The following is a 230,686-nucleotide window of genomic DNA, read 5'->3' on the forward strand; positions in this document are numbered from 1 at the left end:
AAGGGTTTTGGTTGGGGATGACCGGAGTGAGTGCGTTTATCGCAGTGCTCTCGGCAATCCCTAACGCCTCAGCCTTCAGCGGCGGTTTCTTGCAACTGATTGCCGCCTGCATCTGCTGCGTCTACTTAGCCGACGTGCGTCCGGCGCTGTCTGGACGCGGCGGTAACTGGTACAACTACTAGACCAGCCGGCGCGCTGAATAGCGCGATCGTGCCGCAATATGCGCCATGATCGTGCAATGAAAGTGAGCTGCGATAGTGGGCAACGCTAGGATGGAAATCATGAGCCATACTTTGATTTTGTTGCGCCACGGCCAGAGCGAGTGGAACGAAAAAAACCTCTTTACCGGATGGTATGACGTTTCCTTGACCGAAAAGGGCCGTGCCGAAGCAGTGCGTGGCGGGCGTTTGCTGACCGAGGCTGGTTACAAGCCCGACGTGCTGCACACTTCGTTACTGACCCGTGCCATTATCACCGCTAATCTAGCCTTGGAATCGGCCGGTCGCCCGTGGATTCCAGTGAACCGTAGCTGGAGGCTCAATGAGCGTCACTATGGTGCGTTGCAGGGCAAGGATAAGGCCCAGACTCTCGCCGAGTTCGGCGAAGAGCAGTTTATGGAATGGCGTCGGAGCTATGACACCCCGCCACCGGTACTGGCCGATGATTCGGAGTTCAGCCAGATCGGTGACGAACGCTATGCGGAACTGGGTGACGAGGCACCACGCACCGAATGCCTCAAGGATGTTCTGGAACGACTGCTCCCTTACTGGGAAAACAGCATCAAGCCAGACCTGAGTGCGGGGAAGACCGTACTGGTCACCGCCCATGGTAACTCCCTGCGCGCGTTGGTTAAGCATCTGGATGGAATCAGCGATGCAGATATTGCGGCGCTAAATATCCCCACGGGTATTCCGCTGGTCTACGAACTGGATGAAAACTTCAAGCCAGTGAGCGCCGGCGGTACCTACCTTGATCCGGAAGCCGCTGCTGACGCCATTAAGGCCGTAGCAAACCAAGGTCGCAAGTAGAAATTTATCTCCGAAGACACACCACGTCGCAAACCCCTTAAAGTGGTTCTGACGTGGTGTGTTTCGTTTTTCCTGCGAACTGTGACGAAGTCCGCTTGGCGGCTCAGAGCGAAACCCCGACATTCGATTGTGTTTTTGCGCTGGCTATGCTGTAATCTCCTATCTCGAACAGGCACAATGGCTCACGTTAGGAATGCAATTCGTGGCAACTGATTACGATGAGGTCCGCCCGGATGTAGCCGAGGCACGTAAGGCTTCACTGGATGCGGTCAAATCCGCAAATGCGCCGGACGCTAAGTCCGTCGTGCGAGAACTCGATGAAACCGATCACACCGATGGCCTAGAGCTTCCAGGTGCCGATCTCTCCAACGAGGAACTAACCGTGACGGTTATTCCTGCAAAGGACGACGAATTCATCTGCGGTTCCTGCTTCTTGGTTCGTCACCGCTCACAGCTGGTGCGCGAAGAAGGAAGTACCGGATTCTGCGTTGAATGTGAAGGCTAAGCCTCACATCACAGAGATTCTCTACGGCACGTTTCGCGGAAGATATATTCCCCGGAACGTGCCAAAGTTTTTAAAACGGACCACCTACCCGCAAAGTCGCGTGGTGAGGTCGTCATACCGAACACCAAAGAGATTCCGTAACAGGAATTCTTGCCAGGTTTGGAAGCGTCGCTGAAGGCAAAGTAGAGCTATGCGCAGCCTTCCGACATATGCCGAGCATTAGCCCGAAGACCCCGTCCCCAAGTGCTTCACCGGCCAGTTGAGGGGGCACTGTTTTACTAGCCGACAAGCTTGGTATGCAGTTCGAGCAGTTCGTTGGTGATTTCGGCAAATACCCGTGCCGGAGCGCCGGACTGTTCAGAAGCCTGCCGAACCTGCTCCATGGCTTGTTCACACAGTTCACGGGCTTGTTGCTGATGGCCTCGTTCACCAAGCTGTCGAATCATCACCATTCCCTGCCGCGCCTCGGCCGTGATCAGCTCCGGTTCGAGCAATGTGGGGCTGATTCCATCGAAGGTGAAGTGCAACAGGATTCTGGAGAATAGTTCCAGTTCTGCATCGTGCGGCATGATCCGATTCTTCCTCTACTGTTCCCGGTGGGCCATGGGTACCTATTGATTCCAGTATGGCACTATCCGACAACCTGGTCAGGCCGCGAAGCTTAAAGCAGTTGCTGGCCACCGAATAATCGATGACCAGCAACAATGTCAGGTTTGAGATAGTAGTTCGGCGTTTAAGCCTCCGGTTCCCACTCGCCGGTTACGAGGTAATTGACCTTGCGCGCTACCGAAACGCCATGGTCGCCGAAACGCTCCAAGTAACGGCTGGTCAGCGACACATCCACGGTAGTTGGCGCATCTTCCTTCCAGTCATCCTGAGCAATAATCTTGAACACCGATGAGTGCAGCTGATCCAGCTGCCGGTTCAATTCAATGATGTTGCCGGCAATGCTCAGGTCACGGGTATCTAGCAGGCGTCCGACTTCGCGGGCGATCTTGATGTCAATTTCGGCCATCTGCGAGAAAGTCTCGGCGATCGCGGCAGGAACTGCCTGCTGCGGGAAACGCAGGCGAGCCAACTGTGCGAGGTGACGGGCAAGGTCGCCCATGCGTTCTAGTGAAGCGCTCATCCGTAACGAACCGACGATCATTCGCAGATCGCTAGCTACGGGGCCCTGAAGCGCCAAGGTGTCGATGGCGCGTTCATCGAGCTGTGTCTGTAGGAAATCGATCTTTGCGTCCTCTGCGATGACTTCCTGCGCGAGATCTACGTCCGCGTTAGACAGCGAGTCCCAGGCGCGCTCCATCGCGTTGGCCACACGTTGTGACATTTCGATGAGGTCTTCGCCGATCTGCTGTAGATCGGCCTGAAATACTTTGCGCACTCGCGTACGTCCTTTCGGGTCCAAATATGTGCCTTTTTGCTTTTCGGCACGACGGAGGGATCTTGATCAAGCCTGACACCACCAGCTTAACCTCCGTTGCGTTAAAGATGAATGTTTGGTTAATACAGTGTCCGATTCAGGTGTTTAGAGGACATTCAGGGATCAACAGCGCATGAAGCCAGATACCCTGAAAGGGTGAACGAAGTCTTTCCCACTCTGATCGCCGGCCTGATCGGTCTGGCACTCGGCGTTGTCGGCGTGCTGGCATACTACTTTGCCCAACGCCGCTCAGCCCCGTTGCCCGCAGTGGATGAGCCGACCCTCCCCGAGGGGGCCGCGGCCGTCCTCTCGGTGGTGGGGCGCGCCTTCGTGATCATTGACGATGTGGACGGGGTGGTGCGCGCCAACCCGGCTGCTTACGCGTACGGGCTCGTTCGCGGGCACACCCTGGTGCATGAGCAATTGCTGAGCATGGTCCGCCGAGTGCGTGACGACGGGGTTATTACCGAAAGTCAGTTTGAGCTTCAACGCGGTGCCCTGGGAGCCGGCCAGCTGGTCGTCCATGTGCGTGCAGCCCCCTTAGGGGAGGAATACATCCTGCTTTTGGTCGATGACCGCACGGAAATCACCCGCACCGAGGCGATGCGAAATGACTTTGTTGCCAACGTTTCCCACGAGCTGAAAACCCCGGTAGGTGCCATATCTTTGCTTTCCGAAGCAATCGAGGATGCGGCTGATGACCCGGTAGCGGTCCGCCGCTTCAGCACCCGAATGCACAAGGAATCGGCTCGTTTAGGCGCGCTAGTGCAAGACATCATCGAACTTTCGCGGCTGCAAAGCAGCGACGTGATCGTCCACGGTGAACCGGTGCAGGTGCAACAAGTGGTCAATGAGGCCGTAGACCGCAACAAACTCTTGGCCGAAGAACGCAATATTTCGATTTCCTTAGGCGGCCAGATTGAGCAGCCGGTTCATGGTGAGGCCGACCTGCTGATGACGGCAGTGCGAAACCTGATCGACAACGCCATTCGGTATTCACCGGATAACAGCGCGGTGGGCGTTGGGCTAAGACAGCGCGATGGCTTCGCGCAAATTTCGGTTACCGACCAAGGACCGGGGATCACCGCGGATGAGCAGGAGCGAATCTTTGAACGTTTCTACCGCGTTGATTCCGCCCGCTCCCGACAAACCGGTGGAACTGGACTAGGACTGAGCATCGTGAAGCACATTGTGGCGAATCACGGTGGCGAAATCTCACTTTGGTCTCAGGAGGGCCAAGGATCAACTTTCACCCTGCGTATTCCGGTGCTGGATGAGCAGGACGAAGACATGGATGGCTCACCGGTTGAGTTATCCGCTGGAACTAGTGCCACAGCTGAATCAGCGCGTGGTGAAGGAGGACATCGATGACCCGGATTTTGATCGTCGAGGATGAAGAGTCACTATCGGATCCGCTCTCATACCTGTTGGAGCGCGAGGGCTTCGAGGTGCGCATCGCCGATGACGGGATCACCGCGGTGACCGAGTTCGAACGTCACGGGGCGGACCTCGTGCTGCTGGATCTGATGCTCCCTGGACAACCGGGAACCGAAGTCATTCGCCAGATCCGCGCCACCAGTCAGGTTCCGGTGATCATGCTGACCGCGAAGGACGGCGAAATCGACAAGGTGGTTGGCTTGGAGCTGGGCGCCGATGATTACGTCACCAAGCCTTACTCCTCACGCGAGCTGCTGGCACGGATCCGTGCCGTGCTTCGCCGTCAAGGCGAAGGTGAAGATCTGATGACCAACGTGGTCACCGCCGGCCCGGTCAGGATGGACGTGGAACGCCACGTAGTCTCGGTCAATAACGAAGAGATCGCGATGCCGCTTAAAGAGTTCGAACTTTTAGAGATGCTGCTGCGTAATGCCGGCCGTGTCTTGACCCGCGGACAGTTGATTGACAGGGTGTGGGGTAGCGACTACGTCGGAGACACCAAAACCCTTGACGTGCACGTCAAGCGTTTGCGCTCGAAGATTGAGCAGGAACCGGCCGCTCCGGTGCATCTGGTGACGGTACGCGGTTTGGGATATAAGTTCGCGGTCTAGTAAAGCGTGAACTGGCGGGGCAGTAGAACATGACAATGTTCTACTGCCCCGCCGAGCTTTACCATCCTGCTTCGCAATGATGCGCAAGAGACAAAATCAGGCGGTGTAGCATTCCGGGGAATGCTACACCGCCTGATTCAGAGACAGCTTTTCGGGCTAATAAATTATGCCCTACAAGTAACTAGTGGCCGCCGCCGTGACCTGGCTGCTCAGTAGGAGTCAGGTGCTCGATGGTCGAGTCGTCATAACCGCCGGGAACGAAATCGCGGTATTCCTCGAGGGTCCCGTCAACCACAGGGATGGTGGTTTCGATGCTTTCGCCGCCGGAAACCATCGTGGCTGGGGCGTGCTCGCCTGGACCAATGCCCAAACCGCTCACGGAGAATTCCTCGTCTTCAAGCTTCAATGCGCCGTTGGCACCGACAGTGAACTCGACAATATCGGTTGATGCAACGTCGATGCTCAGCGATACCGACGTATCGGTGCCGTTGACGATGCTACCGATAAAACGAGCCTCATTGTGCTCGGCATCGGTGACTAGCATCAGGTTGCGAACCTTGGCGTCGCCAACGTTCTCGACGATGCCATCGCTCGGTGCGTAAGAGGCAGTAGTGGCCTGCTGGTTGATAGTGCCACAGCTAGTGACACCCAGAGCCAAGCCGGCCAGGGCGAGGGACGCGGCGATGCGGCGTCCGGCGGTCATGCGTGCGGTGATCACGACACAAACTCCTCGATGAGAATAGTGAGTTGCATGGTTTCGTGGTGCACATTCGGTTACGGCAATCTTTGAAAGCGGCCACACGAAGTCCACGACTAGAACCTAGCCTAACTGTTTAAGCGGCAAAAGCGTGATTTGGCGACCAGTAACACATTGCAATCTCTGCTCAGGGGAAAGGGGAAGGAGGGCGGGAAAGCAACTATGAACTACCTTCTTCATACCACGTTTCTCCTCCGAATGGAAGAGTGAAAACCGCGTGAATTCGCGGTTGTTAGGGGGTATCTAACAATCTTAGGAATGCCAACCGTGGTAGACTAGTCGTTGGGAAAGGGGTTTATCCACATGGTTTTTGAGGTTGGCGAGACTGTAGTCTACCCGCACCACGGCGCAGCGATGATCGAAGAGATTAAGATGCGCAAGATCAAGGGCGAAGAGAAAATGTATCTCAAGCTCAAGGTGGCGCAGGGGGACCTGACCATTGAAGTACCCGCCGAGAATGTTGACTTGGTTGGCGTGCGTGACGTGGTAGGTCAGGAAGGCTTGGACCATGTGTTCGAGGTCCTTCGTGCTGAATTCACCGAGGAGCCGACCAACTGGTCGCGCCGCTACAAGGCTAACTTGGAGAAGCTTGCTTCCGGTGACGTTATCAAAGTTGCTGAGGTTGTCCGTGATCTGTGGCGTCGTGAGAATGACCGGGGACTTTCCGCAGGTGAGAAACGTATGTTGTCCAAGGCCCGTCAGGTACTAATTAGCGAATTGGCGCTGGCCAAGGATCTAGATGAAACCAAGGCCGAGGGATTGCTGGACGAGGTTTTGGCCTCGCACTAAATTCAGCGATTCTCCCGGATAGTTTGATCCGAGAAAAGATTTCAAGACCGTGCTCGATCGAAATACCGATCGAGCACGGTCTTTTCGTTTTTTCGAAGGCTCCGACCGCAGTTGGAGGACTTGCATGGCCGCAACCGGGCAGAATCGCCCGGCGCGGCTTAAGCTGGATGCTGTGACTGAACCAAACACTTCTCACCCATCCACCGCACTGATCCTGCTTGCCGCCGGCAGTGGGACACGGCTTGGAGCTGGAATGCCCAAAGCCCTTGTTGAGATCGCCGGCCGGAGCCTATTGCAGCATGCCTTGAGTCGGGTGGCGACATGGGAAGTCTTAGCCCAGATCGTTGTGGTTGTTCCTGCACAGGACCAAGCCTTAGCGGAACAAGCCCGAACCTATGGTGTAAAAGTCAGTACCGTTCCGGGCGGCGCTAGCCGAGCGGAGTCGGTCAGCCGCGGGCTGCAGGTAGTGGAACAGTCCATCGACCAAGTGTTGGTTCATGATGTGGCGCGGGCTTTTACCCCGCTCAGTGTTTATCGTGAGGTGTCGCAGGCATTGCAACGAGAGGGTGTCCTTGCGGTGATTCCGGCGTTGCCGGTCACCGACACCATCAGTGTGGTTGAGGTGGGAGCGAGCAATGATTTGCCGCAAGTTTCGCAAACCCCGCCACGTTCCAGCCTGCGTGCTGTCCAAACCCCGCAGGGATTCAAAGCCACGGTATTACGCGAGGCGCACGCCCAGTTGGCGCGAGAGGACGAAGCAGCACGCGAAGCGGCCACCGATGATGCGTCAATGGTGCGTGCCCTTGGATATTCGGTGCACGTGGTCAACGGTCACCGAGATGCGTTGAAAGTTACCCATCCACAAGACCTGCAACAGGCTAATCAACTGGCCACCGAATCCACTTATTTAGGAGAGCACGCGATGTCACAGCCCAGCATTCCTCGGATTGGCACGGCCATCGATGTGCACGCGATCAGTTCCGATCAGGCCCGGCCAATGTGGTTGGCTGGTCTGCACTTTCCAGATGACATTGGCTTAGCCGGACATTCGGACGGTGACGCGGTAGCCCATGCGGCCTGTGATGCGCTCTTTGCGGCGGCGGGCATCGGTGACCTAGGCACGCATTTCGGGGTGGACCGGCCGGAGTTCTCCGGTGCGAGCGGAGTCACTTTGCTCACCGAAGCGGCACGTATTGTGCGGGCCGCCGGGTTCGAAATTGGTAATGTCAGCGTGCAGTTCGTTGGGCAGCGGCCACGTTTCGCTGCTCGCCGCGAGGAAGCCAACGCGGTATTGAGCCAGGCGGCTAACGCATCGGTGACGGTCAGCGCCACCACGAGCGACGGTTTAGGGTATGAAGGACAGGGCGCAGGGATCACCGCTTATGCCACTGCGCTGGTCTACCCACACCCGTAACCCCACAATGTGTGCAAGACCAGTGCCCCAATCGCCTATACCCCGCAGGCTTTTGGGATAACCTTGATGCTGTGAGCCTGCGATTTTATGACACCAAAACTGCGACAGTACGCGACTTCCACCCCATTACCGAGGGTGAGGTCAAACTGTACTACTGTGGTGCCACCGTTCAGGGGATGCCTCACGTAGGACATGTGCGTAGCGCGATTGTCTTCGATATCTTGGTGCGCTGGTTGGAATATCGTGACTTCACGGTGACTACCGTGCGTAACGTCACCGATATCGATGACAAGATTCTGGAGAAGTCCGCAGCTTCTTTCGCCGAGGACTTCCAGGGCGATGAGATTTACAAGCCACGTGAACTCTGGTTCGCACTGGCTTACCGTTTCGAACAGGAATTTGCCCGAGCTTACGAAACGCTAGGCGTGCGCCGTCCAACCTACGAACCGCGAGCGACCGGTCACGTGCCGGAAATGCACGAGTTGATTCAGCTGCTGATTGACCGCGGTCATGCCTACCCGGCTAGTGATGGTTCCGGCGATGTTTACTTCGACGTGCGCTCCTTCCCGGAGTACGGGGCGCTGACTCGGCAGAAGGTCGACGATATGCAGGCGGCGACGGACGCCGATCCACGGGGTAAGCGCGATCCTCGTGACTTTGCGCTATGGAAGGGTCACAAGGCAAGCGACCCTGAAACTGCCTCATGGCCGAGCCCTTGGGGACGTGGGCGCCCGGGCTGGCATCTGGAATGCTCCGCCATGGCCAGCAAATACTTGGGTGAGCACTTTGACATTCACGGTGGGGGACTGGACTTGCGGTTCCCGCATCATGAAAACGAACTGGCGCAGTCGGCGGCGGCCGGCCACGGATTCGCGAATTTCTGGATGCATAACGGCATGGTGACCTATGCGGGCGAAAAGATGAGCAAATCGATCGGCAACACCATTTCTCCGGAAGAGATGTTGCAACAGGCCCCAGCCCGCGTGGTGCGTTACTTCTTGGGACAGGCCCAGTACCGCTCCCAGCTGGATTATCGACCAGATTCCTTGACCGAAGCAGCCGCTGCGGTGGAGCGCATCGATACCTTCATCTCCAACGCGCGCTACCGCCTGGAAAGCCGCGATTCGGCAGCGGCGGAAGGCAGCAGAGAGGTTCCTGACGCGTTTGCGGCTGCCATGGATGAAGATCTCAATGTCCCACAAGCATTAGCTTCCCTGCACGACACAGTTCGGTTGGGCAATGCGGCGCTGGATCAGCAAGACGATCAAGCACTAGTTCAAGCTTTGAACCACGTACTGGCTATGACCAGTGTCCTGGGCTTAGACGATGCCCAACCGCAGGAGAACGGTGACGACTCGGTCTATCAAGCCTTAGACCAACTGGTCCAAGCGCAGCTGACGATGCGCGCCGAAGCCCGCGCAGCTAAAGACTGGGCGCGTTCGGATGAAATCCGTGACAGCTTGGCCGAAGCAGGAATTACGGTGGCGGACTCCGCTGACGGGGCACGCTGGATCCTGAACAAATAGTTCTTGGCCACCACGTACAGACTTATTACCAAAGGAAACAACGAGCATGAGTAACGCAAAGGGACGGCCGGGAGCCGTGCGAAAGACTAAGAAGGGTCCAACCAAGGGTAGTGGCGGCAAGGGGCGTAGCTCCCTAGAAGGGCGCGGCCCAACCCCCAAGGCCGAGGACCGTCCGTACCATAAGGCCTACCGTGCCAAGCAGCTAGCTGACCGATCGTCAGCTAAACGGCCGGCTCGTCGTCCTAAGGTTAACGCCGAAATGGTGACCGGGCGCAACTCCGTAGTTGAAGCGCTGCGTGCTGCCATTCCTGCCAAGGCGTTGCATATTGCGGTGCGCATTGACGTGGACGATCGAGTGCGTGAGTCCTTGAAGCTTGCGGCCGAGCAGGGTATCCCGGTCATGGAAGCCAGCCGCGTCGAGTTAGACCGGATGACCGATGACGCTATTCACCAGGGACTGGCCTTACAGGTTCCGCCATATGAGTACAAGGACGCGGTTCAATACACCACCAAGGTGGTTAAGGACTTCGAAAAGGGCTACGAGCGAAACGCACCGCTCTTCTTGGCTCTTGATGGGATCACTGATCCACGAAACTTGGGTGCCATTATTCGTTCGGCATCCGCTTTCAGTGCGCATGCGGTGATTGTTCCGGAACGACGCAGTGTTGGAGTTACGGCTTCCGCATGGAAGACCAGCGCCGGCGCGGCGGTTCGTGTACCGGTAACCAAAGCCAGCAACCTCACCAGTGCTTTGAAGGAATTGAAAGCCAATGGTGTTTTCGTTATCGGGCTGGATGCCGGTGGAAGCGTCGAGCTTCCAAATCTGGAACTTGCTACCGAACCGCTATGCATTGTGATCGGTTCCGAAGGTAAGGGTCTTTCGCGACTGGTTCGGGAAACCTGCGATGCGATCGTTTCAATTCCAATCTCTTCGGCGATGGAATCTCTGAATGCATCGATGGCCGCGGGCATCGCGCTCTATGAGGTTACTCGTCGCCGTCAGGCAAATCAGTAGATTTTGATACATCTAGAGATGGCCGGGACAGAACTAAGGTTCTGTCCCGGCCATTGCTATAAACGCGGATGGTGAATCAACAGAGAGCGGCGTCACAAAACACGAAATCCGTGTTTCTTGTTGTTCGACCTGTCGAGCTGGCCCGGAAACTGCGAGAACTCGCGGTAAGTGAGTTGATTCAGTGCGGCTGCGCCACGGTTTTGCATTCACCTGAAATTCGTGTAGAGTTATTTCTCGCGCCGCTCGAACGAAACGGTTTCAAAACCTAAGTTCTGGCGCGGATAACCGAATCACCAAGTTGACAAAGTTCGACGGTGTGGTAAGGTTTGGAAGTTGCTCCGAAGCGAAGCGCTCACCTTTGGTGGTGGGTTGTGGTGTCGGAAGTGTTTGTTGTTTGAGAACTCAATAGTGTGCCAAGTTTGTTGATACCGAATGTTTTTTGTTTGGTGAATACGAAACATTTTTTGCTTGAGGATGCCGCACCCCCGTGTGGTGTTTCTTGAGTGGTTTTTATTCGCCGGGACTACACTGGTGTGTCTTCTTTTTTCCAAGGAGGGATGCTGGTGGCTTTTTATTTTTTATGGAGAGTTTGATCCTGGCTCAGGATGAACGCTGGCGGCGTGCTTAACACATGCAAGTCGAACGATGAAGCCTAGCTTGCTGGGTGGATTAGTGGCGAACGGGTGAGTAACACGTGAGTAACCTGCCCCTGACTTCGGGATAAGCCTGGGAAACTGGGTCTAATACCGGATATCACTTCCTGCCGCATGGTGGGTGGTTGAAAGATTTATCGGTTGGGGATGGACTCGCGGCCTATCAGCTTGTTGGTGAGGTAATGGCTCACCAAGGCGACGACGGGTAGCCGGCCTGAGAGGGTGACCGGCCACACTGGGACTGAGACACGGCCCAGACTCCTACGGGAGGCAGCAGTGGGGAATATTGCACAATGGGCGAAAGCCTGATGCAGCGACGCCGCGTGAGGGATGACGGCCTTCGGGTTGTAAACCTCTTTCAGTAGGGAAGAAGCGTAAGTGACGGTACCTGCAGAAGAAGCGCCGGCTAACTACGTGCCAGCAGCCGCGGTAATACGTAGGGCGCGAGCGTTATCCGGATTTATTGGGCGTAAAGAGCTCGTAGGCGGTTTGTCGCGTCTGCCGTGAAAGACCAGGGCTCAACCCTGGTTCTGCGGTGGGTACGGGCAGACTAGAGTGATGTAGGGGAGACTGGAATTCCTGGTGTAGCGGTGAAATGCGCAGATATCAGGAGGAACACCGATGGCGAAGGCAGGTCTCTGGGCATTTACTGACGCTGAGGAGCGAAAGCATGGGGAGCGAACAGGATTAGATACCCTGGTAGTCCATGCCGTAAACGTTGGGCACTAGGTGTGGGGGACATTCCACGTTTTCCGCGCCGTAGCTAACGCATTAAGTGCCCCGCCTGGGGAGTACGGCCGCAAGGCTAAAACTCAAAGGAATTGACGGGGGCCCGCACAAGCGGCGGAGCATGCGGATTAATTCGATGCAACGCGAAGAACCTTACCAAGGCTTGACATGTTCCAGACCGGGCTAGAGATAGTCCTTCCCTTCGGGGCTGGTTCACAGGTGGTGCATGGTTGTCGTCAGCTCGTGTCGTGAGATGTTGGGTTAAGTCCCGCAACGAGCGCAACCCTCGTTCCATGTTGCCAGCGGGTTATGCCGGGGACTCATGGGAGACTGCCGGGGTCAACTCGGAGGAAGGTGGGGATGACGTCAAATCATCATGCCCCTTATGTCTTGGGCTTCACGCATGCTACAATGGCCGGTACAATGGGTTGCGATACTGTGAGGTGGAGCTAATCCCTAAAAGCCGGTCTCAGTTCGGATTGGGGTCTGCAACTCGACCCCATGAAGTCGGAGTCGCTAGTAATCGCAGATCAGCAACGCTGCGGTGAATACGTTCCCGGGCCTTGTACACACCGCCCGTCAAGTCACGAAAGTTGGTAACACCCGAAGCCGATGGCCTAACCACCTTGTGTGGGGGGAGTCGTCGAAGGTGGGACTGGCGATTGGGACTAAGTCGTAACAAGGTAGCCGTACCGGAAGGTGCGGCTGGATCACCTCCTTTCTAAGGAGCTAACCATTTTTTGGTTGCTCATGCCAGACACGAGTGTTGTTTGGGTGGGTTGCTCATGGGTGGAATATCAATGAACTCAACACTGGGAAACATGCGCCGTTGGTGGTGTGTGGGTGTTGGCTGTGGCTGTGTCGCGTTTTTTGCTTGTGAGTACGCATGATCGTCCCTGTTGGGGTGGTGGTGTGGGAAAGCGGGTGAGGGGTGTGGTGTGGTTTGTGTGGTTTGGCATGCTGTTGGGTTTTGAGGCAACAAGCTTTCATGGCCCCCCTTTTTTGTTGTGTCTGGTTTTGGCTGGGTGCTGGGGGGGTTGTGCTGGTTTTGGTGTGGCCTTGTCCTGTGTCTTTGAGATTATTGCCCCGGTTGTGGGTGGTGGTTTTGGGGGTGTGGGGTTGTTGTTTGGGAACTGTATAGTGAACGCGAGCATCTTATAGAACGAGATGAGTTGCATGGGCCTGTTGTCGCGGGTTTGTGTGATGTTTGAGTCTTGTTTTGTGATTTTGTTGATTGTTTTGTTGCTCAATTATTTTTGAGGCTTTTTGCAAAGTGTTTTGTTGAAAGTTTTTAAGGGCGCACGGTGGATGCCTTGGCATCAGGAGCCGATGAAGGACGTGGGAATCTGCGATAAGCCTGGTGGAGTCGATAACCGGACGTTGAGGCCAGGATTTCCGAATGGGGAAACCCCGCACCATGTTATGTGGTGTGACCCGTGACTGAATGTATAGGTTGCGTGGAGGGAACGCGGGGAAGTGAAACATCTCAGTACCCGCAGGAAGAGAAAACAATAGTGATTCCGTTAGTAGTGGCGAGCGAACGCGGATGGGGCTAAACCGGTTGGTGTGTGATAGCGGATAGGCGTTGCATCATCGGGGTTGTGGGGCTTATATGTGCTGACTCTATCTAGTTGGCGGAGCGAGGTGCGGGCGTATAGGTGAATCGGTTGGAATGCCGGACCAGAGAGGGTGATAGTCCCGTAGGTGTAATGCGTGTCTGCCGTTCTTGTATAGGTGCCCGAGTAGCACGGGGCTCGAGGAATCCCGTGTGAATCTGCCAGGACCACCTGGTAAGCCTGAATACTACCTGATGACCGATAGTGAATCAGTACCGTGAGGGAATGGTGAAAAGTACCCCGGGAGGGGAGTGAAATAGTACCTGAAACCGTGTGCTTACAAACCGTTAGAGCATGGGCTTGTCCTGTGTGATGGCGTGCCTTTTGAAGAATGAGCCTGCGAGTTAGTGCTGTGTCGCGAGGTTAACCCGTGTGGGGTAGTCGTAGCGAAAGCGAGTCTGAATAGGGCGTTTGAGTGGCACGGTCTAGACCCGAAGCGAAGTGATCTACCCATGGCCAGGTTGAAGCGCGTGTAAGAGCGTGTGGAGGACCGAACCCACTTCAGTTGAAAATGGAGGGGATGAGCTGTGGGTAGGGGTGAAAGGCCAATCAAACTTCGTGATAGCTGGTTCTCCCCGAAATGCATTTAGGTGCAGCGTTGCGTGTTTCTTACTGGAGGTAGAGCTACTGGATAGGCGATGGGCCCTACAAGGTTACTGACCTTAGCCAAACTCCGAATGCCGGTAAGTGAGAGCGTAGCAGTGAGACTGTGGGGGATAAGCTTCATAGTCGAGAGGGAAACAGCCCAGAACGCCAACTAAGGCCCCTAAGCGTGTGCTAAGTGGAAAAGGATGTGGAGTTGCTGTGACAACCAGGAGGTTGGCTTAGAAGCAGCCACCCTTGAAAGAGTGCGTAATAGCTCACTGGTCAAGTGATTCCGCGCCGATAATGTAGCGGGGCTCAAGCACACCGCCGAAGTTGCGTCATTCAAACATGTCATAGGCCTTTGTGGTCCAGTGGTTTGGATGGGTAGGGGAGCGTCGTGTGGCCGGTGAAGCCGCGGTGGAAACCAGTGGTGGAGGCTACACGAGTGAGAATGCAGGCATGAGTAGCGAATGACGGGTGAGAAACCCGTCCGCCGAATGATCAAGGGTTCCAGGGTCAAGTTAATCTGCCCTGGGTTAGTCGGGACCTAAGGCGAGGCCGACAGGCGTAGTCGATGGACAACGGGTTGATATTCCCGTACCGGCGAAGGACCGCCCATACTGAGCAGTTGATGCTAACCACCTCCAATCATTGCGTACGGCGCCCTTGTGGTGTTGTTGTGGTGTGCGGGGCTGGGAACCGAGGCTGTGAGGTCAGCGTATTAACAGGTGTGACGCAGGAAGGTAGCCGAGCCAGGCAATGGAATTGACCTGGTCCAAGGGTGTAGGAAGAACGGTAGGTAAATCCGCTGTTCATGTTTCTGAGACCTGATAGGCGCCCACTTTGGTGGGTGATTTGGTGATCCTATGCTGCCTAGAAAAGCATCGGCGTGAGGTCCCAGTCCGCCCGTACCCGAAACCGACACAGGTGATCAGGTAGAGAATACCAAGGCGATCGAGAGAATCATGGTTAAGGAACTCGGCAAAATGCCCCCGTAACTTCGGAAGAAGGGGGGCCTGCCCCGTGAAGAGGACTTGCTCCTTGGAGGCGGGTGTGGGCCGCAGAGACCAGTGGGAAGCGACTGTTTACTAAAAACACAGGTCCGTGCGAAGTCGCAAGACGATGTATACGGACTGACTCCTGCCCGGTGCTGGAAGGTTAAGAGGACTGGTTAGCAGTAATGCGAAGCTAAGAATTTAAGCCCCAGTAAACGGCGGTGGTAACTATAACCATCCTAAGGTAGCGAAATTCCTTGTCGGGTAAGTTCCGACCTGCACGAATGGAGTAACGACTTCCCAGCTGTCTCAACCATGAACTCGGCGAAATTGCAGTACGAGTAAAGATGCTCGTTACGCGCAGCAGGACGGAAAGACCCCGAGACCTTTACTATAGTTTGGTATTGGTGTTCGGTGCAGCTTGTGTAGGATAGGTGGGAGACTGTGAAGCTTGGACGCTAGTTCAGGTGGAGTCATCGTTGAAATACCACTCTGGCTGTACCGGTCACCTAACTTCGGACCATGATCTGGTTCAGGGACAGTGCCTGATGGGTAGTTTAACTGGGGCGGTTGCCTCCTAAAGAGTAACGGAGGCGCCCAAAGGTTCCCTCAGCCTGGTTGGCAATCAGGTGTTGAGTGTAAGTGCACAAGGGAGCTTGACTGTGAGAGTGACAGCTCGAGCAGGGACGAAAGTCGGGACTAGTGATCCGGCGGCACCGTGTGGAAGGGCCGTCGCTCAACGGATAAAAGGTACCTCGGGGATAACAGGCTGATCTTGCCCAAGAGTCCATATCGACGGCATGGTTTGGCACCTCGATGTCGGCTCGTCGCATCCTGGGGCTGGAGTAGGTCCCAAGGGTTGGGCTGTTCGCCCATTAAAGCGGTACGCGAGCTGGGTTTAGAACGTCGTGAGACAGTTCGGTCCCTATCCGCTGCGCGCGTTGGAAATTTGAGAAGGGCTGTCCTTAGTACGAGAGGACCGGGACGGACGAACCTCTGGTGTGTCAGTTGTACTGCCAAGTGCATCGCTGATTAGCTACGTTTGGAAGGGATAACCGCTGAAAGCATCTAAGCGGGAAGCCTGCTTCGAGATGAGATTTCCATGCACCCTTGTGGTGTGAGAGGCCCCCAGCTAGACCACTGGGTTGATAGGCAGGATGTGGAAGCAAGGACTGAAGACTTGTGTAGCTGACCTGTACTAATAGGCCGATGACTTATCAACACCAACAAAACACCCGACCACCCTCTTTTGTGGTGGGTTGGGTAGACAGAATTCTTTTGTGTGTTCGCGTTCACTATATGGTTACGAGATAACAACCTCATCAATCACACGCAAGTGTGGTTGCGGGGTTTGGTTGCATTATTGTGTTTGTTGTTTCGAGGCTGTTACGGCGGTCATAGCGTGGGGGAAACGCCCGGTCCCATACCGAACCCGGAAGCTAAGGCCCATTGCGCCGATGGTACTGCACTCGTGAGGGTGTGGGAGAGTAGGACACCGCCGGACTACTATTGTGTGGTTTGAGGCCCTGATACTTGTGTGTCAGGGCCTCACCCATTTAACCGGTACGCCGTCATCTAGCACGGTAAACAGCTCTTCAGTGGTCTGACGGGGCTTAGTAGATTACGATCGCAAGATAATCTAGTAGGCATCTCCAAGGACCAGTATGAGCACCAGCGTTCAATTCAACTCTTTCCTCAGTAAGCTCAAGGAGCTGCTCGGCTCCGAAGGACTTGTTACTGATCGGGAGGTGTTGCTCAGTAACTCCCGTGATTTTGGGCAGCTTGCCAGCGACCCCATCCTGCCCTTGGCCGTGGCATTCGCACAGTCCACCGAGCAGGTCCAAGCCATCATGCGGTTGTGTACCGAGTTCCAGGTTCCGGTGATTAGCCGAGGAGCAGGCACCGGAGTATCTGGCGGTGTGCATGTGCTCGAACCATGTCTGGTACTTAACCTGTCACGGATGAACCGGATCCTTGAAATCCGGCAACACGATGAAGTTGCCGTTGTGGAGCCCGGCGTGATTAACAGTGTGCTCAACGATGCCGTTGCGGAATACGGTTTCATGTACGCACCGGATCCTGCGAGCTATAAGATGTCCACGATTGGTGGGAACATCGCTACCAATGCCGGGGGACTACGTTGCGCGAAGTATGGAGTCACGCGTGAATCTGTGCTGTCCTTGGAAATCGTTCTTGCCGATGGCCGGCTTATTACGGTGGGTGCTCAGAGCTTCAAAGGGGTAGCTGGATATGATCTGACGTCGCTATTCGTCGGATCCGAGGGAACCTTAGGTGTTGTTGTCAAAGCCGTAGTGCGGCTGCGCTATCTGCCGGTGGATCAGCGTGACCTGAGCATGGTGTTCCAGACGCTAGAAGATGCGCTCGTTGGAGTTCAGGCCATTGGGAGAGCACGAGTGCAACCAGCAATCCTCGAGCTGATTGACCGTCCCACCATGGAGGTCCTTGACCGAAGTTACGATACCAATATTGCCGAGCTTGGCGAAGCCATGGTGCTGGCACGTTTTGACGGGTACGGGGCTAAAGCTGAGGAAAATGTGGTCCGGCAGATATTCGATACACTTCCGGTGCAACTGAGCGCGGCGGCGGATCCCTTCGCGACAACGCTAATCGAAATGCGTCGAACCAGCCGCGGTGATATGCAGGACGACGCCTACCGGATGGGTGAAGATGTCGCGGTACCGAAAAGTAAGATGGTCGCCTATGTGCGGCAAGTACGCGAGATCGCTGAACAACAACAAGTCGACGTGCGGTTCATTGCCCATGCCGGGGATGGGAACCTGCACCCGACATTTTCGGTGGAGCCGGACCATGGCGGGGATCCCCTAGCTCGGCTTACCATCGCCTTGGAAGAAAGCATCCGCTTGGCCCTGGAGGCCGGAGGAACCATTACCGGGGAACACGGTGTCGGCTTGATAAAGCGTGAATGGCTTGGTTGGGAGCAAAGCGAGACGGTTCTAGCCATTCAACGTCAGCTGAAAGACTTGTTAGATCCACTTGGAATCCTCAATCCGGGTAAAGCTATTCAGTAACAATCTCTCGGGTTCCTAGAAGCTCCGTCAATATGCCGCCATTTCTGGCCACCGCTGAGACCTCAAGTAGGGCAGTGGGCACTGTGGCGTGAAATAGATTGGCTCTAGTCAGCAAATATTTATAGGTGTAATCTAAGTCACGTGTGAGCCTTTAGGCGAATGTGCATGTTGGCGACCAACACTCTGGGTCCATTTCATCAGTTGCTGTCTCTTGCTGAACTATTTGCGCAATTTTGGTTAGTTAATGAGTCGGCCTTCTCATGAATTGGTGCCAGCATGTCACCCCTGTCACCCACTTGAGAGGAATTACCCACCTATGTTGGAGCATCGTCGTCCCCCGAATTGTCCGAGCATCAGATCGAAGGGGGTGCTGGCATTATCGGTCGCGATGCTCTCTTCGGCGTTACTGATCGGACCGGCTTCGGCATCGGTGGTGACTCAGACCTCGCAACCAGCACCGCCCACCGCTACCACGGAGGAACTTTCACCTAGTTTCCAAGAAGAGTTCGTAAGCCTAGTAGACCAAGACGAAATCTATTCGCATGTGCAGGAACTCTCGGTGGGCATCGGACCGCGTGTTGCTGGTACAGCCGCCGAAGATGCAGCGCAAGACTATGTTGAGGAGCATCTAGAGCAATACGGGTTCGAAACTTCACGCGAGGAATTCGAGGGCCGTACGCAGTATATTGCGAACGCTGTTCCAAGCCGAGATTTACCAGGCATCGCGAGCTGGCAGTATCGATCTGCCAATGGATCTCTCATTACTGGGTCCTCCGAAGCCGTGAGCGCAGAAGTCATCGACCTTGGCGATGGTAGCGGCCTGCAGGATACCGATGTAACGGACGCATTTGTGATTGTTGATTGGGTCGCTGAAGCAGAAGCCCGTTCAGTATTGCTCAGTGATATTGCTACTGCAGGTGCTGCAGGGATTATTTTGGCACAGCCGAACCCCACTGGACGGATCCCTTCATTGCAAGAAGTCCCGGCCTCACTCAGCGACCTGATCGTGGTTGCTGCAGGCGGGGTGCAGTCCGAACGTCTACGCGAACTGACCGCCTCTGATGGCGAACCGTTCAGCCTGAGCATTAGCACCGAGCAAACTCGTGATGATAGCTCGAACGTTATTGGTGTTCGTCCCGCTGCTAACGACGATGGTACTGCGCCGATTATCTATATTGGTGCTCACGTCGACTCGGTGGTCGGAAGCCCCGGTGCTAGTGACAATGCCTCGGGCATTGGCATCATGCTGGAGATTTCAAAAATCATCAGCGACTACTCATTGGATACTGAAATCCGGGTCGGCTCTTGGGGCGGTGAAGAAATTGGTATTCTAGGCTCCGCGCACCATGCGCAAAGCCTAAGTGAAGACGAAATTCAACGTACCATCGGTGCCTGGAATATGGACATGGCCGGCACTGCTGAGAAGGGTACCGACGAGCAACCGTTCGGATTCTGGGGGCTGAGTGTCAACCCGGACAATGACTTGAACACGGTTCTGAACTTTGCCGATGAGGTACACACGGATCTGAAAGACGACCCGCTAAATATCGGCTATGTTGGCCGAAGCGATCACCAGTCGTTCCATGACGTGGGTATCAACGCAGCTGTGTTTAGCTGGATGTTCTGGTCGGCGGATTCCTCAATTGTGCTGGAACCCCACTACCACTTACCGTCGGACACCATTGAATTTGTCTCTGCAGAACGGATGGGATTCAGCGCTCAAGTTATTGGTGGTTCGGCATTCCGTGCTGCGATGAACCCGATCACGGTAAATGTTGTTGATGAAACCGGCCAACAAGAGGCCGATGCACAGGTCACGATGTCCTGCGATGACGGGGTTGGTTGGCGAGAACTTGCGGCAACCTCGGAGCTTGGACTCGCAACTAGTTTTGCGCCGCATACCACGTGCGACTTTAAGGCTGTAGCTGCCAACGGGGCCATGGCAATCGCTCATGATCAGCAGGTCGCTGGAGAAACGGTGATCGACCTGGCGCTCGTCTTGGATGAGGCTGCACCAAAGATTTCAATGACAACGGAAGGCGAAACCGGGTCGAACGGATGGTTTGTCCAGTCACCGGTAACCCTGAACATTACTGCTACCGATGACATCGATGGATCCCCAGTGGTGGAGTATTCCTTCGATGACAGTACGTGGAAGCAGTACACGCAACCGGTGGCACTCGATGCTGAAGGTGAACACCTGATCTATATACGCGCCACAGACGCCACGGGAAATACCGCGTCAACCAGCACGACGATCAACCTAGATAGTGTGGCACCGTCACTTGACGCAGAAGCCATCGCTAACAGCCCAGGCAAGATTCGGGTTGTGGCCGCGGACGAAACTTCGGGCCTTGATGGTGTTGAATACCGGGTGAACGCTGAAGACCAATGGACAAAGTTCGAAGCTGAGCAAGACCAAGAAGGCGCACTTCTCGGAGAAGTGCCAGTTGGTTCTGAAGGATCCACGGTTGAGTTGCGGGCGGCTGATGTTGCCGGAAACTCTAGCGTTCCGGTGGTTCTCGAACTTCTGGGTCCAGACAACACTGATGAAGAACGAAACAATCCAACACCTACGCCCGATAACGCAGAGCCGGACAAGAATAAGGACAAGGATAAGGACTTGGCGCAAACCGGTACCAGTACCGCGTTGAAGCTTTCACTGCTCGCCGGCTTACTCTTTGCTGCAGCGGGAGTCACGTTCGCGATTCGTAAGAAGATAGTGACCAGCCACAAGAGCTAAGCGCTGGTTAGTCCCAGGGAACGCACCGAGCAGGCGTACGGCGCGTGCAGGGCAAGCGAGGGGCACCGCTCCCCAGATCTTGAAGCGACGAGAAATCGTCTCTGAAGATCTGGGGATCACTTCTTTTAGCCAGTACAAGCGAGTAGTACGACCGCCGAAAATTAAGTGTGCACGGTCACCCCTGATAACCCGTCTACCGATTTGCGTGCCCCCTGAAACCTGTGTATAGTTTTTATCTGTTGCCGAACGAAACACGGGATCAAAACCGGAAGAAACACGGCAACAAAAACCCCATCAAAACCCTGAAGAACACAGTTATCTGTGAAATCAATCAGGAACTAAATGGGGGAAGAATAGAAATTCAAATCACATGAAAATGAATTTGACTTTCAAATATTCTTCAAGATAAGATTTACAAAGAACGCCGGAAGAAATCATCACCTTGAATGTGGTTGATGAAGAACCGGAAAGTGTTTGTTGTTTGAGAACTCAATAGTGTGCCAAGTTTGTTGATACCGAATGTTTTTTGTTTGGTGAATACGAAACATTTTTTGCTTGAGGATGCCGCACCCCCGTGTGGTGTTTCTTGAGTGGTTTTTATTCGCCAGGACTACATCAACGTTGTGGTTCCCTGATTTTCCTTGGGGGGCTTGTTGGTGGCTTTTTATTTTTTTATGGAGAGTTTGATCCTGGCTCAGGATGAACGCTGGCGGCGTGCTTAACACATGCAAGTCGAACGATGAAGCCTAGCTTGCTGGGTGGATTAGTGGCGAACGGGTGAGTAACACGTGAGTAACCTGCCCCTGACTTCGGGATAAGCCTGGGAAACTGGGTCTAATACCGGATATCACTTCCTGCCGCATGGTGGGTGGTTGAAAGATTTATCGGTTGGGGATGGACTCGCGGCCTATCAGCTTGTTGGTGAGGTAATGGCTCACCAAGGCGACGACGGGTAGCCGGCCTGAGAGGGTGACCGGCCACACTGGGACTGAGACACGGCCCAGACTCCTACGGGAGGCAGCAGTGGGGAATATTGCACAATGGGCGAAAGCCTGATGCAGCGACGCCGCGTGAGGGATGACGGCCTTCGGGTTGTAAACCTCTTTCAGTAGGGAAGAAGCGTAAGTGACGGTACCTGCAGAAGAAGCGCCGGCTAACTACGTGCCAGCAGCCGCGGTAATACGTAGGGCGCGAGCGTTATCCGGATTTATTGGGCGTAAAGAGCTCGTAGGCGGTTTGTCGCGTCTGCCGTGAAAGACCAGGGCTCAACCCTGGTTCTGCGGTGGGTACGGGCAGACTAGAGTGATGTAGGGGAGACTGGAATTCCTGGTGTAGCGGTGAAATGCGCAGATATCAGGAGGAACACCGATGGCGAAGGCAGGTCTCTGGGCATTTACTGACGCTGAGGAGCGAAAGCATGGGGAGCGAACAGGATTAGATACCCTGGTAGTCCATGCCGTAAACGTTGGGCACTAGGTGTGGGGGACATTCCACGTTTTCCGCGCCGTAGCTAACGCATTAAGTGCCCCGCCTGGGGAGTACGGCCGCAAGGCTAAAACTCAAAGGAATTGACGGGGGCCCGCACAAGCGGCGGAGCATGCGGATTAATTCGATGCAACGCGAAGAACCTTACCAAGGCTTGACATGTTCCAGACCGGGCTAGAGATAGTCCTTCCCTTCGGGGCTGGTTCACAGGTGGTGCATGGTTGTCGTCAGCTCGTGTCGTGAGATGTTGGGTTAAGTCCCGCAACGAGCGCAACCCTCGTTCCATGTTGCCAGCGGGTTATGCCGGGGACTCATGGGAGACTGCCGGGGTCAACTCGGAGGAAGGTGGGGATGACGTCAAATCATCATGCCCCTTATGTCTTGGGCTTCACGCATGCTACAATGGCCGGTACAATGGGTTGCGATACTGTGAGGTGGAGCTAATCCCTAAAAGCCGGTCTCAGTTCGGATTGGGGTCTGCAACTCGACCCCATGAAGTCGGAGTCGCTAGTAATCGCAGATCAGCAACGCTGCGGTGAATACGTTCCCGGGCCTTGTACACACCGCCCGTCAAGTCACGAAAGTTGGTAACACCCGAAGCCGATGGCCTAACCACCTTGTGTGGGGGGAGTCGTCGAAGGTGGGACTGGCGATTGGGACTAAGTCGTAACAAGGTAGCCGTACCGGAAGGTGCGGCTGGATCACCTCCTTTCTAAGGAGCTAACCATTATTTGGTTGCTCATGCCAGACACGAGTGTTGTTTGGGTGGGTTGCTCATGGGTGGAATATCAATGAACTCAACACTGGGAAACATGCGCCGTTGGTGGTGTGTGGGTGTTGGCTGTGGCTGTGTCGCGTTTTTTGCTTGTGAGTACGCATGATCGTCCCTTGTGGGGTGGTGGTGTGGGAAAGCGGGTGAGGGGTGTGGTGTGGTTTGTGTGGTTTGGCATGCTGTTGGGTTTTGAGGCAACAAGCTTTCATGGCCCCCCTTTTTTGGTGTCTGGTTTTGGCTGGGTGCTGGGGGGTTGTGGTGGTTTTGGTGTGGCCTTGTCCTGTGTCTTTGAGATTATTGCCCCGGTTTGTGGGTGGTGGTTTTGGGGGTGTGGGGTTGTTGTTTGGGAACTGTATAGTGAACGCGAGCATCTTATAGAACGAGATGAGTTGCATGGGCCTGTTGTCGCGGGTTTGTGTGATGTTTGAGTCTTGTTTTGTGATTTTGTTGATTGTTTTGTTGCTCAATTATTTTTGAGGCTTTTTGCAAAGTGTTTTGTTGAAAGTTTTTAAGGGCGCACGGTGGATGCCTTGGCATTAGGAGCCGATGAAGGACGTGGGAATCTGCGATAAGCCTGGTGGAGTCGATAACCGGACGTTGAGGCCAGGATTTCCGAATGGGGAAACCCCGCACCATGTTATGTGGTGTGACCCGTGACTGAATGTATAGGTTGCGTGGAGGGAACGCGGGGAAGTGAAACATCTCAGTACCCGCAGGAAGAGAAAACAATAGTGATTCCGTTAGTAGTGGCGAGCGAACGCGGATGGGGCTAAACCGGTTGGTGTGTGATAGCGGATAGGCGTTGCATCATCGGGGTTGTGGGGCTTATATGTGCTGACTCTATCTAGTTGGCGGAGCGAGGTGCGGGCGTATAGGTGAATCGGTTGGAATGCCGGACCAGAGAGGGTGATAGTCCCGTAGGTGTAATGCGTGTCTGCCGTTCTTGTATAGGTGCCCGAGTAGCACGGGGCTCGAGGAATCCCGTGTGAATCTGCCAGGACCACCTGGTAAGCCTGAATACTACCTGATGACCGATAGTGAATCAGTACCGTGAGGGAATGGTGAAAAGTACCCCGGGAGGGGAGTGAAATAGTACCTGAAACCGTGTGCTTACAAACCGTTAGAGCATGGGCTTGTCCTGTGTGATGGCGTGCCTTTTGAAGAATGAGCCTGCGAGTTAGTGCTGTGTCGCGAGGTTAACCCGTGTGGGGTAGTCGTAGCGAAAGCGAGTCTGAATAGGGCGTTTGAGTGGCACGGTCTAGACCCGAAGCGAAGTGATCTACCCATGGCCAGGTTGAAGCGCGTGTAAGAGCGTGTGGAGGACCGAACCCACTTCAGTTGAAAATGGAGGGGATGAGCTGTGGGTAGGGGTGAAAGGCCAATCAAACTTCGTGATAGCTGGTTCTCCCCGAAATGCATTTAGGTGCAGCGTTGCGTGTTTCTTACTGGAGGTAGAGCTACTGGATAGGCGATGGGCCCTACAAGGTTACTGACCTTAGCCAAACTCCGAATGCCGGTAAGTTAGAGCGTAGCAGTGAGACTGTGGGGGATAAGCTTCATAGTCGAGAGGGAAACAGCCCAGAACGCCAACTAAGGCCCCTAAGCGTGTGCTAAGTGGAAAAGGATGTGGAGTTGCTGTGACAACCAGGAGGTTGGCTTAGAAGCAGCCACCCTTGAAAGAGTGCGTAATAGCTCACTGGTCAAGTGATTCCGCGCCGATAATGTAGCGGGGCTCAAGCACACCGCCGAAGTTGCGTCATTCAAACATGTCATAGGCCTTTGTGGTCCAGTGGTTTGGATGGGTAGGGGAGCGTCGTGTGGCCGGTGAAGCCGCGGTGGAAACCAGTGGTGGAGGCTACACGAGTGAGAATGCAGGCATGAGTAGCGAATGACGGGTGAGAAACCCGTCCGCCGAATGATCAAGGGTTCCAGGGTCAAGTTAATCTGCCCTGGGTTAGTCGGGACCTAAGGCGAGGCCGACAGGCGTAGTCGATGGACAACGGGTTGATATTCCCGTACCGGCGAAGGACCGCCCATACTGAGCAGTTGATGCTAACCACCTCCAATCATTGCGTACGGCGCCCTTGTGGTGTTGTTGTGGTGTGCGGGGCTGGGAACCGAGGCTGTGAGGTCAGCGTATTAACAGGTGTGACGCAGGAAGGTAGCCGAGCCAGGCAATGGAATTGACCTGGTCCAAGGGTGTAGGAAGAACGGTAGGTAAATCCGCTGTTCATGTTTCTGAGACCTGATAGGCGCCCACTTTGGTGGGTGATTTGGTGATCCTATGCTGCCTAGAAAAGCATCGGCGTGAGGTCCCAGTCCGCCCGTACCCGAAACCGACACAGGTGATCAGGTAGAGAATACCAAGGCGATCGAGAGAATCATGGTTAAGGAACTCGGCAAAATGCCCCCGTAACTTCGGAAGAAGGGGGGCCTGCCCCGTGAAGAGGACTTGCTCCTTGGAGGCGGGTGTGGGCCGCAGAGACCAGTGGGAAGCGACTGTTTACTAAAAACACAGGTCCGTGCGAAGTCGCAAGACGATGTATACGGACTGACTCCTGCCCGGTGCTGGAAGGTTAAGAGGACTGGTTAGCAGTAATGCGAAGCTAAGAATTTAAGCCCCAGTAAACGGCGGTGGTAACTATAACCATCCTAAGGTAGCGAAATTCCTTGTCGGGTAAGTTCCGACCTGCACGAATGGAGTAACGACTTCCCAGCTGTCTCAACCATGAACTCGGCGAAATTGCAGTACGAGTAAAGATGCTCGTTACGCGCAGCAGGACGGAAAGACCCCGAGACCTTTACTATAGTTTGGTATTGGTGTTCGGTGCAGCTTGTGTAGGATAGGTGGGAGACTGTGAAGCTTGGACGCTAGTTCAGGTGGAGTCATCGTTGAAATACCACTCTGGCTGTACCGGTCACCTAACTTCGGACCATGATCTGGTTCAGGGACAGTGCCTGATGGGTAGTTTAACTGGGGCGGTTGCCTCCTAAAGAGTAACGGAGGCGCCCAAAGGTTCCCTCAGCCTGGTTGGCAATCAGGTGTTGAGTGTAAGTGCACAAGGGAGCTTGACTGTGAGAGTGACAGCTCGAGCAGGGACGAAAGTCGGGACTAGTGATCCGGCGGCACCGTGTGGAAGGGCCGTCGCTCAACGGATAAAAGGTACCTCGGGGATAACAGGCTGATCTTGCCCAAGAGTCCATATCGACGGCATGGTTTGGCACCTCGATGTCGGCTCGTCGCATCCTGGGGCTGGAGTAGGTCCCAAGGGTTGGGCTGTTCGCCCATTAAAGCGGTACGCGAGCTGGGTTTAGAACGTCGTGAGACAGTTCGGTCCCTATCCGCTGCGCGCGTTGGAAATTTGAGAAGGGCTGTCCTTAGTACGAGAGGACCGGGACGGACGAACCTCTGGTGTGTCAGTTGTACTGCCAAGTGCATCGCTGATTAGCTACGTTTGGAAGGGATAACCGCTGAAAGCATCTAAGCGGGAAGCCTGCTTCGAGATGAGATTTCCATGCACCCTTGTGGTGTGAGAGGCCCCCAGCTAGACCACTGGGTTGATAGGCAGGATGTGGAAGCAAGGACTGAAGACTTGTGTAGCTGACCTGTACTAATAGGCCGATGACTTATCAACACCAACAAAACACCCGACCTGTGGGTTGGGTAGACAAGATTTTTTGTGTGTTCGCGTTCACTATATGGTTACGAGATAACAACCTCATCAATCACACGCTAGTGTGGTTGCGGGGTTTGGTTGCATTATTGTGTTTGTTGTTTCGAGGCTGTTACGGCGGTCATAGCGTGGGGGAAACGCCCGGTCCCATACCGAACCCGGAAGCTAAGGCCCATTGCGCCGATGGTACTGCACTCGTGAGGGTGTGGGAGAGTAGGACACCGCCGGACTATTATTGTGGTTTGAGGCCCTGACACTGTGTGTCAGGGCCTCACCCATTTAACCGGATGGTATTCCGTCCCGGGACGCTGGCTTATAGGCTGCGGGTTGCTGGTGGATGTGGTTGGGTCCCCGGAAAGTAGTCCAGTGACTATGTGAGTACTCGTGTCCGACAATGGACACAGGAGGAATCACAGAAAAATGGCACGCAGACACACACCAGACCAGGTCATCGCTAAAGTCCGCCAAGGACAGAAGATGCTCAATGAAGGCCACCCGATGATCGAGGTCATCAAGGAACTGCAGATCACTGAAGCTACTTGGTACCGCTGGATCAACCAGTACGGGTCCGAGAAAAACGCTGAAGCCAGCAAACGCACCAAAGAGCTAGAGAAGGAAAACGCCCGCCTCAAGAAGCTGCTCGCCGATCAGATGCTCGCCAACGACATCCTTACTGAGGTTGCCAAGGGAAAATTCTAAGCCCCGAACCACGCCGCCGTGCTGTACGGATGGCGATGGAAAAATTCGGGGCGTCCGAACGCTTCGCTTGCCAAGTTCTGGGCCAGAACCGCTCTGCACTACGTAAGAAAAAAACACCGATGAGCTTTGACGAAGCGCAGCTACGAGCCGACTTGAGGGCTGTCGCGTCTAAGCATCCAACGTGGGGATGGCGCAAAGCCCGCTGGCACTTGCTGGCCACCGAACGATGGAAAGACACTGCCTTGAACAGCAAGCGCATCCGACGATTATGGCGAGAAGAAGGCCTGGTCTGTAAGCCCAAGCGTCGAAAGAAGCGGCGCACCGGCCCAGACGCTGGGGAACAGAAGCGGTTGACCGCCGAGTACCCGATGCATGTACTGAGCTTTGATTTCCAGTCGGATGTCACCTCTTGTGGCCGTCATATCCGGTTCTTCAATGTCATTGATGAGTACACGCGGACCGCTTTGGCGATCATTCCCCGCAGGTCTTTCAAAGCTGCTGATGTGGTGGCTGTTTTGGAGGACATCATTGCTGAAACTGGGATCCAGCCAACGTTTGTGCGGTGTGATAACGGGCCTGAGTTCACTGCTGACGCGCTGGTGGAATGGTGCAATACTGTGGGGGTGTCCACTGCGTTTATCGATCCGGGCTCACCTTGGCAGAACGGTTTTATTGAGTCGTTCAATGCGCAGTTCCGGCGTGAACAGCTTTCCGGGGAAAATATGGACACTATGGTGGAAGCGAAGTATTTGGCTGATGAATGGAAAGACATTTACAATCATGAGCGTCCCCATGGGTCTTTGGATGGGTTGACGCCGTCCCGGTTTTGGGATGAATGGGTTAGAGAGAATCAGTTAGCTATCGCATAGCTGCTGGACTGCTTAAAGGGACCCAACCAGATGTTCAACGCCCCTGGCGCCGGATGCATAGACAGAAACCACGCTCGAAAAGGAGCAAGACTTCGTCAGTCACATATCGAGGACCCGAGTAACCAAGAGGAAGCCTTGCTGCTTCAAAACATCATAGGCTTAGGCCATAAAGCGTTTTTCTGGATACGTCGGGACACTAATTCCGATCCTTAGAACTGAAGGGGCAAACTGTACATGCGTACTTACGTAGTTACTGGTGCGGCATCGGGCATCGGTGCGGCTACCGCTGAATTGATTCGCGAACGCGGCGGCAGAGTAATTGGTGTGGACTTGCGCGATGCGGACGTTACCGCAGATCTTTCGACACCTGAAGGTCGACAAACCGCCATTAGCGAGACCTTGAGAGTCAGTGACGGTGCGATTGACGCTGTTATTGCGGCTGCTGGAATTTCGGCTCCGAAAGCTTTGACAGTCGCGGTCAATTACTTCGGCGTTACGAAGTACCTAGAAGGTTTACTGCCAGCCTTGGCTGAATCTTCTGCCCCTCGCGTCGCGGTTGTTTCTTCAATGGCATCGATACAGTCTAATTCTGCTGAACTTGTCGAGGCCTTGTTGGCTGATGACGAAGACAACGCCCTAACCATTGGTGAGCAACTGGCCGCCAACGGAGCGCAGGATGGGTACTTGAACTATTCCTCATCCAAACGTGCGTTGAGTCGCTGGGTGCGCCGTGAATGCATCACAGATAAATGGGCCGGCGCAGGGATCCCACTGAATGCTGTTGCACCTGGCACCGTGATCACGAACATGACCCGTGACCTGCTGGCGACTGCTGAAGGACGAAATATGGTCGATCAGAGCGTTCCAATGCCCTTGAACTATCATTCGGAGGCCATTGTCATCGCCAAACTCTTACTATGGCTGACGAGCGAAGAAAACAGTCATGTAACGGGCCAAACGATCTACTGCGATGGTGGTGCGGAAGCAACGCTGCGCGGGGAAAACATTTGGGGCTAACTACGGAACATTCGTATGATGAAGGACACAGATAAACAACCCCTAGGGATTGGCGCTTGATCCGGTGTCCCTGATATAGTGATGGAGTTGTCGCGATCGCGATGGACACCGTAGTTTTCTGCGCGGATTACCGTGCGGGTTAGAGTTACGGCGGTCATAGCGTGGGGGAAACGCCCGGTCCCATACCGAACCCGGAAGCTAAGACCCACTGCGCCGATGGTACTGCACTCGGGAGGGTGTGGGAGAGTAGGACACCGCCGGACATAATTTATAAGGTTAGAGGCTCCACCCAATGGGTGGAGCCTCACCTGTATCTCTGAACTTATGAGTGGTGATTAGTACTTGTAGGACTGTCCGCCATCAATCGGAATAACCGCGGCGTTAATGAATGAGGCTTCGCCACCAAGTAGGAACGCTACGAGCTGGCCCACCTCTTCGGGACGTCCAAAACGCTTCATTGGGTTGGGTTCCACGAAAGACTTACCAACTTCTTCCCAATTATCTGGATCCATTTGTTTCAACGATCCTTCAACCATCGGAGTCATGATAGCTCCGGGCGCGATGGCGTTGATCTGAATCCCGTACTGACCATACTCGATGGCAGAGTTACGGGTCAGCCCCACCACACCGTGCTTTGAGGCAGCATAACCAGATTGATTACCTACCCCACGGATACCACCGACCGAAGCGGTGTTTACGATGGTGCCGCTTCCTTGCTCGCGCATGACCTTTAAAACATGCGACATGCCGAAGAACACTCCATCGAGGTTAATGGAGACGACCTTGTGGAATTCGGCTGCACCGAATTCTTCGGTGAGGTTCTGTTTGCCTTCGATACCGGCATTGTTGAAGAAGCCATCAATGCGTCCAAACCGTTCAACAGCGGCCGCTACATATGCCTTGACATCATCTTCCTTAGCCACATCAGCGGTCTGGAGCAGAATTTGTGCGTCAGGTGAATCAGCTTGTATCGCTGCCTCGGTATCTTTGAGGCCAGCTTCGTTCAGATCGACCAGTACGAGGTTTGCACCCTCGCTACCGATCTGTTCGGCTGCGGCACGACCTAAGCCTGACCCGGCGCCGGTGATAATGACTGTCTTACCCGTGAACCTGCCCATGGTGAACCCTTTCATCCGGTGACAAGGGGTTGAATAGCCCCCGTTACTCACGAGTCTAGGTGAAAGTAACTGGCATCGATACGGTATCCATCATTCATTGAGAATCTGCAGGTCCCGTCGGGTCTGCAGGAGAAATCTTAGCGTTTCTGGAAGGGCGGCGGGGGACTGGATCCGCTGCGTGGCTACACTCGACCCCGAGCCAACCTTCACCCCCAGATCCTTCTGGCTCAGAGAACGGAAACCATCTTCATCGGTGACATCATCGCCAACAAAGAGCATGGCCTTGCTCTGGGTTACTTCCCGCAACCACTGGAGGGCCTGACCCTTCGTGGCGTTGAGAACACTGGCTTCGAGTACTGCCTTGCCCGCGAGTAAGCGTAGCCCGGGTAAACTTTGTAGCTGTTGCTGGGCGGCAGCTAGCGCAAGTTCACCGATGGCATCGGTAGCCTGACGCACGTGTAACACCGTTGAAGCTGGTTTGTACTCCAGAGTGGTGCCGACAAAATTGGCAGATACCTCACTGAGGATTTCGGTGACTTGGCGTAGCAGCTGCGATTGCTCCGCATTCAGTTCAATCTGTTGCGCAGCGGTTTGCAGCCGGGGTGGGACCACTCGTTCTGCACCATGGGAGCCGATGAGCACTTCGGGGCGTGGTTCGGGATAGACGGTTCGAAGTGAAGCTAAGTCACGCCCAGAAATCAATGCGGTAAGAACCCCGGGTAATGTGCCAAGTTCCATCAGCAACGCCGCCGACTCGGGCAGCGGACGTGCGTCTTCCGGACGGTTAACAAGCGGAGCCATGGTTCCGTCGAAGTCTAAGGCGATAACCAGAGGCGAATTCTTGGCCAGTTCGGTCAGGGCTTGGCGCAGTTCAGGGGCCAGAGTTGAAGGCGAAAGATTCATCCGTGCTTCCCGATAGACGTTGGTATTTGTGAATTCTTAAGGTGAAACCGGGTGGTTGATCGACGAGAGTTCCTCCAAGAAACGTTGTGACCATCCCACTACGTCGTTTTCTTGAAGATGGCGGAACATTCGACGCATTCTGCGTGCCTGATCAGCCGCAGGCATTGTCACCGCTTGAACAATTTTCTGTTTCATCCCATCAATATCATGCGGGTTGACCAAGACAGCTTGCGTGAGCTGATCAGCGGCACCGGTAAATTCCGATAGGACCAGAACACCCTGCCCATTTTCGTGGGCAGCAACGTATTCTTTGGCCACAAGATTCATCCCATCACGCAGCGAAGTCACCAGCAACACATCGGCGGCGAGATACATGGCGATCATTTCCCGCATCGGGTAGGAGTGGTGCAAATAGCGCAAGGTGGTGTGGCTAAGCGTGTCATGCTGCCCGGTGATCTGCCCAACCATCAGTTCGACTTGATTTCGCAGCTGGATGTAGCGCTCCACGTTCTCACGGCTTGGACTGGCCACCTGGATGAGGCACACCTCGCCAGCTTGCAGCGATTTGTCGTTGAGCAGTTCACCATAGGCTTTGAGTCGATGCCGGATTCCCTTAGTGTAGTCAAGCCGGTCAACACCGAGCATCACCGTCTTGGGATTCCCTAACCCGGCACGGATTTGCTTGGCCCGTTCTTGGATTTCTGGATCCCGGGAAAGCTCAGCCACCTGAGAGGTATTGATGGAGATCGGGTGCGCTGCTGCGCGGCACACATTCTTTAGTGCGTAGTTTTCATCCGGTGTAGCTTCATGCCCTTTAACTGAGTAGTCGGTGTAGCGGCGCAAGCAGCGCACGAAATTAGCGCTGTCGGCTTCGCGCTGAAAACCCACCAGATCCGCGCCGGCTAGACCTTCGAGGATTTGTTTACGCCAAGGAAGTTGGGCAAAGAGTCCGGTAGCGGGGAAGGGGATGTGGTTAAAGAAGCCGATTCGCAGATCTGGGCGAGCCAGCCGCAACATTTTCGGTACGAGCTGCAGCTGGTAGTCGTGAACCCAAACCGTCGCGTTCGGTGCGGCGACTTCCAGTACCGCATCAGCGAATCGCTGGTTAACGGTTTTGTAGTTATCCCACCAAGTGCGGTGATATTCCGGGGGAACAATCACGTCATGGTACAGCGGCCACAGGGTCGAATTGGAAAAGCCCTCGTAGTAAAGTTCCAGATCTTCATCGGACAAAGCGACGGGAACCATGTGAATGTCGTCTTTGTCGAATGCTTCTAAGTGCTCATTGGTGGCTCCATGCCAACCCACCCATGCACCAGTGGACGAAGCCATAATCGGTTCCAACGCGGTGACCAACCCGCCGGGGGAGCGGCGCCAGCCAGGGGAACCGTCGGAATTGGTGACCCGGTCCACCGGAAGGCGGTTGGCCACCACAATGAACTCGTAATTGGCGTCTGGAACTTCTCGGCTCACGATTTCCTCCCAATACCCACACACCGAAGTGAAATCGACGAGTGGGCGTTCTGTGATAGTTCCTGCACGGATTCGCAGCGGAGGCAGTAGCCCCCATCACATTATGAGCCTAATGAGTATCGGCTGTGAAAGGAATTTAGAAGACTCTTATGTCTCCAGTTGGTGACGAACAGCATCGATAGTCTGAGTTGGGGGTTGGGGGATGTTGTGCAGAAACTGTGAAGGTGTGACCTTCAAGCAAAAGATGCGACTTTTCGGGCCTATGTTGGCTAAGCTTAATTCGAATCAAGCCTGTCTCCGAACAAGGACGCAAATTAAACATGTCTTCAAATTCCCCTCGCCCGTCGAAGTCTGAGCGGCAGGCAAACGCACGCGAGAAAGCCGCTAAGCTGGCTGCCGCCCAAGCTGCGCAGGAAAAGCGCAAGTCGCTCATGGTCAAGCTTGGTGTTATTGGCGCGGTCGTTGTCGTCATCGCCTTGGTGTTTGTCCTGATTTTCCAGAACCAGAGCAATGAGGTTTCCGACGCCGGGGCTGCTCCCAAGGGCGGAAACGCTGCTGGTGGTATCACCTTGATCTCGGATACCGAAGTAGCTGACACTTCCGGGGTCAGCGTTGATATCAACCAGGTTGGCGAGCCGAAGAATGTTGCTACTCCCGAACCGCGTGATCTTCAGGTGGGAGCTCAGGGCGAGCCGGTAGTACTGACGATTTTCGCCGACGCGAACTGCGTGCACTGCGCAACCTTCGAGAGCCAGTATGGAGACCAGATCGGACAGTGGCTGGCCAATGGCGAGGTCATGGTTGAATACCGCACCGTCGGCTTCCTTGACGGTGGCTCACCTACCAATTACTCCTCGCGTGCCGCAAACGCTATGGCTTGTGTGGCAGATACAGCTCCTGCCTCGTACTTAAACTTCATTGAAGCCGTCTGGGCTAACCATGCCAACGGTGAAATGAAGAACGCTGAACTGGCCCAGCTCGCTCAGGACAATGGTGCCGATGTTACGGACTGCATCAACGACGGAACCTTCCGCCCCTTCGTCCAGTTCACTACCGCAGCTGCCGAAGCTGATGGCATCCGAGCCACTCCAACGGTGATGATTCAGGATCAAGAGTTTGTCTTGGGTGGCGATTTCGTAGCTGAAGTTCAGGCCGCAATCGAGGCCAACGCCTAAATGTTTGGTAATCACCGCGGATAAGGTAATATCCCGTAGTGATCACGCACCTTTAATGTTGTGGGGAGGACACCGTCACGGTGTCCTCCCCACAACATGTTAAAGTGACATGGCCGCGATTAGCATCACCGCTAGCAGTTCGGATATTCTTATTCGGTACGCCTCCTTAGCTCAGCTGGCCAGAGCGTCTGTCTTGTAAACTGAAGGTCACCGGTTCGAATCCGGTAGGGGGCTCGAAACAACCCCGGCAAATGCGTCAACGCATTTCCCGGGGTTTCGTTGTCTCTACGATTCGGTGCGGAAAATGCGCTGCGTTGGAATTAGATTCACATCTTTTTCTGCTCGGCCCCCAAAATGTGCCAGATATTTCGGCGCCACTGGGTATCGTTGGAGTCCGCCAGATATTGGCGAGAAACTACCTAATCGAGGGATAAAACCATGGCTGGTGGATTGGTCGCACTGCTTGATGACGTGGCCGCGCTGGTGAAGCTTGCCGCGGCTTCACTTGATGACGTGGCTCTGGGTGCCAGTAAAGCCAGCACCAAAGCCTTGGGCGTGGTGGTGGACGACGCGGCTGTAACTCCACAATATGTCGCGGGGATCGATCCAAAGCGTGAGTTGCCCATTATTTGGAAGATTGCCAAGGGCTCGATTCGTAATAAGCTACTGATTATTCTGCCTCTGGCCTTGCTGCTATCGCAGTTCGCACCTTGGGCGCTGACCCCAATTCTCATGTTGGGCGGTGCCTACCTGGTTTTTGAAGGTGCGGAAAAGATGTTGGAGCTGCTGCACATCGTCAAACATCATGATTCGCGCGGTGGAAAGACGGCTGTCGATGAGAAGACGGTGATCTCCGCGGCGGTGCGTACCGACTTGATCCTCTCTGCTGAGATCATGGTGATTTCACTCAACGAGGTGGCACACGAATCGTTCCTGATGCGTACCTTGATTCTCATTACCGTCGCGTTGGGCATGACCATCGTTGTTTATGGTGCGGTGGCGCTGATCGTGAAGATGGACGATGTTGGGTTGCACTTAGCGCAGCGTGTTTCGAGACTTGCACAAAAGGTAGGCCGCGGCCTGGTGAAAGCGATGCCGATCGTGATGTCGATTCTCAGCAAGGTTGGGGTAGTGGCAATGCTGTGGGTTGGTGGACACATTATTCTCGTGGGTCTGGAGGAGCTCGGCTGGCAGTCGCCCTACCAGTGGGTTCATCACATGGAACTGCTAGCAGCCAACGCCACGGGCTCTGCTGGTGCCGTGGTCGGCTGGATAGTCAATACGGCATTATCCTGCGTGGCTGGGATGATCATCGGTTCGGTGATCGCCGCGGTGGTCTTGGGAATTCGATCACTGCGCGGGACTCGACCTGAAAAGCGCGAAGCACACTAGGCCCCCAGGTTCCACTGAGTCTCTTCGACTGCGCTTTCGCGAAAGCCGGGATCGTCCTACCCCCAAGAGATCAAGTCAACTCTGGGCTGGCCACGGCCGGGGCAAGCTGCGCGATAGAATTAGGACGGTGTTTACCCAGCCATGGCCGGTGTGGAGCGCCTCAGACTCTGTCGGCCCTATAAGGCAGAGCAAAGTGTCCGATGGCCATGGAAAGATCGAAGCGTGTTGACAAGCCAAGAACCGAATGCGGATGCCATCTCTCGGCATGCCCGCGGCGCCTATTTCACGCCCGAACCCATCGCCCGCTTCATGACCGAATGGGCTTTGGAACATGGAGCACGACGGATCCTTGAACCGTCCTGCGGTGAAGCTCAGTTCTTGCGTACCGCACACCAAGTGCTTACCACGTCCCAAACAACCGGGGAATTACACGGTGTGGAGTTACATGCGCCCTCCGTGCGAGAAGCAATGCGGCTACTCGCTCAGGATGGAGCCCGCGCGCAAATCCGCTGCGGTAACTTTTTTGAGTTCGACGGAAACGCGGATATGGATGCCGTCATTGGCAACCCACCCTACGTGCGCTATCAACTACACCGAGGAAACGAGCGTACCCTCTCGCGCCGCGCAGCAGCCGCCGGAGGAATAGAGCTAAACGAGCTTGCCTCTGTCTGGGCCGCGTTCGTTGTCCACGCCACGAGCTTCCTGCGCACCGGAGGCCGGATGGCTTTGGTGCTGCCGGCAGAACTGATGTTCGTGAATTACGCGGCGCCTGTGCGCTCCATGCTGCTCAGCCGCTTCGCGGAGGTGAGCCTGGTGCTTTTTGACGAACGGGTCTTCGCTGATGCCCAAGAAGAAGTGGTGTTGCTCCTGGCCGATGGGTATGGCCATCAAGGAAAAAAACACTTCCGATTGCATCAGGTTCCGAATGCTGCAGCTTTGGGCACGCTGTCCGAGGGGGTGCTGCACACCGTTGAGCAGACCGAGGAACGCTGGACGAGCTCATTGGCTACTAGTGAGGCGCGCGGAATTTATAGCCACGCGCTCGCCGAAGCCGACTTCGTGCCCCTGCAGGCATGGGGTGAAACGTCTTTAGGGGCGGTCACCGGTAACAACAAATGGTTTACGCGTACCGCTGCACAACTGGACGACCTGAAGCTGGACAGCACCGAGGTGGTGCGGATCTCTCCACCGGGGTCCCGACACCTACGCGGACTTGAACTAAGCGAAGCCCAGTGGCAGAAACTCAGCGCGCAAAACGCGGCTACCTACCTGTTCCGACCCGAGGGGAACGCGTCGGTAGCCGGTGAACGTCTGATTGCTCAGGGAGAACTCGCGGGGGTTGATCAGGCTTATAAATGCCGGGTTCGTAGTCCTTGGTGGCGGGTGCCACTGGCCTCGGTTCCGGATCTGTTTATGACCTATATGAACGCCGACACCCCCCGGTTAACTACCAATACGGCAAACGTGCACCATATTAACTCCATCCACGGTGTGTACTTGGGCGCTGATGTGCGTGAGCTGGGACGAGACCTCTTGCCCTTGGCCTCCTTGAACACGCTGACCATGCTGGGTGCGGAAATCGTCGGTCGGTCCTACGGAGGCGGGATTCTGAAACTCGAGCCCTCCGAGGCAGATAAGCTTCCGGTGCCCTCGGCACGTCAGATCCGGCGGTTCACACCCCAGTTACAAGCGCTTAAACCTCAGGTCGCTAAGCTATTGCATGAGGGGCACAAACAGCGAGCCACTGATTTGGTGGACGAGATTGTGCTCGGAGGCATGCTGAACCTTGAGCAACAGGCACAGAACATTCTGCGAGAGTCTCGGATGAGCATGCTGCTGCGGCGCAAAACGCGCGGTAAAAGAGTCAAAAACTAAGGGCGGTATGGGGCACGAGAAAACCCTGGCGTTTGCCGAATTTGATGCGGCATTATCCAGTGCGGCGAAAACATCCCCGTGGCTTCTCGACGGCAAGGTGCAGAACGCATTTCAGCCTTCGTACGAGCTGCTCGAGCAGCTGCTGAGTATCCCCATTCGATCCAAAGCGGTGACTCGCTCGGGGCGTTTCGCCCAAGGCGTGGATGCCTGGCTGGCCCATGAACTTCGCCGTGCGGGTTTTGACCCGGATCTGGTCTGGCCCCGACCCGAAGCGCCTCGGGTACTCTCCGCCGATATCTTGGAGCTATTACGCAAGCTACCAGAACGCCTTGCCGAACAGGTGCACGAGGCCATTCTGGCGGGCAAGGCTGGAAGTACCGATGCGCGGATTCTCGGGCGCGCCTATATGAAGCAAACCGATGTGGTGATGAGTCACTGGTCCAGAGGGCCGGAACTGTTGCTCAGCACCAAAGCGATGACCGCTTCCTTCGGCAAGAACTTAGCTAACCGCTATGAGGAAGCCTATGGGGATGCAGCAAATCTGCGTGCGCGCTACCCACTGGCCGCTGTTGGATTCTACTTTGTCCAACGCGCCACAATCCTCAAGACCGAACCAGCAGCATTTCGCCGCACCATCGACATGATCCGCAAATTGCGTGACTTCGGGGATGGGTACGGGTACACCGCCACCGGGTTGCTGCTCGTGGACTGGGATGAGAACACGAGCAGCCCGCAGGTGAACGTTGTCCACGGGGAAGTTCCCGAGGACGTTGCCACCGAACAGTTCATGACCAAGATGGTCGACGCCGTCCTACAAGTCACGCCCATTGACTTGCACGAAGTGGCTCGGATGCGTCGTGAAGGACTAGACGAACCGGTCAGTAACGTGGATCCCGCCGCAGAGTTGCAAGACCCACTGTTCTAACCGGCTACCGGCTCCAAACCGAATCCAGCATCCGTTCCCTGATTCTTCGCAATTAAGGAACTGGACGGCTGCGCAGCGGTGATTGGGGCCGCCAGGGGTGTGCCGGTGGCTTGATCGAGCGGGAGTTGGACAGCCAGCTGTGACTTGCGCGGGTCTTGTGAAACTTCCGCAGCATGCGGCAGCTGATGAACCCACTGTTTGGCAAGTGGGGTGGTCTGATAGATGAATAGTCGCTGCTGATCGTATTCATATTCGCGCTCTAAACTCCACAAGTCGGAACGCTCGTAAAATGCCCACGAAGCTGGGTTGCCCGCGTAGATGACAGTAATGGGGTTGGCACCTGCGCGTAGGGCATGTTCGAGCCGCAGCGAGGTGACATGCTGCCGAATCCCCATGCGACGATACCGTGGGTCTACGCTCATGCACCCTAGCTCTACCGCATCCATCAACTCAGTGGGTGCCACGATCGAATCGTGCACAATACCGGCGGCAATCAACAACCCTGCATCACGAACCGTCACCACCACGCTGGCGCGATCCATTTTTTGGTTCCAGCGAGCATTGACTTGTGGGTAGAGATGGGCCATTTCACGACGTTCAGCGTCGGTGGGCGGCAAAAATGACAGGGCATAGCACAGTTGTGGAAGCACTGGGTACGGTCCTAAAAATCAAGAACGAACGAAATGGAGATTTGCTACCCCAGCGTTTTGCAACGGAGGGCAACGGTTTCGTTGGCCTTTAGGGGACCGTTGCCGGCGGCTTCCGGCAGCTTCCTTGTAGGGCCCAGTTGTGTGGCCTGTAGAGAGCCACAGAAAAATTATGCGGCCCAGAAGCGAAAGGAACAAGTTGGAACAGGGGCTGAAATGTTAAATCTAGGTTAACTGTTTTTACTGCTGTTTTCGGCACCGATTGGTCGCCGAATGTTGTCGAAAAATCCATGGTCAGAGCGGTAAAGCGCGGGGCTGCAAGTGCCGATTTGGTGACCGCTGAAAATGCCAGTAATATCGTTTAGGTGCTACGGCGAGAGCCGGTAGAACACCTTCTATGGATCTTTAGCTCAGTTGGTTAGAGCGTTCGCCTCACACGCGAAAGGTCGCTGGTTCGAGTCCAGTAAGATCCACCAGTTCATTATTGAAAACCTCACCCCACACACTGTGTTCGGGTGAGGTTTTTTGTTGTGCTGCATAGTTCCGAAGAGCGCGGGGGTTGTCTAGGCCACCGAAACCAATAGAATGAATTAGAGTTCATTCTAAGGGGCGGGCATGGCAAGAACGGCGGAGCAAAACGCCGCGATGCGTGAGGCGACGCGCGAGGCCATTGAGGATGCGGCCGTGAGGGTCTTCGCCACCCGTGGATTCGCCGCGTCGAAGATCAGACACATCGCTGCGGAGTCTGGGCTTAGTGCTGGTTCGATCTACCGTCACTATGCGAGCAAGGAAGCGCTCTTCGACGCATTACTGAACACTGCCTCACGCGGTGTACAGGCGGCGGCGCAGACGCTCTCCAGTGATGCGGAACCACTGACTTTGGTGCGTGGTTTCACCCGTATCCTGCTAACTGACCTGGCATCCGGCGGTAGTGAAGCCGCGTTTTATCTCGTCCTGAATCATGCCTTCTTGACCGATACCCCGCGTGGTTCCGCCGCTCGATTGGCTGGGAGCCAACGCGCGTTATGGGATGCCTTCGCAGCGCTCATAGCTCGCGGTCAAGCGTTCGGGCAATTCGTAGACGGTGATCCTCATCGTCTGACGGCCTACTACTTCGCGATGCTATCCGGCACCGCGAGCATGCGAACGCTAATCCCAGACGGAATCACCGAACAGGACGTCGATCTAGTGCTACGCCTGCTTACTGAAATGAGATAGTTATGAGCCTCGAAATCAAACGCGGAGATGAGCTAGGGGAGCAATACCGGCGGGTCATCACCGAAGTGCTCGTTCAAGGTTTTGCTGAGGACTTCGAATACTTCTCGAAGAACTCCCGAGAGTTAGCGAACGCATTCGAACATATGGTCATCTTGGAGCGCTTCTATGTGGCGCTGCTCGACGGGGAAGGCGCCGCAATCGCATCCGTCACCCAAGGAGCCGAGGAATGCTTCGCCCCGGACCGCGCTCAGATGCAGCGTGCTCTGGGACCGATCCACGGTCTGCTTAGTTATTTTATTGTCAGAAGCCAGTTTCTCGGCGCATACCAAGGCGCACGCCCCGGGCTGGCCGAGTTGGCCTTTGTCACCACTGTGCCTAAACATCAGGGGAAGGGCGTGGCTACCGAGCTACTGAAACACCTGCTGCAGCTGCCCTATGACGAGTTCGTGCTGCGTGACATCAAGGACACAAATACTCCGGCGCTCGGACTCTATCGAAAACTCGGGTTCAGTGAATCCAGTACGCGTCCGGTGAGGTTCGCCAAGCGGGCGGGGTTTGCCAGATATGTGTCGATGAGTTTGCGATCGGACGCGGGGTCACGCTGACTAACGCTGCTCTTAAATAGCGTTGCAGATCCATCGCAGCATCGGGGTTCGGGTGCGTATTCACGCACTAAGCCTTCGCATCGCCGCGATGAGAAAACCCGCCGAAGTCAGGTTCGGCGGGTTTTTCAGATTTTCACAGGGGTGAGTTTAGCGACCGAGCATATCAAGGACCAACGGTTTGACTTCGGTTCCCAGCAGATGGATACCATGCATCATTGTTTCGTGGGGCATGGTGCCTTGCGAGTACTTGATGTCCACCCGGCTAAGTCCCAATTCCTTGCTGAAGCGAACAATCTTTTCCGCCACCGTCTGCGGGCTGCCGGCCAGCATCGCGCCGTCGCGTCCCATGGCGGCCTGCAAACGCATTTTGGAGGCCGCGGGCCAGCCGCGTTCGGAACCTAACCGATTCATGGTGCGCTGGTAATGCGGCCACAGTAGCTCCAAGGCTTCCTCATCGCTCTGTGCCACCAGGCCGTGGAAGTGGGCCGCTACTTGCTGTGGCTGTTTGCCGAAGGATTCCAAAGCCTTGTGATAGAGGGTCACGAGGGACTTGAACGCTGCGGGCTGGCCGCCGATGATGGCTAGGAACAGCGGTAGGCCGTGGCGCGCGGCACGAATTACCGACTCCGGGCTGCCGCCCACCCCCACCCAGGTGCGGACCTCAGAACTTTCTAGGAAAGGGTATATCTGCTGGTTATTCAGTGCCGGGCGTAACTGGCCAGACCAGCTCACCGGTGTGCCATGTCGCAAGCGCGCCAACAACTCAAGCTTTTCTTCGAAAAGCTCCTCGTAATCGTTCAGGTTGTACCCGAACAGTGGGAAGGACTCCACGAAGGAGCCCCGTCCGGCAATAATCTCTGCCCGGTTGTTGGAAAGCGCCTGCAGGGTGGCGAAGCGCTGGAATACGCGCACCGGGTCGTCGCTGGAAAGCACGGTGACCGCGGTACCTAAATTAATCCGTTCGGTGCTTTGCGCCAGCGCGGCAAGGACGATCTCGGGAGCACTGATTGCGTAGTCATCACGGTGGTGTTCACCGATCCCAAAGAAATCAAGACCCGAAGCCTCGGCGTGCTGGCCCTCGGTGACCACATTGCGGATCACTTGAGCATGGGAGAGTAGTTTGCCCTCGGCATCTTCGGTAATATCTCCGAAGGTTTCCACACCTAACTCTAGGGGAGCGGCACCGGGAAGCTGCGTAGTCATCAAGAACACCTTTCCACAAAATAAATGCTTTTGCATCTAATACTGGTAACTGCGGGGCGCCGTCGATTCATTCCCCAGACGCTGTCCGGGATATCACAGCGATGCTGAGCATAATTCAGCTTGGATCCAGCCTAAGCCCGGATTCGAGGTATATCGTGAAGTCATAGTAAAGAATCTTTGGGTAAGGAGGATGGATCAGTGACTTCGTCGGACCAGGAAGCGCAGTCCTTGCAGGACGTGAGTCCCGGGCAAGACCCTGACCCCAAGGTCTCAAGCCTCCCGCGTATCGCTACGAATGAGATCCGCCTCGGAACCCCCATGGAGTTCAACGAGCCTAGTCAGACCCTAACCTCCGCATGGCCATTGGCAGACGCGTCTGTGCCGGAGGAGATCGAAAATAGTACGGTCACCTCGGCGGACGCGGCAGATCCCAATGCTCGCACAGGGCAGGTAGTAACCGAACACGGGTTGACGGTGGTGCCCACGCGCGCGAACCCGGTGGCGCGTCGGTTGCTCGCTAAGATGTGGGTTTCTGATGCCCCGCCCACCCAAGCATTGCCGGTGGTGGAGCGTTTGCGTGGAACGCCCTACGCAAATCCTAGGGTCACCTCGGACACCGACCAGCTGGCTCGACCAGTACTCGAATTTGCGCTGGACCTAGCCGAAACCCTGTTTCGCTATGGAGCCGGAGCATTGGAAGCTGAAACCAGCGTCATTGCGGTGACGGCCGCGCTAGGACTGAAAAATGTTGATGTGGATGTCACTAACCAGTCAATTCACCTGAACTACATTCCCCGCGAGGGAGAAGGGCACTCGGTACTGCGGGTTGTGCGCTCGTCGACCGCCAACTTTGCTGGTTTAGCCCTGGTGCACCAGCTAGTATCCGACATTATTTCCGGTGGGGTCAGCGCCACCCAAGCTTCTGCGCGACTGCAAGCCATTATGCGTAAGCCACGCCCGTTCCCACGCTGGTTTGTCGCCACCGCGCGAGGAATCTTCGCGGCGGCCTTCGTGCTGTTTATCGGCGGCTCAGCGTTGGGAGCATTGATCGCTTTCGGATCCTCCTGGCTGGTTTCGCAGGTCATGAAGTTCGGGGGACGCTGGAGCGTTCCAGAGTTCTTCACGGTTGCCGCATCGACCTGTGTGGTCACGGCCGTTGCCCTCATTGGGTTCGCCGCCCAGGTGCCCATCGATCCGGCGCTCGTCGTTGCTGGCGGTATTTTGCTGCTCTTACCTTCGGTGCGTTTCGTCTCGGCGCTACAGGATGCGATCAACGGCTTCCCCGTCACCGCGGTGGGCCGAATATTCTCGGCCGGCCTAGTCTATGTGGCCATCTTGTCGGGTATCTCAGTCGCGCTCGTGGCAAGTGTCTTGCTCGGCAGTGCGCAAGTCACCGTCCAAGAAATTCAGCAAGTCAGTTACCCACAGTGGTTCATGCTGATTCTTGTTGCCGTGGCCATTGCCGCCGGTGCGGTATCGGAGCAGACTGCCAAGAGATTGGTGCTGCCCACGGTCGGTATCGCCGTCATCGGCTATCTGGTGATGCTCGGTTGTCAGATGTTAGGGCTGGGGGAGCGGGCCACCCCGGCGGTGGTGGCAACGGTGATCGGTTTCGCGGCACGTTTCACCGCGGAGAAGTTTCGCGCGCCGCAACTCGTGATTGCCTCCCCGGCGGTCTACTTTATGCTTCCCGGTCTAATGGTTTTCCGCTCCATGTACGGGATCGTGTTGGAAACGGAGACCATGGCCATGGCCTTGGTGGAGATGTTTAACGCGTTCGCGATTATGTTCTCTATCGCTGGTGGCGTGGTATTCGGCGATACCTTGTGCCGACCCCTGATTGCTGGCGCACGGCGTGAACGAAAGCGGATTCGACGCCGCTAACTGAGCGTCACGGCAGTTGCCAGGAAATTTCCTCACGTCCCAGCGCGCGTAATTCCCGGTTGATCGCGCTGAAGGGTTTCGACCCAAAGAAACCCCGAGACGCAGATAAGGGTGAGGGGTGAGCGCTGCGCAGAATGATCGACTGATCCAGTTGCGGAGCCAACTTTTGTGCCTGGTTGCCCCAGAGCAGCGCGATCACCGCAGGACTACACCGGTTCAGTCGGTCGATAACAGCAGCAGATATGTGCGTCCAGCCGATTTTCTGATGCGACCCAGCTGCTCCAGCCCCAACCGAAAACACCTGATTCAGTAGCATCACGCCTTGATCTTGCCACGCGCTCAGATCGCCGTGAGCTGCCGGGGGAATACCTAAATCGTCGTGGAGTTCGCGGTAGATGTTGCTTAAACTCCGTGGTAAAGGGCGCACCTGTGCTTCAGTCGCGAAGCTAAGCCCGATCGCATGCCCCGGGGTAGGGTACGGATCCTGACCCACGATGAGCACCTTAACTTGTTCTGCCGGTAGTTCTAACGCACGCAGCATCAGGGCTGGATCCGGCAGGAGGCGCTCGCCGGCCTGTGAACGTGCGGCCAATTCTTGGGCTATCCCACGCAGCTGTGCGCTGAAAGGCAGGAGCGTGGGAACCCAACTTTCATCGATCAAACCGTTGCGGGCTAAGGCCTGTGGGCCGTGAAAGAACGGGAAATCCTCGGGTGTATAAGTTGGCAGGGCAGGTTCGGGATTGGTTTCGAATAGGGCGGGTTGGTCGCTGCTCATAGCTCCCATTGTTCCCGTTCTCACGTTGGGAAGCGATCGGCCAACGCGATTTGAGTGACGAAGATGGTTAGAATTGTCTTTGGTGTACTTGCGCTGAAGATCTTTCGGTGCGTGAGGTAGCGCCGTCGGTCCAAGAGTGGGAATGAGGTGAACGAGCATGGCAGACTCGGGAATTCTGGCGGATTTTGTAATGAATCCAGACAGTGAGTTGGATGAGCGTTCGCAACAGATCCTAGCCATGGAGCGGCTGTGGTGGAAGTACGCCGGGGCCAAGGAGCAAGCAATTACCAAACAGTTTTCCGTTTCACCGGCAAACTATTACCAATTGCTCAATCAGTTGATTGAAACCGATGCAGCGCTGGCCTACGATCCCATGCTGGTCAAACGTTTGCGTAGACTACGTACTACTAAGCGTCGTGTCCGCACCGGTAACAACAGTACCGTTTCCTAAGCGGTTCGTTACCGACGACCGGTAAGACATCGAACAAGGACGAGAATGACCAACTACCCACGTGACGAATTCGATCGCGTTCCGGAGTTTAATACCCGCGTCGGCTCACACCACGCAAACGGTTGGGCGCAGGCTGCTGCCTCTGACGGTAAGGGTGGAAAGTTCCGTTGGGTTGCCATGGCTGCCGTGCTGGTGCTGTTGGTTGGTGCCGTGTCCTACTTCTTCTTCGGTCCCAACGGGCAAATGCAGTTGTTGGGATCTAGCCCGAGCGAATCGCCCTCGGTAAGCCAAAATGCTGATGACGCCCAATCCAGCCCCAGCCCCTCCGCATCACCAACCCCGTCGAGCACGATCGATGACTCCGAAGTGCTCTTTGAGCAACTAGTTGGGGTATATAACGGAGCTGAAATCGCTGGTATCGCCGGATTTGCGCAGCAGGCATTGCTCGAAGCAGGTTTTGAAGAGAGCTACAGCGATGACTGGGTCCGGTTCGAGGAAGAATCTGCGGTGTACTACACCGTGGAAAGCTACCGGACAACCGCTGAAAAGGTCGCCGAGGTCCTAAATATTGACGAGGTCTATCAGACTACCAATATTCCTAATCGGCTTACCGTAGTGCTCGGTGCGGATGACCCGCTGGAGTTTACAGAATCCGTTCTGGGTAATCAGTAGGAATCTTTCGAAAAACTTCTTCGCTCACAGCCAACCAGCTTGCACTCGAGGTGTGAGAGTGCCAATATTTGTATTAGCACTCTAATGCGTTGACTGCTAAAGCGGGTTGGTTGGAACGGTTAAGTATTCAGCGTTCTGCTTTAGTGGAAAACCGCGTTTCGGAGTAAGAAACACCTCAGATAGCGAGAGCTAGTACACGTGGTGGCCCGATGCCGCTACGAGAACACTCGTCCGTCGCGGGCGCTGTCTGGCGGTTGCATTTTCGCATGATAGTCCCGAAAGGACCATTAGCCACTATGGCCAAGATGATTGCATTTGACGAGGAAGCACGCCGCGGACTCGAGCGCGGCCTGAACACCCTGGCAGACGCCGTAAAGGTTACCCTGGGCCCACGCGGTCGCAACGTTGTCCTGGAGAAGAAGTGGGGCGCGCCCACGATCACCAACGACGGTGTCTCGATCGCTAAGGAAATTGAGCTCGAGGATCCGTACGAGAAGATCGGCGCAGAGCTGGTCAAGGAAGTTGCCAAGAAGACCGACGATGTCGCTGGCGACGGTACCACCACCGCAACCGTTCTAGCTCAGGCTCTGGTCAAGGAAGGTCTGCGCAACGTCGCAGCCGGCGCTGACCCGATTGCCCTGCGCCGTGGGATCGACAAGGCCGTCGAGGCCGTCACCACCGAGCTGTTCGCAGCTGCCAAGAAGGTTGAATCCAAGGAGCAGATTGCTGCTACCGCTTCGATCTCCGCTGGGGACAACGAAATCGGTGGCCTGATTGCCGAAGCTCTGGACAAGGTTGGCGAGCAGGGTGTTATCACCGTTGAAGAGTCCAACACCTTTGGCCTGGAGCTGGAGTTGGCAGAGGGTATGCGCTTCGACAAGGGCTACATCTCCGCTTACTTCGTGACCGACGCAGAGCGCCAGGAAACTGTCCTGGAAGATCCGTACATCCTGGTCGTTAACTCCAAGATCTCCAACGTCAAGGACATGGTTGGTCTGCTGGAGAAGGTCATGCAGTCCAACAAGCCACTGCTGATCATCGCCGAAGATGTCGAGGGCGAAGCTCTGGCTACCCTGATCCTGAACAAGATCCGTGGTCTGTTCAAGTCGGTGGCTGTCAAGGCTCCTGGCTTCGGTGACCGCCGCAAGGCCATGCTGGCCGATATCGCCATCCTCACCGGTGGCCAGGTTGTTTCCGAGGAAGTCGGCCTGTCGTTGGACAACGTTGGTCTGGAAGTTCTGGGTACCGCCCGCAAGGTCGTTATCACCAAGGACGAGACCACCATCGTTGAAGGCGGCGGCGAAGCCGACGCCATTGAAGGTCGCAAGAACCAGATCGCTGCCGAGATCAAGAACACCGACTCGGACTACGACCGCGAGAAGCTGCAGGAGCGTCACGCAAAGCTTTCCGGTGGTGTCGCTGTGCTGAAGGCCGGTGCCGCAACCGAGGTGGAGCTCAAGGAGCGCAAGCACCGCATCGAAGATGCCGTACGTAACGCTAAGGCAGCCGTTGAAGAGGGCATCGTCGCCGGTGGTGGCGTGGCTCTGATTCAGGCTGGCGCAGCTGCATTCGCCAAGCTGGAGCTGGACGGCGACGAGGCAACCGGTGCGAACATCGTTCGCGTGGGTATCGAAGCCCCACTGAAGCAGATCGCCCTGAACGCTGGTCTGGAGCCAGGCGTTGTTGCCGACAAGGTCAAGGGTCTGGCCGCTGGCCACGGCCTGAACGCTGCCACCGGCGAGTACGTCGACCTGCTGGAAGCTGGTGTCAACGACCCAGTGAAGGTGACCCGTTCGGCACTGCAGAACGCTGCATCGATCGCTGGTCTGTTCCTGACCACTGAGGCTGTTGTCGCAGATAAGCCAGCTCCAGCTGGCGCTGCTCCAGCCGGTGGCGATGACATGGGCGGCATGGGTGGTATGGGCGGCTTCTAGCCTCCCGCGTTACTCCGACGCTTCGGCGGGCCTGCACTATCCTTTCAAGGGGTAGCGCAGGCCCGCTGCGTCTTTAACACTATTTAGTGCCAAGCCGCCAATCGGTCTAACTCCGCACGCACATTAGCTCGTGCCGTGACCTCCCAACGGTCTTGGCCAGTGAGGGTGGCGTAGATTCGATCTTTGGCCAGTAACGCACAAAGAATTCGACTACGTCCGCGAGCGAAGTCAGCACGCGGGACATGGGCGTACTCTTCGGCAATGGCCAGCGTGTAGCGTTGGTAGGCGGCTGCTGGCCGGGCTAAAACTTCTAAATCGGCATCGGAGAAAATCTTGCCTAAATGGTCGTGCGGTTTCGGATCATGATGCTTAGATAGCAGTACGAGCCGGTGTACTTCATCGCGTACCGCAGCATTGGTGTGTCTGGAGAGCAGATGCTGAGCCATCCGTGCCGAATCCGCCTCATCTTCTTCGGTGCCTCGATAAACGGCATCGTGGAACCAAGCGGTTAATTCCAGAATGCGGCGTTCATCGGGGTCAAAGTCGGGCTCGGTGAGTAGATCCAATGCTTCCAGCACGGAGAGCAGATGTACTCGATCATGATACTTGCGGTGACTTTCACTCCACGCCGCGAGTAGCTGCCGTCCGAGCTCCGGGGCCGGCAGGGTGCGGGCAAAGCGGCGTAGAAGCACGCCGTCGAGTTTCTCGGGGCGGAAACGGCTGGGAATTCGGATGCCGGAGGAAATTAGCCGTCGGACGAGTTCCCCGGCCGATACCTCTTGGGCGCCGGCCCGCAGCAGTTGTTGGTAGCGGGCCTGCGGTACATCGTAATGATCGCGATCGAAAGCCCTCTGGGGCACCTGTTGCTCACGGGCAAAGGCATGCAACTCGTCTAAGGAAGTATCCGAGACCAAATGTGAGAAAAACGTGTTGTGCGCTGGCCAGAGCGGCGGGTCGATCAAGATGCTCATTTTTCCAGCGTACCTAAACGACCCGCGCAACCGGTTAGAAACGGAACATCGAAGCGTTCACGTTTTCAACTTCTTCGTACTGTGCGGAAGCGTGTTGTAGGGCTGTGGCGATAGAAGACAAGGATTCTTCGATGCGCACATGCGTTGAGCGCCATTCGGCCATGATCGCGTGGAATGAGGAGGCTGCCGTGCCCTGCCACGTACCTTCGAGTTGGCTGAGATTGGTGGCCATCGCAGTCACCTCGCCGCGTAGCCGATCGATGGTTCCCATGACTGCTTGTGCCTTGACTTGCATGTCCCCGGTATCGGTGGAAAACGTACTCATGATCTTTCGGACCTTTCACCCGTTACTAGTGGAGGTCTTAGCTTAGAGCCGGGGACAACGCCCGAAGCGTGAACGTCTGCGGCCTGTGGACAGGCCTTAGTCGTCCTCGGGTTCTTCCTGTAAGGGAATGTAGGGTAAGTGCACGGCGAGGGTCGCGCCGCCGCCAGGGGTATCGCGTAACTGAACGTCGCCGTCGTGTTGTGCCACGATGGCAGCTACGATCGCCAAGCCGAGGCCAGAGCCACCGGTTTCACGTTGCCGAGAGCTGTCGGCCCGATAGAAGCGTTCAAAGATTCGCCGCGCATCCTCTTCGGGAATCCCCGGTCCGTGATCTCGGATCTCAATGACCGCATCAATTTTGTCATCCACTAAGGAACGCACCCCCACCGCGATCTCCAAGGGAGAGTCATCCGGGGTATATCGCAAGGCATTAGTCAGCAGGTTGGCGATGACCTGACGAATACGGGCATCGTCACCGCGGGTGCTGGCTGGAGAAGGGACGGCAGAGTGAAGCCCGACAAGCCTAACTGTGCGCTGCGGAGCCCGGACCCGAGTATCCTCCACTGCGTCCTGTCCCAAAACCAAGAGATCAACCGGCGCCATTTCCAAGGGGCGTTGCTCATCCAAACGGGCCAGCATCAACAAGTCTTCAACCAGTCGCGACATCCGCTTGGACTCGGCTTCGATCCGGCCCATGGCCGAGTCTAAAGCTTCAGGTTCGGCTAGCCCGCCAAAACGGTAGAACTCCGAATAGCCCTGAATCGTCACCAGTGGAGTGCGTAGCTCGTGCGAAGCATCTTGAATGAAACGACGCATTTTGCGTTCGGACCGTTCTCGATCCTTAAAAGCCGCTTCAATTTGCGCCAACATGGCATTCAGTGAGCGCGACAAACGACCAACTTCGGTTTCTGGCGGGTAATCGGCCACTCGTTGGGTCAGGTCGCCATCGGCGATTTTCGCTGCGGTGCGCTCCACCCGAACCAGCGGTAGGAAGGATCGGGTGGTCACACCATAAGCGATGACCGACATGAGTATGGTCGCTAACATCCCGGTGGAGAGGACCAGCAGGCTCGACTGCGAAACAGTGTGCTGGACGGTATCCAAAGGTAAGGCGATGAAGAGGTTGGTCTCCGACTTTGGCATCGGCACCACCATGGCCCGCCACCCCGGACTGGTGGGGTATTGGCCAGGAACCATCACCGGGTTCCACGCGTTGCGTGCCAGCTCATCGATTTCTACCGGCGAGAGTAAGGGGTAATCCGCGCCAGCGGGTGTCGCTCGTCCGCGCGGCATGATGTACACAATTTTGCCGTCCATATCGCGAATGTCAGCGTAGACGTGATTTATCCCCAAGAGGGTACTATCCAACCCCTCTTCACCGCCGGGTTCCTGGTCCAAAGAGTACCGGTAGGCTTCGGTCAGTCCATAAGACAGTGTCGGAGCAGCCACGCGTAGCTGTTCATCGATCTGTTTGGTTAGCGAGATCCGCAAGGATTGCGCGGAACCAACCGCGGTGGCCACCACACCCAGCATCATCAGGCCGCACATGAGCATGACCAATTTGGTACGGAGGGAGGTACGCCGCCACACGTGCATCAGAGCCTGCATATCTCGACTCTACCGTTCTAGTTCAACGGGTGTGCACTAGCGACGTTCGGGGGTGCGCATGAGGTAACCGACACCGCGCTTGGTCTGGATCAACGCGGACCATTCCGGACGGTCGATCTTGCGTCGCAAATACGAAATATAGGATTCAACGATCGAGGCATCCCCATTGAAATCGTATTCCCAGACGTGGTCCAAGATTTGCGACTTGGACAGGACCCGGTTCGGGTTCATCATGAGGTAGCGAAGTAGCTTGAACTCGGTGGGGGAGAGATCGATAATTTCTCCCGCGCGACGCACCTCATGCGCGTCGTCATCCAGCTCCAGATCGGCCACCACTATGGTGGCGTTCTCTTCCTCGCCGGCGTGGGTGCGGCGCAGCACGGCACGGATGCGGGCTACCACTTCATCGAGGCTGAAAGGCTTGGTTACGTAGTCATCGCCACCAACGGTCAGTCCAGCCACCTTGTCGCTGGTGTCATCCCGGGCGGTGAGGAACAGGACCGGGAAGTGCCGCCCGGAAGCCCGCAGCTTTCGGGTGATGGTGAAGCCATCCATATCGGGCAGCATGACATCCAGCACGGCTAAGTCTGGTTCACCGGCTTCGACGGCGGCCAAGGCTTCGCGGCCATTGGCGGCAGCTACGACCTCAAACCCGGCAAAACGCAGGGAGGTCGATAGTAGTTCACGGATATTCGGTTCGTCGTCGACGACCAGCAACTTAGCTTCAGGGGTCTTAGCGCTCATAAGATCCAGTTTGCCCAGAGTTTCTGGGAGTTGGCTGGGCGTCGTCTGTTAGGAAATCTTGCTACTTAGTCGCGATTACGCTGTCTGATGTTATTCACCACGATTAATCCACCGAGAATAAAGGCCACGGGCAGGCCGTAGAGACCGAAGGCCATCACCAGCGTGGGAATGTGGATTTCTTGGAAATACATGACCAACACGGCGACCAATGCGGCGCTGGAAACCAGTGCCAACAGGATGACAAAACGGGATAACCAAGACATGGCTGCGGAAGTGGTACTCACAATGTCTAACGATACAGCGTGCGACCGGAAGTGGCATGGGAAGCCAAAAGATGAAGTGCAGCCCCACTCAATGACATAATCTAGATAATTCGACTTGAAGCACGACCGTTGATTGAGCACCTGGTAGAACTATGGTCTTTCCCAGTTAGATGCTCCGCGGCGTGAGTTGGCAGGACGCGAAGGCCTCAACCTTGGTTGGTGGCGTATAAGCAAGGTACAAAGAACGAGGTAAATGATCGTGCCTAGTGGCAAGGTTAAGTGGTACGAGAAGTCCAAGGGATTCGGCTTCATCACCGCAGATGACGGCAAGGAAATCTACGTTAACGCCTCGGCGTTGCCGGAAGGGGTCTTTGACCTTCGTCCGGGAACCCGGTTGGAGTTCGGAATTGCCGAGGGGCGCCGGGGTCCGCAGGCGCTGAGCTTGCGAGTGGTCGACGAGGCCCCCTCAGTGGCTCGCGCGAAGCGTAAGAAGCCCGAGGCCCAGGCGGTGTTAATTGAGGATCTGATTAAGTTACTGGATCAGGTTTCGAACTCGCTGCACAAGGGGCGCTATCCTGAACAGGCATATGGCAAGAAGGTTGCTACCGTGCTTCGCGCGGTAGCCGACGATCTGGACGCATAAGACATGGCTCGTAAACCAAAGCTCGACACCGTGCTCGCCGGGGCCGTAGAGACCGCACGGCTTGCACTACGTGAAATCGCCGACGACGCGGAGATCGGCGAGCACTGTGGTGCTGCGGTTGAAGGCGAGCGACTTGTCACCCATCGATTTGTCTCCCTGCGCGAGGGCTACCGCGGTTGGACTTGGTTTGTCACCTTGGCGCGTATTCCGCGCGCCAAGGCTAAAGACGCCACTGTGTGCGAACTGGGAATCATCCCCGACGAGCAAGCCCTACTAGCTCCAGCGTGGGTGCCGTGGGCTGACCGCTTAGCGCAGGAAGAAATCGACGCCGCGCAGCAGGAAGCTGAGATCGCTGAGTCGGGTGAAACCCCGGCTGCGGAAGAAAATTCCGAGCACGTTCAGCTTGAAGCGCAGACTACCAGCGCTAATGAGTCGGTTTCGGTAGATAACGTGGAGTTGGCTGAGGTGAGCGTCGAGGACACCGACGCGACTACTGGAGCCGCACAGCCTGCACGTCGTCCCGTGCGCCGTCGCCGCACCGCACAGCGGACTGCGGCGCGTCGTCGGGCCGCAGCGCGCAATCGCTCGCGGAAGACCAGTGACTGACCGCCACTCAGACTGAACAAACTGATGCTTAAATAACAGAGCGGGGAAGCGTAAAATCGCTTCCCCGTTCTGTTTCTCGATTCTAGAGTTGCTCGATGACGTAATCGATGCAGTTCAGCAGAGCTTGAATATCACTTGGCTCGATAGCCACGAAAGTGGCGATACGTAGCTGGTTGCGACCCAGCTTGCGGTATGGCTCGACATCCACCACACCGTTGGCGCGCAATGTTTTAGCAATTGCCGCGGCATCGATCTTCTCATCGAAGTCGATGGTGGCAATAACGTTCGAGCGGTGCTCCGGGTTCACCACATATGGGGTGGTAATCTCCTTAGCCTCGGCCCAAGCGTAGATCTTGCCCGCGCTTTCTGCGGTGCGCGCTGCAGCCCACGTGAGCCCCCCGTTGGCGTTGAGCCACTGGATCTGTTCGTTGAACATCACCAAGGTGCCCAGCGCAGGGGTGTTATACGTCTGATTCTTCAGCGAGTTATCCAGTGCAGTCTTCAAATTCAGGAAATCTGGGATCCAACGATCGCTGGCAGCGATCTCTTCGATGCGAGCGATCGCGGCAGGCGAGACCATAGCGATCCAGAGGCCACCGTCGGCAGCGAAGTTCTTCTGCGGCGCGAAGTAGTAGACATCAACTTCGTTCAGATCCACATCCAAACCACCGGCAGCGCTGGTGGCATCGATAACTACCAGAGCGTCGGGGTTGGCCCCAGCCACACGCTTGACCGGCGCGGCAACACCGGTGGAGGTTTCGTTCTGCGCCCAGGCGTAGACATCAACATCGGCTTCAGCGATTGGCTCTGGCAGGGAGCCAGGTTCGGCGGTGATAATGGACGAGGCGGCGAGGAAGGGCGCGTTATCGGTAGCCTTGGCGAACTTCGAGCTGAACTCACCAAAGGACAGGTGCTGCGCCTTATTGCGTACCAAGCCGAAAGCTGCCGCATCCCAGAACGCAGTGGAACCGCCTACACCCAAAAGTACTTCGTATCCCTCGGGGGCGTTGAATAGCGTCTTTAGCCCCTCCTGAACCGAGGCGACCAGGTTTTTGACCGGAGCCTGACGGTGGGAAGTACCCAGCAGTTTAGGCCCTGCCTCTAACAGTGCCTGAACCTGCTCGGGGCGAACCTTCGAGGGGCCAGCGCCAAAGCGGCCATCTACGGGCAGAAGGGATTGTGGAATGGTGATGCCGGTGCTCATCGCGCTCCTCTTGTAGCGTTAGAATTCAAAGCGCATTCGGTCTGGGCCAGTCGGGTCCGGTCAGGAATAAAAAGGCGTTCCGAAGACGTTCACTTAGTATCTTCGCAAACCCACCGGCGAAGTCTGAAAATCGTGTCATGAGTATTCGAGCACTTTCGAAGATGTTGTGCGCTAGTTAGAGACGTAGACAGTAGAGTGGGTATTGACGTCTCTTAACCTATTAGCGATTAGTATTTTGTTACTTTCAGGAGTGGCTGCCGTGTCTGACCTTATCGATACAACTGAGATGTACCTGCGTACCATTCTTGAGCTGCAAGAAGAAGAAATTGTTGCGTTACGCGCTCGCATTGCCGAGCGTTTGGGACATTCCGGTCCGACCGTCTCTCAGACCGTGGCACGTATGGAGCGTGATGGGCTGGTTGTCGTCTCGACTGATCGTCATCTAGCCTTGACCGAAAAAGGTCACGAACTGGCAACAAGCGTGATGCGTAAGCATCGCTTGGCCGAACGGTTGCTTTCCGACATGATCGGACTGGACTGGGAATACGTGCACGAAGAAGCTTGCCGCTGGGAACACGTCATGAGTGAGCGTGTTGAGCAGCGTCTTTATGAATTGCTGGGGAAGCCTACGGCGTCTCCATACGGTAATCCGATCCCAGGACTCGAGGTTCTCGGCGGCCCAAACGTGGCGGAAATCTCATATGAGGTAGAGAACCTCGATGATGCGTTAGAAGCGGGCAATGCTGGCCCGGTAGCCATCGAACGATTGGCCGAGCCGATTCAAACTGACCCCATCCTTCTGGGTCAGTTGAATGAAGGCGGAATCAAGCCCGGAGCAGTGGTAACGCTAGAGCGAGCCGACGATTATTTGGTCGTTCGAGTGGCTGGAATCGAAGGCGCACTTGAGCTTCCGGTGGAAGTTAGCAGCCACATTTTTGTGCGTGCTGGCAAAAGATAACGAAATTGTAACTTTAGCGTTTGACCTGTAGTGTGAACTGCTGGTGGCATCTGTAGGATGCCGCCGGCAGTTGCTGTTTAACCACCGAGTATTGCCTACAACAGGGCTGCCTAAGCAATTTCAAGGGCAATAGCGGGGGACCCGAACTTTGACGCGATCAGGCGTCTTGGGGTGAAGTCATGTCTCCTTAGAGGCGTGTCCGGATGATTCTCAGGATCCGAACCCGACAGCTAACTTCGCAGGTGTATGACGTGAGAGGGAAAGTTTTGGCAGATATCAAGCCAACCGGTCGGCGCAGAGCCGAGAATGTTGAGGTTGACCCAACATTCGAGATCTTGCGCGATATCAGTGACCGGCCAGCAGGGCGTCGTGCCCGTCGATCGGCAGCAGTGGCAGAGGCAACTCCGGTAACGGAACGCAACCATGCCGGCCGTCGTTACGAAGGAGTTCGCCGTTACGGCGTCGCTCCGATGCAGGCCGACCTAGCGGCTGAATTTGCCGATAATGTCATCCCTCTTGCTCCGCACCGTGTCAGCGCACCTGCCGCTGAGCCCGCAGATGACGCACTCTTTGAGGCGATTCACGCCCCGCAACAGCCTAAGAGCAAGCTCGGTTTCACTCATAAGGTTGCGGCTGTTGCCGCGGTTTCAGGCCTGACGCTAGCGGCAATCTCCCCGCAGTTCTCTAGTGACGCAACGGATTCCTTGGCTAGCGATGCCCAGCGCACGGCTACCAGCGCCGTGGTTGATGTCAAAGCTCCTGGAAGCGGTGAACTTCAGGTGCAGCGCGCCGCGATGACTTCGGATCGCTCCGAACAAGTTGTTAAGGAAGAGCGTTTTAGTGAGGTGCTCACTGCTTCAGGTGGTGATGTCTCGCGTATCGCTACTCCCGGGCTGCTTGATCGACCGCTGGAGTCTAACCGCATCACTTCGCCTTTCGGGCACCGAAAAAACCCGACCGGCCCCGGTTATATGAACCACAGTGGTATTGACTACGGAGTCGCCTGCGGCACTCCGGTGATGGCTGCCGCATCGGGTACCGTGACCGTTTCTAACTGGGCTGGACACTCAGGCAAGCGCGTGACCATCTCGCATGGTAACGGTCTGGAAACGGGCTACAGCCACAATTCAAGCTTGATCGCCAAGGTTGGACAGAAAGTCGAACGTGGTGAAGTTATCGCTCTGAGCGGCACAACTGGCAACTCAACCGGCTGCCACGTGCACTTCGAAGTGATTACCAATGGTCAATTCCAGAACCCTGCTGGATGGCTATAACGAAGTTTGTCACCCTTTCGTGATCAAAATGTGACAATTGAAAAAAGTTCATGTAGGCTCATCATCGTGCTTCAGGGAAAACCGGGAGCGCAATTGCATGTAAACCGAACACTGTCAGCATGCAATGACTAGATATACACAACTCGTATGACAGTGGCGGGGGAACCAAATATCGGGTGTTTGGCTTAGGTCAAAAACCCTTGGGGTGAAGTGTGAAGAGAAGGCAACTTCGAATCCACCGAGGTAACTCCACTTCGAACCCGACAGCTCACCTCGCAGGTATCAAGGAGAGGCAATAATTGTGACTAAGCGTCAAATGCGTGGGCGCCGCCGCGCCGAAGTAGCTCGCACTAATCCGCTAGAAGCTATTTCGCAGGCAGTATCCTCGAACGCTGGCTCTGTTGGCCGTCAGGCAGCAGTTGTAGCCGCAGCGTCAGGTTTGATCGTTACCTTGGGCGTTCCAGGTCAGGCCACCGCGCCGCGTGACGTCTCTGCGGCACCGGTTGATGTCATCAACCCAGAGCGCGTTGCCGTCAAGGCAGTTTCTGTTGCCGCCAAGAAGGACGACAAGTTCGAAATTGAGCGTGCCGGCTTCACTGCTGAGCCAAAGCCAGAGCCAGTAGTGATCGCAGTGTCTAACGATGTGACTCCCGTCGGTGGCAGCAATGCACCGATGACACGTGAGTCCCGCAACGACAATGCGCCAATGACTCGCGATAACCGCAACCAGAGCAACACTGCACCGAAGACCACCAAGAAGAAGGTCCAGGTTAAGGGGCTGTCCGGTATCGCCGCGACTGCAACCAAGTACCAGGGAACTCCTTACGTCTGGGGCGGAAACTCCCCATCGGGTTGGGACTGCTCCGGTTTCGTACAGTACGTTTACAAGCAGCACGGCATCAGCATTGCTCGCGGTACCTCGGCGATCCTCGGCTCCGGACAGTTTGTCCGCACCAGCAACCCACAGCCAGGCGACTTGGTCTTCCAGCGCGGCGGTAGCCACGTTGGAATCTACTTGGGCGGCGGCACCATGATCGGTGCTCAGAACCCACGTACCGGCACCAACATTCACCCGGTAACCCAGAACCCGCTCTACGGGTACTACACTCTGGCTCGCTAGATCTGACTTATCGCTGATGGCCGGCAACCTGTTTGACAGGTTGCCGGCCATCAGCTGTTTAAGCGGTAAACGGTGGACGCACAGTTAGTGAAGAGTTCGGCAAACTCTGAACGAGCTCTCCACAATCTACTTTCGATCGCATAGGCTTGCGAACAGATGGACTGTCCAACGGCAGCTCGTGGGGTATCAAGTACTTACTGCGCGAGCGGCCCCGGGGGAAAGTACGAGAATGCGTACCTTGGTGCTGAACGCAGGTTACGAGCCGCTATCGGTGGTTTCGTTTCGCCGAGCGCTATTGCTGGTGCTCGCAGAAAAGGCGACGATCATTTCCGCAGACGATAAGAAGCCTGTGCGAAGCGCTCAGAATAGCCTGCCGCGTCCGACCGTTATCGTGCTCAATCGTTACGTCCGGCGCCCACAACGCATGATGAACCACGTAACGCGCCGCGGTGTGCTTCGGAGAGACTCCTACAAGTGCGCCTACTGCGATAAACCGGCCACAACCATCGATCATGTTATTCCACGCTGTAAAGGCGGTGAGAACAGCTGGGAGAACCTCGTAGCGGCTTGTTTCCCGTGCAACAGTCGCAAAGCTGACAAGACCTTGGCGCAGCTGGGCTGGCGCCTACGAGTGACCCCGCGGTGTCCACGGAGCAACGCTCTCTTCCTAACCGGTTTGGAACATATGGAAGCTGACTGGGGTCAGTACCTTTATGCGGGCTAGCGGCTGCTCGAATCAGCGCAAGGTTCCGTGGGACGTAGCAAAGTCGCTATCCGCAGCGCTACTGATCCAAGGGTTGTACTTAGACTCTTTTGAGGCCTGACTCGCCGGCTAGTCACGGACTGAGATTCGGGCGATCGCTTCGGGTAAAACATGCTCACGTAAGAGCGGGGCGATGTCGTTGCGCTGTAAGGCGTCGTGTGGGTCGAGCCAGACTAGCTCCGCTAGCTCGGCCTGAGGTTGCGGAGCGGTGTCGAGCTTTCCGTTAAACAGGTAAGCCCGCAAACCCGTATCCGGTTCATTGGCTGCAAGTCCTTCCCAGCGACCTGCCGGCTCGAGCTCCTCCAAAGTGTAAGAGATGCCCAATTCTTCCTCAATCTCACGTTGGATAGCTTCATGCGGGCTTTCGCCAGGCTCAAGTTTTCCGCCGGGCTGCATAAAGTATTCGGTTCCTCGTTTTCTAACCAACAAGATTTCATTCTCTTCGTTGGTCAGACACGCTGCCGCCACGGTTAAAATCTTCCTCATGAAACGAGGATATCGCGTGTGAAAAAATAGCTCGGAGTGGTAACGTGCATTTAGCGATCTTCAACTACCTAATTGGAGCGACAAGTCACTTCCGAACTCGCACTTTGGGCGGTGAATAGTCGGTTTCAATAATTTGGTGGCTACAGAAGGTTCGATCCATCAAGTTTATAGATCAATGGAGCAGAAATGCGGCGGGGCACAAACCTAGGTCGCTTGGGAGACTTTAACCAAGCGGTCATTCTTGAATCAATACGGCGAGCCCCGGAGGGCATTAGTCGAGTGGAACTGGCCAGCTTAACCGGCCTGTCACCACAAACTATTTCCAATGTTGTACGCAGGTTGCTGGATGATGGCATCGTGCGCGAAGACCGGACGGTTGTTTCAGGCCCTGGGAAGCCTCGAACCGTCTTGGAGCTTGAAGGCAACCGGCTGGTATCCATCGGAATTCACTTGGACCCCAGCGTTTTGACATTTGTCGTGATGAACCTGCGCGGTGATGTTATCCGGGAACGCCGCATCGATGTTCCGAACCTAGAGGTTGCCAGTGAAACCATCGAACTGATGGGTAACACGGTCAAGGAATTGATCGCCGAAGTGCGCATTCCCAAGAAACACATCGTTGGTGTCGGTATCGCAGTGCCGGGACCGGTGAATATCGAAGAAGGGATGATTCTAAACCCGCCATTGCTTGACGGTTGGGCGGATGTAGATATCGTCGCACCCCTTCGGAAGATGCTGCGTTTGCAGGTCATCGTTGAGAAGGACACCATTGCCTCGGCTATCGGTGAGTTATGGCAGGCGAAGGAAGAAAAGAGTGAAGACTTCATCTTCGTCTACTGTGGACACGGATTCGGTGCCGGAATCGTCTTGGACTCCGATGTGCATCGTGGGTCGAGTAATAATGCCGGCGAAATCGGGCACTATTCGACCGGGAAGAAATCATTACTCTGCGAAGAATGCGGTGCCGATGACTGCCTGGCAGCGGGCACATCCTATGAATTCATTGCTAAACAGGCCAAAGAACGTGGCCTAGATCTGCCATACAGCGATGACATGGGGCCCGAACAACGTTCGGAAGGAATTAATCATCTGATTTCCCTCGGGCAAGAAGGCAATGAGATCGCCGCTGCACTACTTCAGGAATCGATGAGTAAGGTCGGCGAGGTGGCCGGTCAGCTGGCAAATTCCTTGGACATTGGCCAAATTGTTTTCGGTGGTCCGCAGTGGGAGCAAGTTAAAGAAATCTGCGAAGAATCAATCACTGCGGCTATCACCCGTCGGTTCGCACTGCGCACCGTCCACGAGATTGAAACGCGTACCTCGGAACTGGGCTCGCAGGTTGGAGCCATCGGTGGTGCCTGCGCGGTGATGGACGCCTCGCTGTCGCCAAAGGCTACCGCCTTGCTATTGCGCTAAAACCTAGGCCTAAATTTCGTCACGAAGAACCCAAAAACCGCATCGGATCAGCAGATCCGATGCGGTTTTTCTGTGGTGCCCCTGGCCGGAATCGAACCGACGGCCTACCCTTTAGGAGAGGGTCGCTCTATCCTACTGAGCTACAGAGGCAAACAGCGTGCTACGCACCAAACAGACTATCGCATCAGTCTGGTTGGCTGTAAATTCAGCGACCTGCCCACGGGGTTAGGGATGCCGTTACATTCCCTCGCGAGCTTCGTGCAATTTCTGCTTCAGTGTCCGATTGAAACGTCGCAGTCCCAACACCAACAGTATGATCGCGGTGGCAATCAACAGAACCCAGCGTCCAATGGTCAAGGTCGAGGCCAAGGTGACCGCCGCAGCGTCCAGTTCGCCGCGGAATAGCGAATCAATTACACGATTGCCCCATAAATCAACAATCACAAAGAGCAACGGCGCCGACCATGCCACCCAGCGGCGAACCCTGTCGGAAATCCACTGGCCGAGGGTCAACAAGCTGAAGAAACCAAAGAGCAATGGGAAAAACATTCCCACCGTGCGGTGTACATAGGCTAGCTGGTCGATGGCTTCGGGACTCATCACCGAACGCAGCTCGGTGATTTGTTCAACAGTGAATCCGAAGATCCGTTGATCAGGCATGGCTAAGCCGCCAGAAGACTCTGTTAACTGCCCCAAGGTCCAAAAATGGTAGTAAAAGAACAATAGGACCGAGGTGGCCAGACCCGCAGAGATCAAAACCATGGCGTTTGATTGAGCTTTGGCTTCGGAACGTACAGCTGTCGGATTCACAACCGGATCGGGGTCGGTCCGAAACTGTGCAGGCTTGCGGTATTCTTTGGTCTTTTTATTCTTCTTGGCCATACACCCATTATGCCGGGCAGCTCACGGCAACTGTGGGAAGTCCGACGTAGACTGAATAGACCATGGACTTCCTTTTCAATGATTTCACCCCGGAACCGGCCGCTCAGGTACTGCCCAACGCTGATGAGCTGTTGAACGGTATGAATCCGCAGCAGTCCGAAGCCGTTCAGTACCACGGTGGGCCACTGCTGATCATTGCGGGCGCTGGGTCGGGTAAGACCCGGGTGCTGACCCACCGGATTGCTTATCTCTTGGCAACTGGCCGAGCCCGTCCGCATGAGATCCTAGCGATTACTTTCACTAATAAGGCTGCCGCCGAGATGCGTGAACGCGCAGCGGAGCTAATCGGTGAACAAGCGGCTAATAAGATGTGGATCTCTACTTTCCACTCCTCCTGTGTGCGCATTCTGCGCCGTGAAGCGGCCACCATTGGATTGAAGTCCAGTTTCTCCATTTACGACTCGGCCGATAGCCTGCGGCTGATCACGATGATTGCCAAATCCCTGGATCTGGACCCCAAACGTTTTACGCCGAAGGGAATCGCTCACAAGATTTCCTCGTTGAAGAATGAACTGATCGATGACGAAGATTACGCGTCAACCGTGAACTCAAACGACCCGTTCGCGCGGGCCGTGGCCGAGGTTTACCGTGGGTACACACAACGTCTAAGATCCGCTAATGCCTTGGACTTTGATGATCTGATTGCCCAAGTGGTGTACATGTTCCGGGCTTTCCCCGCCGTGGCAGATAACTATCGCCGACGCTTTCGGCATGTGCTGATCGATGAGTATCAAGACACCAACCATGCTCAGTACTCCTTAGTGCGTGAACTGACGGGGCCTGACGGGCTGACTGCGCCAGGAGAACTCACCGTGGTCGGTGACTCCGACCAGTCGATTTACGCATTCCGTGGCGCCGATATTCGCAATATTGTGGAGTTCGAGAAGGACTACCCGGACGCGGCCACCATCAAGCTGGAGCAAAACTACCGTTCCACGCAAAACATTTTGTCGGCCGCCAACGAGGTCATCAAACGCAACCCCGACCGCAACGACAAACGTCTTTGGACCGCTAGCGGTGCGGGCGAACTGATCACCGGCTATGTGGGGGAGTCGGAGTCCGACGAGGCGCGGTGGATTGCCGAAGAGATCTTGCGCCTGAACGATGAAGAAGACGTACGCCCCGGAGACGTGGCGATCTTCTACCGCACCAATGCTCAATCGCGGGCCTTGGAAGAACAACTCATGCGCGTGGATCTGAAATACCGGGTTGTGGGCGGCACCCGATTTTATGACCGCAAAGAAATTAAAGATGCTTTGGCCTACCTTCGCGTGCTGGTCAACCCCGATGACGACATCAACGTCCGGCGAATCCTCAACGAGCCTAAACGCGGCATCGGTGACCGGGCAGAGGGTGCCGTCGCAGCGCTCGCCGACCGCGAGCGAATAACCTTCATGCAGGCCCTGGAACGTGCCGATGAAGCACCAGGCCTGGGCACCCGAGGAGTCAAAATGGTCGCCGCCTTCTGCGCGCTGATGAACGACCTGAAAACCGTCGCGGACGGCTCTGGACCAGCCGAGGCGCTGGAAGCTGTTCTAGAACAAACAGGGTACCTAGAGACGCTGCGTTCCTCCAACGACCCTCAAGACGAATCACGTGTCGAGAACCTGGCCGAATTAGTGGCCGTGGTGCGCGACTATGTCAGTGAGGAACCTGAAGGTGGTTTGGAGGGCTTTCTGGAACGGGTCGCTCTGGTTGCCGACGCCGATCAAATCCCAGACGCCCCCAATGACGCAGAAGGTGCGGATATGGCGCGGCGCGAAGGAATGGTCACGTTAATGACCTTGCACACCGCCAAGGGTTTGGAATTTCCGGTGGTATTCCTCACCGGTATGGAACATGGGATCTTCCCGCACCAGCGTTCTATGACCGATGAGAAAGAGCTGGCCGAGGAGCGCCGCTTAGCCTATGTCGGGTTGACCCGAGCCCGCGAACGGCTGTACCTCACCCGTTCAGAGCAGCGCAGCCTCTGGGGGCAATCACAATACAACCCTGCCAGCCAGTTCCTTGAAGAAATTCCCGCATCCTTAATCGAATGGAAGCGCGAAGGTTCCTCCTTTGGCGGGGGCTGGGGCGGTTCCTCCGGCTCGGTGAATTTCGCCACTAGCCGCTATGAGAGTGGCAGCCACTGGGGTGCCGGGACTGGAGCTAGTGCTCCGGTGCGTGCGGCTGCACCCGTGTCCAAACGTCGGATCCACCAGGAGAAGGAAATCGTGGTTCCAAAGGTCGGCCAACGGGTAAAACACGCGAGTTTTGGGGTTGGAGCCGTCATTGCGTTGGAAGGTTCCGGAGACAAAACGGTGGCGAAGGTAACCTTCCCCGACTCCGAGAAACGACTATTGTTACGTTATGCCCCGTTAGAAATTCTCGATTGAGAATCTGCGTCGAACCTCACCAAATAGCCGTTGGGCGCGAAAAACCGTCATTCATGGTTCTCTACAGAGCGTAAAACTGTGAAGTTGCGGAAAGTCGCGCTAGTCTGAGAGATGCGCACGGGCCAAGGCGCCGGAATTCACGCCGACGTGTTGCTCTGCGCTCTCCATTGGGCACGTTGTTGATGCAGCGTGCCGCGAGTCAGCTTGAACTTCGAACGAAGGACACACACCCGTGGACCTGTATGAATACCAGGCGCGCGATCTATTCGAGGCACACGGCGTTCCCGTGCTTGCCGGCATCGTCGCCTACACCCCGGAAGAAGCCAAGGCAGCCGCAGAGAAGATCGGCGGCGTCGTTGTAGTTAAGGCACAGGTCAAGGTTGGCGGCCGTGGTAAGGCCGGTGGCGTGAAGGTAGCGAAGAATGCTGACGAGGCATTCGAGCACGCCAGCAACATTCTGGGCATGGACATCAAGGGCCATACCGTCAACAAGGTCATGATCGCCCAGGGCGCAGACATTGCCGAAGAGTTCTACTTCTCGGTGCTGCTGGACCGTGCTAACCGCAACTACTTGGCCATGTGCTCCGTTGAAGGTGGCATGGAAATCGAGCAGCTGGCAGAGGAACGCCCAGAGGCGCTGGCCCGCATTGCCGTGAACCCACTGGTGGGCATCGATGAGGCCAAGGCCACCGAGATCGTTGACGCTGCTGGCTTCGCCGCCGATGTGCGCGACCAGGTCATCGCTACCCTGCAGACCCTGTGGACCGTATTCAAGGAAGAAGACGCCACCCTGGTCGAGGTGAACCCACTGGTGAAGACCGGTGCCGGTGACATCGTCGCTTTGGACGGCAAGGTTTCCTTGGACGATAACGCTTCCGAGGTACGCCACCCAGCGCACGAGGCACTGGAGGACAAGGACGCCGCCGACCCACTCGAAGCCAAGGCCGCAGCAGCTGGACTGAACTACGTGAAGCTGGACGGCGAAGTCGGCATCATCGGTAACGGTGCAGGTCTGGTTATGTCCACCCTTGATGTTGTCGCTTACGCCGGTGAAAACCACGGCGACGTGAAGCCAGCAAACTTCTTGGACATTGGCGGTGGCGCCTCCGCTGAGGTGATGGCCGCTGGTCTGGATGTCATCCTGAACGACCCACAGGTCAAGAGTGTGTTCGTTAACGTCTTTGGCGGTATCACCGCTTGTGACGCCGTTGCTAACGGTATCGTTGGTGCACTGAAGACTCTGGGCGATTCGGCCAACAAGCCGCTGGTAGTCCGTCTCGACGGCAACAGCGTCGAAGAAGGTCGCGCCATCCTGGCCGATTTCAACCACCCGCTGGTAACCCTGGCAGCCACCATGGACGAAGGCGCCGACAAGGCCGCCGAGCTGGCCAACGCAGCGAAGTAAGAGGGATAAGCGAAAAATGAGCATTTACCTGAACAAGGACTCCAAGGTCATCGTCCAGGGCATCACCGGTGGCGAAGGTACCAAGCACACCGCCCTGATGCTTAAGGCTGGCACCAACATTGTCGGTGGCGTTAACGCCCGCAAGGCTGGCACCACCGTCACTCACGGTGACCAGGAAATCAAGGTTTACGGTTCGGTTGCCGAAGCAAAGGCAGAGACCGGTGCCGACGTATCGATCGTCTTCGTGCCACCGAAGTTCACCAAGGACGCTGTGGTGGAGGCCATCGAAGCCGAAATCGGTCTGGTCGTTGTCATCACCGAAGGCATGCCGGTACAGGATTCGGCCGAGTTCTGGGCCTTGGCTCAGTCCAAGGTTGACGCCAATGGCAAGCAGATTACCCGCATCATTGGCCCTAACTGCCCAGGGATTATCACCCCGGGTGAGGCACTGGTGGGTATTACCCCGGCGAACATCACCGGCAAGGGCCCAATCGGCTTGGTTTCCAAGTCCGGTACCCTGACCTACCAGATGATGTACGAACTGCGCGACCTGGGCTTCTCCACTGCCATCGGCATCGGCGGTGACCCAGTTATCGGCACCACCCACATCGACGCCCTGGAAGCATTCGAAGCTGACCCAGAGACCAAGGCCATCGTCATGATCGGTGAAATCGGTGGTGACGCTGAAGAGCGCGCAGCCGAGTTCATCAAGGCCAACGTCACCAAGCCAGTTGTTGGTTACGTGGCTGGCTTCACCGCTCCAGAAGGTAAGACCATGGGCCACGCTGGCGCCATCGTCTCTGGCTCGGCCGGTACCGCTCAGGCGAAGAAGGAAGCCCTCGAGGCGGCTGGTGTGAAGGTCGGCAAGACCCCTTCGGAGACCGCACGCCTGCTGCGTGAAGTCTACGCTAGCCTCTAAGTCTGCCGCGTCTGACGCTAAGACATAGCGAACCCCACATCCGTTGCTCACCTTATGGTGGGCCGGGTGTGGGGTTTTGTTTTGTGGTTTCTGTGTGGGTTTGGCTCAATCGCGCAAACCGGCGGCCGCCTCGGTATCAACTCGCAAAAATGAGGAACCAACCACCACAAAGGCACCAGGGATTAATAACATCCGGTGCTTTGGATTGTAGAAAATCTCGGTCAGGGATGCGGCAACAACCCGACGGATCTTCTCCAGCAGGTGAACATTCTGCAGCACGAGCTGCTCCTGTTCTGTTTCAATAACCACACTATCTTCCTCGGTGCTTACCTTGGCGCTGAACCAGTCATCGCTTGGCGCATCGATCGTCTCCGATCTAATCAGGGACACGGATATAACCGCCTTCAATTCTTTCTCGTGGTGCCATACCTCATTGTTGGCACACCTAGTCGCGTGTCCTCTCACCGGCTGTGTGGGGGAACGGAAATAGGGCACGCATATCGAATATAACCGTCCTAGCAGTGAAACCGCTGGATAAACGGCAATATTTACCAAGCCGTTATTCGAGTAGTTCCCGAATATCTTGTGCGGTCAAGGCCTTGGCAAAGCCGTCAGCACCGTCCATCACCGTAGAGATCAGCCGGCGTTTGCTCTCTTGTAACGCCACCACTTTTTCTTCGATCGTGCCCTGCGAAATCAGCCGGTAAACCATCACCTGATTTTGCTGGCCAATACGGTGCGTGCGGTCAATGGCTTGGGCTTCCACTGCCGGATTCCACCACGGATCAAGCAAGAAACAGTAATCGGCTTCGGTCAGGTTTAGCCCGAAGCCGCCGGCCTTGAGCGAGATCAAGAACAGGGGTGACTGCCCCTCCTTGAAACTCGCAATGACTTCAGAACGATTCCGAGTTGACCCGTCCAAATATTCGAAGGCAATACCGCGTTCGGTCAACTGCTCGGCAAAGACCTTTAAGAATGAAGTGAACTGGGAGAAAATCAGCGCCCGGTGTCCCTCACTAATGACATCTTCGAGCTGCTCGAAGAGCGCGTCCAGCTTCGAGCTGGGAATGTGTCCCAGAGCAGGATCGACCAATCGTGGATCCAACGCCAACATTCGCAAGTGGGTGAGAGATTGGAAAATGGTGAACCGGTTGCGGTCCATGTCCTCCACCAGATTCAAAATCTTTTGCCGTTCCCGGTTGAGGTGGGTGTCATAGACATGTCGGTGCTCATCGTTCAGGCTGACAAGAACCTGCTGTTCCTGCTTCGCGGGAAGATCCAAGACCACACTTTCCTTGGTGCGGCGCAACATGAAGGGTTTGATCCGGCGGTGCAGTAGCTGCAATTTCTCGCGGTCCCCAAGCGTTTCAATCGGGCGGGCGAATTGTCGATTAAAGACCGTCGGCCCGTGGAACAACGAGGGGGTAGTCAACGACAGTAGCGAACCAAGCTCGGCAAGGTTATTCTCCATCGGGGTACCGGTGACGGCCAATTTAAACGGCGCCTGAATATCAATCGCCGCACGGTGGGCCTTGGTGGAACGGTTCTTCACGAACTGCGCTTCATCCAAAATTAACCCGGCGAAACGAGTTTCGGCATACATCTGGTCGTTTAACCGCAACAGTGTGTAGGTCGTGAGCAGCACATCGTTCTGCTCGGCCAAATCCTGCAGGGCAACGGCCGAGTCTAAGGTTCCGGCCACAGAGCTGACACGCAGCTGTGGTGCGAAACGCCGAATCTCCATTTCCCAGTTGGAAACTACCGAGCTGGGAGCAACCACTAGGAAGGGTGCACGTTCTGCAGTGGTGGGGTTCGAGGAGTCGGCATCCCATAATTCGTGGGCGTGAAGCATCAGGGCGATCGTCTGCACGGTCTTACCCAGACCCATATCGTCGGCCAGGATACCGCCGAAGCCGCCTCGGTAGAGCCGTGAGAGCCAATTGAACCCGTCGACCTGGTACGGGCGCAATTGTGCGTTTAAACCCCGTGGAATGGTCGGGGTCGGCTGATCGGCAACATTTAACAGGGAACGCATGCGTGCGATGAACAGATCTGCGCCGTTGACCCCTTCGGCAAGGTCGCTAAAGTCTTCGAAGAGTGAGACTTGGAAAACCGAGAGCTGGACGTCACCGTTCTTTGGTTTGTCGTTGAGCGACTGTGCCTCATCCACTAAGGCCTTGAGTTTGGCGAACAGCGGTTGATCTAAGGAGAACCAACTATTATCCGGCAGTTTGACCTTCATCGCACCATTGCTCAAAGCTTCCATGATGGTGGCAAAGGGAACCTCATGCTGACCGACACAGACCAGCAGGCCCAGATCGAGCCAATCATTCTTTTCTGAGTCCACCGCATTGATTTTGAGTAGCGGCAATTCGGAGAGCTTATGATAAATCGGTCGTGAGCCGGTTTCGGTGATGCGTACCTGAGGTAAGGCGCGTAGGGCCGGCAGAAGATCGGAAACAAAATCGATCAGATCATCGCCGGGGAAGTACCGCGTCTCTAGGCCATCGTTTTCGCGGCCGGTTCGTTCAAAAAGTACCGTGTTCAACACGTTACGCAGTTCGTTTTCTGCAGGCTCGTCATGGACCAGCTGGTCGTCACGTACACCCGGATAGCGGATGGCGAAATCCACGCGAGCTAAGTCCTTCTCCTGCTCATCGCGTGTGTAGTGAATATCTACCGCGAGATATGGTGGTTCCAATTGGGGGAGCTGGACCTCGGTGCTCACTGAGGACACCGGGAAACGGCGAGCCAAACGAGGGTAGACATCACGGAAGAATTCAGCCTCTTCAGATTGCGGTATCTGCAAAGTCTGACGTCCCAGGAACCAGCGGGTGTATTGTGCCGGCACCGTTACATCGCTAGGTGCCAACCAGATCTGCTCGGTGTCGGGTAGCTGCAGATAGTACCCATGATCGGCGATGGTTCCGGCCGCGGTTTCTTCGTTGACCAGGATGTGGTGCTCACCCATGCGCATATGCCCGGCAATGTTCAGTTCCTGCTCCACACGGTCGGCACGCAGATCAAACGAGGCTTGGCTGCCGAGCTGGATACTGACCGGAGAGCGGGTGCCCAGGAATTCGATGCCCAGTTGCTGAGCTTCGGCGAGCATCGGCCACAGCAGGAAGGAAGCGTAGCTGTCTAGGAAGAGCCAGTCCTCATCTACTTTGAATTGCAGTTGGGTGTTGCTGCGCGCCAGTGCGGCGAAACGGGTAAACCAGTGGTGCTGGGAATGCAGCAGATTCCAACCAAAGGTCTTAAACGCGATGGTCGTCCAACGCAATTGGCCACGGACCCACCGGTTGTCCCCGCCACGCACCATGGGTCGCACGCCCAAACGGAACCGCTGATTACGGTTGAGGAACTGGGTGGTGCCCGAAGGTAGCCACTGCTGCTGTGCCTGATTCTTCATATCGAAGAGTAAGAACTGCAGTGCCATGGGATTGACCGGAGCGGAAACCGATTTAGTTAACCCCACGGGGCCTAGAGGTTCAATCTTCTCGAACCAGTTCTCTACGCTCCGCCGCCAGCCGCTGCTCTGTTCGGCGACTGCTGGCGCTAAAGCTCGTGGTCGGGTGGCAATTTTATTGCCCGCTACCGCCAAGGCAGCCCCATGTTCACAATCCACGCCGGCAGCGCAGGTGCAGGAGAATTCCTCGATGTTCCAGCCACGCCCATGATCTTTGAGCGTCAGCTCAACTTGGAACGATTGTCCGTCTTTGTGAACCGTCCCGCTGAGTTTGCCTTCGTCCTGAGCAAATTCCACTCCGGTGACGGCCTCGGGATCCTTGGCTAGAGCTTGGCCATAGAAGAATGGTCCGTTACCGAAGCGGGAGAGTAACAAACGAGAATCCAAGGTGGGAGGCACAGCATTGGTCATCCTCTCATCGTTTCACGTTCCTGCCCGGGGTGAAAGTTCGGGACTCCGGAATATCACAAAGTTTGCGCCAAAAACACTTATGGCGGGAATGAAGCTCATTCCCGCCAAGCAGCTGCAGCGTGCGTTGTCGCTAAATTCCGGTGGCTCCAAAGAGAAGACCGAGGCAGTACGTTACCGCTGCCGCGCCCCAACCGATGGTCAGCTGTCGGAGACCACGTTTAATCGGGGACGCTCCGGAAAGCAGACCGACCACCCCGCCGGTGAACAGCAAAGCGGCACCAACCAGACCGGCTGCGAGCAGGATTGCCGGTAGTCCGGACATGCCGAAGATGAAAGGCAGGATGGGGATCAGCGCGCCGGAGGCAAAAAAGAGAAAAGAAGAGGTGGCAGCGCCTCCGGCAGATCCCAATTCCTCATGCTCGCGTTCGAGTTCTTCGCCGTGCAGCTCCGGTTGCAAGGACAGTGAGGGGTCGCAATCACAGGCAAACAGTCCCATACGCTCGGCTGCCCGGTGTTCGGCAGCCTCATCACTCATGCCGCGCGCCTTATAAATCAGCACCAGTTCGTTAGCTTGGAGGTCGAGGTTGGGTGCCACGGAGAGGGTGATCTGTGTGGGCCTAGAAGCGGTGAGCAGTTCGCGTTGTGAGCGGACGGAAACATATTCTCCGGCGGCCATCGATAGGGCTCCGGCCAGCAACCCGGCAATCCCCGAAAATAAGACGAATGACGAGGCCACGCCCGTTGCTCCGATGCCCAGAACTAGGGCGAAGTTGGACACTAAGCCGTCATTGGCGCCAAAGACGGCGGCTCGGAAGTTTCCGGCTAAGCGGGCTCGCCCGGCGGTGGCTAATGCCCGAACCACTTCCTCGTGGACCTGTTCATCGGCAGCCATTTGAGCCGTAGCATCCGAGTCCTTGGCGTAGGGCGAGTCCCCTTCCGCGCGTTGGGCGAGCGCTAGGACGAAGACCGAACCAAAGTTGCGTGCCAAAAAACGCAGAAAGGTACGTTGCAAGGAAGGGCGAGTATCTTTGGCGTGCTCACCTAGGAGATTACGCCAGTGCGCCTCGTGGCGTTCTTCCGCCTCGGCTAACCCCAACAGCACCTGTCGTTCTTGGCCGGTGCGACGGGTCGCCAGCTCGCGATAGATCGCGCCTTCGGCGATCTCATCGGCTAAGTACTTGCGCCAGCGGCGCAGTTGCGCCGGTGTGGGGGTGGGATGCGGGTTATCGGTCATCACAGCAGTGATTCTCCTCTAGCAAATGTCCTAGCCGTGTCTGGCACGGTAGGCGCAACCCTGGCCGGAGCCAAGGAAATGTCATCGCCCTCTAGTCTAGTAACTAGGCTCGTTTCGAGGAATTTCTCTAGCTGAAAAGTGACGCGCGCACCATCCGGTTGGCGCTGTGCAGGCGTGCGAAGCACCAATTCGGCGGTATCCGGATCGAAGGTCGGGGCGGTCGTACTGCGCGCCAAGGTCCGAAAGAGTACCTCGGGTTGCCTGGTATAAAACTCGACCCACTGCCCAGATAAGGAAAATTGAAGTTGGCCGGTGTTCAGGTCGAGGATGGGTAAGACGCGGATAACAGGCACGATGGCCAAGACCTTTCACGGTTAGCTCTTGCCGGTGGCGAAGATCAGCCACAGACCGCTTCTTCATCCGAACCACCCATGAACCTGGGGTTGGTGTGCGGCCAGTCGGAGCTTGGCGCCGCATCTCGTGAAGCAACACTTTGATCCTACAGTGCCTCCGCAATGCCCTTTAACCGTTCGTAATGTTCCTTCCACTCGGTGGGACTTAGGTCCGGGAGGTTGGTATTTCCGCGAGTGAATCCGATGCTGCCATCCAGTAACTCACGCAGCAGATCCAGCTGCCCGGCATGCCGTGCGGTTTCGGTGCACATGTGGATCAGTAGATGCTCTAAGGTGGTCGCTGATTGCTCACCCCACCACGGAACGAACGCGGGTGCGGTAAGTTCCAGCTCGTCAATGGCGGCATTGGAGGCGCTGATGGCCTGTTGATAAAACTCTCGGACCTCGGCACTGCTCACCTCTTTTTCGACCACGAAGTCACCCAGCGGGTCATCCAGTTTGAATAGATCTAACGCACGTTGATTGGTCACTGGACGTTTGAGGCAGTAGGAGAAATAGCCGAACTCGGTAAAGGCTAGATGGTTAATAATTCCCAGAATGCTGCTCCCGCTGGGAACCAGCGGGAGGCGTAACGCGGACTCTGAGAGGTTTTCGGTCTTCCACAGGGCAGCGGTCCGGGACTGATCGAGGTAATCGCGTAATCGGGCTTTGCGAGCAGCGTCATTCAGCGTCATGGGCAGAGTCTAGAGGAAGTAAATTCGCAGACATAGAGGGCCGAACGATTTTTCTGGTAGCAATGTGCTGAGACCAGCAGCTGGATACAGGGTCGTCCCTCGCCGGAGAGCCCATGGGTGAGCTTTCACAGCCTGAATGCTGCGCAAGCTCACCCATGTCCAAGGCTTCCACTCAAGTACAGCCACACCGGGCTTACTAGGAGCGCGTCCTAGGAGTGCACGTCTTCTTCGGAACTGGAACCGGAAACTCGGCGATCCCAGTTGCTAAGAACTTGAGCGTCAGTTAACCCGGTGTTCAGTGACACCCCGATGTAGACCAACGCCGAAGAAATCAAGCCGAAGTAAATTGGCTCGTTGGCATACACGCCGCCGAAGGCGACATCCGACTGAATTTCCAGCACGATCATGGTGCCCAGAGTTACCGCGGTGCCGGTGGCCATGGACCATGCAGCGCCCAACCCGTTACCGCGACGCCAGACCAGACCGCCAAGGATCGCAATGAACAGTCCGCCGACCAAAATTCCGTAGGCGATGGTCAGGGCGGCAACGACGTCATCGACAATGATCGCTAATCCCATGATGATCACTCCCAGCCCAAAGACCCACCAGCGGTTGGTGCGCACATCTTCTTCGGGGTTATTGGAATCATCCAGCGAGACCTTCCGACCAAACCAGCTCGCCACAAACGGTGCCACGTCGGTGCGGGCCACCGTCGCAGCGGCAATCAAAGCACCTGATGCGGTGGACATCATGGCTGCTACCGCGGCGGCCAGCACGAACCCGCCCACGGCAACCGGCAAGAGCTGGATGGCCACTTCGGCGTATACCGCATCGGGGTTAGCTTCGGCTTCCGCCGCAATACCTGGAAGTGCCACGCGGGCGCCCATGCCGATGATGGCACCGGCAGCGCCATAGAACACGCAGTAGATACCGGCGGATAAGCCGCCCCAACGGGCTACTTTATCGCTGCGCGCGGTAAAGACACGCTGCCAAATATCTTGGCCGATCAACAGACCCAGCCCATAGACCACAAAGTAGGTGATGATGGTTTGTAATCCGATGCCATCCCATTGGAAGAACGACTCCTCCAAGCGTTCGCGCATCTGGCCCCAGCCGCCGCCAGCACCCAGAACGAAGGGCAACATCAGGAAGAACACGCCGATGGTCTTGATGAAGAACTGCACCTGATCGGCGAGCGTGATGGACCACATGCCACCAATGGAGGAGTAAATCAGCACGATGCCGCCGCCGACGAGAATCGCGAGCCAGCGGTCCCAATCGTAGAGCACCACGAAAATCGTTGCATAGGCGCCGGTGGAGGTTGCGCAGAGCATCAGCGTGTAGGCCAGCATGACAATACCCGAGGCGTTGGTTGCTGCTTCGGAGCCATAACGCAGTGAGAGCATCTGCGAGACCGTGAAAATTTTCAAGCGCTGAATCTTCGGGGCGAAAAACAGTGAGAGCACCGAGACGCCTACGCCGATGGCCACCACCAGCCACATGCCGGAGATGCCGAAGCGGTAACCTAACCCGACGCCACCTACGGTGGAAGCGCCACCTAGCACGACCGCGGCCATGGTACCGGTATAGAGCATGGGTCCTAAGCGACGCCCAGCCACCAGATAATCCGAGGTTGAGTGGGTGCGGGACTTACCCCACCACCCAAAGGCCAGCATGGCCACAAGATAGAGGGCAACAATGCCACCGTTGACAAAATCCATGGGAACTTCCTTCGGAGCTTATGCGATGTGTCACAAGAATGTCAGGAAAAATCTTAGATGTCTATAGATAAACAATAATTTCCCTATGGAAAACAAGCGAAGGGTGTTCGGTCCATCGGTGGATTTGCCTGTTGACCTACTAAGGTAAGGGGATAGAAAGCAAAGAGTCGCGGAGGTTAGATGAAAGCGTTGCCAGTAGAGCCAACGGGATCTGCCATAAAGATCGGCCATCGACTACGTGTGGCCCGGCAGGGGCAACGTTTAACAATCGACCAGGTGGCCGAGCTCTCCGGGTTGACTAAGGGTTTCCTTTCGCGGGTGGAGCGCGACCTGACTAGTCCGTCCGTGGCTACCCTGCTGGTGCTTTGTGAAGTGCTCTCGATTGAAGTTGGAGAGTTGTTCATGGTGCCCGAGACTAAGTTGGTGCCTTTGAGTGAGGCTCCGCGGATCTCCTTGGGCGGAGAGGGGATTGTAGAGCAGTTGCTCACCCCGCGCACCGAGCGACGCGTCCAGGTGATTCGTGCGGAAATTGAGCCGCATGGCGCGGGTGAGAGCGAACTGTACTCCATGGATTGCCAGGTTGAGGTGTTGCATGTGATCTCGGGACGATTCACTTTGATTTTGCCCGAGCAGCGCATGGAGTTGCAGGCAGGAGATACCGTCACCTTCCCGGGGCGTGAGCCGCATAGCTGGGTCAATCCTTCCGCAGAGCCAACCGTGGTGACTTGGACCTTGGTCCTGTAAGACCTTGGATGCGAGTATTCTAGATAGTGCGGAAACTGCCGCCGCATAACTTTGTTGGCCCACCTGAGGAAGGAACTTGGTGAACGTTACTAAGTCTCAGGTGACTCCCGCGAAGATGCCCGTGATCAGTTGGTGGCTGGCGGCTCTGCTCGGAATCGCCGTAGGTGCCACACTGACACTGATCCGTACCGAGCGCTATTTTTTCATTATGGGTGCCGCAATCCTCGCGGCCGTAATTCTCACTATTGGCCTGCTGACCATTCGGCGTCGGAAGAAGTACCCGCAGTTCATGCTGGGTAGAACCTCGCCAGCGTACCTCTTCTGGTCCTTGTTGTTGATCTTCATGGTTGGGCCGGTTCAGGTGCTTTTCCCTGCCGATGAGCCGGTCGAGCTCTGGGTTAAATCGATCCTGCTCTCGCTCGGGTTTATTGTGAGTATTCGTGGGGCTGATGCGAGCCTCGTGCGGGGTGCGCAGCAAGTAGCCCCCGAGGGTAAGTAAGCTCCACGCCCACTGCGTGCCACTTCTTGCCGGCGGGTCAAGTCGTCAGGCAATAGTTCCCACTCCAAGCTACTTTCAGGGTTGTGAGTACCCCCTTTTTTTATCACCTACCCTTGACGTGGACCACATCACAAAATAGCATATTTGGAAACGACGGTTTCCTATTGGAAAACCGTTGGATGATGTATCAACGGTTGAAGGGATTCGTTGTGGAAGAGAAACGTATCGAGGAAAACGGCAAAATTGGCCCCATCAATGCTGCGCTCATCCCGCGTTATGCAGGGATGGGTACCTATGCCCGGCTACCACGTTTGGATCAGGTGCCAGCGGCGGATATTAAAGTCGTTGGAGTGCCCTTTGATAGCGGAGTTTCTTACCGGCCTGGAGCACGCTTCGGTGCCAACCATATTCGTGAATCCTCGCGTTTGATTAGGCCGTACAACCCTGCCGTAGATGTTTCTCCCTTCGCGCTGAGCCAAGTTGCCGATGCCGGAGACATGGCGGTGAACCCCTTCAACATCAATGAAGCCATTGAGACCATTGAACACAATGCGCTGGAGCTGACCGCAGACGGCGCCTCGTTGGTGACTCTGGGCGGCGACCATACGATTGCGCTGCCCTTGCTGCGCGCCGCTTCCAAGCGTGCCGGCTCTCCGGTGGCGTTGCTGCACTTCGACGCGCACCTAGACACCTGGGACACCTACTTCGGCGCCGAGTACACGCATGGGACACCCTTTCGGCGGGCAGTGGAGGAGGGGATCTTGGACACCGAAGCGATCAGTCACGTCGGCACCCGTGGTCCGCTGTACGGGAAGAAAGACCTAGAAGATGATCGCCGTTTCGGCTTCGGCATTGTGACCAGCTCTGATGTTTACTATCAGGGGGTACGTGAGATCGTCGACAAGTTACGCGATCGCATCGGCCGGCGTCCGCTGTATATTTCGGTAGATATTGATGTGCTCGACCCTGCCCATGCCCCGGGAACCGGTACTCCGGAAGCCGGAGGTATCACCAGTCGTGAGCTATTGGAAATCCTTCGCGGCTTGCGCGGCATGAATATCGTGGGCGCGGACATTGTCGAGGTGGCGCCGGCTTATGACCACGCTGAAATCACCGGGGTGGCGGCCTCGCACGTCACCTACGATTTGATCACTCTGATTAGCGAACTGCGCAGTCAGAAGGAGAGCAAGTAACTATGAGTGAGCCTGTGCAACGTAACGGTGGCGATCTGGTCATTGAAACGCTTAGTGCCTTGGGTGCTAAAACTGTCTTCGGAATCCCGGGGCAGCACGCCCTAGGCCTCTTCGACGCACTATCCCGCTCGGAGCTGCAGTTTGTCTCTTCACGTGTGGAAAATAATTCCGCATTCGCAGCCGATGGCTATAGCCGCGCCACCGACGAAGTCGGAGTGCTCTTTTTGTCCACCGGCCCGGGAGCCTTGACCTCATTGGCAGGATTGCAAGAGGCCTATGCCACCGGTGTACCTATGGTGGTGGTAGCCAGCCAGATTCCGCTTGATGGGCTCGGGGCGCGCCGCAAGGGGATGTTGCATCAGTTGGATGACCAGAAAGCGTCAGCCGCGAACGTGACTAAGTTCCAGCGCACCGTGCACCATGCCTCCTCGATCCCCTCGGCCATTCAGGATGCTTGGGCCGAGGCGATTACCGTGCCGATGGGACCGGTCTGGGTTGAAGTGCCGCAAGATGTGCTGTTAGCGCCGGTGATGGTGCCACCGGTGCGCGATGCGTTGGCCGAGGCATATGAGCACCCGCCGCGGGTGGAGCTGGTTGAGGAGTCCGTGCGCTGGTTGGCTCGGGCCGAACGTCCAGTGATTGTCGCCGGCGGCGGTGTCCGGCGTTCCGGCGCACAGGCAGCTCTGAAGCAGGTAGCCGAAACGCTCAACGCCCCGGTGCTTTGTACTCCCGGTGGCAACGGTGCGTTTGCCTGGAACCATGAGCTGTCCCTCCAATCCTGGGTCGAAGACCGATATGTCACGGAAGTCTTGGAAGACGCGGATGTGCTGATCGTCGTGGGGTCTTCGCTGGGGGAAGTGTCCAGCAACTACTTCACGCTGACCCCACGCGGCAAAATGATTCAAATCGACGCCGAACCACGAGTGCTGGAATCAAATACTCCGGCGCTGGGACTTCGTGCCGATGCCAAAGCTGCTTTAGAGCAACTGGCCACCGAGTTAGAACGGGCCGGGCATCGCCCCCAGACTGACTGGCACGGAGCAAGCCCACAAGAGGTAGTGGCTCAAACCTTGGCGAAGGTGCAAGAGCGACTCGACGCGCAGGATCTGGGCAAAGAACGCCATTTCATGGCCGATATTCGCGACGCGGTACCGGAAACAATGCAAACCTATTGGGATATGACCATCGCCGCCTACTGGGGCTGGAGCTGCTGGGATTCAAAGCAAGGCGAATTTCACTCGGCGCAGGGTGCCGGCGGATTAGGTTACGGGTACCCCGCGGCCATTGGTGGCGCGATCGGACTGGAAGTGCAGGGTGCAACCCATGCCCAGGCCCGCGTATTGGCGGTGTCCGGTGATGGCTCGGCCATGTATTCAATCGCTGAGTTAGCCACCGCCAAACAACATAATGCCCCGGTAACTTGGCTTATTGTCGACGATGGGGGATATGGGATTCTGCGCGAGTATATGGAGGGCGCCTTCGGGAAGGCGACTGCTACTGAACTCACTAGGCCGGATTTTGTTGCGCTCGCAGAATCCTTTGGGGTCCCGGCACGCCGTGTTGAGGTTTCGCAGATCGGACCGGCGCTACGGGAAGCTTTTGCCACCCAGGGGCCAAATGTAATCGTGGTTCAAACGCTGTTGAAGATGTTCGCACCGACGCACCTAGAGTAACGATTGGTGAGTATTCAGGCACAAACTCGGCGCCTTGGTCGAAGGTTTTCCTTCGACCAAGGCGCCGAGTTTTCTATTCCCAGCTTATTCCGGGGATCCCTTGTCGTGGGTGAAGTGGTATACCGTGCCAAAGAGAATTGTTGAGACACCGAAGCTGATGCCAATCAACAGTGGCTCCCATGCCAATGACATGGACGCCAACATCACTGCGAAGGTTGCGAACAGCAAGACTAGTCCGATTCCTCCGAGGATCACGCCTCCGCCACCATGATGCTGCACTGCGGAGTGTGCAGACCGATGGAATATCGTTGCCATATTAATAGCGTACGACTGTAGAACAAAAAGCGATAGGGCGTGAATCGTTCGCGCTCTACCGCTTCTTTCGGTGTGCAGCCACCTCCACGGCCGTCTGCTCTAGGGTCGGGAACCGTGCGGTCGGTCCGGTGGCCAGAAAGCCGGGCGCTAGATGCTCGGCTCCTACGCTCAGCGGGCGCGGCAATCCGCGATACGATCCGCCGCTCATCCGTACCAGGTGGGCGCCGGCAGCTACATCCCAGGTTTTGGTGTCAAAACCGATGGTGGCATCGCACCAGCCGGCTGCTACATGCGCCAGTGCTAAAGCGGCGGAAACCTTGCGGCGCACCGTGGCGAAATCGACCACCCAACGGCCAAAGATATCCAAGGCAAGCGTTCCGTCCTCAGCGATCGCCTCGGCCGAAGGGTAATCGGTCATGAGGTTAGCCCTGGACTGCTCGGGCCGTGGCCCGGGCTGCAGTGGCTCGTCATTGAGGTAGGCGTGCTGCAGATTGGCGCTAAATTCATCGCCGCTGATCGGGTCAATAATGGCTGAGGCAATTAGCGTGTTATCGATGGCTGCGGCAATGGAAACGCAGAAAAACGCCACTCCATGTACGAAATTGCTGGTTCCATCCAGCGGGTCAACGATCCACTGCACTTGCGCATCGTGGCGCTGTTCGCTGTTGGTCTCTAATTCCTCTTCACCCAGCACCCACGAGTCGGGATAGTGGGCGGTGAGCAGCTCCAGCAGCAGGCTTTGACTTCGCCGGTCAACTTCGGTCACGAGGTCGTGCGGGTTGGTCTTGTGTTCGGCCTGAATGCCGGCGCGAAAGTTAACGCGTAGGATCTCGGCGGCTTGACGCCCCGCGGTCAAAGCGATTTGGCGCAGGTCTTCGGCGAGTTGATTCAAGGCTACGGGGGTATCCACAGACCTTAGCCTAGTGCGTGAAGTCGCCAACTTGACGCAAAAGGTTGACTAGGGCAACTAATGCAAATATGGTTGACCAAGGCAATTGTTTCAAGGTGTAACTATTTGGAGGCTTTGCATGCCAGCGAATAAATCGAGGGTGGAGGACCTACTCGATGAGTTGGCGCGGGGTGCGCGGGTCCTGCGTGTCTTCTCGCAACTGGGCTCGGAGAGCTTTCCAGTGTCCAACGCAGCCCACCACGTCCTGCGAATTGTGCTGCGGCAACAGCCGATACATGCCGCGGCGGTGGCGCATTATCTCGGTATCGGACCCGGGGTGATGAGCCGCCACATCGCGGAGTTAGAATCGGCGGCGTTGGTTCAGCGGGTCAATTGCAGCACTGATGCGAGGCGGCAATTGTTGACCGTCACCGAGACGGGCGAAGCACTGATCCAAGAACGCGACCGGATCCGTGGAGAACGATTGACCCGGCTACTCCCGGACTGGAGCGATGAACGGTTAGATGAGGCCATCTCCATCCTCCACGAATTGAACGATGCGATGGGCCGTGGCGTCGAAGAAGCCAAGAGCGGCGCGGAAGTAGCGACGGGAGGGGAAGCTAAATGAAAGACGAGATGGAAGTATCTCAGCCACGGCAGACTCGCGTAGACCTTCCGGTCATGAGTTACCGTGAGACCTTGCGTTCCATTACCGGCGTGTTGGCCTCCTTCTTTGCGGCCATGTTGGCCAGCACCATCGTGTCTATCGCACTGCCGACCATGATGGACTCCTTGGGCGGCTCGCAAACGGACTTCAACTGGGTGCTTAGTGCCGCCCTATTGGCTAATGCTGCAACTACCCCTATCTGGGGCAAGATGGCGGATCTCTTCGACAAGAAGAAGCTTCTCCAGTCCGGGATTTTGGTATTTGTCGCCGGGTCATTGCTTGCCGGGTTCGCGGTTTCGATTCCGATGCTACTGGGAGCCAGGGTAATCCAGGGGATCGGGATGGGCGGGCTGACTGCCATGGGTATGGCGGTGATCGGTACCGTGATTCCGCCTCGGGAACGTGGTAAGTACTCGGGGTACTTCGGCGCGGTGATGGCCGTGGCCACTGCCGCCGGACCGTTGTTGGGCGGCTTGATCGTTGACTCTCCGCTGGGGTGGCGGTGGACATTCTTCTTCGGGATCCCCATCAGCCTGCTTTCGATGGTGCTCATTCACCGAACCTTGCATATTGTGCACGTTAAGCGCCCGGTGTATATCGACTGGGTAGGGGCAATTCTGCTCACCGGTGCCGTCAGCCTGCTACTGATCTGGGTATCTTATGTGGGCAAACCTGAATACTTTGCTTGGCACTCGTGGCAAACCTACTCTATGGTCGGTGGCGCACTGTTGCTGACCGCCATTTTGCTGTGGGTTGAAAGCAGCGTCCCGGACCCGATTGTGCCGCTACGCATTATTGCCACCCGCACCACCTCGCTGGCCATTATTGCCTCGATCGCCATCGGTGTAGGCATGTTTGGCACCGGAGCTTTCATTGGTCAATACTTCCAGATTGCCCGGGAAGCTACCCCCACGATGGCGGGGTTGATGACCCTGCCGCTGATCGTTGGCAACTTTATCGGATCGGTGTCCTCGGGCCAGCTGATCTCGCGTTACGGCCGCTGGAAGATCTTCTTGGTAATGGGCTCCATCTTGAATGTGGCTGGGTTGACCCTGCTGGGCTTCATGCATCACGATACCGAGTACTGGATGCTGGCACTCGGGATGTTCCTCAACGGGCTCGGTATGGGCTTCATGTTGCAGAACATTGTGTTGTCGGTGCAGAACACGGTCAAGGTCACCGATATTGGTTCAGCTAGTTCCTCGGTGGCGTTCTTCAGGTCAGTGGGCGGTTCTGCCGGAGTCGCGGTGCTAGGTGCGATGCTCTCCAATGGTGTTGCTGATTTGGTGAGTAAGGGGGTGGCGAAACTTGGGCCGGAATATCTGGTGAACATTGGCTCGGGTGACTCCCTGAATCTCTCGCAGATGCCAGGACCAGTGCGATTGATCGTGGAAGCCGCCTACGGTGAGGCGACGGGCGTTGTCTTCTTGGTGGCGGCCGCAGTCGCCGCAGTCGCGGTGCTCTGTGTGTTGTTTATTAAGGAAGTTCCGCTGCGCCGAACGATTTAGCAGGAAGAGACACCAGCCAGCTGGCGCTAGAGCAGTGCAGCACATGGACAGAATTTGCGCGCTGGACGCGCCCATAGCTCCCTGTGGCGAGATATGCTTCCCTTATGAGTAGCATGCAACCGATCGCACCGAAGGAATCATTGACCGAGCAGGTGACGGCGCGTATCCGGGCCGCAATCGTGGCCGGTGAGATGGTTCCCGAGCAACACTACTCCGCGATCGGGATTGCCGAGGACTTAGGTGTCTCACGGACGCCGGTGCGAGAAGCCTTGCAGCTACTGGAGAAAGAAGGCATTGTCACCGTCGCCAAGAATCGCGGTGTGCGGGTCAATCAAATTTCTCTGGAGGACATCGTTGAAGTCTTTCAGATCCGCCTCATGATTGAGCCGCCGGCGGCTGCGCGGGGTGTTCTTAACGCTTCGGAAGCCGACGTATCGCGTTTGACCGACCTGCATCGGCGCCTTCTGGAGGTGGGGCAAACCGGAGATGGGCGGGCAACCTTGGAAGCTGATAAGCAGTTCCACCTGTATTTGTTGGCTCTGGCAGGGAACGCCAAACTCGACGGATTTATTAGTGAGTTGCGAAACCTGGTGTTAACTCATGGGCAAATTACTATTCCACAGGCCCGAACAAGTCAGGATTTAGCGGGCGACCGCAATGAGCTGATGCAGGCCATCGTTGATCGGGATCCCTTAGCAGCGGCAAATGCCATGCGTAGCCACGTCATGCGCACTGCGCAACTGTTGATCCGTGCGGTCTGTGCGCGTACTCCGGGACTGGATGCCCAACGATTCCTTGATCGACTCGACGCGCTGCTGTTAAGCGCTACCGCGAACTAAATTCTTCCAATGTCTTGTCTGTTGGATCATTCTCAACTACTGTTGCATGCAACATGTAACAGTAGTCTTGGAGTATGGGAGCAGGTTTGCCGATGAGTCAACCGCTGGAAGGAATACGGGTCCTCGACCTGTCACGCATTCTTGCCGGGCCATTGTGCACCATGACATTGGCTGATTTTGGGGCCGAAGTCATTAAGATTGAAAGCCCCGCCGGGGATGAGACCCGAAGTTGGAAGCCACCGGTCACAACGCAGGGGATCAGCACCTACTACTGGTCCGTGAACCGAAATAAGCAGGCGGTGGTTGCCGACTTCGCCAACCAGAATCAGCTCCGCGCCATCGTAGACCTTGTGACCGAAGCCGATGTGCTGGTCGAAAACTTCCGTCCCGGCGTGCTTGCAAAATTTGGGTTGGACTACCAGTCGCTAAGCCAGATCAACCCGCGTCTCATTTATTGTTCAATTTCCGGCTTCGGCGACACCGCAGGAGCGAACCTTCCCGGGTTTGACCTGCTCGTCCAAGCCGTCGGTGGGTTGATGAGCATTACGGGGGAACCACAGGGTACCCCCAGTAAGGTTGGCGTCGCACTAGTGGATGTCCTCGCCGCGCAAAATGCGGTCAGTGGGATCCTGCTGGCACTACGTGAACGCGATTCCAGTGGTTCCGGACAGCTGGTGAATATCAACCTGCTGACTTCGCTGCTGGCAGGACTCACCAACCAGTCCAGTAGCACCCTCGCTACGGGGAAATCACCCGAACGGTTGGGAAATGCGCATCCAAGCATCGCACCCTATGAAACCTTCGCAGCTAGAGACGGGGTCGTGGTCATTGCGGTGGGCAACGACCGACAATTTGCTGCACTCGTTGAGAAGCTTCAGATACCCGAGCTGGCTGCTGATCCACGGTTCCGTGACAACAGCGCACGCGTGGCACACCGTGAACAACTCAAAAAACTGATCGAAGTCGTCACCCTCGGTGAAAGCGCCGAATACTGGGCAAAGTCACTGATGGACGTGGGAGTCCCGGCAGGCAAAGTCAACACCGTGGGTGAAGCTATCGAGTTTGCCGACGAACTTGGATTGAACCCGGTCATTACCATCGAAGACCAGACTACCGGGGAACAAACCACACAGATCGCGAGTCCCATCGGTCTATCCCGCACCGGAGCACAGTACCGGAGCATCCCCCCAGAGCATGGTGCCGACCAGCACCTTCTACCGATCGCCAGCAACGCCTGAGATCACCCATAGCAGTATTCACTCACAGCCATCAGGAGAACTATCATGAACAACGCACTAAGCACCGAACTAGATCCGGCTGATCTGATCAACTTAGATTCATTGCTTTCGACCGAAGAAATCGCGCTACGCAACAAGGTTCGTGGTTTCGTGAACGAAAGCATCAAGCCACACATTGCCAGCTGGTATGAAAATGCTCAGTTTCCGTTGGAAATTGTTCCAGAGCTTGCGAAGCTTGGACTCTTGGGTATGCACCTCGAAGGCTACGGCTGCGCCGGGCGTTCGGCCGTCGAATACGGGTTGGCCGGCAGCGAGCTCGAAGCTGGCGACTCTGGGTTGCGCACCTTCGTTTCGGTCCAAGGTTCGTTGGCCATGAGTGCTATTTACAAGCACGGCTCCGAGGAACAGAAACAGCAATGGCTTCCCCAGATGGCTGCCGGGGAAGCGATCGGTTGCTTCGGACTGACCGAACCCAGTGCAGGATCAGACCCCTCCAGCATGACCACCTTTGCCCGTCGTGACGGTGATGACTGGGTCATCAATGGCACCAAACGCTGGATTGGGCTGGCTAATGTGGCGCAGGTGGCCGTGATTTGGGCGCAAACCGAGGGCGGCATCCGCGGTTTTGTGGTCCCTACCCAGACACCCGGCTTTAAAGCCACCGCCATTGAACCCAAACTCTCCATGCGCGCCTCTATTCAATGCGAAATTGAACTGACCGATCTGCGACTTCCCGCGGATGCGGTACTACCGAACGTGGTGGGACTGAAGGGTCCCTTCTCCTGTCTCAATGAAGCCCGTTACGGGATTATCTGGGGTGCCATGGGTGCGGCACGCGATTCCTTCGAAGTGGCATTGAAATATTCCCAAGAACGCATGCAATTCGATAAGCCTTTGGCTGGCTACCAGCTGACCCAGCAAAAGCTGGTGGATATGGCCTTGGAAATCAACAAAGGATACCTACTGGCATTGCATATTGGGCGGATGAAGGATGCTGGCACCCTGGACCTGCATCAGATCTCTGTGGGCAAACTGAATAACTGCCGTGAAGCGATTGCGATCTGTCGCGAGGCTCGCACCATCTTGGGAGGCAACGGAATTACCTTGGATTATTCGCCGTTGCGGCACGCGAATAACCTCGAATCGGTGCGCACCTACGAAGGGACCGACGAAGTACACACCCTGATTCTGGGCAATAAGCTCACCGGTGTACCAGCTTTCCGCTAAGGCCCAAAGGAGATAATTGCTGATGAATCTGCAACATCAACCCGTAGCCCTGCGGCAATACCTAGCGGGGCAGTGGGTTCCGGGAAATGCGAACCCGCTTTCCTCCCATGCCGCTGCTGATCCTCAGACGGTGGTGGCCACAGGATCAGCCGCAGACAAGGACCAGGTACAAGAGGCTTTCAGCGCAGCAAGCTCGGCCCAGACTTCGTGGGCACAGATGCCTATGACCGCACGAGCCGAGTATTTGAAGCGCGCGGCGGCATGGTTGCGTGAACACGTGAGAACAATCGGTGAAGAACTATCCCGCGAAGAAGGAAAAACGCTTCCTGAAGGGATTGGCGAGGTCACCCGGGCGGCACAGATTCTGGAGTACTACGCTGGGGAGCCCGAACGCGTAGCTGGAACAGTCTTCCACTCACCACGTGCTGGTGAACAGATCCTGGTCACGCAGAAGCCACTGGGCGTGGTAGCAGTCATTTCCCCATTCAACTTCCCGATCGCTATTCCTGCCTGGAAAATTGCGCCGGCGCTCATTTACGGCAATACCGTCGTGTTCAAGCCTGCCAGTCTCGTCCCACTCCTCGCATTGCGGCTGGTTGAGGCCTTCGCCGCTGCCCAGCTGCCTGCCGGGGTACTGAACCTGCTGATCGGGCCGGGCCGCTTGGGGGACGATATTCTGGCGCAGCCCGAGCTAGCTGGAGTGTCCTTTACCGGGTCCACCGGGGTAGGCCGTTCCTTGTGCGCAGCCGCGGCAGCGCGCGGAATCCCTGTACAAGCCGAAATGGGTGGGAAGAACGCCGCGGTAGTTCTGGCCGATGCAAACCTAGAACTCGCTGTTGAACAGGTGCTTTTCGGAGCCTTCCGTTCCACGGGACAAAAATGCACCGCTACCTCGCGACTCATCCTCGATGAGCAGATCGCCGATGAATTTCTTGACCTGCTCTATGCGAGGTTGGATCACTGGATCACCGGTGATCCTTTGGACCCACAGGTGCACATGGGGCCACTGGTCGATGAGAAGTCCCGGGTAGGTGTGCAACATGGCATTGAGCAGGCGATTGCGGCCGGTGCCATTGAACGTTATCGGGGGTCGGCCCCGGATGCCCCAGGATTTATGGGTCCGGTCATTCTTGAACTACCGCAAGCTGGCGTTGCGGCTGCGAATCCGGCCTGGCACGAAGAGTTTTTCGCCCCAGTGCTCACTGTTCTGCGAGTTTCTGGGATCGATGCCGCGTTCGCGGCAGCCGAAGACAGCCAGTACGGTCTCGCTCTTGCCCTGTTTACCCGCGATCTCAGTACGGCACTTCGTGCACAAGAACAACTGGATGTAGGTATCTTGCATGTAAATTCGGAATCCGCCGGGGCAGATCCGCACGTGCCATTCGGTGGTGCAAAGTTCTCCGGATATGGGCCGAAGGAACAAGGTGGCGCGGCACGCGAATTTTATACCCACACCACTACCACCTACTTGCGTGGCGCTTAAAGGAGTGAGCCGATGAGTATTGAACGAATCCTAGTGATCGGCGCCGGAACGATGGGCCGCCAAATCGCCATGGCAGCTGCTCTTGCAGGCTATGAAACAACCTTAAACGACATCGCCGAGAATGCCCTTGATGCTGCTCGCACGGAGCTGGAAGGCTGGTTGGCATCCCGCGTCACGAAGGGGAAGCTGTCAGCGGATGAGGCTAAAGCGGCGATTCGACGGCTAGTGACGAGCGCCGATTTGAGTACCTCAGCCACAACGGCCGATCTGGTGATCGAAGCAGCAGTCGAAAAACTGGAGATCAAACAGCAAATTTTCAAACAGTTGGGGCAGTTGACACCGCCGCACGCCATCTTGACCACCAATTCCTCCACCCTGGCTTCCTCGCATGTGGCGCAGGCTTCGGGTCGACCCGCGCAAGTGTGTAATATGCACTTCTTCAACCCGGCGCTGGTGATGAAATGTGTGGAAGTGGTCAGGAATCAGCACACCAGCGACCACACTGTCGAGAAAGTCATGGAAGTGGTCCGGCGTCTGGGCAAGGAACCGGTACTTGTGCACAAGGAAATCCCGGGGTTTGTGGCCAACCGGATAATGGGCGCCATGCAACGCGAAGCTTTGGATCTAGCTGCGGCCGGGGTGGCAAGTATCCCAGACATTGACACCACGGCTCGCACCGCGCTGGGACATCCGATGGGTCCTTTTGAACTCATGGACTTAGTTGGGCTGGACGTCATAGATTTCATCGCCCAAGCAACTTATGCCGAAACCGGTGATGAGGCGGACAAGCCTCACGAGTTAATCAAGCTCAAGGTGAGCGACGGTCATCTGGGTCGCAAGACCGGTTCTGGTTTCTACGATTACTAAGCTCAGCCCTTGGTGGTACTGTGCCTAGCAGCTCAACCGGTGTGGGTTCGCAAGTCAGCTGACTTGCAACCCCACACCGGTTGAGCTTCGGCACATTGCTCAGCCAGCGGCTTAGTCGACAACCTCGGGTTGCGCACCCAGATGGAAATGACGACCGCTGATGCGGCTGACCTCGATCCGGATCCACGCATCCTTCAAGGTAGGGACCCACGGGGTGACCCCGGACTGACGAGCCTCTTCGATTTCCTTCTCGTGTTCGAGCACGGTTGCCTTGCCATGAACCACAACGCTCCACGCCTCATCGGAAAGAACACCATCGGCCTCGAACGCGATCGAGTCGTTGACGGTCATGGCGGCGAGTTTGTTGCCCGGTGCGGTGCGAATAAAGATGTGGCCATTGTGGACCGCGAAATTAACCGGAACGATGTCGATCATGCCGGCGGCCACGGTGGCGATACGACCATGGGCGCTATGGGTCAACAATTCCCAGCACTGTTCATCGGTCAGATGCAGAACCGGCGAGTCATTTTCATGTTCATATCTCATACCCCTAGCTTTCTACGTAGTGTAGAAAAAGTCCAGCGTTTCGACACATAATATTGCTCTTTACGCTAGTGATCGCCCAGACGTGAAAGACTGGGAGCATGACTCATGCTGCTAGCGACGGCACGGCGCATCACATCGCCTCGCGACTCGAAGATCTCTTGCACCACTCGCGTGCACGGCGGGCGCGCGCTCGGGGGCTCAATCCGTTAATCATGCCTTACCTTGGCTACGGGTACAGCAGTCCGGATGGTGGCTGGGTGAGAGTTTTTGCCCGTGCTGTACTGGCAAAGCCCGACACCTTCGAAAACGGCCGACACAAGGCGCAAATGATCGAAGATGGGATCCGCGGATTCAAGAACTTCACTTCCCCGGTCCTGCCGTTCGGTAAGGTGAACGTCCAAGTGGCGGGTCAGAATTTTGAGGTCGTCGCCGACCGTGGCGGGGTGGTCGATGCAAAGCTGGCGGTCAACCTCGCTCCGGGATGGCAGGAAGTTGAATTGCGTCCGGAAGGTGGGGATTCGGTTAGCACCGAAGTGTTGGTGATCGGTCACGAGCAACGCACCGGTGTTATCTGCGACGTTGACGATACGGTTGTGGTGACCGCCCTGCCCCGCCCGCTACTGGCGGCATGGAACTCCTTCGTCCTGTCGGAACACGCCCGGGTTCCGACACCGGGCATGGCCGTGATGATGGAACGTCTGGTCAACGCAAACGCGCAGACCCCGACCGTGTATCTGTCGACCGGTGCCTGGAATGTTGCCCAAACCCTCACCCGGTTCCTTACCCGGAACCTTTACCCACGAGGCCCGCTACTGCTCACCGATTGGGGACCAACTACGAGCTCGTGGTTCCGCTCCGGGGTCAAGCATAAGGTCGATCAACTGCGCCGTTTAGCCGAAGAGTTTCCGCATATCCAATGGGTGCTCATCGGAGATGATGGGCAACACGACCCAAGCATCTATGCCGAGTTCGCCAGACGCTACCCGCAGCACGTGCGTGCCATTGTGATTCGACAACTTACGCCCTCCGAGGCGGTACTTGCCGGTGGACGCTCCGACGAATTGCAGATGTCGACCCCGGACACTGTCTGGGTCTATGAGGCTGATGGTTCCCGCATTGCTGCAAAGCTTGAGGAAATGGGAATTCTAGGAAGCCAAGATTCGGAAGGGAAATAAGCCATGAGCAACTATGCTCCCCTGCGAGTACAGGTGCCCATGCGGTGGGGCGATATGGATGCCTACGGGCATATCAATAACGTCAACCTCATCCGACTGATGGAAGAGGCACGAATCGCCGGTTTTGGGGTACCCGGAGGTACCGGCGCCCCCGGCGGCAAACCCATGGTCGATATCTTCTCGGCGGTACCTGCCGGAGTGCAAATATTAGTCGTCGAACATCGGGTGCGGTATTCCCGGCCGTTGGAGTACCGCAACGTCCCGGTCAATGTGGATGTTTGGATTGCTAATATCAAACCGGCGAGCTTCGATATTTGTTATGAATTCCGAGACTCCGTTGAGGATTTTGTGTGCGTGCGCGCTAGCACTACCTTGGCATTTTTCGATACGCATACCGAACGCGTGATGAGATTGAGCGCAGCCGAGCGGGCGGGGCTGGAGCCGTTTGTAGCGAAACCCGTTTTCCAGCGTTAAATCTGATAATTATCGCAAATGAATTAGGATAGAGATATCTAGTTTATTTTCAAGGAGTGGTTTGTGTGGCCAAAAATGTTTCTGGTCGCCCGGTGCGCCCACAAGTGGTGCTTGAAGTTCTGGGGCGTGAGCAGCTCTCGGCACATTTGGTGCGGCTGACACTCGGCGGCCCTGGCATGGCCAATTTTCAGGATAAGGATGCGACGGATCGTTACATCAAGATCCTGTTCGCTAAACCCGAACTAAACCTGCAACCGCCTTATGACTTAGATGAGTTGCGCAAGAGCTTGCCGGGGGAGGATCTTCCAGTGCGACGCACCTACACCGTCAGGCGCGCCGACACGCAGGCGCAAACCATTGACGTGGACTTCGTGGTTCACGGCGATCAAGGACTGGCCGGCCCGTGGGCACGCGACGCCCAAATCGGTGACACCGTCTGCTTTAGTGGGCCCGGTGGCATGTACCAGCCCAAGCCGGAATTTGATTACCACTTCCTCGTAGGTGATGAAACCGCGATCCCGGCCATCGCCGCCTCCCTCGAGGTAATGACCGAGGACATGGTTGGCCGAGTCATCATTGAGGTCAATGACCAGAATGATGAGATTGAGCTGCAGGCACCTGCAGGCGTGCAGATTCAATGGCTGCACCGCGGCGCACCATTCACCCCTGAGGCAACTGTTCTTGAGGGTGCGGTCCGCGAGGCCGAATGGCCTGATGGGCGAGTGCAAGTCTTTTGCCATGGTGAGCGCGAGGTAATGAAGAGCTTGCGTAAGTATTTCCATGATGAGCGCGGTGTTGATCGCCGAGACTTGTCCCTGTCGGCGTACTGGGCCTACGGGCGGGCCGAAGATGAATTCCAGGCCGAGAAGCGATCCAGCGTTGGCCAAATCTTTGAAGAGCAACCTACTGGGCGCGGCTAGTTTTCGCCCTAGCATAGCTCGCTAAAAATCCCCGAAACGCAACGCGTTTCGGGGATTTTTCTTAGCATAGACTTACCTAAAGAAATATTTCGCAAATTACGTTATCTCTCATTGACTTAATTAGGGTCTGTTGACGTATGCTTATCTCAGAACCTTCCCCGTGTGTGGTCGGGGAAGGAACTAACTTCCGGTCGATGAATTTCGATCACGAAGTCAGTCGGCGGTTCGTAGTGGTCCTCGACTGACGGTCGGTCTCGCCGGCGTGAAGTAAGGGAAAAGGGAACGACTGACCTGCTCAGTCAGTCGAAACATACACAGAGGCATACCGGGTCTTCAGGCCAGAGGTATGCCTCTGTGTGTGTTCCGGGGGAGTGAAGCGTGCTCAGGCAGAAGCTGGCCAGATGCCCGAACTGCCGCGCCGGTGTGAGTGCATCAGGTGGGTGTCTACCATGCCAATCGCTTCCATGAGCGCATACATGGTCGTGGGTCCCACGAAGCGAAAGCCCTGCCGCTTCAGCTCCTTCGCCAGGGCGATGGACTCGGGGCTGCTTGTTGGAATTTCTGCCAAGCTTTGTGGCCGCGGGGTGTTGGCGGGTTTGAAAGACCAAATCAAATCGCTGAGCCCACCCCTAGAGCGCAAGTCTACGGTTGCGCGAGCATTGGTGATCGTCGCTTCGATTTTTCGTTGATTGCGAACAATCGCCGCATCCTGCATCAGCAGCTTGATGGCTTGCTCATCAAATACGGCCACCTTATCGGGGATGAAATTGGCAAAAGCTCGACGGAAGGCCTCGCGCTTAGCCAAAATGGTGGCCCAAGACAGTCCGGACTGAAAGGCTTCAAGGCTCAGTCGCTCGAAAAGGCCGCGCTCGTCGGTGACTGGCAGCCCCCATTCGGTGTCGTAGTAATGCTGAAGTTCGGGGCTTGCGGTGGCCCACAGTGGGCGTCCATGGCCGTCGGGGCCGATGACTAGATCCTCCATGAACCCATCCTCGCACCACTTCAAACTCAAGTGTGACGCGCGACCTCGATTATTCTTGCCGATCACTCTATTATCGTTATATGGCGATAATAGAGTCAAAGGCCGATGAAAACGCTGATCGTCTCCGACGACAGCGTGCAGCAGCGCTCTTTCACTGCTTGGCGGATCCGATGCGGTTGATGATTCTGCAGCACTTACGGACCGGTGAGCATAAAGTTCGGGAATTGACCGAACACCTCGGACTGGCGCAAAGTACCGTGAGCGCGCATCTTGCGTGCCTGCGTGATGGAAATTTAGTCAAGGTGCGTGCGGTGGGGCGTTCAAGTTTCTACTCGCTCTGTGACCAGCAAGCCTTGGAGAACATTCTCATGATGGCTGAACCGTTGCTGGCCGACAAAAATCTTGAACATCACTGGCAGGATCAGCACGCCGCTGAATTAACACGGCAGGGGTAACTATGAGCCACAATCATTCACACGGGCACGACCATGACTTGGCCGAGGCAAACCGCACCAGACTAGCCTGGGCGTTTGGCATCACCGCAACGATTCTGGTGGCCGAAGTCATCGGTGCGATCCTCACAAACTCCTTGGCCCTGCTGGTCGACGCGGCTCACATGCTCACCGACACACTCGGGTTGCTGATGGCGCTGACCGCCGCGAACTTGGTGATGCGCAAATCTACGGATCGGCGCACCTGGGGATTTCGTCGAGCCGAGGTGCTCTCTGCCACGGCGCAGGCTGCTCTGCTTCTGGGCGTGGGAATATACGCCACCATCGATGCGATTCGGCGGCTTTTTGAACCGGCGGAAATTCATTCCGAAGGGTTGCTGATCTTTGGTGTGATCGGCCTCTTGGGCAACCTCGTGGCCATGTGGATTATCTTTGCCGGCCGCAAGGACAACCTCAATATGCGTGCAGCGTTCCTAGAAGTGCTCAATGACGCGTTGGGATCCGTTGCCGTCATCATCGCCGCCATCGTAATTTGGTGGACCGGATCGGGAATCGCTGACTCGATCGCCGCACTCTTCATCGCTGCGCTAATCGTCCCGCGCGCCGTGAAACTCTTAGGTGAAACCACCCATATTCTGCTTGAATCCACCCCGAAAGGACTGGATTTACAGGACGTGCGCCGCCACCTCGAACAGCTGCCCGGGGTGATTTCCGTGCATGATTTGCATGCCAGCCAAATTGCGTCGAACCTTCCAGTACTCACCGCACATGTGGTCGTCGCAGATGAAATGTTTTCGTCCGACTCTACCGGCGAGTTACTGCGTGAACTCCAAGAATGTGTGGCGGAACATTTCACCGTCAGTATCAGCCACTCCACCTTCCAAATTGAACCGTTGGCGCATCGTAAGAACGAACACCACATCGACTGTTAAACCTACGGTCTGGGCGGTGTGCCCAGAAAACTCCGCCTCAGGTATGAGAGCTCAAACGTAAATACGGTACATTTGGTCGATCCGATGTTGGCTAGGGAATTTGTAGTCTTAGACTATGAGTCAAGAAACCACTGTTCATACCGATTACGCCGTGCAAGCCCGCGGATTGACCAAAACCTATGGTCGGGATTCCACCCGCGTCGAAGCCCTGAAAAATGTTGACGTAGCCTTCGCCCGTTCGCGGTTCACCGCCATCATGGGGCCCTCTGGTTCGGGGAAGTCCACCCTGATGCACTGCCTAGCAGGGCTGGATACTGCCGACGCCGGCCAGATCCTGATCGGTGGGAAGAACCTGATGGAGCTCAGCGATGATCAGCTCACCGAGATGCGGCGCGAGCAGATCGGCTTCGTCTTCCAATCCTTCAACCTCGTTCCTACCATCAACGCCCGAGAGAACATCTTGTTGCCTTTGGCGCTGGCCGGGAAGAAGCACGATCAGCAGTGGTTTGAACAGGTGGTGGGGATTCTGGGGCTCAGCGACCGGCTGACCCATAAACCCCATGAACTTTCCGGCGGTCAGCAGCAACGCGTGGCCGTGGCCCGCGCTCTACTCACCCGGCCTGAGGTAGTTTTCGGTGATGAGCCCACCGGTAATCTCGACTCACGCACCGGCGCCGAGGTACTCTCGCTGCTGCGCGCCTCCACCCGCGAAATGGGGCAGACCATCATCATGGTTACCCATGACCCGGTCGCCGCGTCCTATGCCGATGAAGTGCTCTTGATGAAGGACGGGCAGCTCGTGGGGCGACTATCGGATCCGACCGTCGCCACGGTGACCGAGGCTCTGGCCTCACTGGCGGAGTAGGACACCTCATGCTTCATGTTGCCTTAGCAAATATTAAAACTTATGCGCGGCGGTATATCGCCGCGATTCTGGCTGTGGCCATTGGCACCGCCTTCCTGGGTGCCAGCCTTGCGGTGGATAGTTCAACCCGGGCTACCTTGAAAAATAGTATGGGTGAGTACTACCAGAACTCCGACGTGGTGGCTTTCCGCGACGTAAACAAGAGCGAGTATGGTGCGAGTACTGACCGGCCGTTGAGTATGCAGGTCTTAGAAGACCTGCGGGACCTTGACGAGGTCAAAACCGCCTATGGCTCAAGTAGCTACGTACTCAGCGTGCGCACGGACCAGGATCTGCACAACGCCTGGATCACCGCGATTGCTCCCGATCACCGTTTTTCGGGTATGACAGTTATTGAGGGTCGTGCCCCGATGAACGAGATTGAAGCCACCATTGATGCGCGATTTGCTGAGCAAACCGCGTTGGCTATTGGCGATCAGATCGCGATCGAAAGCGGTATCGACGGTAGTGAATTGCAAGAAATGCGGATCGTGGGGCTTACTGCGGCCACCAATGACCCCTTCAAATCGTCCATGATGCAGCTCGGGGTATCCGAGCAGAGCTGGGAGTATTTGTTGGATGAGGACGCCGAATTTGACGAGATCATGGTCAACGGCACCGGCGATCTCGCCGAAACTCGCGCAGTTCTCGAACGTGCCCTCGCAGAGTATTCGGTACAAAGCGCTAGCGTGCTGAGCGCCGACGAGAAGATCATGGTCGATGTTGCGAACCTTACCGGTGGCACCGACCAGCTCACCGTGGTCTTGCTCATCTTTGCGCTGGTAGCTCTGGTGGTCACCGGACTGGTCGTGATGAACACCTTTGCCGTGGTGATCGCTCAGCGCACCCGTGAGCTGGCTCTCTTGCGCACGCTGGGAGCCAAACGGCAGCAAATCCGTTCTTCGGTACTTATCGAAGCCCTGCTGATCGGTGTACTCGCCTCAGTCATCGGTGTTCTTGCCGCGATCGGGCTCATGGCCGGTTTGGTTAAATTGCTGCAGGTGCTGGTTCCGGAGATGTCTTATGCCACGCTGGGACTGGACTGGAAAGCGGTTCTGGTGCCGTTGGCCGTGGGTATCGTTATGACCATCATCGCCGCGTGGGTGCCTGCTCGACGAGCAATGACGCTTGCACCACTGGCCGCCTTGCGCCCCTTTGATGCGGCCAGTGTGAGGAACCGTTCCGGGAAGATCCGTATCGTTTTTGGTGCCCTGTTGACCATTGCCGGGATGAGTGCCTTGATTGCTGGAGCCATCCTGGAATCGCTGCCCATTGCGTTCCTTGGTGGGTTGCTCTCGTTCCCAGGCATCCTGATGATGGCCTCCCTTTTCATTCCATCCAGCGTGTATGGGATCGGCCGGTTGTTTGCTGGGAACCGAGTGTCCGCAAAGCTTGCGGCATTGAACTCGGTGCGTAACCCAGCACGTACCACTGCCACCGCGACCGCGCTGTTGATCGGGGTGACGCTGGTGTCGATGATTATGGTTGGTGGGCAAAGTGCCAAGACCACCTTAAATCAGGGAATTAGTGAAGAGTATCCGGTGGATATGGTGGTGCAGGATAAGCCTTTGACCCCGGCTCAGATCGCACAATTGCAAGCTATAGACGGCATTGCTGCGGTTGCCCCCTATGAGAGTGCCTTGGTAGATATCGAGATGGTCGAAGGCGAAACTGACACCACCAACATTCAATTAGTTGACCCGGAAGAACTGCGCGGCGTGCTGCTCGATGAATCGGTAGTCCCGCAGGATGGTGAGTTACTGTATACCGGCTGGCAGGCGACCGAGGGAACAACCGCTCTGGTCAATGGGCAGCAAGTGCAATTGCGAGTTTCCTCGGCTAGCTACCTATCGACCATGCTGACCGAAGCCACCGCCGTCGAGCTTGGCCTAACCAACGACGGTATCAATGGTGGGGCGATGTTGAAGCTGAACGAGGGACTCAGCAATGCTCAGGTGTCGGAGATAGTGGACCGGATCTCCAGCACGTTGGATATCGAAAGCGCCACCATCTATGGCGGGGTGATTGAAAGCATGATGTTCTCCCAAATCATCGACGTGCTGCTGATGATCGTCTCCGGCCTGCTTGCGGTGGCAGTACTTATCGCATTGATTGGGGTAGCTAACACGCTGAGCCTGTCGGTACTGGAACGTACTCGCGAGAACGCACTGCTACGTGCGTTGGGTTTGAAGAAGAAACAACTGCGTTCAATGCTGGCCGTTGAAGCGGTACTGATTGGCGGGGTTGCGGCCTTGCTAGGGTTGATTCTCGGAACCGTCTACGGGATGTTCGGCGCCTACAGCACTCTGGCCGCCGTGGGGCAGGTTCGCCTAGAGATTCCGTGGCTACAGCTGGCCCTAGTCATTGGGGTGAGCATCATCGCGGCCCTACTGGCTTCGTTGACCCCATCTCGTCGGGCGGCACGGCTTTCCCCTGTTGCGGGCCTAGCCACCGAATAACCCGGGAGTATTACGGATAGTTCAAAGCACCCGCGGGCTTCAACCAGAAGGTTGAAGCTCGCGGGTGCTTCGCTTTTATCGTGTCATTCATTTGGCGTGTGCGTCGCCGCATGGGTCAGCAGCGGTGCATATCGAACTGAAGCGTCTTCGAGTGTTTCGCGGCCAGGAAGCCGTGATGGAGCCATGGCTCAAAGCCAGCAGTACCTTGAAGGTGGCGCCGAAACGGCCGCAGGAAAGACCCGACGTTCGACACCACCGGCTTCTTTACTGCGAGCTTAGTCGCGTAACGCGATGGTGGTGGCCATCGCCGGGGAACGCCCGGTAGTGACGAACCCTGAAATATTGGATCCGGGGTGTTTGATGATGTCGGTGATCGAACCCAGATGCCGGCTTAGGTCGATTTTGTCTTCGGGTGCTGCGAGCACCAGATGGAAACCAAACTCTTGGAGGGCGCGGATTCCGGCTGCGGCGTATTCGGAGTTCGCCTGGATGAAAGCTTCGTCGATCATCACCGTACCGTAGGAGGTAAACCCGGCCGTAGCGAAGCCCAGCTGGTAGGCCAGCGCCGCCCCCATCACGAAGGAAGTGAAACGTTGACCTTCACCGCCGGAGAGCGTGCCCGGTTCCAACCCGGTTTCCACCTCCCCGTGGGGTTTGTGTTCATCGCAACGGATCTGCACGTGATGACGCACATCTAAGACGGTGGCCCGCCAAGCACTTCTCGCTGGATCACCCAGTGCCTCAACCAAGGCTTCCAACGCTGCGTAAGAGCGCTGTAGGCTGGCTTCCTCACGGGTAGTGTAAGCCTCGTTGAGTGCCTGCTTGAGCTGTTTACGGAAGTTTCCGGCCTCAACCGGGATCGTGGATTCCACTTCGAAACGGAGGATGGAACCGTGTTCAAAAGGCACATCGGCCAAGATCTGGTTCAACGGCTTGATGCGTTCGGCGATCATCCGGCGTTCCTCATCCAACAGCTGTAACAGGTCGCTGAAACGCTCGTAGGAGCGGTTAGCGAAGTACTCGCGGAACTGGGCTTCATGGTGTGGCAGCCCGTCGGCGACGATCTGCGAATGTACCTGCACATAGTGTTGCGCGGATTCTGGGCCGGTACCGAAAGTTTGTGCGTGCGAGGTACCAAATTCACGGCTGAACCGCTTGAAGGTCTCGCTGAGCTCACCGCCCAGCAGGCTCCGTTCGGTGGTGAGCTTAGCCAACTGTGCGGATAGTTGCACGCGCACCTCGGCAAATAGCGTGGTGATGCGCGCTGCATCGATGGTTTCGCTGTGCGTAAGCTGCTGGGCTAACCCACGCAGCTCGGCCACAGCCGGTAGCTCCTGCGGCAATAATTCGATGGCATCTTCCACGTCTTGAAGCGGCTGCTCGCCAGCGGTGAGCACCTGCTCGGCTTTAGCGATTTCGCTCTCCAGTTCGCCAATCTTCGATCGCAGGAGCGCTAATCGCCCAATAATCTGCTCGGACTCGGTGGACAGCTGTTGCATTTCTTGGCGAATTTGCGAGGTATCCCCGGAGCGGGAGAGGGCATCGCCTAAAGCTTGTTCACTGGTGCGTAATGCTTCCAATGCGGCCGTGGCGTCAAGTTGGGCGAAGCTACGCTCATCATTGGCCAGCGCCTGCAAAAGCTGAACTTTCTCCAAGATCTTGGCTTTCGCAGCGGTTCGTTCATCTGCGGTGCTCTGCGCCGCAGAAATCTGCTCAGTTAGCCGCAGCGACTTGGCCTGCAGCTCGGTGATTTTCGATTCATTGGTGAACCCGAGGAGGTGGTCGGAGACCGACAGGTTGCTGGTATCGCGTTCGAAGACCCCAGTAGCCGACTTGAGGGTGCCGGCTGCGGTGATCGCCTTGGCATGCAGATGCAACGAGGCATCATCCGGGACACAAACCAGCGGATAATCCGCGGTGATTTTGGCTCGCAGCCAAGCGCCAGCCGGTGAAGACATAAATTCCAGCTTGCTGACAAGGTCGGACGGTCCGGCTACCGCGTCTTTCGGTGTCTGGGACATATCGATCCAGCGGATTCGGCCCAGATTATCCAGCCGATCGATGGCGTGGGTGACTGCACTCAGATGTTCGCCGGGAACCAGGATTGAACGGGCTAGGGTACGCAGCGACTTTTCCGCCGCGGTGCGCCACTGTGAGGCGGAGCCAGCCAGATCCATCAGCTCTCCAGCGAACGGAAGGTCCTGTTCACTGAGCCCACAACTTGAAGCGATGGCCTTCCGGGCAGCGACTGCCCGATCATCGATATTCGTGGTGCGACGCTGGTAGGAGGCGATCTCCTTCGCTAGCCTGTCAGAGCGTTGCCGCAGGTTCATCAGCGAGGCCATGGCCTCGTATTCCACAGTCTGCGCGTCCTGGGTAATCGATTGCAGCTGTTGTAAAGTGCGTTGCGCGTTGGCCCGCAATTCATCTAAACCAGTGGCGCTGAAGTCCAAGCTCAGCCCGGCGGCAGCGGCTTGGTCCTGCAATTCACGCAGTACCCGTTCCTTTTCATTCAAAGCCTTGCGTGCGGCGTCGGCCTCGCGCTCCAGCAACATCAACGCCTGATCGCCGGTGGAATCGTGCGCACGTTGCAAATCTTGCAACTTCGCTGCCAGCTCATCCTTGCGCAACACCAGAGATTGCTCTTCGGCACGCAATTGGGCGACCTGCGCGGTATGCGCCGTCAGATCATTGCGTAGTAGCACCCCGCGCAGCTGCTGTTCCAGCTGACCCAACTGGGAAGCAATCAGCGACTCGGTCCCCTTGATCCGCTCGGCCAAGACCTCAAAATGTGCGCTTTGCGCCGGGACCTCGGTGAGCATATCGCGTTGTCGCCGGGCGGTATCCAGTTGTCGGTAAATGCCTCGTAGGTGAGCGAAGTCTTCCACTGCGGCGGCCGCGGCCTTGAGAGTTGCCGGCTCCTCCAGCACCTCATGGCGGAAGAACTGGTTCACTCCCTTGGCTAGCCCCTTGCCGTTTTGCAAGGTCCGTAGCAACGCAAAAGCCTTGTCATTTTCCACCCCGAGACGGCGACGGAGTCGTTCAACGAAGGCCTTGTGCGTGTCGAAAGCCTCGGCCGGTTCCAACAGCTTTTGCAAGGTCGACACCGTGAACCGGCGTGCCCCGTGATGCTCCAAATCGGAGACATCCAAGGCCCCCTCGGCCAGCAGGTAGTGCTTGGAAACCTGACTTTCCAGCCCGGCTTCGGGCAAGTCGAAGACCGCGGCCGCGGTGACGGTGTTGCCCATCCCGTCCTCATAACTCAACGACACTGCGCTCCAAGTGGCACCGGGGCGTTGATAGGCGGTCCCGGCCGCAGTCTTAAACTTCCGTCCCCGCATATAGGAGAAGGTGGTGCGCCGGTCTTCGCGAGTGGCGGCATCATTCGCGGATTCATTGAGTTTCGGAGTCGCGAAAAAGATGTGACCCATGGCGTCAAAGACGGTGGATTTGCCCACGCCGGGGTGGCCGGTGATCAAGGTTCCGGATCGGTCAATATCCAGTGTGTGTAACCCGTGGAAGGTTCCCCAGTTTACGATCTGGATGCGACTGAGGCGGTGCTGACCGGCGTTGATCGCTTCGCCTAACGGCAATGTCATTTCAATGCTCATAGTCTTACTCCTGGACCTCATCCGGGTCGGTTGTTTCTCGGGCTGACACGTCATCGGTGAGCAGAGGTTGGGCTGCGGTGTTGTCAATGGCGGCAATGTAGCCGGGGATGTCTTGAATATTTTGGATGGGTAAGGTCATCGCTAAAGCTGGAGAAATCCGAAACTCATCGACCAGCTCGGTGCTGGTGAGCAAGCGCAGGGTATGTAGCCGGGCAATCGCGGCATCACAGGCTTCGCTGAAGCGTTTGTCATCACGATCGCTGGCGGTGCGGTGTTCGGCCAGCACATCATGCATCGCCGTGCGCGAAATGACCGCGTCGGTGCCGCTTCCCGCATGCTGCTCCAAGAGTAAACGCAGCCGTAGCGCCAATAGGGTTTCATCCCGTTTCAGTCCTCGACGTGGAGCAATCGGTGAGGTGTGAGCCTTTTCTAGTTGCACCGGGTTCAGCATCGCGATTTTCCGATCGTTGTCCATGCTGATGGTTAAGAAAATTTCCGACACGTACCGACTGATCGTTTCCTGCTGATCGAGCAAGAGTTGCCAACCGGCTGCATCCACCGCGCCATCCAAGTAGGGGCCACGCAGCAACTTGACGATCAATTGACGCAGTTCGAGCGGGAATGAGCCTTGATCACCGTCAAAGATTGGGTCGGTATTGGGGGAGGTAGCGTAGATATTGTGGCTCATAAAGGTTCCTTGGTGAAGCTCAGCGCGGGTAACAGTGCGGTTCGGGTACTGCCGTCAACTTGGAAGAACGTCACCGGGTGTAGGTCTGTGGGGATCAGCGTCTCGCCATTGGTGCGGCCGATCTCCAGCAGCGCCCGGATGGTATTCAAATGCTGATGTTCGGCTGGCAGGGTGGCATAGAGCTGTTGAATATTCAGTGGACTACCACTGCTTTCCAAACCTGTACGCACCTGCTCGCGCAGGTAGGCCATATCCGCTTTGGGGGTAACGGGATGACGCACGATGTCGGTGACATCAAAGCGTGGCGGTTCGGCCAACGGCGGGGGAGCCACATGCTCCGAGGGGTCAAAGATCCCCAACCCAGCCAGCGTGACGAACTGCGGTGCAAAGAGCTCCACCGGCGTCAGCGCCGAACGGGGTTTGAGTTCCGGAGCACGACTGATCGCTAATTCGGCGTCACGTACCGCCTGACGAAGCAATTGGGTCTGCTGGAAGTCATCAGATTGCACAAAAGCGTGCAACGACTCAGAAAGCTTGCCGTAGGATTCATGAACTTCACTGGCCTGCCGTCGCAGGTCACGCAGCAGGTTGCTCAAAAGCTGCCGTTCGGCCGGTTCCAAAACATCCACGAAATCACGTTCGAGAAGTTCGTTGACCGCCGCACGAAAGCGTTGTTGCGCCTCAATCGAGCCTAAGAATTGGGTGAATCCGCTGAACGTTTCCCCTTCGGCGGTGGAGCGCAACTGCTTATCGGCCTCCAATACCTGTCCTACCGCCACGCCCTTGGCGGTCGACGCATCCAAAATCCCTTCCCGCAGACTATGAAGCATCTCTCGCACCCCGTCGCGCATCCGCCGGAAATCGGCGGGAAGGCTAGAGGCTAGGTCCAACACCGAGCGGGCGGCGGAAACCGCGGAAACCTCGGCGAGTACCGCCGGATCCTTCCCTGCACGCAGCGCATCGATTTTGGCCTGACGCTGCGCAATCTCAGCTTCTAAGGCCCGGATACGTGCCTCGGGATCCGGGTCGGTTTCCTGAGCCAAGGACTCTAAAGATGTCAGTAGGGTGTTCAGCCGTGAAGAGTTCAACCTGGAATCTTCGGTGGCGAATTCATCGAAGAAGCGCAGGACACGCAAGGTTGATGCGCTGGGCTCGTAGACGAACCGTCCATCGATTAACGGGCGAGCCAAAATCCCTTGGCGCACCCAAGTCTCGGCGAAGTCCTCAGCGGCGTAACTTCCCGGAACCTGTTCGGTGCTATTCCGGGCTAACCGCAGAAAGGAATCTAGGGAGGCATGGAAGAGCTCCAGCGCCACCCGAGGTCGATCAGCGGTGAATTCGGCCCGGATGAACGCCACCGCCCAAGGCTGTGCGGAAATCAGCCGGTAGGCTGCCGACCTGCGGAACTGCTGGGCCTGTTGCCACAAGCTATTCGCGCGGTGCGAGGGCTGCATAAACTTCCTTCGTCGTGGACTTGCCTAACCTGTCTATCCTAATTCATTCGTTGTGACACGAACTGAGAATAATCTGAACGCTTCGGCAGAAAGCGATGTTGATCTGTGCCGCAGTGGTTTCCAGCCGGGAGATAGTTGTTCAAAGTTACATCCGATGGTGTAACTCGGAAGACAAGCTGTGTAGTCTCAGCAACAAGGCCGATGTTGCTGCCCGAGCGCAACTGGACCCGGCAGGGCCTAATGAAAGGAAAGAAACCCGTGAAGCGAAGCACGATCCTCTCCTCGGTGGCGATTCTTTCCCTCTTGCTGAGCGGATGTAGTGGCCAAGAACCCGGCCCCTCGCAGGCCGAAATTTCCGCAGCTGAACAGGCCGAGCAGGCTCGGGCACAGGAAGCGGACCGGGTGGCCAAACTCAAAGCAGAAATGAACCGGCTGGCCGACATGTACGACTATGATGCCGCGATTGAGCTGGTCAAGGATGATCAGAATGAGCAGTTAGCGGGCATGGTTGGCGGGCTTGAGGAAGAAAAGGCCGCCACCCGCGCGTGGGAAGAACCACACCGGATTCCGCACATATTCTTCCACTCGCTGGTGATTGATACGGACCGGGCCTTTGACGGGGATGGGCAAGCGCAAGGATATAAGGACTACATGGTCACGCAGGATGAGTTCACCGCCATCCTGGAGCAACTGTATGAACGTGATTACGTACTGGTCAATCCCACCGATTTCGCCGGACCGGATGACAACGGGAAGATGCGCTACCGGGAGATCATGCTGCCTCAGGGAAAGAAACCTCTGGTACTTTCCATTGATGACGTGAGCTATTACGAATATATGGAAGGCGATGGCTTCGCCGATAAATTGATTCTCACCGAGCAGGGTGATGTTCGAAATGTCTACACGGACGCCGAGGGTAAAGAACACATCGGTGCCTATGATGTGAGCACCATGGTCGACGACTTTGTCCAGGAGCACCCGGACTTCTCTTACCGGGGTGCCAAGGGCATGATGGCGATGACCGGCTATAACGGACTATTCGGGTACCGTACCTCGCCGAGCCAGTATGAGGATAGCGAAACTCTGGAGCAAGATCAGCAAACTGCAGCGCAGATTGCTGAAGCTTTGAAGGACGATGGGTGGGTCTTCGCCTCACACTCCTGGGGGCACATCTCCACCGGCAGTGTCAGCCTGGCGCGACTCAAACGCGACACCGAGCTCTGGGCCAAAGAGGTAGAACCTCTGCTGGGTGAAACCCCGCACCTGATCTACCCCTTTGGATCGGATATTGCCCGGGTCGGGAAATACTCCGGGGCCCGGTACAAACTCTTTAGAGACGCAGGATTCAGCTATTTCTATGGGGTAGATGGCACCACCACGGCGTGGATGCAACAAACCGACCAATACCAGCGCCAGATGCGCATCAACATCGACGGGCTGCAATTCGCTAAGGAGAAGCGTGGCGACCGTCCGGTCCTTTCGGCCTTCTTCGAGGTCGATGAGGTGATCGACAAAGCCCGTTAGGGCCCTGCCGATTCCGCGCCTACAGACTAAGGAAGGCCCCGAGCTGCGAGAGCCCAGAGACGTTACTGGGCAGAAAGTCGGTCAGCCGGGGCGAACGAACAATAACTGCCCGCCACTGACCACGCGAAATCGCCACATTCACCCGGTTGCGGTTGAGCAGGAAATCGATGCCCCGGGCAGCATCTTCCGCACTGGAGCAAGCCATGGACATCAGCACCACCGGTGCTTCCTGACCCTGAAACTTGTCGACGGTTCCCACCCGCACTTGCCGGTACCCGTTTTTGTCCAAGACCTCACGAAGCAACTGGACCTGTGCGTTATAAGCGGCCACCACCAGTATGTCGGATTCCTCTAATGCCCGGGCGGGCTGTGCCGGATCTTCCCTCCAGCTCAACCCGAGATGATCTTTGACTAGGTCGATCACCTGCTGCGCTTCCTCAGCACTGCTGGTGGTATTGCCGTAGTGTTCAACCAACCGGGTTTCCACCCCCGCTAACGCGCCGGTGAGCTGGCGCTCGCCGGCCGCTGTGGCGGAAAATAACTGGTCGTCATAGCTCAGTTGCGAGACCTTGGAACACAACTGCGGGTGCATTCGCCAAGACGCGGCCAAGAAGTATCCCAGCGCCGCAGGCAAAATCGGGTGTCCATCCGAAAGCCAGCCCAGTGCGGACTCATCCACCGGTTGCGGATGAGATCCCTGAGTAACCTGGGGCAACTGTTGCGGGTCGCCGAGTAATAAGAGATTACGGGCCGCTACCGATACCGCCAGGGTGTTAGCCAGAGAGAACTGCCCGGCCTCATCGATCACCAGTAGATCAAGTGCCCCGGCAGGAACGAACTTGCCGGTCAGCGTCCAAGCGGTTCCACCGATCAGGCAGCCCTCCTCGGCGGCGAGGAGCGCGCTTACCGACTGATCGCTGGTGCCATGCCAAAGTACCTCGCGATCATGCGTGATCTTCTTCGCCACCTGCTGCGGTGAGAGCCCAGCCTGAACAGCCTTGGTGAGCACGTTCTCAACCACGGCATGAGATTGCGCTACCACCCCGACCTTCCAACCGTGATTCACCAGAGCAACGATCACCTTCGATGCGACATAGGTCTTTCCGGTTCCCGGAGGGCCTTGCACCGCGAGGTAAGAGTTATCCAAGTCCTGCAACGCCTTGATGACGGCCGGATAAACCTGAGCCGAGCCTTGGACGATGTCGGGAACGGGGGGAGAGGTGAACGTTTTAAAGCGCGGTGGGATTCGGCGCAAAATATCGATGCCCGCTCGTTCGGGCAGCGACGGGACCAACGAGCCAACCTCATTAGCGATGGTAGCTAACGCATCCTCGATACTGGCGGTGCGGATCGGCTGATCCGGGGTCAACGCCATCGGAACCGAACCGTACGGGGGAACGCGGGTGCTGGATTTTTCCTGAATGACCAGATGGTCTTCGGCGATGTCCAGCACGGTGGCGTTGAATAGGCCGCCACGGATCGAATCACCAGCCTCAATACCTTCGGGTAACGGATCGTTAAACATACTGAAGAACTTGGTGCCCGGAGAAACCAATGACCCCTCGGCCAAAGTTCCAAAGAACTTCGAGGTGCGCACCATGGTGCGGGAGCGTGGCGTGGGTGCCTCCCAATCGGTCACTGGCTCGACGCGGTCAACAATAAAGACCCCCCGCGAATCGCCCCAGTCTTCTACCGGCGCAGAGAGCCTATCGAAATGCTCCCACCAGAACTGTTTGCGTTCCCGGCGATGATACCCGGTGGCTGCGGCGACCATAGAGATCGCCCGATCATCGTCACTGAGCGGAACTCCGGCGGGAAGCTGGGCAATATACTGTTGTAACCGCAATTCCTCGGCGGTTGGTTCGGCCACCACGGCCGGTAATTCAGGTTCCAGTAGCACTGGGTCCTGCCGGTAATCCTGTGCTGGGACCAGAGTCAGCAGCCAGTCTCGTAGTCGCAAGGTCGAAAGACAGTCGTATTCGTTGTAGTCGGCGATGGATGTCAAGATCTGCTGGGCAGTATCCGTCTCTCCTGCTTCCAAGGCATGAACATAGTGGGCATAGGCAACTACCGAGGCCCCAGCATCGGTCACGTCGCCACTGCGCAAATGATCGCCCATGTACAGCGGTTCGAGTTTCTTGATGGAATAGGACCGGGTGGAGAGCACTAAAGAATTCCGCACGGTCTCGTATAGATCGACCAATAGCCCCTCGCGCAGCCACGAATCGACGGCTTCTTCTCCTGTGACATGCGTCTGGGAGAGATTCCGCAGCGCGGTTTTTTCATAAGGCGCGTAGTGGTAGATCCGCATATTGGGATACTTCTGCCGACGTTCGGTGACGTATTGGATGAAATCCATAAACGCACCGCGTTCTTCGGCCCGGTTATGTGCCCAGAAAGGCCGGAACACCGGACTGCCGGTATCGTGCTCAATTACCCCGAAAAGATACTCCAACCCCCAGGAGCTATCGGCCGGATCCTGATATAGGGGATCTCCTTCAAAATCGAAGAAGATATCACCGGGATCAGGGCTGGGCAGCCGGCTAATCGTCTGGCTGTTCCGTTTCAGACGATAGGACACCCCGTGGCTAGTGCCATCGATCTGAGCCAGCCCCAGCTGCATGCGAGCCTGTTCGACATAGCGGGCCAGCGCGGTACCTTCCTCAGCTGGGAGATTCGCCAGTTGCGTCATGGTGTGAATCCCACGTTGGGCTAATTTGCCGCGCTGCACCAAAGACATGTTGGCTACTTGCAACACATCATCGGTGGCCGTAATTTGCTCGGCACAGTAATCACAGCGGCCACAGATTTTCAGTCCCGGGGTATCCCAACGTACCGGCTGATCCGAGGCGCGGTGTGTGCCGGTCAGTGACAAGAACTTCTCACGTTGTGCACGGAAGACAGGTAAGATTTCGGAGATTCGATGGGTTGAATGGCTCCCGTCACCCAGAACTAACGTGGCGTGCGGACTGAGCTTAATCTCCTCGGCTATCAATTGATCTGCGTAGGCGCCAAGTTGTAGGAGCGCACTGACTCGGGCATGACGGGCCAGTTTGGTATCCCATACCGCCCAAGACCCATCGGGTTGCCGCACCAGGAAATCAGCGAACCCCAGGAAGTCCCCGTCGTAGAAGGTCGCTTGAAAAATAACATCCGCGGCACCGCGCAATGCCTCAATGGTTTGTTGGTGTGCGGCTTCAAGCCCCTGATGCGTCATGGCCGGACGTTCATCGAATACTTTGACGCCACGACCGGTGTCAGGGTCATAGACCCCGTACTTTTCGATCAGTTCGCCAAGAACTCGATGTTCGTGGACATCGCCCAGCTGCGCAGTACGCGCAAGCATCTCGTCAGTCCCGAAATCTGGGGCCGGCCGGCGGCCTAGTTTAGCGTCCAGCACCGACAGCGACTGGTATTCACAGGACAGCGCGATACTTAGATCGCTGGCTGAGAAAATGAAGCGATCCTGGAGGAAAAACACGGGGCGGACGCCTTTCGTTGACCCGATTCATATACCTAAGTCAACCTAGCATCCGCCCGCGACCTTTGGGCTGGTGGCACTGTGAATGAAGTGCCACCAGCCACGCTCAAGGTGTTACTTGCCGCGTCCGCCAAGAACTAAGGAGGCTACTGCAACCCCAGCAGTGACAGTATTCACTGCGGTCCACGGACCCATATTTTTCGCCAGTGGATGTGAGCCTCCCAGCGCGGCAACATAAAGCGCGGTCAATGCTAGGGCCCGACCAGTTCCAGCATCCTTACGCCAGATCGAAAAGGCGCCGGCTCCGGCGAGAGCGGTGACTGCCCCGCCCAGCGGACGGTTGCCCGTGGCACGCGAGGTGGCGTAACCGCCGGTCAGACCAGCCACGGCGACGGCAGTAGAGAAAAGACGAGACATGAAAAACTCCTAGACTTTTGGGTGATGCTGCGGCACTACAATCCTATGTTGAGCGTTAGCTGCTTCTGGTAAGCGCCAAATTGAAGCGGTGCACCAGCAAACTAACGCTGAGCATCGCGATGTTTTGCGCGTCATTGAGATCGCGATCCAATAACTGCTCGATGGCGGCTAAGCGCTGATAGAACACCGAACGGGACAAGTGGCTCTCATTGGCAGCCCGTGAACGATTCGTGGGGTGTTGTAAATAGGCTCTGAGCACTTCGAAGTAGTCCGAACCACGTTCACTATCCACGCTGAGCAATGCTCCCAGATAGCGCTCGGGCAAGGCTTGGATAGCGGGTTCGTGCAGCAATTGGTGAACGAGCAAGGTCAGCGGTTCGGCGGTGGCGAAGCGGCTAATTTCATCTCCCGCGCTGTGTAGGGCCCCCAATGCGATGGCTTCGCGTAGCGACTCTGAAACCTGCTCTACCTGCGCTACGGTCGAACCGAAATTGAAACTCAGCTGAGTGCCGCTCATCCGCCGGACTTCGCTAGCTAGCAGACTTAAGGTACTGGAATGCCGTTGCCCGTGCGGTATTGAAAGGACACCGATCAGCTTGCCGTAGTTACGTGGATCCTCGGCGAGCACGATCGCGATGTTGTGTTGCTGGCCGAGCTCACGCACGCTCTCCATCTCGCTACTAGGCCACCGGTTGTGCGGTTTCCGTTGCGCAGTGAAGCCAACCAAGGCCCGGTCGATGACCGGAAACTCGGTGGCTCCGAACCCTGTGGCGCACAACCGCTGACTTCCCACCCGGTAATCCAATAGATCTTGGATCAGTTCGTTTTGTGCTCCGCGTTGCCAGTGCACCCGCCCGTCACGGGTCAGCAAGCTGCTGCCAATCGCTGCCGCGGTTAACGTGAGCACATGATCCACACCTGCCGGATGCTGCGCTGGCAGTGCACAGATCACTGCACCAAAATAAGTCCCCTGAGCTTCAATCCTGGAGCTATACCTATTCGGGTTCCCCGCCGCGTGTTCCGCCCGTGATCGGGTCTGCCAGCGTGCGAAATGTTGGGTCGTAAGCAACGGGGTTTCAGAGAAAAAGACGAGATTGAAACTTGGATCCTCAACGAATAAGGGTGCCTGCAGCATAGCTGCGGCATGGTCGAGCACCGTTTGGAGTGTTGCACCGCTTCGCATCAGCTCCGCGAAATGTTCGGTGACACGTTGTTTGGCTTGAAGTTGCATGGTCTGGGCCGCTAATAAGGAGCGGTGGATCGCTTCGGTGATCGCAATAAATGCCACCGGGGCGTGCAAGATGACTAAGGGGAAACCAAGTCTGCGGCAGGCTTCGACCAGTTGGTCGGGGGCTTTGCGCAGGAAAGTCCCCAATTCGAGAATCAAGGCCGTTGCATCCACTGATCGCAGATCCGACACATATCGTTCAAAACAATCCAGTTCAGACCAACCCACCCCGGTGCTCAGTACAATTTCGCCACCGCGTAAGTGCTCTTGAACCTTCGGGGATTCTAATACGTGCGTCCAGCGCACCAGACGCTCGAGGTCTTCGGCTCCAGCGATGATTTCCGGACGCCCCGCGATGACTTCGGGCAATCCCAGAACGCTTCCTAGGGTTACCGGATCATCGTTCGGACAGACTGTCCGAAGACCGTCGAAATCCTTACTTTCTGTCACTGTTAGAGCTCCTGTAATTGTGCAAAGGTAGTGATCAGAATACGAAAAATGTGTCAGTTGTCACAATATAAATCTGTATGAGTCGTGACTTTGAGGGGTATCAGATGTTTGGGCTACCAACGTTTACCACGATCGTCATCTTGGGCGTTCCGGTCTTCTGGGTGATCTATACGGGGGTGTTTATGTGGCTTAGCCGTGGCTGGTCGCAAGAAGATACGGGGGAGGAAAATTGAGTATTGAATTATTATTCCTGATCGTTTACTTCGCACTAATGGCCCTCATGGGCTACGTGGTGATGCGCCGCAGTAAAGGAGGCAGCGAAGATTATCTGCTTGGTGGACGGAGTTTAGGACCCGGAGTCACCGCCTTGCGACTACAGAGCTCGTCGATGTCTGGCTACATGTTTATGGGTGCCGGTTCGTTGGGATATACCCAAGGCTACTTCGGCATGTGGTATGCGCTGGGTGACTTGGGCGGTGGCGTCTTAAACCTGTCGGTCCTCGGCCGGCGGATGCGCAAACTTTCGCAGATGCTCGGTTCCATCACCTCCATCGAGTATCTGGAACATCGGTACCCGTCTAAATGGGTTCGATTGATTGCAGCCCCCATTGCGCTGTTCTGCATGTTCTTCTATCTGGTGGCCCAGTTCATCGCCGGCGGGCGTGGCCTAGAGATGGTGTCGGGTGTTTCCTATCCCGCTGCACTGGCCGTAGCCATTGGTGTCATCGTGATCTATACCTTCCTCGGCGGATACTTGGCCGTGGCATACACCGATTTCGTGCAAGCCATCATCATGCTTGTGGGGATGCTGTGGATCGTGATCGGCACCATGCTGGCGGTCGGTGGTTTCACCGCCGGAAACAAGGCCGTTGGTGAGCTGAACCCGAACTTACTCACCATGTGGGGTGCAGATCTGGGATATCAGGGACAGTGGGGTGTGGTTCTCGGCGCACTGTTGGTCTTTTCTATCGGCTATATGGGATGGCCGCACGTGGTGGTTAGTCACATGGCGATGAAAAAACCTTCCGTGGCCCGCACTGCCGGAGCGTACTCGATGATCTTCAATTTGCTGTTCATTCCTGGGCCGTACTTGGTAGGTATGCTGGCTCTGTTGATTCTGCCGACGTTAGCGAATCCCGAAATGGCGGTTTTCGAGGTCGCTGCCGCGGTGCTGCCGAGCTTCGCTGTAGGTATTGTGATGGCTGCGATTATGGCCGCCATTATGTCCACCGCCGACGCACTGTTATTGCAAGCCGGAACCATCATGAGCCAGGATATTTACGCACGATTCATCAACCGCAAGATGAACGACAAACAGATGGTGATGGTCTCACGGATCATTGTTCTGGTGTTGGCAGTGGTCGGATTCAGCATTGCAGCCTTTGATCCACCTTCGGTGGCCAAGATCGTCATCTTCTCCACCACTGTGCTTGGAAGTGCCTTTGTGCCCGCTTACGTATGTGCCGTGTGGTGGAAGAAAGCTAACACGGTCGGTGCGATCAGCTCGATGCTCCTCGGCACGATTAGCTCCGTGGCTTGGGAACTGGCAGGACTGAGCGGTAGCACTGGAATCGATCCGATGGTTATCGGTATTGTTTGCTCTACCCTGGCAATGATCATCGGTAGTTTGCTCACGCAACGTAGCAATCCGGTGCCGGCGTACCTGATCACCGCGATGCAGGAGACCGCCAAGCTCGGACCAATTCCGGCTAAGCTGCTGCTCGGTCAGGACCACACCATTGCCGCCCAAGCGCAAGCCATGGTTTCGCGTAAGGCAGTGAAATGACGAGTCTGCGCCTAGAAACCTTTGTGGATGAAACTGAGGCTTGGGCAACACTGCGGCAACGCGCCCCGAAACTGCGCAAGCTGCGTGCCGAGCTGAAATATCATCCGTTCGCCGGCATTGTCTTTGATATGCCGACCCTGCTGGGAGCGGTGCAGAGAGTTCATACTTTAGTTGACTATTACACCGGGAAGGCTTTCCTGACTGGAGAGTGGAAAGGGCACGCGGAAACGGTCCCCGAACACCAACGTGTTACAGACCCACAGTGGGCCACAGTCAGTCTTGATCAGGCCCGGCACCGGGCGAGCCAAACAGTAGCCACCGCGAACCTACGTCGCACCAGACTGGCTGGACGTGGGGGACTGCGCGAAAGGCACGTGGTACCAACCGTCTGGAAGCCTAATTGGATGTTCCACACCGAATTGGAGGGGCGAAACGTGGAAATCATGGTTGATGGACTCAATGGAAGCTATTTTGTCATTGGCTCCTAACCTCCGGTAGACCGCACGATGAGGCGCTGTCTGCGGAATATTGGTCACTCCACTGCGTATGCTCTGTATTAGGAATATCCGGTAGTGGCTCCGCACGGAGCGATGGAAAGGCGCGCTGGGTGAGAGAAACCTTCACGGAGCTCTGGGCGAGGCTGTCACTGCAGCAGCACATACAACTAAGCGGCTGGCAGTGGGTAATTCTGTTGGCTCTGGTGTTGTTGCTGGTTTTGCCTCGCCCGGTGTGGCGGCTTACCGGAATGTACAGCACACTGGTTCATGAGCTTGGGCATGTGCTCAGTGCGCTGTTCACTGGTCGTTTCGTCACCGGCTTGCGGCTGGGGTGGGATCATTCCGGTGAGGTGGTCAGCCGCGGCCGCGGGAAAATGTCGGTGATTGTTTCCGGAATATTCGGCTACCCCGCGCCAATCTGGGTCTCCGCTGGATTACTTGCTGCTACCGCCGCGGGTTACCCCGGTCTCGCTTTGGGAGTCTACGCACTATTTTTCTGTCTAGCCCTCGTTTTTGTGCGTAATTTCCCGGCCTTAGTGGTCTGCGTCGCCAGTGCGCTGTTGGCGCTCGCCGTGGTGTTTTTCGCGCCCGTCACGGCTCTGGTCTATGTCGCGATGCTGCTGGCGGGCTTTCTTCTGCTTGCCGGGTTACGGGACTGCGTAAAACTGCTTTCTGTTCATCTGTGGCGGCGGGCGGAATTACGAAGTTCCGATGCCTACCTGATCGCCCGTTCCACCGGAACCATCGCCAGTTTCTGGCTAGTGGTGATTCTGCTGGCCGCTGGAGCCGGAGCATGGCTGGCAGGAATTAATCTACTCCGCCTGATCTGATGCGTTGGGCTTGCGGCTGCCATTGCGTCGCCGCGACCAGCGGCGGATCGCGAACCAAGCGGCCACACCGGCGGTGGCCACCATGACCGGGGTGCGCAAGGAACGACTTTTCTCAGGTTCGTCGGTGCCGGGAGACTCTAACGGATCCCCACCATGTTTGATCCGGATTTGCTGGGCACCGACCAGATCACGGAAAGTGCTCAGGTCTTTTTTGGCGAACAGAGTATCGTCGCGTACTGGATACTGTAGTTCTTCATCGGCGGCGATTCCTTGGCGTAGCTGGGCCAATCGGGCGAATTCAATGTCCACGATGGCACCCATAAGTAAGGCAATATTGCTGATCCAGCAGGCAATCACCAGAATAATTACGCCACCAATGGCTCCATAGGTCGCCGAATACGAAGTGAAACGCGAAATGTACAGCGAGAAGCCAACGACGGACAGACCCAGCACAACTAGCGCACTAACAGTACCGACCGAGAGCCACTTGAAACGTGGACGTTTGACGTTGGGTGTGAAGTGGTACAGCAGGGCCACCACCAACAAGGCCATCAGCAGCATCAACGGCGGTTTGAGCCAGTTCAGCAGGGTAACGAATTGTTCGCCTAAACCGATCAGATTACCGAGGGCCAGAGCCACCTGCCCGGATGTCACGAGCAGCGCGAGGGACAGGACCATGACGATCATCATCAAAATCGTGATTCCGAGCATCTGCGGTCGACGTTTCCATTGCGGGCGTCCCTCCTCGACTTTATAGAGACGGTTCATGGCCCGGCTAAAAGCGTTGACATAGACCGAAGTACTCCACAGTGCGCCAGCTACACCGAGCAGAATAGTGATGGTCGTTCCCGAGGTTGAAGCCGCCAGCCCGGTTAGTAGCTGTTCGGCCATGTCTAAGATCTGCAGCGCATCTTGCCCTAGGTGCTCATTGCCTTGCGGCGCAAGCGCTTGATGCATTACCTCCAGAATCCACTCGGTTGCCTCTTCACTGGCACCAACTAACGCCAGAAGCGAGACCAGGGCTAGCACACCGGGAAACAGTGCAAGCACCATGAAGTAGGACAATGAGGCGGCTGCGTCCAGTCCGTTACTGCGAAAAAATTCGCGCACAGAGCGGGAAAAAGCCTGAAAGACCTCGGACCTCTTCTCGGCTGTCAAGCGCAAACTCATCAAGGTCCCTTCGGCGGGGTCAAGTACTCGGTCTGACCCGTAATTTCTCTTGCCAACAGCCTACCCACAAGATGCCAAGGATACGCAGGAATTTGGTGTCTTGAGCGCGTAGGTTCCGCTGGGGGCGGCAGTTCGATGTTGACCGAACATCTGTCGAGGAACTGTCAAGAATTCTCTCTGAAATATCACAGATAAAACGTTCTACGCCAGCGAAGATAACCGATTCGAGATAACGTTTAGATTGCATTTTTACTTAAAAATCCGATCCCTGACAAAATTTTTTTCACGTGTATGACTGGGAAAAACCTTGATTCTGAAAGGTTCCTGAGTTGTCAGGAGCGTCCGGCGGACCTATTCTCTTATGTAACGTTTCGATAACACTCGCAGTGTTATGGAAAATCAACACACAGGCCGGGGCTTCGTCGACGCCCACCCGGTGGTGTGCACGTAATGTCGAAATGCGACGCTGGGCGCGGCGCCAAGATGGCTTGGACAGCCTACGCGCGGAAGAGCACTGGAGAAACATGATCCAGCAGAAGAGCAAAAAGAACTTTCAGCGCGGTGCGGCAACACTTGCCGCCGTTGCTGTTGCCGGTGGAGCATTAGCCGTTACCGCCGCGCCAGCGTCAGCGTCGAGCACTTGGGACAAGCTGGCCCAATGTGAGTCCAGCGGAAACTGGTCCATCAATACCGGCAATGGTTACTACGGGGGCCTGCAGTTCTCGCTTTCGACGTGGAAGGCCTTCGGTGGATCTGGAATGCCGCACCATGCCTCGAAGTCAGAACAAATCCGTGTCGCTACCAAGGTGCAGCAGGGGCAAGGATGGGGCGCTTGGCCCGCATGTTCGGCCAAACTCGGTTTGAGTGGTTCACCGACCGGTACCCCGAAGCAGGAAACTCAGAAGAAGAGCACGTCGGAAACCAAGTCCAAGCAGAAGAAGGTCAGTTCCGAGGTGAAGTCAACGCAGAAGAAGAGCGTTCAGGCCAAACAAGTTGAGCGTTCCGCTGTCAAGAGCAAAGCAAAGCGGGTAGCACCGGCTCCGCAGGCGCCGGTATATAACGTCAAGGCCACTGATTCGGGTAAGGATTACACGGTGAAGTCCGGAGACACCCTGTTTAAGATTGCCCAGGACCTTGGACTGGATGATTGGCGAGCACTGGTCGTGCTCAACGATGATCAGTTGACCAACCCTGATCTCATCTACGTAGGTCAGACGTTGAACTTGCCGACCAGGTAATTTCTGAAGCAAGGACGTAGCCCCGAAGCTGTTAGTGTCACAGCTTCGGGGTTTTTCTCTGTTCTTGGTTAGGGGGCAGCGGCGCTAAGGTTCAATCCGTCGCCCAGCTGCTCTCGGGCATAACGCAGTGCGCCATCGCGATGGGCGGTGCTCATATCGAGGAACAGCTCACGACTTTTTTCGCCGGGCCACTGCTCAGGCAGCATCGACGGCGGTAGGCCCGGGTCGAGGTATGGAATGGCACGCCAGGCATCAACAAGTCGAACATAGCAGTGGTACGAATGCGCTAGGTCTTTTCGGGTGGGCTCCAGCTGCTTGATGGTGTCGATGAACTCCTGATGCAAGCCAGCGATTTTTTCAAGATCCCACCAAGTGCGAGCCGAGTCCAATGCGGAATGAGCGAATTGCGGTACGCCGGTTTCAAAAAGTGTGGCGTTGTGCCGAATTTGTAGTGACTCTAGTACTTGCAGAACTTCGGTTTGCAGGTACTGCGGGAAGATCCAGAGCCCCGAGGACACTAGCCCACCGCCGAGTTGGGTGAAATGCTTGCGCAACTGATGGCGTACTGAACGCAGCGACTCCGGCAAAGAGTAGGCGACTAAAGTCCATAAATCGCCCTCCGCCATGTGTCGCGGCGTGAAGATTCGCCGGTTTCCTCGCGCAAACATTCGCTGCGCCGGCTCGCTGATCGCAATGCATCCTTCTGCGGTGAGATGAAAGAGTCCACGATCGGCTAATCGGGTGACAGCCGTTTGCGCCGCGGCCTGTCCCACCCCGGCTGCCGTCGCTAAAGCCAGCACCTCGGGACGTGGAACAGGCCTTGCGCAATGCCGCAGGTACAGTCCGGCGATACTGCGCAGCAGTGAGGTGGCGCTGCCGCTGCGGGATTCGAAGTCATCCAGCGTGAAGGCCTGCAGGGTGCTACTTCGTCCCAATTTCGGTTCGCACAGCGAAAAGTTCTGGGAAGAAGGTCAGATCTAATGCGCGCTTGAGGAAGTCGACGCCCGAGGATCCGCCGGTGCCGCGCTTGAATCCGATAGTGCGCTGCACCACCCGAAGATGCCTAAAGCGCCAGGCCTGGAAGTTATCTTCGACATCAACCAGATCCTCACAGGCCTGATAGAGCGTCCACTTGGTCTGCTCGGACTCATAGATCTCTTTGAAGATCGGTACGAGTGCTTCACGGAACTCCCATGGCTTGGTGACGTCACGCTCGAGGATCTCGACGGGAACGTCATAGCCTTGGCGCGCCAGCGCAGCAAGGAACACATCATAGATTGAGGGCTCATTGAGCAGTTTTTCCAGCATTGCGTGAGCAGTCGGGTCGGACTCATGCACCTTCAACATCCCGGCGTGCTTGTTGCCCAAGATGAACTCCACCCCGCGATATTGGAATGACTGGAAGCCGGAGGATGATCCGAGGAAATCACGGAACTGGGCATACTCGCGAGGAGTGAGCGTGGCCAGAACCGACCACTGTTCGGTCAAGGTCTTCTGAATGTGCTTGACCCGGGCCAAGCACTTCAAGGCCTTCCCGAAATCATCTTCGGTGAGCAATCTGCGGGCTTCAACCAGTTCGTGCAGCATGAGTTTCAGCCATAGCTCGCTGGTCTGGTGTTGGATGATGAACAGCATTTCATCATGATGCTCCGGGACGCTTACCGGATGCTGTGCCGAGAGGATCTTTTCGAGGTCGAGATAGCTCCCGTATGACATCGCATTACGGAAATCCGTGCGGACTCCGGGTTCAATATCGCGCTGATTGGGGGTCTGTTGTGCTGGGGTGCTCATGCCAAGAGCGTATCAGTATCGTAGCGATCGTCACAATAGTGAAAGTACGCTTCTGGGTAACGCTACTTGTGAATTTGAGGGCTCAGGAATGAAACACCACCCTAATGTGTTATGCATGCAAACGCATGTAAATGAAAGGTATCTCGATGAGTAAGCAGATCGTTGTCGTCTCCGGGGGATTGGGCACCCCATCAAGTTCCGGGCTACTTGGCCGCCAGTTAGGACAGGCGCTCGTGCGAGAGTTAGCTGCCCAAGGCGTGCAAGGGGATCTTTCCGTGGTGGAACTGCGCGATTACGCTGCGGATATCACTAACAACCTGCTCACCGGCTTCGCCCCACCAAAGCTGCAAAACGTTTTCGACTCCGTGGTGAACGCCGACGTAGTGATCGCCGTTTCCCCGATTTTCACCGCCTCGGTCTCTGGTCTATTCAAATCATTTATCGATGTGCTGGATCCGAAATCACTCGACGACAAACCGGTTGTCCTAGCTGCCACCGGCGGCAGCGCCCGCCACCAGCTGGCCATCGACTATGCCATGCGGCCGATCTTCGCCTACTTACGTGCACAGATTATGCCCACCACGGTTTTCGCATCATCCGAAGACTGGGGTGCGGACCAAGGAGCCGGAACCCTCTCCGAACGTGAACAACGCGTCGCACGCGAAGTCATTCGCGTATGGGGGACCGGTGCGAGTCTCAGCGCCGACGCGGACTTGGGCGATACCCGATCGATCGCCCCCAAGGTCAGCGACAATGCAAACGCGCGCGATGAGATGACCTCACTGCCTTTCGAGAAGCTCTTGGAGCAGGTGAGGTCCGGGGCGACCTTGTAAGACGAAGTTTAACCTCAGGTAGCGGCGTGGATCTAAGTACGATATGCCAAGTCGCGGCGAACCCCGGTAGCATGCCCCTAAAAGCCATGGAATGATGAACTCCATCCGGCAGTCAGCGAATGCGAAAGGTAGCCCCGCCGATGCTCCCCGAGGAAACAATCACGGCCATCGCCGATGAACTAGTTCAGGCAGGTGCCACGCGCACCCCGGTCCCCTTACTGACCGCACGCTACCCCGAAATGACGGTGGAAGATTCTTACCGCGTGCAGAACTTATGGCGCCAGCGCTCGGAAGCTGCCGGGCGCGTATTGGTTGGGCGCAAGATCGGTCTGACCTCGCGCGCTATGCAGATGGCTACCGGGATCACTGAACCGGATTACGGGATCATCTTCGATGACATGCTCTTTGATACCGGATCCAGCTTCAAATGGGCGGATTTCACTGGAGCACGCGTGGAAATGGAGTTGGCCTTCAAACTGAAGAAGGACATCGAAGGTCCGAACGCTAATATTTTCGATGTATTGGATGCCACCGAGTATGTGATCCCGGCATTGGAAATCCTTGACGCTCGGGTAGAGATGGAAGGACGCACCATCGTTGACACGATCAGTGACAACGCCGCCATGGGCGCGATGGTAATGGGTGGTAACCCGGTCAAACCAGAGGCGATTGACTTGCGCTGGGTTTCAGGCATCCTGTTCAAGAATCAGACCGTTGAAGAAACCGGAGTTGCCGCCGGGGTGTTGAACCATCCTGCAGCCGGCGTGTACTGGTTGGCGAATAAGATTGCTCCGCACGGTGATAAGTTGCAGGCCGGAGAGATCATCCTGGCCGGTTCCTTCACTCGCCCCATGTGGGTCAATGAAAACGACACCGTCTTTGCCGATTACGGACCGTTAGGAACTGTCACATGTCATTTCGAGTAGAACCCGATCCCTCGCTGAAGGATGCGTTGAAAGAAGCAGACCATTCGCTAAGCGGCATCTGGGTCTGCTCTGCCTCACCGCTGATTGCCGAAATATGCGCCGGGGCCGGATTTGATTGGCTCTTCATCGACGCGGAGCACTCTCCAAATGATTTGCAGAACGTCTTGGCGCAGTTGCAAGCAGTGCGGGGCTATCCCGTGGTGCCGGTCGTCCGCCCACCGGTGAACGAACCGGTGATTATTAAACAGTTCCTGGACCTGGGGGTGCAGTCACTGATCATTCCGATGGTTCACACCGCCGAGCATGCGGCCGCGGCCGTGGCTGCCTGCCACTACCCGCCCTTAGGGGTTCGCGGCGTGGGCTCCGCGCTGGCTCGTTCGGCACGCTGGAATCGTATCCCGGACTACCTCAACCGGGCTGGGGACACGGTGACCGTGATGGTGCAGATCGAATCGGCCGAAGCGGTAGCGAACGTCGAGGACATCGTCGCCACTGAAGGTGTCGACGGTATCTTTATCGGCCCTTCGGATCTAGCCGCCACCATGGGGGTGATTGGGCAGCAGAACCACCCAGATGTGGAAGCTGCGGTGCTCAAGTCCATTCAGGCAGCTCGTGCGGCCGGCAAATATGCCGGAGTGAACGCCTTTGATCAGGGTAGCGCGCGGAAGTATATGGAAGCCGGAGCGCACTATGTGGGGGTAGGTGCCGATGTGGCACTGTTAGCCCGTTCCACCGAAGCCCTAGCCGCTTCTTTTAAGGGTGCAGAGGCCTCGGATGCTCCAGCGAGCTACTAGGTAGCCTGCTGGCCCTCGTTGCCATCATTGCGCGTCGCACAACCGTGTGCGCCCGCAATGGTGGCAACATTGTTTTTAATGACCCGTGAAAAGAAACCCATGAAAGCAGTAATGCTTCGTTTGCGAAACGGCTGGCCGATGCCGTTGGTGCTCCAAGGGGTATTTGAGATTCTGCAGTCGGTGGTATTTGTTGCTGCCATTTTGTTGATCCCGCTGATCGCTGTGTACTTTAGCGGCGGCTTCAGTGAAGAGTCTTTCGAGATGATCTTGAAGTTCGGTGGCATCATCTGGTTGGCCAGTCACGGGGTTCCCATTCAGGTACATAACTTGGGGCCGGTGGCCGATCCGAGCTCCGTCTCAGGGTGGTTTACCTTGATTCCGTTGGGGTTAAGCCTGATTCCGTTTATTTTCGCGATGCGTGCCGGACGTCGCATCGCTCGCGCGTCCTACACCGATCAACTGTGGCAGGGACTCGTCGGAGCTTTTGCCGCCTATGGTGTGGTGGGTCTGGGAACGGGTTACTTAGTGAGCAACCATCACGCCTCGGTGAACGTGGTCGCCGCAGCGTTGATCCCGCTAATCATCGTCTTTCTGGGGCTGAGCATTGGTGCCCGACGTGAAGCCGGTTCCTGGGGGCGGCTGATCGGGGTCGATACGGCTGCCTACCTCAGCCGGCTTTCCCCGCATCGCCGGTGGGCCGGGTCGTATGTTTGGCATGTGATTGTGGCCGGCTTCGTCGGCTATGTTGCTGCGGTGGGAATTAGCGGGATTCTTTTCTCCGTGGCGGTAGGGGCACATTGGGGGGATGTAGCCAATGTCTATCAAGAGTTACGTCCGGGAGCTATTGGGTCCTTCGCGCTGACGTTATTGCAGTTGGGGTTCATCCCCAACATGGTGTTTTGGACCCTGTCTTGGATTAGCGGCGGCGGGTTCGCACTGGGTGCCGGAAGCACGTTGTCCACCTTAGAAACTACCGTGGGACCACTTCCTTCCATCCCGCTGTTCGCGGCCTTGCCCAGTGGAGATCATGGAACCATGTGGCTGTTCATGTTGCTTCCGCTGCTGGCCGGAGTGGCTGCCGGATGGTATTTCCTGCGTGTGGGTGAGAACCATTTAGAAGACTGGTTTAGCCGTCGCATCCCCTATAACTGGGCGGCACTAGGCGTCTCAACGAGCGCGCTGGCGGTTTTCACCGGCTTTGTCGCCGGGGTCCTGAGCCTTCTTGGGGCTTGGCTGTCCTCCGGCTCATTGGCCGTGGGACGATTCACCGAGATGGGTCCGCACCTGTGGCAGAGCGCCGGATTGTTGGCCCTCCAAGTGGCCGTCGGTACCGCCATCGGATACCTGATCGCTCCCTTATTTGAGAGCGACCCGGTCCTGGAAGGCTAGCGCGCAATTCCCACGTCCCACGCATGATGTAGGACATCGTGCCACGCGTATTGGGTCAAGGTAGTGATCGTGAACGCCGCACCGTTGGAACGCAATCCCTGCCGTTCATAGTCGCGTGGGGAAATACCCTGCAAGCGGGTCGTGAACTCGGCGGTGGCCGCACGTAGGAGTCCGGCTGCTTCGGCCGGTTCCAGAAGGTGGTATTGGCCTAGAACCGCGGCTTGGTCTTGATCCCAGTTCGGGAACGTCGGCGCATCCTGAGACAGCATTAGGTTCAGCCGTTGCACCATCACCTGAAGCATTTGGGCCACGTGCACCACATACTCTTGGTCGCTCCAGCGTGTGGGGTCTTGCCGTTCACGACTAGTGGGACGTTCAAGCACTGGAAAGAAATCTTGAATCTGTTGCGAGAACCGTGCCGTGATGTCTTCGGGGGTTAACCCGCGCACATCTTGGCCGCATTCTTGGCACGGCTCGCTGAGCACTATGGTCCAGTCCTTGTTATCGGGGATGATCTCCGACATGAGTCCTCCAAGTCTTCAAGCGGTTTTTGCCTAGTCTAGAGCCAAGTGCCCGAGCATTCGAGAGGCGGCGGGTGCTCACGCTGCGAAGCTCAGCAGCAGTCGTTAGCTCAGCGTGGCCGTTATCCAGGGACCGTCTGCAACCGCCAACGCCCCAGCACCGCGGCAGTGGACATTTCACTGAGCACCAGTAATGCTGATATCGCCATCTCTCCGCCGCTCTGCGTGCTGCGGTGATGGAACTAGCGCATTTGCCGGGTAGCGCAGGAAGCTGCGCTGCACGCTAGGCTAGGATATGAGTGAAATTCCGGACGGGACGACCCGTTCGTTCCAGCGACATGGGGACGACCCCGTGGAATGGGTTCCGACCCCTTGAATATCACCCTGACGCGTTCGATCATTACGCCGACCGCATTACTTCGACTCGCCATCGGTTGGGGCGGTTTCCTGCTGCTGAGCCTGACCGGCCACCTGTTGGGCAGTACCCTGCCTGCCTGGTTGTTGTTGCTGTGCCTTTTAGGGATCATCCTAGTCATCCTGATCTGCTCCTTTGGGGTAGTGCACGGAGCTGAACAGCTCGCCCGACGGATGGGGGACCCCTATGGTTCACTAGTTTTGACCCTGTCTATCGTATTGATCGAAGTTATTTTGATCTCTGCGGTAATGCTGGGTCCGGGGGAGCACTCCAGTATCGCCAAAGACTCGGTGATGGCCGTCTCGATGATCATTCTTAATTTGGTGATCGGATTGTCGCTGCTGGTTGGCGGGATAAAACACGGAACAATGGCCGTCAATCGCACCGGCACCTCCAGCTATCTGGTGATGCTCGGGGTGCTCCTGATGCTGGCATTTGCCCTGCCCGGACTGATTGGCGAGGCGGGGAGTTACACTACCGCCCAACGAATCCCCTTAGTACTACTCACGCTGGGACTGTACGCCTTTTTCCTGTACCGGCAAATGGGGGCGCAAGCCCCAGACTTCACCGAGCTGCAACCGACTGGCAACGCGGCGGGAGACGGAGCGGAGAAAAGCGAACCGCGCACACCGATCGCTCAAATTCTGCGTGAGCACCGCAAGGAAATCAGCTTACGGTTGGGACTGTTGGTACTGACCGTATTGCCGATTGTGTTGCTGTCTCACGATATGGCGAGTTTGCTCGACCTTTCTTTGGAACGAGTCGGTGCCCCGGTGGCGCTATCCGGCATTCTGATCGCCATGATCGTGTTCCTGCCCGAGTCGATTACCTCCGTTCGGGCTGCCTTGGCCGGGGAAATTCAACGGGTCTCTAATCTCTGCCATGGCGCACTGGTCTCCACGGTGGGTCTGACCATCCCCGCAGTATTAGTCATTGGCTCACTGACCGACCAACGGGTGATCCTGGCCGAGAGCGCAGCGAATTTGACCTTGCTGGCTGTCACCATGCTGGTCACGGTGGCGGGATTCGGCGCCAAAAAACTCACGGCGATCCATGGTGCGGCACACTTGGCGCTCTTTGTTGTTTATGGGCTGGTAGTTTTTTCCTAGCGCAACCTAGCAGACGGGAACTACAAGCACAGAACGTCGACAGCCTAGAATGTTGAGCATGCGCATTGTGGTTTTGGTTTCTGGTACCGGTTCGAATTTGCAGGCAGTGATTGATGCCGTGGCCAGCGGTGAATTGCCGGATGTGCAGATTGTGGCGGTCGGGGCCGATAAGCACGGCACCTACGGTGTGCAGCGCTCGGCGGATGCCGGGATCGAAACCTTCGTGGTGAATTTCAAGGACTACCCGCAACGGTCCGAATGGAATCACGCCTTAACCGAGAAATGCCTGTCCTACCAGCCAGACTATGTGGTGTCCTCCGGGTTCATGCGGATCGTCGGCGAAGAGTTCATCAACGCCTTCGATGGCACTTACATCAACACCCACCCGGCGCTTCTGCCTTCCTTCCCTGGGGCTCATGGGGTGCGTGACGCGCTGGCCTACGGGGTGAAAGTCACCGGATGTACCGTACACATCGCCGATGCAGGAGTAGACACCGGGCCAATTTTGCGTCAAGAAGCCGTGACCGTGTTGCCTGAAGATACCGAGGACAGCCTGCACGAACGGATTAAGGTCGTTGAACGACGATTGCTGATTGCGACACTAGCCGACCTGGCCGCAAAACAGCACAGCTCCTAAACAATCGGTTGAAGACGGCTGCATACTGATTGCTAGAGCGAGCGCGGCACTAGCCTAGCTGCCGACCGGTGGTTTCCGGGGCGAAGCGTGCCATGACGAACATGGCGATAATGACCAGCACCGTAGCTCCGATAAACAGCGCACTGAGTCCTACCACCGGCCAGAGCGCCGCAAAGAGAAGCGGACCGAAGCCCGCGGCCAACCGCGACATGGTTGAAGCCCATCCGAATCCTGAGGCGCGCAGTTCGGTGGGGTACAGCTCGGAGACATATGCATAGAGCACCGGGATAGCCACCTGGATAATCACACCAAAGACCAAAACCCATCCGATCGCGGTGCTGGGCACGTGCAGGGATTGTGCCAGAACCACCAACACCATCCCCGCTAAGGGTGCTGAGACCCCAAGCAACCATTTGCGTCCCACTCGCTCGACCAGAAGCGCCGCAATCAACACGCCAATCAGACCCATCAACGCCATGACCGCGGTGGTGAACAAGGCCGCAGACTGCTCCATGCCGGCCTCTGCAAGAATCGAAGGAAGCCAAGTCAATGCCAGATAGTAAACTAGCAGCACAGTGATGAATAACAGCCAACTCGTCGCGGTCAATGAGGGGGAGTAGCGCCAGAGCGCCACCACTTGTTGCCACCACGCGATTGGTTTCTCGCGCAACGCCTGGATCTGGTACTCCCGAGGTTCCGCACCGGTGCGGCGAACCAGATCATCAATGACCGTCCGAGCTTCGACTTCGCGACCCTGTGCGGCTAAATAAAGTGGGGATTCGGGAACCGAACGACGCACAAAATACACCAAAAGCGCCGGTAGGATCATGGTCAGCAGAATCAGCCGCCAATTATCGGTGGTGGCAATCACCGCGCCGGAAACGAAGAAGGACAACGCCGCTCCGATGGGCCACCAACCATCCATAGCGGTGAGTACCCTCCCCCGTAATTTTGCCGGAGTGAATTCGCCAACTAAGGCATAGTCCACCGGAATACAACCGCCCAACCCCACCCCGGCGAGGAATCGAAAGAACACAAAGAAACCAAAGTTCGGGGAGAACGCGCCCAGAACAGTAAAGATCGAAAACATGAGTAAGGTGGCCGAGAATGCCTTCTTCCGGCCATAGCGGTCGGCCAACCCACCCCACAGAAAGGCGCCCACCGCCATCCCCACCAGATTCGAGGTGCCTAGCAGCGCCGCGGTGGTCCGGTCCAATCCCCATTCTGCGGCAACCAACGGGATGAGCGCCCCATTGAGGGTCACATCCCAGGCATCAAACATGAATCCGAGACCGCCAATGATGAAAATTGAACCCTGTACGGACCATTTGAACGGCAGTTCTTGCACAATCTGAGTACCGGTTGGGTGAGTGGTGGTGGACACGAGTTCAGCCTTTCGCTGGCCGGGCTAGCAATGAAGATCCTTGTGTAGCTTACCGATTCCCCACCCCGCGACCTACCTAACTACGCCTAATTTAGCTTCACGTCAAGACCTATCGGTGCGGGCCAGAACACGGTAATCTCTGGTCATGGGAGTAGATTGGACCGCTCTCGAAGAGGCGCTACGGGTGTCCGCCCTTCGACACGCGGCGGAAATCATTGAGCAACACCCGAATCAAGACTTCTATGCCATCGCCTTGCACGGGGTGAGCACCGAGGAGTCCGAATCTATAGACATGCCGTTGTTGGCACTGAACTCGATCCAAGCATTGGAAAGAGACCGGTTGACCGAAACCCGCGAACTCTTGGTGGTTCGGGGGGAGGACCTCGACAACGAGGAATTCTACGAAGACCGTGCCGATGCCGACGAATTCTCTGGCAGTGGTGAACCAGAATCCGATGATGACACGGATTCCGAGGATGAAGATGACTCGGACACCGAAGATATTGACCAGGTGTTGCAGGCACTGGAAGCAGACCTTGAGTCCGATGATCAGGATGGATTCTATTCAGATAAGTGGGAACCCAGTGACTGGCACTGGTCCTCGATCGAACTGATTGAGGATGTTGCCGCCGAAATCTGGGGTGACGCGTTACGCGCGCTGGCCGAACGCGAGGGCTGGAGCCGGACGATTCGAACCTACTATCGCACCATGGTCAAGGTGGCTCTCGGGTTGCGTGATGAGCTCAACGAACGAACCAAGGTTGACTTGGTGACCTACGTGGCAGATGACGATCATGCCGAGGCGCTTCTACGATTGTGCCTCACTCCACAACAGCTCACCGAGCATTTTCCGGATATTGTCTTGGACGACTCGATGTCTGAAACATCCTGAAGTTTACGTGGTGCGCAGGGCTAGAATGGACGCGGCGGCAGCAAGCCGTCGTCATTTACCCTGTCGCACTCTCGGGAGAGCAATTACGTGAGCAAGACCGTACTAGATCGTGTGGCGATCCGTCGCGCCCTCATTTCTGTTTACGACAAGACCGGGCTGGAGGAACTTGCCGCCGGGCTGCACGCCGCAGGGGTCAAGCTCATTTCCACCGGTTCCACGGCTAAAAAGATTGCCGCAGCCGGCATTCCTGTCACCGAAGTGGAGCAGGTGACCGGTTCACCGGAAATGCTCGATGGGCGGGTTAAAACCCTGCACCCGCGAATTCACGGCGGGATCCTTGCCGACCGTCGCGTGCCACAACATCTGGACACGCTTTCAGCGATGGAAATCGATCAGATCGACCTGGTGGTAGTGAACCTCTACCCCTTTGTTGAAACTGTAGCTTCTGGCGCTGCACCGGATGAGGTGGTGGAACAGATCGACATCGGTGGCCCGGCAATGGTGCGCTCGGCCGCTAAGAACCATGCCGCCGTCTCCATTGTGGTGGATCCCAGCTTCTACCCTCAGGTTATTGATGCTGCGGGAGCAGGTGGTTTTGAGCTGAAGACCCGTCAGCGGTTAGCCGCCAAAGCCTATGCCCACACCGCAGCCTACGACAGCGCGGTCGCTTCCTGGACCGCGAGCCAGTTCCTTGACGAAGATGAGACCGGCGAGATCAGTTGGCCGGCCTTCGCCGGTGTCGCCCTAGAACGTGAAGCCGCGCTGCGTTACGGCGAGAACCCACACCAGCAGGCAGCGCTCTACACCGACGCGGCAGCCGCACAGGGTATCGCGCAGGCCAAGCAGTTGCACGGCAAGCCCATGAGCTACAACAATTACGTGGACGCCGACGCTGCCCTGCGTGCCGCCTTCGACTTTGCCGAACCCGCCGTGGCCGTTATCAAGCATGCCAACCCCTGCGGGGTGGCTGTTGCCTCCCCGGACGCGGTGGACCCAATCGCCGATGCGCACGCCAAGGCCCACGCCACCGACCCAGTTTCCGCCTTCGGCGGGGTCATTGCCGCGAACCGGACGGTTACCAAGGCCATGGCAGAAACCGTCAAGAATATCTTCACCGAAGTGGTTATCGCCCCGGATTTCGAAGCTGAGGCCGTGGAAATCTTATCCGCGAAGAAGAATATTCGTCTGCTTACGCTGCCGCAGGGTTACGCCCGTAATAGCAATGAGTTCCGCCAGATCTCTGGCGGGATGCTCGTCCAGGCCGGCGATAATATCAGCGCCGACGGTGATGACCCGACGAACTGGACCCTCGCAGCAGGTGCCGCCGCCGATGAGAAGACCCTCGCGGATCTAGTCTTCGCTTGGCGTGCAGTGCGTGCGGCGAAGTCCAACGCGATTCTGTTGGCCAAAGACGGCGCTGCCGTTGGTATCGGCATGGGGCAGGTGAACCGTCTGGACTCCTGCAAGCTGGCCGTGGAACGCGCCAACACCCTAGGCGTGAGCGTTGACTCCGGTGCCGATGCGGCTGGCGGAGCGGAAAATGCTGACGGTTCAGTATCCGAACAGCGCGCTCAAGGAGCCGTAGCCTCCTCGGACGCGTTCTTCCCCTTCGCCGATGGGTTGCAGATCCTGATCGATGCCGGCGTGAAGGCTGTGGTCCAGCCAGGCGGTTCGGTACGAGATGAAGAAGTGATCGCTGCGGCAAACGCCGCAGGTATCACCATGTACTTCACCGGAGCCCGTCACTTCTTCCACTAAACGATTAGTTGTTCCACAGGGCCCCGCACAGCGCACACCGCGTTGGGCGGGGCTCGGAACTTTAAACAACTACGAGTTCTCGCGCCGCGAAACACTGGCCACGGCACTGAGCGCTTGCAGCAGAATGGACAGTGCGAAACGACCCTGAATTCTTACCCGCTGCAGGCTGTTAAAGAACCGGATTCAACGACTCAAGAGCAGTTTTCCTGCAGCGAAACGGAAGAAAAATGTCTAGGATTATAGCCGACCTTCCGGAACAAATTCTGAGAGTATCCACCGACTAGTCATTTGCCCGGCCGTTAGTCAGGCAACGTTGAAAAACCCATCGAGCTCTACAGGGAGCAGTGACGACTGGAGGCATGCCAATTCTTCGCATTGACATGCAAGTAGCAGTACCTGAGATTACAGCCTCAGGTGCTGTTGAGACAGATATCGTCCGGTGGGTTCGCAAGCCGCTACTCGTGCTAAAGCGTGCGGAATCCTACGTTGTAAAAATGAGGAATCTCACTTATTGTCAAATCCTGCCCTCTTGCCTAAATTGTGGCCCTGATCACTTTGGATTGTCTGTGCGGCATCAGCGCAAAGGTCAGAATTTCACTGGTAACCATGGGAACTAAGCATGCGAGGCGCGGTTCGCCCCCTGATTTTCCGCGGAAAATCAGATCTTCGGGCACTAAAATTGATAGTTATGGATTTTGACCAAGAACATCCAGGCCAGGTTCCCGCCGAGACAACGCCCAACAACGGGCGTCCCGGGTCGGGACAAAAAGCTTCCAAGAACAGCAATGTGCAGTGGGTGAAAAAGGCCCTGAACAAGGCGCGGAAGAACCCCGAATTCGGGATACACCCCGGATTAATCCCGGGGATTAGCGTCGAAGACACCGGTGTTCGCTTCCCCACCCGGCGTAGCGTCTTCATCGTGGCGCTGGTGGTCTCCTTGGCGGTTCTTCTCTGGGCGATCTTCGCTCCGGAAAACTTGAACACCGTGGGCGTGGGGATGCAGAGCTGGGTGGTGCTGAACTTCGGCTGGTTATTCAATCTCACCGTCGTGGCTATCGTGATCTTCATGTTCGTTGTGGGCTTTGGCCCGACGGGCAAGATCCGTTTAGGCGCTGATGACAGCACCCCTGAATACTCCACCAGTTCATGGATTTCGATGTTGTTCGCTGCCGGTCTGGGAATTGGACTGATCTTCTACGGTCCGCTCGAACCGTTGAGCCACTTTCTTACCCCACCACCGTGGTCGGACGCCGAGGCTCGCAGCTCCGATGCCGTACTTCCGGCCATGGCAGATTCGATCCTGCACCAGGCATCGTTCGCATGGTGCATTTATGCCCTTGTGGGTGGCGCGTTGGCCTACGCAGCTTACCGTCGGGGACGTCTGCCGCTGATTTCCTCATTATTCGAGCCGGTGTTTCCAAATGGCAACAACCGGATACTGGGCAAAGTCATCGACGTATTCGCGGTACTGGTCACCCTGTTTGGCACGGCCACCTCTTTGGGGATCGGCGCCTTGCAGATCCGCACCGGTACCTCGATCGTGACCGGGGCTGAGCTGGGCAACGGCTATGTCGTGGTCGTGATTAGCCTCCTGACCGTGGTCTTTACCTTCTCCGCCGTAGTCGGCATTAAAAAGGGTATTCGTGTTCTGTCGAATGCGAATATGGCCTTGGTGATCGCGATGGCCGCCTTCGTCTTGATTCTTGGTCCAACGGTTTTCATTCTGGACTTGGTGCCTTCCACCGTGATCACGCTGGTAGGTAATTTGCCCGACATGCTCTCCGTGTTCGCTAGCCAGGGACCGGTCCAAGCCGAGTACCTGACCGCTTACACAACCCTGTATTGGGCTTGGTGGATCTCTTGGTCGCCATTCGTGGGGATGTTTATTGCCAAGATTTCCAAGGGACGCACCTTGCGCCAGTTCGTCACTGTCGTGGTCTTCGCACCTGCTGGAATCTCGATCCTTTGGTTCTCCGTCTTCGGCGGTAGCGCGATCTGGATGAATATGAACGGACTGGATGTCGCGGTCGAGGGTGCCGGGGAAAATGTCATGTTCGATGTGTTGGCGAACCTGCCGTTGAGTTCGGTGATGTGGATCGTGTGTTTGCTGGCGATCCTGATCTTCTTCGTGACCGCCGCAGATTCGGCGGCTAATGTCATGGGTTCAATGTCCCAGTCCGGGCGGCCGGAACCAGCGAAGCCAGTCACGATTATCTGGGCTGTGGCTTTGGGGCTGATTGCGATGTTCCTTCTACTGGCCGGTGGACGCAACGCACTGTCTGGGCTGCAGTCAATCATGGTGACCTGCGCACTGCCGTTCGTGGTGATCTTGCTGGGTGTGATGATCTCTTGGGGTCTGGAATTGCGTAATGACCCGGTGATGATTCGCCGGCGCTATGCCCTAGAAGCGATCCGCAGTGGGGTGCGACGCGGCATCGACGAACACGGTGATGACTTCGCTTTCGGCACCGACGCGGTACCGGAAGAACAGGGAGCCGGAGCCGACTTCCAAAGTGATGACCCAGCTCTGACCGAGTGGTACACCGGAAGTCTGCCGATCGTGAGCGCCCGAGAACTAGATGCCGTAACGCCCGGTGAGAAGCTACCCGAACTTGAGTCCGAACGCACTACTGATGGGACGAGCAGCTAGCTCCACTAGGTCGGCGGATACGACAACACCGTTGCGGTATAAGAGAAGAGCAACCTTCTGGTACGCCACAACGGTGTTGTCCTGGTGAGTGGTGCTAGCCGCGGATTTGTCGAGGCGCGGATGGTAAACGCCCTCGGGTCAAGAGCCATGCGGCACCAGCCGCGGCCAATGGCACAACCAGGATGATCACTGTGAGCTGTAGCCACGGGATGACCGGTGTTAGTTCGCGAGTCAACCCCAGCAGCGTCAGCATCGGGACCGTTCCAGCCACAATGCCTAAGAGCGTACCCAGTGCGGCGGTGAGTAGCGCTTGAGCCGCCGACAGCCGTTTACGCAGCCGGTGGTCCGCTCCAATTCGGGACAGCACGGCTTGGTCTTGCTGCCCATCAGCCAATGCTAGTCCGGCGGTGATCCCAGCGGCGCCTAGGGTGACTAGCATCGAGAGCAGGACTAAGAACCACAGCACATTGTTTAGATCTGCTGGTGGTCCCGATTCAAAATCCACGATCCCATATTCGCCCACAAAGGGGTGCAGGGCGATAAATAGTTCCTCAAACTTCTCGTTGTTTGGGGTGTGGTCGAGGCTGAAAATTATCGACCGTTCGGCTACCGGGATACCCAAGTCCTTTGCGGTCTGTGGAGAAATCACCGCGAAATAGTTCAGCGGTTTCTGCGGTTCCTCGACCATCGCCGGAATGCTCTGCGTGGTCACCGGCTTGTAAATGGGGCGAAGTACCCTTTCCGGAGCTGACTGTTCCCAATTTTGAGCATCGAAGTCTTCGTTCGGGTCGTAAGAGAAGACCGTGGTTTGTCCGGAATCGGTGAGGAACACCGGGTTACTTATCACTGCACCGCCATGACGCAACATCTGGAGAGCCTCAAAACTCGGCGTCTGTCCAAGCACCAATTTGAGCTCTTCTTCACCGCCGACGATTAGTCCAGGCCACCCGAGAGATTGCCCGGCTTCGGCGATGGCGCCCTGACAACGCCAATCATCCAGATTCACGGGTAGATAATCCGGTGCCAGAACGCAACGATGCTCTTCGGGTTCCAGTAACCCCCAGCCTAAACAGGGCTCTTGATCTTGTAGTTGCGCGGAGGATTCGTCGAAGGAAGTCAGCTCCGTGCAGATGTTCGCATTGGGACTACCCGAGATCACTTGCGTCTCTACATTCGGACCAAGAATTCGTTGCAGGGGTCCGAGTAAATCTGCTGGGGCCGCGCGGCCGAGCGTTACAGAGGTTGTCTCCGTGATGTTTGAAGCTAGTCTTTCCTCTTCGTATTCTAAGAATTCCAGTGCCAGAGCGCCTTGATTGAGATGATACGACCACTGATAATCACGATCTTCCCAGCGCAAGGCACTGGAGGTGAAGACTGTCAGGGCGCTGGATAGTGTAACGGCCGCCAAAACGGCGGCTACCGCCGGAACAGTGCGGTTACGATTGCGGTTCGCGTCGCGTAGCGCAAGTCTTAAGGCCAGCGGCAACCGATCGGTGACAACGCTCAGCCGCTGCACTATGGAGCCCACAAGGAAGATGAGGCCCAGTAACAAAGCGACAGCACCGAAAATTACCAGGGAGACACTCATCTTGTAGGTGGCAGACAGGTAACTAGAGTTGCGCGTCAAAAGCGCTAAGAATAGTGCCCCGAGCAACGCGAGGGCGCCAATCCCCAACAAGAACCAGCCGAACTGGGTGGCATTGCGTTTGTTAGCAGATGCAATTGGCTCGGGTTTCAGAGCCTGCGCGGCCGCCTGCAACGCTACAGCTCGTGCCGGGATGGCTGCCGCGCAAACCCCGGAGGTGACGGCAATCAGTGCCATGCCGAGCACGCCGAGCACCGGAATATGGATACCGCCAAATTGCGTGTCCCCCGATTCCAGAGATGCCCAGACCCAGACCGATCCGGTAGCGACGCCGAGGCTCGCACCGAGGATGCCAGCAATGGTTCCTAACCAGATCCCGCCAGCTGTCACCACCAGACGCAGCATCCCTGCTTCTGCGCCGGAGACGGCCAGCAAAGCCAAATCGCGTTGCTGTTGCCGTGCGCCCACAGCGAAGGCGGTTCCAGCGAGCAAACCTACTTCTAAAAGTGCCAAGAGACCTAAAAGTAACAACACCCCAGCTTCTGATGCGTCAACGACCCAGCGTGGCTCCCCATCGATATAGGTACCGGCATAGGCTAAGAATTCGGCTTCACTGGGCGGATTAAGCATAATGCTCCCCGCGGTCAGCACCACGCCGTGCTTATTCAGCTCTTTTGCCAGCTCCCAGGTGGGAGGTTGTTCGCCCAACAAATAGTAAACCAAGCCTTGTGACTCTGGTTCGTTTTCTGCAGGTAGCTGGGTCGGATCAAGAAATAGGATTTCGTCCCAATCACCGACTAGGTGGTCGCGCACGACACCGGTGATGGTGAAATCCTGCAGGTTGGTGGTGAACTGATCACCGATCGACAGGTCAAAGCGCTTCATCAAACCGGCGGTCGCCATGGCCTCATTGGCGCCGTGCGCGGCTCGTCCTTCGCGCAAGCTGTATTTACCTTCGAAATCCGGGGTGTAGCACTTGGCTAGCTACGGCGCTAAAAGGCAATTCAGCCTGCGCATAGTGGGCCGTGAGTTCTACTTCCCACCAAGGTAAGAGCTCATAATCAGTGGATAGTAACGGCAACACCTGCTCGAAACCAATTTGTTCGCCACGCAACGGGCCGGTCGAGACGAACTCTAGATCGCCCTGCGGGGTCTGCCGAACCGAAGTGAATTCGGTGAATCCGGCATCAACTCTACCCTGCGTGGAACCCAGCTGCTGGGTGACCGTCTCCTCGGGGGTGGGCGTGGCAGAGCTGATGACAACGAGCAGTAAAGACAGCGCGAAAACCGGAAGCGCGATGAGTCCTATGATCAGGACCGAACGCGCACGGTGTCTTTTGATATCCCGCCAGGCCATCCGCAGCGCCAAGGTGAGGCGACGGGAGGTACTTAAGCTGACGGGGCTTAGGTCCAGGCCCACTTTAGTGTTGGGCCTGGCTGAATAGCACTGCGGGGTCGTGGGCTTGCGAAGCCTCATCGACGATCAGACCGTCACGCAGAAAGATCACTCGATCGGCCCAGCTGGCATGCCGCGCTTCGTGCGTGACCAGCATAACCGCGGATCCCTCGTCGGCGCATTGGCGCAAGACGCCCAAGATTTCATCACCGGTTGCCGAATCCAGTGCACCGGTGGGTTCATCGGCCAAGATTAAGCGTCGTTGGCCGACAATCGCTCGTGCGATGGCAACCCGTTGTTGCTGCCCGCCGGAGAGCTCGTCCATGAAACGTGTGGCTAGGGAAGCAATCCCGATGCGGCCAAGTGCGTCCATGGCTAGTTTTCGGGCAGTCCGCGGCGAAATTCCGTCCAACTCCCGGGGTAATGCAACGTTCTCTACTGCGGTGAGGGTGGGGATTAGATTGAAATCTTGGAATACGTACCCCACTGCACGTCGACGTAGTCTTGCCAACTCGTTGATATGCAATCCGTTGAGTGAAGTTCCTTCAACGAAGATCTTGCCTTTGCTCGCCGTATCCAGTCCACCGGCAAGCGAGAGTAAAGAGGACTTGCCCGAACCGGAAGGTCCCATTACGGCAACGAATTCACCAGCACCGATTTCCATAGTGACATCGTGTAATGCTTTCACCGAGGTCGCGCCGGAACCGTAAGATTTAGCGACCTTGGAAAGCCGCAGGATCGCAGGGCTCATTTGGCGACTCTTTCTTCCTCAGCGGCGGACGGGGCAGAATCTTTGCGCGGCCGTGGTTTCGCTGCGGAGCGATGCTGGCGCATCCAACCTTCGCAATGATCAAGCCAGCGGATCTCGGCTTCGGTGGTGAAAATCAAGGAGTCCAGCACCAAAATCCACGCCACATCCTGCGGTTGGCCCTGTGCTGGGTCAGCTGATTGGCGACGCTGATGCGTGTAGGACTGCAAAGTGCGCATCGAGGCGGTACGTTGTGCTTGAACGATGGCCGACACATCCACCCCCTCCAGAGTTAAAGCCAAAGCAAGTTTGATCGCCAGCTCGTTACGCGGTGGGTTGCTTGCTACCACTGGTGCAGCAAACCAATTGTTTACCTCGGTCTGACCGGCTGCTGTGATGCGATAAATGACGTGCCCGTCCCCGTCGTCTCCCTCTTTGACTGCTAGTCCGTCGCGTTCCAGCCGATCCAAGGTCGTGTAGACCTGACCGATGTTTAACGGCCAGGTTGCGCCGGTGCGCTCTTCGAATTCTGCACGTAACTGATACCCATACATGGGTTGGTCCTGTAAGAGGGCCAATAATGAATGGCGGATGGACATAGCGCCTCCAGAATATTAGTGCTGAGCATACTTAGTATGCATACTGTGTATGTAATACTAGATACGTAGTATGCAATGAGCAAGTTTGCGCTGGTCAGCATCGCGTATCTCGGAAATTAAGTGAGGTGCGTGGTGGAAGCGGCCCGAGGGAACTAGAGGCTCGGCAGAGATGCACCTGGGGGAAGTGCCCCGTGTTCCAGTAACAGGAATGAAAAGTTCTAGGCAAGTAATGCGGGACGCAATAGCCCCTTGCTGGCTGCCAGTGCTCCGGCCTGAAAGCGGCTTTCCGCGCCCAGATACTCGAATATCGACGCGATATGGCGTCGGCAAGTCCTCACGCTAACACCCGCTCGCGCAGCGATGGCTTCGTCAGTCAAGCCCAGCGCCATGCCGTCGAGCACGGCGGATTGGACGGCACTCAGCCCTCTGGCTTCCGAGTGGGTTTGCGACTTGGGCAGGTCGACCGGCATGGGCGTGGCTGCATCCCAGATGCAGTCAAAAACTGCGGCTAAGGAAACAACGAGATCTTTGGAGTGGACGACAATAGCGGTGAAATCGTGATCGTAATCGGGGCGGGAGATCAATGCTGATGTTCGATCGAAAATCATCACCCGAAGTGGTAGGACAGGTAGCGTGCGATGCTCGGCTCCGTGCGGAGCCAACTCGCGAGCCAAATGCAAGGTTGGCGGATGATCCCGATCGCGTGAACGGCGTAAGGTCCTACGCTTTACCCCGCGCTCGAGCAATTCAATGTCCTTGAGTGCTGAAGACTTGGCTCGTTCAACGTTGCTAATCGGGGTAGGTTGTACTGCCAAGACTTCGCTGGCCACGTCCCTGCTGGCCTCCGAGAGATACTTGGTCACCATGGCGCCGTCCTGCAGGATCTCCACATGGGAGCCCTCCGAAGCGGCCGCTTTCATTTCGCGGTAAAGCGGCAGCAAAGCCAACATTTCTCCACGGTGTTTGGCGATTCCCAGCTGCAGCTCATGAACCCGGCGGACATCATCAGCAAGGAGTGTGGCGACAGCGACATCTGGGGGAGTCGCGGTGACCGTGGTTTCGCTCCCAGCGGTGCTGTGCAGCAGGTGATGCTCGGTGAGTTGCTCTCTGGCAACAGCAATCTCCGCGAGGGGGATATTCAGCTGGACGGATGCCTGTTCGTTAGTCCATGTCTGCTTGCCGATAGCGAAGGCGTAAAGCCGCATGGAATTCTCGTTGAGCATCCGTCCTCCAGAAGTATTTTTTCGAACTTATCATCTATCGACTGGTCAAATCGTCCTTCGTCTTCTTTTGGCCCGAAGGTGAAGTGAATGTGGGCCACAGTTCTACGGCCCAATCAATCGCTCTTGAATTCAATACTTGAGCTCCGGAATCCACCGTCTCTTTCTCTGGATGGTTAGCCATGTCCAACTTCCTTTGGCACCTTCTTGTCGATACTTGCGGTGGCCGCCGCGGTAGCCACCGCACAAGTTACTGCCACAATCGGAAACCAAGGAACCGAGCTTTGGGCGATAAAAGGAATATTTGCGCCGACAGCCAAGACCGCCAAGGTGGTGACTAGAGTTGCGCGCTGCGTCGGACGCTGTGAGCGAAGGACTAAGAGCAGCGTGGCGAAGAGCACGGTGAGTAGGCTTGCGGCAATGACCGCAGCCATGAGTAAGTCACCGCCGGATCCGATGAGCTCCAGCACCGCGCCGATCAGCCAGACAGTGGTGGCCAACACTCCGAGCAGGCGCGCCTGCCTGGACAGAAGCTTCTTATTGGGCGCCTTCATGGATAGTGCAGCAGACATGACGTCCACCTTTCTAATTTATGGGGGAGAAAAGTGCTGAATTCAGTAACTTTGATTGTTGGACCGTCCAGTGTGCGGCGTATATGCCCGAAGAACCTCAGAACGGGGCAAGTAACCCAGTCGATTCAGGAGCGTGTCATTTGGCTGGGAAACTAGATGCTGGGCTCTTGAGGCCTGATGATCATGTTGCTGGGGTGGTTTAGCGCGCTCCCTTGGATCCGCACATCCCGATGCTCCTTTCCTAGTTCCTTCCTTGAATTGCCGTTTTAATTCAGTCCTAGTCGGCCGGATCATCGACTACCGGAGTATCGGCGGTCGTGACGATGGTCGTGGGTGCTAGGCAGGGCGATTGGCGTGGCGCTCGCAGCCCGGGCGGCGCGGTGGTGGCAACTGTGGCGCATCATGCTGGTGGTCTGGAATCGACGGTTAATAGGAAGCTCCTTGGGCACTCTTGTGAGGTATGGGGCTGCAACCCATCCGGGTTGCTGCAGGAATAACTCTCTCCCGCGGCTTCATGCGCTGGTAGGTCCACATCTGGACATGATACTTAGTGGCCAGAACTAGCCCTGCGAAGTACCGCCAGAACCGTGAAAACCACCCCTCGAATCTTCCCTTAAAGATCATTTGACATGGAAGAAATCGTAGTTCACCCCGATACTAGCGAAGAGGTATAAGGCAGTATTTTGGCCTGAAAGTTCCTTGGCAACTACCGGACGCGGCCTAGAGTGGCCAAATGGCAAGAGGGTGCACGGGTTGCAGGCGGTGGGTGAGGAGGCGGCGCTTGCCGCTGCTGAGATTGCCTCACGCTGGCACGTTGCATGAGGTGTTGTTGACTGGGTCGAATGCGGGGTGGCCGATTCCCGCGTGTGTAGCGCAGGCTAAATTGTTCAACAAAGTATTGCGAAGATTGTTCAACAACATGTAATGTATCTTGCAGCACATAGTGAGGGTGATGCTCATCACCGATAGCGTATTGGATGGAATCATGGAAAGCTCTGAGACGAAGCCGAAACTCAGTCCCGCGGCACGGCGCACCGCCCTGATGGGGGCAATGTTCCTGATGGCAACCAGTGCCATCGGCCCCGGATTCATTACGCAAACCACGGAATTCACTGTTCAGATCGGTGCAGCATTCGCTTTTGCGATCGTGGTATCGATTCTGGTAGATATCGCTGTCCAGCTCAACGTTTGGCGAGTGATCGGTGTCAGTGGGATGCGCGCCCAAGAACTGGGTAACAAGGTCCTCCCCGGGGTGGGCTGGGTAATGGCGGCTTTGGTTTTCGTGGGTGGACTAGTTTTCAACATCGGCAATATCGCCGGCACCGGGCTAGGAATAAACGCCATGCTTGGGGTGGACGCCAAAATTGGTGGTGCGATCTCGGCTGCGATTGCCATCCTGATCTTCCTTTCCAAGAAGGCGGGCATGGCCTTGGATCGAATCGTGGTGCTGCTTGGTGCGATCATGATTCTGCTGATGTTGTACGTAGCCATCGTGGCTGCCCCACCGGTAGGTGAAGCGCTAAAAAACACCGTGATGCCCGAGCAGGTCGACTTCCTGATCATCACCACGCTCATCGGCGGTACTGTCGGTGGCTACATCACCTACGCCGGTGCGCACCGCATGCTCGACTCCGGCACCAGCGGCGTGGAACATATCAAAGCAATTTCAAACACCTCGATCCTAGCTATCTTGGTGACCGGTGTGATGCGGGTGCTGCTATTCCTCGCAATTCTCGGTGTGGTCGTCGGGGGAGTGGCACTGACCAGTGACAATAAGGCTGCCGAAGCCTTCGGGATCGCTGCTGGCGAGATCGGGATGCGCTCATTCGGTGTCATCCTCTGGGCCGCGGCGCTCACCAGTGTAATCGGGGCGGCCTACACCTCGGTGTCCTTCGTTACCAAGTCCACCACCTCAGCGGGCAAGCGTAATCTGATCACCGTCATCTTTATTGCCTTCTGTGCCGTGGTCTACCTGTTCCTGGGACAAGCGCCGCAGACCCTGCTGATCTTCGCCGGGGCATTCAATGGGCTGATTCTGCCGATCGGATTGACCGTGCTGCTCTGGGTGGCTTGGCGTCGCCGGGATCTGATGAACGGTTACCGTTATCCCAAGGTCCTGCTTTTCAGCGGTGCTGCAGCCTGGTTGCTGACGATCTTCCTCGGATGGAACTCGATCTCCGGCTTGGCAGCCCTTTGGAACGGCTAAACACAATCAAACTAAGACGCACAATTTCAAGGAGTTGACGATGAGTACACACCAGCTATCCGCAGCAGAACGTGCAGCACTGAAACCCAGCGAAGCCCGTGCCCTGTTCCGCACCGGATTCAGCGCCCCCACCGCCGGATTCAGTGCCGGCTACGCGCAAGCTAATCTGCTCATTGTCCCCAGAAATTTGGCTTTTGAGGTGCTGCTCTTTGCGCAGCGAAACCCGAAATCCTGCCCTGTGCTCGGTGTCTTGGATGCCGGAGAAACCACCGGTGAGCTGTTGGTCGGCGGCGATATCCGCAGTGATGTGCCCAAATACGTGGTCTACGAGAACGGGGTCAAAGTTGATGAGCCGCTAGATTTATTCGAGCACTGGCGAGAGGATCTGGTCACCTTCATGGTGGGATGTTCCTTCACGTTCGAAACCGCGCTGATGGAACACGGTATCGGCATGGCGCACATCGATCAAGGGGTCAACGTACCCATGTATCAGACCAATGTTCGTAGCAACGCGGCCGGCAGTCTTGGCGGACCTATGGTGGTCTCGATGCGGCCCATCCCTGCCAGTCAGGTGGCCGACGCGGTACGAATCACCTCACGCTACCCCGCCGTGCACGGGGCCCCGGTGCATATCGGTAACCCACAGGAAATTGGCATTGCTGATCTTGCTTCACCGGATTACGGGGATCCGGTCTCTCTACCCGAAGGAACCATCCCGGTGTTCTGGGCATGCGGTGTGACTCCGCAAGCCGCGGTCATGGAATCTCGTCCGGCCCTAGCCATTGGTCACGCTCCCGGGCATATGCTCATCACTGATGCGCGGGACTCGCACTATCAGATGCCGTAGTATGCGCCGCTGAGGGAGAGCGCGACACCGCAGCGGGCTTTGTAATCCCCGCGACAAGGGGCTGAACACCAAGTCAACGGGCCACGCGTCACCGTAGGGTGACGCGTGGCCCGTTTAGCATATTGGCTGTGGCTACTTTTTGGCGCTCAGCCAAGTGTCGACCTCGGCGAGAAGTTTGACCTTAGCTTCGGCTTCAAGGAAGGTTGCAGTGAAGGAGTTCCGTGCCAGCTGCGCCTGAGTGTCAATATCAAGGTTGAAGGCGTTGACCACGGCCGCGAGGTTCGCATCTAGGTATCCGCCAAAATAGGCTGGGTCATCCGAATGAATCGACACATTCAATCCGGCTTCAAGCATGTGAGGTAGCGGATGTACCTCGATGGTGTCCACAGCTCGCAAACGCACATTCGACAGCGGGCAGACCGTCAGCGGCATCTGCTCAGCCACGAGGCGTTTGACCAGCTGCGGATCATCCAAGCAACGGATCCCGTGATCCACCCGTTCGACCTTTAACAGATCCAGCGCTTGCCAAATGTAATCGGGGCCGGCTTCTTCTCCGGCGTGCGCGACAACGCGGAAACCATGCTCCCGGGCGTAGGCAAAAACCTCGGTGAAGAGCTCAGGGGGAAATCCTACCTCGGAGGAGTCCAAACCAATCCCGTCGATATCATGGTCATCGCGCACCAGTTCGATGAGCAATTCCATGGCTTCGGACGCTGGAGCGTGGCGCCAGAAGCAGGCGATCAACTGGTGACTGATGCCGAAACGGGTTTGCCCTTCGGCTAACCCGGCGCGGATCCCGGAAATTACCTCACCCAAAGCGAGCCCACGGCTGGTGTGCGCCTGTGGATCAAAGAACAGTTCGACGTGGCGGACCCCGCTGGCAGCGGCACGCTCCAAATAGGCCAGCGTGAGCTCAGTGAAATCTTCGGCCGTGCACAACACCACCATGTTGGCGTAGAACAAATCCAAGAACGACTGCAGGGAAGTGAACTCATAGCGTGAGCGCAGATCATCGAGGGACTCGTAGGGCAGCGCGATCCCATTCTTGTGGGCGAGTTCCATGATCATTTCCGGCTCCAGCGTGCCTTCTAAGTGAACATGCAATTCAGCGACGGGTAGTTTCATGGTCTCCTCCATCTGCCGGTGACTGCTGGGTTACCGCATGGATCTAGCGATCGTTCTGTCGCAAGTCACCGGCGACAGGTAGCGGCAAGCGCGTTGTCATCCGGGGGTGTCGTGGAACAACTGGCTAGTGCTGAGCGAGCACGCGAAAGTAGCAACCAGAAGGGGAGCTGATGCTTTGAGCATGTTGCCCGTTCGGAGTGCTTTGGTGCTGCATCTGATGTGCAATTCTACCCGGCAGCTTGTGCACGGCTGGTTGTTGAACGTCGGCGAGTAGACCAGTGCCCTAGTGAGATTGCGCGCAACATCGGGTGTTGACGGGCCTTTTAAACCTTGGCATGGCGGGGTGAACCACTATGGCCCAAGAGCTATGACGAGGCCAGATGGGCCAGCAATTCGGCTTCGGCGACATCTAGATAGTGTCGCAAGTCTTCTGCGGCCTCAAGGCGGAGACCTGCGGCAAGCTTGTCCACCAGCGCGGCGTTGCGCTCCACATAATGGGAGTGGAAGTCTGGGGCATCGCTCATGGCGTGGAATACCAGCCGCATCCGTGCCAATACTCGTACCATCAGTTCGGTCAACAACACGCTTCCGGAGCTGCGGATCACCAGTTCGTGGAACTTCTGGTTGGCGTCGGCCATCCGCGCTACCGAACCCTCGGCGAGTCCGGCGCGAGCTTCGCCGATCACTTCCTGTAATGCGGCAACATTCAGTTGCGGCCCCCAGGCGATGGCCGCTGGTTCGATGGTGCGGCGCACCGCATAAATTTCGCGGACATCCTCGGCCCCGGGGGAAGCTACGAACACGCCACGGTTGGGGATCCGTTCAATGATCAGGTCGCTATCCAGCAGTGTGAACCCCTCACGCAGGGTATTGCGCGAAACCCCCAATGCCTGAGATAGCGCCTGCTCGGAAAGCTTGGTTCCCGGGTGTAGTTGCCCTTGGGCGATCTGTCGGCGCAGGGTTTCGGCCACCCACGAACTGGTATGTGCGTGGGTGGAACCCTTCCCATGCGGGATGGAGGCAAAAAGAGACTTCACGTTCACTCCATCTAATTTAGTACACAGATGCTGCACCCACGCTCGGTATTACTCAATTGCCCCCAGGCTCTGACCACGCTTGATAGCCTGACCATCGGTGAAGTCGGCGCGGCTGAAGACTCCGTCACGATGTGCAAGAACCGGGGACTCCATCTTCATGGCCTCAACGACCGCCACGGCTTGACCCTTGGTCACCGAAGCTCCATCGGCGGCTTGCCAAGCTACCAGATTCCCATCCATCGGGCACAGCACCGCGGCCTCATCCTCAGGCGCACCACCGAGTACTGGTGCCGCGACTGAGCCGCCATGGCGCACAGCGTTGAGTAGTTCGGCGGGCAAGCCAAGCTGCATGCTCTGACCGTTGAGCTCGATGGTTAAGGTCTCCCGTTCACCGCTCGGGGCTGGCAATTCAATATCCTCGCTGGCCTGCAGCTGCGCGCTGAACTCATCCTCGATCCAGGTGGTGTAGACCCCGAACCCGTGCTCCGCGGTAAAGGCAGGATGCGCGGTGACCGCCTGATGGAATGGCAACACACTTGCCACCCCGTTAATCACCATTTCTTTCAATGCGACACGGGCCCGAGTGAGGGCTTGTTCACGGGTGGCCCCGGTGACGATCAGCTTGGCCATCAACGAATCGTATTGCGCCGGAATCACCGAATGGGTGCGTACCCCGGAATCAACTCGGATACCAGATCCGGTGGGTGGCTCAAAGGCGGTGATCAGTCCCGGGGTCGGCAAGAAGCCACGCGCCGGATCTTCGGCATTCAACCGGAACTCGAAGGCATGGCCGGTCGGTGCGGGATCTTGGGTCAAGCGCAGTTTCTCACCTTGAGCGATGCGGAACTGTTCGGCCACCAAATCCACTCCGGTGCTTTCTTCGGTTACCGGATGTTCGACTTGCAACCGGGTATTGACCTCGAGGAAAGAGATCAGTCCATCGGGTGCGACCAAATACTCCACGGTCCCGGCTCCCACATAGCCTGCTTCGGCACAGATGGCCTTCGCCGATTCGTGGATGAGTGAACGCTGCTCATCGCTCAGGAATGGTGCTGGAGCCTCTTCCACCAGTTTTTGGTGTCGGCGCTGTAACGAGCAATCACGAGTACCGACGACCACCACATTGCCGTGTGTGTCCGCGAGCACCTGCGCCTCCACATGCCGGGGCTTGTCTAAGAAGCGTTCCACGAAGCACTCGCCGCGGCCAAAGGCCACCGTGGCTTCGCGAACCGCCGATTCGTAGGCATCGCTGATCTCTTCGAGACTGCGAGCGATCTTCAACCCGCGTCCACCGCCCCCAAAAGCGGCCTTGATAGCGATCGGCATACCGTGTTCACGGGCAAAGTCGCGTACTTCTTCGGCGTTTTGGACGGGTCCTAGAGTGCCGGGGACCAGCGGCGCTCCGGCGCGTACCGCGATGTCCCGGGCGGTGACCTTATTACCCAAATCGCGGATGGACTGTGGGGAAGGGCCAATCCAAATCAGGCCAGCATCCAACACCGCTTGGGCGAAATCCGCGTTTTCGGAGAGGAAACCATACCCCGGGTGCACGGCGTCGGCCCCACTGATCTGCGCGATCTTGATGATCTTGGCAATGTTCAGATAAGTGTCGGCACTACTGGAACCATGCAGTGCGTAGGCTTCATCCGCGCGCTTGACATGCAGCGCATCAGCATCGGGATCCGAGTAGATGGCCACGGAAGACAGCTGCTGATCGGCTGCTGCACGTCCGATGCGCACAGCGATTTCGCCGCGGTTGGCAATAAGCACTTTTTTCATGCGGGGCATTCCTTAGTTCTCGATGTCTTGATCAGCAAGCGTGAAACGCACGGTGGCTCCCGGTGGAAGCTGCGCGGCGGCGGGCAGATCCGCCTCGATGACCGTAGCGATCACCGGGTAACCGCCGGTAACCGGATGATCTGCCAGAAACAGGACAGGTAAGCCGGAGGGCGGGACCTGTAAGGCCCCGGGAAGCATCCCTTCACTCGCTAGCTCCCCGGTACGGATCCGCGCTAACGGTGCGGCATCGTGAGCCTGCAACCGCAAACCCACCCGGTTGGACTCGGAAGATACTTCCCAACGTTGGTGTAACAATTGTTCGATGCCCGCGGACCCGAACCAGTCCTGGCGTGGCCCCGGCACTACCCGCAACAGATAGTCACCGTCAGCGGCCGGTCGCGGCAAGGTGGAAGGTTCCGGGTGGCCCACCACACTGAGCGTCGCGGGCTGGCCGATGTAGAGCTTGTTGCCGGTAGCGATCGCTGGGGGACCAAGCCCGGAGAGCGTGTCGGTGGAACTGGACCCCAGCACCGAATCGGCGCTGAAGCCGCCCCGCACCGCCAGATAACTGCGCAGTCCTTCTCCGGTGGGCCAGAGTTTCAGGCGCTCACCGGCGAGCAAGGCGAAGGGCGTATTCATCGCCGGTGTCCGCTCAATCCGAATTCTGTCCTCCGCGGACGGGGTGACCACCAGCTCGGCGGTGGCCCCGGTAACGGCCAACACCACATCGGTCAGGGCCCGCAGTTCCAGATTGCCGGTGAGGTTCTCGATCACGGTCGCACGGGCAGGATTGCCCACCAACCGGTTTGCTTGCCGGCTGGAGGCCGTATCGGCTGCCCCCGAGCCGGTCACTCCCAGGTTCGCCTGCGCAACCCGACCTAAATCCTGGAATAGCGATTGCAAGCCGGCATCGAGGACTTCGAGGCTCGGGTGTGCCCACTGTTCGCAGTGCCCGGATGCTGGCGCCGTGTTGAGCCTAGTTTGTTCGCGCACCGCGCGGAATTGGACGCGATCCTGCGGCCGAATCAGCGCCGGATTCTCCCGACTCAGATCCCACATGGGGGTGTTGGTGTGGCCCAAAAGCTGCCAACCGCCGGGGGACTGACGCGGGTAGACAGCTGAGTAGGCGCCGGCTAGAGCCACCGAGCCGGCGGGCACTGCGGTGCGCGGGGTATTGCGCCGTGGCACGTTCAAGCTGTCATTTTCACCCATGAGGTAGGCAAAGCCCGGGACGAAACCGCCGAAGGCTGCGGTCCACTGTTGGGTGGTATGCGCTTTGATCACCGCTTCTATGCTCAGTCCGGTCAGCTCGGCCACTTCGGTGAGGTCGGCCCCGTCGTAGGTCACGTCGACGGTGACTAATTCTCCGGTGTCAGCGGGGGCGGTATTCAATGCCAGCTGGGCAATGAGCTGTTCGGCCGCGCGCGCACTGTGTGCACTGTCGGTGGTCAGTAGCACGGTTTGGGCCGCGGCCAAGACATCGCGTTGCCCCAGGAGCGGGTCTGTCTGCAGCGTGGCGTGCAAGGCCAGAACCGAGTCAAGGTCCGAGAGTTCGATGAGTAATCCGGTGGAACCGAAGCGGCGAATCTGCTGCACGCTCATACGAAACTCTTGATTCCGATGCCGGCCGACTCCAGGCCGGAACGGACTGCTGCGGCCACGGCTACGGCGCCGGCGGTATCGCCGTGGACGCAGATACTTTCCGCAGAGGTGTTGATAATGCTGCCGTCCACGGCACGGATCTGCCCGTCGGAGGCCAAGCGCACCATGTTTTCGGTGATTTGCTGCGGGTTATGCAACATCGCATCGGCGTTGGTGCGGGAGACAAGCGTGCCATCGGGGTTGTAATTACGGTCGGCGAAAGCTTCGCTGACCCCCCGGAGTCCGGCTTTCTCCGCCTTGTGGAGTGCTAACGATCCCGGTAGGAGCAGCACCGGCAGATCTCGGCCAAAGGCACGGATCGCGTCAATGACAGCTTGGGCATGTTCTTCATGATGCACGATGGCGTTGTATAACGCGCCGTGTGGCTTGACGTACTTAACTTCGCCACCGGCTGCCCGGGCGGTGGCATCCAACGCACCAAGCTGATACAAGATGTCATCGGCCAGTTCGTTGCCCGGAACCTGAAGGAAACGTCGCCCGAATCCGGCTAGATCGTGGTACCCAACATGGGCGCCGATGCTAATTCCGGCGGCCACGGCTTCTCGACAGGTGCGTGCCATGGTTTGTGGATCGCCGGCATGGAAACCACAGGCCACGTTCGCCGAGGAGACCGATGTGAAAATCGCTGCGTCGTCTCCCATGGTCCAGCTCCCGAAGGACTCTCCCACGTCCGAATTTAGGTCAATGAATGCCATGTGTGATCCCCGTCTCGTGTCGATCTCTTATTTAAGGATGCACCACAACGATAGATTGTTCAACAATCTTGCGGAAACTCTTAGTAGTTCTTCTGAACTTCGCTATTCCTGACCCCGGACCTGTTCGAAGCAGGCTGATGGACCGCCGGATGGCGTGGAACGAGTTCGCCCCGAAACCGCTCTGCGGTTCCGGGGCGAAAATAATGCTGCCAAAAAGCGGATTAGGATGCTGCGCTGCGCCGATCAATCTTGATAAAGGGAACCAGTGCAATGCAGGCGGTCGTGAGGATGGTGCCAATGAGGAAGGCTGTGTGCGCTCCGGAGAAGAGCGCCTGACCTAACGGGCTGCCTTGCGCCAAGTGACCGTCCGCCAGCATGGTCATCACGGTGACGAAGATTGTCGTGCCAATTGCGCCACCCAGCTGTTGCCCGGTGTTGAAAATCGCCGAACCGTGCCCGTAGAGGCGGGGTTCCACGGTGGCCAGAGCGGAAGACAGCAGCCCCGTCATTAGTAGTGCCAACCCGGCGGAGAACACCATGTGGTTAATCATGAACACCCACAGTTCGGCCTGGGCGTTCGCGGTAAATAGGTAGAGCCACTGGCCGGCCGCCAGTAATACTGCGCCGGGGATGAGGACCGGGCGCGGGCCAAAGCGGTCGTAAACACGGCCGAAGATTGGAGAGGCAAAGGCCTGAACGAGACCGCCGGGAAGCAGCATCATGCCGATGGAGAGTGTGGATAATCCGGCGCCGGATTCCAGCAGGATGGGGACCAGGACCACCGTGCCAAGCAGTGTTCCCATGGCGATCATGATGACCAGAACGCTCAGTGTGAAGTTGCGATTGGTGAATGGCATCAGATTCAGCAGTTCGCGGCCTTGAGCGGTGAGTTTGATTTGTCGGAAAACAAACAACGTCAGACCGATAAGGGCGATGGCGAAGTAAACCAGAGTCAAGATTGGGTGCTCGGTTATGCCCGACAGGCTGGAGATCGCATAGACGAGAAAGCCGAACGCGATCGCAGAAAGGATGACCGAGGGCACATCTACCGGCAATTTACGTGCGGTTGAAGGAAGCTTGATGAACACCAGTCCAACGGCAAGGATCAACAGGGCCAGTGGAGTCATGAAGACGAAGATCATGTGCCAAGAGAAGGCGTTGACGATAGCCCCGGAGACCGTCGGTCCAATCGCTGGGCCCACCGAAATCACGATCGAGTTCAGTCCCATGACCGCCCCGCGGCGATGAACGGGTACGAGGCTAAGTGTGGTGGTCATGAGTAGCGGCAGCACGATCGCCGTGCCGACCGCCTGAATAATGCGCGCAATTAGCAGAGTGGCAAAGTTGGGCGCAAAAATTGCGAGGACCAGGCCGACTAGGAAGCTAAGCAACGCGAAGATGAACAGCGACCGGGTGGAGAAGCGCTGCAGGAGGAACCCGGTGGTGGGGATGACCACGGACATTGTGAGCAAGAAGCCGGTGGTGAGCCACTGACCGGCGGCCGCCGTAACCTGCAGATCGGCCATGATTGCCGGCAGCGCTACGGTTAGCACCGTCTCATTGAGAATCATCAAGAATGCCGCCAGAGCCAGTGCGGTGATGATGCCGGTTAGCTGCTTGGTAGTGAGCTGTGTTGCCGGGGAGCTTGGTGGCTGCGCCTTGGCCTTGCTGGTGTCGATCTGGGTCACGAATCCTCTTTCTCGAAGTGCGAACTTTGAAATCTTGTCATAAACTGACAGTTTTAATAAGCGAAACTGGCAGAGTGTGACATAAAATATGTTGGGCATTTCCCGCCGTTAAGCATTCAGTCAAGCAATCGGGAAAAATGAGGATATGGGTAGACGCGAGCAAAATAGAGCCCGCACCCTCGATCAAATCCAACGGGCGACCTTGGATTTACTTGAGGCGCAGGGATTAGAAACCACGACGGTGGGCCAGATTGCTGCGCGCGCAGGAATATCGGAACGCACCTTTTTTCGGTACTACCCTTCGAAGGAGTCCGCTGCGCTGCCTGGGGTGCGTGATGTGAAGCGAGCCCTCCTAGCGCTCGAACTTCACGCGGGCAACTTCCGCGAAGTGCTCGAGCAGTTGCTTCAGGTGTGCCGTAGCTGCTTCGCCGTGGAAGTCGAGCACTATGAATTTCGGCGTATTTCTCGATTGTTGATTCGCGAGCCCGAGCTGATGACCACCGTGGCTCAGCAGGAGCGCGAGCTGGTGGAACTCCTGCGTGACAAGCTCGAAACGCAGCTGCAGATAGGTTCCATGTGCTCCTTGTTGGCGGCCGAAATCGCGATCAGCGCGTGGCGTGTTGCCTGGCAAAGTTATGCCCGAACAGAAGTAGACGGGACTCCCGGTGATCCGCTGGAAATCTTCGAGCGGGTCGCGCAGCAGTTGTTGGCAATCTAATGCTGGGGCCGTATTGCGAATGTTTGAGGACTGAGGCCGTGGCGGATGCCATTCGGTCGTTGAATGCAGCTGGTCTGGCAAATTCCCTGCAACTCGCGAATTTTTCAGGGCACCGCTACTGAGTTATCCGGTATTAACTCAGTGTGACGTTCTGCGCGAGGCCAATTCACTGCGGGATTTCGGGGCGAAATCAAGGTATTGGGCAACATTGTCTGCACTACATAAAGGTGTCGTAGCGACCGAAATCAGGTAAGTTAGGAACGTTGAGTTTAGGGCGGTTAACCCCGCTTTCGCACGACGATCAGGGAGACGCCACACCTATGGCCAAGATTATTTACACCCATACCGACGAAGCGCCGATGCTGGCGACCCACTCGTTCCTGCCGATCGTCGAGGCCTTCGCTTCGACCGCCGGTGTGGAGCTAGAAACCCGCGATATTTCGCTGGCCGGCCGCATCATCGCCACCTTCCCGGACTACGTCACCGAGGAACAGCGCATTGCCGATGCGCTAGCCGAACTGGGTGAATTGGCCAAGACCCCCGAGGCCAACATCATTAAGCTGCCGAACATCTCGGCTTCGATCCCACAGCTGAAGGCTGCGATCGCCGAACTGCAGGCCGCCGGTTACGCGCTGCCAGACTACCCGGATAACCCATCCTCCGATGAGGAAACCGACATCCGGGCCCGCTACGACAAGATCAAGGGTTCGGCCGTGAACCCCGTGCTGCGTGAAGGTAACTCGGATCGCCGTGCACCATTGTCGGTGAAGAACTACGCTCGCAAGTACCCACACTCGATGGGTGAATGGGCTGCGGATTCGAAGACCAACGTGGCGACCATGGGAGCAGACGACTTCGCTTCCAACGAGAAGTCCGTGGTCATCGAAACGAACCAGAACATCTCCATCCGCTTCGTGGGCGAAGATGGCGAAGTAAAGGTCCTGAAGAAGCCTTTCGCGGTGCTCGAAGGCGAAGTTATCGACGGTACCGTCATGCACGTAGCCGCACTGAGTGAATTCCTCAAGGACGCCGTGGCCCGCGCCAAGCGCGAGAACATCCTGTTCTCGGCGCACCTGAAGGCCACCATGATGAAGGTTTCGGATCCGATCATCTTCGGTCACGTGGTCAAGGCCTACTTCTCCGAACTGTTCGACACCTATGGTGAGCAGCTGGCCGCTGCCGGCCTGAACCCAAACAACGGTCTGGCCGCTATTTTGGGTGGGCTGGATGAGCTATCGGACGAGGTGCGCGCCGGTGTTGAGCAGCTGATCGCCAAGGGTCTGGAAGAAGGCCCATCGGTGGCCATGGTCGACTCCGACAAGGGCATCACCAACCTGCACGTGCCTTCCGATGTGATCGTCGACGCGTCGATGCCAGCGATGATTCGTCTGGGTGGCAAGATGTGGGATGCCAAGGGCGGGACCGCGGACACCCTGGCCGTGCTGCCCGATTCCTCCTACTCCGGTGTGTACCAGGCCGTGATCGAGGACTGCCGCGCCAACGGCGCATACGATCCGACCACCATGGGTACCGTGCCGAACGTCGGCCTGATGGCCCAGAAGGCCGAGGAATACGGTTCGCACGACAAGACCTTCGAAATGACCGGCAACGGACACGTCCAGGTGCTGGACGAGTTCGGCACCGTGCTGATCGAGCACCAGGTCTTCACCGGGGACATCTGGCGCGCCTGCCAGACCAAGGACGTCGCCATCCGCGACTGGGTCAAGCTGGCCGTGAACCGCGCCCGCGCCTCCCAGACCCCGATCGTGTTCTGGCTGGATGAGAACCGCGCCCACGATGCCGTGTTGATCAACAAGGTCACCGAATACCTCAAGGAACACGACACCGAGGGCCTGGTCATCGAGATCCTGTCCCCGGTCGAGGCCACCAAGTACACCATCGAGCGCATCCGCAAGGGCGAGGACACCATCTCGGTGACCGGCAACGTGCTGCGTGACTACCTGACCGACCTGTTCCCGATCCTGGAACTGGGCACCAGCGCCAAGATGCTCTCGATCGTACCGTTGCTGGCAGGTGGCGGACTGTTCGAGACCGGCGCCGGCGGCTCGGCCCCGAAGCATGTGCAGCAGCTGGTGAATGAAAACCACCTGCGCTGGGATTCGCTGGGCGAGTTCATGGCCCTGGGCGCTTCCTTCGAGCATCTGGCAGTCACCACCGACAACGCCCGCGCACAGGTTCTGGCAGACACTCTGGATGCCGCCACCGGCACCTTCCTGCTCGAGGACAAATCTCCCAAGCGCAAGGTCGGTGAGCTGGACAACCGTGGCAGCCACTTCTACCTGGCCAAGTTCTGGGCCGAGGAACTGGCCAAGCAGGACAAGGACGCCCAGCTGGCCGAGGCTTTCTCGGCCGTGGCCAAGGCACTGGGCGAGAACGAGGAAGCCATCGTTTCCGAGCTGGCCGCGGTCCAGGGCCAGCCCGTGGACATTGCCGGCTACTACCGTCCGGATAACGCCAAGACCGCGGCTGTCATGCGTCCAAGCGAAACCCTGAACAAGACCCTGGAACTGCTGACCAAGTAGCCCCAGGCTGAAAGATCCAGGCCAGGCGGCCTCCCTGTGGGGAGGCCGCCTGGCCTGGATCTCTTAACTGCTCATACGCGGCCGTGGGTGAAGTGTGCCGGAACCCCCGCAGCGACCACCAGATCCTGCCAGGACATGCCTGTGCCCTTGAAAACAATCGGTCGATCGTCGATCTTCCTTGCGGACAACCGAACCGAGGACCAGTTCGCTCAGCGTGGCCAACACATCGGCGTTCAGTTTCGCCTGATCGATGGCCTGGATGACATCCCCTGTTTCGCGCAAGGCCGTGGCTACGTCCTCGACGACCACCAAAGAGCGCCCCATCAGTGAGCCGTCGAGCTCACGGAAGCGTGGCTCGTGGGATCCCATCGCCACCACGCATGCGCCGTCGCGGACCAATGAACCGTCGAAGAGCGGGGTGGCGACACGGGCGGAAAGACCAAGGGCTTCGGTACGGGCAACCAGGTGGGCCACCGGATCGCTGTTGCGTCCGCTGATTAGCACCTGGCGCAGGGGGCGGATAGCGCCCATGGCCTCAATGTGCCCCCAGGCCTGGGGGTCGGTCCCAAAGACGAAAAGGGTCCGGGGAGCACCGGCCGGGGCATTCAGCGGGCCTCAGGCACCTCCAGCAGGTGCGGCTTCGCATTCGGGGGCGTGTGGCCACTGCCGTGCAGAACCGCCCCGACCGCAGAGGGACCTGCGACGCACTTGGCCCAGCCGACAAGGCCCTGGTGTCTGCGGGGTCAGACCCCAGCGAAAAACACGGACGAAACAAAGGCGCGCCGGACAAAAAGGGCATCGGAAGAACTAGTAGAGCTGGTTTGCGCCCCCGTCGGCCATCAGGGTCTGACCGGTGACGTACCGGGCATCATCGGAGAGCAGGAAGGCCACTACCGGAGCCACATCGGCCTCCGGGTCGCCGAAGCGGCCCAACGGCACCTTGGCCAGCGACTGCTCGTACAGCTCCGGGAAGGCCTGGCTCCAGACCTTGACACCGTCGGTCAGCGCCATGGGCGACACCACATTGACGCGGATGTTGTTGGCCGCCCATTCGTTGGCGGTCACGCGGGACAGGCCGCGGATGGCTTCCTTGGCCGAAGCATAGGCGGCCTGGGTCGGCTGGCCGACCATGGCCGAGCCGGAGCCGAAGTTCACGATCGAGCCGCCGTTGTCCTTCAGGTGCGGGTAAGCGGCGAGCATGAACTGGCGGGTGGCCAGGAAGCCGGTATTGAACGAGAGATCCCAGGCAGCCTGGTCCAGATCGGTGAACGGGGCCTGGCGGGAAGCATGTGCGTTGTTGACCAGGCCGTTCAATCCGCCGAAGTTCTCCACGGCTGCGGCAACGGCTGCATCTGCGGTTTCCTGCTTGCTGACGTCGCCGGCGATGAAGGCCAGCGAATCGCCGGCTTCTTCCTTGAGCTTGGCTCCCGCTTCGGCGTTGAGGTCCACTGCGACGATCTTGGCTCCGCGGCGGAGCAGGACGCGGCTGATGGCCCCGCCGATGCCGGACGCGCCACCCGTAACAATGATGACCTTGCCTTCAAGCTGCATGCTGAACTCCCTTCGAAAATCATGGCGATCCGAGGTAACTCATCTCGGGATCGGTGGGGGCAACCCCCTGAATAACTCAGAGTCTACTCGCTATATTCGACAGCTCGTAGAAAAGGTCACCTAAGTCAATCGTTCAGCTGACGGCGGAGTAAAACCCTTGTCTGATCAAGGGGTTTCGCGATTCAATCCAGAGGCGAATCGCTCCAACCTGTTGCTTCTGTTTTCCTCAGTTCTGGCAATCGTCAGTTGATGCAGGATGTCGTACCTCGGCTGCGATTTCAATGCGGCGAAATTCCGGGATCAGCAACAGCCCGACGACTAGAACGGTCCTTCGTTTTTCCCTCACAGGTTTCCTCATGGTCGACGCATGTGGAACGGGTGTGGAGAGCACTTAAAGGATTCTTCATGAAGCCGAGTCAGGATGCCGATAAGCCGTTTGAAAATACTTGGGCATCGTTATTCAGCGCGCGTCACTCGGACTCTTCGCCCAATTGCGCAATAAAACGTGCGATGCGCGCAGCTCTGGTCTTCTCGGACTTGGCAATCATCAGCTGATGCAGGATGTGATAGCGCGGCTGGGATTTCAGCGCTTCGAAGGCGGCTTTGGCGGCTGGCTGCGCATCCAAGGCACGTTGCAGGTCTTCGGGAACCTGAGCTGTCGCTTGCCCTTGGTAGGCGCGGTTCCACCTGCCGTCGGCCTTCGCCTTGTCGATCTCTAGCTGTCCGCGTGGGCGCATCCTGCCCTGCTCGATCAGCGCTGCCACGAATTGCGTGTTTTTCTCCGACCAGACTGACGCCTTGCGGCGGGGAGTGTAGCGCTGCAGGAATGTTGTTTCGTCGCGGCTGCGGCGCTGTCCGTCGATCCATCCGCTGCACAATGCTTCCTGCAGCGCGTCGACAACCATCAGATAGGTCGGTTCGGTGGTGCCCTTCTTGGCTACGAGCAGCCACACTCCGTCGCTGGTTTCTTCATTCTCGTCAAGCCAGGCACGCCATGCGGCGACATCTTTGAGGATCAGCGGGTTGTCATAGTCCATGGCAACTATTGTGAAGTGAATCGTTCCCGTTGGAAACAGTGGGGCTGAAAGCTTGTGCAGACGTGCGGAGGCTTGCTGCGCATAAATCCCCATCACCTGCTCCATCCCCACCCTGTCAGTGATCGGATCGGAGAAACTGCGGGAGAAGATCAGTTGATCCTTGATCACTCGTTCTTCTTCCATCGGGATGCAAGGTATCCCGCGCAGCTCTAGCACGGTGCGCATCTGCACAATGGAGAACTTATCCCTGATCCGCACCTCGTTCGCGTCGCGCAGGTCTTTGGCCGTCCAGATGCCTAAGCCTCGCAATCGTTTGGTTAGCCGGGGGCCGATACCCCACACCTCCACCGCCGGCAGACGCGCCAGCAGGTTCTCGGTGGTCTGTGCTGGGACGCGATCCCACACGCACACCGACAACCCGGTCAGCCGGTGCACTTCTGCCTTGATCTGCTCACCGAGGGCTTGCAGCTCATCCAGGGTGCCGGACACACCCAGGAACGCTTCGTCAATGGAATAGACCTTCACCCACGCCGAGAAACGGCCCAACAGTCTTACTGGTACTGGCGAATATCAATTTGTTCACTATTGAATCGTGTCGATTGCGTTACAGCAGGATATACCCTGCTGGGCGCGTCGTGGGCCTGTCACTGCGCTGTGCCAAGGCGGAGAAAACGGTGTCACGATGCGCCCAGCATATGTCACGGGAGCTGACTCGGATGGTTTCGTTGCTACGCGTCTTCCTCAGCACCATGACGCGGCATGGATATACGCATGGCTATCAGTCCTGCCCCGATTAACCCGATGACGGCAAACGTACTACTGAGCAGAAATGGGTCTATTCCGAAGGAAGCTCCAGAAAAACCGACGCCGATGTAGAGGGTGATGCCTGCTGACCCGCCGAGCTGATCTGCTGCTCGCTGGACTCCAGAAGCTGTACCGGCATCCGATTCGGTCACTCCAGTAACAGCCGCGTATTGAAGCCCGACTAGCCCAAAACCCATCCCGACTGCGATGAGAACCATAGCTGGAATCATCGCAATAGCTGCAGCCTCCACGTACGTGACGATGGCGATAGCCACCATCCCGAGAGCCGTAAACCCGATGCCGGTCACGGCGCAAAATCGGGCACCCCATCGTCCGAGGAATCGAGGTACCAAGGTTGCGGCAGCAACAAGCGAGATCGCTAGTGGCACCAGCGTCAGTCCTGTGGTCAACGGACTGAGTCCTAGCCGGTTCTGCAGGTAGAAAGTGAACAGCAGGAACGATGTGGACAAAGCAGCGCTGAGCAGAGCAGTCGCAAGATTGGCCCACACCCGCGTTCGGTTTCGGAAGAACTCCAGGGGTATCAGCGGATTCGTGGCCCGTCGTTCAACAACAACAAACAAATATGCGGCTATCACAGCTCCGATTAGCACGACTACGGCCGCCCAACGGGGGATTCCGTCAGCCTCTCCTGCTTCGACGATCCCGAATACCAACAGAAGTGGCGCAGCTGTCAACAGGACCGAACCAGGAAGGTCGAGTTTCATACGCCTTCTTGGCTGGTCTGCCGGGATGAGAATGCCCGAAGCGATGAGGACGAACACGATAAAGGGTACCGATACAAGGAAGATCCAGCGCCACCCTAAAAACTCAGTGATGACTCCGGAGAGAATGAAGCCAAGCACAAGCCCGCAGCTAGCAACTGCCGCCCACACGCTCAGCGCGCGTGATCGTCCACGACCTTCGGGGAACAAGAGAACAATCACAGCCATTGCGGCTGGCAAAGCCATTGCTTCGCCTGCCCCTTGAAGCAGCCTCGCGGTTACAAGAATAGGATACGTAGGGGCAAGTCCCGCCAGCAGTGAAGCGAGGCCGAACACAGTTGTGCCGATCATTAACAACCGGCGCTGCCCGAGTAGGTCCCCGAGCCGGCCGCCAAGCATTAATAGACCGCCACCGGTGATCGTGTACCCGACGACAACCCATGTCAGTTGTCTAGCATTGGCACCGAACTCGGCACCGATGGACGGAAGGGCAACGTTCACTACGGTCACATCTACCGCGATCAAGAATTGCAACATGGAAAGACAGGCGAGCGTCACCCAAGCCCGCACCGCCGTGGTTTTAGATTGAGAAGAAAGATTAGTGGGAACCAAGTCGTGCTCCATCGTTCAGAAGAACTCCGGGCAGCACTAAGCGCCGCTCCGGACTGGCCGTAGAGCGGCGAAGCATCTAAAGATTAAAGGACTACGTGCTCCGCCGCTAGCGGAGCATCTTCGTCACGGCGGCTGCAGCCGCAGAGGAACCTGCCATACCCTGGATTGTATCAGTTCCGTGGCGGATATCTTGCCGGGCAAGCCTTCGTGCGTAGTGCAGGATATGTTGACCAGTCGCGGTTTGCTGCTGTTGCCCAGGCTGCAGCTGAGACGGTGGAGATACCGAGCAGATCCGATAAGAGTGGCACAGGTATTTCAGCGGCAAGTTCCAGGAGTGCGGCCGAACGAGAACGATTGACCGGAATACCCAATCGATTCAACCGGCTTCCTAAGGCCCCTGCGGTGAGGTGTCTACCTGGCCACCTTCCGGGGAATATCCATGTGTCATTTATATCCCGGTGAGTTCTGGGTGGGTTCTGGTACAACAGCGTGACAGCATGCCCGAGTTGTTCAGGCAGCTCAATAGGATCATCGGCGAGGGTGACGGAAACGCCTTGCTTGCTGAAATGCACCGCAGTACGTGGAATGGCGACAATACGAGTCAGTGGTTGTCCGTATAACAACACAAATAGTCCTGCGACACGGTCTTGCGGTTCTAGGGTTTGATCTCGGAGCAACCAGCGCGCTAGATCCCAGCGTTCATCCGGAGGCATCGAACTTACGGGTTCTCTTTTTGGACGATATGATGAGACAGCTGTAGCAAGTCCATTGTCTTTAAGCCATCGCGTGAAGTGGCTTATGTGATCATGCCGGTTCGCTGAGCCAGCAACGTAGGCGTCGAGCACGCGTTGGGGCAAGGTCAAGGTCGTATATCCCTGCTCCTCGACGAATTGAAGGTATTCAGCACAGGTCTGTAGTCGAGATCGGAGCCGGTGAAACCGGTTATTGGGATCGGTAGGTCGTATCGCGTACCCTGCCCAGGGTTTGGTCGAGAGCCCCCATTGCGCGTATCGGCGCAGCAACAACCGATGAGTCGAGTTGGTCTGTTCCGAGAGCCACGAGGTCAACCAGAGGTAGTATCGTTCCTCATTGACATCGATGTCTGGGAGCACGCCGGAGGTCACGAGCAGGCTCAGTAAGAACGTTGCCCCTTGTTTTCCTCCGCATCGGGTAAAGATTGCCTCGAATTCTAGGGGCAACTGCCCGGTGGCTAATTCTCGCAGCACCGCAGCACTGACACGGTTGGTGTATTGCCACCCCATGAGGGAGTCAGCTCGCGCAGGCCCTTCCAATAAATACTTTTCTAACGGTCGAAGCTCAGGCCGCACAGCCCCGTCGGCATCTGCCAGCATCGTTCGGATTGTTTCAGGGCGGTGGCATTCGATGCACAGGTGGAACTTGCGCACGTTCTTCACTGAACCGCATCCCGGACATGCTAAAACTTCGGGTTGACCTGCGCACGAAGCACAGCACAGTTGGTCGTTTACAATGTGGGTGAGGAATTTCTGTTCACCACAGCCTGGGCAAGGCCGAGGATAACGCATCCCGTAGTAGCAATTGGGACAGATCGTCTTCCCTTGCAGGTGTAGGGCTATGGGTTGAAGACGTTGACAGCCGAAACAATCAGCCTTGGGACGCTCATAGCAGCGATTGCAGACCAACGTTCCGTCTAAAGCATTCTTAACAGAGGTTGTCTCCTGACAGCGATGGCATACGCCAAAGGAGCGTGGATCGAGCCTCCAACACGGTCTGCAAAAGTACTGTCCATCAAGGTTTTTATGGATGGGTCGCCGTTGCCCACAGCCAACACATGGTCTCGCTCGATAATTTTTCTCGCACCGAGAACAGTGGCGACCTCCTTGAGGAGCTCGATGCGGCAACTGCATCTTTCGGCCACAACTCTCACATCCCGGCACCACAATCGCCACGGCCCCAGCCTCCCTGAGAGCAGCGGTCAAGGCTTGAACCGTCACGGGCACGTTCGGGTCCTCACCAGTCAGAATCCCGGGCCGTTTACTGATCGCGATGAACAGCCTCCGACGCGTCCGATGGACCGGCGCAATAGAATCGATCATGGCGGCCAGAACACTCGGCGCAATTTCTGGGACATAAGGCTCCAGAATCAAGACAATGTCTTGTGTCACTGTATCCATAAGGAGCTTTCGTTAGTACTTAGGCCGTCTGATCCTGGCCCGCACCGGACGCAGATCACCAATAGGCGCTTTACTACCTTCAGCCACAGCAGTCTTCGGCGCTTCGACTTCACGCCGCTCCGTCACGATCAACTCATCCTTAGAACACTCCAGCGCATCACACAGCGCAGACAACACCTCCAGACTAATGCGGCGAGGTGGCGTTGTGACCAACCGATACACTTGCTCCCGCGACAGCTCAACGCCTCGCTCGGCCAATAAAGGGCGAAGATCAGTCGTTTGGAATAGCCCTTTCGAAGCCATAATGGCTCGAAGGTTCCACGTAGTATGCAGCTCAATCATTCCTACCCCTCCTCCTCCTCGGTAATTTTTCGCAGCGCCTGGGCCAAAATTCTATTCTTGAAATCTCCACTCACGGAGGTATAAATCGAGGTGGTAGACGAGTGCTGGTGCCCCACTTGTTCCTGCACGAAGCGGTCAGCATACCCATGCTCAATCAAATGCGTGACATACGAATGCCTCAAACTGTGCAACGTCAGCTCTTCCGGCAACCCAGCTTCGGCACGAAGCTCGGCAAACCGGCGATCAAGATAACCCCCAGAGATGCGAGTCCGTCGCTCGGTAACCCAAATAGCATCGAGTTCTCCTGGATCAAACCGATCACGGCCTTGCTCAACCCACTGCCGCATACCCGGTACCCACCAATCGAATTCTGGCACGAGCAAAACAGTACGACGTCGAGGTGCACCGCCGCCGGCGGCCTTGCCCCATCGCACATGCAAAGCCGCATAACGTCCCCACTGTTTAGCTTCGGGATTGTAGTGCAGATCCGCAAGATCCAACTGCGCCAGCTCATTTCGTCGCAGCCCAAAAGCATAAGCCGTCTTGAATATCTGAGAGTCTCGAAGCGCGGCCAGCGCGCCCTTCTTCCCTGACGCAGCGAGTTCTTCGACTTTGGCATCAGCCGTATCAAATAAGGTTTCCACCTCGTCGAAGGACAGAGGACGACGTTTTCCAGACCCCTCATATTGAGCCTTATGTGCCACCGTATTCCAGGGCAGACAAACCTGCACCGGGTGGCTACCAAACTGGTTTTCACAAATCGCCACCCAGTCATAATTCGGATCAATCAAATACGCACAGAACGTCTTAATCGCATTGTGATTGTGCCGCATAGTTGAAAGCGACTTGAGCCGTTGATCTGGTCCCGAGATAAACTCTTCGACGTCTTGAGCATTCCACTCCCACGGCATCCTTCCAGAAAACTCCTGCAACCGCAGGATCAGACGCCGCCGAGTCGCAATAGTCGTCGAACGCAGCCCCCGACTGCGCTGTTGGCTGTCCCAACCACCAAGCATGGCCTCAAACACCGTCGCTTCCGGCGTCGCAAACGCCACATTGGACGAGTCCGACACGGCGCGAAGAGTCCGCATTACATCATCTGAATGTTGCACCACATACAACAATGTAAGGGTGAATGCATCATCGGTCAATAGCCGACCGAGCAAACCCGAGATATACTAGGTAAAGCGACAGCACTAGATGAGAATGATCGCTTATTATGGGGTCATAGAATGATTGCGAGTTGCATTTCGCGCAACAGTCGATGGTTCATGACACGGGCCGACATTTCCCCATACAGCTCGTAATTAGAGGACTTCGCGACCAGCCCGAAACTCAGCGTCGGCCGCGAGTTTGAACCACGGCGCCCCCATCTCAACGCCCAGGGCTTTGGCTTCGCTGCTGCGCGCGACCGCGCAGCCATCATTATTGGACAGCACGATCACCGGGCGGGCATCGAGCTTCGGGTCAAAGACCCGTTCGCAGGAGACATAGAAGCTATTCACATCCACGTGCGCGATGTATTCGCCCCGCCGCGACGGGGTGGGGAGTCTATGTTGGTAACCATCGGTATCACTTTCGTTGATATTCGCTAAGAAGAGTTGACCCAATGACACCTTTATTGAACCCATGATCTATCTAAGCGAATTGGTTTCTTAAAATATAGAACATAGGTTTGACAGTTTGGATAAATAAATGGGTAGCCACCTCGAACTCTTCGCGAGGTGCCTACCCATAAGGTGGTTGTTATTTCGTGTTTGAGATTCGGTGAATCCATGGAGGAATCCGAGGGTGACCGGCTGTGGTTCACCGCAGCATCTTCGGGTAACCATCACAGCGACTCGGCCATATCTGGACGGCTCTGGCCTCATCGGAAAAGATTAGTAACCAATACTTTGTCGCCGATTCTGGGTTTACCAAGTGCCGGAGAAGAACTATGCCTAGCTACAGCGACGGTTCAGCAGCAGAATGTCGGTATACACGCTGGTGGGCTGTGTTCAGAGCGAGTGCGACATGCCTGTCCAGGCAGTAGCTGTGACCATTACATCTTTTGTGCCATTAGATGGGCAACCTGATCTCATTGGCGAACCAGTCCTGCAATTGCGTCACCCAGGAGCCCCACAGGCCGGTGGCCATCAGAATTCCAAGAAGAATCAAGATGCCGCCGCCCACGCGCATGATCGATAGCTGGTGCCGACGCAGGAACTTCATGGCACCCATTCCGCGTCGCAACCCCACTGCGATGAAAAGGAATGGCAGCCCCAGCCCCATGCAATAGAAGAATGTCAGTAAGGCGCCCTTCGCAGGGTTGGGGTCAAGGCCGGTACTTATTGCCAACACTGCGGCAAGTGTGGGTCCGATACAAGGTGCCCAACCAAGCCCGAAGGTCACACCCAGTACCGGGGCACCCCACAAGCCAGCCGGTGGTTTGCGGCGCATCTTCGCGTCGCGTTGCATGAAAGAAAATCCACCCATGAACACAATGCCCATGAAAATCACCAGCACACCGAGAAGCTGAGTGACCCAGGCACCTTCGAACCGCATCCATGCGGCGATTTGAGAAAAGACCACTCCGGCGAGCACGAAGACGGCAGTGAATCCGAGGATGAACAGAGCAATACCCGCGACCATGCGGCCACGTTTCTGCTCGACGAGATCAGCACCAGATAGCCCAGTCACGTAGCCAAGATAACCCGGAACCAAAGGAAGAACGCACGGCGACAGAAACGAGACGAGGCCGGCAAGGACGGCCACGGGAACCGCAAGCAGCAAGGATCCATCTTGGATAACCTCAGCAAAAGGGTTGCCCTGGACCGAAATTGCCAAGGTGGTGGTGAGCGGCAAATTCATCACAGCGACTCCTGAAGGGAGGTATCTATCAGGGCCTTAAGCGTGGCCTTTTCGGCCGCTCCAAGGACACGTGACGCGACCCGTCCCTGTTTGTCGAGCACCAGCGTGGTGGGCACTGCCTGCAATGGGACATATTGGGTCATAGCCAGCCGGATTTCACCTTGGGTGTCTTGCACCGATGGGTATGAGATCCCGAAAGTGCGCTCGAAGGCTTGTGCAGCTTCTTTCTCGTCACGGATATTGATGCCGATAAATTCGGCCTTCACTTTAACTAAGGCAGCAAGCATGCCGGCGCGCAAGAAGGTACGCCGTCCCAAGCGCTGTGCTTGGGACTCGCTGAGGGTTTTCATGTTGTCAGACTCCTGAGAGGTTTGCAGAGACGGTTTGTGAGATCGGCGCCGGTTTATACATGGTTGTAGAACTGGATTTATGCACATGCCCATGGTTTCGTGAGCTACTTGACGTAGGAGAATACTCCCATCATGCCGCGTTCCGCATGATAAGCATTGTGGCAATGTGTGAGCCATTGGCCCGGGTTATCGGCATTAAATTGGACGGTGACAGTTTCCCGTGGACGGACAATCACCGTGTCCTTTCGTGCCCCGGACTGCCCGATTTGGAAGGTATGGCCGTGGATGTGCATCGGGTGCCACATGTCGGTGTCGTTGATGAATTTCACTTCCACGCGCTGTCCTTCTTTCAGATCAAAGGTATGCTCAAATGGCTTGGCCATGTCGAAACGATGGCCGTTGATGCCCCAGTCGTAGTCCTCCATTCCGCCGGTCAACCGCAGCTCGTGGACTTGGTCCGGCATCTTGACCGCAAGATTCACGGAAGGGTCGGCGGTGAGCTGTCCACCGTCAACGATCTCTCCGGTCAAGACCGTCGGGAGATCACCCCTTCTTGGGGCCGTCCCTGTCCCGGTTGCAATGAGACCGTAGGCCATTTGGGCTTTCCCTTCGGCCAAGGCCAACAACGGTGTGAAACCATCTTGGATCGTCAAAAGCGCGTCGATGCGCTCTCCCATGCCCAAGACGACGGCGTCAACCTCAGCGTGAACGACCGGGAATCCATCGGTATGGGTCACGATAAGTTTCTGTTTCGGAACTCCGACCCGGTAGGCAGTGTCGCCCGCGGCGTTGATAATACGCAATCGAACTCGATCCCCGGGTTGTGCCATAAAAACCTCGGGTTTTTCGATGGTGGTGCCGTTGAACAAGTGCAACGGATAGGCCACGTCACCGGCATCTCCGCCCAAAAAATCGCTGGTTGCACCCATGAGCATATGGCCCATCACCATGCCGCCGTCTTCGCTACCGTGGCTCATTCCACTCATCGGAGCCATTCCCTTAGCGAGCTCCTTCATCGCTTCATCAGGCGTTCCGGTGACACCATCAAGCCAGTCATCCAAGACGATCACCCACTCCTTGTCGTACTGCAATGGTTCTTGCGGATCATCAATGATCAGAGCGCCATAGAGGGCGCGTTCGCGCTGCATCTCGACGTGGGAGTGATACCAATACGTGCCGGGATGTGCCAACTTGAAGTCATAGGAATAACTGGTCGCGGTCTCCACTGCCTCCTGTGTGAGTCCAGGCACGCCGTCGGCGTTGTTGCGTAAGGCAAGACCGTGCCAGTGGATGCTGGTGGATTCAGGAAGCTCATTGGTGAGATTCAGATTGAGCTGGTCACCGACCATGCCACGTAGTGTGGGGGCGACCAGCTTCTTGTCGTATCCCCATGTAGTGATCTTCTCTCCGGCCATTGCCGTGCTTATCGACTCTGCCTTCAGCGTTTTCGTGACCGTCTTTCCGGTACTGGGGCGCAGGTTTTCGACTTCTGCGATGAGCGGGTCGGTGGGCAGGACTCGGGACACCCCGGTGGAGTTCTGGGCCTTGGGTGCGCAGGCGCTTAGGGCAGCAGCTGCGGTCGTGGCAATGGACAGTCCAAGGAAGGAACGTCGGTTGAATTGGTAAGTCATGAAGCAGTCCTTTATGAAGTGTGAGTCTTGGGGGAGCATAGGAAAATAGAGGATGGCGGCCAGCTCGTGGCACGCAGTCAATCCAACGGATTACGGTTTTTACGCAGCCTCATGCCGCTTTGGCGGTCCGCCGTGTCTGCAATGCCGCTGGCCGCCGTCTGGTATTTCGACTCCTAGCTCTCTGATCTTGGAGGAACACGGTGCCTAAGAGCTAACCTGCGGTGATTAGAAATCGTGACCGATGTTCGGCGGGTCGTTGATCCGGCCGAAGCCTACATTTCCGGTTACTGAAGATAGCGGTGGTAGATACTGGTTGCCATTCCATCCTTGGAGAATCGCTGCTCGACGCATGTCCAACCGTGCTTCTCATAGAATTTACCTGCCCCGTTGGCACCGGCCGCGGTGGCGAGCTCGGCCAACCTGGCATGGTCCGCTGTTGCACGTTTAAGGAATGCGTCCATCAGAAAGACGCCTATTCCTTCACCACGCCGATCTGGCAACACCACAAGTGATGTAATGACAGCAGGCGACGGTATCACTCTGTCGCTGGATACCGGGCTAGCGGTGCGTCCTAGCAGACGACGGGCGTAGGGACGTGCGCGGGTGCCCAGAAAATGAAGAAGTACACGTGGCCGGATGGAGAGCGCCGCGAGACCCGAGAGGAGAAGTCCCCACTTCTGGTTGGCAAGTACGTCAGCGATGTGGCGGACTTGGTTGGTCGAGCCAATTAGGAAGCCTAATGGCTGTTCATCGTCACTCACGGCGACAAGGGCAATCCCGAATCGTTCGGTGAGGAACGTTTTCATCCAACGACGTACGAAGTGGTTTCCTAAGTGGGGGAATAATCCATCTGGAAGGTAGCGGATCATGTCCGAGGCCATCCTGCTCAGGTCTTGTTCTGTGGCATCTCTGATGACGACAGGTGAGCCGGTGCCGGGATTCTTTGAGGTTATTCGGCTCATGGGGTTTTCTCGGTGAAAGTCGCTCCGTCGTCCGTGGAGTGTGAGATACCCGTACTGGTGGCCACCCAGATCCGCACGTGTCCGCCATCGTCGCCGGTGGCGGCAATGGCAGCCGGTTGCCCGGTGACGACTCCAGCAGTCTCTTGCCAAGTGCGTCCGGCATCGCGGCTGAGCTGCACCGCACCATCCGGTTCCACTCCGACGGCGACCGATTTGCTGGCAAAAGCGGTCAGCAGCAGGACCGGAGCGTCTTGGGATAAGGTCCAGGTTTTCCCGCCATCTTCAGAACGGTGTACTCCTTGTTCGGTGGTGGCCAGCACGACTTGGGACAGCGGGCTTCCGGCGAGATGATAGGGCTGGATGCCGGCATCTATGGTGTTCCATGTGACCGTGTCATCGGTCACCCGCAGTGTGCCGTCAAAACCGATGACGCTCTCGCCGGTGACGGCCAAGGCGTGGAAATCGGATTTGCCTTGAAGAGAGAGCGGTTCCCACGTGGACCCGCCATCAGTTGATCGGATCAAACCCGCTGGGTCGGGCAGACCGGTCTCAGTCGACGGGTGCCCGGAAGCATAATACTCGTCTTTTCCGGCGGTGGCGAATCCCATCAGGTCAATGGTGGGCCCGATTTTCTGCGGTGCGTCAGCTGTGGCATCGAAGAGTCCCTCATGGGTGGCCAAAAGGATGCGCCCGGAATCCGGGTCAACGCTCATGCCGTGGACGTGGCTGAAGACTGCGACGCTGGCAGCTTCTTGCGCAGCGGGTCCTTCGCTGGTTGACTGCGTGCAGCCCGTGAGTAGGACCATAGAGAGCGCGGCGACGGACAAGACTGCGCGTTTTTGAGCGCGCAAAAGTGAGTTCTGTGTAAGCATGGTGGTTCCTTGAATCAATCAGAAGTGCTGCTCAGATGGGTCAGGGGAGGCGGCACCCTAGGCAGCAGCGGCAACGTGGAGTCTTTAGAGGTCGGCTAGCAGGGTCTTCATGGCCTGAATTTCGGTTCCCTGGCTGGAGGCAACATCCTTAGCCAGCTCGACGGCTGCAGGATTCGATCCGTTGGCGACTTCGTCCTCAGCCATAGTGATGGCCCCCTCATGGTGGGCGATCATTTGGGTCAGGAACAACCGCGAAGCTTCGGTGCCCTGGGTGGCCTCGAGGTTGGAAAGGTCCTCCGGGGTCATCATCCCGTCCATCTCATGGCTTCCGGACATCTTCATAGGCTCGCCCCAGGTCTGGAGCCAGTCGTTCATTTTCTTGATTTCCGGCCCCTGGGCGGCTTTGATGTCCTGGGCAAGCTCGGTAACCCGGGGATCCAGGTTTTTCTTGGCCAGCATGATGTCGCTCATCTGGACAGCCTGTTCGTGATGAGGCGTCATCATCTGCGCGAACATGGCATCGGCACTATTGTGGTCGGCTGCAGCATCGGAGGCCGACGTCGGCATGCTGCCATGATCCATGCCGGACATAGTGCTTTCAGGTTCGGTGGTGCCAGCGTCCGTGGAACATCCGGACAGGACGAGTGCTGCTGCAAGAGCGGTTGCCGAAATGGAAGTCAGGCGTTTCATGTGGGTATTCCTTCAAAGTGTTCTCAAACGGGGTATCCATCAATACCCGGCCAAGACGGCACACAAGGGTGCGCACGAATAGCCGGAGCTCTCCCCGGTATGGGGAAAGCTGCCGGCGTTTTTATGTGCGACTGATAGAGAGTTCGATGAGTGAGGGAGTCCACGGCAACCGGTTTGCCGGTGCAGGCATGACTGGCGGGGCGCGCAGCCCCTTGCCAGGAATAATGAACCAACATTTAGGAAGAAACCACAAGACGGCCAGGACAATGACCATGAGTACGCACATGGCAGCCATGAGATGATGCTCGCCATTGCATGGCCCGTAGCAGGTACTATCTGCCTCGCCACCGACCGTCCCATCTGTGGCCATTACGGGTGGACCGTGATCGTGGGAGACCGCTTGGTGCGCAGAGGTCGCGCTCAGACCAGCAGTATCTGGCGCTTGGTGGGACGCTCCTAAGACATGCATCCCCAAGATTCCGAGGATGATTCCGGCCAAACCCAGCATAAGAATAACCGGGCGGCGGCCAGCAGGATTGCCCGGCGCAGGGACAAGCAGAGACAGGAAACGACGAGGCGTCATAACCTGATTCATCGCATCCTGCCTTTCCACCAGAGTGAAGGTTTTCATCTCAAGGGTACTGGCGCATCCTGTGCCCGGCAAAAGAAAGCGCTTGAAACTGGTCTAGTGTGATTAATGTATGGTGTCTGGATCGAGATTGATGCGTCGCAGCAATTGGGCGTTGAGCGCGACCACGATGGTGGACAGGGACATCAGGATCGCTGCGATGGCCGGAGAGATCGACACCCCAGCAAACGCCAGTGCTCCGGCAGCCAGCGGGACCGCAATCACGTTATAGCCGGTGGCCCACGCCAGGTTCTGGATCATCTTGCGGTAGCTGGCTCTGGATAGTTCCAGCATAGACATCACCGCCCGCGGGTCGTTGCCGGCCAAGACGACCCCCGCCGATTCTATTGCCACATCGGTGCCGGCACCGATGGCAATGCCAACCTCGGCCCGAGCCAGTGCTGGGGAGTCGTTGACCCCGTCCCCGACCATGGCCACTTTCAGGCCGCGGGCCTGCAGCTCGGCAACCTTCTTATCCTTGTCCTGGGGCAGGACTTGGGCGAAGACCTCGTCGATGCCCAGCTTTCCAGCCACTGCTTCGGCGACCTGCTGCGCATCACCGGTGATCATCGCGACTTTGAGGCCCCGGGACTGCAACGCGGCAACGGCCTGGCGGGAATCGGCGCGGATCTCATCTTCCAAACTCAGGGCACCAATCACTTGCCCAGCACGAACCACGTGGAGTACGGAGGCGCCTCGCTCTACCCAAGGCTGAGTCTGCTCCTGCAGTTCTCGCGGGATCGTCAGGGCTTGGGAGTCAAGCAAGTTAGGTCCGCCGATCATGATGTCGGCTCCATCGACGCTGGCGGTCACGCCACGCCCGGTCAGCGAGGTAAATTCGGTAGCAGTCGGAATCCGGATGTCTCGGGCCCGGGCCGCTGCGACGATAGCCCGGGCCGAGGGATGTTCGCTGTCCGCCTCAACTGCGGCCGCCAGTGCCAGCAAGTCGTTATCGCTGAGACCAGGGGCTGTGGCAATGCCGGTCAGACCAGGCTGGCCCAGAGTTAGAGTGCCGGTTTTGTCGAAGAGGACCACATCGATGGTGCGCATCCGTTCCAAGGCCATGCGGTTCTTGATCAGCACTCCAGCCCGTGCCGCCCGTTCGGTGGAGATCGCGATGACCAGTGGAATGGCAAGGCCCAGTGCGTGCGGGCAGGCGATGACCAGAACGGTGACGGTGCGGATAACCGCCTCGTTGGGACTGCCCAGGAGCACCCAGGTGAGGAAGGTGATGATGCCGGCGCCCAGAGCGAAGTAGAACAGAAAAGCCGCTGCACGGTCCGCTAGCGCTTGGGCTTTCGAGGAGGAGGCCTGGGCCTCAGAGACCAGACGCTGGATTCCGGCTAGAGCGGTATCTGACCCGACGGCTGCCACCTTGATGCGCAGGGAGCTGTCCGTGGCCACAGTGCCGGCCACTACGCTGTCTCCGGGACCTCGCGGTACGGTCTTGGATTCGCCGGTGATCATCGATTCGTCCAGTTCCGCTTGGCCTTCGGTGATTTCCCCGTCAGCAGGCAGCCGGCTACCGGAGCGGACCAGTACGATATCGCCGACGGATAGATCGCTGATTCGTACTGTGTCCGTGCCCTCTGCGGTGACGCGTTCGGCTTCATCAGGTAGCAGTTCTGCCAGAGCATCTAGTGCGCCGCGCGCCGAGCCTAGGGCGCGCATCTCGATCCAGTGGCCCAGAAGCATGATCACTACCAGCAGGGCCAGTTCCCACCAGAAGTCGAGGTTGAAGTTGCCGATGCCTAGCGTGGTGATCCACGAGGAGAGAAAGGCGATAGTGATCGCCAGCGTGATCAGCAGCATCATTCCAGGCTGCTTGCTGCGCAGTTCTTTCCAGCCGCCCTTCAGGAAGGGCAGTCCTCCGTAGAAGAAGATCACCGATCCGAGCACCGGAGCGATCCAGACGGCGCCGGGGAAGTCCGGGATCTGATAGCCGAAGAGGTGGGCGAACATCGGGCTGAAAATTACCACCGGGATTGAGAGTGCCAGGCTCAGCCAGAACTTATTCTTGAACATCGCGGTACTGTGTCCTGCGTGCTCGCCGTGGCTGTGGACGGCGTGTTCATCGTCAACTGCCGAATGCGCATGGCCAGCCGGCATCGCCTGGCCATGAGTCGGCTGTTCAGACATCGGGTGTCCCGTGTGACTGTCTTTGGATGCGAGAGTGCGACCCCCGTGCCCAGGGGAGACTGAGTGGCCGTGTTCCCGGTTCTCCGGTGCGTGGTTCATGATGGCTTCCCTCCTGGACCCCCGAGGGCGGCCTCGAATTCTCGTCTGAATACGCCGGCCCTAACACTGGGGGCAACCGCCCGTTAAGTCCTGCGTAGGTTCAGAATATACCCCAAGGGGGTATAACTCGAGTTTTCTGGCTAGACTCATCTGTCCACTCGTGCCCAACAACAGACGCTTAGCCGATGGCCGCCAACAGCAGGGCACAAGCTTTTTCGCACCGGCGGCAAGCTTCAGCGCAGACCTGGCAATGCTCGTGCATGCCAGCATGCTTCTCGCATTCGGTGGCACACTGCTGGCAGGCTGTCCGGCAGGCTTCAAGCATTGCCTTGACTGCCGATGGGTTCTGGCCGGTTTGGCGGGTCAGAACGTTGACGGTGGCGTTGCAGATATCGGCGCAGTCGAGATTGGTCCGGATGCAGAGACGCAACTCGGCGACCATGTCTTCGGCCAAGCACGCGTCGGCACACGCGGTACAGCTCTGGGCGCATTCGAAACAGGCGGCGATACAGTCCACAAGCTTCTGAAGGTCCGGGTCATTGGGTTTGTTGGGGTGGGTTTTCAGCATGGAGATGATGTGACTCATTGATTTTGCTCCTTAGTCTCGATGGATACCGCGGACGCTACCACTTTGAGATCGTGAACTGAACCCTTTAAGCAACTTGCACAGTAGCGCAACAAACACGACCCCGCATGAGCGTCGGATACACAAATTTCAGCGATGGTGCATAGCCGTTTCCTTACCGTTAATGCAGCATCGTTTCCAAGAGTGAGTATGTCTGCTGCCGGGGTATCGGAAAGGTTATGGATCGAGTCCACGAGCAGTACCACCGGTCAGCTTAAGCACCGCCAAGAACCGTAAATCTTGGTGCTGAGGAAGAAGAAATTTGCAACTATATAGCTTCTCGGGTCCAGGGCACGGTGTTCCGAAAGCCATTCGTAATACGAGGTATCAGAAGGACCTTCGCCTTACCTTGTTCCTAGTGAACCGAATCTGAATTCCCAGCGCTTAATAAAGGACAAGCTGCTACGGCAACTGACGAACCTTAGCGTCGCGTCATTCACTTATTCACAAGCGGCGCTTTTATGGCCAGCAAAGAGAAGCGAACCAGAAGCGTCCTCGATGAACTCAGCGCTCTGACCGATCTTCTATGGCAATGCGCAGAGCTGCGTAACGCGCATTTGACGCTGCAACGGCGTCCATCCAGCGAATGGCAGTGCTAGCGCTGGTGCCGGTTAGCCGAGCGATGAAGGTGGGCGGTAATTCTTGGGCCAGCATCGACATGGCACTGGTACGACCAGTTGATGTGGAAACTCCGATGCGCCTCAGCCGCTTGGCTAGCGTCGTGGCAGTAATGGTGGTTGGGTCCCCGGAAAGTAGTCCAGTGACTATGTGAGTACTCGTGTCCGACAATGGACACAGGAGGAATCACAGAAAAATGGCACGCAGACACACACCAGACCAGGTCATCGCTAAAGTCCGCCAAGGACAGAAGATGCTCAATGAAGGCCACCCGATGATCGAGGTCATCAAGGAACTGCAGATCACTGAAGCTACTTGGTACCGCTGGATCAACCAGTACGGGTCCGAGAAAAACGCTGAAGCCAGCAAACGCACCAAAGAGCTAGAGAAGGAAAACGCCCGCCTCAAGAAGCTGCTCGCCGATCAGATGCTCGCCAACGACATCCTTACTGAGGTTGCCAAGGGAAAATTCTAAGCCCCGAACCACGCCGCCGTGCTGTACGGATGGCGATGGAAAAATTCGGGGCGTCCGAACGCTTCGCTTGCCAAGTTCTGGGCCAGAACCGCTCTGCACTACGTAAGAAAAAAACACCGATGAGCTTTGACGAAGCGCAGCTACGAGCCGACTTGAGGGCTGTCGCGTCTAAGCATCCAACGTGGGGATGGCGCAAAGCCCGCTGGCACTTGCTGGCCACCGAACGATGGAAAGACACTGCCTTGAACAGCAAGCGCATCCGACGATTATGGCGAGAAGAAGGCCTGGTCTGTAAGCCCAAGCGTCGAAAGAAGCGGCGCACCGGCCCAGACGCTGGGGAACAGAAGCGGTTGACCGCCGAGTACCCGATGCATGTACTGAGCTTTGATTTCCAGTCGGATGTCACCTCTTGTGGCCGTCATATCCGGTTCTTCAATGTCATTGATGAGTACACGCGGACCGCTTTGGCGATCATTCCCCGCAGGTCTTTCAAAGCTGCTGATGTGGTGGCTGTTTTGGAGGACATCATTGCTGAAACTGGGATCCAGCCAACGTTTGTGCGGTGTGATAACGGGCCTGAGTTCACTGCTGACGCGCTGGTGGAATGGTGCAATACTGTGGGGGTGTCCACTGCGTTTATCGATCCGGGCTCACCTTGGCAGAACGGTTTTATTGAGTCGTTCAATGCGCAGTTCCGGCGTGAACAGCTTTCCGGGGAAAATATGGACACTATGGTGGAAGCGAAGTATTTGGCTGATGAATGGAAAGACATTTACAATCATGAGCGTCCCCATGGGTCTTTGGATGGGTTGACGCCGTCCCGGTTTTGGGATGAATGGGTTAGAGAGAATCAGTTAGCTATCGCATAGCTGCTGGACTGCTTAAAGGGACCCAACCAATGGGGCAACCGGATATCGTGCCAGGCAGAAGCCAGTGTGTCTCTTCCGAAGTGGAAAATTGCCGACTCCCTACGTGTCAGGCTGGAGCTGAAATAACTGTCATCATGTGATCACCTTAGCGCCACCCACTAGATTTCCTTCGGGAACTGCTGTTCCATTCCCATAAGACGAACCTTCTGCGGGCAGTCGAAGGGCTATGCCTCGAGAATAACGCTGGTTTGGGTTCCTACGTATTCGAATCCTGCGCGGAGTGCCGTGCGAATCGAAGCGGTATTGTCCGTGCGGGCGCGCCACTGCGGAATGAGACCGCAGTTCATTGCTTGTTCCATTGCGATTGCAACAGCATTAGAACCGAACCCACTTTGCCGTTTGTCGGGTGCTGTGAGGACTCCGAGGTGAGCCAGTTTTCCTTCCCATATATCGTAACCGGCACCCGCCAGTGGTTGTGGCCCATTGTCGCAATCGCTGAGTAGGACAAAGGTACTCTCTATCTCGCTCAAGCCTACTTCCGCCGAATCGTCGGGCAGGCAGATGTTCTCCAGTGCAATAGCGTGCTCTTGCTGGCGGCTCGCTGTCGGTCGGAGACTTGGGGTCGGTGGTGCTGTGTCGCAGTAATACAGTTCCGCTTCGCCGAGAGCTTGGCCACCATATGGAGCGCTGATTTCCATCAGTTTCGCATGACTGGCAAGTTCGGCGTCTGTCAAGTTTTGTGCAGCTTCTTTCGCCCAGGAAGGGCCTACCAGAATCCCAGTTCCGAACAAGGAAACAAACATGAGCAGGGCACTATCGTCCTTTTCGCGATACACCCGATTGCCTTCGATTTCCAGAGCTTCCGGGGGGACACCAAGGATCTGTGCCCAAGCCAATTGAATACTTGTGATGGTGCTGGATTTTAGTTTCATCCAGAAAGACTAGCCGATTCGAGAAGTAAGGATTGCTTAACTAATTTCAAGGAAAGAATATGAATAATGAATCCGGCCAAATATCAATGAACCCCAATTTTAGTTTCCTAGCAGTCGACCTGAATTTGGGTGACATGCTCCTATAAGCCTCATGGTCAGCCAAGGATTTTTATATTCCCGTAAGACGGTCGGCTATCGGAACACACCGCGTTCTCACCTGGACGGTAGAAGTTTTATGGATTGACAGGAAAGCCGACCGTTCCGTTAGCCCCGTTCGGTGTAGGGACCGGTGACGGGGCGTGAAACGGGACGATCATGCCCCGCTACAGAATGCCGGACGATCGCACCGAAAACGATCGTTTCTGAGAACCTGAAAAGCGCATTCCGAGCATCAGTTCGAAGTGCGCTTTTTCAATGTTCTTGGATTCCCAAAACCTGGTTCCGAAAGTCGACCGGGCTTGAAGGGGCACGGAAGGTTTTTGGGATGTTTAGTGGTCTAACTCTTTAATTCTGCGGTAGAGGGTCGCTCGGGACATTCCCATATCTTTGGCGACTTGGGTGGCTGGATCGCCTGCCTGGATGAGCTTGGCTGCGGTTCGGATCTGGGATTCGGTGAAGGTAGGTCGGCGACCGCCGAGGTCCCCTCCGGCTGTGCGGCGTTTGGTCACAGAGTCGTTGATGCGTTCACGTTTGATCTCCAGCTCCATTTGCGCGAGTGCTGCCATGACAGTGAAGACCATGGCTCCCATGGGTGTCTTGGTATCTACATCGCCGCCGCCGAGGTTTAGCCCGGGTATTCCATGGCAACGGCAGTCATTAACTGACTTAAAAGAAGAAAAGGTGACCTGAACTGGAAAAATAGGAGTTGTTGAAGCTCTAAATCACCAGATCAAAGGATCACCTTTTCAGTGAACCATTCTACCCACATTTTCCCTGCCCTCCCGACCCAACGCACCAGCCAAGCCCTCGTCTCCCATGCTGGGTTGTCGGTGCTCACCAGCTTCCTGAACGCCCTGGACTTCCGCCAGCTTTGCGAAGACCGGTTCAGCCAGTTCGTGCCAGCCACCGCAACACACCGGCCAGGAAAGATCCTCGGAACATTGGCCTTGTCGTTGGCCGCCGGTGGCGAGCAGGCCGCTGATATCGACCAGCTACGTGTCGCTCCAGGGCTCTTCGGCCCGATAGCGTCCGATGCCACAGTCAGCAGGTTCATGGGCCGCATCAAGGACCAGCCAGAAGCTTTCGAGTATGGCTTCGCCACCATGACCCGCAGCCTGCGCTCCAAAGCTTGGGCTGCAGCCGGGTCACGGAATCCTGCCCGGCTGGCCACGTCAGCCAACCCGCTGATCATCGACATCGATGCCTCGCTAGTACACGTGCACTCCGACAAAGAGAACAGTGCCGGCACGTATAAAGGCGGGTACGGATTCTCACCCATGATCGCCATGGCCGACTACGGCAAGACGAATGGAACCGGCGAAGTGTTGGCCGTGCAGTTGCGTCCGGGAAACCGGGGCGCAAATTCCGCGAAATCCCATATTGAAGTCCTCAACCAGGCGTTGGCGCAGCTGCCTGATGATTTCTATGACGAGCACGGAAACCTGCATGGAGAGAAGATTCTGGTCCGCACCGATAGTGCCGGCTCGTCCCGAGAGTTCTTGCACCACCTGCAGTCGCTGGGGATTCAGTTCTCCACTTCGTATTCGTTGCCGGTGCTCAAGGAGCGGTTCATCCGGTGGATCGATGAGAAGAAGTACTGGGAACCGGCCCTGACCGCTGGCGGGGAGCAGCGTGATGATGCGTGGGTGATCGACGCGAGCAAGGTGATCGAGCTGAATGACTACCCACCAGGAACAAGGATTTATTTGCGGGCTGAGCCGTTGCATCCCGGGGCGAAAGCGACTTTGTTCGATACGGACGGGAACCGGGTGACCGCGTTCTTGACCAATAGCCCGCGGTTCAACGTGGCGTTCCTCGATGCCCGGCACCGGGCGCGTGGCCGGTGCGAGAACAGGATCAAAACGCTGAAGAGCACGGGGTTGGGCAAACTGCCTTATTGGTCTTTTACCGCGAACCAGGCATGGGCTGATCTGGCAATGTTCGCAGTGAATCTGGTGTCCTGGCTGCAGCTGGCGGTGTTGCCTGGTGGCCATGAGGCAGGCTGCTGGGATTTGAAGCGGTGGCGGTACCGGCTGTTTTCAATGGCCGGCAAAATTGTCTCTGGCGGCCGGCCACGCCGGCTGCTGATCCCCAAAAATGCGCCGGAAGCTCAGCTGCTATTCCAGCTTCAGCAGAATATTAGGTTGCTGTTCCAGCGGTGGCGGCACGGCGAGCTCGCTGCCTGAACTGGCGGTTGTCCTGTTATTTCTTTGGTTTCGAAAGGTCATTTCAGTCCAGGTTGGTGGAGCCTGGCACCCAGCGCTGGTGGTTCAGGCGCTCTTGGTCGTGCGCGCAACCGGAAACGGCCACCGGGAATCACTCTGTAATGGATTTCGGTGGCCGTGTAAGGCGTGATGAAACATCTGGGCTAGCTTGCAGATACGTGTATCAAAAACGACCGTTTTTGGCGTCCGTATAAGGCCCCTTCACCGGGCATTTTCTCGAGCGGGGTATATGGGAATCTGAAATCGTTGAAAACTCGGAGTTTCGAAAACTTAACCCGAATCCACCGATGTGTCTGCGGCTCAGCTCGTCTCTCGTGCGAGGCAGCATTGCTGAGTTCGGGGCACACCAGGACCTCAGGCCCCTCGTGTCCTGCCTGTTCCACTGGTGAGAGTTCGTTGCGCCCGGTGGGGCTGGGTGGTCATGAAAGTCTGATGCGCGGCGGTGACGTGGAATGCGTCAGTAGCACCGACCACTCGCTTGACCAGGGCCAACGCTCGGGCAGATGCAGGCGCAGCTTCCGTGCTGACCGGGCGATGCGTGCAGGCACACCAATAAGGGTGCGCCGGATCGTTGCGGTGACCGCGAGACGTAGTTTCCCGGCCGGGTCAGCGATCACGGCAGCAGCCCGGGTGAGATTGTGCGCGATGACCGCAAGCACCAGCCAGGCCGCGTTCGCCGCGTACTTCCCTGAAGGCAAATGTGCGAGCGCGCTTGCTTTCAAGTCCGCGTTGACTTGCTCGATGATCGCGTGCTGCCGATGCGTCTGGTCAACGGCGACGGTATCGAGCTCGTCAGGGTCGACAGTGGTGAAGAATGCGTGGAACCGCCACGTATCAAACAGTGCCGGCTGTTCCCGTAACGCTTTGGGCCCGAGCTCGGGGATGCGCCTCACGATCAGCCGTCCGGTGACCTGCTGACCCTTTTTCGAGATGAACGCGGTGTACGGAATCTCGGCGATCTCAGCGCGGGAGATCAAGCGACCGGTCTCTGCATCACGAGTAGCTCCGGGGTAGACGATCGGTGTCCATGCGTCATCAGCGATCGAGGCGATTGCCTGCCTGATCGAGGGGTTCATGCGCACGGTGACCGACACGTCAGCCCCAGCCTTCTTGGCGGCCGACACGACGGCGTGGGAGTAGTAGGCGGCATCGGCGCGCACCAACACGCGGTGCGCACCTGGTATGCGGCGAAGTTGCGCGAGCGCGTCCGCCACGATTCGTTTCGCGCCCCGAGCGGAACTCGTTGATCCTTTCCGGAGTCGCTGCGTGAGAATCACCGGCGCGCTCTTCCTCGTGGAAGCGGTCGCGAGGACCGCGTTCAGCCCACGCACCCCGGAATACCCAAACGATGCGCCCTGCTTCAGATGCCCTTCGACCTCGATGATCGTGTCGTCGATATCCACAAAGGTGTACTCATCGCCCACGGGCAGCAAGTTGGGGCTCTCGCTAGCGAGGCCCGTGAGGAACCGGGAAGCGACCGCGTCGAGCTGGCGTACATGCCCGAACTCGAACGAGCGGAGGAACGAGCCCAGCGTAGAGGGCGCGTACACGCGATCAAAGAGGCGACGTATGCCACCGTGTCGAAGGAGACGCATGTCCTCGATCGAGTCTGCTCCCGCAACCATGCCCGCGACCAAGGAGGAGACCTTCGCTCCCGCGTTCGCGCCTTTGTCGGTTGGGACGGTGAGATGTTTCCCAGCGAGATGCGTGAGGCCTGCCCGTTCGGCGAGGCGCATCACGGGCACCAAGCCCGCACTCGACACGAGGTTCGCGTCGTCGAATGCTGCTGACAGCGCCGCGGGGGTGTGGTTGAATTGCATCTGAGAGATGCCTCCTGGTTGGGGTGGAATAGCAGTTGTGGTAACCACTATTCTCCCAGGTCAGAGAGGCATTTCCCTTATCTCAACGGCTCGTTTCCGGCACGACCATCGGTGAATCCGGGTTTAGTTCTCCTTACCCAAGGAGGTCACTGACGAGTGCGTCGATGAGAGCCTTGATCTCGTCACGGATGGGCCGCACGGCGTCGAGGCCCTGATCTGCGGGGTCAGCGAGTTTCCAGTCCTCGTAGCGTTTACCGGGGAAGAATGGGCAGGCATCACCGCAGCCCATCGTGATCACCACATCCGAGGCTTGTACGGCTTCGGTGGTCAGGATCTTCGGCCGTTCCCCGGTGATGTCGATGCCGACTTCGCGCATGGCGTCGACCGCGACGGGGTTAATGTGCTCAGCAGGGACCGAGCCTGCTGAGCGGACGTCAATGCGGTCGCCTGCGAGGTCTCTGAGGAATCCTGCGGCGATCTGCGAGCGGCCCGCACGCCACCGCCACAGCGTCCCGCTTGAACTCAACCAAACCTTCAGCAGACCCCTCCTCTGTCGCCGAGCAGAGAGCACGAAAAGGCCCGAACCCGCGAGATTTCACGGATTTGGGCCTCTGACTAGACTTTTCGGCCGGAGTGCCGGAGAACTCAGGTTTCGCCTCGCTCGCCTGCGGCGGGCTCGCTCAACCTTGATACGCCCGGGACTCAACGCCACTGCGCGGCATTGAGTCCCGTCGTATCAAAAGTCCCAATATTAGTCACCACCCGCGTGATTCCGCGGATTATCGGTAGTTATGGAGTTGTCGTGCCCCCAGCGTGCCACTGTGAAATGGGCTTCGTGTCCACGTCGCAATTGCGGTCGCTGGCACACTTTCAAGGGTAGTCGCGCGTCGTCCCCCGGGCAACGAAAACTCACTCAGGCGACGCGGGAACTCTGAAAGCCATCGTCGTGTCCGACTTCTCGATGGCAAGGTCAAAATCTGCTTCAGTCATTGTTGCCAGCAGGCCTGTGGGGGCTCGCATCGACCCATCAGAAGCAGTTGGCAGATCGGTATTTGGTGTCTGCCACCAGTCCAGGAGTGCCTCTGCCGTCTCCGTAGAATCTCGTCTGGCAAGCCTGGGTGTCTCGCACTGAGGTAGAAAAAGAACAAGCTCGCGTCTCATCTAGAGAAGCGAGCCTGCCGTGTTACTTCAACAATACGTGGTGCATCCGGCAACATCAAGTAACGGAAACTACGCGGCAGCGGTGGGTTTTGGCCAGGCCGCAACGCCGCTGCAGCTGGTCAGCCGACATCGACGATGGCCATCATGCCAGCATCTTCATGATCAAGGATGTGGCAGTGGTATACGGTGCGCCCCGGGTGACGAGTGAAGTCGATGAGCACCCGCACTCGACCTTGGGCAGGAACATTGACGACGTCACGCCAAACCTGTTCGCTGACCGGTTGCCCGTCCGTCTCGATCACCTGCATCGGCCATACGTGTAAATGGAAGGGGTGATCCATGGGTGTGGGGTTCGTGATGAGCCACTCTTCCACGGCTCCCGCAGCAACGCGTTGGTCAACTCGGTCGATGTCGAAAGTACGACCGTCGAATCCGAGATCCATCATGCTCCCGCCACCGCGCATCATCGACCCCATTCCCATGGTGAAGGCAATCTCCCGCCGCCGCGCAACAGGCTGCTCGCGTAGATCCCGAAGAACCGGCGAGCGAACTGGCACCGTATCTGGCGTAGAAGTCTCTTGCCCGGAGACAGTGAGCGTGGCAATGGCCTCAGCTCCGGAGAGGTTTCGACCTCCCATCATTCCCATTCCCATTCCACCACGGTCGTAGCCCAGTGTCTGAAACTCACCACTACCGGCGCTCATGCTCACGAGAAGGTCGGCGCGATTACCGGGAGCCAGGAGCACGTCCCGCACTTCCCGGGGAGCCTGTTCTTGACCCCCGTCGATCCCCAGCAATTCCAGGCGCTGCCCAGGCAAGGCCAAACGTAGGTAACGGGAAGTGCACGCATTGATCACTCGCCAGCGTTCCCGCTCCCCAGGTCGTGCCGACATGTGTGGGCGGTGCTGCCCGTTGACCAATAGGAGGTCACCTTCACGGCCCATCATCACGTCCATGCCCGAGGCGGTCGCGATCTGTCCTCCAGCGGTGAGTGAAATGTCGGAGACGACGAGCACCCGCTCTCGACTGACCGGCATTTTTTCATCCTCGACAATAAGTGCACCGTACAAGCCACCGAATAGCTGGTCAGCGACTGAGCCATGCCGATGAGGGTGATACCAGCACACACCAGACGGGTGATCCTCTGGCAAGGTAAACCGGTAACCAAAACTCTGCCCAGGGTCTATAGAGAGGAAGGGGTTGTCACTATTCCCCGAGGGAGAAACCTGTAGCCCGTGGGTATGCAGGTTGGTTGGGGTGTCCAGTTCGTTACGCAACTGCACCTCGATGGTGTCTCCCGGTCGCACCCACCAGGTTCTCCCCGGCAATGTGCCCCCGTAGGTCAGGGCCTGTACCTGTCGTCCGGCGATGGTCACCTCTCGACGAGCGGCGACAAGATCCACCTGCAGCAAGCCACCGCTGCTGCGTAACACCTCTGGCTCAACCAGCAGATCACCATCAGCCACGCGCCCACCCCAGGGAAGACCAGTCCGAGAGAGACCGATCCCTCCAATAGCGACACCGAGCCCTCCCACAGCCCCGAGCTGGAGCGCCTGTCGACGGGTGATCGGTTTCATGCGTCAGGTGCTCCGTCGAGTCGTTGACGTCGCTCGTCGTACTCACTGGTGTCAATTTCTCCACGGGCATAGCGCTCATCAAGCAACTCGCGAGCCCCATTGGTCCCGATGCGATGAGGTGTCTGTCGAGGCCCACGTGCCGCGAAGGCTCGAACAAGAACCACGATCAGTATGACAATTCCCACCACGAGCAGGACGAGGAAGACCCAGCTCCAGCCCATACCCCACCAGCCCATGTGGTCCCCATTCGGCCCCATTTCCCTCACCTCCGGTGTGCTGTCTCCAAGACGGCGCGGCAACTGTTGAGATGATCTCGGCGAAACAGTAATTGTTCCAACAGTCATCGAGTCATTGGACTCAATTCTAGTCGAGACCCGGTTCACCGACCATGTGTAACTGCTGCGGGTGAATCAAGTACTGTGAAACTGACCGTGCGTCAGCCTCTGTTCGAGTTCTCGTATCGACACAGTGGCGCCCCCACGTCGAACGAATTCTCAGGTGGTACCCCAGGGAAGTATCGCCTCGACATGATTGAATAGCACGTAGGAGTCGAGTTGCGAAGTACCTGTCGGAGAGGTGATGGAATGCCAGTTCTACGTGACCTCCCCTCGGCTCTGTTCGATCTGAAGCCTCGCCGGTTCATCGTCGCCACCTTCGCGATCGGCGCTTTGCTTCTGTGCGCTTTCCTCATGCACTCTTTCGGGCTTGGTCAGAACCATGAGAGCTTGCCGACCGCGGCATCCACGGTGCACGTCGAGGCTGACGCTGGAAGCCATTCAACACTGGTCGCCGCCAGTCACGGCACCCAAGCGTCAATAGCCCAATCTGACGGCGCCTCGGGTCTTAGCGGCGCGTGCGGTGCGGGCTGCGGCGGATCTGACGCGATACAGATTGCCTGCATACTCGCGTTTCTGAGCACCGTTGTATTCTTCATTTTCTTCCTCCCCCGCCTTTTGTCAACGAATCAAAGGCTTCGTGAGCGTGCGATAGACATGGTCGTGAGCGTGCGGGCTGGTCCTCGCCCGATGACGCCGTCGCCACAGGAACTTTCCATTAGCCGGACTTGATCGGCCTTCTGAGGTTGCGCCACGTGCGCGCCGCCTCAATTCGCCGACCCCAAAATTCTCCGACCCTTTGGAAAGACTCATGAAACTCCGAACACTTTTCGTTATCCCTGGCATCCTCGCAGCTGGTCTGGTCCTGGCCGGGTGCTCGACTGGCCCTGTCGAGTCAACATCGCCGCAGTCCACAACTGCACCATCCGTGACTGAAGACTCCAACTCCGCTGACGTGATGTTCGCGCAGATGATGGTGCCTCACCACGTACAGGCCGTGGAGATGTCCGACGTGATCCTCGCGAAGGATGGGATCGACCCTCGCGTCATCACCCTCGCCGAAGAGATCAAGGCGGCTCAACAGCCTGAAATCGACGCACTCAATGGCATGCTCAAATCGTGGGGCATGCCCCAGGCCTCGACGGACGGCATGGCCATGGATCACGGCGGCAGCATGGACGGCATGATGACCGAAGAAGACATGGCCGCACTCGACGCTGCGACAGGGACAGAAGCAAGCCGACTGTTCCTTGAGCAGATGATCGTTCACCACGAGGGCGCGGTCGAGATGGCGCAAATCGAGGTTGACTCGGGGACGAACCCGGATGCGGTGGCGATGGCACAGGCCATTATCGACGCTCAGAATATCGAGATCGAGACAATGCGCGAGATCCTCCAGAGCCTTTAGCTCACCGTTCGGTGTGGGCGATGTTGCTTTCAGCAATGCCCGCACCGAACCCATACCCCTACTTTGACTTCCGCTGTGCTCCTCGTGGTGAACCCGCGAGGAGCACAGCGGACCGCCACTGAAAGACTATGAAATGAAACGACCAACCGTCCTCGCCACAGCTGCCGCCGCAATCCTTGCCCTCGTGCTGGTCGGCTGTTCTGCGCCTGACACGAACCAGGACTCGGCTGGGGTAGATCTGCTCGCCGAGTACGGCCTCGCCGACATGTCGGCGCCGGAGATCATCAACAGCCTCGACCGAATGAACGTGAGTGATCGCCCATCAGACTTGATCGCATCCGTCCGCCCCGATGCACTCGTTCTCACAGACAATGTCCAAGAAGTGGTCCTGGACATGCCGGATGACGTCACGTATTTGTCGATAGCGCCATACATTGAGCAGACCCATGAGTGCTTCTTCCACAGCCTCACGACCTGCCGCGGCGAGCTGTCGGGGCAGGACATCGAAGTACGCATCGTTGACGACGCAACCGGCGATGTGATCGTCACAGAGTCCACGGCGACGTTCGATAACGGGTTCGCTGGATTCTGGGTTCCTCGTGACCTACAGGGAACGATCGAAGTGACATACAACGGCCGATCTGGCACCACCCCGTTTTCCACCGCCGACGAGAAAGCAACCTGCATCACAACGCTCCAGCTCATGTGAAACGACGTGCCGCCGAATCCTTAGTGACGACGCCCATCTCGCCCCCATCGGGCCGACGTCTCCATCGCGACGTAGCCAGCAATAGACGGGATCTTAAATGAACCAACAGCCAAACCACGACCATCACGGCCACCACCCGTCTGATGGCCACGACCACGGTTGGCCGGACACGCGATCAAAGAGGCGACGTATGCCACCGTGTCGAAGGAGACGCATGTCCTCGATCGAGTCTGCTCCCGCAACCATGCCCGCGACCAAGGAGGAGACCTTCGCTCCCGCGTTCGCGCCTTTGTCGGTTGGGACGGTGAGATGTTTCCCAGCGAGATGCGTGAGGCCTGCCCGTTCGGCGAGGCGCATCACGGGCACCAAGCCCGCACTCGACACGAGGTTCGCGTCGTCGAATGCTGCTGACAGCGCCGCGGGGGTGTGGTTAAATTGCATCTGAGAGATGCCTCCTGGTTGGGGTGGAATAGCAGTTGTGGTAACCACTATTCTCCCAGGTCAGAGAGGCATTTCCCTTATCTCAACGGCTCGTTTCCGGCACGACCATCGGTGAATCCGGGCTTAACAAGCCAACGGATCGAGTGTCCCGTATGGCGACCGGCTTACGGAACAGCCCGGAAAATGGGTCAACGCTCGGCTAAGCACGCCCATATGTTTTTTAGTCAGCGAGGCGTATGCGATCCACTGGCGCAATAGCTGGGATTTTCTTGCTTAGAACGGTCTTCTGCGTGCTCGGAAGTAGCGTCATGTAAGCCGGTTCCATTCCGAACGGCACATCGAAATAATACTCGGCAGTGAGGTTACTTTGAGCGGGAACCTCCTGGCTTCGGTTCCACAATTCATCGACTCTGTGGGACCAATCTTCAACGCATGCCAGAAGTACATTTTCTTTGGACTCCAGACATATTCTGGGAGAGGCGCTGTAGTTCCATAAGTAAGTGGAGGACGTACTTTGATTGTCGATGCCAATCTCGTACTTGTAGAAGTGCCCGCCCCTTTCCGGATACCAAGTGCCAGGGGCCGGATCGAAATTGGTGGCAGATGCATCGGCCGCAAGCTCAACGCTTGGTACGGTTCCACTATCAAGCACCATCAAAGATATGCCGTTTTCCAGGTCAACCGCTTCGTAACCAAATAGATTTTCTGAGGAATTAGCTAGTGGCGCAGGATCATTGAGCTCTTCGTATTCCAATCTCATGACTCCGGATAAATCGTCAGTTGTTGCCGATGATTTGAGTCTTTCAACTTCCGCATTGACCGACTCACTAGCGATTTCTAGACTTTCGAAATCCGAACAGACTGAAGTTTTTGGGTATACGCCACAGGCAATCGCAATCTCATTTACTGATGGCTTTGAGCCTGCCACCATTCCTAACAAGCCAGGGTTCTTATCAAGTGCGCTCAACCACTCGTTGACGTTCTTACATGTATCCAGTGTCTGTCGGATCAGTGATTTGGCTTTATCGATGTCCAACTCGTCAGATGCTTTTTGCGATGAATCCAAGCATGCTGTCGATACCTCCACAAGTTTGCCGTCGGGGACGCCTAACCATTCGCTTTCTGGATCTACGGCGATGTGTTCGGCGTCAGTACGTTCTGAAGTGTTCGTAAGGCAGCCGATATTTCGCATTTCTCCCTGCGCGCTTTCGTATGCGGCCGTATCGGCAGGTATGGCTTTCAGCCATGTGAACAGCTCTGGGCAGTCTTTGCCTGAAGCAATTTTTTCGCTCAATTTTTCTAGTTGTTCTGTGGGCGTAGCTGCACAAGATGAAAGGCCGATGGTCAAGACCATTGTGGCGAGTGCGGCAAGCGCAGCTGGGAATGTTCGCATAAGCAAAATTTATAGCAGGTAAGCCATCAAATCGAGTTTATAGCGAGCTTGAACCGCAGAGGGTTCCCCTTGCGGGCGGCAGTGCTGTGGACTATGGACAGAAATGCTGAGGACTTCGGAAACTGACAGAACCCCGGCGTGTGACTGTTAGTTTCAATTGGCGGTTTATTACCGTTAAAAATGGCGCATCGCACAGCACGGTTCACTTTGGTTCTAAATGGTTGAAGGCGGGGTGCTAATTTCCTGGTGGAAATAGTGCCCCGCCTTCAACATCAACGAAACCAGCGCTAATGTAGGACGTTGCCCGGCTGCTGGGTGAGCTGCTGGCGGTGGATGCGGGCAGCCCGAAGGCCGTTGGCAATCACGATGACTTCTGCGACCTCGTGAACCAGCACTACCGCGGCTAATCCCAGCACTCCGGTAATGGCCAAGGGCAGCAGGACAACGATGATCGCCATTGACAGGACGATGTTCTGATTCATGATCGCTCGGCCCCGTCGGGCATGGGACAAGGCTTGCGGGATCAGTCTCAAGTCATGGCCGGTGAAGGCTACGTCGGCTGATTCTATGGCGGCATCGGCACCGGTAGCGCCCATCGCAATTCCGACGGTAGCGCTAGCCAAGGCGGGGGAATCGTTGATCCCGTCACCGATCATCCCTGTAGGAACCTGCTGCACCGACGAAGTGATTTTACGGGCCTTGTCTTCAGGTCGCAGTTCGGCATGAACGGTGTCTATACCGGCGATTGAAGCCAGCGCGTGGGCAGTACGGGAGTTATCGCCGGTGAGCATCACCACGTCGATTCCCTGGTTATGCAGGTCTCGAATTGCTTCGGCCGCTTCAGGGCGTAGTTCATCGCGCACGCCGATCACGCCAATGACCTGCTCTGCGCGAGTGACCATGACGCAGGTTTGCCCGGAGGCCTCCATGGATTCAACAGCGGAAGCAAGCGATCCTGGGGTAATCCATCGAGGACTGCCGACCCCGACCTGAATACCATCCAGGACGCCGGTAATGCCGTGTCCTGGCTCTTCGTTGACTGCCGTTGCCTCAGGGATCGTGGACACTGCTGCGGTGATGGCCGTAGCTAGAGGGTGGGTGCTGTGCTGTTCCAGGGCGGCGGCAACGGCGAGCACCTCTTCGCGGGTCGCATCATCAACGGCCTGGACTTGCGTGACCGCGGGCTGATTGCGTGTGAGTGTTCCAGTTTTATCCACCGCGATGCGGCGCAGGGAACCAAGCCGTTCGAACGCTGCTCCGCTTTTGATGATGACACCGAACTTGCTGGCAGCTCCGATGGCGGAAACAACGGTGACAGGAACGGCGATGGCCATCGCGCAAGGCGAGGCTGCGACCAGCACGATCAGTGCGCGGGTGATCCAGGTTTCGGGATCGCCGAAGATCGCTCCAAGCACAGCGACCAGTACCGCCAGGACGATGACACCGGGAACCAGCGGGCGGGCAATGCGGTCAGCGAGCCGTGCCCGTTCGCCACGTTCCGACTGGGCTTGCTCGACTAGGCTCACCAACGTGGTCAGGGAGTTGTCCGTGCCGTTAGCCGTTGCAGTGACTACTAGCGCGCCGGATGAATTGATGGAACCAGCAGCAACCTGGTCACCCACGGTTACTTCCATGGGAATTGATTCCCCTGTGATAGCGGAGGTGTCTAAGCTGCTTGATCCCTGGGTGACCACGCCATCGGTTGCCAAGCGTTCACCAGGCTTCACGCGCAGGGCATCGCCAATCTTGATCTCTGCTGCACTGACCACGACTGGTGCGCTGTCACGGATGATGGTGGCGGTTTCCGGGACGAGCTTCAACAAGGAGCGCAGGCCCGAGCGTGCCCTGTCCATGGCTTTGTCTTCCAGTGCTTCGGCAATGGAATACAGGAATGCCAGGGCTGCGGCTTCTTCGACATAGCCGAGGATGACCGCACCGGTGGCGCTGATGGTCATCAGCAGCCCAATGCCGAGTTTCCGTTTCGTGAACAGGTTTCGCAGGGCGCTGGGAACAAAGGTAAATGCGCCCAGCAGCAGGCCGATCCAAAACAGCACCATGGCCACGATGGCGGCGCTCTCGCCGTGGGTGCTCCTTTCAAGGACGAGCCCAGCGAGGAAGAAAACGCCGGAGGCTATGGGTACGAGCACATGCCAATCCCGCCACCAGGGCAGTTCCTCTTCGAATTCTTCGGTGGGTTCCGGTGAATCGCAACCGCAGGCGGAACTCATGCTTGCTCCTCGTGTTCTCGATCGGCGCTGGTGGCGCAGTCAGGGCAGGAAGAGTCCAGGCAAGGTACTTGATCATCGACGGCCAGCGTCACGTCAACCAGGGCGCTCAGAGCGGTGGTGAGGTGCGGATCGGTGATTTCGTACCGGGTGTTGCGGCCTTCCAGTTTCGCCACGACAATTCCGCAGCCGCGCAGGCAGGTCAGATGGTTGGAGACGTTGGCGCGGCTCAGTCCCAGGGTCTGGGCAAGTTCCGCTGGGTATCCGGGTTCGTGCAGCAAGGACAGGAGGATGCGTGACCGGGTGGGGTCGGCCATGGCGCGGCCAAGCCGGTTCATCGCATCGATCCGTGATTCAATGTTCATCATACGATGTACTATACAGCACTTGATGTACTGATAGTTGTGCCAAAAACATTCGTTTTTGACACACTGAAAATGCGGAAATCACATCACGCCAGTTCAGTTGAAAATTCAATGGCCAATTTTTCGTTCATCGGTTCAAAACCCAGTTTCACAATCTAGGGGTCAATTCTGTCGCTGATTGACGAGTTTTGATACATTTCAAGGCATGGGACATCTTCTTGGATACGCGCGAGTGTCTACCGGTGATCAAGACGCGCGCTTGCAGCATGACGCGCTCACTGCTGCTGGGTGCTATCGAATATTCACAGATACCGCGTCCGGTGCGCTTGAGTCACGCCCCGAACTAGATGCAGTGATAGATCAGCTGCGCCCGGGCGATACCTTGGTGGTGTGGAGACTTGATCGTCTAGGTCGATCCATCCGGCACCTCATTGACTACCTTGATACATTGCAGCAACGGGGTATCGAGTTTCGCTCACTGCAAGAGAACATTGATACCAGTTCTTCGGGAGGACGATTAGTTTTCAATATCTTCGCGTCACTTGCCGAGTTCGAACGGGATCTGATCAGAGAACGGACAAAGGCCGGCCTGCAAGCAGCTCGTGCCCGTGGAAAAGTCGGGGGCCGTCCGGCTTTGCTTACCGCCGATAAGCTGCGCACTGCCCGGCAGCTTTACGAGCAGCAAGAAATGACCCTGGCACAAATTGGTGAAGTGCTGGGAGTAAGTCGAAGCACCGTCTACCGCGCTTTGACGAAAACAACGCAAAAATAAAATCCTCGACCTCAACGCCTGCGAGGTTCAGAATGTACCCATGTCGTCGAACAGCGCACGGCCTGAACCAGCCAGTCATCAAGCTCGCGAAGAAACAGCAGCCACCCGGTGGAACGTCCTGGCCCGGCATATCAACGGTGGGCAAACCCTCGTTGAGTTAGCGGATGAAAGCGGCGTAGGGCTGCGCACGTTGCAGCGATGGAAAAATGCCTATGCCAACGACGGAATTGCTGGGTTATTGCCTGCTGCGCCGGCTGGCCGAGAATCGAGAATCCACCCGCAGCTGGTCGCATTCATTGAACGTTCAGCGCTACAGACACCAGTACAAAGCATCGCTCAGATCTACCGTGAGTCCAGCACGGCGGCCAAAAAGAATGGATGGCTAGGTATTTCCTATAGCAGCGTTCGTTCAATCGTGCAGAACCTCGATCCATCACTACGAACACTCGCGCTTCAAGGGCCAGTGGTTTACCGGGATAAATATGAGCTGGTGTGGCGGCACCGGGCCGAGGAACCGAACTCAGTCTGGCAGGCCGATCACACCGAGCTGGATATTCTCATTCTCGATGCGAACCAGAAGCCGGCCCGTCCATGGCTGACGGTGATTCTCGATGACTACTCACGAGCAGTATGCGGCTATATGGTGTTTCTCGGTGCACCCTCTGCATTCTTCACGTCACTGGCAATTCGAGACGCTATCTGGCCCAAGAACGAGCAAACCTGGCCAATGTGCGGGATACCTGATCGGCTCTACGTTGATCACGGCACCGATTTCACCAGCTTGCACCTGGCACAAACAGCTAAGGATCTGCATTTCGAGATCGTTTACTCAGCGGTCGCCAGACCACAGGGACGAGGAAAAATTGAACGGATCTTCGGAACACTCAATACTGAACTTTTACCGACGCTGCCAGGGCATATCATCCGCGGTAAACAATCCTCACCACCCAAGCTCACGCTCAATGAACTAGACAGCAAGATCAGGGCTTTCATTACCGACACCTATCACCAACGAACACACCCGGAAACGAAAACGGCTCCAACAATAGCCTGGCTTAATCAAGGCTGGCTCCCACGCCTACCCGAGTCCATTGATGCTCTGAACCTTCTGTTGCTCACCGTGGCCAAACCACGAATGGTGCACCGCGATGGAGTCCACTTTCAAGGACTTCGCTACATTTCCCCCTTATTGGCAGCCTATGTGCGAGAGCAAGTCACCATCAGGTATGACCCCAGGGACATTTCGGAAATCCGGGTGTTTCACCGAGACTCTTTTATTTGTAAAGCGGTCGATCCTGAACATGAATCAAGTACGGTGACGCTCAAAGATATACAAGCCGCACGCAATGCTCGAAAGCGAGAATTGAGGAATCAAATCAACCTCAAACTGTCATTCGGATCCCCGGCAAAGGTGAACACAGATACGGAACAAGCTCCTATGACGAGTGCCGCGCCATTAACTAGGAAGAAGCTGCGCACGTACCAGGAGGGAAGCTGATGGCAAGCTCTAAACTCATCGTGACCAAAGAACACCGTCGGTTTATAGAGTTCGCGGACGCGGTCAGGCGGCAGAAAACTATCGGTATTTGCTTCGGCCAAGCTGGCGTGGGCAAAACAAACTCAGCTCGGGCCTATGCGAGCTGGGACAAGTTGGAGCCGTTCCTTCAAGGCTGGGGGCCGCGTACTGACGAGGATGAACGGATGTATGCGATGTGCAATCGAAAACGTGCGGTGTTCTATAACCCGCAAGTCATGACCACGGCGAAGCTGCTCAAATCTGAGCTACGGCTCGTATCTACGAGATTAAGCATCTGTGTTGATGAACATTTGATAAGCCAGAACAATCGAAGTTCACCGCCCCATGACCGGCCCGGGAATGTCCAGCTGATTATCGTTGACGAGTGTGAACGCCTGAACGCTGTTGCTGTGGAGTATCTGCGGGACTTTCATGACCGTACCCAAGTCGCATTGATTCTTGTTGGTATGCCTGGGATGGAAAAGCAGTTCAGCCGGTATCCGCAACTTTACAGCCGTATTGGGTTTGCCCATGAGTACAAAGCGCTTGGGCAAGAAGAAATAGTTTTCGTCCTGCAACGGTGGTGGATGAAGCTTGGGCTGACGCTCAATATGGATGATTTCACTGACGCGCAAGGAGCCTGTCAGGAAGTTTGTGTAAGCCCCTAGTCACCTGCGTTATTCAGGGCTCGTAATACTTACTTCAAATACGGTTCAATACGCTCCGGGTACGCCATCGCCAACTGCTGCAGCGCTTGCTTCCAGCCGTTCGTCCCAGCCCCTTCCACCAGATGCGACCCGGCACCAGCCCGCGGGGTGCGGCCCTTCTTCTGCGCATCCTTGAACCGCTCCCGGGCCCGCTTGTCCTCGATATTGCAGATCGCCAGCCACAGCATCTTCACCGCCGCCGCATCGGAGGGGAAATGGCCCCGGGACTTGGTGACCTTACGCAACTGGTAGTTCATCGACTCAATCGCGTTCGTCGTGTAAATGACCTTGCGAAGCTCCGGAGGAAACGCCAAGAACGGGGTGAACCGTTCCCACGCGTTACGCCACGTCGCCACCGCCGACGGATACTTCCGCCCCATCTCGGACGCTTCGAAATCATCCAGGGCCTTGGCTGCGGATTCGATGCTCGGCGCCGTGTAGATGCTCTTCAACTGCGCGCTGACCGCCCGGCGATCCGAGTAGGAGACGAACCGGTTCGCCGCCCTGATCAGGTGCACCACGCAGGTCTGCACCGTCGCCCGCGCCCACGTCGCTTCAATCGCTTCGGGGAACCCGGTCAGCCCGTCGCAGCAAGCGATCAGGACGTCTTTGACGCCGCGGTTGGCCAGTTGGGCGCAGACTTGTGCCCAGAATTTCGCCCCTTCGTTATCGGTGACCCAGATCCCCAGCACGTGCTTGATGCCTTCCACGGTGACCCCGATAGCCATATGCGCGGCCTTGTTCCGCACCTGATGCCCATCACGGACCTTGATCACAATGGCGTCCAGGTAAAGGATCGGGTAGAACTCCTCCAGCGGCCGTTCCTGCCAGGCCGACACTTCGTCCAGCACCTCATCGGTGATCTTGCTGATCGTGTCATGGGACAGCTGGGTACCGACCGTGGTTTCTAGGTGGTAGGCGATATCCCGCACCGTCATGCCCCCGGCGTAGAGGGAAATGATCATCTCATCCAGCCCACCGGTGCGGCGTGAGCCCTTGGGCACCAGGGTTGGGACGAAGGTTCCGGCCCGGTCCCGTGGGATCTGCAGATCGATATCCCCGGCGATCGTGGACACGGTCTTGGGGTAGGAGCCGTTGCGGGAGTTCGGGGCGAACCGGGCGTGCCCGTCCCCTTTGTCGTAGCCCAGGTGGCTGCTGAGCTCGGATTTCAGCCCGCGTTCCAGGCCGGCGCGGATGATCTGTTGGATGAACCCGTCTTTGCCGTCGAGCTGGATTTCACCGCGGTCGATAAAGCCCATGAGTTCATCGAAGGCCCCGGATTCTTTCACCGCGTCCATGGAGCCGAGGGCTGCGATCTTCTCGGCGATGTCTGAGGCGTTTTCCATGCTCTGTTCGGCCTGATCTTTCTGGATGGTCATTCTGTGTTTTCCTAGTCTCTTTCTATCAAGTGACTAGGGCGCGTACACAATCCATCTGACAGGCTCCGCGCAAGCTGTCGGGGCCATTCTTCGCGTGACCCGTGGCAATTTCCGGTTGATCATCAGGCTCTTCGCTCAAATAGAACGCGTCATGAAGATCAATGAGCTCACGACTATCACAGATGAGGTGGTCGATGCTGCTCGTTCAACGCTCGTCATCGGACACACATAGACCGCCATCATTGCTGTAATTAACCGCCAAATGAAGCTAACAGTCACAGGACACCGCAGCCCGTTCCTTCCCACCGCTGTCCATCGTGATGTGTTCCAGCATTGGTAAGCTCTCAGGCGGACGCCACCACGGCATCCACTTGCTGGTGGGGATCGCGGTGTTCTGAACCGTCCCGGAAATCATGCCGTTAGTTATTTAGCGGCATTATTTTTGCGACGGTTCATACGCAAGATCTCCGCAGACACGAGGATTTTCTAGGACAGTGTTAGGGGATACTGATTGCGCTATTTGGTCATCCCGCTGTCGATGACGGAATGATCTCCCAGGTGGCGTCACGTCTAGTCGTGGAAGTCCAACGCATCGCCGGCCTCTCGCGATGCTTGATTGCGGGCAAAGTCGGATTTGAGGGCGCAGGCAATGAACACCGTAGGTTCTCTTGCCTGAATATGTTTGACGATTTCGCAGCACAGCAATGCGCGTACGCGATCTAACACAGATTCGGCGCTACTCAGTTATGTTCAAATCTGTGCCTGGGCGAAGCAGCCGATGCCGCTGGTTGCGCTCAGTTGCGTTTCCTCTACGTCCCACATATATAGAAAATGCACGATGAAGCAATGGCCAATGAAGAGCACTGCAGACGATGAAGAGAATCGAGACACTGATAACAATTGCAACGGCAGCTGCGCGCTCACCGATGTCACCGACGACTTGGTCAGCGCCACCGGGCTCTGTCCTGCATCGGTGGTAATCAGCACGATGCCGCCGGAGCGCCCGCGAAAGAGCGCCTTGAAGTCTTCCGCGGGGGCAGCGACGGCTCCGCCACTGCGATTTTAGACGCGGGGGCTGACAAGCTCCTCGCGCAGCACAGCGGCCCCGGCGCTTAGCGCACTGAGCTTGGCCAATGCCACATCACGCGGGAAAGGCGCCATGCCGCAGTTGGTGCTTGGGATGAGCTTGTCAGCATCCACGTACGCAATTGCCTTGCGCAGGGTTTCCGCCACTTCTTCAGGGGTTTCGACCTGCTGGTTTGCCACGTCGATGGCACCGAGCATGACCCGCTTGCCGCGCACCAGTTCCACGACCTCCAGCGGCACCTTCGAGTGGTGGGATTCCAGGGAAATGGTGTCAATGGAAGAACGCTGCAGCAGCGGGAACGACTTCTCGTAGTGGCGCCACTGGGTGCCCAGGGTCGCCTTCCAGTCATTGTTCGCCTTGATGCCATAGCCGAAACAAATATGCGCCACGGTCTCCGCCTTCAGGCCCTCGCAGGCGCGCTCCAGCGCTGCCACGCCCCAGTCGGCCACCTCGTCGAAAAAGACGTTGAACGCCGGCTCGTCGAACTGGATGACATCCACGCCAGCGGCTTCCAGCTCCCTGGCCTCCTGGTTCAAGATGGCAGCGAACTCCCAAGCAAGCTTTTCGCGGCTGCCGTAGTAGGCGTCGTGCAGGGTGTCCACCATGGTCATCGGGCCGGGCAGGGTCCACTTGATCTGGCGGTCCGTCAGCGTGCGCAGGAACTTCGCATCCTGTACAAACACCGGGGCCTTGCGTTCCACTGCGCCGACAACGCTGGGCACGCTGGCCTCGTAGCGGTCGCGGATCAGTACCGTCTGTTTGTTCTCGAAGTCAACGCCTGACAGGTGCTCGATGAAGGTGGTGACGAAGTGCTGGCGGGTTTGCTCGCCGTCGGAAATGATGTCGATCCCGCGACGGGTCTGCTCCAGCACCGCGGCGCGCATCGCGTCCTGCTTGCCCTCGGCCAGTACCGCCCCCTCAAGCTTCCACGGCGACCACAGGGTCTCGGTTTCCGAGAGCCACGAAGGCTTGGGCAGGGAACCGACAATGGAAGTTGGAAGCAGGGTGTTGGTCATAACTGGTCCTTTGGATTCGTGAGGTATTCAGGGGCTCTTAGGCGGCGGGGACGGCGTAGCCGGCGGCCCAGGCGTTCAGCAGTTCGCGGTTCGGGGTGATGAAGTGTTCTTCGGTGTACCTGCCCTGGCTTGCGCCCAGGCGGGTGCGTTCCTCGCGGTCATAGGAAACCTGGGTGCGCGAGAAGTCCTGCACCTCCAGGCTCGGGCGGTAGACCGCGGGGGCGGGGGAGTTCGCGTTGTAGATCTCGGGGCGGTAGATCTTCTGGAAGGTCTCCATGGTGGCAATCGTGCTGGCCAGCTGCAGGTTGGTGTAGTCGTTCAGCAGGTCGCCGCGGAAATAGAAGGCCAGCGGGGCAACGGAGCCGGCGGGCATGAAGTAGCGCACGCGCAGGCCCATCTTCGCGAAGTACTCGTCGGTCAGCGAGTAGTCGTCCTGCTGGTATTCCAGGCCCAGCACCGGGTGGCTGTTGCCGGTGCGGCGGTAGGTCTTCGAGGTGGAGACGCTGATGCAGATCACCGGCAGCTGCTCGAAGCGCTGGCGGTAGGCCTCCGAATCCAGGAAATGCTGGAAAAGCCGGCCGTGCAGCTCCCCGAAGTCCTCGGGGACCACCGGCTTGCCCGAGGCGTCGGCCGTTGCCGGCAGCAGCACGCTGAAGTCGTAGTCCCGCACGTAGGAGGAGAAGTTGTTGCCCACGATGCCGTGGGTGCGCGTCCCGGTGTAGCGGTCCAGGATGCTGGTGTTCAGCACCTCCAGCAGAGGGAAGTCCTGCGCCCCCTGTGCCGAGTCGAAGTGCACGTTGGCGGAGATGATTTCCAGCCGGAGCGTGAAGCGCTCGCCGTCCGGATTGTCCCAGTGCATCAGGGAATTCAGGCGCCGGTCGATCATCGTCAGCGCGTTGCGCAGGTTCTCCTGGCGGTTTTCGCCGCGGGCCAGGTTGGCGAAGTTCGTCGTGATGCGCGAATCCGTGCTGGGCGTGTAGTCCTCGTCGAAGTCGGTGGTGGTGATGCTGAAAGTGAATGCGTCTGCCATGGCGGCCAATCTGTTGCTGAGGGGCCTGGGCAGGCCGGAATCAAGTCGATGTGTCCATCATGCAGCGCCATCGTTGATATCAGGTAACTCCGGCAAACTATGGCTTGATATAGACTCAACCTATGGTTCAAGGAGCAAGTGGTCTGACACTGCAGCAGATGCGCTATTTCACCACGGTCGCGGCCGAGGGATCGATTTCAGCGGCCGCTGATCTGCTCTACGTCGCGCAGCCGAGCATGTCCGCGGCGATGAAGGAGCTCGAAGCCCGGGTGGGACGCACGCTGCTCATTCGCTCGGCGAGGGGCGTAACGCTGACCACCGAGGGAGCCGAGTTCCTCGGCTACGCCCGGCAGGTGCTCGAACAGGTGGAGCTTCTCGAGCAGCGATACCTCGGCCGCCCGCCCTCCCGCCGCCTGCTGGGCGTCTCCACCCAGCACTACTCCTTCGCCGTGGACGCCTTCGTGAGGATGGTCCAGGCCAGCGGGGCCGACGAATACGAGTTCTCGCTGCGTGAGACCCGCACAGAACAGATCATCGAGGACGTGCGCACCCTGCGCAGCGAGATCGGCATCCTCTACCGCAACGACTTCAACCGGAAGGTCATTGACAAGCTGCTGCGTGAGTCCCGGCTCGTCTTCCACCCCTTGTTCCTGGCCGATCCGCACATCTTCATTTCGCGTAGCAACCCGTTGGCCTCCCGCCCGCGGGTGGAGCTGGCAGACCTCGAAGACCTGCCGCGCCTGACCTTCGACCAGGGCGCCAACAACTCGTTCTACTTCGCCGAGGAGATCCTCTCCACAAGCTCCAGCAAACGCGAGATCCAGGTCTCGGACCGCGCGACCATCTTCAACCTCATGATCGGCCTGGGTGGGTACACGATCTCCACGGGCATCATCAGCGATGAACTCGATCCGTCCATCGTCGCCATCCCACTGGATGTCGATGAGCGCATCGAGATCGGCTGGATCGACCATGCCGCGATTCCGCTGACCGAACAAGCGCGGCGTTATCTGGAAGAAGTGCGTTCCGTTATCGCAGGCTTCGGGGTCCAGCTCATCGGCTGAACCCCTCGGGAACCGAAGGACGTAACGCTGTGTCATCCGCCGGACCGTGCGCGACACATTAAACGGGTCAAAGCCCGTAATCTCGCGGTATCCGGCAGCAACCGCGCGTCACACAACGGATCCGGGCCGTGCGTCATCATGACAAGAACGCGACATGTGAAGCCTGGAAACCTTGTGTGAAGCCCGGGACCGGACACCGCTTGCGCCGCCCTAAGCCGTTGCCCAATCATGGCAGCACAACAACCCATCAAGAGCGACCGAGAGATCTGGCTCGTCGACGTCGCAGCAACCATCGGGAAACCGAAAGGTGCTAATGCCAGGAACGATGGAGCAGCTGCCGAACGCGTCCTGGGGCTCCGTGCCCTGCACGGTGTTCGGTGCACTCCCTCGTGCGGCAAAAACGAGGAGGAACCATGGCGCAGCCCAACACCCAACCGTCGACGACGGCCATCCACGCCGGATATACGCCCAGCGGTGACCACCGCCCGCTTACGGTGCCGCTGTATTCCTCAGCGGCCTACGAGTTCGGCTCGCATGCCGAAGCCGTGGAAAAGTTCGCGTTGCGCCAGGCCGGCTTCACCTACTCCCGCACCGGCAACCCCACCGTGTCGGTGTTCGAACAACGCGCCGCCGCCCTGGAAGGCGGAGCCTACGCGGTGGCCACCGCCACCGGCCAGGCTGCCGTCGCCCTATCGCTGCTGGCCCTGACCCAGGGCCCGAAGCACATCATCGCCTCCAACCAGCTCTACGGCGGCACCGTTGACCTGCTGACCGACTCCTTCAACGATTTCGGCATCCGCGTCAGCTTTGTCGACCCGGATGAGCCTTCCGCCTGGGAGGCGGCCATCGAGGCGGATACCCGGGCCTTCTTCCTGGAATCGGTCACCAACCCGCTTTCCACCCTCCCGGATCTACCGGCGCTGGCCGAGGTGGCACACCGCCATAACATTCCGGTGGTGGTGGATAACACCCTGGCCACTCCGGCGAACTTCAAGCCGCTGGCGTTCGGCGCCGACATCGTGGTGCACTCGGCCACCAAGGCGCTGGCCGGACACGGGCAGGTGCTCGGCGGCGTGGTCGTCGACGCCGGAACATTCGACTTTTCCGACCAGGAGCGCTGGCCGCAGATCGCCCGCGCCCGCGAACGCTATGCCGGCACCTCGCTACTGGCCCGTTACGGGGACGGTGCCTACTCCATGCTGGTGCGTTCCAAATTCCTGCACGATCTGAGCCCTGCGCTCTCGGCCGGTAATGCCCACGCCATCCTGACCGGGATGGAAACCCTGCCCGTGCGCACCGCCGCCGCCACCCAGAACCTGTTGCTGCTGGCGAACTTCCTGGAGGCGCACCCGCTGCTTAAGGCGGTGCACCACCCCTCGCGCAGCGCCCATCGGCACCATGATCGCCTGGCAAAGTTCTTCCCGCGCGGCACCGGTAGCGTGCTGGCCGTGGAATTGCACGATGCCGCCCTGGTGCCGGCGTTCATCGACAACCTTGAAATCATCACGCTGGCTGCGAACATCGGCGATACCCGCACCATGATCGCCCACCCGGCGACGATGACCCACTGCCGCCTCTCGACTCAGCAGCTGGCGCAGGCTGGGCTGAACGCGGCGGTGCTACGCCTGTCGGTGGGGCTGGAAGACCCGACGGACCTGATCCGGGACCTTGACCGCGCACTGGCGGCCGCGCAGGCCGCAGCATCGATCGAAAAGGAAGCGAGCTTCGCATGAGTGGATTCAACACCCTGGCCGTCCACGCAGGACAGCACAAGGACCCGTACACCGGGGCCGTGATCCCGCCGATCTACCAGACCAGCACGTTCATCCAGGACCGGATCAACGTGCTGCGCGCGGGCCACGAGTACTCACGTGGCTCCAACCCGACCCGCGACGCGTTCCAGACCCAGCTGGCCGTGCTGGAAGGCGGCAGCCACGGGTTTGCCTTCGCCTCCGGGATCGCCGCGGAAGACGCGTTGCTGCGTGCGGTGCTCGCCCCCGGTGACCACATCGTGCTGGGAGCCGATGGGTACGGCGGCACCCATCGGCTCATCTCCCGGCTGCACCGCAAGTGGGGGATCACCTCCAGCGCGGTGGAGATTACCTCGCTGGATGCGGTGCGCTCCGCGATCCGCCCGAATACCGCGCTGCTCTGGGTGGAAACTCCCTCCAACCCGCTGCTGGGGATCGCCGACCTGGCTGGCTGGGCGGCACTGGCCCGCGAGTACGGGGCCCTGCTCGTGGTGGATAGCACCTTCGCCACCCCGTACCTGCAACGTCCCCTGGATTTTGGGGCCCACGCGGTGGTGCACTCAACCACCAAGTACATTGGCGGGCACTCGGATGTGCTGGGCGGGGCGGTCATCGTCACCGACCACCTGCACCGCGGTGAATCCCTGCTCGAGGCGATCGGCTTCCAGCAGTTCGCCGGGGGCGCGGTCTCCGGGCCGCAGGACAGCTACCTGGCCGCCCGCGGGCTGAAGACGCTGGGCTTGCGGATGGAACGCCACGGTTGCAACGCCGGGGTGATCGCGCAGTGGCTCACCGAGCGCCCCGAGGTGGGCCGGGTGTTCTACCCGGGTCTGCCGGATCACCCCGGTCACGAGCTGGCAGCCTCCCAGCAGCGCGGGTTCGGCGGCATCCTGTCCCTGCAGCTGGCCGATGAGGCCGCCGCCCGGGCTTTTGCCGAATCCATGGAGTACTTCCAGCTCTCGGTTTCCCTGGGCGGGGTCGAATCGCTGGTCTGCTACCCGCGGGAAATGACCCACGCCTCGCTGATCGGCACCGAGCTGGAGATCCCGGCCAATCTGGTGCGCCTGTCCGTGGGTATCGAGGAACCCGAGGACCTGCTCGCCGATCTGGAACGCGGGTTGGCGGCGGCACGTACCGCCGGCGGTCTGGCCAAGCTGGCAGCGCCGGCCGGCAGCAGGTAGCAGCGGTACGGCAGTCGGGGGAAGACCAAAGAACGGGCCCGGACCGCGGCCAGGCAACCGGTGCTCTTCGGGCAGTACACCGGATTCCGGCAGAGTAACGTGCCGGGTCCGTCGGCCACCGGGTCACTGCCCGGCGGACCGCACCACGTTGAGCAGTTCCCGGCCCGCGGCCAGCCGTTGCATCTGCTGGACCGCCAGCTGCCCGCAGAATTCGAGCACTTGTCTGGTGTTCCCGCCGATATGCGGGGTGATCAGGCAATTCGGGGCGTTCCACAACCTGTGCCCGGGCGGCAGCGGTTCGGGGTCGGTGACATCCAGGGCCACGCCCAGCCGCCCGGTCGCCAGCTCGGTCAACAGCGCGTCGGTATCCACCACCGGACCGCGGCCGATGTTCACCAGCAGGGCGCCATCGCGCATCCTCGACAGGAATGCGGCATCCACCAGCCGTTCGGTGGAGGCATCGTGTGGCAGCGCGATGACGACGATGTCCGCCTCGGGCAGCAGCCCGGGCAGCTCGTGAAGGGCATGCACCGCGGTACCGTCCGGTTCGGTGCGGGCCGTGCGGCCCACCGGCAGCACCCGGGCCGGACCGAAGGGCGCCAGCCGGGCCGCGATCCCGGCACCCACCCCGCCGTAGCCCAGCAGCAGCACCGTGGCCCCATACAGGGTCGGAGACCAGGCCGGATTCCACCGCTGCATATCCTGGTCACGCACCGCGGCGGGAACAACGCGCAGGGCGGCCAGCAAAAGGGCCAGGGCGTGTTCGGCGGTGGCGTCCTCGATGGCCCCACGCGAATTGCTCAGCCCCACACCGTCGGGCAGGTGCTCCAGCACCCAATCGAACCCGAGGGACAGCAGATGCACATGCCGCAACCCCGGGATCCGTGCCACGGCCCGGCGGCGGTCCAGCTCCCGGGGACGTTCGGTGATGAGTACCTCGGCTTCCGGGGCCTCATGCCGCGCATTGTTCAGGTGCCACAGGATGGGTTCGATCCCTGGCAGCTGCAACGCCGAGGCGAGCTCTTCACTGGGAACCAGGACACGGAGGGCCATGGTACTTCCTTGTCTTCGGTGGGTAGTGGGTGATGGTCGATGAGTCCGGGGGGCGGGCATCCGGCTACAGCCCACGACCCAGTTCCCAGATCCCCTCGGCGGTACCGGTGAGCAGCGCGTTGACCGAGACGGCCTGGGCGTCGGTGAAGGAGGCGATGTAGTCGACGATGGCCCGTGCCTGTCCCAACCGTTCCACCTCGCCGTGCCCGGCCGGGCCGAACCGCGCCGGGTCGACATTGCGCAGCGCCCGGTACTCCTCGGTGGCAGCCTGCACCGAGTCCAGCAGCCGGCGTGGCGCCCGGGCTGCGTCTAAGGGATCGTTCAACCACTCGCGTAGGCCCTCGGCAAGGGAGGAAATAATTCGCGTCTGCCCACGTTGATAAACCGCCAAATCCGAACGGTCCAACACGAAACGGGCATGCACGAACTTCAACACCATCACATCGTGCCAGGCAGCATCGCCCAGCCGCAGGTGTCCGCTGCGCACATGCGGGTTTCGTTGCACCACCACTGAGGAATGCAGCCGTTGGATCCAGCGCCGGGTAAAACCGGTCACCGCCCGGTCAGCCTCTAACCCACCGTCATAGGGCATCGCCAACAAACCCTCGACCAGATCGTGCTCCACCCGTTGCACCGAGTCACGGAAAGCCTGCGGGTCGGCCACCCACGGGTCCTTGGCCTGCAAGCGCCGCCAGGTGCGCTCCAGCGCATGCCCAGCACGACGCAGATCCAGTTGCGCATCGGGAATATCGGCGAGGTTGCGCGAGTGCTTCAACCAGTTCTGCAATTCAGCCGAAACCGTGGTGTATTGCAGCACCCCTGCCCGGTAAAAATCATCCAAATCATGCACCGCGTAGGCGATGTCATCGGCGACGTCCATCACCGAACATTCCAAGGTCTGCTGATGCGGGGCGATGGCCGGGAAAACGGAGAGCACATCTTGCAGCTGCTCGTGCTCCACGTCGTAGCAAGAGAATTTCGCGGCACCTGTACCATTGACATCACCGGCGCCCCGCGGCAGTTCTCGCGGCAAGAGCGTGGTGCCGCGCCACTCATCGCGTGCCCACGGGTATTTAAGCACCGCGGCACGAACCGCCCGGGTCAGGTTCAACCCGCGCGGGGTCGCATCGCAACTGTCCAAGGTGCTCAGAATCCGGAAGGTCTGCGCATTGCCTTCAAATCCATCGGGCAGGCCAAGCTTGGTGCGTGCCACCCGATCCAATTCCTGCTCCCCAAGATGCCCAAATGGCGGGTGCCCCAGATCGTGCGCGGCAGCGGCGGCCTGCACCACCACCGGATCACAGCCGCCAAGTTCCTCAACCAGATCCCGGGTCTGCTTATCCGCATTGCGTAGTCCGATGGCTATGGAACGCGCCACCGCGGAAACTTTCAATGAGTGGGTGAGGCGATTGTGTACGACGGTCCCGGCTCCGGCCTGCGGGATCACCTGGGTGACGGCCGAGAGTCGCGAGAAGTATGGTGAGAAACGAATCCGTTCAATATCGACGCGGAACTCGTCCTCACCTGCGCGGGAATCCTCCGGGATATCGCGTTCCCGCCCGCCGTGCTGATGGCTTTGCTCAGTGGGATACATAGTACGCAACAGCCTAGTTGATCAGCCCCCAAGCCTGGGAACCCCGTGGACTGCCGACAGCTTGACCGGCCGGTTACGCGTCAAAAGCTTTGCATCAGCGGATTCACCGATTACAGTAGAAAACACGTAAGGGAGTATTCCAACGCGCTGAGCCCGTCAATACGCAAGGCAATGAAGCCTCGCCGGGTCAACGGTCCGCACACTGGCGGGTGGAGAGACTTACTGCTCACCATCCATCCTCGATGAAAGCGGTAGTACTGTGACTGTTTCCCCTACCATCTGGGCTATCACCATTGTGGTGATCTTCGCCCTGCTCGCCTTTGACTATTTCTTCCACATTCGTAAAGCCCACGTCCCACAGCTCAAAGAAGCTGCGATCTGGTCCTCGATTTACGTGGCCATAGCCGTGATATTCGGACTTTTGGTGCTCTTTTTTGGCGGTGGCCAGATGGGCAAGGAGTACTTCGCCGGCTACATCACCGAAAAGGCGTTGTCGGTTGATAACCTCTTTGTGTTCCTGATCATCATGGCCAGCTTTCGTGTGCCACGCGAGGACCAGCAAAAGGTATTGCTCTTCGGAATTGTGTTCGCGCTCATCGCCCGCACCGGTTTCATTTTCCTCGGCGCAGCATTGATTAACACCTTCTCCTGGATCTTTTACGCCTTCGGTCTGATCTTGTTGCTCACCGCAGGTAACCTGCTCAAGCCCGAAGATTCCAACAGCGAGGCCGATAACTTCGTCATCAGACTCTCCCGCAGGTTCCTGCGAACCTCCGATCACTACGATGGTGACAAGCTGTTCACGGTGGTTGATGGGAAAAAGATGCTGACCCCGATGCTCTTGGTGATGATTGCCATCGGTGGTACCGACATTCTCTTCGCACTGGATTCCATCCCGGCGATCTTCGGGTTGACCCAAAACGTCTACATCGTGTTTACCGCCACCGCGTTCTCACTGATGGGCTTGCGTCAGCTGTACTTCTTGATCGACGGTCTGCTGGACCGGCTGATCTACCTCGCGTATGGTCTGGCCGCGATTCTCGGATTCATCGGTGTGAAACTGATTCTGCACGCCCTGCACGAGAACAACCTGCCGATCATCAATGACGGTCAGCCGGTACCGGTGATGGAAGTGACCATCGAGCTCTCACTCAGTGTGATTATCGGTGTGCTGGCACTGACCGTTCTTGCCTCGCTGATGAGCAAGGCCGGTAAGGCCCTGAAATCCATCAACAATGCTCGACGCCACGCGGCGAACTATCTGGACCTGGCCTACACCGCGGATCAGGGAGAACGTGAACGGGTATACGCGGCTCTGGTGGCTGAGGAGAGCCAGCTGAATCGGATAGATAAGAAGTACCTGGAGAAGGCTAAGGACATCGATCAGATCCGTCTTCTAGTGGCCGAAGCTCACACTAAACACCGCCAGCACTACTCCATTTAGAACCCTCGCGGCTGTGCCGTCCAACCGCTTCGCCCCGGCGGGCGGCACAGTGCGAGCAATGGCCCACTAGTTATCCCCAGCCCGTGCTGGGCCGGGCGGGGCTTTCGCCAGACGAGGCATCATCGATGGCATGGACAACGAGAACACCAGCCTCGCGCTGATACAGCTCGCCACCGCGGCAAGACTGTTGCAAAGCGCCACGGCCACCCTGGCTCGGGCCGAATTACCACCCGGGCATGCGGCCTACTTTGCGTGGCTGGTTGAACAAGCCGGGCAACGGGTGACTCGCGCTGAAATCCATGCCGCCGATGCGGTCCGCCGCACTGGTGCACACCAACTAGATGAGCCATCCTTCCAAGCCATTGCCGACGCCGGCCTAGCACCCGATGCCGCAGCCATAGAAAGCACTCGAGGACACTACAGTACGGGACGCAGTTTCTATAAGGAACCGGCCAAGCTACTGGGGGAGTGGCTGAACATTTCCCGTTCCGCCGCCACGACGCGGTTGAAGCAAGCCGATTCGCTGATCGCCCAAGTCAATGAGGCAGGAGAACGTCTTGGGCCGCGTTACCCGCAACTTGCCGAGGAATTCCAACGTCCCGAAACGCAACCCAGACTTGTGCTGGGCGCCACCGCCCAATTGAGCAAGATCGAACCAACCCTGAGCGAGGCACCGGAGCCGGAGCAGGCCCGACGGGAGTTCGAAGAGGATGCCATCGCTCTCATCCGGCATGAACCTTCCACCGCTAATCGGCATCTGAGGGGTAGGGTCCAAGAATTTTTAGGTGAGGAACGCAGTTTAGCTGCGCTACTGGCTGAGGTAGGACTCTACCCCTGTGGGATGCGCAATGGGCTGGTGTATTACCGGCTGGTGCTTTTGCCGCAGGATGCCGAATTGATCGAATCCGCCAACGAACAAATCGATCACCCGGGGACAATCGCCGGAAACCGCGAAGAACTCAAGAACCTTGCCATGCAGCAGTATCTGCGCATGCAGCAAGCCACACCGGCGGGTGTCAGCAATGATGGGGCGATCCCGGGGGACTGGGGTGAGGCGCAGAGCATGCCCGACTGGGCAAGAGCTCCAGACCCGCAGCCAGCACCACAAGACGTCGCTGAGGCTACGGCCAGCTGCACCGCACCGGCTACCGAAGAGAAGAACTCGCCACCGCAAACCGACCTTGCCCAGACGGTGCCAGAGCAGGACAAACTACCGGCCGTGAACGGCATCCCAACGGTTAATTCAGCCGGCCGAGGCCAGCAGACAAACAACAGTTGGTCCACAGACTCAAGCGCCGACGGGATGCCCACGGAACTTTCACAACCCTTTGAAGAATTACGTCCAGAATTCCGGCATCTACTCGGGTTGCTGAGCATTCTTCGTTCCGATGGGGTAGTCGAAGGTAAACGGCCGGGACTGGTCCAACCACAAGTCACGGTCATTCTGGACTATGCCAAGATGCTCAGTCTCGGAAAGAACTTCGCGGTCACCGCCAACGGATTGCCGATATCCGCCGGCGCCGCGCGAACCATGCTCTGCAATGCGGGGATATTGCCGGTTGTGCTTGGCGGGAAAAGTAAGATTCTGGACATTGGGCAAGAGAACCGATTCTTCCCCAAATATATGCACAGGGCGCTTCAAGCTAAGTATCGAGGTTGCGCCTACCCGGGGTGCAGCATGCCCGCCTCACGGTGCGAAGTGGATCATATCCAGCCTTGGGAAGAGGGCGGGGCCACCAGCGTGGATAACGGATGTCTGTTTTGTCCGATGCACCATCATGCCAGACACTGCGGGCTGTTTCGGGTGATTGCGAACGATGGCGGACCGCCAATGGTGCTCTTACCCAAGAACCTGGATCCTGAACAACGTCCGCGACTGAATACCCACTGGTTCAGCCCAAGCGAAGCCATCGAGATCGCCCGTGGGGCGAACACGTCCTGACAATCCCGGAACTAACGGGCAGGAGCACCAGGTGCGTCCTGCCCGTTAGTACCTAGCTATTGGCAGCCAGATGCTTAGCCGCCAGCTCAAGATAGGTAGAAGCATTCCGGGAGAGGCTAGCGACCTCTTCATCGTTTAACTCCCGGCGCACCTTCGCTGGCACGCCGGCAACCAATGACCGTGGCGGAACCTGAGTGCCTTCCAGCACCAGAGCGCCAGCCGCGACTAGCGACTGCTCACCAATCACCGCACCGTTCATGATGGTCGCGCTCATGCCTACGAGGCAACCGTCGCCCACCGTGGCGCCATGCACGACGGCCGAGTGGCCTACCGAAACGTTCTCGCCCACTGTGCAGGGAAAACCCGCGTCCGCGTGAAGCACCACGTTATCTTGCAGATTGCTTCCCGCGCCGACCCGGATCGGCGCCGAATCGCCACGCACGGACACCCCGTAAAAGGCACTACTGCGCTCGCCGAGGGAGACATCGCCACTAAGTGTGGCCGTCGGGGCGACGAAAACGTCCTTAGCCACCTGCGGGGTGGCACCGTCAATAGTAATTATGTGAGCCATGCCATCTAGCCTAGTTCAGACCATCGGTTCAGACGATGTTCGAGAAACTAGGACTTTGACTAGGAGAAGACAATGGTGCGCTGACCATCGAGCATCACCCGGTGCTCGGCATGCCACTGCACGGCGCGCGTCAATGTGCGACCCTCGACGCTGCGCCCCAGCGTGACCAACTGATCCGCGGTTCGCGCATGGGTCACGTGGGTGACTTCTTGGTCGATGATTGGCCCCTCATCCAGATCAGCGGTGACGTAGTGGGCGGTTGCCCCGATCAGTTTCACACCGCGAGCGTGAGCCTGATGGTATGGCTTGGCACCCTTGAACGAGGGAAGGAAAGAATGGTGGATGTTGATGACCCGCCCCGCCATTCGCTCACACAACGAATCGGAGAGAATCTGCATGTACCGGGCAAGCACCACAAGTTCAATGTCATAACGATCCACCAAGCTGAGCAATTCGGCCTCGGCCTGCGGTTTGTTCTCTGCGGTCACCGGAAGATGCACGAAATCAACCCCGTAAAAATCAGCCATGGGTTTCAGATCTAGGTGATTTGAAACGATTACTGGAACATCAATGGCTAAGGTACCGGCTCGCTGCGCGAACAGCAGATCGTTCAAGGCATGGCCCGCCTTGGAACACATAATCATGGTTCGGGTGCGACGCTGCGCTTCGTAGACTTTGAGATCCATCAAAAAGTCGTCACGAATCGGGGCTAGCTGCGCTTGCACCTGCGCCAAGGACTGCTCGGTGGCAACTTCGATGCGCATGAAGAACGTGTTCGAATCCGGGCTTTCATACTGTTGGGATTCGGTGATATTGCAACCCGCGCCCAAGAGGCCACCGGAAATAGCGTGGACAATACCCGGGCGATCGACGCAGGACAGCGAAATGATGAAATGGTTGCTCATGCACACCAAATTACTTCGCTTCGACCGCTTGTGCCGAATCTCGGTAGCTAGCTCACACTAATGCGCTCTCAGCTGTTTCCGTTGTCACGCGCGCAACCGGGGGATTTCTCAAGTAGTTCACGGCAGCCACCGCCGCACGTCGACCGGCGCGCGTGGCCCCAATCGTGGAAGCGGAGGCTCCGTAGCCGACTAAGAAGAGACCCGGTTGTTGCGTAACGCTCACCGAATCGGCGTCGATACGTATTCCACCGGCTTCGGTACGCAGTTTCAAGGCTGCCAGATGCTTCAGAGCGTGTCGGAATCCGGTGGCCCAGAGGATTGCGTCGATGTTCTCGGTGCTACCGTCGCTAAATGTCACGGAGGTTGGCCCCAGACGAGAGATCTGGCCGCGGGACACCAAGGCACCGGAGTCGATGCCCGCCTGCATCTGCGCGGTTAGCGCTAGACCGGTGTTGGCCACGACGGGACGTGGGGGCCGCCCCGCGAGAGTATCTTCGGTGACCCGTCGTTCCACTTCCACTCCCCAGTCTTTGCTGGAACCAAAGTCTTTCCAGCGTGGTGCGCTGCGGGTGGACCAGATTGTTTGAACCCCATGTTCTTGGAGTTGCATGATGAACTGGGTTGCGCTGGCCCCGCCGCCGACTACCAGCACCCGCTGCCCGGTGAACTGTTCAACTCCGATGAAATCGTGGGTGTGGACCTGGGGCCCGCGAAACTCGCGCATGCCGGGATAGCTGGGCCAGAATGGATTGCTCCACGTTCCGGTGGCGTTGATGAGGGTCGTTGCGGTTAGTCGTTCCCCCGAGGCTAAGTGGACGCGAAATCCCTGCGCATCTTGTTCCACGCGTTGTACTTGGGCGGGCCGATGGATTGGCAGGTCCATCTGTTTTTCGTATTCCCCGTAATATCGGCTGACCACACGAGAAGCCGGTTCGTGTGGATCGGGTTCCGCAAGTTCTAAGCCGGGCAGTGGGTGCAGATGATGCGCTGTTCCGAACGTCAATGAATCCCAACGGTGCCGCCAGGCGCCGCCGGGACCATCATTCGCATCCAGGATGACAAAGTCAACCCACGGAACTAGCCCTTTGCGACGCAAGTGGTATCCCGCAGCGAGTCCCGCTTGACCCGCGCCGATAACAATCGTCTGGTAGTGCGCTTGAAGCCATGCCATGAAACTTCCTTTGTTGACGCGTCAATCTTATATTAGTTGTAACATTCGCATCGCGTGCATCATTCCCGCAAGATTCGATAAACTCGTTTCAGACTTAGTAAGCATCGTAACTGGCGTTGGGTGGGGTACCACCGGGGAGCGACAACAACCTTTTGACTGCAGACCGCGCGCCTGGGTTTGTATACATGACACAGCGGCTTTCCGCTACCGGCGGGAAAATTCGCGCACGAAAGGAACCCATGACGGCTCAGATTCTCGACGGCAAGGCAACGGCTGCTCGAATCAAGGAAGAACTTACCGAGCGTGTCGCAGCGCTTAAAGCGCAAGGAGTCACTCCGGGACTTGGCACGATCTTGGTGGGCAATGACCCTGGCTCGGCTTGGTATGTCGGGGGTAAGCACAAGGATTGCGCCGAAGTGGGGATCGAGTCCATTCGCGTGGATCTGCCCGAAGAGACAACGCAGGACGAACTGCTGGCTAAGATTCGCGAACTGAACGAGTCCGATGCTTGCACCGGCTACATCGTTCAGCTGCCATTGCCGAAGCACATCGATCAGGACGTCATCCTCGAAGCCATGGATCCTGCCAAAGACGCAGATGGGTTACACCCGATGAACCTTGGACGTCTGGTGGCTAACGTCAATAAACCGATGAGTAGCCCCCTGCCATGCACTCCAGTCGGTTGTGTGGAGCTATTGGCACGTCACGATATCGATTTGGCCGGTAAGCACGTGCTGGTGATCGGTCGTGGAGTAACCATTGGCCGTCCTGTGGGGTTGCTGCTAACCCGCCGATCCATCAACGCCACCGTCACCTTGGCGCACACCGGAACCACCAATCTGGATGAGCTACTCGCACAGGCCGATGTAGTAATCGCCGCGGCCGGTGTCGCACATATGGTTAAAGCCGATGCCATCAAGCCCGGGGCGATCCTGCTGGACGTTGGAGTGTCCCGGGTCGACGGTAAAGTCACCGGTGACATTGATCCAGCCGCAGCGGATAAGGCTGCTTGGATATCTCCAAATCCCGGAGGCGTCGGTCCGATGACCCGCGCGATGTTGCTGGCTAACGTAGTTGAGGCAGCCGAACGGCAGGCCGCAACCAACTAGCCCGCGATCCTGAGGCACACACCGAAGGCCGGTGCCGGAATTCCTCTACTAGAAGGATTCCGACACCGGCCTTCGGTGTCTCTTCCGGCCACGTCTCAGCTTCCGGTACAGATTCCCACACTGTCCTCGGTCACGGGCCGGAGCCGAAGCACACGGAGGATCTTAGGTATTGGCCACCTAGCTACGCGCTTGCGGATGGAACGCTATTGGCGCCGAGTGTAGCGCGCCGGGCTGCCGGAAAGCGCGGTGTAATGTCTGAGAATTTATGGAGAGACGACAAGGGCTCAGCACGCGATACGTGCTGAGCCCTTGTCGTCTTGAAAATTACTTGGTGGGCGTATTGCTTTGCGCGGCGGTAGCCGGTGGACGCTTATCGAAGACCAGCGCACCAACTTCCTGCTCTGCCTGATTGGTGAAGGAGAGGTCGATGCCCTTGTGGTCACGGATCAGGCTGACAGCTACCAAGGAAATCAAAGTAACGATCAGCAGGTACAGTGCTACCGCGTTGGTGCTTCCGGTGGCTTGGACCAATGCCGTGGCAATCATCGGGGCGAAAGCGCCGCCAATAATTGCACCAATGGCGTAGGAGATTGAAACACCGGAGAAGCGAACCGATGCCGGGAACATCTCCGAGTACAGGACGGCCTGCGGGCCGTAACCCAACCCCAAACCGATCGAGAACAGGAGCAGCGCAAGGTAGAACATCCCTAGCGAGCCAGTGTTGACCAAGGCGAAGACCGGGAAAAGGGCGATGGCTTGAATGGTGAAGCCGATTTGGTAGGTTCGTACGCGTCCGATCTTGTCGGCGAGATACCCTGCCAGCAGTGTGGTCAGCAGCCACATGAAGGCGCCAAATGCGATCGCGATAAGGACATCGGTGCGATCTAGCCCCACTGGACCTTCTGGGTCAGTGGTGTAGGCCTGGAAGAATCCGCCGGTGGTCATGTAGCCAGCGGCGTTGTTCGCAGCGAACACCAGAGCCGCGATGATAACCAGTGGCCAGTGCTTCTTGAATAGTTCAATGATCGGCACCTGAGACTGCGCCTTGTGTTCGGCGATTTCCTCGAAGATTGGCGACTCATCCACAGCCTTACGGATGTAGTAGCCGATGATGATCAGAATAAAGCTGACTAGGAACGGAATGCGCCAGCCCCATTCGATGAAGGCATCGCCCGGTGAAATCACACCGGTCATCAGCGCCATCATGCCCGAGGCGAGCAGCATGCCGAGTGGCACGCCGATCTGTGGGTTAGCGCCAGCGCGCCCACGACGATCGGCCGGTGCGTGTTCCACCGCCATGAGGACTGCGCCGCCCCATTCGCCGCCGGCCGAAATACCCTGCAGGATACGTAGCAGGAGCAACAGGATTGGTGCGAGCAGGCCAGCTGTTTCGTAGGTTGGCAGCACGCCGATCAGTACGGTGGCAGTACCCATCAAGGACAGGGTAAGTACGAGCATCGCTCGGCGACCCAATTTATCTCCGTAGTGACCAGCCAAGAAAGCGCCCAGTGGGCGGAAGAGGAAGGAAATTCCGACCGAGGCAAAGCTGATCAGCAGTCCAAGCTGACTGCCGGCGGGCTCAAAGAAGAGCTGGCTGAATACCAGGCCAGCCGCCGTGGCGTAGATGAAGAAGTCATACCACTCGACGGTGGTACCAATGATGGTGGCAAAGGCAACCCGGCGTTGGCTGACTTTTGAACCGTGATGAGAGGCTTGGTGAGACATGGTGCTCCTCGATGGGCGATGCATGAGTGTGTCGTGCGTCGCGTGAGTTATTAGTCACCCTAGATGAGTAAGTCCTAAACTACTCCAACACAAAAGACCTCCTGAAACAGATCAAAAAATCTGGTCAGGAGGCCTTTTAACGTTTGACGGAGAGTGTTAAGAATTATGGTGTGAACAAAAACCTAAACACTCTCCTGACAACACTTTACGTGTTCATCACCGACCATGTCATCCCGACCCTGCCCACCAGGCCATGCCGCGGACGGCGGCAATTACTCACTGACGCTGAATTGCTCTGCTTGGCCGTGGCCCAGCACTTGCTGCACGGGGACGCTTCCGAATCCCGGTGGATCCGCTACGCCCGCACCCATCTGACTGGCATGTTCCCGCATATTCCCCAGCAATCCGGATACAATAAGAGGATCCGCGCCGCCGCGCCCCTGGTCTCCCACACCCTGACTGTCCTGGCTAAAGATGTCCCCACCTGGAACGACGTGCTGCGCCTTCTGGATTCCACCCCGGTGCCCTGCGGCCAGTCACGCGAAACGGTGAAACGCTCGAACCTGGCCGGACAGGCCGGCTACGGGTACTGCGCATCGCATTCACGGTATTTCTGGGGCTTTAGGCTTTATCTGATCTCCACCCCCGATGGCATGCCCGTCATCTGGGGGTTGGCCAACCCGAAGATCGGCGAGCGTGAAGCGATCGCCGCGATGCTCGATGCCAGTAGCGACCTGGTCTGTGACGGGCAGGTCATCCTGGCGGACAAGGGCTTCGCGGGCAAGCAGTTCGAAGCGTTCATCACCGAGGACCTCAAGGCGCATTTGCTGCGACCGGACCGGAAGGATGAGAAACCGCGGTTCGGGGACTTCGGCGGGATCCGCCAGTGGGTCGAGTCGATCTTCGACACTCTCAAGGGGCAGCTGGGTTTGGAACGCCATGGGGCTCGCACGCTGGAGGGGGTGATGGCTCGGGTAGCGTGCAAGCTGTTGGCCATGGCGGCCGGGATCTGGCATAACTGGAAGATTGACGCCCCGCGCAAGCGTTCGCTGGTCTCGTATGACCACTGAATCCGCGGGGCGATCATTAGGAATTAATCATCTAGTGTGGCATCTCGCACAGGTAAGGTAAACTTCAAATACCTGCAGTACATCTTAAGTTGGATTGAATTATGTCTGGTTTTTCCTTGCGCCACCTAGAAATCATGGCAGTTCTTCCGCAACACGATACTCTCGGTTCGGCCGCAAGTCAGCTAAAAATTTCCGAATCAGCCCTTTCTCAAGCGTTGAGCACGATCGAAAGAATTGCGGGGGAGCCGCTGTGCCTGCGGCGCAAAGCCCATGGGATTTCAATGACCGCGTCTGGGCGGTACTTTTCCTCGTTGGCACGAAAAATCATGCTGGATGTCGAGAACTTAGAGGCCACTTTCCCGCACCGGCACGGCGCCTTACGCGGCCCGGTGCGTTTTGGCTGTTTCGCTTCTCTTTCCCCGCATTTGGTCCCGGCAGTTATGGAAGAGTTCCCGCCGTTGCACCCGGAACTTGACGTCTCCGTCACGGTGGGGACTCATGATGAACTGTTGCCCGCCTTGCGTTCGGGTGATCTCGACGTGGCCTTTGTGTATGACCTGTCGCTTCCGGCTGATGTCACCAAGCAGGTGATCTACGAGACCGAGATGCAAGTGGTGATGCATCCAGAGCACCCGCTGGCTCAGCTCAACCGACCGCTGGAGTTACGCGATCTAGCCGATGAGCCACTGATACGCTACGAATCCGATCCAAGTACGCAACACCAAATGCAGCTCTTCGCGTCGCAAGGTCTGACCCCGCGGATTGCTGCATCCGTGCCACAAATGATCTTGGTGAGCGCGATGGTTGGCCGCGGTTTGGGGTACGGGCTGTTGATGCGTCGGCCGAATAACGCCGAAATGTCGCTCGAAGGACGCCCCCTGGCTTTCCGCGATCTTAAGGCACCGAATTATCCCAACGCGGTGGTGGCGATTAGCCCACGTGAAACAAAGATTCCGGTACGCGTGCAGGCCCTCGTTGATTACACGGTTCAGCTGATGCGCGCAGGCTGGAACTAGCCTTAGCGTTGGCTCCCGCGGCGTAGGGGAAGAACTCTTGCATGCTGAAAGTTTCCGGCACCCCTACCGTGCCACCAGCAGCTTCGGCATAATGGGGAAGACCCGAAGCACGACCGCGAGTTTTCATGCCGAAGGGACGAAGAGATGATTGGTACCTGGCAAGCCTTAGTGATTGATTGCGAAGACCCAGATTCGCTGGCACGGTTCTACGAGCACTTACTAGGAATGGTCCGAATCGACAACGACCCCGACTGGGTGAGCATCGGTGATGCTGCAGACCGTCCGGCCATCGCCTTTCAAGCGGTCAGCCCATATGTTCCGCCGCAATGGCCCGGTCATCTGAATCCACAGCAGGCACATATCGACGTGCGGGTCAAAGACCTCGACTTGGCCGAAGATCAGGTGCTCGCGTTAGGTGCGCGAGCCACCGGCGAGGGAAGCAAAACTTTTCGGGTCTACCTCGACCCGCAGGCTCACCCATTTTGCTTGGTCAGTTGGTGATTAACCCCAGTGCTCGAAGGCTACTCGGGCCGCTTGCACGCGTGAGTTGACACCTAGCTTCATCATTGTCCGGGAAACATGGGTTTTCACCGTGGTCTCACCGATCTGTAGTTGCTGTGCAATTTGTGGATTGCTCAGCCCTTGGCCGACAAGTTTCAGTACGTCCAGTTCCCGCTCGGTGAGCACGTCGTCTAATTTCGTGGAAGCCGACGTCGGCAGCCTGATGCCAGCCATCGCGCGTTCCAGCACACGGGCGGTTACTTCCGGGGCAAGGGTCGAGCGGCCAGCAGCTGCGTCTCGCACCGCGGTGGTGATCTGGTGAGGTGTAGCGCTTTTGAGTAAAAAACCATAGGCACCGGCTTGGAGGGCCCCGAAAAGATACTCATCGTCGTCGAAGGTGCTCAGGATTAGCACCTTGCCTAACTGGGCAGAACTGATGAGTTCGGTGGCTGCGACACCATTGAGCACCGGCATTCGCAGGTCCATCAAAATCACATCGGGACGATGCGCCCGGGCGTGCTCCACCGCCACGCGCCCGTTTTCGGCTTCGGCAACGACCTCGATGTGCGCATCGCCCTCCAAGACCATCCGAATCCCCAGTCGCACGGTGTCGTGGTCATCGACGATTAGTACTCGGATGCTCATCCTTGCTCCTCTTCGGTTGCAGCCTCTGGTGCGTGCGCTTCAGCGCATACCTGTAGCGGCAGGTTCACGCTCAGCGAGAACTGATTCGCGTCGTGTTCTTGCTCTATCCAACCACCCAATGTCTTGGCACGGGCCGCAATATTACTGATCCCGGTCCCGGCCGACGACAATTGACTGAGTGTTTCCGGCTCGCAAGGGTTTGCCGCGTAAAGCCGCACCAACTGCAGCGGTGCTCGGCCGTCTTCAGCGGATGCTTGCCCGGTGTGCAGACCGATGCTTACCTCCAGTGGCTGTGCACAAGCGTGTTTCGCGTGGTTGACCAGCACCTCATTTAAGGTGCGGTACAGTGCGGTCACCAGCCGCGGATCGGTCAATTGCTCGGGAACTAGCTCATTACTGAAACGGATCTTGCTGCCACCGTCGCGGAAAGACTGGACCAGCGGGTCTATCGAAGCGAAGGTGGCCACTAAGGCTGAGGAGTTGCGTGAATGGAGCATTCGAACCATCTGAGTCATCTCTTCGAGGCCGCTGACGCTTTCGGAACGAATGGTCTGCAGGCTCCGTCGGCTGATGTCCGAGTAGCCCGCTGCTTCAGTTGAGGGATCTCGATCTAGTAGGGCACCACTGAGCAGCGCGATGGAGGAAAATCGGGCGGACAGGACATCGTGCATTTCTCTGGCCAGCGCCGTTCGTTCTTCGGCCATTGACTCACGATGCTGCGACCTCAAAAGCTGCTCACGATCGGCCGCTGCCCGTTCCACCGCGTTGGCTCGTTCTTGCTCACTGCGTGCTAGTTCCGCTCCATGACGCACATTGGTTGCCCATTGCTGGGCAGTGAGCAGAATAAACCCGGTCAGAAACACCGTGAGTAGACCCTGCTGGAAGTCCTCGGTGAGAATCCATTGGGCGAGTCCGGAGCCGATCAGGATGAACGCAATCACTCGCGAGGCGATTTTCCGGATACTTTCCGCGGCGAGTAAGAAAATACTGAAAACGGCTTCAAAGACCAGGAAGAATCCGCCCAGAGACCCCAAAAATAGCAAGGCCATGGCGCTGAGCAGTTGGAGGCTTACGCTCCAAGCGAGGTTGCGCCGGCGCCATGCGATGGCGCTGACGCCAAGCAACAGTGGAACCGGCCACCAAGGGACAAAAGCTTGCGCTCCCGGTAGCGGATCGTTGGTGACCCCCGACAGATGCAACATCACCGTGAGCAGCAGGTAGATCGCCGCAACTTCCAGTTCCTGCGTCCCGGAAGTAAAAGCATGCTTCAAGCGGGTGACCAAGTTACTCATAGTATCTATCTTTACCCGCCAGTTGCCCACTAGGCCTCCTCCCAAAGGAGGAACCGCGGTGGTCTATAGCCTGATGCGTGGTACCGAGGGTCTTGGGAGTGTAGGGGTTATGGACATAATGCAACAGGCACCGGCCTTGACCTTGACCCTACTGGCACTGATCGATGCGACGAGCATTGGCACTTTGGTGATCCCGATTTGGTTGCTGTTGCGGCGAAACTATCGGGAAGTGATTCCCAAGGTGTTGCTTTATTTGCTGGTATTAGCTGGCTTCTATTGGGTGGTGGGAGTGCTCTTGCGTGCCGGGTGGCAACTGGGGCAGCTCGGCGGTTTTGGTGCTTTGTTCTCCACTCCCGCGGCCCAATGGATCAAACTCGTCCTAGGTGTGGGGTTACTGGGATGGGCGTTGCTCACCCCAAGCAAGCGCCAAAGTACCGCCTCAGCGCATTTAGTCCGTAGCGAGCAGGGACAGTCGGAGCACAGGCCACCAGCGAACCAGCACAGCAGTCCGCTACCGCAACTCGCGGTAGCTAAAAGTTTGCGCGGGCGGTTAACGACGGCTCTGGACTCGTACACCGGGGTAGTAGCACTGGCGCTGGTGGCTGGGCTTCTGGAGCTACCCACAATGTTGCCGTATTTAGGTGCCCTAGGACTGATGGAATCCTTGGGCTGGCAACATGCGCTGCAGCTGGTAGTGCTGGTCTTCTACTGTGTGGTGATGATCTTGCCCGCCTTGCTGTTAGTTCTGCTGCGGCGGGTGACCGGAAACCGCGTGGAGGCGCTCTTAGGCCGGATTGGTCACAAACTCAATGCCTTTGCTGCCGAGTCGTTGCTCTGGGTGGCTGGAGTTGTCGGATTTCTGTTGCTTCGCTCTGCCGCACTGGATTTGGGTGTCTTCGGGTTCTTGAGCTGACAGCGCAGCCGCGTGCCGAACCATACTCAACAACGCGAAGTGTCCGGCGGAACAGTGGCAACCAGATACTCCACAGGCACTTCCACGCTGTGGGCGAATCCTTGATCCTTAAATTGGTCTGTCACGCGGGAAAAATGAAAGAATAGGAGAATGGATTCTTTAGGCAGTAACGCAACCGGCGCGAAGAAGCTGAGCCTGAACGCTTCGACGCTGGCCATGGGCGTGATGGTGATCGTGCTTCTGGTCGCAGTGATCTTTGCAGCGAACTCAAATGAGATTGTTGGCTGGTTTGTTGTGGTTATTTCTGGCGGCTGGCTGCTGCTCTCCGCATTCCTTGTGTTCGGTCTGAAACGTGGGGCGGACAAGATCAATTCTTCGCTGCGTGAAGCTACCGCGGCGGCCGCGGGTCGCGCTCAGGGCGGCTCCAGTGTAGTTGTCGATGAAGGCACCAGCCAGCGCGATATGAAATTGGATCACTCCTTCAAGATTATTCAGGTGCAATCCGGGGTGATCTCCCAGCAGCTGGAGAAGGACGACGAACAGTCGCGGGGCATGATTGAGCGTGCTCTGGAAACCATCACCATGACCGCGACGAACGCGCGCGACATGATGAAGCCCTCCGGCAAGCCACTCGATGGCGAAATCATCGACTAGTTTTATTACCTCACAGCGCAACGTCCCTTCCGGAGGTTGCGCTGTATTTTTTGTAAGGTGGAACCGTGATACCAACCAGCCTGGAAGTCCTGAGTAAGAATGCCGGCGCCGTGCGCGTGGCCTCGGTAAACGTCAACGGCATCCGTGCCGCTTACCGCAAAAATATGCCCGATTGGGTTGCCGCCCGAGATGCGGACATCCTGTGCCTGCAAGAGGTGCGGGCACCGGATAACATCGTGCGCGAGCTCATCGGTGAAGGCTGGCACATTCTGCATGCCGAAGCCAAAGACAAGGGACGTGCTGGGGTGGCTATTCTCTCGCGTGCCGAACCCACTGCGGTACGCGAACACCTCGGCGATGAATACTTCGCCGAGTCCGGCCGCTGGGTGGAAGCCGATTTCACCATGGCCGATGGCTCCACCCTGTGCGTAGTCTCCTGCTATGTGCATTCTGGAGAGCTGAACACCCCGAAGCAGGAAGACAAGTACCGCTTCCTGCAGCGCATGACCGAACACCTGCCCGTGTTGAAAGCTACCAAGGACCATGTACTGGTGGTCGGTGACTTGAACGTTGTCCACACTGAAAAGGACATCAAGAACTGGAAGCCGAACCACAATAAGCGCGCCGGTGTGATGGATGAGGAAATCGCTTATTTTGATGGGTTCTTCGGCGAACAGATCGGTTACAAGGATGTGGCCCGCGAATTGGCCGGAGACGCTCAGGGACCGTACACCTGGTGGTCCTACCGGGGGCAAGCGTTCGACAATGACGCCGGGTGGCGTATCGACTACCATATGGCCACCCCGGAACTTGCCGCGAAAGCCCTGAAGTCCCACGTAGACCGCGCCTCGGCCTACGATCTGCGTTTTTCCGACCACGCACCGCTGGTCATTGACTATCAGTTCTAGAAGGATCCACCGATCATGCAAACACTTCGTCCTCGCGTCCTGTCGGGAATGCAGCCTTCGGGCGATTCACTGCACCTAGGAAATTATCTCGGGGCCTTGGTCAACTGGGTGAAAACCCAGGATGACCACGACGCGTTCTTCTTCATCCCGGACATGCACGCCATCACGGTGAGCCAGGATCCGGCTGAGCTGCGCGCCCGGACGCGCAAAACTGCGGCCCAGTTCATCGCCGGCGGCATCGATCTGGACAAGTCCACCCTCTTCGTCCAGTCGCAGGTGCCGGAGCACGCCCAGCTGGCTTGGGTGTTCAACTGCATTACCGGTTTCGGGGAAGCAAGCCGGATGACCCAGTTCAAGGATAAGTCCAGCAAGGGCGGCGCAGATGCAGCCAGCGTGGGACTTTTCACCTACCCGATTCTGATGGCCGCGGACATCTTGCTCTACCAGCCCGAGGGTGTCCCGGTGGGTGATGACCAACGCCAGCACGTGGAGCTGGCCCGTGATTTGGCCAAGCGCTTCAATCACCGTTTCGGCGAGACCTTCGTGGTTCCGGAGGCCTTCATTCCGAAGGAAGGGGCGCGCATCTACGACCTGCAGCACCCGACTTCCAAGATGTCCAAGTCCGCCGAATCCCCGGCCGGCCTGATCAACGTGCTGGATGAACCGAAGTTGATCGCCAAACGTATCAAGTCCGCAGTGACCGATGCCGGTAGCGTTGTAGCTTATGACAAGCAGGAGAAGCCAGGGGTTTCGAACCTCTTGGACATCCTGGCTGCAGTGACCGGTAAGCAGATCCCAGAATTGGTCACCGAGTTTGAAGGCAAGATGTACGGTCATCTGAAGGTCGCCGTAGCTGAGGCGGTGGTGGAGCGTCTGACCCCAATCCGCAACCGTACCCTCGAGTTGCTGGATGATCCAGCAGAGCTGGACCGACTGCTACTGGCCGGGGCCACCAAGGCGCGCGAAGTTGCGTCGAAGACGGTATCCGAGGTCTACCAGAAGGTCGGTTTCCTGCCACCGCTAGGTGCGCTTAGTTAACCGTGTATCCATTCCCGAACCGCATCGAGAACCCCAGATACACGCTGGGAGTGGTGATTTCTGTGCCCGAACCGCTTCGGACACAGCTACACCACTGGCGGGTTCGTTACGGGGCCGCCGATAGCCAGCAGGTGGCCCCACACATCACGTTGGTGACCGGATCTTACCGCGGCACCTGGGAAGCCGCTGCTGAACATGTGGCACGGGTCTGCGCCGAACAGCGGGGGTTCACGGTGCGGTTGGGGCCCGCGCAAAGTTTCCGCCCGGTCACCCAAGTCACCTACCTGCCGCTGGAAGTGGGGGAACGCGTTTGCCACCAACTGCATCAGTCGCTGGTCAACGGACCCTTAGTGCATGATTCGGCCTATAGCTATCACCCGCACTTGACGATCGCGCAGAACGTGCCGGATGCTCAGCTGGAGCGTGCGCTTGCTGATTTAGCGCAGGTGCGTTTGGACTTTGCGGTCACCGAGGTGCAGTTATTTGATATGCGCCACGGAGAATGGAATCTAAGTCAGAGCTTCACTTTGACTTAGCCCGGTATAGTCCGACCAAGCCAATTTGGTACAGAAAAGCTCCGGCGGGTACTGATGAAATCAGTACCCGCCGGAGCTTTACCTAAGGCCGGTACCCGCAACCGTACAGATGCGGGTACCGGCTAGGCGGTCGCGGAATTAGTTGCCGCGGATGTTGGCCTCAACCTTGGCGCCGGTGTCGGCGTCGATGTTCTTCCAGTACTGGATAGCGTTGGAGAGCACTGGCTCGATAACCCCGTCCAGAGCACCGGTAACGGTCTCGACCAGGCGTGCGCGCTGCTCGTCGTCCATCACTTCGCGAACCAGGATACCGGCCTGAACGAAGTCGCTGTCCTCGGCATGCAGGGTCATCGCGGAGCGAACCAGCTCGCCGTCGGACTCGAAGGAGTTATCCACTGGACCGGTGTTGTCGCTCCACGAGTCACCGAAGGAGTTCGGGGCGTAGTAGCTGCGCGCGCCGGTGGACTCGTACCACATGTTGCCCTCGAAAGCGTAGGTGTGCACTGGCACCTTTGGCTTGTTCACTGGCAGCTGCTGGAAGTTGGTACCGATGCGGTAACGCTGTGCATCGGCGTAAGCGAAGTTACGGCCCAACAGCATCTTGTCCGGGCTCATTCCCATACCTGGAACCATGTTCGCTGGGGAGAAAGCAGCCTGCTCGATTTCAGCGAAGAAGTTTTCTGGGTTACGGTTCAGGGTCAGGGTACCGACCTTGATTCGTGGGTAATCCTTCTTCGACCAGGTCTTGGTCAGGTCGAATGGGTTGTAACGGTAGGTCTTAGCCTCTTCGTAAGGCATGACCTGGATGTACAGATCCCACTTCGGGAAGTCGCCTTCCTTGATGGCGTTGAACAGGTCACGACGGTGGAATTCGGCATCGGAACCGGCCAGGGCCTCAGCCTCGGCACCGCCCATGGTCTCGAACTTCTCGGACTGCTTGTTCAGGAAGTGGTACTTCACCCAGAACTTCTCGCCAGCTTCGTTCACCCACATGTAAGTGTGCGAGCCGTAGCCGTTCATGTGACGCCAGGTCTTTGGCAGACCGCGGTCACCCATGATGTAGGTTACCTGGTGGGCGGACTCAGGGTTCTGGGTCCAGAAGTCCCACTGCATGGTGCCATCGCGCAGACCGGAGTCTGGCAGACGCTTCTGCGAGCGGATGAAGTGTGGGAACTTCATTGGGTCGCGCAGGAAGAAGACCGGGGTGTTGTTACCTACCAGGTCGAAGTTACCTTCGCTGGTGTAGAACTTCAGTGCGAAACCACGCACGTCACGCCAGGTATCAGGGGAGCCGATCTCACCTGCAACGGTGGAGAAACGCAGCAGGGTCTCGGTCTTCGCGCCCTTCTGGAACAGCGCAGCCTTGGTGTACTGCGAGACATCCTCGGTGGTTTCGAACTCACCGAAGGCGCCGGAACCCTTGGCGTGCGGACGACGCTCCGGAACGTTCATGCGGTTGAAGTGCTGCAGGGTCTCGACCAGGTGGTGGTCGTGCAGGACGATTGGGCCGTCCTGGCCTACGGTCAGCGAGTTACGGTCGCTGACGGCTGGAATACCAGCCTGAGTGGTCGAACCAGTCTGATGTCCGTTGTTAGCGGCAGCCATCTGTTCTCCTTAGTGTGTGGTTCCGGTTTGGGTCAGGGAGTTAGTCCTGGGATCCGGCGCACGTAGCGCAGATCCCGTGATAGAGGACTTCAGCCACGGAAATTTTCATTCCGCGGACGATGTTGGGGTCGAGACATGCGGGTTGCGTCAGTGGCAGTGCCACATCCTCGACGAGTCCGCACTGTGTGCAGACGGCATGGTGGTGGTCGGTAATCCGGGTTTCGTAGCGTGCCCCGGCCTGCGGCACATCTAACCGGCGCAGGAGCCCTGAGTTGGTGAGATCGTTCACCACGGTATGTACGGTTCCTAGCGCGAGCCCCGGCAATTCCTGCTGCGCGTGGCGGTGCAACTCCTCGGCAGTGGAATGTGGATGCGTCGTGGCGCAATCTAGGATCGCCAGACGCTGTTTGGTGACACGACGGCCAGCCTCGCGCAACGGCTGTGACCAGCGTGCGCGTGCTACGTTCTCGGTGTGCCCCATACCTCCATCATGCCACAAACTTGAGTTATTCAAAATAAGTAGATGCTTAAGTTTCGCTGAGCGGTGAACCACCGGCAGGTTAACTCCCTGCCGGTGGAGTTAAAAACCAATGGGTCCGAATCTACAAGAGATTCGGACCCATTGGGTTCTCGCAAAATTACACGGTGCGCGAAAGAATTGCCTGCTTGACCTCGGCGATGGCCTTGGTCACCTGGATGCCACGGGGGCATGCTTCGGAGCAGTTGAAGGTGGTGCGGCAGCGCCACACGCCTTCCTTGTCATTCAGGATCTCTAGACGCATATCGCCGGCATCATCGCGCGAGTCGAAGATGAAGCGGTGGGCGTTGACGATCGCTGCCGGGCCGAAGTACTGGCCATCGGTCCAGAACACTGGGCAGGAGCTGGTGCACGCGGCACACAGGATGCACTTGGTGGTGTCGTCGAAACGCTCACGGTCCTCAACGGACTGGTAGCGTTCGCGGCTTGGCTCGTGACCCTTGTTGATCAAGAACGGCATGATCTCACGGTAGGACTGGAAGAATGGTTCCATATCCACGATCAAGTCCTTCTCCAGTGGCAGGCCCTTGATGGCTTCCACGGTGATGGGCTTGGAGGTGTCAAGGTCCTTCAGCAGGGTCTTGCACGCTAGGCGGTTGCGGCCGTTGATGCGCATGGCATCGGAACCACAAATACCGTGGGCGCAGGAGCGACGGAAAGAAAGCGTTCCGTCGTGGTCCCACTTGACCTTGTGCAGGGCATCCAACACGCGGTCGGTGCCGTACATGGTCAGCTTGAAGTCTTCCCAGTAGGCGTCCGCATTGCTCTCTGGGAGGTAACGACGCACCCGCAGGGTGATGTTGAAGGTCGGGATCTCGCCGCCGCCGCCGACACCGGGCTTCAGCTCGATCTTAGAGGCTGGTTCTGGCAGTTCGGTGCTCATTAGTACTTACGCTCCATTGGCTGGTAACGGGTAAAGACCACGGGCTTGGTCTCCATGCGGATACCGCGGATGCCCTCGGTGACGGCCTCGGCATCGCGGTAGGACATCGAGTGCTTCATGAAGTTCTCGTCGTCGCGATCCGGGTAGTCCTCGCGGTAGTGGCCGCCACGCGATTCCTTGCGGTGCAGTGCGGCAACGGTCATAACTTCGGCCAGATCCAACAGGAAGCCAAGTTCAATAGCTTCAAGCAGATCCAGGTTGAAGCGCTTGCCCTTGTCCTGGATGCCGATGTTCTTGTAACGCTCGCGCAGCTGTTCGATGACATCGCGAGCTTCCTTCAGCGAGCGCTCATCGCGGAACACCTGAACGTTGGCGTCCATGGTCTCCTGCAGGGTGGCGCGCAGTTCGGCGACGCGCTCGGTTCCGGTGGAGTTCAACAGCTCCGAAACCTGCTTGGTGACGTAGGAGTCGCCTTCCTCGGGGAGTTCGACGAAGTTGGCACCCTTAGCGTATTCCGCGGCGGCCACACCGGCACGCTTACCGAAGACGTTGATGTCCAGCAGTGAGTTGGTGCCCAGACGGTTCGAACCGTGGACCGAAACACAAGCAACCTCACCGGCGGCGAACAGGCCTGGGATGACGGTGTCATTGTCCTGCAGGACTTCGGTTTCGATGTTGGTTGGAATACCACCCATGGCGTAGTGCGCGGTGGGGTAAACCGGAACCGGATCGGTGAACGGTTCCACACCCAGGTAGGTGCGGGCGAATTCGGTGATGTCCGGCAGCTTGGACTCGATGTGCTCTGGCTCCAAGTGGGTCAGATCCAGCAGTACGTAGTCCTTGTTTGGACCACAGCCGCGGCCTTCGCGTACTTCGTTGGCCATAGCGCGGGCGACGATGTCACGCGGAGCCAGATCCTTAATGGTTGGTGCGTAACGCTCCATGAAGCGCTCACCGTCGGAGTTACGCAGGATCGCGCCTTCACCGCGGGCACCTTCGGTCAGCAGAATGCCAAGGCCAGCCAGACCCGTTGGGTGGAACTGGAAGAACTCCATGTCTTCCAGCGGCAGACCGCGACGGAAGGCGATACCCATGCCGTCACCGGTCAACGTGTGGGCGTTGGAGGTGGTCTTGAAGACCTTGCCGGCACCGCCGGAAGCGAAGACCACGGACTTGGCTTGGAATACGTGCAGTTCGCCGGTGGCCAGGTCGTAGGACACGACACCGGCAACGCGCTTCTGCTTGTAGGCGGTGCCGTCCTCGCGGTAGGCATCCTCTTCAACCATCAGCAGGTCCAGCACGTAGTACTCGTTGTAGAACTCAACGTTGTGCTTCACGCAGTTTTGGTACAGGGTCTGCAAGATCATGTGACCGGTACGGTCCGCGGCGTAGCAGGCGCGACGTACGGCGGCCTTGCCGTGGTCGCGGGTGTGACCGCCGAAACGGCGCTGATCGATCTTGCCGTCCGGAGTACGGTTGAACGGTAGACCCATCTTTTCCAGATCCAGCACCGCGTCGATGGCTTCTTTAGCCATAACTTCGGCTGCGTCCTGGTCAACTAGGTAGTCGCCACCCTTAATGGTGTCGAAGGTGTGCCATTCCCAGTTGTCTTCCTCGACGTTGGCCAGAGCTGCACACATACCACCCTGCGCTGCACCGGTGTGCGAGCGGGTTGGGTACAGCTTGGTCAATACTGCGGTACGGGCGCGCTGCCCGGATTCGATCGCGGCACGCATCCCGGCGCCGCCGGCACCGACGATGACGACGTCGTACTTATGTACCTGCATTCTTGATGCTCTCTTTTCTAGAAAAATCTATCGTTGCGAGCGCTTAGGCGCACTGTGGCAGCGGGCTGTTGGCAATGCACGGATCGAAGGTGAAGATCACCAGCGAGCCCAGCACGATGATGAAGATCGTTGCGACGTACAGGATGCCCTTGAGCCAAGTGCGGGTTGCATGCTTCTCGGCGTAGTCGTTGATGATGGTGCGCACGCCGTTGGTGCCGTGCAACATCGCCAGCCAGAGTAGCGCCAAGTCCCAGAACTGCCAGATAGGGGAAGCCCACTTGCCGGCGACGAAGCCGAAGGACAACCCGTTAACGCCCTCACCGGTGAGCAGGTTAGCGATCAGGTGACCAAAAATCAGCACGACCAGCACCACGCCGGACAGGCGCATGAACAGCCAGGCGAGCATTTCGAAGTTGCCACGCGACTTGGGCCCACGAACGTACTTGGGGTCCATCCGCTGGCTGCGTGGAGCCTGAATATCAACACTCATGATTAGTGCCCTCCCAGAGCGAGCGTCAGGTGACGGATCGTGAAGCCGGTGAAGGTGACGGCCCAAACGGCCAAAACGCCCCACAGCAGCTGACGCTGGTACTTGGTGCCCTGCTTCCAGAAGTCCACCAGGATCAAACGCAGGCCGTTGAAGGCGTGGAAGAGAATGGCAGCGACCAGACCGGTTTCACCGATGGCCATCAAAGGGTTTTTATAAGTGGCGATGACGGCGTCATATGCGCTGGCGTCGACGCGTACCAGTGCCGTATCAAGTACGTGCACCAACAGAAAAAGGAAAATAACGACACCGGTGATGCGGTGTCCCACCCAAGACCACATGCCCTCACGGCCGCGGTAGAGGGTGCCTGACGAAGTCTTCGACACTGAACTAAACCTCCAAGACTCGCAACGGCGCATGTGTATCTTGCACACAATGAGATGTGACGCACTTGTGCGAGCGTTCCTTGTGCGAGTCTAGACCACTTGAGGCACTGTCTTCCATGTTCTGTTTATTTTGTGTGAGCAGGTTCACCCGGCGGGGGCAATATTGCGGCGAATGGCCGTAATTGCCGCGTAATTACGGCAGTTAATAGTGAGCTAATTTTTCTCCTTTGTGGCCGCTATGTGTGCAAAATCCAACCCCTAGGATCACAAATAAGCCCATCGAATGAACTAGGGTGTCTGATGTGAATGAAGACCTTCTAGCGCGGTTCCATGGCGTGATCCCGGCCGGTGGTGTCGGGACCCGACTGTGGCCGCTGTCCCGGGCCTCCGCCCCCAAATTTTTGCATGATCTCACCGGGTCAGGTTCCACGCTGATCCGCGCCACCTATGATCGGTTGGTGCCACTGGCTGGGGAACGAATCATGGTGGTTACTGGGCGGGCTCACCGACGCGCCGTGTTGAGCCAGCTCAACGAGATTTGCGATGAAAACTTGGTGTTAGAACCCGAGCCTCGCGATTCCGCGGCGGCCATCGGTTTAGCCGCCGCGATTCTGCACCGCCGAAACCCGCAGATCATTATGGGATCCTTCGCCGCGGATCAGGTCATTGGTCCGGTAGAGGTGTTCCAAGAGGCTGTGCGCGAGGCCATTCATACCGCGGCCACCGGCAAAATTGTCACCATCGGTATCCACCCGACCCATCCGTCGACCGGTTTCGGCTATATCCAGACCGGGATGCCACTGGATGTTCCCGGTGCACCGACCGCCCGCGCGGTGGGGCAGTTCGTGGAGAAACCCGATGCCGACACTGCCCGGCAGTATTTAGCGAGCGGCTTCTTGTGGAACGCCGGCATGTTCGTCGCTCCGGTCTCACTGATGCTCAAGCACCTGCAGGCCAATGAGCCGGCTCTCCACGCCGGGTTGCTACGCATCGCCGAGGCTTGGGATACCGAGCAACGCGAGGAAGTGATGGCCGAAGTCTGGCCGACTCTGCCGAAAATTGCGATCGATTACGCGGTGGCTGAGCCGGCTGCCGCGGCCGGTGATGTTGCGGTGATCCCTGGGGTATTCAACTGGGACGATGTGGGCGATTTTGCCGCCATTGGTCGGCTGAATAAAGCCAGCGAAGAAACCGGGGTGATCACCTTGGGCGACAAGGCCCGGGTCTACTCGGATAACGCGACGGGCGTAGTCTACGGCGACATTCCGCGCGTGGTGGCGCTCATCGGTATTGACGATGTCATTGTGGTGGACACCGCCGATGCGCTGCTGGTGACCACCAAGGAACATGCGCAACAGGTGAAAACCGCGGTTGAGATGCTGAAACGAGACGGCGAAACCGAAGTTCTGTAGAACTTGGTGCACTCCAAACACTGCTGGCCCGCACTGAATGCGGGCCAGCAGTGTTTTATCCGCTGTGTCCCGTAGCTTTGCTTAGCGCGGTAGCTCGCTGAGAAATTCGTGCACCAGCGGCCCGGCTGTTTGGGCCCCGCCGCTACCATCTTCCACAAAGGCCGCAACTGCCAAATCATCCTGAATGGCGATGGTCCAGGCATGGGCGTTACGTTCCGCATCGTATTCGGCGGTTCCGCTCTTCCCCCGCACCTCGCCGCCAGGCAGATCCTGCAGGATTTCCAGCGTGCCCTGCTCCACCGCTTGACGCATCATGATCCCCAACGCTTGGGCTTCCGCGGCGGTCAAATCCCCGGTGGCGCTGGGCGTCGGGGTGTTAGCCGCCTCCTCCGCCGACGGATCGAGGACCAATTGCGGGGAAATCGTGCGTTCTGCCGCGATCGAGGCGGCGACGGTGGCCATGGCAAAAACCGAGGACTGCACCACACCTTGGCCGATCATATTGGCCGCCAATTCGGTACCCTCTGAGGAACTTGGCACCTCACCGGTGAAGGCTCCGGCTCCGCTATGATCTGCCTGCCCTAAGCCTAGGGCGGCAGCAGCCTGCGCGAGTTGTTCGGCCCCGAGCTGAGCCCCGGCGGATACGAAAACCGTGTTGCAGGACTGAGCGAGTGCTTCGCTGAGCGTGATTTCACCGAGTGATGCGCTGGGGTAGCCGTCGTAATTTTTGAAGGACTTGCCATCCACGGTCGTGGTGGCCGGGCAATCCACCAGTGTTTCCGGGGTGGCGCCGGCGCGCAGCATCGCTAGCGCGGAGGCCACCTTGAAAGTGGAGCCCGGAGCGTACTGACCTAGCAGAGCGGTGTTGTAGGTGTTGTCTTCGGGGCCTGAAGCCACGGCCAATACCGCCGCATCGGAGGGGCGAATCGCCACCAGTGCCGAGACGCTGGCGCTGTCGGCCAGCACCGATTCGGCCAGTTGTTGGAGCTGCGGATCCAAGGTTAATCGGACATCGCTGCCGGGGATGGCGGGGGAGGTAAAGAGCTGATTTTGCGGCTCCCCGCTGGCTGAATGGCGTGTGATGGTGGTTCCCGGGGTCCCGCCGAGGGTGTCGTTGTAGCTGGCCTGCAGGCCAGCGAGCCCCACCTGTTGATCGGGTTGGATTCGGCCGGCGGAATTTTCCACAATTTCGGCGGTGGCTGGGCCGACGCTGCCGAGCAGCGCGCGGGCGAAGGTGCGGGTGGGAGCGAGGGGGAGTGTATCCTGCTGCACCCCGGCTCCCGGGATTTGGGTGATCTGCTCGGTACTGATCTCACGTTGGGCATCGTCGCGAAGTACGATGGCCTGCACCCAAGCACGTTCCCCCGAGGCTGCCACACGCTGGGTGTAGGCGGTTTCATCGATTTCTACCAGTTCGGCAAGCTCGCGCGCGGATTGCTCCCACTGCTCCGGTTGCAGATGGGATTTGTCCAGACCCACCCGCACCACCGGACGATCACTGACCAACACTTGATCCGCGGCACCGAGGATCCGTCCCCGATCGGCCGGCAGATAGCGCGCACGCAGGGTGTCGCCTTCTTGCAATTCGGGCGCCAGAATCTGCGGGGTGAACCGGAGCTTCCAGTCGGTGGCTTCTGGATCGTATTCGAAGACTGCGGTGGTGTCGTAGCTTAGATCATTTTCGGTCTGGTCGATGTCCCAGATGGTACGGATCACCGCCTGCGCGGTAAGCGGTTCCGCATCGGTGGACTCAGCCATAGTGACCGACTCCAGCTGGTGTACGCGGGTGATGTGCTGCACCGGTTCAAAGGCCTGTGCCAAGATCTCGGCCGGTGCGATGTCTGAATCCGCGGTGAGGGGGACGGCCGAAAAATCGGCACTTTCTAGTGCCTGGGTGAGCGCTTGGGCGGCCGGTTGCGGGTCGGGGATCCGTTCGCTGCAGGCGCTGAGGGTCATGGCGGTCAGGCTGGCTGCCAGCAAAGCGCCGGTGGCGCGGGAAACGGATCGCATGGGCTCATCGTAGGCAGGTGCAAGTCGGCGGAGCAATCCGTTCTCGCCCGGTTACCGAACGCGCCGGCAGAGTGCTTTGTATTGCATGAAATGGGCGATTCGTTACGCAACAACTATCAAAGTACGGCTCGCGGCGCGTATCTTCAAAGGATGCGGACAGTGAAGTATCGGAAAGCTACCATCCCCTCGGTCCAACCCTGGGTCCAGCACTTAGAACCCCAGCTGATTCAATTCCGGCGCGATCTGCACCGCAATCCCGAACTTTCTTTCGCCGAATACCGCACTACCGAAGTGATTCTGGCCCAGCTGCGTGCCGCAGACCTGAACCCAGTGGCGATGGAAGATACCGGGGTGTGGGTCGATGTGGGTCGTGGGCCGCTCGCCATCGGGTTGCGTGCCGATATCGATGCCTTGCCGGTACTAGAAGAGACCGGACTGGACTATGCCTCGATCAACGACGGGGTGGCTCACGCCTGTGGTCATGATATTCACACCACCGTGATGCTCGGCGTGGCTATGACGCTGAAAAAATTGGATGATGAGGGCTTGCTGGGTGCTCGGGTCCGGGTGATTTTCCAACCCGCTGAGGAAAAAATGCCTGGCGGGGCATTGTCGGTGATTACCCAAGGCATCTTAGATGAGGTGCCTCGAATTCTGGCGTTGCACTGTGACCCACGCATTGACGTGGGCACCATCGGAACCCGCATCGGGGCGATCACCTCGGCGAGCGACACCATTCGCATTGAGGTCAACGGGCGTGGTGGGCACACCTCGAGGCCGCATTTGACCGAAGACGTGGTTTTTGCGATGAGTCAGATCGCCACTCAGGTGCCCGCGGTGCTGGGACGACGAATTGATGTGCGCTCAGCAGTTTCGGTGGTGTGGGGGCAGATTCACGCCGGTAGTGCCCCCAACGCCATTCCTGCCACCGGTTATTTAGCCGGAACCATGCGTTGCTTGGACGGTGAGGCTTGGCATGCGGCCGGTGAAATGCTCGATGAGACGGTACGACAGGTTGCTGCCCCGTATGGGGTGGATATCAAGTTGCAGCACACCCGCGGGGTGCCTCCGGTAGTAAATACCGCTGCAGAAACCGGGATAATCGAAAGTGCCGCACGTTTTGAAATTGGTCCGGAGAATATTGAACTAACTCCGCAGTCTATGGGTGGGGAGGACTTCGCCTGGATGACTGAAAAGGTGCCCGGGGCAATGCTGCGTTTGGGAACGCGCACCGTGGGTGGCGAAACCTACGATCTGCACCGGGGGGACTATATTCCTGACGAGGCGTGCATCGCGGTGGGTGTAGCCGTGATGGCGGGCTCTTGTTTGCGTGCCATAGCCGAGCTTGACTAGTGACTTCGCGGGCTCCGTCGAACAAAAAAATTTTCACTTTCCTTCCATAAATTCGATAACATCATCTGACTTGGCCTTTGAGGTTAAGCGCTTGCCGTAAAGAGGTTTGAAGTTACCAGTTTGTAACCTTTAGCCGCTGTGCCTGTGCGTGATCTCATATAGGCTATGGAAACGATGGGATCGTTAGCACTGGCGCAGCGTAAGAGCAAAGTTATTTTCGCTGGGTTACAGTTGCTTGGCTTCCCGGCTTACTCGTAACGCTCTATGGAGGTTTACATGCGCTTCGTCTCGCGCAAGACCGGTGTGGCTGCGGCCATGCTCGGCATTTCCGCTATTGCTCTTTCCGCTTGTGGCCAGGCACCGGAAGAAGGCACCACCAACGCCGACAACGCCGACTACACGGGCTGCATCGTCTCGGACTCCGGTGGTTTCGATGACCAGTCCTTCAACGAATCCTCGTACCGCGGTCTGAAGGCTGCCGAAACCGACCTAGGCATCAGCATCGCCGAGGCCGAGTCGAAGTCCAATGCAGACTTTGCCACTAACCTCCAAGGCATGATGAACGCCGGCTGCGATCTGACCGTAACCATCGGCTTCCTGCTCGGGGATGCAACGAAGGAAGCCGCGGAAGCCAACCCGGATAAGAACTTCGCGATCGTTGACTTCCAGTACGATGAGCAGATCGAGAACGTCAAACCGATTATCTACGACACGGCTCAGGCTGCCTTCTTGGCTGGCTATGTCGCTGCCGCAACTTCTGAGACCGGCACCGTAGCAACCTTCGGTGGTATCAAGCTGCCAACCGTGACGATCTTCATGGACGGCTTTGCCGATGGCGTGGCGAAGTACAACGAGGATAAGGGTGCCGACGTCAAGCTGCTGGGCTGGGACAAGGATAAGCAAGACGGAACCTTCACCGGTGACTTCGAAAAGCAGGATAAGGGCAAGCAAGTCACCAAGACCTTTATCAGCCAGGGTGCCGACGTGATCATGCCGGTTGCTGGTCCGGTTGGTAAGGGCGCCGGCGCAGCCGTCGTCGAAGAGAACGCCGCTGGTAAGAGCGCCAAACTGGTTTGGGTAGACTCCGATGGTTTTGAAACCGCACCGGACTACAAAGATGTCATGCTCACCTCGGTGATCAAGACCATGGATACCGCGGTGGAAGAAGTCATCGCCGGTGACGTCGAGGAAAACTTCGACTCGAGCCCATACATTGGCACCTTGGAGAACGGCGGTGTCACCATCGCACCGTTCCACAACTTCGACTCCGAGGTCAGCGATGAGACCAAGGCTGAGGTGGAAGCCCTGAAGCAGGCAATCATCTCCGGCGACCTAGTCATCGAATCCTCCGCTAGCCCGAAGTAAGGGTCATCGATCCTTAGATCAATCATGGAGCGTGCCACCGCTCACCGCCCGAGCGGTGTGCGGCTGGTGCGCTCCATGCCTGTGTTCTAGGTGCTGACCAACAGTTACCCCTGAACGCCAAATCCTAGAATCCGAACAACCAAAGATGGTGGGATCGTGAAACTCGAACTGCGGGGAATTTCCAAGGCCTTCGGTTCCTTCTACGCCAACAAGGGCATAGACCTACTCGTCGACGACGCGCAGATTCACTGTCTGCTCGGAGAAAACGGCGCCGGCAAGTCCACTCTGATGAATGTGCTCTACGGGCTCTACCAACCCACCGAGGGCGAAATCGTCATTGATGATCGGCCGGTGGAATTCTCCGGCCCCGGAGATGCGATGGCCGCTGGCATCGGCATGGTGCACCAGCACTTCATGTTGATCCCGGTATTCACCGTGGCCGAGAACGTGGCGCTGGGTTCTGAAGCCACGAAGGCCGGCGGCGTGCTTGACTTAGAGGTCACCCGTGCCAAAATCCGTGAGATTTCTGACCGCTACGGATTCCACGTGGATCCCGACGCGCTCGTGGAGGACCTTCCGGTGGGTGTGCAACAGCGTGTGGAAATTATTAAGGCGTTGGTGCGTGAAGCCAAGGTGCTGATTCTCGATGAGCCCACCGCCGTGCTCACCCCACAGGAAACCGATGAGTTGCTCGACATTATGCGTCAGCTCAAGACCAACGGCACTTCCATCGTGTTCATCTCGCACAAGCTGCGCGAGGTGAAGGCCGTTTCGGACGTGATTACCGTGATTCGTCGTGGTGAAGTGGTCGGTAGCGTCGACCCAAGCACCGACACGACCGAGCTGGCTAACCTGATGGTGGGCCGTTCGGTGCAGCTGTCGTTGCAGAAAGAAGCCGCCGAACCCGGTACGGCGACCTTCCAAGTGCGCGATTTGACGGTGGTCAACGAGGCCGGCACTACGGTCTTGGACGCGGTCTCCTTCGACATCCACGAAGGCGAAATCCTCGCGGTGGCCGGTGTGCAGGGCAATGGGCAGACCGAACTGACCGAAGCGATCTTGGGAACCCAGGCGGCTAGCTCCGGTTCGGTGAAACTGCAGGGGCAGGAACTCATCGGCCGTAGCGTAAAACAGATACTGCGTGCCGGGGTCGGTTTTGTTCCCGAGGACCGCTCGGTGCACGGGCTGGTCTCCGAGTTCTCGATCGAAGAAAATCTGGTGCTGGACCTCTACGACCGGGCACCTTTTGCCAAGGGCTTGTCGATGAACCTGAGCGAAATCAAACGCAATGCAGCGAAGCAGATTGAAGACTTCGACGTGCGTACCGATAACCCGCTAAATCCGGCTTCCAGTCTGTCCGGTGGCAACCAGCAGAAGGTCGTGATGGCTCGCGAGCTCTCCCGTCCGTTGAAGTTGTTCATCGCCTCACAGCCCACGCGTGGCGTGGATGTTGGATCGATCGAATTCTTGCATCGCCGGATTGTTTCCGAACGTGATGCCCGGACACCAGTGATGATTGTGTCCACGGAACTAGACGAAGTGCTGGAACTGGCCGATCGAATTGCCGTGCTTTACAAGGGCCGGATTAACGGCATCGTGCCAGCAAACACCTCCCGCGAGGTACTAGGGCTGATGATGGCTGGGGTTTCGGCCGAAGAAGCTATGGCGCAACAGGATTCGGAAGGAGAGGGCCAGTGAGCGAGCAAAACGTGAATGTGCCCCAGGGAACAAATGACTTGTTCCGAAAGATCACCCAAGGTCCCGGGCTAGTCTCGCTGCTGGGCGTGATCGTGGCGCTAGTAGTCGGTGGACTGCTGATTGCCGCAACCGACGAGCGAGTGATCGCCACCGCCGGATACCTTTTTGCCCGTCCGACAGATTTCTTCAGCGCCCTCTGGAACGCTGGAACCCAGTCTTATGTGGCGCTGTTCAACGGGTCGATCTATAACTCTTCGCAAGGCTTTGCACCCTTCTTAGAAACTCTGACCGTCTCCACCCCGCTGATCTGTGCTGGTCTGGGTGTGGCCCTGGCTTTCCGGGCGGGTCTGTTCAACATCGGTGCGCAGGGACAAATCATCATCGGCGCCACGATGGCAGGCTATGTTGGTTTCACTTGGAACCTGCCGATCGTACTGCATCTGCTGCTGGTGATCATCTTCGGGTTGCTGGGTGGCGCGATCTGGGGTGGTCTGGTTGGCGTGCTCAAGGCCCGCACCGGCGCCCACGAAGTGATCCTGACGATCATGTTTAACTACGTGGCCCTGTACCTGTTGGATTTCTTGATGAACACCGAGGCCTTCCGTCGCCCGGGGGGAACCAATCCGATCTCTCCGGTGCTTGACTCCTCGGCGGTTTTTCCCTCGCTGCCAGATTCGCGTTTGCACCTAGGCTTCCTGATGGCCATCTTGCTCACGGTTTTCGTGGCCTGGTTGCTCAAGCGTTCGACGCTCGGTTTTGAACTGCGTGCAGTGGGGCATAACCCGGCAGCCGCACAGACCGCCGGAGTGAACGTGGCTCGCGCCACGATCCTAGCAATGGCTCTTGCCGGCGCATTAGCCGGTGCCGCCGGTGTGGCGCAGGTGGCGGGCACCGAAAAGGTGTTGACCGCGGGAATCGCCGGATCCTTGGGCTTCGACGCGATTACCGTGGCGCTACTGGGACGCTCCACCCCGTGGGGAACCTTCTTCGCGGGTCTGCTCTTCGGTGCTTTCCGCGCCGGTGCGGTCAATATGCAGATCTCCACCGGAACCCCGATTGATATCGTCTTGGTGGTGCAGTCGCTGATCGTCCTGTTCATTGCCGCTCCACCACTGGTCAAGGCCATCTTTGGTCTGAATAAGAGCAAAAAGAAGCGCGCCGTACGCGCTGAAACCACGAAGGCTGGTGTCTGATGACTGCTGCAACGCTTCCGGCCTCGGTGCTCCCGACCCGGTCCTCAGTTCCGATAAAAACCCCCATTTTCCTCAGCGTCATCGCTGTGATCGTGCTGGTGGCCTTCGGCTTCATGGGCAGTAACGAATCGGCGC

The 230,686-nt window shown here is 57.5% G+C and carries 190 protein-coding genes, 3 tRNA genes, 7 rRNA genes, 6 pseudogenes and 5 riboswitches (2 of these 211 cut by a window edge); of the genes and pseudogenes, 108 read left to right on the forward strand and 98 right to left on the reverse strand.

Features of this window, described 5'->3' with window-relative positions:
• The 3 genes from ACQQZ8_RS02510 to ACQQZ8_RS02520 form a co-directional block, all read left to right on the forward strand.
• Window positions 1-182, forward strand: partial view of a DUF2516 family protein gene (locus tag ACQQZ8_RS02510; protein ID WP_431711150.1) — the 3' portion only. Its footprint begins 136 nt before the window's first position; the window shows 182 of its 318 coding nt (coding positions 137-318); its start codon lies off the left edge, out of view; it ends in the stop codon at window positions 180-182.
• Between the two features lie 99 nt (window positions 183-281).
• On the forward strand, window positions 282-1,028 hold the full coding sequence (locus tag ACQQZ8_RS02515) for a phosphoglyceromutase (RefSeq protein ID WP_431711151.1): 747 nt from the start codon (window positions 282-284) through the stop codon (window positions 1,026-1,028).
• A 202-nt stretch (window positions 1,029-1,230) separates the two neighbouring features.
• The gene (locus tag ACQQZ8_RS02520; RefSeq protein ID WP_431711152.1) at window positions 1,231-1,533 is read left to right on the forward strand and encodes a DUF4193 domain-containing protein; all 303 of its coding nucleotides are present in this window, start codon (window positions 1,231-1,233) and stop codon (window positions 1,531-1,533) included.
• A gap of 278 nt (window positions 1,534-1,811) precedes the next feature.
• On the opposite strand, the gene ACQQZ8_RS02525 is transcribed toward ACQQZ8_RS02520, so the two are convergent.
• Both ACQQZ8_RS02525 and phoU read right to left on the reverse strand, forming a co-directional pair.
• Window positions 1,812-2,102, reverse strand: a complete 291-nt coding sequence (locus ACQQZ8_RS02525) for a hypothetical protein (protein WP_431711153.1) — start codon at window positions 2,100-2,102, stop codon at window positions 1,812-1,814.
• A gap of 164 nt (window positions 2,103-2,266) precedes the next feature.
• Window positions 2,267-2,917, reverse strand: a complete 651-nt coding sequence (phoU, locus tag ACQQZ8_RS02530) for a phosphate signaling complex protein PhoU (protein ID WP_431711154.1) — start codon at window positions 2,915-2,917, stop codon at window positions 2,267-2,269.
• Window positions 2,918-3,112: 195 nt separating this feature from the next.
• On the opposite strand from phoU, the gene ACQQZ8_RS02535 reads away from it, so the two are divergent.
• On the forward strand, window positions 3,113-4,327 hold the full coding sequence (locus ACQQZ8_RS02535; protein WP_431711155.1) for a sensor histidine kinase: 1,215 nt from the start codon (window positions 3,113-3,115) through the stop codon (window positions 4,325-4,327).
• A complete protein-coding gene (locus tag ACQQZ8_RS02540) occupies window positions 4,324-5,004 on the forward strand; it encodes a winged helix-turn-helix domain-containing protein (RefSeq protein ID WP_431711156.1) in 681 nt (226 codons plus the stop codon). Before ACQQZ8_RS02535 ends, ACQQZ8_RS02540 begins: the two co-directional genes overlap by 4 nt.
• A 181-nt stretch (window positions 5,005-5,185) precedes the next feature.
• On the opposite strand, the gene ACQQZ8_RS02545 is transcribed toward ACQQZ8_RS02540, so the two are convergent.
• Window positions 5,186-5,722 (reverse strand): hypothetical protein, encoded by a 537-nt coding sequence (locus ACQQZ8_RS02545; protein ID WP_431711157.1) that lies wholly within the window; start codon window positions 5,720-5,722, stop codon window positions 5,186-5,188.
• A gap of 342 nt (window positions 5,723-6,064) precedes the next feature.
• On the opposite strand from ACQQZ8_RS02545, the gene ACQQZ8_RS02550 reads away from it, so the two are divergent.
• From ACQQZ8_RS02550 to rrf (ACQQZ8_RS02620), 15 genes are all read left to right on the forward strand, one after another.
• Entirely contained in the window at window positions 6,065-6,550 is a 486-nt protein-coding gene (locus tag ACQQZ8_RS02550; protein WP_054821813.1) for a CarD family transcriptional regulator, read from the forward strand.
• Window positions 6,551-6,722: 172 nt separating this feature from the next.
• Window positions 6,723-7,964 carry a 2-C-methyl-D-erythritol 4-phosphate cytidylyltransferase gene (gene ispD / locus ACQQZ8_RS02555; RefSeq protein ID WP_431711158.1) on the forward strand — a complete coding sequence of 414 codons (1,242 nt, stop codon included), beginning with the start codon at window positions 6,723-6,725 and terminating at the stop codon, window positions 7,962-7,964.
• Window positions 7,965-8,035: 71 nt separating this feature from the next.
• Window positions 8,036-9,490, forward strand: a complete 1,455-nt coding sequence (gene cysS, locus ACQQZ8_RS02560; RefSeq protein ID WP_431711159.1) for a cysteine--tRNA ligase — start codon at window positions 8,036-8,038, stop codon at window positions 9,488-9,490.
• Between the two features lie 46 nt (window positions 9,491-9,536).
• Window positions 9,537-10,505, forward strand: coding sequence for a 23S rRNA (guanosine(2251)-2'-O)-methyltransferase RlmB (rlmB, locus tag ACQQZ8_RS02565; protein ID WP_431711160.1), 969 nt, complete (start codon window positions 9,537-9,539; stop codon window positions 10,503-10,505).
• 577 nt (window positions 10,506-11,082) lie between these two features.
• Window positions 11,083-12,608, forward strand: a 16S ribosomal RNA gene (locus ACQQZ8_RS02570).
• A 560-nt stretch (window positions 12,609-13,168) separates the two neighbouring features.
• A 23S ribosomal RNA gene (locus tag ACQQZ8_RS02575) occupies window positions 13,169-16,306 on the forward strand.
• A gap of 164 nt (window positions 16,307-16,470) precedes the next feature.
• Window positions 16,471-16,587 (forward strand): 5S ribosomal RNA (gene rrf, locus ACQQZ8_RS02580).
• Together the 16S, 23S and 5S rRNA genes form the textbook arrangement of a ribosomal RNA operon.
• A 160-nt stretch (window positions 16,588-16,747) precedes the next feature.
• Window positions 16,748-18,133 carry an FAD-binding oxidoreductase gene (locus ACQQZ8_RS02585; protein ID WP_431711161.1) on the forward strand — a complete coding sequence of 462 codons (1,386 nt, stop codon included), beginning with the start codon at window positions 16,748-16,750 and terminating at the stop codon, window positions 18,131-18,133.
• A gap of 367 nt (window positions 18,134-18,500) precedes the next feature.
• Window positions 18,501-20,876 (forward strand): M28 family peptidase, encoded by a 2,376-nt coding sequence (locus ACQQZ8_RS02590; RefSeq protein WP_431711162.1) that lies wholly within the window; start codon window positions 18,501-18,503, stop codon window positions 20,874-20,876.
• A gap of 671 nt (window positions 20,877-21,547) precedes the next feature.
• A 16S ribosomal RNA gene (locus tag ACQQZ8_RS02595) occupies window positions 21,548-23,073 on the forward strand.
• 558 nt (window positions 23,074-23,631) lie between these two features.
• Window positions 23,632-26,769: ribosomal RNA gene (locus ACQQZ8_RS02600) — 23S ribosomal RNA — on the forward strand.
• A 151-nt stretch (window positions 26,770-26,920) separates the two neighbouring features.
• Window positions 26,921-27,037 (forward strand): 5S ribosomal RNA (gene rrf / locus ACQQZ8_RS02605).
• A 190-nt stretch (window positions 27,038-27,227) separates the two neighbouring features.
• A protein-coding gene (locus tag ACQQZ8_RS02610; RefSeq protein WP_431711163.1) for an IS3 family transposase occupies window positions 27,228-28,375 on the forward strand; the annotation gives its coding sequence in 2 pieces (ribosomal slippage) (window positions 27,228-27,501 and window positions 27,501-28,375; 1,149 coding nt in all).
• A 234-nt stretch (window positions 28,376-28,609) separates the two neighbouring features.
• Window positions 28,610-29,392, forward strand: coding sequence for an SDR family oxidoreductase (locus ACQQZ8_RS02615; protein ID WP_431711164.1), 783 nt, complete (start codon window positions 28,610-28,612; stop codon window positions 29,390-29,392).
• 146 nt (window positions 29,393-29,538) lie between these two features.
• Window positions 29,539-29,655: ribosomal RNA gene (gene rrf, locus ACQQZ8_RS02620) — 5S ribosomal RNA — on the forward strand.
• Window positions 29,656-29,727: 72 nt separating this feature from the next.
• On the opposite strand, the gene ACQQZ8_RS02625 is transcribed toward rrf (ACQQZ8_RS02620), so the two are convergent.
• From ACQQZ8_RS02625 to ACQQZ8_RS02635, 3 genes are all read right to left on the reverse strand, one after another.
• Window positions 29,728-30,510: a glucose 1-dehydrogenase gene (locus ACQQZ8_RS02625; protein WP_431711165.1), complete on the reverse strand. Its 783-nt coding sequence runs from the start codon at window positions 30,508-30,510 to the stop codon at window positions 29,728-29,730.
• Between the two features lie 90 nt (window positions 30,511-30,600).
• Window positions 30,601-31,413 carry a trehalose-phosphatase gene (otsB, locus tag ACQQZ8_RS02630; RefSeq protein WP_431711166.1) on the reverse strand — a complete coding sequence of 271 codons (813 nt, stop codon included), beginning with the start codon at window positions 31,411-31,413 and terminating at the stop codon, window positions 30,601-30,603.
• Between the two features lie 36 nt (window positions 31,414-31,449).
• Window positions 31,450-32,886, reverse strand: coding sequence for an alpha,alpha-trehalose-phosphate synthase (UDP-forming) (locus ACQQZ8_RS02635; RefSeq protein WP_431711167.1), 1,437 nt, complete (start codon window positions 32,884-32,886; stop codon window positions 31,450-31,452).
• 320 nt (window positions 32,887-33,206) lie between these two features.
• On the opposite strand from ACQQZ8_RS02635, the gene ACQQZ8_RS02640 reads away from it, so the two are divergent.
• From ACQQZ8_RS02640 to ACQQZ8_RS02660, 5 genes are all read left to right on the forward strand, one after another.
• A complete protein-coding gene (locus ACQQZ8_RS02640) occupies window positions 33,207-34,061 on the forward strand; it encodes a DsbA family protein (RefSeq protein WP_431711168.1) in 855 nt (284 codons plus the stop codon).
• A 160-nt stretch (window positions 34,062-34,221) separates the two neighbouring features.
• Window positions 34,222-34,295, forward strand: a tRNA-Thr gene (locus ACQQZ8_RS02645).
• 204 nt (window positions 34,296-34,499) lie between these two features.
• Window positions 34,500-35,453, forward strand: a complete 954-nt coding sequence (locus ACQQZ8_RS02650) for a DUF808 domain-containing protein (RefSeq protein ID WP_431711169.1) — start codon at window positions 34,500-34,502, stop codon at window positions 35,451-35,453.
• Between the two features lie 222 nt (window positions 35,454-35,675).
• Window positions 35,676-37,328, forward strand: coding sequence for an HsdM family class I SAM-dependent methyltransferase (locus ACQQZ8_RS02655; protein WP_431711170.1), 1,653 nt, complete (start codon window positions 35,676-35,678; stop codon window positions 37,326-37,328).
• Between the two features lie 7 nt (window positions 37,329-37,335).
• Entirely contained in the window at window positions 37,336-38,253 is a 918-nt protein-coding gene (locus ACQQZ8_RS02660; RefSeq protein WP_431711171.1) for a hypothetical protein, read from the forward strand.
• Here the strand turns inward: ACQQZ8_RS02660 and ACQQZ8_RS02665 are convergent.
• Window positions 38,250-38,903, reverse strand: coding sequence for a GNAT family N-acetyltransferase (locus ACQQZ8_RS02665; protein WP_431711172.1), 654 nt, complete (start codon window positions 38,901-38,903; stop codon window positions 38,250-38,252). The genes ACQQZ8_RS02660 and ACQQZ8_RS02665 overlap by 4 nt on opposite strands.
• A 396-nt stretch (window positions 38,904-39,299) precedes the next feature.
• On the opposite strand from ACQQZ8_RS02665, the gene ACQQZ8_RS02670 reads away from it, so the two are divergent.
• From ACQQZ8_RS02670 to ACQQZ8_RS02680, 3 genes are all read left to right on the forward strand, one after another.
• A tRNA-Val gene (locus tag ACQQZ8_RS02670) sits at window positions 39,300-39,376 on the forward strand.
• A gap of 139 nt (window positions 39,377-39,515) precedes the next feature.
• The gene (locus tag ACQQZ8_RS02675) at window positions 39,516-40,118 is read left to right on the forward strand and encodes a TetR/AcrR family transcriptional regulator (protein WP_431711173.1); all 603 of its coding nucleotides are present in this window, start codon (window positions 39,516-39,518) and stop codon (window positions 40,116-40,118) included.
• 2 nt (window positions 40,119-40,120) lie between these two features.
• Window positions 40,121-40,723, forward strand: a complete 603-nt coding sequence (locus ACQQZ8_RS02680) for a GNAT family N-acetyltransferase (RefSeq protein WP_431711174.1) — start codon at window positions 40,121-40,123, stop codon at window positions 40,721-40,723.
• Window positions 40,724-40,870: 147 nt separating this feature from the next.
• Here ACQQZ8_RS02680 and ACQQZ8_RS02685 read toward each other — a convergent pair whose 3' ends face one another.
• Window positions 40,871-41,926, reverse strand: a complete 1,056-nt coding sequence (locus ACQQZ8_RS02685) for an Atu2307/SP_0267 family LLM class monooxygenase (RefSeq protein ID WP_431711175.1) — start codon at window positions 41,924-41,926, stop codon at window positions 40,871-40,873.
• Window positions 41,927-42,124: 198 nt separating this feature from the next.
• Here ACQQZ8_RS02685 and ACQQZ8_RS02690 point away from each other — a divergent pair, with 198 nt between their 5' ends.
• On the forward strand, window positions 42,125-43,810 hold the full coding sequence (locus ACQQZ8_RS02690) for a threonine/serine ThrE exporter family protein (protein WP_431711176.1): 1,686 nt from the start codon (window positions 42,125-42,127) through the stop codon (window positions 43,808-43,810).
• Between the two features lie 7 nt (window positions 43,811-43,817).
• Here the strand turns inward: ACQQZ8_RS02690 and ACQQZ8_RS02695 are convergent, their stop codons facing one another.
• Entirely contained in the window at window positions 43,818-44,585 is a 768-nt protein-coding gene (locus tag ACQQZ8_RS02695) for a uracil-DNA glycosylase (RefSeq protein WP_431711177.1), read from the reverse strand.
• A gap of 157 nt (window positions 44,586-44,742) precedes the next feature.
• Between ACQQZ8_RS02695 and ACQQZ8_RS02700 the strand changes: the two genes are divergently transcribed.
• The 3 genes from ACQQZ8_RS02700 (at window position 44,743) to groL (ending at window position 47,642) form a co-directional block, all read left to right on the forward strand.
• Entirely contained in the window at window positions 44,743-45,036 is a 294-nt protein-coding gene (locus ACQQZ8_RS02700; RefSeq protein WP_431711178.1) for a DUF3263 domain-containing protein, read from the forward strand.
• A 45-nt stretch (window positions 45,037-45,081) separates the two neighbouring features.
• Window positions 45,082-45,708 carry a LytR C-terminal domain-containing protein gene (locus ACQQZ8_RS02705; protein WP_431711179.1) on the forward strand — a complete coding sequence of 209 codons (627 nt, stop codon included), beginning with the start codon at window positions 45,082-45,084 and terminating at the stop codon, window positions 45,706-45,708.
• A gap of 296 nt (window positions 45,709-46,004) precedes the next feature.
• Window positions 46,005-47,642: a chaperonin GroEL gene (gene groL / locus ACQQZ8_RS02710; protein ID WP_431711180.1), complete on the forward strand. Its 1,638-nt coding sequence runs from the start codon at window positions 46,005-46,007 to the stop codon at window positions 47,640-47,642.
• An 83-nt stretch (window positions 47,643-47,725) separates the two neighbouring features.
• Here the strand turns inward: groL and ACQQZ8_RS02715 are convergent, their stop codons facing one another.
• The 5 genes from ACQQZ8_RS02715 to ACQQZ8_RS02735 form a co-directional block, all read right to left on the reverse strand.
• Window positions 47,726-48,613, reverse strand: a complete 888-nt coding sequence (locus tag ACQQZ8_RS02715) for a DUF4031 domain-containing protein (RefSeq protein WP_431711181.1) — start codon at window positions 48,611-48,613, stop codon at window positions 47,726-47,728.
• Between the two features lie 34 nt (window positions 48,614-48,647).
• Window positions 48,648-48,938: a WXG100 family type VII secretion target gene (locus ACQQZ8_RS02720; protein ID WP_431711182.1), complete on the reverse strand. Its 291-nt coding sequence runs from the start codon at window positions 48,936-48,938 to the stop codon at window positions 48,648-48,650.
• Between the two features lie 96 nt (window positions 48,939-49,034).
• On the reverse strand, window positions 49,035-50,546 hold the full coding sequence (locus ACQQZ8_RS02725; RefSeq protein WP_431711183.1) for a sensor histidine kinase: 1,512 nt from the start codon (window positions 50,544-50,546) through the stop codon (window positions 49,035-49,037).
• A 36-nt stretch (window positions 50,547-50,582) separates the two neighbouring features.
• Window positions 50,583-51,290, reverse strand: a complete 708-nt coding sequence (locus ACQQZ8_RS02730) for a response regulator transcription factor (protein ID WP_431711184.1) — start codon at window positions 51,288-51,290, stop codon at window positions 50,583-50,585.
• 65 nt (window positions 51,291-51,355) lie between these two features.
• A complete protein-coding gene (locus ACQQZ8_RS02735; protein ID WP_431711185.1) occupies window positions 51,356-51,574 on the reverse strand; it encodes a hypothetical protein in 219 nt (72 codons plus the stop codon).
• 238 nt (window positions 51,575-51,812) lie between these two features.
• Between ACQQZ8_RS02735 and ACQQZ8_RS02740 the strand changes: the two genes are divergently transcribed.
• The gene (locus ACQQZ8_RS02740) at window positions 51,813-52,196 is read left to right on the forward strand and encodes a cold-shock protein (protein ID WP_431712115.1); all 384 of its coding nucleotides are present in this window, start codon (window positions 51,813-51,815) and stop codon (window positions 52,194-52,196) included.
• A 3-nt stretch (window positions 52,197-52,199) separates the two neighbouring features.
• Window positions 52,200-52,802, forward strand: a complete 603-nt coding sequence (locus ACQQZ8_RS02745) for a DUF3027 domain-containing protein (RefSeq protein ID WP_431711186.1) — start codon at window positions 52,200-52,202, stop codon at window positions 52,800-52,802.
• Window positions 52,803-52,884: 82 nt separating this feature from the next.
• Here the strand turns inward: ACQQZ8_RS02745 and serC are convergent, their stop codons facing one another.
• Complete coding sequence (gene serC, locus ACQQZ8_RS02750; RefSeq protein ID WP_431711187.1) at window positions 52,885-54,006, reverse strand: phosphoserine transaminase; 1,122 nt, start codon at window positions 54,004-54,006, stop codon at window positions 52,885-52,887.
• Window positions 54,007-54,265: 259 nt separating this feature from the next.
• On the opposite strand from serC, the gene ACQQZ8_RS02755 reads away from it, so the two are divergent.
• The 4 genes from ACQQZ8_RS02755 to ACQQZ8_RS02770 all read left to right on the forward strand — a co-directional run bounded on the left by ACQQZ8_RS02755 (window position 54,266) and on the right by ACQQZ8_RS02770 (window position 58,082).
• The gene (locus tag ACQQZ8_RS02755; protein ID WP_431711188.1) at window positions 54,266-54,964 is read left to right on the forward strand and encodes a metal-dependent transcriptional regulator; all 699 of its coding nucleotides are present in this window, start codon (window positions 54,266-54,268) and stop codon (window positions 54,962-54,964) included.
• Between the two features lie 97 nt (window positions 54,965-55,061).
• A riboswitch (cyclic di-AMP (ydaO/yuaA leader) is annotated at window positions 55,062-55,225 on the forward strand.
• Window positions 55,216-56,238, forward strand: coding sequence for a M23 family metallopeptidase (locus tag ACQQZ8_RS02760; protein ID WP_431711189.1), 1,023 nt, complete (start codon window positions 55,216-55,218; stop codon window positions 56,236-56,238). It overlaps the preceding riboswitch by 10 nt.
• A gap of 125 nt (window positions 56,239-56,363) precedes the next feature.
• Window positions 56,364-56,535, forward strand: a riboswitch (cyclic di-AMP (ydaO/yuaA leader).
• A gap of 4 nt (window positions 56,536-56,539) precedes the next feature.
• Window positions 56,540-57,358 (forward strand): C40 family peptidase, encoded by an 819-nt coding sequence (locus ACQQZ8_RS02765; protein ID WP_431711190.1) that lies wholly within the window; start codon window positions 56,540-56,542, stop codon window positions 57,356-57,358.
• Window positions 57,359-57,785: 427 nt separating this feature from the next.
• Window positions 57,786-58,082: an HNH endonuclease gene (locus tag ACQQZ8_RS02770; RefSeq protein WP_431712116.1), complete on the forward strand. Its 297-nt coding sequence runs from the start codon at window positions 57,786-57,788 to the stop codon at window positions 58,080-58,082.
• Window positions 58,083-58,190: 108 nt separating this feature from the next.
• On the opposite strand, the gene ACQQZ8_RS02775 is transcribed toward ACQQZ8_RS02770, so the two are convergent.
• The gene (locus ACQQZ8_RS02775) at window positions 58,191-58,607 is read right to left on the reverse strand and encodes an NUDIX hydrolase (protein ID WP_431711191.1); all 417 of its coding nucleotides are present in this window, start codon (window positions 58,605-58,607) and stop codon (window positions 58,191-58,193) included.
• Between the two features lie 213 nt (window positions 58,608-58,820).
• On the opposite strand from ACQQZ8_RS02775, the gene ACQQZ8_RS02780 reads away from it, so the two are divergent.
• The gene (locus ACQQZ8_RS02780; RefSeq protein WP_431711192.1) at window positions 58,821-60,023 is read left to right on the forward strand and encodes an ROK family transcriptional regulator; all 1,203 of its coding nucleotides are present in this window, start codon (window positions 58,821-58,823) and stop codon (window positions 60,021-60,023) included.
• Window positions 60,024-60,096: 73 nt separating this feature from the next.
• Here ACQQZ8_RS02780 and ACQQZ8_RS02785 read toward each other — a convergent pair.
• A tRNA-Arg gene (locus ACQQZ8_RS02785) sits at window positions 60,097-60,173 on the reverse strand.
• 87 nt (window positions 60,174-60,260) lie between these two features.
• Window positions 60,261-60,905: a hypothetical protein gene (locus tag ACQQZ8_RS02790; protein ID WP_431711193.1), complete on the reverse strand. Its 645-nt coding sequence runs from the start codon at window positions 60,903-60,905 to the stop codon at window positions 60,261-60,263.
• Window positions 60,906-60,967: 62 nt separating this feature from the next.
• On the opposite strand from ACQQZ8_RS02790, the gene pcrA reads away from it, so the two are divergent.
• From pcrA to sucD, 3 genes are all read left to right on the forward strand, one after another.
• Entirely contained in the window at window positions 60,968-63,340 is a 2,373-nt protein-coding gene (gene pcrA, locus ACQQZ8_RS02795) for a DNA helicase PcrA (protein ID WP_431711194.1), read from the forward strand.
• Between the two features lie 232 nt (window positions 63,341-63,572).
• Complete coding sequence (gene sucC / locus ACQQZ8_RS02800; protein WP_431711195.1) at window positions 63,573-64,745, forward strand: ADP-forming succinate--CoA ligase subunit beta; 1,173 nt, start codon at window positions 63,573-63,575, stop codon at window positions 64,743-64,745.
• A gap of 16 nt (window positions 64,746-64,761) precedes the next feature.
• Window positions 64,762-65,664: a succinate--CoA ligase subunit alpha gene (gene sucD / locus ACQQZ8_RS02805; protein WP_431711196.1), complete on the forward strand. Its 903-nt coding sequence runs from the start codon at window positions 64,762-64,764 to the stop codon at window positions 65,662-65,664.
• Window positions 65,665-65,769: 105 nt separating this feature from the next.
• Here sucD and ACQQZ8_RS02810 read toward each other — a convergent pair whose 3' ends face one another.
• The 5 genes from ACQQZ8_RS02810 to ACQQZ8_RS02830 all read right to left on the reverse strand — a co-directional run bounded on the left by ACQQZ8_RS02810 (window position 65,770) and on the right by ACQQZ8_RS02830 (window position 73,586).
• A complete protein-coding gene (locus ACQQZ8_RS02810; RefSeq protein ID WP_431711197.1) occupies window positions 65,770-66,054 on the reverse strand; it encodes a hypothetical protein in 285 nt (94 codons plus the stop codon).
• A 169-nt stretch (window positions 66,055-66,223) separates the two neighbouring features.
• On the reverse strand, window positions 66,224-69,544 hold the full coding sequence (locus ACQQZ8_RS02815) for an SNF2-related protein (RefSeq protein ID WP_431711198.1): 3,321 nt from the start codon (window positions 69,542-69,544) through the stop codon (window positions 66,224-66,226).
• A 130-nt stretch (window positions 69,545-69,674) separates the two neighbouring features.
• Entirely contained in the window at window positions 69,675-70,778 is a 1,104-nt protein-coding gene (locus ACQQZ8_RS02820; protein ID WP_431711199.1) for a VIT1/CCC1 transporter family protein, read from the reverse strand.
• Between the two features lie 372 nt (window positions 70,779-71,150).
• A riboswitch (SAM riboswitch) is annotated at window positions 71,151-71,264 on the reverse strand.
• A 13-nt stretch (window positions 71,265-71,277) separates the two neighbouring features.
• A complete protein-coding gene (locus ACQQZ8_RS02825; protein ID WP_431711200.1) occupies window positions 71,278-71,865 on the reverse strand; it encodes a DinB family protein in 588 nt (195 codons plus the stop codon).
• Between the two features lie 209 nt (window positions 71,866-72,074).
• Window positions 72,075-73,586 (reverse strand): sodium:solute symporter, encoded by a 1,512-nt coding sequence (locus ACQQZ8_RS02830; protein ID WP_431711201.1) that lies wholly within the window; start codon window positions 73,584-73,586, stop codon window positions 72,075-72,077.
• Between the two features lie 180 nt (window positions 73,587-73,766).
• Between ACQQZ8_RS02830 and ACQQZ8_RS02835 the strand changes: the two genes are divergently transcribed.
• From ACQQZ8_RS02835 to ACQQZ8_RS02850, 4 genes are all read left to right on the forward strand, one after another.
• The gene (locus ACQQZ8_RS02835; protein WP_431711202.1) at window positions 73,767-74,330 is read left to right on the forward strand and encodes a helix-turn-helix domain-containing protein; all 564 of its coding nucleotides are present in this window, start codon (window positions 73,767-73,769) and stop codon (window positions 74,328-74,330) included.
• 79 nt (window positions 74,331-74,409) lie between these two features.
• The gene (locus ACQQZ8_RS02840; RefSeq protein ID WP_431711203.1) at window positions 74,410-74,829 is read left to right on the forward strand and encodes a hypothetical protein; all 420 of its coding nucleotides are present in this window, start codon (window positions 74,410-74,412) and stop codon (window positions 74,827-74,829) included.
• A gap of 209 nt (window positions 74,830-75,038) precedes the next feature.
• Entirely contained in the window at window positions 75,039-76,022 is a 984-nt protein-coding gene (gene speB / locus ACQQZ8_RS02845) for an agmatinase (RefSeq protein ID WP_431711204.1), read from the forward strand.
• A gap of 2 nt (window positions 76,023-76,024) precedes the next feature.
• Window positions 76,025-77,695: a thiamine pyrophosphate-binding protein gene (locus ACQQZ8_RS02850; protein ID WP_431711205.1), complete on the forward strand. Its 1,671-nt coding sequence runs from the start codon at window positions 76,025-76,027 to the stop codon at window positions 77,693-77,695.
• 84 nt (window positions 77,696-77,779) lie between these two features.
• Here ACQQZ8_RS02850 and ACQQZ8_RS02855 read toward each other — a convergent pair whose 3' ends face one another.
• Together ACQQZ8_RS02855 and ACQQZ8_RS02860 are read right to left on the reverse strand one after the other, a co-directional pair.
• Window positions 77,780-78,010, reverse strand: a complete 231-nt coding sequence (locus ACQQZ8_RS02855) for a hypothetical protein (protein WP_431711206.1) — start codon at window positions 78,008-78,010, stop codon at window positions 77,780-77,782.
• 55 nt (window positions 78,011-78,065) lie between these two features.
• A complete protein-coding gene (locus ACQQZ8_RS02860; protein ID WP_431711207.1) occupies window positions 78,066-78,920 on the reverse strand; it encodes an inositol monophosphatase family protein in 855 nt (284 codons plus the stop codon).
• Between the two features lie 118 nt (window positions 78,921-79,038).
• Between ACQQZ8_RS02860 and ACQQZ8_RS02865 the strand changes: the two genes are divergently transcribed.
• The 7 genes from ACQQZ8_RS02865 (at window position 79,039) to ACQQZ8_RS02895 (ending at window position 86,728) form a co-directional block, all read left to right on the forward strand.
• Complete coding sequence (locus tag ACQQZ8_RS02865) at window positions 79,039-79,527, forward strand: MarR family winged helix-turn-helix transcriptional regulator (protein ID WP_431711208.1); 489 nt, start codon at window positions 79,039-79,041, stop codon at window positions 79,525-79,527.
• On the forward strand, window positions 79,524-81,074 hold the full coding sequence (locus tag ACQQZ8_RS02870) for an MFS transporter (protein WP_431711209.1): 1,551 nt from the start codon (window positions 79,524-79,526) through the stop codon (window positions 81,072-81,074). The genes ACQQZ8_RS02865 and ACQQZ8_RS02870 overlap by 4 nt, the downstream gene beginning before the upstream one ends.
• 104 nt (window positions 81,075-81,178) lie before the next feature.
• Complete coding sequence (locus ACQQZ8_RS02875; RefSeq protein WP_431711210.1) at window positions 81,179-81,913, forward strand: GntR family transcriptional regulator; 735 nt, start codon at window positions 81,179-81,181, stop codon at window positions 81,911-81,913.
• A gap of 92 nt (window positions 81,914-82,005) precedes the next feature.
• Entirely contained in the window at window positions 82,006-83,151 is a 1,146-nt protein-coding gene (locus tag ACQQZ8_RS02880) for a CaiB/BaiF CoA transferase family protein (protein WP_431711211.1), read from the forward strand.
• 45 nt (window positions 83,152-83,196) lie between these two features.
• Window positions 83,197-84,378 carry an acyl-CoA dehydrogenase family protein gene (locus ACQQZ8_RS02885; protein WP_431711212.1) on the forward strand — a complete coding sequence of 394 codons (1,182 nt, stop codon included), beginning with the start codon at window positions 83,197-83,199 and terminating at the stop codon, window positions 84,376-84,378.
• A gap of 22 nt (window positions 84,379-84,400) precedes the next feature.
• Window positions 84,401-85,861 carry an aldehyde dehydrogenase family protein gene (locus tag ACQQZ8_RS02890; RefSeq protein WP_431711213.1) on the forward strand — a complete coding sequence of 487 codons (1,461 nt, stop codon included), beginning with the start codon at window positions 84,401-84,403 and terminating at the stop codon, window positions 85,859-85,861.
• Between the two features lie 12 nt (window positions 85,862-85,873).
• Window positions 85,874-86,728, forward strand: a complete 855-nt coding sequence (locus ACQQZ8_RS02895) for a 3-hydroxyacyl-CoA dehydrogenase family protein (RefSeq protein ID WP_431711214.1) — start codon at window positions 85,874-85,876, stop codon at window positions 86,726-86,728.
• A gap of 111 nt (window positions 86,729-86,839) precedes the next feature.
• On the opposite strand, the gene ACQQZ8_RS02900 is transcribed toward ACQQZ8_RS02895, so the two are convergent.
• The gene (locus ACQQZ8_RS02900) at window positions 86,840-87,274 is read right to left on the reverse strand and encodes a pyridoxamine 5'-phosphate oxidase family protein (protein WP_431711215.1); all 435 of its coding nucleotides are present in this window, start codon (window positions 87,272-87,274) and stop codon (window positions 86,840-86,842) included.
• Between the two features lie 98 nt (window positions 87,275-87,372).
• Here ACQQZ8_RS02900 and ACQQZ8_RS02905 point away from each other — a divergent pair, with 98 nt between their 5' ends.
• The 3 genes from ACQQZ8_RS02905 (at window position 87,373) to ACQQZ8_RS02915 (ending at window position 89,843) form a co-directional block, all read left to right on the forward strand.
• Window positions 87,373-88,449, forward strand: a complete 1,077-nt coding sequence (locus tag ACQQZ8_RS02905) for an App1 family protein (RefSeq protein WP_431711216.1) — start codon at window positions 87,373-87,375, stop codon at window positions 88,447-88,449.
• 3 nt (window positions 88,450-88,452) lie between these two features.
• Window positions 88,453-88,923: an acyl-CoA thioesterase gene (locus ACQQZ8_RS02910; RefSeq protein ID WP_431711217.1), complete on the forward strand. Its 471-nt coding sequence runs from the start codon at window positions 88,453-88,455 to the stop codon at window positions 88,921-88,923.
• Window positions 88,924-88,988: 65 nt separating this feature from the next.
• Window positions 88,989-89,843 (forward strand): siderophore-interacting protein, encoded by an 855-nt coding sequence (locus ACQQZ8_RS02915; RefSeq protein WP_431711218.1) that lies wholly within the window; start codon window positions 88,989-88,991, stop codon window positions 89,841-89,843.
• A 382-nt stretch (window positions 89,844-90,225) separates the two neighbouring features.
• On the opposite strand, the gene ACQQZ8_RS02920 is transcribed toward ACQQZ8_RS02915, so the two are convergent.
• On the reverse strand, window positions 90,226-90,825 hold the full coding sequence (locus tag ACQQZ8_RS02920) for a DNA-3-methyladenine glycosylase I (protein ID WP_431711219.1): 600 nt from the start codon (window positions 90,823-90,825) through the stop codon (window positions 90,226-90,228).
• Window positions 90,826-90,905: 80 nt separating this feature from the next.
• On the opposite strand from ACQQZ8_RS02920, the gene ACQQZ8_RS02925 reads away from it, so the two are divergent.
• The 4 genes from ACQQZ8_RS02925 to ACQQZ8_RS02940 all read left to right on the forward strand — a co-directional run bounded on the left by ACQQZ8_RS02925 (window position 90,906) and on the right by ACQQZ8_RS02940 (window position 95,572).
• A complete protein-coding gene (locus ACQQZ8_RS02925; RefSeq protein WP_431711220.1) occupies window positions 90,906-91,280 on the forward strand; it encodes an ArsR/SmtB family transcription factor in 375 nt (124 codons plus the stop codon).
• Between the two features lie 2 nt (window positions 91,281-91,282).
• Window positions 91,283-92,209: a cation diffusion facilitator family transporter gene (locus ACQQZ8_RS02930; protein ID WP_431711221.1), complete on the forward strand. Its 927-nt coding sequence runs from the start codon at window positions 91,283-91,285 to the stop codon at window positions 92,207-92,209.
• 115 nt (window positions 92,210-92,324) lie between these two features.
• Window positions 92,325-93,074: an ABC transporter ATP-binding protein gene (locus ACQQZ8_RS02935; RefSeq protein WP_431711222.1), complete on the forward strand. Its 750-nt coding sequence runs from the start codon at window positions 92,325-92,327 to the stop codon at window positions 93,072-93,074.
• Between the two features lie 8 nt (window positions 93,075-93,082).
• Window positions 93,083-95,572, forward strand: a complete 2,490-nt coding sequence (locus tag ACQQZ8_RS02940; RefSeq protein WP_431711224.1) for an ABC transporter permease — start codon at window positions 93,083-93,085, stop codon at window positions 95,570-95,572.
• Window positions 95,573-95,847: 275 nt separating this feature from the next.
• Here ACQQZ8_RS02940 and ACQQZ8_RS02945 read toward each other — a convergent pair whose 3' ends face one another.
• The 3 genes from ACQQZ8_RS02945 to ACQQZ8_RS02955 are packed head-to-tail and all read right to left on the reverse strand — an operon-like array spanning window position 95,848 to window position 101,325.
• Window positions 95,848-99,183, reverse strand: a complete 3,336-nt coding sequence (locus ACQQZ8_RS02945; protein WP_431711225.1) for an ATP-binding protein — start codon at window positions 99,181-99,183, stop codon at window positions 95,848-95,850.
• A gap of 4 nt (window positions 99,184-99,187) precedes the next feature.
• On the reverse strand, window positions 99,188-99,871 hold the full coding sequence (locus tag ACQQZ8_RS02950) for a DUF4194 domain-containing protein (RefSeq protein ID WP_431711226.1): 684 nt from the start codon (window positions 99,869-99,871) through the stop codon (window positions 99,188-99,190).
• On the reverse strand, window positions 99,868-101,325 hold the full coding sequence (locus ACQQZ8_RS02955) for a DUF3375 domain-containing protein (RefSeq protein WP_431711228.1): 1,458 nt from the start codon (window positions 101,323-101,325) through the stop codon (window positions 99,868-99,870). Before ACQQZ8_RS02955 ends, ACQQZ8_RS02950 begins: the two co-directional genes overlap by 4 nt.
• A gap of 258 nt (window positions 101,326-101,583) precedes the next feature.
• On the opposite strand from ACQQZ8_RS02955, the gene ACQQZ8_RS02960 reads away from it, so the two are divergent.
• Entirely contained in the window at window positions 101,584-102,849 is a 1,266-nt protein-coding gene (locus tag ACQQZ8_RS02960; RefSeq protein ID WP_431711229.1) for a polysaccharide deacetylase, read from the forward strand.
• A gap of 19 nt (window positions 102,850-102,868) precedes the next feature.
• On the opposite strand, the gene ACQQZ8_RS02965 is transcribed toward ACQQZ8_RS02960, so the two are convergent.
• The 3 genes from ACQQZ8_RS02965 to ACQQZ8_RS02975 all read right to left on the reverse strand — a co-directional run bounded on the left by ACQQZ8_RS02965 (window position 102,869) and on the right by ACQQZ8_RS02975 (window position 108,425).
• Window positions 102,869-106,330, reverse strand: a complete 3,462-nt coding sequence (locus ACQQZ8_RS02965; RefSeq protein WP_431711230.1) for a TM0106 family RecB-like putative nuclease — start codon at window positions 106,328-106,330, stop codon at window positions 102,869-102,871.
• A gap of 114 nt (window positions 106,331-106,444) precedes the next feature.
• The gene (locus ACQQZ8_RS02970; protein WP_431711231.1) at window positions 106,445-106,747 is read right to left on the reverse strand and encodes a hypothetical protein; all 303 of its coding nucleotides are present in this window, start codon (window positions 106,745-106,747) and stop codon (window positions 106,445-106,447) included.
• 55 nt (window positions 106,748-106,802) lie between these two features.
• Window positions 106,803-108,425 (reverse strand): PucR family transcriptional regulator, encoded by a 1,623-nt coding sequence (locus ACQQZ8_RS02975; RefSeq protein ID WP_431711232.1) that lies wholly within the window; start codon window positions 108,423-108,425, stop codon window positions 106,803-106,805.
• Window positions 108,426-108,502: 77 nt separating this feature from the next.
• On the opposite strand from ACQQZ8_RS02975, the gene ACQQZ8_RS02980 reads away from it, so the two are divergent.
• From ACQQZ8_RS02980 to ACQQZ8_RS02995, 4 genes are all read left to right on the forward strand, one after another.
• On the forward strand, window positions 108,503-108,658 hold the full coding sequence (locus tag ACQQZ8_RS02980; RefSeq protein WP_431711233.1) for a hypothetical protein: 156 nt from the start codon (window positions 108,503-108,505) through the stop codon (window positions 108,656-108,658).
• Window positions 108,655-110,211 (forward strand): sodium/proline symporter, encoded by a 1,557-nt coding sequence (locus ACQQZ8_RS02985; RefSeq protein ID WP_431711234.1) that lies wholly within the window; start codon window positions 108,655-108,657, stop codon window positions 110,209-110,211. Before ACQQZ8_RS02980 ends, ACQQZ8_RS02985 begins: the two co-directional genes overlap by 4 nt.
• Complete coding sequence (locus tag ACQQZ8_RS02990; RefSeq protein ID WP_431711235.1) at window positions 110,208-110,699, forward strand: hypothetical protein; 492 nt, start codon at window positions 110,208-110,210, stop codon at window positions 110,697-110,699. The genes ACQQZ8_RS02985 and ACQQZ8_RS02990 overlap by 4 nt, the downstream gene beginning before the upstream one ends.
• A gap of 119 nt (window positions 110,700-110,818) precedes the next feature.
• Window positions 110,819-111,538 carry a M50 family metallopeptidase gene (locus ACQQZ8_RS02995; protein WP_431711236.1) on the forward strand — a complete coding sequence of 240 codons (720 nt, stop codon included), beginning with the start codon at window positions 110,819-110,821 and terminating at the stop codon, window positions 111,536-111,538.
• Here the strand turns inward: ACQQZ8_RS02995 and ACQQZ8_RS03000 are convergent.
• Window positions 111,521-112,648 (reverse strand): YihY/virulence factor BrkB family protein, encoded by a 1,128-nt coding sequence (locus tag ACQQZ8_RS03000; RefSeq protein WP_431711237.1) that lies wholly within the window; start codon window positions 112,646-112,648, stop codon window positions 111,521-111,523. The genes ACQQZ8_RS02995 and ACQQZ8_RS03000 overlap by 18 nt on opposite strands.
• 584 nt (window positions 112,649-113,232) lie before the next feature.
• Here ACQQZ8_RS03000 and ACQQZ8_RS03005 point away from each other — a divergent pair.
• Window positions 113,233-113,946, forward strand: a complete 714-nt coding sequence (locus ACQQZ8_RS03005; protein ID WP_431711238.1) for a transglycosylase family protein — start codon at window positions 113,233-113,235, stop codon at window positions 113,944-113,946.
• A 68-nt stretch (window positions 113,947-114,014) separates the two neighbouring features.
• Here the strand turns inward: ACQQZ8_RS03005 and ACQQZ8_RS03010 are convergent, their stop codons facing one another.
• Both ACQQZ8_RS03010 and kynA read right to left on the reverse strand, forming a co-directional pair.
• Window positions 114,015-114,881, reverse strand: a complete 867-nt coding sequence (locus ACQQZ8_RS03010; RefSeq protein WP_431711239.1) for a PaaX family transcriptional regulator — start codon at window positions 114,879-114,881, stop codon at window positions 114,015-114,017.
• Window positions 114,868-115,737 (reverse strand): tryptophan 2,3-dioxygenase, encoded by an 870-nt coding sequence (gene kynA, locus ACQQZ8_RS03015; RefSeq protein WP_431711240.1) that lies wholly within the window; start codon window positions 115,735-115,737, stop codon window positions 114,868-114,870. Before kynA ends, ACQQZ8_RS03010 begins: the two co-directional genes overlap by 14 nt.
• Before the next feature lie 146 nt (window positions 115,738-115,883).
• On the opposite strand from kynA, the gene ACQQZ8_RS03020 reads away from it, so the two are divergent.
• From ACQQZ8_RS03020 to ACQQZ8_RS03035, 4 genes are all read left to right on the forward strand, one after another.
• Window positions 115,884-116,570 (forward strand): CE1759 family FMN reductase, encoded by a 687-nt coding sequence (locus ACQQZ8_RS03020; RefSeq protein WP_431711241.1) that lies wholly within the window; start codon window positions 115,884-115,886, stop codon window positions 116,568-116,570.
• A gap of 140 nt (window positions 116,571-116,710) precedes the next feature.
• Window positions 116,711-117,496, forward strand: a complete 786-nt coding sequence (hpaH, locus tag ACQQZ8_RS03025) for a 2-oxo-hept-4-ene-1,7-dioate hydratase (RefSeq protein ID WP_431712117.1) — start codon at window positions 116,711-116,713, stop codon at window positions 117,494-117,496.
• Complete coding sequence (locus tag ACQQZ8_RS03030; protein WP_431711242.1) at window positions 117,481-118,290, forward strand: aldolase/citrate lyase family protein; 810 nt, start codon at window positions 117,481-117,483, stop codon at window positions 118,288-118,290. Before hpaH ends, ACQQZ8_RS03030 begins: the two co-directional genes overlap by 16 nt.
• 78 nt (window positions 118,291-118,368) lie before the next feature.
• The gene (locus tag ACQQZ8_RS03035) at window positions 118,369-119,679 is read left to right on the forward strand and encodes a cell division protein PerM (protein WP_431711243.1); all 1,311 of its coding nucleotides are present in this window, start codon (window positions 118,369-118,371) and stop codon (window positions 119,677-119,679) included.
• Here ACQQZ8_RS03035 and ACQQZ8_RS03040 read toward each other — a convergent pair.
• Window positions 119,676-120,203, reverse strand: coding sequence for a DinB family protein (locus tag ACQQZ8_RS03040; protein WP_431711244.1), 528 nt, complete (start codon window positions 120,201-120,203; stop codon window positions 119,676-119,678). The two genes, ACQQZ8_RS03035 and ACQQZ8_RS03040, sit on opposite strands and share 4 nt — an antisense overlap.
• A gap of 354 nt (window positions 120,204-120,557) precedes the next feature.
• On the opposite strand from ACQQZ8_RS03040, the gene ACQQZ8_RS03045 reads away from it, so the two are divergent.
• Together ACQQZ8_RS03045 and purN are read left to right on the forward strand one after the other, a co-directional pair.
• Window positions 120,558-121,724: a calcium:proton antiporter gene (locus ACQQZ8_RS03045; protein WP_431711245.1), complete on the forward strand. Its 1,167-nt coding sequence runs from the start codon at window positions 120,558-120,560 to the stop codon at window positions 121,722-121,724.
• A 58-nt stretch (window positions 121,725-121,782) separates the two neighbouring features.
• A complete protein-coding gene (purN, locus tag ACQQZ8_RS03050) occupies window positions 121,783-122,361 on the forward strand; it encodes a phosphoribosylglycinamide formyltransferase (protein ID WP_431711246.1) in 579 nt (192 codons plus the stop codon).
• A gap of 49 nt (window positions 122,362-122,410) precedes the next feature.
• Here the strand turns inward: purN and ACQQZ8_RS03055 are convergent, their stop codons facing one another.
• Window positions 122,411-123,745, reverse strand: coding sequence for an MFS transporter (locus ACQQZ8_RS03055; RefSeq protein ID WP_431711247.1), 1,335 nt, complete (start codon window positions 123,743-123,745; stop codon window positions 122,411-122,413).
• A 145-nt stretch (window positions 123,746-123,890) separates the two neighbouring features.
• On the opposite strand from ACQQZ8_RS03055, the gene ACQQZ8_RS03060 reads away from it, so the two are divergent.
• The 3 genes from ACQQZ8_RS03060 to ACQQZ8_RS03070 all read left to right on the forward strand — a co-directional run bounded on the left by ACQQZ8_RS03060 (window position 123,891) and on the right by ACQQZ8_RS03070 (window position 129,045).
• Window positions 123,891-124,637: a hypothetical protein gene (locus tag ACQQZ8_RS03060; RefSeq protein ID WP_431711248.1), complete on the forward strand. Its 747-nt coding sequence runs from the start codon at window positions 123,891-123,893 to the stop codon at window positions 124,635-124,637.
• A gap of 87 nt (window positions 124,638-124,724) precedes the next feature.
• Entirely contained in the window at window positions 124,725-126,395 is a 1,671-nt protein-coding gene (gene purH / locus ACQQZ8_RS03065) for a bifunctional phosphoribosylaminoimidazolecarboxamide formyltransferase/IMP cyclohydrolase (protein WP_431711249.1), read from the forward strand.
• Window positions 126,396-127,083: 688 nt separating this feature from the next.
• Window positions 127,084-129,045, forward strand: coding sequence for a BCCT family transporter (locus tag ACQQZ8_RS03070; RefSeq protein ID WP_431711250.1), 1,962 nt, complete (start codon window positions 127,084-127,086; stop codon window positions 129,043-129,045).
• Window positions 129,046-129,139: 94 nt separating this feature from the next.
• Here the strand turns inward: ACQQZ8_RS03070 and ACQQZ8_RS03075 are convergent, their stop codons facing one another.
• The 6 genes from ACQQZ8_RS03075 to ACQQZ8_RS03100 all read right to left on the reverse strand — a co-directional run bounded on the left by ACQQZ8_RS03075 (window position 129,140) and on the right by ACQQZ8_RS03100 (window position 135,165).
• Window positions 129,140-131,572 carry a hypothetical protein gene (locus ACQQZ8_RS03075; protein WP_431711251.1) on the reverse strand — a complete coding sequence of 811 codons (2,433 nt, stop codon included), beginning with the start codon at window positions 131,570-131,572 and terminating at the stop codon, window positions 129,140-129,142.
• Between the two features lie 7 nt (window positions 131,573-131,579).
• Window positions 131,580-132,050 (reverse strand): hypothetical protein, encoded by a 471-nt coding sequence (locus ACQQZ8_RS03080; protein ID WP_431711252.1) that lies wholly within the window; start codon window positions 132,048-132,050, stop codon window positions 131,580-131,582.
• A gap of 1 nt (window position 132,051) precedes the next feature.
• The gene (locus ACQQZ8_RS03085; protein WP_431711253.1) at window positions 132,052-132,777 is read right to left on the reverse strand and encodes an ABC transporter ATP-binding protein; all 726 of its coding nucleotides are present in this window, start codon (window positions 132,775-132,777) and stop codon (window positions 132,052-132,054) included.
• Window positions 132,774-133,373 (reverse strand): PadR family transcriptional regulator, encoded by a 600-nt coding sequence (locus ACQQZ8_RS03090; RefSeq protein WP_431711254.1) that lies wholly within the window; start codon window positions 133,371-133,373, stop codon window positions 132,774-132,776. Before ACQQZ8_RS03090 ends, ACQQZ8_RS03085 begins: the two co-directional genes overlap by 4 nt.
• A gap of 218 nt (window positions 133,374-133,591) precedes the next feature.
• Window positions 133,592-134,596: a LuxR C-terminal-related transcriptional regulator gene (locus tag ACQQZ8_RS03095; RefSeq protein WP_431711255.1), complete on the reverse strand. Its 1,005-nt coding sequence runs from the start codon at window positions 134,594-134,596 to the stop codon at window positions 133,592-133,594.
• Between the two features lie 173 nt (window positions 134,597-134,769).
• Entirely contained in the window at window positions 134,770-135,165 is a 396-nt protein-coding gene (locus tag ACQQZ8_RS03100; protein ID WP_431711256.1) for a hypothetical protein, read from the reverse strand.
• A 985-nt stretch (window positions 135,166-136,150) separates the two neighbouring features.
• Here ACQQZ8_RS03100 and ACQQZ8_RS03105 point away from each other — a divergent pair.
• Complete coding sequence (locus ACQQZ8_RS03105) at window positions 136,151-137,371, forward strand: NRAMP family divalent metal transporter (RefSeq protein WP_431712118.1); 1,221 nt, start codon at window positions 136,151-136,153, stop codon at window positions 137,369-137,371.
• Between the two features lie 40 nt (window positions 137,372-137,411).
• Window positions 137,412-138,218 carry a putative hydro-lyase gene (locus tag ACQQZ8_RS03110; protein ID WP_431711257.1) on the forward strand — a complete coding sequence of 269 codons (807 nt, stop codon included), beginning with the start codon at window positions 137,412-137,414 and terminating at the stop codon, window positions 138,216-138,218.
• A gap of 132 nt (window positions 138,219-138,350) precedes the next feature.
• Here the strand turns inward: ACQQZ8_RS03110 and ACQQZ8_RS03115 are convergent, their stop codons facing one another.
• From ACQQZ8_RS03115 to ACQQZ8_RS03140, 6 genes are all read right to left on the reverse strand, one after another.
• On the reverse strand, window positions 138,351-139,343 hold the full coding sequence (locus ACQQZ8_RS03115) for an adenosine deaminase (RefSeq protein WP_431711258.1): 993 nt from the start codon (window positions 139,341-139,343) through the stop codon (window positions 138,351-138,353).
• Between the two features lie 365 nt (window positions 139,344-139,708).
• The gene (locus ACQQZ8_RS03120) at window positions 139,709-140,380 is read right to left on the reverse strand and encodes a GntR family transcriptional regulator (RefSeq protein ID WP_431711259.1); all 672 of its coding nucleotides are present in this window, start codon (window positions 140,378-140,380) and stop codon (window positions 139,709-139,711) included.
• A 48-nt stretch (window positions 140,381-140,428) separates the two neighbouring features.
• Window positions 140,429-142,159 carry an acetyl/propionyl/methylcrotonyl-CoA carboxylase subunit alpha gene (locus tag ACQQZ8_RS03125; RefSeq protein WP_431711260.1) on the reverse strand — a complete coding sequence of 577 codons (1,731 nt, stop codon included), beginning with the start codon at window positions 142,157-142,159 and terminating at the stop codon, window positions 140,429-140,431.
• 12 nt (window positions 142,160-142,171) lie between these two features.
• Window positions 142,172-143,761 (reverse strand): carboxyltransferase domain-containing protein, encoded by a 1,590-nt coding sequence (locus ACQQZ8_RS03130; RefSeq protein ID WP_431711261.1) that lies wholly within the window; start codon window positions 143,759-143,761, stop codon window positions 142,172-142,174.
• Entirely contained in the window at window positions 143,758-144,516 is a 759-nt protein-coding gene (locus ACQQZ8_RS03135; RefSeq protein WP_431711262.1) for a LamB/YcsF family protein, read from the reverse strand. Before ACQQZ8_RS03135 ends, ACQQZ8_RS03130 begins: the two co-directional genes overlap by 4 nt.
• A gap of 221 nt (window positions 144,517-144,737) precedes the next feature.
• A complete protein-coding gene (locus ACQQZ8_RS03140; RefSeq protein ID WP_431711263.1) occupies window positions 144,738-146,204 on the reverse strand; it encodes an MDR family MFS transporter in 1,467 nt (488 codons plus the stop codon).
• A gap of 145 nt (window positions 146,205-146,349) precedes the next feature.
• Between ACQQZ8_RS03140 and ACQQZ8_RS03145 the strand changes: the two genes are divergently transcribed.
• Together ACQQZ8_RS03145 and ACQQZ8_RS03150 are read left to right on the forward strand one after the other, a co-directional pair.
• On the forward strand, window positions 146,350-146,922 hold the full coding sequence (locus tag ACQQZ8_RS03145) for a TetR/AcrR family transcriptional regulator (RefSeq protein ID WP_431711264.1): 573 nt from the start codon (window positions 146,350-146,352) through the stop codon (window positions 146,920-146,922).
• A 320-nt stretch (window positions 146,923-147,242) separates the two neighbouring features.
• Window positions 147,243-149,465, forward strand: coding sequence for an NADP-dependent isocitrate dehydrogenase (locus ACQQZ8_RS03150; RefSeq protein WP_431711265.1), 2,223 nt, complete (start codon window positions 147,243-147,245; stop codon window positions 149,463-149,465).
• Window positions 149,466-149,528: 63 nt separating this feature from the next.
• On the opposite strand, the gene ACQQZ8_RS03155 is transcribed toward ACQQZ8_RS03150, so the two are convergent.
• The 19 genes and pseudogenes from ACQQZ8_RS03155 to ACQQZ8_RS03245 form a co-directional block, all read right to left on the reverse strand.
• Window positions 149,529-149,996 (reverse strand): hypothetical protein, encoded by a 468-nt coding sequence (locus ACQQZ8_RS03155; RefSeq protein WP_431711266.1) that lies wholly within the window; start codon window positions 149,994-149,996, stop codon window positions 149,529-149,531.
• 276 nt (window positions 149,997-150,272) lie between these two features.
• Window positions 150,273-151,016 carry an SDR family NAD(P)-dependent oxidoreductase gene (locus tag ACQQZ8_RS03160; protein WP_431711267.1) on the reverse strand — a complete coding sequence of 248 codons (744 nt, stop codon included), beginning with the start codon at window positions 151,014-151,016 and terminating at the stop codon, window positions 150,273-150,275.
• Window positions 151,017-151,181: 165 nt separating this feature from the next.
• Window positions 151,182-151,298 carry a hypothetical protein gene (locus tag ACQQZ8_RS03165; protein WP_431711268.1) on the reverse strand — a complete coding sequence of 39 codons (117 nt, stop codon included), beginning with the start codon at window positions 151,296-151,298 and terminating at the stop codon, window positions 151,182-151,184.
• A gap of 188 nt (window positions 151,299-151,486) precedes the next feature.
• Window positions 151,487-152,053, reverse strand: a complete 567-nt coding sequence (locus ACQQZ8_RS03170; protein WP_431712119.1) for a YdeI/OmpD-associated family protein — start codon at window positions 152,051-152,053, stop codon at window positions 151,487-151,489.
• A gap of 51 nt (window positions 152,054-152,104) precedes the next feature.
• Window positions 152,105-152,608 (reverse strand): annotated as a pseudogene (locus ACQQZ8_RS03175) (DNA polymerase V subunit UmuC); the annotation flags it as partial.
• A 173-nt stretch (window positions 152,609-152,781) separates the two neighbouring features.
• Entirely contained in the window at window positions 152,782-154,116 is a 1,335-nt protein-coding gene (locus tag ACQQZ8_RS03180; protein ID WP_431711004.1) for an MFS transporter, read from the reverse strand.
• A gap of 245 nt (window positions 154,117-154,361) precedes the next feature.
• Complete coding sequence (locus ACQQZ8_RS03185; protein WP_431711003.1) at window positions 154,362-155,453, reverse strand: hypothetical protein; 1,092 nt, start codon at window positions 155,451-155,453, stop codon at window positions 154,362-154,364.
• A 903-nt stretch (window positions 155,454-156,356) separates the two neighbouring features.
• On the reverse strand, window positions 156,357-156,686 hold the full coding sequence (locus tag ACQQZ8_RS03190; protein WP_047118356.1) for a helix-turn-helix domain-containing protein: 330 nt from the start codon (window positions 156,684-156,686) through the stop codon (window positions 156,357-156,359).
• Window positions 156,687-156,688: 2 nt separating this feature from the next.
• Complete coding sequence (locus ACQQZ8_RS03195; protein ID WP_431711002.1) at window positions 156,689-157,837, reverse strand: tyrosine-type recombinase/integrase; 1,149 nt, start codon at window positions 157,835-157,837, stop codon at window positions 156,689-156,691.
• Window positions 157,838-157,956: 119 nt separating this feature from the next.
• Window positions 157,957-158,206: pseudogene (locus ACQQZ8_RS03200) on the reverse strand (DNA polymerase V subunit UmuC); the annotation flags it as partial.
• 538 nt (window positions 158,207-158,744) lie between these two features.
• Complete coding sequence (locus tag ACQQZ8_RS03205) at window positions 158,745-159,536, reverse strand: cytochrome c biogenesis CcdA family protein (protein WP_431711269.1); 792 nt, start codon at window positions 159,534-159,536, stop codon at window positions 158,745-158,747.
• A pseudogene (locus tag ACQQZ8_RS03210) lies at window positions 159,536-159,793 on the reverse strand (TlpA family protein disulfide reductase); the annotation flags it as partial. The gene ACQQZ8_RS03205 and the pseudogene ACQQZ8_RS03210, both read right to left, overlap by 1 nt.
• A gap of 197 nt (window positions 159,794-159,990) precedes the next feature.
• On the reverse strand, window positions 159,991-161,517 hold the full coding sequence (locus ACQQZ8_RS03215) for a multicopper oxidase family protein (RefSeq protein WP_188684282.1): 1,527 nt from the start codon (window positions 161,515-161,517) through the stop codon (window positions 159,991-159,993).
• Window positions 161,518-161,801: 284 nt separating this feature from the next.
• Window positions 161,802-162,479, reverse strand: a complete 678-nt coding sequence (locus ACQQZ8_RS03220; protein ID WP_431711270.1) for a GNAT family N-acetyltransferase — start codon at window positions 162,477-162,479, stop codon at window positions 161,802-161,804.
• The gene (locus ACQQZ8_RS03225; protein ID WP_431711271.1) at window positions 162,476-163,351 is read right to left on the reverse strand and encodes a F510_1955 family glycosylhydrolase; all 876 of its coding nucleotides are present in this window, start codon (window positions 163,349-163,351) and stop codon (window positions 162,476-162,478) included. Before ACQQZ8_RS03225 ends, ACQQZ8_RS03220 begins: the two co-directional genes overlap by 4 nt.
• Before the next feature lie 84 nt (window positions 163,352-163,435).
• Window positions 163,436-164,041, reverse strand: coding sequence for a DUF305 domain-containing protein (locus ACQQZ8_RS03230; RefSeq protein WP_431711272.1), 606 nt, complete (start codon window positions 164,039-164,041; stop codon window positions 163,436-163,438).
• Window positions 164,042-164,162: 121 nt separating this feature from the next.
• Window positions 164,163-164,672: a DUF6153 family protein gene (locus tag ACQQZ8_RS03235; protein ID WP_431711273.1), complete on the reverse strand. Its 510-nt coding sequence runs from the start codon at window positions 164,670-164,672 to the stop codon at window positions 164,163-164,165.
• 63 nt (window positions 164,673-164,735) lie between these two features.
• The gene (locus tag ACQQZ8_RS03240) at window positions 164,736-166,808 is read right to left on the reverse strand and encodes a copper-translocating P-type ATPase (RefSeq protein WP_431711274.1); all 2,073 of its coding nucleotides are present in this window, start codon (window positions 166,806-166,808) and stop codon (window positions 164,736-164,738) included.
• A gap of 277 nt (window positions 166,809-167,085) precedes the next feature.
• Window positions 167,086-167,493, reverse strand: a complete 408-nt coding sequence (locus ACQQZ8_RS03245) for a four-helix bundle copper-binding protein (RefSeq protein ID WP_431711275.1) — start codon at window positions 167,491-167,493, stop codon at window positions 167,086-167,088.
• Window positions 167,494-168,118: 625 nt separating this feature from the next.
• Here ACQQZ8_RS03245 and ACQQZ8_RS03250 point away from each other — a divergent pair.
• Together ACQQZ8_RS03250 and ACQQZ8_RS03255 are read left to right on the forward strand one after the other, a co-directional pair.
• Window positions 168,119-168,304: a hypothetical protein gene (locus tag ACQQZ8_RS03250; RefSeq protein ID WP_431711276.1), complete on the forward strand. Its 186-nt coding sequence runs from the start codon at window positions 168,119-168,121 to the stop codon at window positions 168,302-168,304.
• A 42-nt stretch (window positions 168,305-168,346) separates the two neighbouring features.
• A protein-coding gene (locus ACQQZ8_RS03255; protein WP_431711163.1) for an IS3 family transposase occupies window positions 168,347-169,494 on the forward strand; the annotation gives its coding sequence in 2 pieces (ribosomal slippage) (window positions 168,347-168,620 and window positions 168,620-169,494; 1,149 coding nt in all).
• 224 nt (window positions 169,495-169,718) lie between these two features.
• Here ACQQZ8_RS03255 and ACQQZ8_RS03260 read toward each other — a convergent pair.
• Both ACQQZ8_RS03260 and ACQQZ8_RS03265 read right to left on the reverse strand, forming a co-directional pair.
• Window positions 169,719-170,426: a GNAT family N-acetyltransferase gene (locus ACQQZ8_RS03260; protein WP_431711277.1), complete on the reverse strand. Its 708-nt coding sequence runs from the start codon at window positions 170,424-170,426 to the stop codon at window positions 169,719-169,721.
• 488 nt (window positions 170,427-170,914) lie between these two features.
• Window positions 170,915-171,226 (reverse strand): annotated as a pseudogene (locus tag ACQQZ8_RS03265) (helix-turn-helix domain-containing protein); the annotation flags it as partial.
• Window positions 171,227-171,334: 108 nt separating this feature from the next.
• Between ACQQZ8_RS03265 and ACQQZ8_RS03270 the strand changes: the two are divergent.
• Window positions 171,335-172,771, forward strand: coding sequence for an IS1380 family transposase (locus tag ACQQZ8_RS03270; RefSeq protein ID WP_431711278.1), 1,437 nt, complete (start codon window positions 171,335-171,337; stop codon window positions 172,769-172,771).
• Window positions 172,772-173,229: 458 nt separating this feature from the next.
• Here ACQQZ8_RS03270 and ACQQZ8_RS03275 read toward each other — a convergent pair whose 3' ends face one another.
• From ACQQZ8_RS03275 to ACQQZ8_RS03290, 4 genes are all read right to left on the reverse strand, one after another.
• The gene (locus ACQQZ8_RS03275) at window positions 173,230-174,630 is read right to left on the reverse strand and encodes an IS1380 family transposase (RefSeq protein WP_270106564.1); all 1,401 of its coding nucleotides are present in this window, start codon (window positions 174,628-174,630) and stop codon (window positions 173,230-173,232) included.
• Between the two features lie 133 nt (window positions 174,631-174,763).
• Window positions 174,764-175,156 (reverse strand): arsenate reductase ArsC, encoded by a 393-nt coding sequence (locus ACQQZ8_RS03280; RefSeq protein ID WP_270106563.1) that lies wholly within the window; start codon window positions 175,154-175,156, stop codon window positions 174,764-174,766.
• Between the two features lie 754 nt (window positions 175,157-175,910).
• Window positions 175,911-177,368, reverse strand: coding sequence for a multicopper oxidase family protein (locus ACQQZ8_RS03285; RefSeq protein WP_431711279.1), 1,458 nt, complete (start codon window positions 177,366-177,368; stop codon window positions 175,911-175,913).
• The gene (locus ACQQZ8_RS03290) at window positions 177,365-177,625 is read right to left on the reverse strand and encodes an SHOCT domain-containing protein (RefSeq protein WP_270107486.1); all 261 of its coding nucleotides are present in this window, start codon (window positions 177,623-177,625) and stop codon (window positions 177,365-177,367) included. The genes ACQQZ8_RS03285 and ACQQZ8_RS03290 overlap by 4 nt, the downstream gene beginning before the upstream one ends.
• Before the next feature lie 889 nt (window positions 177,626-178,514).
• Between ACQQZ8_RS03290 and ACQQZ8_RS03295 the strand changes: the two genes are divergently transcribed.
• Window positions 178,515-179,111: a DUF305 domain-containing protein gene (locus ACQQZ8_RS03295; protein ID WP_270106561.1), complete on the forward strand. Its 597-nt coding sequence runs from the start codon at window positions 178,515-178,517 to the stop codon at window positions 179,109-179,111.
• Window positions 179,112-179,244: 133 nt separating this feature from the next.
• Window positions 179,245-179,820: a CueP family metal-binding protein gene (locus tag ACQQZ8_RS03300; protein ID WP_431711280.1), complete on the forward strand. Its 576-nt coding sequence runs from the start codon at window positions 179,245-179,247 to the stop codon at window positions 179,818-179,820.
• A 168-nt stretch (window positions 179,821-179,988) separates the two neighbouring features.
• On the opposite strand, the pseudogene ACQQZ8_RS03305 reads toward ACQQZ8_RS03300, so the two are convergent.
• From ACQQZ8_RS03305 to cmtR, 4 genes and pseudogenes are all read right to left on the reverse strand, one after another.
• Window positions 179,989-180,261 (reverse strand): annotated as a pseudogene (locus tag ACQQZ8_RS03305) (IS1380 family transposase); the annotation flags it as partial.
• A 220-nt stretch (window positions 180,262-180,481) separates the two neighbouring features.
• Complete coding sequence (locus ACQQZ8_RS03310) at window positions 180,482-181,654, reverse strand: hypothetical protein (protein ID WP_431711281.1); 1,173 nt, start codon at window positions 181,652-181,654, stop codon at window positions 180,482-180,484.
• Between the two features lie 287 nt (window positions 181,655-181,941).
• Complete coding sequence (locus ACQQZ8_RS03315) at window positions 181,942-183,882, reverse strand: heavy metal translocating P-type ATPase (protein WP_431711282.1); 1,941 nt, start codon at window positions 183,880-183,882, stop codon at window positions 181,942-181,944.
• Entirely contained in the window at window positions 183,879-184,247 is a 369-nt protein-coding gene (gene cmtR / locus ACQQZ8_RS03320; protein ID WP_096288291.1) for a Cd(II)/Pb(II)-sensing metalloregulatory transcriptional regulator CmtR, read from the reverse strand. The genes ACQQZ8_RS03315 and cmtR overlap by 4 nt, the downstream gene beginning before the upstream one ends.
• 202 nt (window positions 184,248-184,449) lie before the next feature.
• Between cmtR and ACQQZ8_RS03325 the strand changes: the two genes are divergently transcribed.
• The 3 genes from ACQQZ8_RS03325 to ACQQZ8_RS03335 are packed head-to-tail and all read left to right on the forward strand — an operon-like array spanning window position 184,450 to window position 187,200.
• Window positions 184,450-185,016 carry a recombinase family protein gene (locus ACQQZ8_RS03325; protein WP_431711283.1) on the forward strand — a complete coding sequence of 189 codons (567 nt, stop codon included), beginning with the start codon at window positions 184,450-184,452 and terminating at the stop codon, window positions 185,014-185,016.
• Between the two features lie 40 nt (window positions 185,017-185,056).
• A complete protein-coding gene (locus ACQQZ8_RS03330) occupies window positions 185,057-186,514 on the forward strand; it encodes a Mu transposase C-terminal domain-containing protein (protein WP_431711284.1) in 1,458 nt (485 codons plus the stop codon).
• Window positions 186,514-187,200, forward strand: coding sequence for an AAA family ATPase (locus ACQQZ8_RS03335; RefSeq protein WP_431711285.1), 687 nt, complete (start codon window positions 186,514-186,516; stop codon window positions 187,198-187,200). The genes ACQQZ8_RS03330 and ACQQZ8_RS03335 overlap by 1 nt, the downstream gene beginning before the upstream one ends.
• Before the next feature lie 29 nt (window positions 187,201-187,229).
• On the opposite strand, the gene ACQQZ8_RS03340 is transcribed toward ACQQZ8_RS03335, so the two are convergent.
• Window positions 187,230-188,618 carry an IS256 family transposase gene (locus ACQQZ8_RS03340; protein WP_431711286.1) on the reverse strand — a complete coding sequence of 463 codons (1,389 nt, stop codon included), beginning with the start codon at window positions 188,616-188,618 and terminating at the stop codon, window positions 187,230-187,232.
• A 67-nt stretch (window positions 188,619-188,685) separates the two neighbouring features.
• Here ACQQZ8_RS03340 and ACQQZ8_RS03345 point away from each other — a divergent pair.
• Window positions 188,686-188,850, forward strand: a pseudogene (locus tag ACQQZ8_RS03345) (AAA family ATPase); the annotation flags it as partial.
• A 518-nt stretch (window positions 188,851-189,368) separates the two neighbouring features.
• On the opposite strand, the gene ACQQZ8_RS03350 reads toward ACQQZ8_RS03345, so the two are convergent.
• The 3 genes from ACQQZ8_RS03350 to ACQQZ8_RS03360 all read right to left on the reverse strand — a co-directional run bounded on the left by ACQQZ8_RS03350 (window position 189,369) and on the right by ACQQZ8_RS03360 (window position 191,751).
• Window positions 189,369-189,605, reverse strand: coding sequence for a hypothetical protein (locus tag ACQQZ8_RS03350; protein ID WP_417373710.1), 237 nt, complete (start codon window positions 189,603-189,605; stop codon window positions 189,369-189,371).
• 75 nt (window positions 189,606-189,680) lie between these two features.
• On the reverse strand, window positions 189,681-190,721 hold the full coding sequence (locus ACQQZ8_RS03355) for a methionine synthase (RefSeq protein ID WP_431711287.1): 1,041 nt from the start codon (window positions 190,719-190,721) through the stop codon (window positions 189,681-189,683).
• 37 nt (window positions 190,722-190,758) lie between these two features.
• Window positions 190,759-191,751 carry a putative oxygenase MesX gene (locus tag ACQQZ8_RS03360; protein ID WP_431711288.1) on the reverse strand — a complete coding sequence of 331 codons (993 nt, stop codon included), beginning with the start codon at window positions 191,749-191,751 and terminating at the stop codon, window positions 190,759-190,761.
• 122 nt (window positions 191,752-191,873) lie between these two features.
• Between ACQQZ8_RS03360 and ACQQZ8_RS03365 the strand changes: the two genes are divergently transcribed.
• The 3 genes from ACQQZ8_RS03365 to ACQQZ8_RS03375 all read left to right on the forward strand — a co-directional run bounded on the left by ACQQZ8_RS03365 (window position 191,874) and on the right by ACQQZ8_RS03375 (window position 195,747).
• Window positions 191,874-192,815 carry a LysR family transcriptional regulator gene (locus ACQQZ8_RS03365; RefSeq protein WP_431711289.1) on the forward strand — a complete coding sequence of 314 codons (942 nt, stop codon included), beginning with the start codon at window positions 191,874-191,876 and terminating at the stop codon, window positions 192,813-192,815.
• Window positions 192,816-193,056: 241 nt separating this feature from the next.
• Window positions 193,057-193,147, forward strand: a riboswitch (SAM riboswitch).
• 81 nt (window positions 193,148-193,228) lie between these two features.
• Window positions 193,229-194,548: an O-acetylhomoserine aminocarboxypropyltransferase/cysteine synthase family protein gene (locus ACQQZ8_RS03370; protein WP_431711290.1), complete on the forward strand. Its 1,320-nt coding sequence runs from the start codon at window positions 193,229-193,231 to the stop codon at window positions 194,546-194,548.
• Window positions 194,545-195,747: a cystathionine gamma-synthase gene (locus tag ACQQZ8_RS03375; RefSeq protein WP_431711291.1), complete on the forward strand. Its 1,203-nt coding sequence runs from the start codon at window positions 194,545-194,547 to the stop codon at window positions 195,745-195,747. Before ACQQZ8_RS03370 ends, ACQQZ8_RS03375 begins: the two co-directional genes overlap by 4 nt.
• Before the next feature lie 123 nt (window positions 195,748-195,870).
• On the opposite strand, the gene ACQQZ8_RS03380 is transcribed toward ACQQZ8_RS03375, so the two are convergent.
• Entirely contained in the window at window positions 195,871-196,800 is a 930-nt protein-coding gene (locus tag ACQQZ8_RS03380; RefSeq protein ID WP_431711292.1) for an NAD(P)-dependent oxidoreductase, read from the reverse strand.
• Between the two features lie 64 nt (window positions 196,801-196,864).
• A complete protein-coding gene (locus tag ACQQZ8_RS03385; protein WP_431711293.1) occupies window positions 196,865-198,394 on the reverse strand; it encodes a deoxyguanosinetriphosphate triphosphohydrolase family protein in 1,530 nt (509 codons plus the stop codon).
• Between the two features lie 259 nt (window positions 198,395-198,653).
• On the opposite strand from ACQQZ8_RS03385, the gene ACQQZ8_RS03390 reads away from it, so the two are divergent.
• Complete coding sequence (locus tag ACQQZ8_RS03390) at window positions 198,654-199,838, forward strand: TerC family protein (RefSeq protein ID WP_431711294.1); 1,185 nt, start codon at window positions 198,654-198,656, stop codon at window positions 199,836-199,838.
• A gap of 130 nt (window positions 199,839-199,968) precedes the next feature.
• Window positions 199,969-201,780 carry an HNH endonuclease signature motif containing protein gene (locus ACQQZ8_RS03395; protein WP_431711295.1) on the forward strand — a complete coding sequence of 604 codons (1,812 nt, stop codon included), beginning with the start codon at window positions 199,969-199,971 and terminating at the stop codon, window positions 201,778-201,780.
• A 52-nt stretch (window positions 201,781-201,832) separates the two neighbouring features.
• Here ACQQZ8_RS03395 and ACQQZ8_RS03400 read toward each other — a convergent pair whose 3' ends face one another.
• From ACQQZ8_RS03400 to ACQQZ8_RS03410, 3 genes are read right to left on the reverse strand one after another with little or no spacing between them, the layout of a single operon-like run.
• Window positions 201,833-202,351, reverse strand: a complete 519-nt coding sequence (locus ACQQZ8_RS03400; protein WP_431711296.1) for a gamma carbonic anhydrase family protein — start codon at window positions 202,349-202,351, stop codon at window positions 201,833-201,835.
• A 59-nt stretch (window positions 202,352-202,410) separates the two neighbouring features.
• Window positions 202,411-203,256: a formyltetrahydrofolate deformylase gene (gene purU, locus ACQQZ8_RS03405; protein ID WP_431711297.1), complete on the reverse strand. Its 846-nt coding sequence runs from the start codon at window positions 203,254-203,256 to the stop codon at window positions 202,411-202,413.
• Window positions 203,257-203,308: 52 nt separating this feature from the next.
• Window positions 203,309-204,427, reverse strand: coding sequence for an NAD(P)-binding domain-containing protein (locus ACQQZ8_RS03410; RefSeq protein WP_431711298.1), 1,119 nt, complete (start codon window positions 204,425-204,427; stop codon window positions 203,309-203,311).
• 96 nt (window positions 204,428-204,523) lie between these two features.
• Window positions 204,524-204,611, forward strand: a riboswitch (ZMP/ZTP riboswitch).
• A gap of 55 nt (window positions 204,612-204,666) precedes the next feature.
• Here ACQQZ8_RS03410 and ACQQZ8_RS03415 point away from each other — a divergent pair.
• On the forward strand, window positions 204,667-205,536 hold the full coding sequence (locus ACQQZ8_RS03415; RefSeq protein WP_431711299.1) for a bifunctional methylenetetrahydrofolate dehydrogenase/methenyltetrahydrofolate cyclohydrolase: 870 nt from the start codon (window positions 204,667-204,669) through the stop codon (window positions 205,534-205,536).
• Window positions 205,537-205,860: 324 nt separating this feature from the next.
• On the opposite strand, the gene ACQQZ8_RS03420 is transcribed toward ACQQZ8_RS03415, so the two are convergent.
• The gene (locus ACQQZ8_RS03420) at window positions 205,861-207,261 is read right to left on the reverse strand and encodes an MFS transporter (RefSeq protein WP_431711300.1); all 1,401 of its coding nucleotides are present in this window, start codon (window positions 207,259-207,261) and stop codon (window positions 205,861-205,863) included.
• A gap of 170 nt (window positions 207,262-207,431) precedes the next feature.
• Here ACQQZ8_RS03420 and ACQQZ8_RS03425 point away from each other — a divergent pair, with 170 nt between their 5' ends.
• The 3 genes from ACQQZ8_RS03425 (at window position 207,432) to ACQQZ8_RS03435 (ending at window position 209,848) form a co-directional block, all read left to right on the forward strand.
• On the forward strand, window positions 207,432-208,331 hold the full coding sequence (locus ACQQZ8_RS03425; protein WP_431711042.1) for an IS982 family transposase: 900 nt from the start codon (window positions 207,432-207,434) through the stop codon (window positions 208,329-208,331).
• A 101-nt stretch (window positions 208,332-208,432) separates the two neighbouring features.
• Window positions 208,433-209,347 carry a LysR family transcriptional regulator gene (locus ACQQZ8_RS03430; RefSeq protein WP_431711301.1) on the forward strand — a complete coding sequence of 305 codons (915 nt, stop codon included), beginning with the start codon at window positions 208,433-208,435 and terminating at the stop codon, window positions 209,345-209,347.
• Between the two features lie 144 nt (window positions 209,348-209,491).
• Window positions 209,492-209,848: a VOC family protein gene (locus tag ACQQZ8_RS03435; RefSeq protein WP_431711302.1), complete on the forward strand. Its 357-nt coding sequence runs from the start codon at window positions 209,492-209,494 to the stop codon at window positions 209,846-209,848.
• Here ACQQZ8_RS03435 and ACQQZ8_RS03440 read toward each other — a convergent pair whose 3' ends face one another.
• Both ACQQZ8_RS03440 and ACQQZ8_RS03445 read right to left on the reverse strand, forming a co-directional pair.
• Window positions 209,849-210,493 carry a response regulator gene (locus tag ACQQZ8_RS03440; protein WP_431711303.1) on the reverse strand — a complete coding sequence of 215 codons (645 nt, stop codon included), beginning with the start codon at window positions 210,491-210,493 and terminating at the stop codon, window positions 209,849-209,851. It lies immediately after the preceding gene.
• Window positions 210,490-211,785, reverse strand: coding sequence for a sensor histidine kinase (locus ACQQZ8_RS03445; RefSeq protein WP_431711304.1), 1,296 nt, complete (start codon window positions 211,783-211,785; stop codon window positions 210,490-210,492). The genes ACQQZ8_RS03440 and ACQQZ8_RS03445 overlap by 4 nt, the downstream gene beginning before the upstream one ends.
• A gap of 109 nt (window positions 211,786-211,894) precedes the next feature.
• Here ACQQZ8_RS03445 and ACQQZ8_RS03450 point away from each other — a divergent pair, with 109 nt between their 5' ends.
• The 5 genes from ACQQZ8_RS03450 (at window position 211,895) to ACQQZ8_RS03470 (ending at window position 215,834) form a co-directional block, all read left to right on the forward strand.
• Window positions 211,895-212,698, forward strand: a complete 804-nt coding sequence (locus tag ACQQZ8_RS03450) for a GAP family protein (RefSeq protein WP_431711305.1) — start codon at window positions 211,895-211,897, stop codon at window positions 212,696-212,698.
• Between the two features lie 150 nt (window positions 212,699-212,848).
• Window positions 212,849-213,352: a hypothetical protein gene (locus ACQQZ8_RS03455; protein WP_431711306.1), complete on the forward strand. Its 504-nt coding sequence runs from the start codon at window positions 212,849-212,851 to the stop codon at window positions 213,350-213,352.
• A gap of 65 nt (window positions 213,353-213,417) precedes the next feature.
• Complete coding sequence (locus tag ACQQZ8_RS03460) at window positions 213,418-214,260, forward strand: exodeoxyribonuclease III (RefSeq protein ID WP_431711307.1); 843 nt, start codon at window positions 213,418-213,420, stop codon at window positions 214,258-214,260.
• Between the two features lie 15 nt (window positions 214,261-214,275).
• Window positions 214,276-215,298 carry a tryptophan--tRNA ligase gene (gene trpS / locus ACQQZ8_RS03465; protein ID WP_431711308.1) on the forward strand — a complete coding sequence of 341 codons (1,023 nt, stop codon included), beginning with the start codon at window positions 214,276-214,278 and terminating at the stop codon, window positions 215,296-215,298.
• A gap of 2 nt (window positions 215,299-215,300) precedes the next feature.
• Window positions 215,301-215,834 (forward strand): 2'-5' RNA ligase family protein, encoded by a 534-nt coding sequence (locus tag ACQQZ8_RS03470; RefSeq protein ID WP_431711309.1) that lies wholly within the window; start codon window positions 215,301-215,303, stop codon window positions 215,832-215,834.
• A gap of 138 nt (window positions 215,835-215,972) precedes the next feature.
• Here the strand turns inward: ACQQZ8_RS03470 and ACQQZ8_RS03475 are convergent, their stop codons facing one another.
• The 6 genes from ACQQZ8_RS03475 to sdhC form a co-directional block, all read right to left on the reverse strand.
• Window positions 215,973-217,439 carry a catalase gene (locus tag ACQQZ8_RS03475; protein ID WP_431711310.1) on the reverse strand — a complete coding sequence of 489 codons (1,467 nt, stop codon included), beginning with the start codon at window positions 217,437-217,439 and terminating at the stop codon, window positions 215,973-215,975.
• 40 nt (window positions 217,440-217,479) lie between these two features.
• On the reverse strand, window positions 217,480-217,920 hold the full coding sequence (locus ACQQZ8_RS03480) for a Fur family transcriptional regulator (protein WP_431711311.1): 441 nt from the start codon (window positions 217,918-217,920) through the stop codon (window positions 217,480-217,482).
• Between the two features lie 157 nt (window positions 217,921-218,077).
• The gene (locus tag ACQQZ8_RS03485; RefSeq protein ID WP_431711312.1) at window positions 218,078-218,860 is read right to left on the reverse strand and encodes a succinate dehydrogenase iron-sulfur subunit; all 783 of its coding nucleotides are present in this window, start codon (window positions 218,858-218,860) and stop codon (window positions 218,078-218,080) included.
• The gene (sdhA, locus tag ACQQZ8_RS03490) at window positions 218,860-220,647 is read right to left on the reverse strand and encodes a succinate dehydrogenase flavoprotein subunit (RefSeq protein WP_431711313.1); all 1,788 of its coding nucleotides are present in this window, start codon (window positions 220,645-220,647) and stop codon (window positions 218,860-218,862) included. The genes ACQQZ8_RS03485 and sdhA overlap by 1 nt, the downstream gene beginning before the upstream one ends.
• 43 nt (window positions 220,648-220,690) lie before the next feature.
• Window positions 220,691-221,137: a succinate dehydrogenase hydrophobic membrane anchor subunit gene (locus ACQQZ8_RS03495; protein WP_431711314.1), complete on the reverse strand. Its 447-nt coding sequence runs from the start codon at window positions 221,135-221,137 to the stop codon at window positions 220,691-220,693.
• 2 nt (window positions 221,138-221,139) lie between these two features.
• Complete coding sequence (gene sdhC / locus ACQQZ8_RS03500) at window positions 221,140-221,475, reverse strand: succinate dehydrogenase, cytochrome b556 subunit (RefSeq protein WP_431712120.1); 336 nt, start codon at window positions 221,473-221,475, stop codon at window positions 221,140-221,142.
• Window positions 221,476-221,822: 347 nt separating this feature from the next.
• Here sdhC and ACQQZ8_RS03505 point away from each other — a divergent pair, with 347 nt between their 5' ends.
• Window positions 221,823-222,932, forward strand: coding sequence for a mannose-1-phosphate guanylyltransferase (locus tag ACQQZ8_RS03505; protein ID WP_431712121.1), 1,110 nt, complete (start codon window positions 221,823-221,825; stop codon window positions 222,930-222,932).
• Between the two features lie 81 nt (window positions 222,933-223,013).
• Here the strand turns inward: ACQQZ8_RS03505 and ACQQZ8_RS03510 are convergent, their stop codons facing one another.
• Window positions 223,014-224,942, reverse strand: coding sequence for a penicillin-binding transpeptidase domain-containing protein (locus ACQQZ8_RS03510; RefSeq protein ID WP_431711315.1), 1,929 nt, complete (start codon window positions 224,940-224,942; stop codon window positions 223,014-223,016).
• A 150-nt stretch (window positions 224,943-225,092) separates the two neighbouring features.
• Between ACQQZ8_RS03510 and ACQQZ8_RS03515 the strand changes: the two genes are divergently transcribed.
• The 5 genes from ACQQZ8_RS03515 to ACQQZ8_RS03535 form a co-directional block, all read left to right on the forward strand.
• Window positions 225,093-226,295, forward strand: coding sequence for an amidohydrolase (locus ACQQZ8_RS03515; protein WP_431711316.1), 1,203 nt, complete (start codon window positions 225,093-225,095; stop codon window positions 226,293-226,295).
• A 276-nt stretch (window positions 226,296-226,571) separates the two neighbouring features.
• Window positions 226,572-227,660 (forward strand): BMP family lipoprotein, encoded by a 1,089-nt coding sequence (locus ACQQZ8_RS03520; RefSeq protein ID WP_431711317.1) that lies wholly within the window; start codon window positions 226,572-226,574, stop codon window positions 227,658-227,660.
• Window positions 227,661-227,816: 156 nt separating this feature from the next.
• Window positions 227,817-229,358, forward strand: coding sequence for an ABC transporter ATP-binding protein (locus ACQQZ8_RS03525; protein ID WP_431711318.1), 1,542 nt, complete (start codon window positions 227,817-227,819; stop codon window positions 229,356-229,358).
• Window positions 229,355-230,551: an ABC transporter permease gene (locus ACQQZ8_RS03530; RefSeq protein ID WP_431711319.1), complete on the forward strand. Its 1,197-nt coding sequence runs from the start codon at window positions 229,355-229,357 to the stop codon at window positions 230,549-230,551. The genes ACQQZ8_RS03525 and ACQQZ8_RS03530 overlap by 4 nt, the downstream gene beginning before the upstream one ends.
• A protein-coding gene (locus ACQQZ8_RS03535; RefSeq protein WP_431711320.1) for an ABC transporter permease crosses the window boundary here: on the forward strand, window positions 230,551-230,686 show its 5' end (the start). Its footprint extends 1,145 nt past the window's final position; the window shows 136 of its 1,281 coding nt (coding positions 1-136); its start codon is at window positions 230,551-230,553; the stop codon falls past the right edge of the window. The genes ACQQZ8_RS03530 and ACQQZ8_RS03535 overlap by 1 nt, the downstream gene beginning before the upstream one ends.

It is taken from the genome of Glutamicibacter uratoxydans (assembly GCF_050753455.1).
Classification (GTDB): Bacteria; Actinomycetota; Actinomycetes; order Actinomycetales; family Micrococcaceae; genus Glutamicibacter; species Glutamicibacter uratoxydans_A.

What these genes read in the sequence shown, in the direction of transcription:
- ACQQZ8_RS02515 (WP_431711151.1), top strand. Translation starts at nt 282, where the DNA reads ATGAGCCATACTTTGATTTTGTTGCGCCACGGCCAGAGCGAGTGGAAC.
- ACQQZ8_RS02525 (WP_431711153.1), bottom strand. Translation starts at nt 2,102, where the DNA reads ATGCCGCACGATGCAGAACTGGAACTATTCTCCAGAATCCTGTTGCAC.
- ACQQZ8_RS02540 (WP_431711156.1), top strand. Translation starts at nt 4,324, where the DNA reads ATGACCCGGATTTTGATCGTCGAGGATGAAGAGTCACTATCGGATCCG.
- ACQQZ8_RS02550 (WP_054821813.1), top strand. Translation starts at nt 6,065, where the DNA reads ATGGTTTTTGAGGTTGGCGAGACTGTAGTCTACCCGCACCACGGCGCA.
- rlmB (WP_431711160.1), top strand. Translation starts at nt 9,537, where the DNA reads ATGAGTAACGCAAAGGGACGGCCGGGAGCCGTGCGAAAGACTAAGAAG.
- ACQQZ8_RS02585 (WP_431711161.1), top strand. Translation starts at nt 16,748, where the DNA reads ATGAGCACCAGCGTTCAATTCAACTCTTTCCTCAGTAAGCTCAAGGAG.
- ACQQZ8_RS02615 (WP_431711164.1), top strand. Translation starts at nt 28,610, where the DNA reads ATGCGTACTTACGTAGTTACTGGTGCGGCATCGGGCATCGGTGCGGCT.
- ACQQZ8_RS02625 (WP_431711165.1), bottom strand. Translation starts at nt 30,510, where the DNA reads ATGGGCAGGTTCACGGGTAAGACAGTCATTATCACCGGCGCCGGGTCA.
- otsB (WP_431711166.1), bottom strand. Translation starts at nt 31,413, where the DNA reads ATGAATCTTTCGCCTTCAACTCTGGCCCCTGAACTGCGCCAAGCCCTG.
- ACQQZ8_RS02640 (WP_431711168.1), top strand. Translation starts at nt 33,207, where the DNA reads ATGTCTTCAAATTCCCCTCGCCCGTCGAAGTCTGAGCGGCAGGCAAAC.
- ACQQZ8_RS02650 (WP_431711169.1), top strand. Translation starts at nt 34,500, where the DNA reads ATGGCTGGTGGATTGGTCGCACTGCTTGATGACGTGGCCGCGCTGGTG.
- ACQQZ8_RS02660 (WP_431711171.1), top strand. Translation starts at nt 37,336, where the DNA reads ATGGGGCACGAGAAAACCCTGGCGTTTGCCGAATTTGATGCGGCATTA.
- ACQQZ8_RS02675 (WP_431711173.1), top strand. Translation starts at nt 39,516, where the DNA reads ATGGCAAGAACGGCGGAGCAAAACGCCGCGATGCGTGAGGCGACGCGC.
- ACQQZ8_RS02680 (WP_431711174.1), top strand. Translation starts at nt 40,121, where the DNA reads ATGAGCCTCGAAATCAAACGCGGAGATGAGCTAGGGGAGCAATACCGG.
- ACQQZ8_RS02685 (WP_431711175.1), bottom strand. Translation starts at nt 41,926, where the DNA reads ATGACTACGCAGCTTCCCGGTGCCGCTCCCCTAGAGTTAGGTGTGGAA.
- ACQQZ8_RS02695 (WP_431711177.1), bottom strand. Translation starts at nt 44,585, where the DNA reads ATGAGCAGCGACCAACCCGCCCTATTCGAAACCAATCCCGAACCTGCC.
- ACQQZ8_RS02700 (WP_431711178.1), top strand. Translation starts at nt 44,743, where the DNA reads ATGGCAGACTCGGGAATTCTGGCGGATTTTGTAATGAATCCAGACAGT.
- ACQQZ8_RS02705 (WP_431711179.1), top strand. Translation starts at nt 45,082, where the DNA reads ATGACCAACTACCCACGTGACGAATTCGATCGCGTTCCGGAGTTTAAT.
- groL (WP_431711180.1), top strand. Translation starts at nt 46,005, where the DNA reads ATGGCCAAGATGATTGCATTTGACGAGGAAGCACGCCGCGGACTCGAG.
- ACQQZ8_RS02715 (WP_431711181.1), bottom strand. Translation starts at nt 48,613, where the DNA reads ATGAGCATCTTGATCGACCCGCCGCTCTGGCCAGCGCACAACACGTTT.
- ACQQZ8_RS02720 (WP_431711182.1), bottom strand. Translation starts at nt 48,938, where the DNA reads ATGAGTACGTTTTCCACCGATACCGGGGACATGCAAGTCAAGGCACAA.
- ACQQZ8_RS02725 (WP_431711183.1), bottom strand. Translation starts at nt 50,546, where the DNA reads ATGCAGGCTCTGATGCACGTGTGGCGGCGTACCTCCCTCCGTACCAAA.
- ACQQZ8_RS02730 (WP_431711184.1), bottom strand. Translation starts at nt 51,290, where the DNA reads ATGAGCGCTAAGACCCCTGAAGCTAAGTTGCTGGTCGTCGACGACGAA.
- ACQQZ8_RS02745 (WP_431711186.1), top strand. Translation starts at nt 52,200, where the DNA reads ATGGCTCGTAAACCAAAGCTCGACACCGTGCTCGCCGGGGCCGTAGAG.
- serC (WP_431711187.1), bottom strand. Translation starts at nt 54,006, where the DNA reads ATGAGCACCGGCATCACCATTCCACAATCCCTTCTGCCCGTAGATGGC.
- ACQQZ8_RS02770 (WP_431712116.1), top strand. Translation starts at nt 57,786, where the DNA reads ATGAACCACGTAACGCGCCGCGGTGTGCTTCGGAGAGACTCCTACAAG.
- ACQQZ8_RS02775 (WP_431711191.1), bottom strand. Translation starts at nt 58,607, where the DNA reads ATGAGGAAGATTTTAACCGTGGCGGCAGCGTGTCTGACCAACGAAGAG.
- ACQQZ8_RS02790 (WP_431711193.1), bottom strand. Translation starts at nt 60,905, where the DNA reads ATGGCCAAGAAGAATAAAAAGACCAAAGAATACCGCAAGCCTGCACAG.
- pcrA (WP_431711194.1), top strand. Translation starts at nt 60,968, where the DNA reads ATGGACTTCCTTTTCAATGATTTCACCCCGGAACCGGCCGCTCAGGTA.
- sucD (WP_431711196.1), top strand. Translation starts at nt 64,762, where the DNA reads ATGAGCATTTACCTGAACAAGGACTCCAAGGTCATCGTCCAGGGCATC.
- ACQQZ8_RS02815 (WP_431711198.1), bottom strand. Translation starts at nt 69,544, where the DNA reads ATGACCAATGCTGTGCCTCCCACCTTGGATTCTCGTTTGTTACTCTCC.
- ACQQZ8_RS02820 (WP_431711199.1), bottom strand. Translation starts at nt 70,778, where the DNA reads ATGACCGATAACCCGCATCCCACCCCCACACCGGCGCAACTGCGCCGC.
- ACQQZ8_RS02825 (WP_431711200.1), bottom strand. Translation starts at nt 71,865, where the DNA reads ATGACGCTGAATGACGCTGCTCGCAAAGCCCGATTACGCGATTACCTC.
- ACQQZ8_RS02830 (WP_431711201.1), bottom strand. Translation starts at nt 73,586, where the DNA reads ATGGATTTTGTCAACGGTGGCATTGTTGCCCTCTATCTTGTGGCCATG.
- ACQQZ8_RS02835 (WP_431711202.1), top strand. Translation starts at nt 73,767, where the DNA reads ATGAAAGCGTTGCCAGTAGAGCCAACGGGATCTGCCATAAAGATCGGC.
- ACQQZ8_RS02850 (WP_431711205.1), top strand. Translation starts at nt 76,025, where the DNA reads ATGAGTGAGCCTGTGCAACGTAACGGTGGCGATCTGGTCATTGAAACG.
- ACQQZ8_RS02855 (WP_431711206.1), bottom strand. Translation starts at nt 78,010, where the DNA reads ATGGCAACGATATTCCATCGGTCTGCACACTCCGCAGTGCAGCATCAT.
- ACQQZ8_RS02865 (WP_431711208.1), top strand. Translation starts at nt 79,039, where the DNA reads ATGCCAGCGAATAAATCGAGGGTGGAGGACCTACTCGATGAGTTGGCG.
- ACQQZ8_RS02870 (WP_431711209.1), top strand. Translation starts at nt 79,524, where the DNA reads ATGAAAGACGAGATGGAAGTATCTCAGCCACGGCAGACTCGCGTAGAC.
- ACQQZ8_RS02875 (WP_431711210.1), top strand. Translation starts at nt 81,179, where the DNA reads ATGAGTAGCATGCAACCGATCGCACCGAAGGAATCATTGACCGAGCAG.
- ACQQZ8_RS02880 (WP_431711211.1), top strand. Translation starts at nt 82,006, where the DNA reads ATGAGTCAACCGCTGGAAGGAATACGGGTCCTCGACCTGTCACGCATT.
- ACQQZ8_RS02885 (WP_431711212.1), top strand. Translation starts at nt 83,197, where the DNA reads ATGAACAACGCACTAAGCACCGAACTAGATCCGGCTGATCTGATCAAC.
- ACQQZ8_RS02890 (WP_431711213.1), top strand. Translation starts at nt 84,401, where the DNA reads ATGAATCTGCAACATCAACCCGTAGCCCTGCGGCAATACCTAGCGGGG.
- ACQQZ8_RS02895 (WP_431711214.1), top strand. Translation starts at nt 85,874, where the DNA reads ATGAGTATTGAACGAATCCTAGTGATCGGCGCCGGAACGATGGGCCGC.
- ACQQZ8_RS02900 (WP_431711215.1), bottom strand. Translation starts at nt 87,274, where the DNA reads ATGAGATATGAACATGAAAATGACTCGCCGGTTCTGCATCTGACCGAT.
- ACQQZ8_RS02905 (WP_431711216.1), top strand. Translation starts at nt 87,373, where the DNA reads ATGACTCATGCTGCTAGCGACGGCACGGCGCATCACATCGCCTCGCGA.
- ACQQZ8_RS02910 (WP_431711217.1), top strand. Translation starts at nt 88,453, where the DNA reads ATGAGCAACTATGCTCCCCTGCGAGTACAGGTGCCCATGCGGTGGGGC.
- ACQQZ8_RS02920 (WP_431711219.1), bottom strand. Translation starts at nt 90,825, where the DNA reads ATGGAGGATCTAGTCATCGGCCCCGACGGCCATGGACGCCCACTGTGG.
- ACQQZ8_RS02925 (WP_431711220.1), top strand. Translation starts at nt 90,906, where the DNA reads ATGGCGATAATAGAGTCAAAGGCCGATGAAAACGCTGATCGTCTCCGA.
- ACQQZ8_RS02930 (WP_431711221.1), top strand. Translation starts at nt 91,283, where the DNA reads ATGAGCCACAATCATTCACACGGGCACGACCATGACTTGGCCGAGGCA.
- ACQQZ8_RS02935 (WP_431711222.1), top strand. Translation starts at nt 92,325, where the DNA reads ATGAGTCAAGAAACCACTGTTCATACCGATTACGCCGTGCAAGCCCGC.
- ACQQZ8_RS02940 (WP_431711224.1), top strand. Translation starts at nt 93,083, where the DNA reads ATGCTTCATGTTGCCTTAGCAAATATTAAAACTTATGCGCGGCGGTAT.
- ACQQZ8_RS02945 (WP_431711225.1), bottom strand. Translation starts at nt 99,183, where the DNA reads ATGAGCATTGAAATGACATTGCCGTTAGGCGAAGCGATCAACGCCGGT.
- ACQQZ8_RS02950 (WP_431711226.1), bottom strand. Translation starts at nt 99,871, where the DNA reads ATGAGCCACAATATCTACGCTACCTCCCCCAATACCGACCCAATCTTT.
- ACQQZ8_RS02955 (WP_431711228.1), bottom strand. Translation starts at nt 101,325, where the DNA reads ATGCAGCCCTCGCACCGCGCGAATAGCTTGTGGCAACAGGCCCAGCAG.
- ACQQZ8_RS02970 (WP_431711231.1), bottom strand. Translation starts at nt 106,747, where the DNA reads ATGTCTCGTCTTTTCTCTACTGCCGTCGCCGTGGCTGGTCTGACCGGC.
- ACQQZ8_RS02980 (WP_431711233.1), top strand. Translation starts at nt 108,503, where the DNA reads ATGAGTCGTGACTTTGAGGGGTATCAGATGTTTGGGCTACCAACGTTT.
- ACQQZ8_RS02990 (WP_431711235.1), top strand. Translation starts at nt 110,208, where the DNA reads ATGACGAGTCTGCGCCTAGAAACCTTTGTGGATGAAACTGAGGCTTGG.
- ACQQZ8_RS03005 (WP_431711238.1), top strand. Translation starts at nt 113,233, where the DNA reads ATGATCCAGCAGAAGAGCAAAAAGAACTTTCAGCGCGGTGCGGCAACA.
- kynA (WP_431711240.1), bottom strand. Translation starts at nt 115,737, where the DNA reads ATGAGCACCCCAGCACAACAGACCCCCAATCAGCGCGATATTGAACCC.
- ACQQZ8_RS03020 (WP_431711241.1), top strand. Translation starts at nt 115,884, where the DNA reads ATGAGTAAGCAGATCGTTGTCGTCTCCGGGGGATTGGGCACCCCATCA.
- hpaH (WP_431712117.1), top strand. Translation starts at nt 116,711, where the DNA reads ATGCTCCCCGAGGAAACAATCACGGCCATCGCCGATGAACTAGTTCAG.
- ACQQZ8_RS03030 (WP_431711242.1), top strand. Translation starts at nt 117,481, where the DNA reads ATGTCATTTCGAGTAGAACCCGATCCCTCGCTGAAGGATGCGTTGAAA.
- ACQQZ8_RS03035 (WP_431711243.1), top strand. Translation starts at nt 118,369, where the DNA reads ATGACCCGTGAAAAGAAACCCATGAAAGCAGTAATGCTTCGTTTGCGA.
- ACQQZ8_RS03040 (WP_431711244.1), bottom strand. Translation starts at nt 120,203, where the DNA reads ATGTCGGAGATCATCCCCGATAACAAGGACTGGACCATAGTGCTCAGC.
- ACQQZ8_RS03045 (WP_431711245.1), top strand. Translation starts at nt 120,558, where the DNA reads ATGGGTTCCGACCCCTTGAATATCACCCTGACGCGTTCGATCATTACG.
- purN (WP_431711246.1), top strand. Translation starts at nt 121,783, where the DNA reads ATGCGCATTGTGGTTTTGGTTTCTGGTACCGGTTCGAATTTGCAGGCA.
- ACQQZ8_RS03060 (WP_431711248.1), top strand. Translation starts at nt 123,891, where the DNA reads ATGGGAGTAGATTGGACCGCTCTCGAAGAGGCGCTACGGGTGTCCGCC.
- ACQQZ8_RS03070 (WP_431711250.1), top strand. Translation starts at nt 127,084, where the DNA reads ATGGATTTTGACCAAGAACATCCAGGCCAGGTTCCCGCCGAGACAACG.
- ACQQZ8_RS03085 (WP_431711253.1), bottom strand. Translation starts at nt 132,777, where the DNA reads ATGAGCCCTGCGATCCTGCGGCTTTCCAAGGTCGCTAAATCTTACGGT.
- ACQQZ8_RS03090 (WP_431711254.1), bottom strand. Translation starts at nt 133,373, where the DNA reads ATGTCCATCCGCCATTCATTATTGGCCCTCTTACAGGACCAACCCATG.
- ACQQZ8_RS03095 (WP_431711255.1), bottom strand. Translation starts at nt 134,596, where the DNA reads ATGCTCAACGAGAATTCCATGCGGCTTTACGCCTTCGCTATCGGCAAG.
- ACQQZ8_RS03100 (WP_431711256.1), bottom strand. Translation starts at nt 135,165, where the DNA reads ATGTCTGCTGCACTATCCATGAAGGCGCCCAATAAGAAGCTTCTGTCC.
- ACQQZ8_RS03105 (WP_431712118.1), top strand. Translation starts at nt 136,151, where the DNA reads ATGGAAAGCTCTGAGACGAAGCCGAAACTCAGTCCCGCGGCACGGCGC.
- ACQQZ8_RS03110 (WP_431711257.1), top strand. Translation starts at nt 137,412, where the DNA reads ATGAGTACACACCAGCTATCCGCAGCAGAACGTGCAGCACTGAAACCC.
- ACQQZ8_RS03115 (WP_431711258.1), bottom strand. Translation starts at nt 139,343, where the DNA reads ATGAAACTACCCGTCGCTGAATTGCATGTTCACTTAGAAGGCACGCTG.
- ACQQZ8_RS03125 (WP_431711260.1), bottom strand. Translation starts at nt 142,159, where the DNA reads ATGAAAAAAGTGCTTATTGCCAACCGCGGCGAAATCGCTGTGCGCATC.
- ACQQZ8_RS03130 (WP_431711261.1), bottom strand. Translation starts at nt 143,761, where the DNA reads ATGAGCGTGCAGCAGATTCGCCGCTTCGGTTCCACCGGATTACTCATC.
- ACQQZ8_RS03135 (WP_431711262.1), bottom strand. Translation starts at nt 144,516, where the DNA reads ATGGCATTCATTGACCTAAATTCGGACGTGGGAGAGTCCTTCGGGAGC.
- ACQQZ8_RS03145 (WP_431711264.1), top strand. Translation starts at nt 146,350, where the DNA reads ATGGGTAGACGCGAGCAAAATAGAGCCCGCACCCTCGATCAAATCCAA.
- ACQQZ8_RS03150 (WP_431711265.1), top strand. Translation starts at nt 147,243, where the DNA reads ATGGCCAAGATTATTTACACCCATACCGACGAAGCGCCGATGCTGGCG.
- ACQQZ8_RS03155 (WP_431711266.1), bottom strand. Translation starts at nt 149,996, where the DNA reads ATGGGCGCTATCCGCCCCCTGCGCCAGGTGCTAATCAGCGGACGCAAC.
- ACQQZ8_RS03160 (WP_431711267.1), bottom strand. Translation starts at nt 151,016, where the DNA reads ATGCAGCTTGAAGGCAAGGTCATCATTGTTACGGGTGGCGCGTCCGGC.
- ACQQZ8_RS03170 (WP_431712119.1), bottom strand. Translation starts at nt 152,053, where the DNA reads ATGGACTATGACAACCCGCTGATCCTCAAAGATGTCGCCGCATGGCGT.
- ACQQZ8_RS03180 (WP_431711004.1), bottom strand. Translation starts at nt 154,116, where the DNA reads ATGTTGCAATTCTTGATCGCGGTAGATGTGACCGTAGTGAACGTTGCC.
- ACQQZ8_RS03185 (WP_431711003.1), bottom strand. Translation starts at nt 155,453, where the DNA reads ATGGGGTGGCAATACACCAACCGTGTCAGTGCTGCGGTGCTGCGAGAA.
- ACQQZ8_RS03190 (WP_047118356.1), bottom strand. Translation starts at nt 156,686, where the DNA reads ATGATTGAGCTGCATACTACGTGGAACCTTCGAGCCATTATGGCTTCG.
- ACQQZ8_RS03205 (WP_431711269.1), bottom strand. Translation starts at nt 159,536, where the DNA reads ATGAATTTGCCGCTCACCACCACCTTGGCAATTTCGGTCCAGGGCAAC.
- ACQQZ8_RS03215 (WP_188684282.1), bottom strand. Translation starts at nt 161,517, where the DNA reads ATGACTTACCAATTCAACCGACGTTCCTTCCTTGGACTGTCCATTGCC.
- ACQQZ8_RS03220 (WP_431711270.1), bottom strand. Translation starts at nt 162,479, where the DNA reads ATGAGCCGAATAACCTCAAAGAATCCCGGCACCGGCTCACCTGTCGTC.
- ACQQZ8_RS03225 (WP_431711271.1), bottom strand. Translation starts at nt 163,351, where the DNA reads ATGCTTACACAGAACTCACTTTTGCGCGCTCAAAAACGCGCAGTCTTG.
- ACQQZ8_RS03230 (WP_431711272.1), bottom strand. Translation starts at nt 164,041, where the DNA reads ATGAAACGCCTGACTTCCATTTCGGCAACCGCTCTTGCAGCAGCACTC.
- ACQQZ8_RS03235 (WP_431711273.1), bottom strand. Translation starts at nt 164,672, where the DNA reads ATGAAAACCTTCACTCTGGTGGAAAGGCAGGATGCGATGAATCAGGTT.
- ACQQZ8_RS03240 (WP_431711274.1), bottom strand. Translation starts at nt 166,808, where the DNA reads ATGTCTGAACAGCCGACTCATGGCCAGGCGATGCCGGCTGGCCATGCG.
- ACQQZ8_RS03245 (WP_431711275.1), bottom strand. Translation starts at nt 167,493, where the DNA reads ATGAGTCACATCATCTCCATGCTGAAAACCCACCCCAACAAACCCAAT.
- ACQQZ8_RS03250 (WP_431711276.1), top strand. Translation starts at nt 168,119, where the DNA reads ATGGCAGTGCTAGCGCTGGTGCCGGTTAGCCGAGCGATGAAGGTGGGC.
- ACQQZ8_RS03260 (WP_431711277.1), bottom strand. Translation starts at nt 170,426, where the DNA reads ATGAAACTAAAATCCAGCACCATCACAAGTATTCAATTGGCTTGGGCA.
- ACQQZ8_RS03275 (WP_270106564.1), bottom strand. Translation starts at nt 174,630, where the DNA reads ATGCAATTCAACCACACCCCCGCGGCGCTGTCAGCAGCATTCGACGAC.
- ACQQZ8_RS03285 (WP_431711279.1), bottom strand. Translation starts at nt 177,368, where the DNA reads ATGAAACCGATCACCCGTCGACAGGCGCTCCAGCTCGGGGCTGTGGGA.
- ACQQZ8_RS03290 (WP_270107486.1), bottom strand. Translation starts at nt 177,625, where the DNA reads ATGGGGCCGAATGGGGACCACATGGGCTGGTGGGGTATGGGCTGGAGC.
- ACQQZ8_RS03295 (WP_270106561.1), top strand. Translation starts at nt 178,515, where the DNA reads ATGAAACTCCGAACACTTTTCGTTATCCCTGGCATCCTCGCAGCTGGT.
- ACQQZ8_RS03300 (WP_431711280.1), top strand. Translation starts at nt 179,245, where the DNA reads ATGAAACGACCAACCGTCCTCGCCACAGCTGCCGCCGCAATCCTTGCC.
- ACQQZ8_RS03310 (WP_431711281.1), bottom strand. Translation starts at nt 181,654, where the DNA reads ATGCGAACATTCCCAGCTGCGCTTGCCGCACTCGCCACAATGGTCTTG.
- ACQQZ8_RS03315 (WP_431711282.1), bottom strand. Translation starts at nt 183,882, where the DNA reads ATGAGTTCCGCCTGCGGTTGCGATTCACCGGAACCCACCGAAGAATTC.
- cmtR (WP_096288291.1), bottom strand. Translation starts at nt 184,247, where the DNA reads ATGATGAACATTGAATCACGGATCGATGCGATGAACCGGCTTGGCCGC.
- ACQQZ8_RS03325 (WP_431711283.1), top strand. Translation starts at nt 184,450, where the DNA reads ATGGGACATCTTCTTGGATACGCGCGAGTGTCTACCGGTGATCAAGAC.
- ACQQZ8_RS03330 (WP_431711284.1), top strand. Translation starts at nt 185,057, where the DNA reads ATGTCGTCGAACAGCGCACGGCCTGAACCAGCCAGTCATCAAGCTCGC.
- ACQQZ8_RS03335 (WP_431711285.1), top strand. Translation starts at nt 186,514, where the DNA reads ATGGCAAGCTCTAAACTCATCGTGACCAAAGAACACCGTCGGTTTATA.
- ACQQZ8_RS03340 (WP_431711286.1), bottom strand. Translation starts at nt 188,618, where the DNA reads ATGACCATCCAGAAAGATCAGGCCGAACAGAGCATGGAAAACGCCTCA.
- ACQQZ8_RS03355 (WP_431711287.1), bottom strand. Translation starts at nt 190,721, where the DNA reads ATGACCAACACCCTGCTTCCAACTTCCATTGTCGGTTCCCTGCCCAAG.
- ACQQZ8_RS03360 (WP_431711288.1), bottom strand. Translation starts at nt 191,751, where the DNA reads ATGGCAGACGCATTCACTTTCAGCATCACCACCACCGACTTCGACGAG.
- ACQQZ8_RS03365 (WP_431711289.1), top strand. Translation starts at nt 191,874, where the DNA reads ATGGTTCAAGGAGCAAGTGGTCTGACACTGCAGCAGATGCGCTATTTC.
- ACQQZ8_RS03370 (WP_431711290.1), top strand. Translation starts at nt 193,229, where the DNA reads ATGGCGCAGCCCAACACCCAACCGTCGACGACGGCCATCCACGCCGGA.
- ACQQZ8_RS03375 (WP_431711291.1), top strand. Translation starts at nt 194,545, where the DNA reads ATGAGTGGATTCAACACCCTGGCCGTCCACGCAGGACAGCACAAGGAC.
- ACQQZ8_RS03380 (WP_431711292.1), bottom strand. Translation starts at nt 196,800, where the DNA reads ATGGCCCTCCGTGTCCTGGTTCCCAGTGAAGAGCTCGCCTCGGCGTTG.
- ACQQZ8_RS03385 (WP_431711293.1), bottom strand. Translation starts at nt 198,394, where the DNA reads ATGTATCCCACTGAGCAAAGCCATCAGCACGGCGGGCGGGAACGCGAT.
- ACQQZ8_RS03395 (WP_431711295.1), top strand. Translation starts at nt 199,969, where the DNA reads ATGGACAACGAGAACACCAGCCTCGCGCTGATACAGCTCGCCACCGCG.
- ACQQZ8_RS03400 (WP_431711296.1), bottom strand. Translation starts at nt 202,351, where the DNA reads ATGGCTCACATAATTACTATTGACGGTGCCACCCCGCAGGTGGCTAAG.
- purU (WP_431711297.1), bottom strand. Translation starts at nt 203,256, where the DNA reads ATGAGCAACCATTTCATCATTTCGCTGTCCTGCGTCGATCGCCCGGGT.
- ACQQZ8_RS03410 (WP_431711298.1), bottom strand. Translation starts at nt 204,427, where the DNA reads ATGGCATGGCTTCAAGCGCACTACCAGACGATTGTTATCGGCGCGGGT.
- ACQQZ8_RS03415 (WP_431711299.1), top strand. Translation starts at nt 204,667, where the DNA reads ATGACGGCTCAGATTCTCGACGGCAAGGCAACGGCTGCTCGAATCAAG.
- ACQQZ8_RS03420 (WP_431711300.1), bottom strand. Translation starts at nt 207,261, where the DNA reads ATGTCTCACCAAGCCTCTCATCACGGTTCAAAAGTCAGCCAACGCCGG.
- ACQQZ8_RS03430 (WP_431711301.1), top strand. Translation starts at nt 208,433, where the DNA reads ATGTCTGGTTTTTCCTTGCGCCACCTAGAAATCATGGCAGTTCTTCCG.
- ACQQZ8_RS03435 (WP_431711302.1), top strand. Translation starts at nt 209,492, where the DNA reads ATGATTGGTACCTGGCAAGCCTTAGTGATTGATTGCGAAGACCCAGAT.
- ACQQZ8_RS03440 (WP_431711303.1), bottom strand. Translation starts at nt 210,493, where the DNA reads ATGAGCATCCGAGTACTAATCGTCGATGACCACGACACCGTGCGACTG.
- ACQQZ8_RS03445 (WP_431711304.1), bottom strand. Translation starts at nt 211,785, where the DNA reads ATGAGTAACTTGGTCACCCGCTTGAAGCATGCTTTTACTTCCGGGACG.
- ACQQZ8_RS03450 (WP_431711305.1), top strand. Translation starts at nt 211,895, where the DNA reads ATGGACATAATGCAACAGGCACCGGCCTTGACCTTGACCCTACTGGCA.
- ACQQZ8_RS03455 (WP_431711306.1), top strand. Translation starts at nt 212,849, where the DNA reads ATGGATTCTTTAGGCAGTAACGCAACCGGCGCGAAGAAGCTGAGCCTG.
- trpS (WP_431711308.1), top strand. Translation starts at nt 214,276, where the DNA reads ATGCAAACACTTCGTCCTCGCGTCCTGTCGGGAATGCAGCCTTCGGGC.
- ACQQZ8_RS03475 (WP_431711310.1), bottom strand. Translation starts at nt 217,439, where the DNA reads ATGGCTGCCGCTAACAACGGACATCAGACTGGTTCGACCACTCAGGCT.
- ACQQZ8_RS03480 (WP_431711311.1), bottom strand. Translation starts at nt 217,920, where the DNA reads ATGGGGCACACCGAGAACGTAGCACGCGCACGCTGGTCACAGCCGTTG.
- ACQQZ8_RS03485 (WP_431711312.1), bottom strand. Translation starts at nt 218,860, where the DNA reads ATGAGCACCGAACTGCCAGAACCAGCCTCTAAGATCGAGCTGAAGCCC.
- sdhA (WP_431711313.1), bottom strand. Translation starts at nt 220,647, where the DNA reads ATGCAGGTACATAAGTACGACGTCGTCATCGTCGGTGCCGGCGGCGCC.
- ACQQZ8_RS03495 (WP_431711314.1), bottom strand. Translation starts at nt 221,137, where the DNA reads ATGAGTGTTGATATTCAGGCTCCACGCAGCCAGCGGATGGACCCCAAG.
- sdhC (WP_431712120.1), bottom strand. Translation starts at nt 221,475, where the DNA reads ATGTGGTCTTGGGTGGGACACCGCATCACCGGTGTCGTTATTTTCCTT.
- ACQQZ8_RS03510 (WP_431711315.1), bottom strand. Translation starts at nt 224,942, where the DNA reads ATGCGATCCGTTTCCCGCGCCACCGGCGCTTTGCTGGCAGCCAGCCTG.
- ACQQZ8_RS03515 (WP_431711316.1), top strand. Translation starts at nt 225,093, where the DNA reads ATGCGGACAGTGAAGTATCGGAAAGCTACCATCCCCTCGGTCCAACCC.
- ACQQZ8_RS03520 (WP_431711317.1), top strand. Translation starts at nt 226,572, where the DNA reads ATGCGCTTCGTCTCGCGCAAGACCGGTGTGGCTGCGGCCATGCTCGGC.